The sequence below is a fragment of the Kaistia defluvii genome (assembly GCF_026343955.1).
In the GTDB taxonomy this organism is placed as follows: domain Bacteria; phylum Pseudomonadota; class Alphaproteobacteria; order Rhizobiales; family Kaistiaceae; genus Kaistia; species Kaistia defluvii.
Map to the genome: position 1 here is coordinate 1 of NZ_JAPKNI010000007.1, position 217,780 is coordinate 217,780.

A 217,780-nucleotide genomic window follows, 5' to 3' on the forward strand; every position below is an offset into this window, starting at 1 on the left:
ACAATCATATGGTGGGCGTGATTGAGTCCCGAGCCTAGCGGCGCACAAGGCCACAATCCGAGCCAAACTTGCTCTGGCGCAGCACCAGTGTCTTCACCAACGCTCTCCCAGCAGCGGTAGGATCCGACCCTGGCCGTTTGCTCGCGGGGAACGTCAGGGAAAGATCGTTCTGCCCGAACGGATGAGCGCGACGGCGGTCGATCCTCTGATCGCGTTGGCGATCGAGGGGCTGGGCATTGCCTGTCTGCCGCCCTTTGCGATCCGCGACGAGATCGCTGACGGCCGTCTCGTGTCGATTTTGGACGAGTGGGTGGAAGAGGCTGATCAGTTCAACGTGCTCTGGCCGGCCAGCCGCCAGATCACGCCCAAACTGAGGGCGTTCGTCGACTTCATGTCCGAGCATCTGCAGCCGCAATAAGCATCGCATATCGCGCCGGTTCGTCCCGTTTTCGCTGTCATGGTGACGGGCGGAGCGGCGGCTATCTGGCACACTCATTCGGAAATCAGCTTATACTCCTTCAGCAGGTCGCCGATCTCGGTTGTATCGAGCTTTTTCAGAAGCAGGTTGCGCAGGAAGGCCGGGCCTGGGATGTCGATCCCCTTACCATCTCGCAGCGGAGCCACGGCCGCCAGCAGCGTGCGAATGTCGTAGGTCGAGTTGAACACTTCCGGCACGCCGCGTTCGATATTAAGCAGCGTATAGACGGCCTCCATCGGCGTGCGCACCGAGTATTCGGTGGTGAAGATGCAATCCCGCTCCTTCGCCTCGGCGAACTGGCCGATGAACGCGAAATTGACGGCATCCTTTGGCACGACATCTGGTCGGTCGCCGGCCTGGCGCGGCATGAAGAACGCGGTGATGTAGGGCATCATCACCGGCACTGTCTTCGCGCCGGTTGCCGCCAGTTCAGGAATCTCCTCAACCGGCACGCCCAGATGGTAGAGCCACTCCTGCGTGATCTCCTCGCCGCTGCAGTCCTGCATCGGTTTCTTCACGTAGTCGCCGGGCCTGTCCACGAATAGCGAATAGAACCAGCACACGACCTGATCCTTCGGCTGTTGCTTGAAGTGCGGCTGGCGGTTCACCGTCCAGCTGCACAGCCAACTCGAATCTTTGACGGTGACAATGCCGCCGCTGACCACCTTGCCGCTGAAGGGATCGCGTTTGACGACCTTCTGGATGTAGCTGGGGATACGCTCATCGAGCGTGGTGATCGTGGCCGATTCCCATTTTGTCTCCGGAATGTGGGCGCCGAACACGTCGGGGCGGCCAAAAGCCGGATCCTTCGCGGCGATGCGCCGCCACAGGTCCCATGCCGGGGCCGGCCCCTCGTTGAGCTTTGCAGGCGTGTGATGATCGCCGGTGTCGGAATTTTCGGTCAGCGAGCCGATGGTCATGAACACCAGATCGTCCGGGCCGAGATCAACGCCGCTCGGTGCGTCATCTTGCAGCCAGTGGATGCGCGTGGCCTGCTTGCGGTCCGACTGAATTTCGAAATCGACGTCGGTGACCTCGACGCCATAGCGGAACGTCACGCCGTGATCCTGCAACCATTTGACCAGCGGCAGGACAAGCGATTCATATTGATTGTACCGGGTGAATTTTAGCGTCGAAAAATCCGCCAGGCCGTGGATGTGATGAATGAAGCGATGCAAATAGAGCTTCATCTCCAGTGCCGAATGCCATTCCTCGAAGGCGAACATGGTGCGCCAGTAGAGCCAGAAATTGCTGGCCAGGAAATCCTCGCCGAGGACTTCGTTGATGCGCTTGTTCTCCATCTCCTCGCGGGTAGCGAAGAAAAGCCGCAGCAGATCCTTTTGCGCCTTGTCGTTCAGGGTCAGCAGGGCCTTGTCGGGAACGTCTTGCCCCTGCTTCTGTGTGGTGCGCTGCAGCGAGGAGTTGGGATCGCTCTTGTTGAGCCAGAAGAATTCATCGAGGACGCTTGCATCGTCGATCTCCAGCGAAGGGATCGAGCGGAACAGGTCCCACAGGCATTCGAAATGGTCTTCCATCTCGCGGCCGCCTCGGATCACGAAGCCCTTTTCAGGTTCCTTGATCCCGTCCAGCGCGCCACCCGGCAGCTTCAACTCTTCGAGGATGGTGATCCGGTCGCCTGCCATGTGTCCGTCGCGGATCAGGAAGGCTGCGCCGGCAAGCGAGGCAAGGCCCGATCCAACGAACCAGGCCGTCTTGTTCTCGACCCCTTCGGGTTTGCGGGGACGGGCAAAGGCTTCGAAGTTTCCGCTGGAATAGTGCATCGCAAATATCCTTCTCAGTAAGCGCCGGCTCATCGTGTTTCGGATGGCAGCGTTCGTCATCAGCCTCGCTTATCGGGCTTCGAGGCATAGGTGGCCGCCGGCGTTCTTTTTCCCCGTGTCCGTTACATGCGCAAAATATCCCTTGCGCACGAGATTCATAAATTCGAGACCGGACGTGGCGTAGCCGCCGTCGCGCGTATTGCCGGTGAATTGCGGATCCTCGCACAGGTTCTCGCGCGCGCTTCGGCAGTAAGGGCAAATCCTGCAGATATGGCCGAGCCAGGGGATGCCGACGCGTTCTACTGGACGATGGTCGTCAACGCCGATGCCGACAGCCTCGATGCGGCCGACGATCTCATGGCCGGGAATGAGATCTTGACGAGAATCTGGCCCGCGCCCACGGTGGGCACCGGGACCTCTTCGATCCTCAACGGCTTGCCGAATTCGCGGACGACCGCAGCCTTCATGGTCCTGGTCCTGGTCATGGATACCTCCAGGGTGTTGGTTGACGTATTCTCGAGGATTGCTTTCACACTCCTGGCGGCGCAGTTGTTCCAGCGATAGGCGAGGGCGCGTTCGATCGGGGCGTGCGATCCGATGAGGTACCCGGATCGCGGTCCGCCCGACGCCGATGAAATCAATTGAAGACCATACCACCGTCGATGATGAGGGCCTGACCAGTCATGTAGTCTGAATCCGGGCCAGCAAGGTATGAGACGCAGGCGGCGACATCTTCCGGTTGGGAGATGCGACCGAGCGCAACGCTACTTGCCCACTGCTGGAGACCCCATTCCAGGGACTTGCCGTTCTCGTCGGCGACCTTTTGCGCGATGCCCTCCATCATCGGCGTGCGCACGATGCCCGGGCAATAGGCATTGGACGTGATACCGAGCGGGGCGAGATCCTTTGCTGCGGTCTGGGTAATGCCGCGAATGGCGAACTTGGTGGCGCCATATACAGCGAGGTCCGGATTACCGACCTGACCGGCCTGTGACGAAGCGTTGATGATCTTGCCGACGATATCTCCCTTCTTCGCGGGCTTGCGCGCCTTGAAATGCTTCACGGCGGCCTGGATGCCCCAATAGGTCCCCCCGACATTGACGTCGAACACCTTGTGGTAGATTTCGGGGGTGATGTCCTCGATCGGCGTGACCGGGCCAAGGCCGGCATTGTTGATCATCACGTCCAGACGGCCGAAACGGGCAACGACCTCATCCACCGCCCGAAAGACTTGTTCGCGTTGCGAAACATCCACCTGGACGCCGAGCGCCTCGCCGCCGCTGGCGATAATCGCGTCGGCCGCTTTTTTTGCCGTGGCGGCATTATAGTCGAGACAGCCAATGGCAAAACCATCCCTGGCAAGGCGGATGGCGATAGCGAGACCGATGCCCTGACCGGCACCCGTGACAACGGCAACTTTTTTATTGGCAGCCATGCTGCTAATCCTTCCATTCAATTAAGATCAATGCTCCCTCAAGCCGAAAGGCGGGAGGGAGCCGTGCTCAGAAATGAGCGTCGATATCGACCACGTCGATGAGCTTGTGGTTTACGAATTCCTTCAGCCCGAGACCGATGAGTTCGCGGCCATAGCCGGAGCGGCGGATGCCGCCGAAAGGCAGGTCGGCCTCCACCTTGGTGGGATGGTTGACGAAGACCATGCCCGTCGAAATCTGTTTGGCGACTTCAAAGCCATGGGCGGGGTTGGAGGTGAACACCGAACCGCCGAGGCCGAAGGGGCTATCGTTGGCGATGCGCACGGCGTCGGCCTCATCCTTCGCCCGGAACAGCAGTGAGACCGGTCCGAAGAACTCCCAGTAGCGTGCTGGATTGTCCTCGCCGACATCCGTCAGGATGGTAGGCTGGACGAAGGCGCCCTGATTGGGCACAGGCGGCCCGACCTCCTCGGCCCTCGCGCCGAGCCTTACCGCCTCGCGGATCTGCTCCTTCACGTCGTCGGCAGCCTTCTGCGACGACAGCGGCGCCAGCGTCGTGTTCGGATCGAAGGGGTCGCCGGCGACGAGACCCGCGACGCCCGTGCGATAACGCTGGAGGAAAGAATCATAGACCGGATCGACGACGATCAGGCGCTTGGAAGAGCAGCAGACCTGTCCGCCGTTCCAGTGCCGGCCGAACACGGCCCATTTCGTCGTCTTCTCCAGATCGGCGTCCGCCAGCACCACGAAGGCGTCGGCGCCGCCGAGTTCCATGGTCGACTTCTTCAGCGCCTTGCCCGCCTGCGCGGCCACGATTGATCCAGCAGCTTCGGACCCCGTCAGCGCGACGCCGTGGACGCGATCGTCGTTGATAATCAGTTCGATCTGCGCACGCGTGGCATACAGGTTCCGGAAGGCGCCATCTGGAAGGCCGGCCTCCCGCATCAGTTTCTCGAAGGCAGCCGCACTCTGCGGCACGTTGGAGGCATGTTTCAGCAATACCGTATTCCCGGCTGAAAGCTGCGGCGCGAGGATGCGGGCAATCTGGTAATAGGGGAAGTTCCACGGCTCGATCGCCAGAAGCACGCCGAGCGGCTCGTGCACGAGGATGGCGTCGCCCTCCGCCGGATCGAGCACCGGCAGTTTTCCGGGCTTGAGCAGTTCCTCGGCGTTGCGGACGTAATATTCAAAGATCTTCGCCGACAGCTCGACCTCTGCCTTCGCTTCGGCGAAGATCTTGCCCATCTCCAGCGTCAGCAACTTTGCATAGGCATCGCTGTCACGGCGCAGGATGTCGGCCGCCTTCTGCAGGATGCGGCCACGTTCAGCAAAGGGCGTGGTCTTCCAGTCCAGAAAGGCGCTATGGGCTTTGTCGATTGCCTCGCGCACCTCCGCGTCCGTCGCGTCGGCAAAGGTTTTTAGCGTTTCACCGCTATAGGGATTGATCGTTGCGTAGGTCATTTTTCTCTCTCCTTCAATTGATGGAGCGGTCAGGCGAATGGCGCCTTTCCACCTGTTTCAGGCGCCAAGGTCCTTCACCGCCTGGACCATTTGCGTGAGCACGGCCTGGGCATCGCCATAGACCATGCTGCAATTCTCCCCGTAGAAGAGGAGGTTCTCGACGCCGGAATAGCCTTTGCCCTGGCCGCGTTTGATGACGTAGACCTGATGGGCCTGGTCGGCGTTAAGGATCGGCATGCCGTAGATCGGCGAGGACTTGTCGGTGCGTGCCGCCGGGTTGACGACGTCATTCGCCCCGATCACGAGCGCGACATCGGTACTGGCGAAGTCAGCGTTGATGTCTTCCATGTCGAAGATAATGTCGTAGGGAACGCCGGCCTCGGCGAGCAGCACGTTCATGTGGCCGGGCATGCGGCCGGCGACGGGATGGATCGCGAACTTGACGTCGACACCGGCGGCCTGGAGCAGCTTGACGAACTCGTAGAGCTTCTGTTGGCCTTGCGCGACCGCGAGGCCGTAGCCTGGGATGATGATGACGTTCGAGGCGTAGCGCATGGCGATGCCCGCATCTCTCGCGTCGGTCGACTTCATCTGACCCTGCACCTCGCTGGTGCCGGATGTGGCGGCATCGCCGAAATTCGAGAAGAGGACGTTGGCGAGCGAACGGTTCATCGCCTTGGCCATCAGGATCGTCAGCAGCGTGCCGGCTGAGCCGACCACCATGCCGGCGATCATCAGCGCCGGGTTCTGCAGCGCATAACCTTCGAGAGCAACGGCCAGGCCGGTGAAGGCATTGAAGAGCGAGATCACCACCGGCATGTCGGCGCCGCCGATCGGCAGGGTCATCATGATGCCGAAGGCCAGCGCACCGAGGAAGAACAGCACCGCCAAAACCGGCAGCAGCGGGTCATCGAAAAAAGCAATGACCGCGACGCCAAGCAGGACGGTCGTCAGGAACACGAGAGCGTTGACGATGCGCTGTCCGCTGAAGCGCCACGGTCTGTTGATCTTGCCGTCGAGCTTGGCCCAGGCGATCACCGATCCGGTGAGCGAGATCGAGCCGATCAGCGCGCCTGCCACAGTTACGGCAAGGATCTCCACGGCCTGCATGCCGCGTGCCGAGAGTTCAACTGCCGCCACCGCCGCGGCAGCGCCGCCCCCCATGCCGTTATAGAGCGCGACCATCTGCGGCATCGCCGTCATCTCGACCTTGCGGCCACGCATCCAGGCCCAACCGCCGCCGATGAGAAGCGCAATCACGGCTAGGATCAGGTTGATTGTCAGATGCGGCCGGACCGTATCGGGCAGATCGAAGATCACCAGGAAGCTGGCCGCGACCGCGACCACCATGCCGACGCCCGCCACCACGATACCCGACAGCGCCGTTGCCGGCGATGACATGCGTTTCAGGCCGAGGATGAAGAAAGCCGCGGCGGCAAGACCGCTCAATCCCAAAATGTGCTGAGCGAACATGTCAGTTCTTCTTTCCGGCGGTGGATTTGTCGCCGCTGGTTTTGAACATCGCGAGCATGCGGTCGGTCACGATGTAGCCACCCGCCGCATTGGCGGCGCCAAGCGCGACAGCAAGAAAGCCGACGATCTGGGCAAACAGCGAGGTCGCGCTGATGAGCGCATGCAGCGCGCCGACAACGACGATGCCATGGATGAAGTTCGACCCGGACATGAGCGGCGTATGGAGGATCGAGGGCACCCGGCTGATGACTTCGTAGCCGGTGAAAGCCGCGAGCATGAAGATGTAAAGGGCGATGAGCCAGGTCATCGATGTGTCGATCGCCATTCTGAGATCTCCTTATGCGTTCTCGGCTTCGAGGCTTTTTCCGGCCTGGAGGCTTTCACGAACGACCTTGTTCCGGATCTCGCCCGCATGAGTGAGGGTTGCGCCGGCGATCACCTCGTCCTGGAAGTCGAGTTTGAGCGCGCCGTCCTTGACGATCAGCCCGATGAGATTGAGCAGGTTCTTGGCGTAGAGTTCGCTCGCATGCTGGGCGAGCGCGGATGGCACGTTCAATGGGCCCAGAATCGTGGCGGGGCCGACCGTGACCGTTTCGCCGGGCTTCGTACCCTCGCAATTACCGCCGCCCTCGGCACCGAGGTCGACGATGACGGAGCCCGGCCTCATCGCGGAGATCTGCGCGGCCGAAATCAGCTTCGGCGACGGCCGTCCAGGCACAGAGGCCGTGGTGATGATCATATCGGCTTCGGCGATGTGCTGGCTGAGCGCCTTTTGGACCCGTTCCTTCTCATCGACCGTCAGCTCACGGGCATAGCCGCCTTCGCCGCGCGCATCGATGCCGGTCTCGACGAACTTTGCTCCGAGTGACTGGGCCTGCTCCTTTGTCTCGGGCCGGACGTCATAGCCCTCGGTGATCGCGCCAAGCCGATGCGCGGTTGCAAGCGCCGAGAGGCCGGCGACGCCGAGGCCCATGACCAGAACTCTCGCGGCCCGCAGCGAACCGACAGCGGTCGTCATCATCGGCAGGATGCGCGGCATGTGCACGGCGCCGAGCAGCGGCGCATAATAGCCGGCGAGTGCCGCCTGGCTCGACAGCGCGTCCATCGACTGTGCCCGGCCTATGCGCGGGATCAGTTCCATCGCCAGCGCAGTCACATGTCTGTCCCGCAGCTCTGCAACGAGGCTTGGATTCGTTTGGCTATAAATGAAAGACACCAGCACGGAGCCGACCTTCATAGCGCGGAGGACTTCGACAGTCGGGGGTTGAACGGCGAGGACGATGTCCGCATCTGCGACCAGTCCGCTAGCCGTGTCGTAGAACGAAGCATCCTTGTAAGCTTCGTCGGCAAAGGTCGCGGCACGGCCCGCGCCTGCCTGAAGATTCACCGAAGCACCAAGGCGTTCCAGCCCTGCGGCGACTGTGGGCACGACGGCAACACGCTTTTCGCCCGGCTTTGTTTCCTTGAGGACTGCTATCTTGATCGCCATAACCGGCTCCACGGTGAATGAGCCTCACCATTGAGGGGATCCTGTGGAGTTCAGCTTAGGCTGCTAGCCGTAGACCGCCTTGATCGAGATCAAATGAGATCCAGATTTCACCTGATATCAGTTGAGCCTAATTCTCATTGCCAGGGAGGAGGCATTCGAGCAGCATGATGATGACTGTCGGAAGAAAAAGGTTGAGCCGCCAGGAAACGCAGGCGCAGACCCGTGAAAGCCTTATCGAGGCGGCGCGAAAGCTGTTTGTGGAACGTGGCTTCGGCGGAACGTCATTGCGCGACATCGCCGAGGAGGCCGGATACTCGCAGGGGGCGTTCTATTCGAATTTCACCTGTAAGGAGGCTGTGCTGCTTGAACTCCTGAAAAGGCATGTCGCCGTGGAAGACAGCCAGCTCGATGCCATCGTGGGAAACGAGAATAGCGCGATCGACCAGATCCTCCTCGAGTTGGAAACGAGATTCGAGGCGCTCAAGGAAAAGAAGGACTGGTCGATACTGGCTGTCGAACTTCAGTTGCATGCGCTGAGAAGTCCGACTTTCGCCGAGAGTTACGCCTGCTTCTGGCGGGAGCACGAGCAGCGGGTCGCAACGCTGATCGGGCGGATGTTCGCGCGCCTAAGGAAAGCGCCCCCGGCTCGGACGGAGCAATTGGCGATAGGGTTTATTGCACTGGTCAATGGATTGGTAGTGCAGGAGAGCGTTAGCAGCCCGGCGCGACTTGCTCCGACCCTCACCATGTTCCTGCGAGCCATCATCGCTGCGGGAACGAATGCATCCGATGACTCCCCCGAGGCCGGTGCATAATCGGCGGCATGCATCCACCGCTTGGAGGCTGTTCGTGGCGTCCTTTCGATTCCGGACGTTGACGGAGGATGGCATGGCCCAGCGGCAGGCAAGGACGACGCCAGAGATCAATCCCTTCAAAGGGGTGTGTCAGACGGCGTTGGAACGGGATCCCCTATCGGCGCAATTCCACGCCGATTCAAAGCTATAGGCGGCGTTTTCGCAAGCATAGCGAAGAATATCGCGCTCTAGCGTAGAATCGGCGGGGCTGGCGGACGGGGTGGGATTCGAACCCACGGAGGGCTTGCACCCTCGGCGGTTTTCAAGACCGCTGCCTTAAACCACTCGGCCACCCGTCCGGGTCGATCGGGGATCAATGCTGAACACCGACGGCGATTGCAAGCGCAACCTTCGATCCAGATGTGGATGACCCGTCATGCGCCCGGAATGGTGACGATTGATTAACGATCTCGCCAAGTCCTTGGGGTTCCACGCAATTGACGCAATTCAGCCACGTTTGATTAACCAGCCGGAAAGGCCAAACCGGCTGAATGCGATCTCATGTCAGGATCGGGGCGCGCGTGGCTGCATGCTCCGTCTGGCCCGAAAGGCGTCGGCACCGGTCGATCCAATCGACAAATGCAACGGTTGCTGCTATCGGATAGGCGAGATGGGGATTTCAAAAATACAGATTCTGGGCCTGTTCGGCTCGGAAGCGCCGCAGGGCAGGGTGATGCTGAAGGCTGCGACCGCTGTCGCCGCCGCCGCGCTCCTCGCGTCCTGCGCCACAGCCCCGCCCAAGCCGGCCAAGCGCAGCAAGGAATATTTCTCCGAGAAGGAGTATGGCGTCAAAGCCAGTCCGCGCGTTGTCCAGTACGGCCAGCCCGTGCCGCAGGGCGGTGGCCGCTACATGGTGGGCAAGCCCTATACGGTGAAGGGCCGCGTCTACAAGCCGTTCGAGCACAAGCGCTATACCGCCGTCGGCTACGCCTCCTGGTATGGCTCGGCTTTTCATGGCCGCTATACCGCGAATGGCGAAGTCTATGACATGGACGGCTTTTCGGCGGCCCACCCGACCATGCCCCTGCCGAGCTATGCCCGCGTCACCAATCTGCGCAATGGCCGCTCGATCACGGTGCGGGTCAACGATCGCGGCCCCTATGCCAGCGACCGCGTGATGGACCTTTCCTCGCGCACCGCCGAGGTGCTCGACATGAAGCACCACGGCACCGCCAAGGTGAAGGTCGAATATATCGGTCCGGCCCGGATGGAAGGCCACGATCAGCGCATGCTGCTGGCCTCCTACAGGGGGCCGGGCAGCAGCATCTCGGGCGATACCATGCTCGCCATGGCGCCGACTCCGGCGCTTCGCGCCCCGAGTGCCAATCCGGCCGTCGTCATGGCGGCCCTGGCGCCCGTTCCGCGGCCACGGCCCGATTTTTACGAAGGCGGCGACGCTTTCGATCCGGCGCTCGCCTATAACGGGGCACAGCCGGCCCGCCACGTCGTGGCGCAGGCCGACGCCGCGCCGCAAGGCAGCAATTACGGCGAGCGTTCGCTGGGCTCCTATACGGTCACCAGCCCTGTCGGTTTCTCCGATGCGGAGGCGATACCCGCCTCGATGTCATCGGACGCGTATGCTCCGCCCGTGCGCCGCTCGGCCCGCTCTTCCTACGCGGCCGATATGCCGGTCTCGCCGGCGCAGCGCGCCGTCGCCGACCTTGCCGCAGGGGGCGCCGGAAAGGACAGGCTGCAATCGGCGCTCGACGCCGCCGTGGAGCGGGTCGCGTCCGAACGCGGCGCTGACGTTCCGGTGATCCAACTCGGCGTGTTCTCGAACCTGGCCAATGTCCAGGCCGTGGCCGGCCGCTTCACCGAGCTCGGCCGCGTCACGGCAACGCCGATCACGGTCGGCGGCAAGAGCCTGCAATCGATGCGGCTGGTCCTGGCCGATCGCTCGATGCGCGGCGAGGATGCCGTCCGCTCGGTGCAGGCTGCGGGATTGCCGGGTGCCTATCTGGTCACCCGCTGACCACGATCGTCATTGATCGCGGCGCATCGAGCCTGTTAACCAGAACAGGGCGGCGGCTGGCCGCTGCCGCTCTGGTTCTCGCGCCCGGTATTCCGTGATGCTTTCCTGCCGGTACCCGCTCCGCCTTTTCGTCTGTGCCGTGCTGATGATCGTCGGCATGGCGGTGCAGACATGGGTGGCCTTTGCCGCTCCCTATGAAAGCAAGGCGGCGAGCGCGATGCTGGTCGACGTCGACTCCGGCACGATCCTCTACAGCAAGGCGGAGGACGTGCCGTTCCAGCCCGCCGCCATGGCCAAGATGATGACGATGGCGGTGGTATTCGACGCCATCCATGAGGGCAAGATCCACCTCGAGGACAGTTTCCCGGTCAGCGAATATGCCTGGCGCACGGGCGGCGCCCCGTCCGGGAGCGCCACGATGTTCGCCAAGCTGAAATCCTCGATCGCGGTCTCCGATCTGCTGCGCGGCGCCATCGTTCAGGCGGGCAATGACGCCTGCATCATCCTGGCGGAAGGGATCGCGGGTTCCGAAGGCGCCTTCGTCGAGATGATGAACCGCAAGGCCAAGGCGCTGGGCCTGACCGGTTCGCATTTCGTCAACGTCTCCGGCCTGCCGGACCCGGCACAGAAGGTCACGGCGCAGGATCTGTACAAGATCGCCGACTACCTGATCCGCAGTTACCCCGATCTCTATAGTATCTACGCGGAGCCCGACTTCACCTGGAACAACATCTATCAGCGAAACCGCAATCCGCTGCTGGCCGCCGGCATTGGCGCGGACGGGCTTTCGACGGGTTTCACGAAGGAATCCGGTTATGGCCTGACCGCCTCGGCGGTTCGCGATGGTCATCGCATGATCGTCGTGATCAGCGGGCTCGAAAGCGACAAGGAGCGGGCAGAGGAGGCGCGCAAGCTGCTTGACTGGGGCAATGCCGCGTTCGAGCGGCTGCGCTTCTTCGATCGCGGCGAGGTGGTCGGCGAGGCTCGGGTCTATGGCGGCGCGGCGCGCTCGGTCGGGCTTGCGACGCGCGATCCGCTCGACATCCTGTTGATGCGGGGCAATCGCGAGCGGATTCGCGCCCGGATCACCTATACGGGCCCCTTGCTTGCACCGGTCGAGCAGGGCAGACAGGTCGGCGTCGTTCGCGTCTGGGTTGGCGATGCCCAGATTCTGGAGAAGCCCGTCTTCACCACCGCTGCCATCGCCAAGGGTTCAATGGATCAGCGCGCCCTCGACGCCGTCCAGCAACTGCTGATCGGCTGGCTGCCACAATGGAAGTTATGACGCGCTTGCCGGGTCGGTTCATCACATTCGAAGGCGGGGAGGGATCGGGCAAGTCGACCCAGATCCGCCGCCTGGCCGAGCGCCTGCGCGAGAGGGGCCAGACGGTCGTCTTGACGCGGGAGCCCGGGGGAACGGAGATGGCGGAGCAGATCCGCTCGTTCATCCTTTCGGGCGGTGCGGAACATCTGGGCCCCGAGGCGGAGACGATGCTGTTCGCGGCCGCCCGCGCCGACCATGTCGACCGCCTGATCCGGCCCGCGCTGGAGCGCGGGGAATGGGTGCTGTGCGACCGGTTCATCGATTCAACCCGCGCCTATCAGGGTTCGGATGGGGTCGATTCCGTCTTGCTCGACAGCCTCGAGAAGATTGCCATCGGCAGCGTGCGGCCGGACCTGACCCTAGTGCTCGACCTGCCGGTCGAGATCGGCCTGGCGCGCGCCGCACGGCGGCGTAGCGGGGAGGCGGGGCCCGCCGACCGGTTCGAGCGCGAGACGGTTGAACGGCACGAGCGGCGACGCCAATTGTTCCTGGCGATCGCGGCGGCCGACCCCGACCGCTGCCTCGTCATCGATGCCAACCAGACGCAGGACATTGTCGCCGATGCTATCTGGCAGGGCGTTCGCCAGCGCATGATCGAGAGTGTGAACTAGACCATGGCAGCGTCCGAGATCACCCGCCCCGACGCCATCGAGGGCTGGCCGCTGCCGGAGGAGCAGACCGAGTGGCATGGCGCCCCCGCGGTCGAGCGGCTGATGGTCGAGGCCTATCGCGGTGGCCGCATGCACCACGCCTGGATGATCGGCGGACCGCGCGGCATCGGCAAGGCGACGCTGGCCTATCGGTTCGCCCGCTTCGCGCTGACCTATCCCGATCCCGCCCGGGCTCCTGACGCCGAAACGTTGGCGGTGCCGTCGGATTCGCCGGCGGCCGGCAAGATCGCGGCCCGCTCACATCCCAACATCCTGACGCTATCGCGCCCCTGGGACGAGCAGGGTAAGCGCTTCAAGGCGAGCCTGACGATCGACGAGATCCGCCGGACAATTCCCTTCTTTGGATCCACGGCGGGCGAGGCGGGCTGGCGCATCGCGATCGTCGATTCGGCCGATGACATGAATCCCAATGCCGCCAATGCCTTGCTGAAGATTCTGGAAGAACCGCCGAAGCGCTCGCTGTTCCTGGTGGTTTCCCATGCCCCCGGCCGGCTGCTGCCGACCATCCGTTCGCGCTGCCGCCGGCTCGATCTGCCGTCGCTGGCGGTGCCTGCGATCGAGGAGGCGCTCAGGCGTCATTCGGATGCCGATGCGGACATCCGGCGCTTTGCCGCCGAGGCCGGTCAGGGCAGCCTTCGCCGCGCCATCGGCTTCCTCGATGAAGACGCCGCCGCAATGGGGCGTGCTTTTTCCCGCGTCGTGGCGCGGTTTCCGCAGTTCGACGGTCCGCTGGCGCATGGCCTCGGCGACCTGGTTGCGCAGCGTGGGGCGGACGAAGCCTTTGCCAATTTCGTCGATCTGGTCTTCGCCTGGCTGAACCGCCGCGCGCGCGGGCTGCCCGAGCCGGACGGCTCGCCGATCCCCGAAAGCGTGGCGGCGACGCCGCTTGCGACTTGGGCGGAGGTATGGGAAAAGCTGCGACAGTCTTCGGCTGAGGTCGAGGCGCTCAATCTCGACCGCAAACAGTTTGTGCTGACGACCATGAACATCCTCGCTCGCGCGACCCGAATGTGAAGCTGTCGAACGGCCGGCCTGGGCTGGCGCACAGACTATTGGTTGCGTTTACAAAAGAAGCGAGACAGCGGTGACAGCGCCGAAATTCTACATCACGACGGCTATTTCCTATCCGAATGGCGTTCCGCATATCGGCCATGCCTATGAAATGCTGGCAACCGATACGCTGGCGCGCTTCAAGCGGCTGGATGGCTATGACGTCTTCTTCCTGACCGGAACGGACGAGCACGGCATCAAGATGGTGCAGACGGCGGCGCGCGACGGCATCACCGCGCGCGAGCTGGCCGATCGCAACGTGCCCCGCTTCCAGGCGATGGCCGAGGCGCTGAACTGCTCCAATGACGACTTTATCCGGACCACCGAGCCGCGCCATTACCGCGCTTCGGAAGAGATCTGGCGTCGCATGGAAGCCAATGGCGACATCTACAAGGATGCCTATGCCGGCTGGTATTCGGTTCGCGACGAGGCCTACTACGCTGAGTCGGAAACCGAGGTTCGCGCCGACGGCCTGCGCTACGGCCCGCAGGGTACGGTCGTCGACTGGGTCGAAGAGGAGAGCTACTTCTTCCGCCTCTCCGCCTATGAGGATCGCCTGCTCGCGCATTACGAAGCCAATCGCGACTTCATCGGCCCCGACGAGCGCCGCAACGAGGTCGTCAGCTTCGTCAAGGGCGGGCTGAAGGACCTTTCGATCTCGCGTACGACCTTCGATTGGGGCATCCCGGTTCCGAGCGATCCGAAGCACGTGATGTATGTCTGGGTCGACGCCCTGACCAATTACATCACGGCGGTCGGCTTCCCGGACGACAAGAGCGAGAGCTTCCAGCGCTACTGGCCGGCCGACGTCCATGTCATCGGCAAGGACATCGTGCGCTTCCATTCGGTCTACTGGCCGGCATTCCTGTTCTCGGCCGGCCTGCAGCCGCCCAAGCGCGTCTTCGCGCATGGCTTCCTGTTCAACCGCGGCGAGAAGATGTCGAAGTCGCTCGGCAATGTCATCGATCCGTTCTCGCTGATCGAGCATTACGGCGTCGATCCCGTTCGCTTCTTCTTCCTGCGCGAAGTTCCCTTCGGCCAGGACGGCAATTACAGCCACGAGGCGATCATCAACCGGATCAATGCGGATCTGGCGAACGACCTCGGCAATCTCGCGCAGCGTTCGCTGTCGATGATCGGCAAAAACCTCGACGGCATCGTGCCACAGCCGGGCGCCTTGCAGCCGGCCGACGAGGAAATCCTTGCCGCCGCGGATGGCTTGCTGCCCACCTGCCGGACGGCCATGGATTCGCAGCAGATCCATCACGCGCTGAATGCGATCTGGGGCGTCGTTGCCGAGGCGAACCGCTATTTCGCCAACCAAGCGCCGTGGCAGCTACGCAAGACCGATCCGGAGCGCGCCGCGACCGTGCTGTATGTCACGGCCGAGGTGATCCGCCAGATCGCCATCCTGTCACAGCCGGTGATGCCGGGCTCGGCGGCCAAGCTGCTTGATCTTCTCGCCATTCCGGAGACGGAGCGCAGCTTCGCCTCGCTCGGCGCTGCCGGGCGCCTGGCGCCCGGATCGACGCTCCCGGCCCCGTCCGGCGTCTTCCCGCGCTATGTCGAGGCGGAAGAGGCTGAAAAGTCCGCGTGAGGGCCATCCGGGCAGCGCTCATGCGCCAGCCCGGGTCGCCTTTTCTCGGTGCCACGCCCGGCGTGTCCCGAGATTGGCCGTAAGCAAGACCCTCACCCAACCCTCTCCCGCACGCGGGCGAGGGCTTTTGGGCCTGCGTGGCTGCGACCTTGGGACTGGGTGCGATGCGCCTACCGCTCGCGGGAGAGGGTAGGGGTGAGGGGCTTTCTGACTTAAGGACGCTCCGCCGAAAGTGACTGAACCAGCCTAGGGACTCGACTACCCCGGCCCGAGCCGGTCGTTGATCCGCTGCACCGTTGCGATCGTCTCGGATTCCCGCGTGCGGCGCAGGGCGAAATCCTGACCGGCCGCCGCGATCTCGCGGCAGGCCTGGTCATGGGTCCGGCACCATTCGACCTTCTCGACGATGTCGGAGAGATCCGCCGCCACCGGGATGAAGTGCGTCCACGGCACGAACTCGTCATAGAACCACTGCCGGAAGCCGGCGGGCGACGCGACCTTGAGCACACAGCAGCCGAGCAGCATGCGCGTATAGAGATTGCCCCAGCTATTGGTCGGGCCATCGATGTCGATGGCGAACTTGACGTCGATCCAGCGCGCCGGCGGCACGAAGCTGCCGAGAATGCCATGCGCCTCCATCGCCTGTCGTGCCGGATGCGCCGCACGGTCGCGCTCGGGCACGATCAGCCGAACGTCGACATCATCCAGCCCGCGCAGCGCCAGGCACAGCCTTACCCGCTGCTTCAGGTTGGGATCGTCGATGTCCATCGCATCGGTCGTGGTGTCGCCATGGCCGGAGATGGCCCCGCGCCAGAGCAAGAGGTCGCTGCGCGCCGCCCATTGTCCTGGCCGGTTCTCGGCCAGCCGCCGGAAGGACTGGTAGATCTCCGGCTTCATGAAGCCGGGGTCCGGCATGAGGATCGCCTGCGGCTCGTCGGCGCAATAGGCGAGTTCGTTCGGGATGTTGCCGCCGCCATCGGAAATGCTCGCCGTGGCCGAGGTCACGCCGGGCGCGGTGCGCGCCATGATGTGGATCAGCGCCGGCAAACGGCGCCAGATCATCTCGAACTGATAGGGATCGCGCGCCATCAGGTCGAGGTCGAGCTTGACGTGCAACTGCGTGCCGATGCGCTCGAAATCGATCTGGAAGCGGTGCCGGGCGGCTTCGGTCAACTGGTTCAGCACCAGCGAGGCGGGGGCGCCCTGCATGGCGGGCAGCCGGGCCGCCAGCTTGCGCACCAGGGCCTCTTCCTTGAGGCGTCTCGGAAGGATCGCATAAAAAGTGCGTTGGCTGAGTTGCAAGTGCGAATCCCCGGCCGCCTGCGGTCACATAGGGCACTGTAGAGGCGGGATCTCGCCACTGTCCAGAATGGTCGACAGCGTGGCCGTTAGCCGCTACTGACAGCGCATCCAACACCCCATATTCGCGCCATGACATCTTCGATGACGCAATCAGCCGAGCCCCTGAACAGAATGCTGGTCGATAGCCACTGCCATCTCGATTTCGCCGATTTCGATGCCGACCGCGAGGCGCTGATGCAGCGTGCGCGCGACGCCGGCGTCGGCCTCATGGTCACCATCTCCACCCGCGTCCGCCAGTTCGACAAGATCCGCGCGCTGGCCGAGGCACATGACGAGGTCTATTGCTCGGTCGGCACGCATCCCAACAGCGCGCATGAAGAGCCCGACATCACCACCGAGGAACTGGTTACGCTGTCGGCGCATCCGAAGGTGGTCGCGATCGGCGAGGCGGGGCTCGACTATTTCTATGGCGCCGAACACAAGGTGCTGCAGGCGCAGGGCCTGCGCCGCCATATCGCCGCCGCCCGCATCACGCAGTTGCCGCTGGTCATCCATGCACGCGACGCGGACGAGGACATGATCGCCATCCTGCGCGACGAGATGGGGAAGGGGGCTTTCCCGGCCACCCTGCACTGCTTCTCCTCCGGCGCGGCGCTGGCGAAGGTCGGTCTCGAACTCGGCCTCTACGTTTCCTTCTCCGGCATCCTGACCTTCAAGAGCGCGCAGGCGATCCGCGACGTGGCCGAATTCGTGCCGATGGACCGGCTGCTGGTCGAGACCGACGCGCCCTATCTGGCGCCGGTGCCGCATCGCGGCCAGCGTAACGAGCCGGCCTATGTGCGCGATACCGCCGCCGTGCTGGCCGAGGTCAAGGGTGTGACCGCAGAGGAAATCGCGCGCGCGACGACAGAGAACTTCATGCGCCTCTTCACCAAGGTTCCGCGCGACGCGCTGGCGGGCCAGGCGGCCGCGCATCATGGCTGATGGCGGAGCAGGGGCCCCGCGCGCGGATCGGCTGCGCATCACCGTACTGGGCTGTGGCGCGTCGCCTGGCGTGCCGCGCATCGGCAATGACTGGGGCGCCTGCGACCCGTCCGAGCCGAAAAACCGGCGCACGCGGTCCTCGATCCTGATCGACGGCTTTCGCGGCGATCACCCCTATCCGACCCGCATTCTTGTTGATGCCGGCCCGGATGTCCGCAACCAGTTGCTCGACGCGCGCGTCGACCGGCTCGATGCGGTGCTTTTCACCCATCCCCATGCCGACCACACGCATGGCATCGATGATCTGCGCTCCTTCTGGCTGGATACGCACCGGCTGGTGCCGGTCTATTCGGACGATTTCACCCAGGAACGATTGGAAGAAGCGTTCGGCTATTGCTTCCGCACGCCCGCCGGCGGCAGCTATCCGCCGATCCTTGGCCGGACGCGCATTGAGGGCGGCGAGGGCTTCACGATCGACGGCCCCGGCGGCAAGCTCGACATCCTGCCGATCCGCCAGATCCATGGCGACATCGACAGCCTCGGCTTCCGCATTGGCGATTTCATCTATTCCAGCGATATCAGCGCCATCCCCGATGAAAGCCTGCCGCATTTCTCCGGCCTCCAGCTCTGGATGGTCGATGCGCTGCGCTGGCGGCCGCATCCAAGCCATTTCAGCGTCGACGATACGCTGGCCTGGCACGAGCGCCTGCGCCCGCGCCGGACGATCCTGACCCATATGCATGGCGATCTCGACTACGCGGCGCTCGCGGCCTATGTGCCCGGCGATGTCGAGCCGGCCCATGACGGGATGGTCATCCCCTTCCTGCTGTAGTTCCGGATGCGGCAATTCAGTTCTGGATGCGACCGGCGTTGGACTGGTCCATTCCGAAGCGACATGCCACTCTCGGAATCAGAACGCGGCGGTCTCTCGGGAGCCGGCGCCCGAGAAGGAGATCCTGCTTAATGAAAATCCGAAATGCGGCGTGGTCCGTCTTCGGGATCGGCGCGGTCGCCGTCTCTGTGTACATTCTCTACCGTGAGTTTCGGCGCATCTCCTTCGCCGAAGTGGCGGACAGTCTCGCTGCGATAACCGCCGGAAACTGGGCGCTCGCCATATGCGCCACGCTCGTCGCCTATGGGGCGCTGGCCTGGTATGACCGGATCGCCATCCTGCACCTCGGCAAGAAGGTGTCGTGGCTCTTCATATCGCTCTGCTCGTTCACCACATACGCGCTTTCCCACAATATCGGCGCCTCGGTGATCTCAGGGGCGGTGGTGCGTTACCGGGCCTATTCGACACGCGGGCTGACGGGGCAGGAAATCGGGCTGCTCATCGTCTTCTGCTCTTTCACCTTCGCACTCGGCACCGTGCTGATGGGGGGGCTGGCCCTCACGGTCGAGCCACATATCGTGCGCCGGCTGATCGACGTGCCGGACTGGGTATCCTTCAGCGTCGGTCTCGTCCTGCTGGCTCTGGTGGGGCTCTATGTGCTGGGTTCCTGGCGACATTTTCCGCCGTGGCAGTTCAAGCGATTCACGCTGCAATATCCGCGTCTGCCGATCGTCGCGCGTCAGATGCTGGCCGGCCCTCTCGAATTGGCCGCCGCCGGTGCCATCATCTATTTCGCGCTCCCGGCCGCCGGAAACCCGGGCTATCTCGTCATTCTCGGGATTTTCCTTGCTTCGTTCACGCTGGCTTTGCTGTCGCATGCGCCGGGCGGCCTCGGCGTGCTGGAAGTCACCTTTCTCGCGGCGCTTCCCGAGCTCAATCCGAATGACGTGCTGGCGGCTCTGATCGTCTTCCGGCTGCTTTACCTGCTCATCCCGTTCGCCTTCGCGCTCGTCGTCGTCCTGCTGTTCGAGAAGACACAGCTCGGCCGCAAGGATCTTGATTGAAGCGGCTAAAGCCATTCTGAAACAATGGCTTGATCCGATATCCTGATATATCTGATCAACAAAAAAGCCGCGGCGAGTGCCGCGGCTTTTTTGTTGTTCGCCCCGTGAAGGGCAGGGGGCCTAAGCCTGCCGCCCTGCCCCCTTGCGGGCAAGCCAGCGGGCATTGTAGCCAGACGGGTCGGCCGGCAGGCGCTCGACCGGTACGCCCAGATTGGCCGCGCGGAGGCTCGCGATGTCGGCCTTGGGCTTGCGATCCATCGTCAGGACGCCATTCTGTTCCTGATAGGTATCGGTCAGCTGCGTGTAGCAATAGCCCGCCAGAAGGCTCGATTCCGTCGTGGGACGCAGCACATCGGCATAACGCTCGAGGAAATCACCCGCATCCTTGGCCTGGCTGTAGCCCCAGCCTTTTTCCTGGCCCATGAAGAAGGCGATGCCGCCGAACTCCGTCAGCATGACCGGCTGGCCGGCCCAGGCGTGGCCGTCGAGGGCGAGGGCGCGTCCCGCCGAGCGGAAGGTCGTCAGCGTGTCGCGGAACGCGGCCTCGGAGCGGTAGCGGCCATCGAGGACATCGCCATCATGGTGATAGTCGTGCACGGCGAAGATGTCCGTCGCCATCTGCTCCCAGCCATCATTGCCACTCACGGGGCGTGACGGATCGAGCGACTTCGTCAGGTGGTAGAGCGCCTGCTGGTAGCTGCGCTGGCGCGCATCATGCGGCAATTCCGGAATGCCCCAGGACTCGTTGAAGGGCACCCAGGTGACGATGCAGGGATGCGAGTAATCGCGCTCGATCGCTTCCTGCCATTCGGCCGTGACGCGAGTGACCGCCTCGGTGGAGAAGGAGTAGGCGCTGGGCATCTCTTCCCAGACCAGCAGGCCGAGCACGTCGGCCCAGTAGAGGAAGCGCGGGTTCTCGATCTTCTGGTGCTTGCGGACGCCGTTGAAGCCAAGCTGCTTGGTGAGCTCGACATCGCGGCGCAGCTCGTCGTCGCTGGCGGTCATGATGCCCTCGCGCCAATAGCCCTGGTCGAGCACGAGACGGAGGAAATAAGACCGGCCATTCATGACGAAGCGGCCGTTGGCCGTCGAGACGCCGCGCATGGCGGTGTAGCTCTTGACGGTGTCCACGACGTTCCCGTTCGCGTCCACGAGCGTCACTTCGGCGTCGATCAGCTGCGGATGTTCCGGCGACCAGACATATTGCGCGCGACCGTCGTCGATGCCGGGATCGGGGAGGGCGATCACCCTGCCCGTATCCTTGCCGGTGACGGCATAGTCGTCCTCGACCAGCACCCGCCCCTCGAGCGACAGCTTGACCCGAAGGCGGCACCCCTTCGGCTGTGCGACGCGCGCATTCAGCCGGATCTCGAAGCGGGCGAAATCGGCCGTCCAGTGCAGGCGATCGACATGGCTCCTGCCGACCGGCTCGATCCAGACGCTTTGCCAGATGCCCGTTGTGCGCGGATACCAGATGCCATGCGGCTCGGGCAGCCAGTCCTGCTTGCCGCGCGGCTTGTGCATATCAGCCGGATCGTCCTCGGCGCGGACGACGATCTCGAACGAGCGGCCCTGGATCAGCGCGCCGAGCGCGACGCGCACCGGCGTGTGGCCGCCGACATGCGAGGCGGCGTGCTGGCCGTCGATCCAGACGTCGCTCGCATAGTCGATCGCGCCGAAATGCAGGATGAGGTCCTCGGCTTCGCCCAGATCCTCGGTCAGTTCGACCGTGCGGCGATACCAGACGACAGGGTGAAAGCCTTCGTCGTGAAGGCCGCTGCGCGGCGATTCCGGCACATAGGGAACATTGATGCTGAGCGCAAAGTCCGGCTGATCCGGGCGCTGCCATTGTGCCGCGTCGTCATAAGCGAACTGCCAGGCGCCATCGAGCGACTGCCATCGGGCGCGCTCCATCTGCGGGCGCGGATGGGTACTGTAGACCAAGGAACTTCCTCCGATTCCAACCACGATAGGACGCAGTCGGGCTCCGGCGGCGCGTCAGAAGCACCTCCGGATGGCCCAAGGGCAGGACTGCCCTCCTCCATTCTGCGATGATCGCCATGACCAATGGTATTATGATAAGATTGCACTCGAAAGCTGTCAAATCACGGCCGCCGTGGCAAAAATACCGATCAGAATGGCCGAATGCCGCCAAATCAGCGCTCCGCAGTCGTGGCTTTGCCCGAAAGCCGCCCCATTGAGGCCGGGAATCACGCGCTTAATGGAACCATCGCATTCACCTCAGCAGAGGGATGGTCATGGACGATTTCAATGATGAGTTCTCGCTAAGGAAGCTGAAGCAGATTCCGCGCCTTGCGCTGCTGGGATCGGCATCGCTTGCCGCCATCCTGTGCGCAGGCTTCGTCGCCAACGCGATGCTGACCCGGTCGCAGCTTCCCAACCAGCCGCCGCCGGCCACGGCGCAGATGTATGTCCTGCCACAGCAAGACGCGGCCGATACGGCAGCCTCGACAATCCTGCCGGCCGATCCGCTGCCGGAGGCAGAGGTGTCGACGGGCAGTGTCGCGCCCAAGCCCGAGAAAGTCGCGGCGATCCCGCCGAAGCCGCTGGCGAAGCCCACAGAGGCCAAGGCCATGGCCGTTAAGCCGGCTTGCGAGGCGGACGAATGCGTCTCCTGGGAAACCACGGTCAACAAGGCACTGGCCGCCAGTTCGTCCGGATCATCGCCGGCGCGGATGGGAAATGTCGCAGCGCGCGACACGGCACAACCCGTTGGGATTGTCCGGTCCAACAGTATGGGCCAGCCGAGCTATCTGGCCCAGCCGGATGATCGGTCGGATCTGATGCCGCCGGCGGATATCCCGATGGACCGGCCGTTGCTGATGCAGCACGAGCCGAGCACGGTTGGTGGCATGGCCAAGTCGGCAGCCTCGACCGTCGTCACGACGAGCGGCAAGCTCGTGGATGATCTGATGCGCTGGAGCGACAAGACGGTCTCCAAGCTGGTGACGCCGCCACGCTGGGCGTCTGCCGACGACGCAAACCCTTGAGGCCCCATGGGCTGGGCAGGCGACAACGCTGTTCAGTCCAAGCTGTGCTGTCTAGTCCAAGCCGTCAAAAGCGCGCCGGTCCGCCATTCCCGCCTATATCAAATAGTTCCATAATATATCTTATGCGAATAGAGGATGTGGCGAACGAGCCGGGACGTTGCAGGATGCCGAAATCCCCTCAACCGTCGTAGAGCGCTTTTGGGAGCTCCGGGCCAGGTATCAGATCTGGAGCGATGTGCGTTCACCGACGCAGTCGGGTAAAGCTCGACGCGCGCTGTCTGCTGCGCCAGCTTTGAGCAAGGCCTCGACATTGGCATCGATGCCCTCTGTCGCGCTCAGCTCGATGTCGTAGTCCTTGCCGACATGGATCGTCTCGCAGCGCTGCCGATCGGCCGGTCACCCCGCGTGGCCTCACGCTCGACCAGCAGTTCCAGCGGACAATCGATGCCGACGAAAAAGACGTCGTGGCCGGCGAGCAAGGCCGCCAGCATCTCCAGCCAACCGTCCGTATCGAGGATGTGCTCGTGGATCAGCTCATTGCCCGCATTGGCATGGGCCTTCAGCGAGCGATGAAGAGCCCCGGCAATCGGCCCAGCGGAACTCGCCTGTCCGGTCACTGCGGGTTAGAGCGGGAATAGCGTTCCAGATCAGTGCCTTGGTCCATCCTTTGGGGCAGGGCCGTCTATGCCCTGCCCGGCATCGGCGCCCTGCTCCGCTGCGATCCGGACGCGTCGTCTTGGCTCTGTCACGCCGGCTTCATCGGCGCGCGCTAGTGGCAGTCGCTCATACGGTCCGTTCAGACCGCAAGCGTTCCCGCCAGATTCAACGGTTGCCGCCATGTCCTTGACTTCATCCTTATCCCCGCTTGCCCGCTATGCCGCTGGCGATGTCAACCCGCTGCCGCCCCGGCATCGCGGTCGGCGCTATGACCGAGCCGGCACGTTTCTGCCGGAGCCTGGCAATACCGTCGTCTGCCATCTGGTAGAGGATTCGCCGTCCCAGGCCGCCGTGCTGGAGGTTCGGCGACGGATGCGGGCGATGCCGGACGCCAACCGCCTCGCCTTTACGCCGGCATCCAGCCTGCACATGACGCTGTTCCAGGGCATCATCGAATATCGCCGCAGCCTGCCCTACTGGCCCGCCGATGTTCCGCTCGATACCGAGATCGGTGCGATGACCAACCTCTATATGAAGCGGCTGGAAGGATTTTCCGGCGCCGGGCCGTTCCGCATCCGGGTTGTCGACGTCGTGCCGACGGGACTGACCGTGGCCGGCGCGACCGAGGACGACTCGCGCCGCATGCGGGCATGGCGCGAGGCCTTGGCCGAGGTGTTTGGCTATCGCCATCCCGACCATGACGACTACGTGTTCCATGTCACGCTGGCCTATATGATCGACTGGCTCGATAGGGATCGCCTGCCGGAGTGGCAGGCGCTGTTTGACGATTGCCGCGCCCTGCTCGACCAGGAAGCGGCTGTTCTCGAGCTTCAGCCACCTGCCCTCTGCAACTTCGAAGACATGAACCATTTCGAGCCGCTGCGGGTGCTTGGCTGAGCCCCTGCCGGATCCCTGCCCCGCCACTGCTGCATTTTTCCATGCGGGCTGGCGGCGGGGCAAGGGAGCGGTCAGCCGACCGTTTCCAGCGCCGGATAGTCGGTGTAGCCCTCGGGGCCGGGCGTGTAGAAGGTCGAAGGATCCGGTTCGTTCAGCGGTGCATCGATGGCGAAGCGCTTCGCGAGGTCCGGCGAGGCGATATATTTGCGGCCGAAGGCGACGGCGTCGGCCCCGCCATTGTCGATCAGGCGTTCGGCATCCGCCTTGCTCATCCGCTCATTAGCGATGACCACGCCGCCGAAGGCGCGCTTGATCTCGGCGAGCAGGCTGTCCGGTTCCTCGCGCTCGATGACGAAGAGGAACGCGATGCCGCGCTTCTTCAATTCGCCCGCGAGATAAGTGAACAGCGCGCGCGGATTGCTGTCGCCCATGGCGTGATCGTCGCCGCGTGGCCGGATATGCGCCGCCACCCGGTCCGGGCCCCAGACCGAGATTGCGGCATCCACGATTTCCAGCATCAGCCGGGCGCGGTTCTCGATCGAGCCGCCATACTGGTCGGTGCGGTGGTTGCTGCTGTCCTGCAGGAACTGGTCGAGCAGGTATCCATTGGCGCCATGTACGTCGACGCCGTCGAAACCGGCGCGCTTGGCGTTTTCGGCCCCGCGCCGGAAGTCCTCGATGATGCCGGGGATCTCGTGGGTCTCCAGCGCGCGCGGCACGACATAGGGCCGGACCGGACGCAGCAGGCTGACATGGCCGGGAATGCGGATGGCCGAGGGCGCCACGGGCAATTCGCCACCGAGCAGTTCGGGATCCGAGATACGGCCGACATGCCAGAGCTGCGAGACCATGCGCCCACCGGCCTCATGCACGGCCTTCGTGACGAGCTTCCAGCCCTCGACCTGGGCGTCGGACCAGATGCCCGGCGTGCCGAGATAGCCCACACCCTGCGCGCTGACGCTGGTCGCCTCGCTGATGATCAGGCCTGCATTGGCGCGCTGGGCGTAGTATTCGGCCATCAGAGCGTTGGGGACCCGCTCGGCCCCTGCCCGGCTCCGCGTCAGCGGCGCCATGACGATACGATTGGGCAGGCGGATGGCGCCCGCCTGGAGCGGCTCGAAAAGCAGGGACATGCGTCGCGGATTCCTCGAATTGGGAACTTGTCAGTTTTCCTGACCACTATAGGGAGAACCGCGTCGGCTGCAATCGTCGATCTGCGGCGTCAAACCCACGAAATCCCTGCGTCGCTCACCCTGGCGGCGACATCTTGAAGGCATGCCGGGGCGCGCGGATTTCGCCACGCACGCTGCCGATGCCGAGTTCGAAGCTGTCGGCGATGCGGTTGGCGCGGTCGATGAAGATCGCCGCGCTCCCGGGCGGCATGATCTCGCTGGCCGTGGTGCGGAAGAGCTGCAGCCAGCGGTCGAAATGCGCCGCTTCGATCGGCAGGCGCAGATGCTTCTGCATCGGGCGGCCCTGATAGCGGCCGGTGCGCAGCACGACGTTGGACCAGAAGGCGCAGAGCTTCTCGAGATGCTCGGGCCAGTCGTCGACCTGCGCCTCGAATACCGGGCCGATCAGCGGGTCTTGCCGGACACGGTCGTAAAAGGTGTGAACCAGATTCTGGATCGAGGCTTCATTGACGCCGGCGGGAGGCTCGATCAAGGGGCTTGTCTGAAGGGGCATGTTGTCTCGCTCGGCAATGGTTTCCCCTCACCTAGGCCTGCGGGGCACTCGTCACAAGGGCGAGATGATGGGTGCCGCAAGGTTTGCATTGACAGATACCGGCCAGTTCGACAGAAAACGCGCCAGAATAGAACAATGAAAAGGTGCCGTCCCGTCGACCCGCCCGCGCCAACCGCGCCGGCGCTGCTGAAGCCCGTCGAGCCGGACCTGCTACCGCTTACGCATACCGAGAACTCTCATGAACAGCGAAGCCCCGCGCATCTCTTTCGTCAGCCTTGGCTGCCCGAAGGCCCTGGTCGACTCCGAGCGCATCCTGACCCATTTGCGGGCGGAGGGTTACGAGCTTTCGCGCCATCATGACGGCGCCGACGTGGTCATCGTCAACACGTGCGGCTTCCTCGACAGCGCCAAGGCGGAGTCGCTCGAGGCAATCGGCACGGCGATGAAGGAAAACGGCAAGGTGATCGTCACCGGCTGCATGGGCGCCGAGCCCGAGCAGATCCGCGAGGCTTTTCCCAACGTGCTGGCGATCACCGGACCGCAGCAATATGAGAGCGTGCTCGGCGCGGTGCACACGGCGGTGCCGCCGGCGCACGATCCCTTCGTCGATCTGGTGCCGCCGCAGGGCATCAAGCTGACGCCGCGCCACTACGCCTATCTGAAGATCTCGGAAGGCTGCAACAATCGCTGCTCGTTCTGCATCATCCCGAAGCTGCGCGGCGATCTCGTCAGCCGTCCGGCCGGCGACGTGCTGCGCGAGGCGGAGCGCCTGGTGAAGGCCGGCGTCAAGGAACTGCTGGTGATCTCGCAGGATACGAGCGCCTATGGCGTCGACCTGAAATACGCGACCAGCCTGTGGCGCGACCGCGAGGTGCGGGCCAAGTTCCTCGACCTCTCCTCGGCGCTGGGCGAACTCGGCGCCTGGGTACGCATGCACTATGTCTACCCCTACCCGCATGTCGATGCCGTGGTCGAGCTGATGGCCGAGGGCAAGATCCTTCCCTACATCGACATCCCGTTCCAGCATGCGAGCCCGAGCGTGCTGAAGTCGATGCGCCGCCCCGGCAACCAGGAAAAGACGGCCGACCGCATCCACAAATGGCGCGAGATCTGCCCGGATCTCGCCGTGCGCTCGACCTTCATCGTCGGCTTCCCCGGCGAGACCGACGAGGATTTCGAGTATCTGCTCGAATGGCTCGACGATGTGAAGCTCGACCGGGTCGGCTGCTTCAAGTTCGAGCCGGTCGAGGGCGCGCCAGCTAACGAGCTGGCCAATCCGGTTCCGGAAGAGATCAAGGAGATCCGCTGGCACCGCTTCATGAAGCGCCAGCAGGAAATCAGCGCCAAACGCCTGGCCAAGAAGGTCGGCCGCCGCGTCTCCGTCATCATCGACGAGAGCAACGGCCTCACCGCCAAGGGCCGAACGGTCTGGGACGCACCGGAGATCGACGGCGCGATCCACCTGACCGCCCGCCGTCCGATGCGGGTCGGCGAGATCTACACGGCCAAGGTCGATCGCGCCGATGCCTACGACCTGCACGGCCAGGTCGTCTGAGGAAGGTTGCTGCCAGCGCGCTCCCGGCCCGGCCTCTTGGCTCAGCCCGCGACCTTCTGCGCCAGCGCCTGAAGCCGCTCGGCCGGTGCACGGCCGATCAGCAGGCGCCCCTGCCCGTTCGAAGCCCAATGCACGATGGTGAAGCCGTCGAGCTCCTCGGTCGTCGGGGCGATATCCGCCTGGTCCGGCCGGGCGATGACGCAATAGGCGATAGGCCCATGCTGCGGATCGAGATAGGCGATCTGCACCAGCGGCCGTCCCTGGAAGTCAAACAATTGCGCGCCCCGGAAGGAGAGACCCGGGAACGCATCCGGCGCGCCCGAGAGGTCGACGCCGAGCTTGTCGGAAGCCGCGCGCAATTCGGCAGCCGCGCGCTCTGCCGTCGGCGCGAGCGCGAGCGTCTCCGGCGTCGTCAGCGACCAGTATTCGGCCACCGCCTGACGCCAGCCTTCGGTAGAATGCATCTCGCTGCCACCGCCCTCGCGACCGATCCTGCCATTGAGCGAGGCCCCCACGACCCCGCCCAGCACGAACAGCGCCAGCGCGGCCGCGACGAGCCGCGGTTGCCAGCGGGGGAAGCGCAGGGCGCGCGCGCGGGGCCGTTCCAGCACGCGCCGGGTCTCGTCGGTGACGATCGCCGAGGCCAGCAGATCCTCGAGCCTGGCGCGCGGCGCCTCGGCCTGCAGCGCTTCGAAGGCGGGCACGATGAGCCGACCGCCGCGCTCGATCCGCTCGAGCCGCGCCTGAAGCGCCGCGTCGGTCTCGATGAGCGCGAGCAGCGCGGCCCGCTCCTCTTCGGCAAGCGTGCCGTCGAGAAAGGCGATCAGCCGCGTATCTTCCGGATGACTAGGATCCGTCATCGCCGCCTCGCTCGCTTGTCATGCGCTGTTTTGGCGAGTCTGCCATTCCACCCAACTTTTCACGAACGCTCGCGAGCCGGCTCATGATCGTGCCGATCGGCACGCCGAGGAATTCGGCCGCCTCGCGATAGGAGAAACCTTCCGCATAGACGAGAAGAACGGTTTCTCGCTGCGCTTCGGCGAGCCTTCCGATTTCCCTTAACACCTGGGACGCCAGAATATTCGTCTCGACCTCGCGACCGCCATCGACGACCAGGGCGATTTCCGCATCGACCACGCCGGTGCCCTGGCGAACCCGCCTCGACCGCAATTCGTTGATCCAGATCGAGCGCTCGATCGCGAAAAGCCAGCGATCCAGCCGCGTGCCCGGCAGGAACTGGTGCGATCGCTCCAGCGCGCGCACGCAGGTCGCCTGCACAAGGTCCTCCGCGGTGTCGCGATTGCGCGACAGCACCAGGCCATAGCGCCAGAGCGCCGCCAGATGCTGCGACAGCCCAGTCCTCACCTCTTCGTGATCGGTTCTCGACATGGGCGACCGAATAGGGCTCCCCGCCCTGGTGTTCTTGGCGCGACTCTCGTCGCCGGGGCGAGAGAAAATCAGTCGGAGGGTCCGATGACAACCATGTTTGAAAAGACAAGCCGTTCCGTGGTCACCCTTGCCTTCATCGGCTTGCTGGCGTCGACCGGCGCCGCGCTCGCTTCCAGCGGCGGAGGAGGAGGTGGTGGGGGCGGCAGCAGCGGTGGCGGTGGAAGCAGCGGCAGCAGTGGCGGCAGCAACGGTCACTTCATGCCGTCAAACCAGGTCTGCAAGCGCGGCATGGTGTACAGCACGAAGACGCAGCGTTGCGTCAAGGCACAGCATAGCGAACTCGATGACAAGGAGTTGCTGCGGCAGGGCCGACAACTCGCGCTGGCCGGCTATTACGACAATGCGCTCGACGTGCTCAACGCCGTGCAGAACAAGCAGGATTCCATGGTCCTGACCTATATCGGCTACAGCCACCGCAAGAAGGGTGACACCGATGTCGGCATCGGCTTCTACAAGCAGGCGCTGGCGATCGACCCCAACAACCTGAACACGCACGAATATCTCGGCGAAGGCTATGCCAGCGCCGGGCGGATCGAGCTTGCCAAGGCCGAACTGGCCATCGTCCAGAAGCTCTGTGGCAGCACCGAGTGCGAGCAGTATGAGGATCTGGCCGCGGCCGTCGCCGGCAAGCCCGTGGAATAGCATCCCGCCTTCCGCGGTAAACCGAGCCGGCGGCGTTGGATCAGGCGCCGCCGGCCGCCGGTCACCACTTCGTGACTGCCCTGCCCGCTCTGGATGTCGAATAGTCCGCCCGCAAGGAATAGCCTTCCCTCGGCACGCCGCCGACGGAGATAGACCGATGACCTCGGTAACCGCCCGTTCCTCGCTAGCGATGACCGCCATCGTCCTGCTCAACCTGGCCGCCACGGCTCCCGCATGGAGTGCGTGCGGTCACAAGAGGGTTCACCGTGCGCAATTCCCACCATGTGGCAGCCTGCAAGTCTGGGACACGCAGTACCAGCGCTGCCTGTCGTTCAGCGCCAAGGGACCGCCCGACCAGAAGCCATGGCAACTCGGACCCAGATGGGACCCAGGCAATCGCGACTACGACTCGGCCATGTCCATGTGGAACTAGGGCCGGGTCCCAAATTCCCATTCAGCGAGGAAGACGAACTCCATGATGATCTCGCCTTTGCGCTTCCCGGCATCCCGGTCGATGGAGGCGGGCGGCCGCCCGTCTTTGCGCGTTCGAAGCCTTGTTTCGTGCTGGAGTTGCCGCGCATGAACCTCATTCACCTTCCCGGCGCCGACGCCGACGCCCGGCGCCTGCCCCGCTCGGATGTGACCGCGACCCTTGGCTCGCTGGTGACGGTTGTGCCGCCGCACCGGATTCCGCAGGCGGTCGCCAAGGAGCGGGCGCGCGAGGTCTTCGCCTCGCGCATGCCGTTCTTCGACCAACTGGAGCAGGTGTTCGACAATGCGGCGATCAAGGCTCGCTACAGCTGCCTGCCGGTGGAATGGTTCCTGGGCCCTGCCGATTTCGAGGAGAAGACGCGGCTCTACCAGGAGCACGCCACCGCCCTCGCCTTCGACGCGGCCACGCTCGCTCTGGACCAGGCAGGCTTCGGGCCGGAGGAGATCGACGTGCTGGTCTTCGTCTCGTCCACCGGCATCTCGACCCCCACGATCGAAGCGCGGCTGATGAACAGGATGGCCTTCCGGCCCGACGTGATGCGGCTGCCGATCTTCGGTTTCGGCTGTGCCGGCGGCGTCCTCGGGCTCACTCGCACCGCGCAGATGGCGCGATCGCAGCCCGGACTTCGCTGTCTGATGATCGTCGTCGAACTGAGCAGCCTCGCCTTTCGCTATGACCGGCTCACCAAGAGCAATCTGGTCGCCAGCGCGCTGTTCGGGGACGGCGCGGCGGCCGCAGTCATCAGTAGCGACCCGCGTGACGCGAGCCTTGCGACGCTGGGCGTCGGCGGCGAGCATTGCTGGCCCGACACGCTCGATGTCATGGGCTGGAACATCGATGCCAATGGTCTCGACGTCATCTTCCAGCAGAGCATCCCGCAGATCATCGCCGACCAGTATCCGGCCGCGCTCGATGCCTTTCTCGCCCATCATGGGCTGACTCGGTCGGACATCGACCGGCCCTGCTGCCACCCGGGCGGCGCCAAGGTCGTGGACGAGTTGGAGAAGGTCTTCGACTACCCGACGCTCGGCCTCGACGCGGAACGCCGGGTTCTGGCCGAATACGGAAACATGTCCGCGCCCACCGTTCTGTTCGTGCTGCAAGACCTGCTCAAGACGGGCCAGCAGGGTGACTTGCTCGCCTCGTCGCTCGGCCCCGGCTTCACCGCGGCTTTTCAGATGGTGTCGATCGGCAAGGGAGGCAGCGCGGCATGACGGCGGCCGGCTTCGACTTCGGGTGGGCATACTGGCTTCTGCTGGCCGTTGCCTTGCAGCGGTTTGTGGAGCTTTGGCGGGCCAGGCGCAATACACGCCGTCTGCTGGCACGCGGCGGCCGCGAGGTGGGGCGTGAGCACTACCCCCTCATCGTGACCCTGCACACCCTATGGCTGCTGACTTTGGCGCTGATGACCGCGCCCAATCCGCCGGTCAATTGGGGCCTGATCGGCGTGTTCGGTCTGTTGCAGGTCGTGCGGCTCTGGGTGCTGATCACGCTCGGGGGGTACTGGACGACACGGATCATCACGCTCGACGATGCGCCCTTGCTGCGGAAGGGCCCCTATCGCTTCCTCCGCCATCCGAACTACGTCGTTGTCGCGCTGGAGATCCCCCTGCTCGCCCTGATCCTCAACCTGCCCGTCGTGGCTCTGGTCTTTGGCATGCTCAACCTGCTTGTGCTCTGGATGCGGATCCGGATCGAGAACCGCGCGCTGGCGGCGAGGCGGATGGCTGGAGGCAGTGCTGGTCGGGGAAATGCGGTGTCTTCCCCTCTCTCATAGCGAGCCCGTGGCGGAGCTTCACTGGCATGTCAGGGAGCCGCGTCCTCGTCCGTCATCCCGGCCTTCACCCGGGCGACGGCCCCTTCCGCGCGCGCGAATCGGCATCGCGATTGCCGAGTGATGCGAGACCCTCTCCATCGGCGCGTTGCGAGAAAGCTGCTCACGCGGACAGCAGGTCTTCCAGCGCCAGGGCGACGATCTCGGTGGCGGCGCGCAGGTCCGACAGCTGAATGTGCTCGTCGGTCGAATGCGCGCGTGCCTCCAGGATCGAGCGCGGACCGGCGCCATAGAGGATGGTCGGAATGCCGGCGGCCGCATAGTGGCGCGCGTCGGTATAGAGCGGCACGCCGGTCGCCTCGATCGAGAGACCCAACACGGCCTTTGCCGGCCCCTGAACGGCCTCGACGAGCCTTCCGACGCCCGGCAGCGGACGCAGCGGCTCGGCCAGCATGATCCGGCGGCATTCGACCTCGACGCCGGCCATATCGGGCGCCGCCGCCTCGATCAGCCGGATCAACTCCGCCTCGACGGCCTCGCCCTGCTCTTCGGGGATCAGGCGCCGATCGATGCGGAAGGCGATCCGATCCGGCACGACATTGGTGTTGATACCGCCCGAGATCAGACCGACGGTGATCTGCGGCGAGCCGATGCCGCGCTCGGTCGAAACCCGCTCGAGCAGACGCCGGCGCTCGGCATAGATGGCGGCGAGGATCGGCGTCGCCGCCTCCAGCGCATCGACGCCGGAAGACGGCATCGCGGCATGCGCCTGGCGGCCGCGCACAACGACTTCGAGATGCAGCGCGCCATTATGGGCCGTGGTGATCGCGTAGGAGAAGCCGGCCGAAATGGCGTGGGTAGCCTTCGAGAGATCGTGCGCCAGCAGCCATTGCGGACCGACGAAGCCGCCCGTCTCCTCGTCATAGGTCAGATGAAGCTCGACGCCGCCATCGAGCGGTTTCGCCGATTGCTCCAGCGCCAGCAGTGCGAAGGCATAGGTCGCGAAGTCGGATTTCGACACCGCCGCACCCCGGCCGTAGATCGCGCCGTTGCGTTCCTCGGCGCCATAGGGATCGCTGGTCCAGCCGCCGCCGGGCGGGACGACGTCGCCATGGGCGTTAAGGGCGATGACGGGCCCCTGCCCGCTGCCGAAAGTCTTGCGGACGATCAGGTTGGTGACGCTCTTCATGCCGTGCTGGCGCACATAGGGCTCCGGCACGGGGTGCTGCTCGACGGTGAAGCCGAGCGCCTCCAGTTCGGCCGCCGCCGCTTCGGCATGGGGGCCGCAGTTTCCCGGCGGATTGTCGCTCGGCACCTGGATCATCGCCTTCAGGAACGCGACCTCGCGCTCCCAGTTGGCGGCGACGGCGTCCCGGATCATGGCTGTTCTTCCTGTCGCGCCAGTTCAAGGATGGTCTCGACCAGGGCCTCCACCGCGAGGCCCATGTCGTCGATGGTGACGAATTCGGCAGGGTTGTGGCTGATGCCGGCCCGGCAGCGCACGAAGATCATCCCGAACTCGCCGAGATGCGCCATGGACTGGCCGTCATGCCCGGCGCCCGACATCAGGCTGCGCGCCGGTTCGCCCTGCACGGTCGTGACGGCCTTGCCGATCGCCTTCTGGAGCCGGGCGCCGCAGGTCGCGACCGGCTTTTCCAGCATGGTCTCGACGCCGACCACGACATGGCGGGTCTTGTCGACCTTTCGCGCGACCAGCGTGATCGCCTCGACTGCTTCCTGCCTAGCCTGATCGTTGGCGGCGCGGACATCGAGCGAGAAGCGGACATCGGCGGGGATGACGTTGGAAGCGCCCGGCATGACCTCGACATGGCCGACGGTCGCGACGAGCGAGTTCTTCTTGTCTTTTTTCGCGATCGCCTCGATCGCCAGGATGATCTCCGCCGCCGCCGCCAGCGCATCGTGGCGCATGGTCATCGGCACGGTGCCGGCATGACCCGCCTCGCCCTTGATGCGGATGCGATGGCGGCTCTGGCTGGCGATCGCGGTGACGACGCCGAGCGGCTCCTGCGCGCGCTCCAGCACCGGTCCCTGCTCGATATGCACCTCGAGATAGCCGAGGACGGAGGGGCGCTGATAGGCCTCTTCCTTCAGGCGCGCCGGATCGCCGCCGAAGGCGATCAGCGCATCGCGCAGGGTGATGTCGGCATCGTCGGTGATGTCGAGCGCCTTGGGATCGAAGACGCCGGCCGTCACGGCGGAGGTGGTCAGCGTCACGGGGAAGCGCACACCCTCCTCGTCGCCAAATGCCAGGATGTCGATACCGAACGGCAGGGTGACGCCCCGCGCCTTCAGCGTCTCCACCGCCAATATCCCGACGACGACGCCGAGATTGCCGTCATAGCGGCCGGCATTGATGACGGTGTCGATATGCGAGCCGATCAGCAGCGCCTTGTTGCCGCTCCGCCCGGCCCGTCCCGGCGGCATCGATCCGCGCATGGTGCCGGCGGCGTCGAGCCGCGTCGAAAGGCCGGCCTCGCGCATCCATTCGCCAACCAGTTCGGCAGCGCGCTTGTGCTCCGGCGTCAGATACAGTCGGGTCAAATGATCGGGACTGGCGGAGATCGCAGTCAGCGCGTCGATCATGCGCTGCGCCTTTTCGCCCAGCGCTCTTGCGGTGACGACCGGGGTCATGACGCGACCCGGTCCTCGAGGCGGAAGCGGATGATCCGCTGCACCTGGGCCAGGGCGGTGGCGCGCTCGACCTCGATCGCGTTGTCGAGGCGCGCCTCGAAGGCTTCCAGCACCTGGTCCTTGGTCGCGCCCTTGACGGCGAGGATGAAGGGAATGCCGTGCCGCTCGCGATAGGCGCCATTCAGGCGGGAGAAGCGGGCGTATTCGTCCGCGCTCATCCGGTCGAGCCCCGCGCCGGCCTGCTCGTTGCGTGATTCGGGCGCCAACTCGCCGGCGATCGCGGCGCGGCCGGCAAGGTCCGGATGCTCGCGCAGAAGCGCCAGCTGCGCATCGGGCTCCGCCGCGGCGACCGCTTCGGCGAAGGCGGCCACCATCGCCGCCCGGTCGGAATAGGGCCTTGCCCCCTCCGCCACCGTCGCCACCCAGGGCGAGTGTTCGGCGATATCGCCAAAGCTCGCCACGAAGGCATCTGCATCCATGCGGTTGACCGCGGCGAGCGTCAGCGTTTGGGTCGACATTTCATCCCGGTTTCAGGAAAAGGGTAGCGCTTGTCTAATGGCTTTGCAGCCACGCGCCAAGCCTCTTGCGGTCTTCCGCCGTCATGCCGTGTTCATTGCCGAGCGGCATGGCGGTGCCGTTCACGGCCTGGGCCATGACCTGCTCCTTATGCGCGGCAAGCTGATCCGTCGAGGTCAGGATCACGCCCTTGGGCGGGGCGTCGAAGCCGTCATGCGTCGGCTTGGCGGCATGGCACATGGCGCAATGCTTGGCCGTCAGCGCCAGGACGTCGGCATCCGACACCGTCAGGCCCGGATCGATCTCGACCGGGCGCGGCGCCGTCATCACCAGCAGCACGCCGAAGGCCACCGCCGCGGCGGGAATCGTCCAGGCGAACTTGCGGAACGGATCATGCGCCTCGTGCCGGTTGAGGAAATGGCGGATGGAGCCGCCGAGCAGCAGCACGAAGGCGACGAGGATCCAGCTTTGCGGATGGCTGGAGAGCATCGGATAATGGTTGGAAACCATCATCAGCAGCACGGGCAGCGTCAGGTAGTTGTTGTGCACCGAGCGCTGCTTGCCGATGGCGCCGAGGCGCGGGTCCGGCTTCTCGTGCTTCAGCAGGGAGGCGACGATCTTCTTCTGGTTCGGGATGATCACGCCGAAGACGTTGACCGCCATGATCGTGCCGATGAAGGCGCCGACATGGATCAGCGCGCCACGGCCGGAATAGACATGGGTGAACATGTAGGCCGCGCCGACGATCAGCCCGAACAGGCAGACCGCGAGCAGCGGCGTGTAGCGGCCGATGATCGACTTGCAGAGTTGGTCGTAGATGACCCAGCCCCCGGCGAGCGACAGGATCGAAATCACGATCGCCTGCGAGGGCAGCATCGGCAGGATCGACTTGTCGATCAGGAAGGTGTTGGCGTTCCAGTAATACTGGACCGTCAGCAGCAGGAAGCCCGTCACCCAGGTGAGATAGGCCTCCCACTTGAACCAGATCAGGTCGGACGGCAGCGCCGGCGGCGCGACCAGGTACTTCTCGACGTGATAGAAGCCGCCGCCATGCACTTCCCAGGCCGTGCCATAGACGCCCTCCTTCATCTGCTCGCGCTTCTTCAGCGAGAGATCGAGCCCGATGAAATAGAAGGACGTGCCGATCCAGCCGATGCCTACGATCATGTGGGCCCAGCGGATCAGGAGGTTCAGCCAATCGACGACGAATGCGGACATTGGGCGGGGTTCGGTCTCGTTGAGGTGCCGGTTGCGCGTGGGCGCGCAGGTGCCGGTTCCGAGAAGGCGCCTTCCGGGCGTTCTCCCGGAACGGGGTCCGGGCTGCGGCTGGAAGGGGCTCGCTGCCGGTAGAGAACTCCCGGACGCGGCCGGCTGGCCGCGTCCGGAAATATCGCGGCCGCTTACTGCGGCAGCTTGTCGTCGATGCCCTTCACATACCAGTTCATGCTGAGCAGCGTGCCGTCGTCCAGCGTCTTGCCCTCGCCGATCACTTCGGTGCCGTCCTGCTTGAAGATCGGGCCCTTGAAGGGATGCAGCGTGCCCGCTTCGATCTTGGCCTGGGTGTCCTTCGCCGAGGCCACGACATCATCCGGCAGGTTGGTGTAGTCAGCCATATGCAGGATGCCGTCCTTCAGGCCGTCCCAGATCTGCTCGGCCTTCCATGTGCCGTCGAGAACCGCGTTGACGCGCTTCACGTAATACGGGCCCCAGGTGTCGATGATGGCCGTGTACTGCGCCTTGGGCGCGAAGTCGTACATGTTGTGCGCCTGGCCGAAGCCATGCAGGCCGCGCTCCTGGGCGATCTGCAGCGGCGCCGGCGAGTCGGTGTGCTGGGTGATGATGTCGGCGCCCTGGTCGAACAGCGCCTTGGCGGCGTCGGCTTCCTTGGCGGGGTCGAACCACGAATTGACCCAGACGATCTTCAGCTTGAAGTCGGGGTTGATCGACTGCGCGCCGAGCATGAAGGAGTTGATGCCCATCACGACTTCGGGGATCGGGAAGGAGACGATGTAGCCGGCGACGCCGGACTTCGACTGCTTGGCCGCGATCTGGCCGGCGATGTAGCGGCCTTCATAGAAGCGCGCATTGTAGGTGCCGACATTCGGCGCGGTCTTGAAGCCGGTGGCGTGCTCGAACTTCACCTTCGGGAACTTGGCGGCGACCTTGATGGTCGGGTCCATGAAGCCGAACGAGGTCGAGAAGATGATCTCGCAGCCGGAGCGGGCGAGGCGCTCGAGCGCGCGCTCGGCGTCCGGGCCTTCGGCGATGCTTTCGACATAGGAGGTCTCGACCTTGTCGCCGAGTTCCTTCTGGACCATCTGGCGGCCGACATCGTGGCCTTCGCTGTAGCCGCCGTCATTGTGCGGGCCGACATACATCCAGCATGCCTTCAGCTTGTCGGCCGCATTGGCGGAGCCGATGCCGACGGCGAGTGCGACGATTGCCGTCGCGGTGGCGAGAATTTTCTTCATTGCCTGCTTCCCTCTGGCCTTCACCATTTGCGATCCACTCCATTCAGGATTTCACCGCGGATCGCTGCGGCATGTCCCGGACAAGCGTTCCCTAGCGGTCGGGAACGAAAGATTGGCCGAGCGCTGCCGGCGTATTGGCCCGGACGAGCGCGCGGTTGCGCGAAATGATCACCAGCACGATGACGGTGGTGAGATAGGGCAGCGCCGACAGGAACTGCGACGGCACGCCGACGCCGAGCGCCTGGGCATGCAGCTGCAGGATGCTGACGCCACCGAACAGCAAAGCGCCGATCGCGACGCGTCCCGGCAGCCAGGTGCCGAACACGACAAGCGCCAGCGCGATCCAGCCGCGCCCCGCCGTCATCGCCTGCGTCCATTGCGGCGTGTAGACGAGCGAGAGATAGGCTCCCGCGAGGCCCGAGCAGGCGCCGCCGAACAGCACCGCCATGAAGCGGACGCGGATGACGCTATAGCCCAGCGCGTGCGCCGAGACATGGCTGTCGCCGACGGCGCGCAGGACCAGTCCGCCGCGCATGCGGAACAGGAACCACGACACCGCGATGGTGATCGCGACGGCGAGATAGGTGAGCGGATCGAGCCGGAACAGCAGGCCGACGACCGGCAGGTCGCTGAGCCCGGGGATCGAGACGCGCGCCAGTCCCGCACCCGGCACGCCGACGAAGGCGTCGCCGATCAGCCCGGAAAGGCCGAGCCCGAACAGGGTCAGCGCCAGTCCCGACGCCACCTGGTTGGCAACGAAGATCAGCGTCACCACGCCGAACAGCGCCGCCATCGCCATGCCGGCGAGGATCGCGCCGACAACGCCGAGCGCGATGTTGCCGGTCGAATGCGCCACGGCGAAGCCGATGACGGCGCCCATCGCCATCATGCCTTCGACGCCGAGATTGAGCACGCCCGAGCGTTCCGTCACCAGTTCGCCGATCGAGGCGAACAGCAGCGGCGTCGCGGCGGTGATGATGGTGAGCAGGATGCCTTCCAGCATGAGCCCGGTCATGACGTCACCGTGCCGGTCTGGAGGGTCGGGGTTCGAACGATCTGCAGCCGGTAGAAGATGAAGCTGTCGCAGGCCAGCACGAAGAACAGCAGCATGCCCTGGAACACCCGCGTCGTCTGGTCGGACATGCCGAGCGCGATCTGCGCGCCCTCGCCACCGAGATAGGAGAGCGCCAGCAGGAAGCCGGCAAAGATCGCGCCGATCGGGTTCAGCCGTCCCAGGAAGGCAACGATGATCGCCGTGAAGCCGTAGCCGGGAGAAACCGACGTGCGAAGCTGGCCGACCGGGCCGGCGACCTCGCAGATGCCGGCAAGGCCCGCCAGCGCGCCCGAGATCAGGAAGGTCAGCAGCACCATGCGGTTCTGGCTGAAGCCGGCAAAGGCCCCTGCCCGCGGCGCCTGGCCCAGCACCTTGATCTGGAAGCCCATCTTGGTCCAGCGCATCAGGAACCAGGCGGCGAAGGCCGCGATGAAGACGAAGATCAGGCTGATCCGGATGTTGGTGTCGAACAGCGTCGGCAGCACCTGGCCGCCGTCGAAGGCACGGCTATCCGGGAAATTGTGGCCTTCCGGGTTACGCCACGGTCCGCGCGCCAGATAGTCGAGAAAGAGCTGCGCCACATAGACCAGCATCAGGCTGGTCAGGATCTCGTTGGTGCCGAAGCGGATCTTGAGCAGCGCCGGGATCGCGGCATAGGCCATGCCACCCAGCATGCCGAGAACAAGCATGGCCGGCAGCATGAAGGGGCCGTGCCAGTCGGGGAAGAAGATTGGCAGGAACGAGCCGGTGATCGCGCCCACGGCGATCTGGCCTTCGGCGCCGATGTTCCAGGTGTTCGAGAGGTAGCAGAGCGACAGGCCGATCGCGACGAGGATGATCGGCGTGGCCTTGGCGACCAGTTCCTCGAGCGACCAGAGCTCGGTCAGCGGCTCGATGAAGAAGACATAGAGGAAGCGGCCGTAATCGACGAAGCCCTGTTGCAACGCGCCGAAGAAGCCGCCCGATGCCGGGTTCGACAGGTCGACCGTCGACAGCCGCCAGACGATCACGATCAGCGCCCCGCCGATCAGCGTCAGCAGCAGCGCCAGCAATGGCGACAGATAGGCCATGGCGGCGGAACGCTCGCCACGCCGGACCAGTTCAACCCGCATGTAGTGCCCCCCGGTCGGCCGTCAGCGGCTCGCCCATACCGCCCATCAGCAGGCCGATTTCCTCGCGCGTCAACCCGGAGGTCGGCCGCGAGGGCGAAAGATGTCCCTTGGAGATCACCGCGACGTGGTCGGCGATTTCCAGAACCTCGTCGAGATCCTGGCTGATCACCAGAATGGCGGAGCCGGAACGGGCAAGGTCGATCAGCGCCTGGCGGATGATCGCGGCGGCGCCGGCATCGACGCCCCAGGTCGGCTGGCTGACGACCAGCACGCCGGGCTGGCGGTCGATCTCGCGCCCGACGACGAATTTCTGCAGATTGCCGCCGGAAAGCGAGCCCGCTTCCGGGTCCGGCGTGCCCTTGCGGACATCGAAGGAGCGGCTGATGCGGTCGGCCAGTTGCCGGGCCGCGTCGGTATCGAGAACACCGGCGCGCAGCAGGTGATCGCCGGTGGAATGGCGGGTCAAAAGCACATTGTCGGAAAGCCGCATGCGCGGCACGGCACCGTGGCCGAGGCGCTCTTCCGGCACGAAGGCGGCGCCAAGCCGGCGGCGCGCGGTCACGCCGCTATTGCCGCAGGGCTTGCCGTCGATCGACACCGACGCGGCGCGGTCGCAGGTTCGCTCGCCGGAAAGGGCGTCGAACAGTTCGCCCTGCCCGTTGCCGGCGATCCCGGCGATCCCCATCACTTCACCGGCCTTGACCTCCAGCGAAATATGGCTGAGCGCGACGGCGAAGGGATGCGGCTGCGGCAGCGAAAGGTCGGTGACGGAAAGACGGGTGCGCGTGTTCTGCGGCGGCGGCAGGTCGGAGGAAAGCTTGCGCACCTCGACACCGACCATCATGGTCGCGAGCTTCGCCGCCGTCTCCTTCTGCGGATCGCATTCGGAAACGACCTTGCCGTGGCGCAGGATCGTCGCGTGGTGGCAGATGCGCTTCACTTCTTCCAGCCGATGGCTGATGTAGAGCACGGCGCAGCCGCGCGCCGTCAGCTTGTCGAGCGTGACGAACAGGTCATCGGCCTCCTGCGGCGTCAGCACCGAGGTCGGCTCGTCCATGATGATCAGTTCGGGGTTCTGCAGCAGGCAGCGCACGATCTCGACCCGCTGCCGCTCGCCGACCGAAAGATCGGCCACGACGGAGGAAGGGTTCAGCGGCAGGCCGTATTCGACGGAGATCTGCTCGATTTCGCGCGCTAGGGCCGAGCGGCTTTTCCGGTCGGAAAGCGCCAGCGCGATGTTCTCGACGACGGTCAGCGCCTCGAACAGCGAGAAATGCTGGAACACCATGCCGATGCCGAGCTTTCGCGCGGCGGAGGGGCTCGGAATGCCGACCGGCTGGCCCTTCCAGAGGATGCGGCCCTCGGTCGGCTGCAGCACACCATAGAGGATCTTGACCAGCGTCGACTTGCCGGCGCCGTTCTCGCCCAGCAGCGCATGGATCTCGCCGGGGCGGATCGCAAGGTCGATGCCGTCATTGGCCTTGAAGGCGCCGAACATCTTGGTGATGCCGGTCGCATGCAGCAGCGGCGGGCTGTCCGGGCGCTGCCGGCTCTGCGCTGGCGTCTCGGCGCCTGCCAGAATGACCTCCACGTCAGCGTCCCCCCACTGCCAGCGCCGATGGATCGGCGGGCTCCGTCGTTCCCAGCGCATGCACATGCCGCAAGGCTTCGTCGCGTACAAGTAGATCGGCAGCGACGGATGCCGCAATAGCCGCGGGGAGCTTCGATTTGATGCCGGGGACGCCGATCGGCGAAATCAGCCGTTCGATGTCGTCCTTCGCCAGCCCGGCGCGCTCGAGCTGATGCGAGAAGCGGGCCCGCTTGGTCTCGCTGCCGATCAGCCCGACATAGGCAAAACGCTGGTCCTTCAAGGCTCGCGCGACGATGGCGAGGTCGAGCGCATGGCTGTGCGACATCACCAGCACGAAGCTGCCATGCGGCGCGCCATCGAGCGCCGTCGGCGTATCCTGTGCCGGTTCGCAGCGCACATTGGCCGGAACATATTGTGGAAAGGCATCGGGCCGAGGGTCGACCCAGACGATCCGGAACGGCAGCGGCGCCAGCGCCATCACCAAGGCGCGGCCGACATGCCCTGCCCCGAAGAGATAGAGGACGCGGCTGTCGTCGCCAAAGCCCTCTTCCACCACGCCGTGATCGACACGCGCCGAGCCGATGGGAAGACGGCTGGCAGGATCGATCGTGCGATGCAGCTTGCCGTCTGATTGCTGCGTGGCGCGGGTACGGAAGAGTCCCGCCGCCTCCGCCTGGGCCAGCGCCTCGATCTCGGCCCGGCGCGAGCGGTCGAACACTTCGAGGGCCAGGTCGACGCGCCCGCCGCAGCATTGGCCGAGCTCCGGCCCGAGCGCGACGCGCTGGCTGGCGTAGAAATGCGGGGTGGGTCGGGCTAGCGCGGCCTGCAGGTCGGCGATGACGCGCCATTCCAGCGTGCCGCCGCCGATCGTGCCGAAGAAGCTGGCGTCCGGCAGCACGACGATGCGCGCCCCCGCCTCGCGCGGCGCCGATCCGCGCGTCTCCACGATCGTCGCCATGGCGGCCTTGCCCTGACGATCGATCGCTTGGAGGAGACGCTGCCAGACCAACATGATCTATCCTGCCCTCATCAAGCGGCCGCCATGCCGCGCACCGCCCGCATGATCGCTTCCGGCGTGGCCGGGGCGTCGAGGGCGGGCATGACGCCCGGTTTCAGGCTGGCGATCGCATTGTTGATCGCGCAGAACACCGAAATGCCGAGCATCAGCGGCGGTTCGCCGACGGCCTTCGACTTGAATATGGTGTCTTCGCGCGGTCCTTCCGACTGGAAAAGTTCGACCCGGAAGTGCTCGGGAATATCCGACGCGGCGGGGATCTTGTAGGTCGAGGGCGCATGCGTGCGCAGGCGGCCCTGCTTGTCCCAGACCAGTTCCTCCGTCGTCAGCCAGCCCATGCCCTGGACGAAGCCACCCTCGATCTGGCCGATGTCGATCGCCGGATTGAGAGACTTGCCGACATCGTGCAGCACGTCGACCCGGTCGACCTTCATCTCGCCGGTCATGGTGTCGATGGTGACTTCCGAGCAGGACGCGCCATAGGCGAAATAGAAGAACGGCCGTCCCTCGGCCTTGTCGCGGTTCCAGGCGATCTTCGGCGTCTTGTAGAAGCCCGAGGCCGAAAGCTGGACGCGCTCGACATAGGCGGCGTTGGCAAGCTCCGCCAGGCTCATGACGTGGTTGCCGATGATCACCTGGTTGTCGCGGAACGAAACCTGGCCGCGGCGGACCTGCCACTTTTCCTCGATGAAGGCGTAGAGCCGGTCCTTGATGATGTTGCAGGCGTTGAGCGCCGCCATGGCGTTAAGGTCGGTGCCGGAGGAGGCAGCGGTCGGCGAGGTGTTGGGCACCTTGTCGGTCCGCGTCGCCGTGATCGCGACCTTGCCCATGTCGACGCCGAATTCCTCGGCCACGACCTGCGCCACCTTGAGGAACAGCCCCTGCCCCATCTCGGTGCCGCCATGGTTCAGGTTGAGCGAACCGTCGCGATAGAGGTGCAGCAGGGCGCCGGCCTGGTTCAGCATCATCAGCGTGAAGGAGATGCCGAACTTCACCGGCGTCAGCGCCAGGCCCTTCTTCAGGATGCGACTCTCGGCGTTGAAGGCGGTGATTTCCTCGCGCCGCGCCCAGTAGTCCGAGCTCGCCTCCAGCTGCGCCACCAGCGGCTGCAGCAGATTGTCCTCGACCTTCATGCCATAGGGCGTGTGGTCGCGGTCGCCCTGATAGAAGTTCAGCTTGCGGATCTCGAGCGGATCCTTGCCGAGCGTATAGGCGACATGATCCATCATCCGCTCGGCAAAGGTCATGCCCTGCGGGCCGCCGAAACCGCGGAAGGCGGTGTTGGAGACGGTATTGGTCCGCATCCTGCGGGTGAGAACCCGGCAGGTCGGATAGAAATACGAATTGTCCGAGTGGAACATCGTCCGGTCGACGACGCCCATGGAAAGGTCCTCGGAATGGCCGCAGCGCGCATTGAGCGCGACATCGACCGTTTCCAGCAGCCCCTCGGCGCTGGCGCCCACACGGTAATCGACGCGGAAGTCGTGCCGCTTGCCGGTCATGATCATGTCGTCGTCGCGGTCGAGCCGCATCTTGCAGGGACGCCCGGTCTTGTGTGCAGCGAGCGCCGCCAGAACGGCCCATTGCGAGGCCTGGCTCTCCTTGCCGCCGAACCCGCCGCCCATGCGGCGGATCTCGACCGTGACGGCGCTCGACGGCATGTGCAGCGCATGGGCGACGAGGTGCTGGACCTCGCTCGGGTGCTGGGTCGAGGAATAGACGAACATCTCGCCCGCCTCGCCCGGCACGGCAAACGCGACCTGGCCTTCGAGATAGAAATGCTCCTGCCCGCCGATGCGGAAGCTCGCCTCCAGCTTGAGCGGCGAAGCGGCAAGGCCCGCCTCGACATCGCCGCGGCCAAAGGCATATTCCGGCAGGACGGTATCGGTCGTGTCGGCGAGATCGATCGCCGGCGCCTCGGCAACGGTCGTGATCTTCGCCTTCTTGGCGGCGCGGCGCGCGATATCGCGCGTCTTCGCCACCACGACGAACACGACCTGCCCGTGGAAGCGGATTTCGTCGACGGCAAGGGTCGGATCGTCGCCGATCAGCTTGGGGCTGACGTCGTTGACGCCGGGAATGTCGGCTGCCGTCAGCACCGCGACGACGCCGGGAAAGGCGCGCACGGCGTCGAGGTCGAGGCCGGTGATCCGTCCCTTCGCGATCGGCGCGTAGCCGGGCGCGACATGCAGCGTGCCGGCCGGCTCGCGGATGTCGTCGATATAGGCGGCGGCGCCGGTCACATGGCGCGGCGCGCTGTCATGCGGCAGCGGCTTGCGGATGACGGCGAGGTCTGCATCGGTGGTCACGGGCGAAATCCTGCTATTCAGCGGCATGGACAAAGCCCTCCCGCCGTCCGACCAGACGGGTGCGCGAGGTCGGTGTTCCGGCGGCCTCGATCAAGGCCTTGCCGAGCAGCGCATGCGCCGTCTCGGCCCGGTAGCTGGCGCTGGCGCGATGATCGTCGAGCGGCGTGAAATCTGACCGCAACGCCTCGAACGCCCGGGCCCAGGCAGCGGTGTCGCGAATGCCGGCGCCATGCAGCGCCGATTCCGCGCCCTTGGCCCGTTTCGGCGTTCCGGCCATGCCCCCATAGGCGATGCGCGCCTCGGTGATGATCCCTTCCGGATTGATGGTGAACCGGAAGGCGCCCATGACCGAGGAGATGTCCTGGTCGAAGCGCTTGGTCACCTTGTAGCAGCGGAATATCTGGTCCGGCCGCAGCTTCGGCACCAACAGGCCGGTGACGAACTCGCCCGACGCCCGGTTCTGCTTGCCATATTCGATGTAGAAATCCTCGACGGGCAGGATGCGCGAGCGATCGCGGCGGCGCAGTTCCATCGTCGCGCCAAGCACGATAAGCGCCGGTGGCGTATCGCCGATCGGAGAGCCATTGGCGACATTGCCGCCGACCGTTCCGCGCGCGCGCACCTGCTTCGAGCCGATGCGGCGGAAGAGTTCGCCGAGGTCGGGGTCGATCGCCTGCATGTAGGGCTCGACGCTGGCATAGGTCGCGGCCGCGCCGATCAGGACCTCGCGGCCGGTATCCTCGACGCCGTCCAGTCCCCTGACCCGGCCGAGATGGATGATCTTGGGCAGGTCGCGCAGCTGCTTGGTGATCCAGAGGCCTACATCGGTGGCGCCGGCGACAATCGTCGCATCGGGATGCTGCGCGTAGAGCGCGGCCAGTCCATCCACCGAGGCGGGCGCGGCGAAGAAGCGCTCGTCATTGCCGATGAAGATGTCGCTGTCGTCGGCGATGAAGTTCAGGATCCCGGCCGTATCCTCGGCCGCCTTGCGGAACCTGTCGTCGCGCGGGGTGGCGCAGGCGGCAAGCGCCGCCTCGACGATGGGCCGGTAGCCGGTGCAGCGGCAGAGATTGCCGGCGATGGTATCGTTGATCTGGTCGCGACCCACTGCACCTTCCGTGCCCTGGTAGAGCGCGAAGATGCTCATCACGAAGCCGGGTGTGCAGAAGCCGCATTGCGAGCCGTGCTTCTCGACCATCGCCGCCTGGACGGGATGGAGCTGGTCCCCTTCCGCCAGATCCTCGACCGCGACGATCTCGGCGCCGTCGACCATGCCGAGCAGCTGGATGCAGGCATTGACCGGCTCGTAGACGACCTTGCCGTTGCGCGGGCGGCCGATCGCGACGGTGCAGGCGCCGCAGTCGCCCTCGCCGCAGCCTTCCTTGGTTCCCGTCGCCCCTTCGGTCAGGCGCAGATGATCGAGCAGCGTCATCATCGGATCGACATTGGCGACCTCGACGATCTTGCCGCGGCGGAGAAAACGAACGGTCTCGCGCATGCTGCTCAGCTGCCCCGATAGGTCGAATAGCCGTAAGGCGAGATCAGCAGCGGCACATGATAATGCTCGTCTGCCGAGGCGATGCCGAAGCGGATCGGGATCACGTCGAGAAATAGCGTGGCCGGCAGGGTCTCGTCCACGCCCCGGAGATAATCCCCGGCATGGAAGACGAGCTCGTAGCTGCCCTCCTCCAGCGCCGGGCCCTCGAGCAGCGGCCCACCATCGACCCGGCCGTCGGCATTGGTCGTGACCGTCTTCAACAGGATCGGATCGGCCCCGAGCCTGTAGAGGTCAATTTTCAGGCCCGCGGCGGGCCGGCCAGCAGCGGTATCGAGAACATGTGTGGTGAGGCGACCCATTTCGGTCCGTATCCAATGCTTCTCGCGCGTCCGGTTCGGACGAAGATAGAGAGATGCCTAAGGTTTGATCAAATGGAATTTTTGATCATTTGGTGCATCCTAATGCGGCAGGCGATGACTGCAACGCAATCCTGCGGCCATCCCCCATCATCATGCTAGAACGCCTCCAATGTCCATGATACTGCCAGTTGAAGCGCAAGGTGCTGCCGAAAAGGCAGCAATTGCAGGGATGGCAAGGTGGCGCGGATGGTCTTTGACAACAAGAACACCCTCTCGCCCGCCAGCCTGGCGCGGCTGTTTCATACGCCCTCGCTGATCTACTTCACGATGGTCGCCGAGACCCTGTCGATGCGCGAAACCGCGCGCCGGCTGAACGTGGCCTCCTCGGCCGTGGCGCGGCAGATCGGCCATCTCGAGCAGACGCTGGAAATGGCCCTCTTTGTCCGCGAGTCGCGCCGGCTGCGCCTGACGCCGGCGGGCGAGATCCTCTACCGCCACTCCCGGCAGCTCGCGGCTCCGCTCGAGGCGGCAGTGTCGCAGCTGAGCCTGCTGGCCGGGCTCAAGACCGGTACCGTCCGCATCGCCACGGTCGAGAGCGTCGGATTGACCATCCTACCAGGGATCGTCGCGGATTTCAGCGCGCAATATCCGAGCCTTCATGTCGATATCCGCATGGCTTCGGCGCAGGAGGCGATCGCCATGGTCGTGGATTCCGAGGTCGATATCGGCTTCACCTTTCTGGCGGCGCAGCATCGGGGCATCGAGATTGCGATCCGGCGTGACCTGCCGATCGGAGCGGTGATGCGGGCCGATCACCCGCTCGCGGGCGAGATGCGGCCGAGCTTTGCCACCTGCTTTTCCCACGCCTTCGCGGTGCCGCGGCATGGATTGTCGATCCGCGAGGTGATCGAGCCCTTTCTCACCCAGGACGCGTCGCGCGGGCGCTCCTTCGTCGAAGTGAACTCGATCCGCATGCTGTTCGAACTGGCCAAGACCGGTCGCTACCTGTCCTTCATGACGCCGCTCGGCATCGAGCGGGAGCTGGCCAGCGGCGAGGTCGTGTTCCGGCCGATCGCCGACAAGGGCCTGCCGCTCAACCGGTTCGGCATGGTGATCCGCAAAGGCGGCGACCTGCGCTACGCCCCCGCCGCCTTCTTCAACCTCGCCAGCAGCCACTTCGCGGCGCGTGACGGGCTGTCTTGAAAGGGTTTGGGCAGGGGCAGAGCTCGTCCCTGCAGGACAGGCACTCACCTCTCCCTGAGGGAGAGGTCGGAGCGAAGCTCCGGGTGAGGGTTTAGGGAACGCTCCGGACAGAGCGTCAGTCCGAAGAGCCAGTCGCGGCGAGGCCGTAAACCCTCTCCCTCCGGGATGACGGCGGAGGAGGCACGAACATATCCGTTTAGGGGTCGACGAAGCCGGATGCGAAAATCCCGCCCTACGGAATCAGCACCACCGAGCCTGTCGTCTGCCGACCTTCCAGCGCGCGCTGGGCTTCGGCGGCGTCGGCGAGCCTGTAGGTCTGCGGTTCCGCCACGACGACCTTGCCCGACAGGATGACGTCGAACAGATCCTTCGCCGTCTCGACCAGTTCGCTCCGCTCCGCGACATAGCCGCCCAGCGACGGGCGCGTCGCGAACAGCGAGCCCTTCTGGTTCAGGATGCCGATCGAGAAGGGCGGCACCGCGCCGGAGGCGTTGCCGAATGAAACCCACATCCCGCGCCGCTTCAGGCAGTCGAGCGAGGCCGGGAACGTGTCCTTGCCGACCGAGTCGTAGACGACGTCGACCTTGGCGCCGCCGGTGATCTCCGCGACGCGTTCGACGAAATTCTCTGTGCGGTAGTTGATGACATGGTCGCAGCCGAGCTTGCGGGCGATTGCCGCCTTTTCCTCCGAGCCGACCGTGCCGATCACGGTGGCGCCCAGCGCCTTGGCCCACTGCGTGGCGATCTGGCCGACGCCGCCGGCGGCCGCGTGATAGAGGATGGTGTGGGCGGGGCCGACCTTGAACGTCTCGCGCAGAAGGTAGCGTGCGGTCATGCCCTTCAGCATCGACGAGGCGGCGATCTCGTCGCTGATGCCATCGGGGATGTGGATCAGCCGGGCCGCCGGCGACAGGCGCGCCTCGGCATAGGAGCCCATCGGATCGGCATAGCCGACGCGGTCACCGACCTTGAACTCGGCGACGCCCTCGCCGACCGCCTCGACGACACCGACGCCCTCGCTGCCGAGCACGAAGGGGAACGGACCGGGCGCCGGATAGAGGCCGGTGCGGAAATAGGTATCGACGAAATTGAGGCCGATGGCCGTGTGGCGAAGGCGTACCTGGCCCGGTCCGGGGGCGCCGACCTCGACCTTGTCGAAGGAAAGCACCTCCGGTCCGCCATGCGAATGAACCCGGATGGCGTGAACCTCGATCGCCTCGACCATGACCGTCTCCTGCTCTCTGCTATACCCCGCGCGGACGTCCAACAGGCGGGGCGCACGGGCGTGGAATGAAGGAGGCCGGCGCTGCGGCCGGCCTCTTCCGCCCAGGCTATACCGACTCGGCGGCGGTGTCGCGGGCGCCATCCTTGGCCGGGATCCGCGTGCTGGCGGGCTTGCGCGGCCGCACTTCGCCGGAGAGAAGCAGGCTCATCAGGGTCGCAAGCAGCAGGGTCGCCATGCCCATCCGATAGCCGCCGACCTGGGCGACGAAGCCGACCATGGGTGGCCCGAGCAGGAATCCCGAGAAGGAGAGCAGCGACAGCGCCGCGACGTTGACGGCGGGCGGGCCCTCGCGCGAGGCCGCCGCCGTGACGGCGAGCGGGAAGACGATCGAAACGCCGAATCCGGTCGCGGCCGCGCCGACGATCACCATGAACGGGTTGATCGCGAACACCATGACCAGCAGGCCGACCAGCGCCACCGTGCAGCAGACGCGGGCCATCTGCATCGCGCCATAGCGCATGGAGAGCCAGTCGCCTACCAGGCGGCCAAACGCCATCACCAGGCTGAAGGCGGTCAGCGCATAGCCCGTCGTCGGCGGCGTGGCGCCGAAGACGTCGCGCAGATAGATGGCGCTCCAGTCGATGATCCCGCCTTCGACCAGCAGCATGCCGAAGGCGAACAGGCAGAGCAGCACGATCTTCGGCGAAGGCAGAACGAAGGAGGATGTCTTGACCTTCGGCGCGTCGTCCTCGGCCGTCTCGATATGTGGCAGGCGCGACGCCAGCGCCTCGCCGATCACGAACACGCAGACCACGACCACGATCATGTGGATCTCGGGCGGCAGGTTGTAGGTGGCTGCGAGCGATCCCGTGATGCTGCCGCCCATCAGGCCGAAGCTCCAGAAAGCATGGCAGCGCGACATGACCGTGCGGCCGATGGTGCGGCCGATCCGGTCCGCCGTGACGTTGAGAGCGACCTCCAGCGGGCCCATGCCGAGACCGACCAGGACGAGCGCGAAGAACAGCAGCGTCGGCGTGGGCGCGAAGCCCGGCAGCAGCAACGGCACGAGCAGCAGCGGGAAGCCGATCTTGATCGCGCGGCGCGGCCCGAGCCATTCGACGACGGCGCCGGAGAACGCCATCGAGGTGACGAGACCGATCGGGACGCCGAGCAGGCAGATCGCCAGGGTCGCCGGGTCCATTCCGAGCTTGTGCTGGACGTCCGGAATACGGATCAGCCAGTTCGCCATCGAGCTGGAATAGAAGAAGAACAGCGCCATGATGAGGCGAGCGGACGCGAAGGAAAGGCCCATTCCGGACTCTGTCGTTGCTGGGTGGTGGACGCAGCCGGGACCGCGTGGATGGATGCGCCATCCGGGCGTATACGCCCGCCAAAAGGGGGAAATCCCTTGTACAGGCGCCCCCTACCCCATGCAACCGATTCTAGAACCGATTCAATCGGCCGGATCCGGACAAAAACGCCCTGTCAGGACGTCTTCTTGCGGTTTCGCTGCGCAACCACGTTGAGAACCTCCACCAGGGTGGAAAAGGCCATCGCCGCGTAGAGGTAGCTGCGCGGGATGTGGAAGCCGATGCCATCGGCGATGAGCGCCGCGCCGATCATCAGCAGGAAGGCCAGGGCCAGCATCTTGGTGGTCGGGTGGTGCTCGATGAAGTGCGAGATCGGGCCGGAAGCGATGTACATGACGATCATCGCGACGATGACCGCTGCGATCATGATCTCGAGATGCTCCGCCATGCCGATCGCGGTGATGATCGAATCGACCGAGAAGACGATGTCGATGACGATGATCTGCGAGACGATGGCGGCGAAACCGGCCGTGATCGGGCCGGACGCGCCGTCCCCCTCGCCCTCGACGCCCTTATGGATCTCGTGCGTCGCCTTGTAGACAAGGAACAGGCCACCGGCGAGCAGGATCAGGTCGCGCCATGAGAAGGGGTGGTCGAACAGGGTGAAGACAGGCTGGGTCAGGCCGACGAGATAGGCCAGCACCATCAGCAGCAGGATGCGGAACACCAGCGCCAGCCCAAGGCCGATCTGGCGGGCGCGCTTGGCCTGATGTGCCGGCAACCGCGCGACGAGGACCGAGATGAAGACGATGTTGTCGATGCCGAGGACGATTTCCATGACGGAAAGGGTCAGGAAACTGGCCCATGCGGCCGGCTGGAAGAGGAGATCGACGTTCATCTGGCGCGGCGCCTTGGTTAGGTTTTCTGGGGCAGGCGGAAGCGCGTGGCCTGCAGCACCGCGCCGATAAAGGTCAGATAGATGGTCGTGAGCCCCAGACCCGCCAGCACGAGCGGGTTCGGCCGGAGCTGGGCAAAGACCGCGAGCAGGGAAAAGACCGACCAGGCCAGCGTCACCAGGAGCGTCAGCGGCCGCAGCCGCTTCACCCGGACCGGGTGGACGAATTCGACCGGCGAGAAGGTCAGCGCCGCCAGCGCCACGATGACAACCACGGAAAAGATCGGCGATGGCGCGAACACCATCAGCACGAACACCACCATGTTCCACACCGCCGGAAAGCCGCGGAAGCCATATTCGCGCGTCTTCATCCGCGTATCCGCGAAATACAACGCGCCGATGACGGCAACGAGAATGCCGGCGGGCGCCGCCAGCGAAGGCGGCATCAGGTCCGAACGCGCCAGGATCAGGGCGGGAATGAAGACATAGGTCGTGTAGTCGATCACCATGTCGAGGATCGCGCCATCGAACCACGGCACCCGCTCGCCAACGCGAAAGCCGCGCGCCAGCGGGCCGTCGACGGCATCGACGAACAGCGCCGCTCCGAGCCAGATGAAAACCTCGACCCATGCGCCGCGCAGGACGGCAAGCGCCGCCAGCATCGCGAATCCGGCACCGCTCGCCGTAAGGAGATGAACGGCCCAAGTCTTCGTCGTCGGCATGAGGCTCCCCTGCTGCACCGGCCGCCAGGAGATGGGAGCCGCATCCAGCGCCTTTGGCTGTATGGACTGTCGATACGTGCAGAACGGCTTACTGGCAATAGCCTCTGCGGCGTCATGACCTGCGACATCTGACAGGATTGCCCCTCCCCAGCACCTCGATCACCATGCCGGCAACTCGGGAGACCCGCATGATCGGCTTTTCGCCCATATCCGCGACCATCGGAGGCGCCTTGATCGGCGCGGCCGCTGGCTTGCTATGGATCGTCAATGGCCGCATCGCCGGCATCTCCTCCATATTCGGCGCGGCCCTGTCTCCACGTCTCGACCATGGCGCGTGGCGGCTGCTGTTTCTCGTCGGTCTCCCGCTCGGCGCCGCGATCGGCGTAGCCGTCGCGCCGCATCTGATTTCCGACGCGTCGCCGGCCATGCCGAGCCTCGGAATCGGTCGCTACGAATTGGCCGCTTCCGGGCTTCTCGTCGGAATCGGCACGGCGCTGGCGCGCGGCTGCACCTCGGGCCACGGCGTCTGCGGGCTGGCGCGGCTGTCGGTTCGCTCGATCGTAGCCGTCCTTGTCTTCATGCTCTCCGCCATCGCCACCGTCTATCTCGTGAGGCACGGGCTTTGATCGCGCGACCCACCGCGTTTTATGGCGGCGCGCTCGCCTCGGGGCTGCTGTTCGGTCTCGGGCTGGCGATCTCCGGCATGATCTATCCGGCCAAGGTGAAGGCCTTCCTCGATATAGGGGCCATCGCCACGGGGGGCTGGGACCCGAGCCTTGCCTTCGTTCTCGCATCGGCCGTGCTGGTCAGCATGGCGGCCATCCGCATCGCGCACCGCCACCGGCATCCGCTCGCGGCCTCGACCTTCTCCGGTCCGGCAGCCCGGCGCGTCGATTCCCCGCTGGTGCTCGGTTCGGTCCTGTTCGGGATCGGCTGGGGCCTCTCCGGCTTGTGCCCGGGCCCTGCGATCGCCAATATCGCCTTCGCGCTGCCCGACATATTGATCTTTCTCGTCGCGATGGCGATTGGTGCCCTGGCCGTCCGGCTGGTCCGGAGCCGATCGAACCCAGGCGATTCAAGAACGCAGGCCCAGTCATGAGTGATGATCTTCGCGATGTTGCCGTCGTCGGCGGCGGCCCGGCGGGGCTGGTTGCGGCCTTACTCGCACGTCGTCACGGCGCGTCGGTCACGCTGATCGCCCCTGAAGCACCACCGCGCGACGAGCGCACCGTTGCCATGCTTGGCGCCTCGGTCGAAATTCTCCAGGAAACCGGCATCTGGGCATCGCTGGAAGCGAAATCCGCGCCGCTGCGTACCATGCGAATCGTCGATGCGACGCGCCGCCTGATCCGGGCGCCGCTGGTCGAATTCCATGCGCATGAGGTCGGGCGCGAGGCATTCGGCTACAATATTCCGAACGCCGTGCTCATCGCGGCGCTCGATGAAGCGATCGAACAGGCCGGTATCGAACGGGTCACGGGGTTCGCATCGGAAATCCTGCCATCGGAGGATTCGGTCCGCGTCGTGACCACCGATGGCGCAGCGGTGCGGACGAAACTTCTCGGCGCGGCGGATGGCCGGCGTTCCAAGGCCCGCGAAGCGGCTGGCCTCGCCGTCCGCAGCTGGTCCTATCCGCAGGCGGCACTGGTGGCGAACATCGCCCACAGCCGGCCGCACGACGATGTCTCGACGGAGTTCCACACCGAAACCGGCCCGTTCACCATCGTGCCGATGCCCGGCCTGCGCTCGGCGATCGTCTGCGTCGAAAGCGCTGCGGAAGCCGAGCGGCTGTCGAAACTCGACGACGAGGCGCTGGCGGCCGAATTCGAACGGCGCTCGCGCTCGATCGTCGGCAAGATCACGATTGCCGGCAACCGGCAGGTCTTCCCGCTTTCCGGCCAGACGGCGCGTCATTTCGCGGCCCGTCGCATCGCGCTGATCGGCGAAGCGGCGCATGTGTTCCCGCCGATCGGCGCACAAGGGCTCAATCTGGGCCTGCGCGACGCGGCGGCCTTTGCTGGCGTGGTGCGCGACCATGGCGCCGATCCCGGCAGCGCCGAGGCGCTGTCCGCCTATGATCGCGCCCGGATCGGCGATGTCCTGTCGAGGACGACGGCGGTCGATGCGCTGAACCGCACCCTGCTGACCGACTTCCTGCCGGTCCAGGCCCTGCGCGGTGTCGGCCTCTACGCCATCGACCGTCTGCCGAAGCTGAAGCGCCTGGTGATGCGGCAAGGGCTTACGCCGCATCTTTGAACGACGTCGGCAAAGGGGCTTCGGGCGGCTATTTGGTCCGCAGAGGTTGACGCGGCCGGAACATCGTGGCTTTTGGCCAGCCCGTGACAAATGGACAGGCCATGGTTCAGCCGCGTACAGCCAAATTCCAGATCGGACAAATCGTCCGCCACCGGAGCTTCCCGTTTCGGGGCGTTGTCTTCGACGTCGATCCGGTCTTCTCGAACACGGAAGAATGGTGGGATGCGATCCCCGCCGATGCGCGCCCATCCCGAGACCAGCCCTTCTATCACCTGCTCGCCGAGAACGCCGATACCGAGTATGTCGCCTATGTCTCGGAGCAGAACCTGCTGGTCGACGATTCAGACGAGCCGCTGCGACACCCGCAGATCCGCGAGTATTTTTCCGAGCGTCGGGGCGACGTCTATGTGACCCGCAAGGTGGGTTCGCTGAATTAGTGCGCGGTCATCGAGACGATGACGATGGTCCCCTTCACCTCTCGCCGAGGGTGAGGTGAAGGGAGTCCGCCCGCGCGCATGGTCCTCCCGGCCGGGATCCACAGACACCCGCCCCTGACCACAAGCTGCACAGCCGGGGCGACGAGCCCTCGCGCTACTCCCCGCAGACGATCACCTGCACCCCTGCCCGCTCCAGCGCGGCGGCCAGTTCCGGAGGCGGCTGGGCATCCGTGACGAGGCACTGGATGTCGTCGAGTGGCGCGATGTTGGCGAAGGCCGTGATTCCGAACTTGCTCTGATCGGCCACCACGATGGTCCGGGACGCGACGCCGATCATGCCGGCGGTATGCGCCGCCTCGTCCAGCTTGGTCATCGAGATGCCGGACGCGGAGACGCCGGAACAGCCGATCACCGCCGTATCGGCGTGAATGCCGGCGACCGCCGCGAAGCCGATCGCGCCGATCGTCACCTGGTAGTTGGGCCAGTATGATCCGCCGAGGATGTGGATCGACTGGATGCTGCCTTCCGGCACCACGGCCGGCAGGCGCAGATTGTTGGTGACGATGGTGAGGCTGCGCCGCCCGCCCAGCGCCGTCGCGAAGAAGCAGATCGTCGATCCGCCATTCAGGATCAGCGTTTCGTCGTCGCGGATAAGTTCGGAGGCCGCCAGCCCGATCCGCCGTTTTGCCTCGACATGCTCGTCCATGCGCAGACCCATGGTCGTGTCGACCCGGACGAGGCGATCCCTAGTCACCGCGCCGCCATGGGTGCGAACCAGCAGGGCGCGTCGTTCCAGAAGATCGAGGTCGCGGCGGACGGTATCGCGGGAAACCTCCAGCAGCGTGACGAGTTCGGCGACGGTGGCCTGCCCGCGTTCCTGCAGATACTGGAGCAGCCGGCTATGGCGCAGGGCCGGCAACGCGCCGCCCGCGACCTCCGGTTCGGGCGGAACGGTGGTGTGCCTCTCGTCCTCGCTCATGATGCCTCCGGAAGCATAAGGCTGGCCGCACCGACAAGTCCGGCATTACGACCAAGCGCGGCCTGGACCACCGGCACGTCCCGAAACGCCGCCATCGCCCGTTCGCCGATGGTGTGCCGGATGCGTTCCTGCATCATCGGCAGCAGGCTGCCGACCCCGCCGCCCAGGATCACCCGTTCCGGCGAATAGAGATGCAGCAGATTGGCAAGGCCGATGCCGAGCCAGCGGGCTTCCTCGTCCAGCAGATTCAGCGCCGGGCCGTCGCCCTGCCGGGCGGCTTCGGCGACATGCCTGCCGGTGATCGGATCGGGTCCCGCCAGCCGTCCGATCTCGGAGGCGCCGCCTGACGCCGCCAGCTGGCTCGCCTCGCGCGCCAGGGCCGTGCCCGAGGCAAAGGCCTCCCAGCAGCCGACGCCGCCACAGGCGCAGCGTACCGGCCGCTCGGAAATCGTCATGTGGCCGATCTCGCCGGCAAGGCCGCGCCGTCCATGCAGCAGATGCCCGTCGACGATCACCCCGCCGCCGATGCCGGTCGAGACGGTCACGAAGACCATGGACTGCGTGCCCTGCCCCGCACCAAACCGCCATTCGCCGAGCGCGGCCGCGTTGGCGTCGTTTTCCAGCCGTACGGCGCAGCCGAGGCGCTTGGACAGGATGGCGGCGAGCGGCACGTTGCGCCAGCCGACGAGTGTCGGCGCATCGACGACGATGCCCGCCTCGGGATCGAGCGGACCGGGCGCGCCGACGCCGAGGCCGATGATGTCCGCATCCGGCGTCTCGGCCCGGACCCGCTCGAGCAGCGCCACCATCTGCGCGATGACGGCCTCGGGGCCGCCCTTTGCGTCGGTCGGCGTCGAGGCGAAGGCGGCGACGCGGCCGGTCGCCTCGACGACAGCGGCGCGCAGATCCGTGCCACCGAGATCGACGGCAAGCGCCGCGCGCGTCATGCCGCCTCGCCCGGGCCGGGGAGCGTGTGCAGCCACGCCATGCGGGCGGCGAGATCGGGATCGCCGAAGGCGAGCGAACCCAGCACGACCGTCTCGGCGCCGGCGGCGCGCAGGCGCGGCACGGTGTCGTGCCGGTTTCCGCCATCGGAAGCGAGGCGGACGGAGCCTTCCAGGCCCGCTTCCTTCAGCATGGCGCGGACGGCCTGAAGGCGCGGGCAGGCTTCCTCCGCGAGCCCTACGCCCTTCACGCCGATCGCCGTGCCGAGCAGGGTGACGAAGGCGAGTTTTGAAAGCCACGGCTTCACGGTCTCGAGCGGGGTTTCCAGCCGCACCACCATGCCGGCTTCGACGCCGAGTTCTGCGATCAGCGCCAGCGCTTCCTCGGCCACGGCGGCGTTTTCGACGTGGATGGAGATCAGGTCGGCGCCGGCTTCCGCGAATTGCTGGATCTGCGACAGCAGGATGCTGTCCTGGACCATCAGATGCACATGCAGCGGCTTGCGCGTCAGGCCGCGGATGCGGGCGACAAGGTCCGGGAAGAACAGCAGAGCCGGCGCGAAATGTCCGTCGGCGACGTCGATATGGCAGATGTCGACATGCGGTTCGATCCGGGCGATATCGCGCTCCATGTTGCACAGATCGGCCGACCACAGCGAGAATTCGCCGAGCATTCGGTCGCGCGGCAGGGCCTGGAGCCAGCCGGCGGCGGGCTTGTTGGTAGCGTTCATGGGTTCGTCTCCCGGGACGGATCGAGGGTGCGCAGGAAGCTGTCCAGTTCGCTGCGGAATTCTTGGATATGACGAGGCTTGTCGATCGCCTTGGGCGCGATCTCCGTGAGGCGGGCGCCGGGAATCGTCTCGGCCAGACGTTGCGCATAAGCGAGCGGATGGACGGAATCGACGCCGTGCCCGATCACCAGCGTCGGCACGTCGAGCGCCCGCGCCTCCGCCTCGGTGACGCCGGGCCCGTCCAGCGCGATCCCGTCCAGCAGATCGGCGGTGACGGCAGGCTCCTGACGATCGAAGAACTTCAGCAGCGAGGCCAGATTATCGGGCGCCCGGATGGCGAGATCCATTGCCGGCGGCGAGGCCGCGAATGCTGCCTTGGCTTCTTCCGGCGGCTGACGTCGCAGGTGCTCCGCGACTAGCGCATAGGGTCGCATGTTGTCGGGCGCCGCGTCGAACAGCCATGCCGGACGCGCCAGCACCAGCCCGGCGACGCGGCCACGATGATGATGGGCAATGTGCAGCGCGATCGCCGCCCCCATCGAGATGCCGCCCATGACGAAGCGATCGATGCCGTGCGCATCGCAGATGGCGAGAATGTCGGCAGCGAACATGGCGATCGAGAACGGCCGCATGGTTCCGGCTCTGGATTGCCCTTGCGCCCGGCATTCGACGGTCAGCCGGCGATAGGCGGGACCGTCGGGAAAATTCTCCGCGACCTGGCCGTTGTCTCCGCCAAGCCCGTGCTGGAACACGACCGGCAGGCCGATGCCGCTGTCGAAGACGCTGAGTTTTGCATCGTCGCGGAGGAAGGTCGAATGGGTCATGGCCGCAGCAGGCCGGAGAGATAGCGGGCGACGCCGGGCGCCTCCTCGGCCGAAAGGCCATGGGTCACGACGGGACCGTCGAAGCCGACCGCCTCAAGCCGCGCGAAAAAGTCCGGAAAGTCGACGACGCCGGTTCCAGCCGTGGCGAAGCTGCCATCGGGATTGCGGTCCTTGGCATGCGCCATGGCAATCCGGCCCGCCAATTGCTCGACCGCGTCGGCGACGATGCCTCGCGCGGTATCTCTATCCGCGACCTCGAACAGATTGGCCGGATCGAGCACGAAGCGAATCCGCTCCGAGCCGATCGCCTTGACCAGCCGCCTGCCGTCCTCGGCCGAGGTCACGACATTCGCCTGCTCCGGCTCGATGCCGAGATCGACACCCGCCGCCTCGGCCAGCGAGACCGCCTTGGCCATCTCGGCCAGGAGGTCGGCCCAGGCCTCGGGGGTCGCATTGTCGGGATGGTGCGCCCACTGGTCCAAGCGATCGCGCGTGCCGGTGCAGAGCGTCACCAGCGGAACGCCGAGTTCTCGCGCGGCGTCGAGCAGCAAGCCGAGCCGTCGCAGCCCATCTTCGCGCACCGTGACGTCGGGGTGGATCATATTGTAGGTGCCGGAAAGAGCCACCAGCTCGACGCCGGTCTCGGCGACCGCCTGCCGGATCGCGGAGATCGTCTCCGCGGGGATTTCGTCCGGCATGGCCGGCAATCCGGCGCAGGCCATGTTGAACTGCGCGGTCTCGTAGCCGGCCGCCTTGACGGCAGCCAGCACGGTTAACGGACTGCTACCAGAAAACGTCTTCGCGAAGATCCCGAGGCGCATCAGACCGCCCCTTGCATGTCCGCGACGCGGACCGCCCGGCCGCTGCGCGCCGACTCGGCGATCGCCGCCATGGCGCGGACGGAGGCGAGCCCGTCATCGATGTTGGCGCCGCGCTGCGGCACACCGTTCAGGATAGTGTCGGCAAAGCCTTCGAGCTGGCGGCGGAAGAAGTGGCCATCGGCGCCGAGCGGACGGTGATAGGTCGCGTCCTTCTCAGAGAAGATCTCGACATCGCTCGATTTGAAATACCAGGGATTGTAGGTTTTCGCGATGATGCTGCCGTTCTCGCCATAGAGCTGGAAGCCTTCGAACCAGTCCATGCGGACGGCGACCGTCAGGTCGAGATGCCCGAGCACGCCATTGGCGAAGCTCGTCTCCACAAACCAGCTATAGGCACCGAACCGCTCCAGCAGGCGCGCCCGGACCTCGGTGATCTCGCCGCAGAGAAAGCGAGCCGTATCAACAAGATGGCTGCCATGGGCGAGCATGAAATAGCGCTTGAGGTCCGCCTTGGGGTTCTCGCTCGGCTTCCTGGCCAGCTTGCTGGTGATCGGCAGTGGCTGGACCGCATCGGTCATCGTGTAGCGGTGGGTACTGTCGCAATACCAGGCCTTGAGCGACAGCAACTGGCCCATCTCGGTTCGGATGAACTTTTCCGCCGCCTCCAGTCCGGGATCGAAGCGCTTCATGTGGCCGACCTGCAGGGTCAGGCCGGTCCGCTCGACGACCTGCTTCAGCGCCTCGACCTCCTCGACATTGACGCCGAGCGGCTTTTCACAGAGCACGTGTTTGCCGGCTTCGAGCGCCCGGATCGCCATCGGCACGTGAAAGCTGTCGGAGATCGCAACGACCACAGCCTCGACCTCGGGATCGGCCAGCATGGCGTCATAGTCGGCATAGGCCTTGATCGGCTCATAGGTCGCCGCCATCCGCGCCAACAGATCGGGGGCCGCGTCGCAGATCGCGTACAGATCGGCGTTGCGCGCCTTCACCGAGGATTCGAGATGGGCGAATTGGGCAATCGGGCCACAGCCGAGCACGCCAACCCGCAGCTTGCGCGCGTCCTTCGTGAGCATGGAATATCCTTCTTGGCGTTCAGGCGAGCAGCGCCCGCATCGTCTCGCGATTGGTCAGGACGGCCTTGGCCGGGTCCGCGGCGGCGACGTCCGACTCTTCTTCCAGCACGAGCCAGCCATTAAAGCCTGGGCTCGCGGCAACGATCTCGACCACCGCCCGCGTGTCGCAGACGCCGGAACCCAGCATCCGCCAGTCCCCGGCCGCGTCGACATCTTTCAGATGCAGGTAGCGGATCCGGTCGCGATACGTTCTCAACGTGTCGAGAATATCCATGCCGCCGCGCAGGATGTGGCCGGTATCCGGCACCCAGCCGAGCCGAGCCGGGTCGGTCAGGGCAAAGAGCCGGTCATAATCGGCCCGGTTGAACAGCAGCGTGTTGTGGTGCGAGCTCGGATGCACCGCGACCGCGACACCCGCCTTCTCGCCCAGCTCGGCCGCGGCGTTGTAGAGATCCGCCGCCGCCGCGAATTTTCCCTCGCGATCGCCCGACGACATCACGGTGGCGCTCCCCAGAGACAGCACCGCGCCCGGAAACGCCGCCACGAAATCGAGCGTGCGATCGATCATGGCAAGATCACTCGCGAGCCGTTCGGGCTCGGTGTAGCCGCTGTCGCTCGCGCAGGCGAAGGCGGCCAGCTCCAGCCCCCGCGCCGAGAGCGCGCGGCCAAAGTCTGCCGGCTGGCTGGCATAGGAGCCGATCATCGTGTCTGTGATCTCGATGCCGGAATAGCCCGCGCTGGCGATCGCATCGAGCAGGTCGTCCGGCCCGCCGCTCCAGCGGTCGCCGAGCATTTCCCAGGTATAGGTCTGGCAACCGATCTGCAGCATGATGCGCGGATTCCAGGTTACGCACGCCGTGCCCGGCTCGCGTCGATGATTGTTCGCTGAAATCATGCTTGCTGTTTTGTGCGCGCCGGTCAAGCATGATGATGCATGAATGCGCATCGAGGTGCAGGCGCCACGGCAGTGCGAGGGCTCGCACGGCGGCATAGGTTGGGGGAGACCAAGATGAAGCGGTTGGGAATTGGCGTGATCGGCTGCGGCAACATCGCCAGCACCTATCTGCGCAACGCCGCCCTGTTTCCGGGTGTGGAATTGCGCGCCTGCGCCGACATGCAGCCGGAGGCGGCGCAAAAGCGAGCCGGCGAATACGGCCTGCGCGCGCTCACCGTGGACGCGCTGCTGGCGGCGGAGGATGTCGATCTCGTCCTGAACCTGACGGTCCCGAACGCGCATTTCGAAATCTCGATGGCAGCGCTTTCTGCCGGCAAGCATGTCTTCACGGAAAAGCCTCTCGCCGCCACGGCCGCCGAAGGCCGCACCCTGGTTGCGGAGGCCAAGCGGCGGAACCTCGCCATCGGTTCGGCGCCCGACACGTTCCTGGGCGCGGCTGGCCGGCTGGCGCGGCGGTTGATGGATGAGGGCGCCATCGGCAGGGTCGTTGCCGGAACGGCCTTCATGATGGGGCGCGGCATGGAGCACTGGCATCCGGCACCGCAATTCTATTACCAACCCGGCGGCGGCCCGGTCCTCGACATGGGCCCCTACTACGTCACCATGCTGGTCAATCTGCTGGGACCGGCGAAGCGCGTCATGGCGCTAAGCACGATCGGTGCGATGGAGCGCAGGATCACGGCGCCTGGGCCGAACCACGGCACCACCTTTCCGGTCGGGACGCCGACGACCATCATGGCGCTGATCGAGTTCGTCTCCGGCGCCAGCGTCACGCTCGGCATGAGCTGGGACGTCTTCCGGCACGGCAATCATCCGATCGAACTGCATGGCACCGAGGGATCGCTGCGCCTGCCGGATCCCGATACGTTTGGCGGTACGGTCGGTCTCAGTACCCGTGGCGAGCCATGGCAGGAACTCTCCACCGCGGACACGCTGCACGGCCGCATCAACTGGCCCTATGACGCGCCCGATCGCGCCAACTACCGCATGCTCGGCGTCGCCGATCTCGCGCGGTCCCTGCGCGATGGGACGCCGCCGCGTGCGTCCGGCGAGTTGGCCCTGCATGTTCTGGAGATCCTGGAAGGCATTCTCCATGCCGGCGCCTCGGGATCGGTCGTCACCCTGCCCGAAAGTCCGGTCCGCCCCGCCAGTCTCTCCGAGGAAGATGCCGCGCTTCTACAAAAGGATTGAGTTTCGCGCGTTCCGTGCAGGCGGCGTTAGCCATGCCAGCAAAGCGCGATGCAAAGCGGCGTCGGGCGTTCTATATTGCTCCGAACCCATTTTTCGGCTTCGGCGACAGGAGACCATGATGAGACGCTTTTCGTTGATCGCACTGGCAGCGTTGGGATTTTTTGCCGGCGCGACCGCCGCCAGCGCGCAGACCGAGGCCATCCAGCCGGTCGATTCGAGCCAGTTCCGCAATCTCTCCTGCGACGAGATCGCCAGCCGGATCCAGGCGCTGAATGTGCCGATCTCCAGCAACAACAACAGCTGGGACGAGCTTCGCCGCAACCCGACGCTGCAGTTCATCCTGCTTGGCATCCGGACGCCGAACCCGACCTATGAAGAGTTCATGGCGCATGCGCGCGGCGAGCGCATTGCCCTGATCGAAGTTGCCGTCGCCAAGAACTGCGCTGCCCAGCGCGGTATCCAGTAAGCGCACGCGACTATCCTGACTCCACGAGGCGGCGGGCTCCCCCGCCGCCCTGTCCCTTCCCGGGATCGACGCTTCCCGCTCTTCGTCTTGCTCGCAGTCCAAACGGGGTTGGCATCAATGTCGGGACGCGCCCGGATCGACTGGGTCGATTACGCCAAGGGCTTCTGCATCATCATGGTGGTGATGATGCATTCGACGCTCGGCGTCGAAAAGGCCGCTGGCGCGGAGAGCTGGCTCGGCCATGTCGTCGCCTTCGCCCGCCCCTTCCGGATGCCGGATTTCTTCCTGATCTCGGGATTGTTCCTGGCCAGGGTTATCGATCGCGACTGGCGCACCTATGCCGACCGCAAGATCGTACACTTCGCCTATTTCTACGTTCTGTGGCTGGTCATCCAGTTCGCCTTCAAGGCGCCAGGCATGGCGGCTGAAGATGGCGTCGCGGGGGCGCTCGGGCAGTTCCTGCTCGCCTTCATCGAGCCTTTCGGCACGCTCTGGTTCATCTATCTGCTGCCGATCTTCTTCGCCGTGACCAAGCTGCTGCGCGGCGTTCCGTCCTGGATCGTGCTGCTCGCCGCTGCCGTTCTGGAAATCGCACCGATCCATACGGGCTGGACGATTCCCGACGAGTTCGCCTCCCGATTCGTCTATTTCTATGCCGGATACCTGTTCGCGCCGCAGGTATTCCGTCTTGCCGCGACGGTCATCGCCCAACCGGCCCTGGCGGTGCTCGGGCTGGTCGCCTGGGGCCTCATCAACGGCCTCGCGGTGTTTGGCGGCGTCTCCGAAATGCCCTTTATCGGGCTGGGACTTGGCATCCTTGGCGCCTGTGCCGTCGTCGCCTTCTCGGCGCTGCTTTCCAAGGCCGATCTCATGGCGCCGCTGCGCTATTGCGGCGAGCATTCGATCGTCATCTATCTCGCTTTCTTCCTGCCGATGGCGGCGACCCGCGTGCTTCTGCTGCGCACTGGCGTCATTCCCGATCTCGGCACCGTATCGCTGATCGTCACGGCGGTCGGCGTGATCGCGCCGCTGCTGCTCTATTGGGCTGTGCGCGGCACGCGGCTGCGTTTCCTGTTTGAAAGGCCCGGCTGGGCGCGCATCGATCGGGTGAAGGCCCAAGAATTCGCACCGGCGGAGTGACATGGCCGATAGCACAAAGCCCACGCTGGTCTGGCTGCGCGATGATCTGCGCCTTGCCGACAACCCCGCCCTGACAGCAGGGGCAAGACTCGAGGCCCCGCTCGTCGTGGTCTACATTCTCGACGAAATGAGCGAGGGCATCCGCCCACTCGGCGGCGCGTCCAAATGGTGGCTGCACGGCTCGCTGGACGCGCTCGGCAAGGCTTTGGCGGAACAGGGGCAGACGCTCGTGCTGCGGCATGGCCCGGCGCAGGAAGTCCTGCTGGAACTGGCGGCCGAGATCGACGCGGGTCATGTTTTCTGGAACCGCCGCTATGGCGGCGGCGAGCGGGCCGTCGATGCCGCCATCAAGGCGGCGTTGAAGGAAAAGGGCGCCAAAGTCGAGAGCTTCCGGGCCAATCTGCTTTTCGAACCCTGGACCGTGCGCACCAAGGCCGACCAGCCGTTTCGCGTCTTCACGCCGTTCTGGAATGCCTGCCGGGGGCAAACGCCGCGCGCGCCGCTTCCGGCCCCGAAGACCCTGCCCGCGCCGATCGCGAATCCCCGATCTGACGACCTCGAAAGCTGGAAGCTTCTGCCGACCCGGCCGGATTGGGCGGGCGGCTTGCGGGCCAGCTGGACGCCGGGCGAAGCCGGAGCGCAATCCCGGTTTCAGGCCTTTCGCGCGGAACGGCTGAAGAGCTATGCGGCCCATCGCGACGAGCCGGCCGCCGACGCGTCCTCGCGCCTGTCGCCGCATCTGCGCTTCGGCGAGATCAGCCCGTTCCAGCTTTGGCATGGCGTTTCGCCCGAGGCGCTCGGCGATGCAGCAAAGGTCGGCCAGGCCAATATCGACAAGTTCCTGGCCGAGATCGGCTGGCGCGAATTCTCCTGGCACCTGCTGTTCCACCAGCCCGATCTCGCCACGCGCAACTTCCAGCCGCGGTTCGACGCCTTTCCGTGGCCCGCCGTCAACGAGACAGCTCTGGTCGCCTGGCAGCAGGGCCGGACCGGCATTCCGATCGTGGACGCGGGCATGCGCGAGCTGTGGCAGACCGGCTTCATGCACAATCGCGTACGCATGATCACGGCCTCGTTCCTGATCAAGAACCTGATGGTAGACTGGCGCATCGGCGAGGTCTGGTTCTGGGATACGCTGGTCGATGCGGACGCCGCCAATAATCCCGCGAGCTGGCAATGGGTTGCTGGTTCCGGCGCCGATGCCGCGCCTTACTTCCGCGTCTTCAACCCCGTCCTGCAGGGCGAGAAATTCGACGCCAAAGGCGACTATGTACGCGCCCATGTCCCCGAACTCGCGGATGTCGCGGCCAAGCAGATTCATGCCCCCTGGAAGTCGGGCGGCGTTGCCGGATACCCCGAGCCGATTGTCGATCTCGGTGCTACACGCGAGCGGGCTTTGCGCGCCTTTGCCCAAATGCGCGAGGATGATGTGGATTCGTCTTCCGGAATTGCCGAAGAATGAAGCATGATATTTCGCACGCGCGGAAGCTGCCGGGGAATGGTGCTTTGCCCGGCGGGTCCAGTTAAAGCCAGTCTGTGGGCCCGCTAGCCACCCTGCCTCCAGTTCAAGAAAGCGATCATGGCCGTTCTTTCCTCCGTCATCGAAGCCATCGGCAACACCCCCCTGATCCGCCTGCGTCGGGCGTCCGAGGAGACGGGCTGCGAGATCCTGGGCAAGGCCGAATTCATGAATCCCGGCCAGTCGGTCAAGGACCGCGCGGCCCTGTTCATCATCCAGGATGCGATCGCCAAGGGTCGGCTTCGTCCGGGCGGCACGATCGTCGAGGGTACCGCCGGCAATACTGGAATCGGCCTGACGCTCGTCGCTAGCGCGCTGGGCTTCAAGACGGTCATCGTCATTCCCGAAACCCAGTCGCAGGAAAAGAAGGACGCGCTCCGGCTCGCCGGCGCCGAACTCATCGAGGTGCCGGCTGTCCCCTACAAGAACCTAAATAACTACGTGAAGCTCTCCGGCCGCCTTGCCGAGCAACTGGCGAAGACGGAGCCGAATGGCGCGATCTGGGCCAACCAGTTCGACAATGTCGCCAACCGGCAGGCGCATATCGAAACGACCGGCCCTGAAATCTGGGCGCAGACGGACGGCAAGGTCGATGGCTTCGTGGCGGCGGTCGGCTCCGGCGGCACGCTGGCCGGCATCGGCATCGCGCTGAAGGAACGCAACCCCAGCATCCAGATCGCCCTGGCCGATCCGCTTGGCGCGGCGCTGTTCAGCTACTACACCACCGGCGTTCTGAAGGCCGAGGGATCGTCGATCACCGAGGGCATTGGCCAGGGCCGCATCACCGCCAATCTCGAAGGGGCCCCCGTCGACGCCGCGTACCAGATCACCGACGCGGAGGCGCTGGAAGTCGTCTTCGACCTCGCCGAGCATGAGGGGCTGGTGCTTGGCGGTTCGTCGGGCATCAACATTGCCGGCGCGATCCGCCTCGCCAAGGCGCTCGGACCCGGGCACACGATCGTGACGATCCTGTGCGACTATGGCACCCGCTATCAATCGAAGCTGTTCAATCCGGCGTTCCTGCGCGAAAAAGGACTGCCGGTCCCCGCGTGGCTGGAACGGCACACGGACATATCCGTCCCCTACGAAAAGGCGCTGTAATGACCGAAACGACCCTGCTCTTCCGCGACGATGCCTATCTTTCGACCGCCGAAGCCAGGGTTGGCGGCATCAACGAGCGGGGCGGCATCCTGCTGGACCGCTCGATCTTCTACGCCACCGGCGGCGGCCAACCGGGCGATACGGGCACGCTGGAACGCGCCGACGGATCGATGATCAAGATCGCAACCACGGTGTATGGCGACAGCAAGAGCGAGATCGTGCACGTGCCGGAGGAGGGCTCCACCCTGCCCTCGCCCGGCGAAACGGTCGTCCAGCATCTGGACTGGGCGACGCGCCATCGCCACATGCGCATCCACACCGGCCTGCATCTCCTGACGGTCGCGCTGCCCTTCCCGGTCTCGGGCGGCCGGATCGGCGCGGAGGAAGGGCATCTCGATTTCGACATTGACGGCGCGGTGCTGGCCAAGGAATCGATCGAGGAAAAGCTCAACGCCCTCATGGCCGCGGACCACGCCGTCTCGACCGAGTGGATCACCGACGAGGAACTCCTCGCCAATCCCGGTCTGGTCAAGACGATGAGCGTGATGCCACCCATGGGCAGCGGCCGCGTCCGTCTCGTGCGCATCGGCGATATCGACCTGCAGCCCTGCGGCGGCACGCATGTGCAGACGACGAGCGAGATCGGCGCCCTCGTCGTCGCCAAGATCGAGAACAAGGGCAAGCAGAACCGGCGCGTCCGCATCCGCTTCGCCTGATTCTCTGCCAATGCATTCGATTTTCGGGAGACGGAAATGATCGACCGCGCCACTACCTTCGTTTCGACCGAATGGCTTGCCGACCGCCTCGACGACCCGTCGATCGCCATCGTCGACGCCTCCTGGTACCTGCCGAACGCCAACCGGGACGCGGCCGGCGAGTTCTTGGCGTCGCATATTCCGGGCGCGGTCTATTTCGATCTCGACGCGGTCGCGGACACCAGCTCGGGCCTGCCGCACATGTTGCCCTCGGCCGAGCACTTCGGGGCGACGGTCGGCCCATTGGGCATTTCCGATACGCAGACGATCGTCGTCTATGATGGCGCCGGCCTGTTCTCGGCGCCGCGCGTCTGGTGGACGTTTCGCGTCATGGGCGCCAGGGACGTACGGATCCTCGAGGGCGGCTTGCCGAAATGGGTGGCCGAAGGCCGACCGGTCGAGGCCGGCGAAGCCACACCGGCCGCCAGGTCCTTCCATGCCGAACTCGACTCCGCGCAGGTGCGCTCGATCGGCGACATGCGGGGCCTGGTGGCAGACCGCAGCGCGACGATCGTCGACGCCCGGCCGGGCGAGCGCTTTCGCGCCGAACAGCCGGAGCCGCGCGCCGGCCTGCGTTCCGGACACATGCCGGGCAGCCGCAATGTTCCGGCCGGGTCCCTCATTGCCGACGGCAAGCTGAAGAGCACAGCCGATATCGAGGCGGCGTTTGCCGCGGCCGGCGTCGACGTTTCGCAGCCGATCGTCACGAGTTGCGGATCGGGCGTCACCGCCGCGATCCTGACCCTCGCTCTCGGCACGATCGGCGCCAAGGACGTCGCGCTCTATGATGGTTCCTGGGCCGAATGGGGCGGTGCCGCCGATACCCCGGTCGTCACTGGACCGGCGGACGTGACATAGATCGGGCGGCTTCCATGAACGCCAGCGTCGTTGCCGTTTCGAAAAATGCGGTGCATGGCTTCAGCAAGGAGCCGCAGCCGAGCATCCGGCTCATCGCGGGTCTCGGCGTCGAGGGAGACGCCCATCTGGGCGAGACGGTCAAGCACCGCTCGCGCGTGGCCCAGGATCCGACGCAGCCCAATCTGCGCCAGGTTCATCTCGTCCATCAGGAACTCCTCGACGACCTGCAGGCGCAAGGTTTTGCCGTCTCGCCCGGTACGATCGGCGAGAACGTCACGACCCGGGGAATCGACCTGCTCGGCCTTCCGACCGGCGCGCGCTTGCGGATCGGGCCCGAAGTGGTCGTTGAAGTCACGGGCCTGCGCAATCCCTGCGTTCAGCTCGATCGCTACCAGAAGGGCCTCATGGCTGCCACGCTTGACCGTGACAGCGAGGGCAATCTGGTGCGCAAGGCCGGCGTCATGAGCATCGTGCTTACCGGTGGCGCCATCGCCCCGGGCGACCCGATCCAGATCGAACTGCCGCCGCCGCCGCATGTCCGGCTGGTGCGCGTCTAGGTACCTGCCCCTTCGCTGAACGGCGCATTCAGCCGCCGTTCAGGGGGCCTCCGGCTTTATCCCTCTCATGGTCGCCGCATTTTCGCGGCAAGCAGGCGCGAGATTGGAACGCAATTCCGTTCCGCGTGTTGCGTGATCGGCCGGCTGAGGCCTAGCTGTAGGAAGCCCATGAAACCCTCTCATTTTCTTCTGCTTTCATCGGTAGCGATCTCGGTTCTGCTGGCGGGTCCATCGATGGCATTCGCCGAGCAGGTTCGCGCCATCAACGCTCCGATCGTCGTCGCTCAGGCGGAGGACCGGGTTTCCCGGGCCCGCGAACTGCTCGAGCAGGCCCAGAACTCGCTGAAGCAGGCCGAAGAGACAGGCGGCGACGTCCGCGCGGCACGTCGAGGCGTCTCGGAAGCCATGAAGGACCTGCGTTCGGCGGAGACGGCGGGCGGCGGCGCGCCTGCGCCGGATTCCCGTGCCCCTGCTGAGAGCGAGCCTTCCCGCCCCGCGCCCCGGCAGGCGCAGCCCAATCCGCCCGCCGACAAGGGCGAACAACCCAAGCCCTACCAGCCGCCGGCGCCGCCGGCCGGTGCCAAGAAGCCGGATGCCCCCGTGCCGAAGCCGGCACCGACGGCCAAGCCCGATGCCAAGCCCGCGCCCGAGAGCCGGCCGGCCCCGGACCGCAGGCCGACGCCCCCGGCTTCGAGCGGCGAAACGAGGAACAGATCCGAGCCGGATTCGGGCCGTCCTGCCCCCGGCCGCCGTCCCGATGACGCGACGGGTCGGCCGCCGCGCGGCGAACAGGCGCGCCCCGACAAGGATCGCCCTCGTCCGGACGCGCGTCCGCCGCGGCCGGGCGATGAGAGGCCCTATCGCGACGACTACCGCAACGGCCCGCCGCCGCGCGATATCTTCATCGAAGGTCGCCGCCCTGGCGATCGGGAAGTTCCCCCGCCTCCGGGCGCCTATCGCGATGATCCGCGTCCGTACCGTCCCAATGGCCGGTTCATCGATGGCGGTCGCGCCACCGAGAGGCAGATCGAGGATACGTTCCGAGCAGCTCCGGTGCAGCGCATTGATCGCGGCTATTCGGTCAATGAGATCCGTAGGGATCCCCGGGTACGCGACATGGTTCGGCGTGTGGATCTCGACTCGATCACCTTCGAGTTCGGTTCAGCCCGCGTTCCCGATGATCAGGTGCGCAAGCTCCGGTCCATCGGTCGCGCCATCGGCCGCGTCGTCGACCGCAATCCGAATGCGGTGTTCCTGATCGAGGGGCATACCGACGCCGTCGGCACCGACCTCGCCAATCTCGAACTTTCGGATCGGCGTGCGGCGTCGGTGGCGGGGATCCTGTCGGACTACTTTGATATTCCTCGCGATGCGTTGATCAGTCAGGGCTATGGCGAGCGCTATCTGAAGATCCCGACGGATGGACCGGAGCGTCAGAACCGCCGCGTGACCATCCGCAACATCACGCCCCTGCTGCAGGGCCGGTAGCCACCCCTAACAACAAAAAGCCCGACAGTTTCGCTGCCGGGCTTTTTCGTGTCTGGACGCCAGACGGTCAGTGCAGGATCTGGCTGAGGAACAGCTTGGTCCGCTCGTGCTGCGGATTGGTGAAGAAGCTGACCGGATCGTTCTGCTCGATGATCTGGCCGCCATCCATGAAGATGACGCGATTGGCCACCTGGCGGGCAAAGCCCATCTCGTGCGTGACGCAGATCATCGTCATGCCTTCGAGCGCGAGCCCGACCATCACGTCGAGCACTTCCTTGATCATTTCCGGATCGAGCGCCGAGGTGGGCTCGTCGAACAGCATCACGCGCGGGTTCATGCAGAGCGAGCGGGCGATCGCCACGCGCTGCTGCTGGCCGCCGGAAAGCTGGCCAGGATATTTGTTGGCCTGCTCCGGGATCTTGACCCGGTTCAGATAGTGCATCGCGATGTCCTCGGCCTCGCGCTTCGGCATCTTGCGGACGTTGATCGGCGCCAGCGTGCAGTTCTCGAGGATCGTCAGATGCGGGAACAGGTTGAAGTGCTGGAACACCATGCCGACCTCGCGGCGCACCTCGTCGATCTTCCGGAGATCGTTGGTGAGTTCCTTGCCGTCGACGACGATCTTGCCCTTCTGGTGTTCCTCCAGCCGGTTGATGCAGCGGATCAGCGTGGACTTGCCGGAGCCAGAGGGCCCGCAGATCACGATCCGTTCGCCGCGCATGACCTTGAGGTTGATGTCGCGCAGAACATGGAACTCGCCATACCATTTGTTGACGTCGACCATTTCGACCGCGACGTCGGTGGAGGAGACCTTCAGGGCGGGCGCGACCGGCGGAAGCTCCTCGGTAGCGACGGAAAGATCCGACATCTTCAGTTCCCCTTGCAATTCATCTGCGGCCCCTGTCGAGCCGTCTTTCTGTAAAGGCAGCATAGCGCGACATCGAGAAACAGAATGCCCAAAACACCATGGCCGCGAAAATATAGCCCGTCAGTCCGGTCACCGGAGAGGCCCATTTGGCGTCGTTCGCCGAGGCCTGGATCTGGCCCAAGAAGTCGTACAGCCCGATGATGATGACGAGCGTCGTGTCCTTGAACAGGGATATGAAGGAACCGACGATGCCGGGAATGACGATGCGGAGCGATTGCGGCAGGATGATCATCCGCATCATCTGCCAGTAGCCGAGGCCAAGCGCCTTCGCGCCTTCATACTGGCCACGCGGAATCGCCTGCAATCCGCCGCGGATGGTCTCGGCCATATAGGCGGCGTTGAACAGCGCCACGCCGATCAGGGCGCGCAGGAGCTTGTCGAAGGTCACGCCGTCGGGAAGGAACAGCGGCAACATCACCGAGGCCATGAACAGCACGGTGATCAGCGGCACGCCGCGCCACACCTCGATGAAGATCGTTGATGCCAGCCGCACCACCGGCATTTCCGAGCGCCTTCCGAGCGCCAGCAATATGCCGAGCGGCAGGGACGCGATCATGCCGGTAATGGCGACGACGAGCGTCACGAGGAGGCCGCCCCAATTGGCGGTTTCGACCGGTACCAACCCGAAATCGATGCTGCAAAGCGCCAGCACGGCCGCGATGCCGGCGAGGATCGTCCCCACGACATTGCCGGAACCGGCGATCGGCCTGCCGGACAGCCAGGCGAACAGCCCGACGAAGAACAGGATCACCGCCGAAACGATGCCGAATTCGATGGCGAACCGCAGCGGCGATGGCGGCATGATGCTATTCGGGATCAACCGGCCGGCGAACTGATAGTGGCCACCCGTCAGGAGGATGAAGGCCGCGACCGGGAAGATGCCGAGCAGGAAGATGGCGTTCAGCCGCTTGAAGGGCGCACGCGGGATCAACATGGGGACCATGCCGATAACCAGAATCCAGAAGACGAGGTCGACCCGCCAGCGTTCGCCGATCGGATAGCGGCCGTAGATGAACTGCGGAAGATAAGCCTTCACATACGCCCAGCAGGCACCGCTCGACTGCAGGCAGACCTGGCGATCCGCTCCCGACCAGGTCGCGTCGATCAGCGTGAAGCGGATGAACGGCGTCACGGCCCAGACGATGAACACCACCAGAATGACCGTCATGATGCTGTTCAGCGGCGTCGAGAACAGGTTCTTCCGCATCCAGCCGTTGATGCCGACCGAGTTGCGCGGGGGCGCCTGGGCCGGGATGATCACGTCGCTGACGAAGGTTTGGCTTGGAGCATTCATGGCGCGACCCTTACCGTTCGACCAGCGCGGCGCGCTTGTTGAAGTAGCCCATGACCGCGGAAGTCAGGAAGCTCAGGCCGAGATAGAACAGCATCCATATGCTGACGACCTCGACGGCCTGGCCCGTCTGGTTCAGCACGGTGCCGCCGACAGCGACGAGATCGGGATAGGCGACGGCGACGGCCAGCGACGAATTCTTGGTGAGATTGAGATACTGGTTGGTGAGCGGCGGTATGATCACCCGCATCGCCTGCGGCACCACCACCAGGCGCAGCGTCTGGCGCGGGCGAAGTCCCAGCGAAGCGGCGGCCTCGGTCTGCCCGCGGCTGACGGCCTGGATGCCTGAACGGACCACCTCGGCGATATAGGCCGCCGTGTAGAGCGACAGCGAAAGCAGCAGGCCGACGAACTCGGGAATGACCGTCATGCCGGAATCGGCCTGGAATCCCCGCATCAGCAACGGCCCCGTCTCGTTGAATACCGGCACGTCGAAGTGCAGCGGCTGGCCGGCGACGAAGAAGGCTGCCACGGGAAGGCCGATCAGGACGGCGAGGTTGATCCATCCAACCGGCGGACGATAGCCCGTGGCGCTCTGCCGGGCGGCGCCCCATTTGGCGACGAAGATCATGATCGCGATCGCGATCAGAATCGCGGCGCCGATCACCCACGCGGTTTCGCCCAGCACGAGCTTGGGCACATGCAGACCGCCGATATTGAGGTGAAAGACACCAAACAGCGTCCACTTCTCGCGCATGCCAGGAACGGCGCGCAAGACCATGAAATACCAGAAGAAAAGCTGCAGCAGCAGCGGGATATTGCGCAGGATCTCGACATAGGCGGCCGCGACGCGCGACACGAGCCAGTTGGACGAGAGTCGCGCCACGCCGACGATGAACCCAAGAACCGTCGCCAGGATGATGCCGAGGCCCGAGACGAGGAGCGTGTTCAGAAGGCCGATCAGCAGCGCCCGCCCGTAGGACGACGATTCGGCATAGTCGACAAGTTTCTGAACGATGCCGAAGCCGGCGGTGCGGTCGAGAAAGCCATAGCCGGCGGCGATGTTGGCCTTTTGCAGGTTGCGCGCCGTGTTGTCGATGATGTCCCAGACGAGCCAGCCGAGGACAAGCACGAAGACGATCTGGAATGCGTAGCCGCGATACGTCGGATTGTTCAGAAGGGTTGCCATGCGTCCCCCTGCGGACGCCGCGCTTCTGTCAGCCAAAATGGTATCCCCTCATCGACCGGACGAACCGGTTTCTGTCGGTCCATGCGCACGGCTCGGGTCTTGGCGCCCGTCACCGCTGCGAACCACGGACGGCAAGCCGCCCGTGGTCGACTCGATCAAATCAGCGGATCGGGGGCGCGTACTGGATGCCGCCCTTCGACCAGAGATTGTTCAGGCCGCGCGCAATGCCGAGCGGCGTGGAGGGGCCGATATTGGCGTCGAAGATCTCGCCGTAATTGCCGACGCCCTTGATGACGTTGTAGGCCCAGTCCGCGGGAAGGCCGATCGGCTCGCCGAAATTGCCCTCGATGCCGAGGAAGCGCTTGATCTCCGGATTGTCGGAGGTCTTCTTCTCATCGATGTTGGCCTTGGTCAGGCCGAGCTCTTCCGCGTTCAGCAGCGCGAACAGCGTCCACTTTGCGAGCGTGAACCACTTGTCGTCACCCTGGCGGACGGCCGGTCCGAGCGGCTCCTTGGAGATGATCTCCGGCAGGATCATGTGCTCGTCGGGATTGGTCAGCTTGAGGCGCTCGGCATAGAGGCCGGAGGCGTCGGTGGTGTAGGCGTCGCAGCGGCCGGCCTCATAGGCCTGCAGCACTTCCTCGTTCTTCTCGAACGCCACGACCTCGTAGGGCATGTTGTGCGAGCGGAAATAGTCGGCGAGGTTGAGTTCAGTCGTGGTGCCGGTCTGCGTGCAGACCTTGGCGCCGGAGAGCTCGAGCGCCGACGAGACGCCCAGCGCCTTGCGGACCATGAAGCCCTGGCCGTCATAATAGGTGACGCCGACGAACTGCAGGCCGAGCGAGCTGTCGCGCGACATGGTCCAGGTCGTGTTGCGGGAGAGCACGTCCACTTCGCCGGACTGCAGCGCGGTGAAGCGCTCCTTGGCGTTGAGCGGCGTGAACTTCACCTTGGTCGGGTCGTTGAAGATGGCGGATGCCATCGCGCGGCAGAAATCGACGTCGATTCCGCTCCACTCGCCCTTTTCGTCCGTCGCGCCGAAGCCAATCAAATTGCCGCCATTGGCGCCGCATTGAAGAAAGCCCTTGGCCTTCACGTCTTCAAGCGTGCCAGCGCCGGCAGCCGTCGCGCCGGTCAGCGCCATGGTGGCGCCAATCAGAATAGAAGCAATTTTCCTGTTCATCGTGCAGCCTTCTGTTCCCCTGGAATACCCGTCGTTTCAGGCCGATGCAGTATCGTCTCGTTACCGAGATCTTCGACCCAGCCATTCGACATGGATGAATCCTGCAATCTTCCCGATCCATCTAAGTCGGGCATAATCCTCTTATGATTTGATCCTCGTCCCGCGTGCCGGAACTTGAATTGACCCATGCATCACATGGCATTATGCCAAGCCGGTCAAGAGGGCGCGGTTCTGCCGACAGACCATTGTTTCAGCAAAGGTTTTAGAAAGAGGCACCAGCGTGGGAACGAAATCCCCGCCTCCGCCCGCCATTTTCTTCGGAGTCCAGCATGTCCGGCAATGACAAGAATACGTCGATGGAAAAACCGCTGACGCGCCTGGTGCGCAGTGGCCGGGATCACGACCTGACCGGTCCATTCGTCAATCCGCCGGTCGTGCACGCCTCGACCGTTCTGTTCGAAAACTCCGACGATCTGCTCGGCGGGAAGCAGCGCTATACCTACGGCCGTCGCGGTACGCCGACGATCGAAGCGCTCGAAATGGCCATCACGGAAATGGAGGGAGCCGAAGGAGCCGTGCTCTGTCCCTCGGGCCTCTCCGCCGTCTCGACCGCCCTGCTCTCCGTGCTGCGCTCCGGCGATCATCTGCTGATGGCCGACAATGCCTACGATCCCGCCCGGAACTTCGCGCGCAACATGCTGCAGCGCCTTGGCATCGAGACGACCTTCTTCGATCCGAGGATCGGCGCCGGGATCGCCACGCTCTTCAGGCCCAACACCCGCGCCGTCTATCTGGAGAGCCCGGGATCGCTGACCTTCGAGATTTCCGATATCCCGGCGATCGCCGCCGTCGCGCATGCCCGCGACGCCTTCGTGCTGGCGGACAACACGTGGGCCACGCCCTATTTCTTCAAGCCGCTCGAGCACGGCGTCGATCTCGCGATCCTGGCCGGCACCAAGTATCTCTGCGGCCATTCCGACGTGATGATCGGAACCGTCGCCGCCAATGCACGCACCCTCAAGATGCTGCGGGATACGCATGGCGACATGGGTCTCTGCGTCGGGCCGGACGACATCTACCTGACGCTGCGCGGCATCCGGACCATGGGCGTGCGACTCGACCGCCAGATGCAATCCGGGCTGACGATCGCCGGCTGGCTGCAGGGCCGGGCCGAGGTCGGCCGGGTGCTGCATCCGGGGCTGCCGTCCGATCCCGGCCACGCGATCTGGAAGCGCGACATGAGGGGCTCCAGCGGCCTGTTCGGCATCGTGATGAACGACTGGAGCCTCGACAAGGTCAAGGCATTCCTGGACGGCCTGCGACTGTTCGGCCTCGGCTATTCCTGGGGCGGTTTCGAAAGCCTGGCGATCATCGGCCGCCCAAACCGTATGGCCGCGCCCTGGCCGGTCGAGGACCGGATCATCCGGCTCCAGATCGGACTGGAAGACACCTCTGACCTGATCGCCGATCTGGAAGCGAGCTTCGCGCGCGTCAGCAACCTCAGCTGACGGCGCCGCTCTCACGCGCCAGCTTCCGCTCGTGCAGGATGAACCAGACGTTGCGGAAATAGATGAACAGGCCGGCCGCCTGCCCGGCGATAAACACCGGATCCTTGCGGTAGATGGCATAGACGAGCAGAAGCGCGCCGCCGAGGATCGAGAAGGTCCAGAAGGCGGCGGGCACGACGCTCTTCTTGGCTCGCTCGCTGGCGATCCACTGCACGACGAAGCGCATGGTGAACAGCGCCTGCGCGACGAAGCCAAGCAGGATCCAGACGTCGAACTGCTCCACGAAGACGTGGTGCAGCCAGTTTCCAATTGCGCCGAAAAGATCACCGGCCATCGATCGTCACCTCTGTCGGCGCGGGAATGTTCTTCCGCCGCCGGATCAACCACCACACACCGAACAGATCGAGAGCGCCGACAAGGCCGCGATCCAGGATGCCGTATTTGGACGTGCCGTGACGGCGGTTGCGGTCGACGACGTCGACATGCGCGACCTTGTAGCCTTCGCGGATCGTCAGGGCCGGCAGATAGCGGTGCCAGCCGTCGAAATAGGGAAACAGCAGGAAGACCTCGCGCCGGACCGCTTTGAGGCCGCAGCCGGAATCGCGCGTGCCGTCCTTGAGGATCGCGCCGCGCAGCCGGTTGGCGAAGCGCGAAGCCATCCGCTTGGCGCCGGAATCGGTGCGCTTCAGACGCTGGCCGGCGACAAGCGCCGTCTGCGGGCCACCCTGCTCCAGCGCGTCCAGCATTGCCGGCATGAAGTCGGGATTGTTCTGGCCGTCGCCGTCGATCGTCAGCACCACGTCACCGCGGGCGGCGAGCAGGCCGGTGCGGACGGCGGCGCTCTGGCCGCTCGACCGGGTGTCGCGCATCGAGCGCAGCCAGGGCCGGTCGCGCATCAGGTCGCGGATCACGGCCGGCGTCGCATCGGTCGACCCGTCGTCGACGACGATGATCTCGAACCGGCGCCCTGCCAGCGCAGCCGCGATCTCACCGATCAGCTCCGGCAGGTTTTCCGCTTCGTTCTTGCACGGGATGACCACGGAAAAGTCCGGCCGCGTCGTCAACCGGGCGTCCGCGTCATGGTGGGTCAAGACGGTTTTGCCGGGAGCGGGCATCGTCATAGGAACCGTCTCCGATGGATTTGAGCGCCGCGATCCAGAGCCGCCGTCCCAGCAGCGCATCCAGAAGCCCGGCAAACAGGATCGCGACACGCGCCGGACTTCCAAAACTGATCCGGATCGCCGCAGTGCGCGCGGTTATAGAGCCGGTCGATCCGCGTGCAAAGCCCCAGCCTGCGGCGGCAAAACGTCCGGCCAGCCAAAGGCTGAATGCGTAGCCGAAAATCAGTCCGGCCAGGATGTCGCTCGGATAGTGGGCGCCCACGACGACGCGGCTTGCTGCAATGGCAAGTCCGAGGATGAGGAGGCCAAGGCGCCAGCGCGGAATGACCAGGAAGCCGATGGCGATGAGCGCCCCAGCCGTGGTCGCGTGCCCCGAGGGAAAGCTCTGGAAACGATGAACGAACTCCAGCGGATGCAGGACCAGGGCGCCATATTCGTCAAAGGTCGGCGGCCGACCGCGCCCGATGAACTGCTTGGCGATGTTGACCAATATGCCGGATCCTGCGATCGCCAGAAAGATATAGGCCGCGAGCGCGCCGATCTCGGCCCAGGCAGCGCGGACCAGCGGCGGCACGATGTTCCAGCGGCCGGATAGCAGCATCAGGACCACGATCCCGGCCGGCACCAGTTCCCATTGCGATTTGCCGAAATAGGAAAGCCAATCGCCGAAGAAATAGACGGCGCGGGGCAAGGCACGGGCCCGCTCCACCGACAGGCCATCGAAAGCGAGGCCTACGATGGCAATCAGCGCAACGCTGATGACGACCAGGGCGAGGATGTCGGAGGTTTGGAAGACCGGTGCATGGATTGTCGGACGCAGTTGCACCCGGCGCGCCCGCTCGGCGATCGCCGCGAAGTTCTCGCGCGGCCAGGACAGCCGCTTCTTCAGACGGAAAAGCGCTACCTTCACGGCGTGGCGCTCCGCGGGACGAAGACATGCAGGTCAAGCATGCGGCCGCCGTTCAGCGCATAGCCGCGCACCACGCTCGACTCGTCCACCATCATGCCGAGATCGTCGGCGCGTTCGTTGAAGCTCTGCAATTGCCGCTTCTCGACAAAGGCGGCACGGCAATCGCCGGCCGCGAGGAAATTGGCGGCGCCGCTGCCATCGGTCAACAACGTGTCCGTGCCGGCGAGCAGGACGAGGCTCGGCTCGGCAAAGCCTGCGCTGGCGAAGCGAGGGCTCTGGCACGTCAGGGCGGCTTGGCCGGCGCGGGCCAGGTTCTCGCTGATCCGGGTCTGCTGATAGCCCGGCAGCACCATGCCGAAAATGCCAAGGTAGGTGACGATCGCAGCCAGGACCGCGACAATGCTGCTCGCCATCGGCGACAAAGTGAACAACCGGCCCGAGACGAGCCCGACCAACGTCGCGGCCAGCAGGACGAGGATTCCGAGGACCGGCACAGCCTCGCCGAGCAGGAACGCGATCACGGCAGCGGCGATGGCGAGCGCGAAGGGAAACAGCGCGGCGCCGGACGCCGCAAAGCGGGCGAACCAGCCTCGGGTTCTGACACCGCCGCCATCAAGCGCGGCGGCCGTGGCAATCGCCATCAGCGGATAGAGCGGCAGGACATAGTGCGGCAGCTTGGTCGGCGTCGCCTCGACGGCCAGCCAGAAGGGGATCACCGATACGACGGCATAGAGGATCACGGGTTGGCGGAAGCGGTCCATGATCCAGGAAAGTCCGGCGGTGAAATAAGCCGCGACCGGCCAGAAGGTGAAGAACATCAGCAGAAGATAGGCACCGGGCGGCGCGCCATGCGATTCCTGGACGCTGACCACCTTGCCGATCAGGTCCTTGCCGACCGCCTCCTGGAAGAAGGCGCCCTTGCTGGCGATGCCGATGGCGACGAACCAAGGCGCCACGACGACGAGCATCCAGACGACGCCCGGCAGCGGCGCCAGTTGCTTGAACCAGCGGAAGGAGCCACTCACGACCGAGAGCAGGATGAGCGGACAGGCGATCGCCGCCAGCCCGACAGGCCCCTTGATCAGGATCGACGCGCCGAGCGCGGTCCAGAAGATCGCCGCAAGCTTGAGATTGCGCTCTATCGACGTGGAGAGCCACGCCCGCGCCAGCGCTCCATGCGCCACGAGGATCGTGGCCAGCAGTACCGCGTCGGTCTTGGCAAGGCGCGCCTCGACGCCGAGCAACACGGTCGAGGCCATGAGCAGCCCGGCCAGCAGGGCGACGCGCGGCCGCCCGAACGCCATGGCCAGCCACCAGGTCAGGCAGGCCGCCAGGATCGCGCCGATCATCGACGGCAGGCGATAGACGCCGATCGGCGCATCCGGCCCCGTTCCCGTCACCCAGACCGCGACCGATTGCAGCCAGTAGATGCCGATCGGCTTCTTGTAGCGGGTCTGCTCTTGCAGCCGGATATCGAGATAATTGCCGGTCTCGACCATCTGGTGCGTCGCCTGCGCGAAGCGCGGCTCGTCCCGGTCGACCGGGGGCAGCGTCGCAAGGCCAGGCAGGAAGGAGAGCAGCGCCACGAGGGCGATCAGGATAAGGCTCGCGGAGGATGAACCGGCAATCCGGTCCACGGCGCTTTCGATTCTCGTGGCGAGGCGCGACCAGATCGCCTCTGTCCCGCCTGCGGTCGCCTCGGCTCTGCTCACGCGCCTACCGTCCCATTCGTGTCCGTGCCCGAAGCGAGCGGGATATAGCGAAGTCCGCGCCGCAGCAACAGCGGCACGCTGCGCCGCGCGGATCCAGCGCATGTCGGCGCCCGGATCCGCCTTGAGAAATCGATCACAGCCCAAACCGATTTGTCATGCTAACAGACGGACATGGATGAATGGATCGCCCTTGGAATCATCGCCCTGATCGCGCTGCCGATCATGGCCATTTCAGCCTTTGTCATGTCGCTCGGCGCGCGCCGGCGCATCCGGGCGCTCGAATCACGCCTGCTCCTGCTTGAGCAACGCCCTCCTGCCGCATTGGCGGCGGCTTCCGCCGAGAGCCCGCTACTTCCGATCGTCGACACCCTTTCACAATCGCCTGAGGCGGAGATGACAGCCGTCCCGGCGGAGGCGGAAGAGCCGCCACCGCCGGAATTGGCACCGACGCCCGCGGACGCCGCACCCAAGGCCCCGAAGCGGCCGAAGGAGAGCTTCGAGCAGAAGCTCGGCGCGCGCTGGGCCGTCTGGGTCGGCGGCCTGGCGCTCGCGCTGGGCGCGATCTTCCTCGTCCGCTTCTCGATCGAGGCCGGCCTGCTCGGGCCGGGTGTGCGCATCGCCTTCGGCGCGCTGTTCTCGCTCGTCCTGCTGGGCCTTGGCGAATGGCTGCGCCGGTCCGACCGGATCACGGCGATTTCGCGCATCCCGGCGGCCAATGTCCCGGGAGTTCTCACGGCAGCCGGCACGGTCGGCCTGTTCGCCACCGTCTATGCCGCCTATGCGCTCTATGGCCTGATCGGCCCCACGGCCGCCTTCATCCTGCTGGCGCTGATCGGCATGGCCACCATGGCCGCCGCCGGCCTGCACGGCGCCTGGCTCTCCGGCCTCGGCCTCGTCGGCTCCTATGTGACGCCGCTGTTGATCTCCAGCGACGCGCCCAGCATCCCGGCGTTGATGATCTACCTGGTCGTCGTGACGACGTTCGCCTTCGCGCTGGCGCGACTGCGCCTCTGGCGCTGGCTGGCGATCGCGGCCAGCATTGCCGCCATCCTGTGGGGCTTCGCCATGTTCGGCGCGCGCGCCGGCGCGATCGAAAGCGGCATCTACGCCATCCTCCTGCTCGCCCTCGCCTCGATCTTCCTGGTCGTAGACGTCCAGCGCGACACGACCACAGACCGGCCGGACGGTTTCGCCGTCGGCGTGCTGGCTGGCATCGCCGCCCTGCTCGTCGTCGGGGCGATCGCCCGCGACTATGCCTCGGCGGGCATTGCCGCCAGCCTCATCGGCGGCGCCATGTTGCTGTTGCTGGCACGTCGCTATGACGCGGTGGCGTTCGTTTCGCCGGTCGTCGCCATCGAACTGGTCGCGCTGCTGTTCTTCTGGCCGGCCGCGGCGCAGGCGGCGCTCGAGCCCGTCACCTATATCGTTGATGCGCTCTCGACCTACTTCCCCCTCCCCGACGCGATCCGCATGTTCGGCATCGTCGGCTTGCTGGGATCGGCGGCGCTGATCGCCAGCGCGCTGACGCGGTTGCAGGCGCGACCCGACGCCGGACCTTTCGCCGCCACGGCGCACGCCGCTGCGGCCAGCGCCGGGCCGGTGGTGGTCGCCATCGTCGCCTATCTTCGCATCACCGGCTTCGTCTCCAGCATCGCCTTCGCAGCCATCGCGCTGGCGCTTGCGGCGCTCTATGCCATGCTGACCGAACGCTTTGCCCGCCGCGAGCGGGACGGATCGTTGCTGGATCAAGTACCGACCGGGCTGTTCGCCGCCGGCGCCATCGCGGCCCTGGCCACGGCGCTGACGATGGCGCTCGAAGGCGGCATGCTGACCACGGCGCTGGCGCTTTCGGCGCTGGGCGCGGCCTGGGTGCAGTTGCGCCGTCCGATCGGCGTGCTGCGCTACGCGGTCGCCGTCCTGGCGCTGCTGGTGCTCGGCCGCATCGCCTGGGATCCCTACATCTTCGGCGTCCGGTCCGGCGGCGGCATCTATCTCTCGATCCTGATCGGCTACGGCATCCCTGCCGCCGCCTTCGCCACTGCCTCGGTTCTGCTGCGGCGGGTGCGGGTCGACCGTGCCGTGTTCGCGGCGGAAGCGCTGGCGGTGATCATGACAGCGCTGCTCGTCGTGTTCGAAATCCGCGCCATCGTCTTCGGCGGCGATCTGCTGACGCCGGCAACCGCGCTCAGCGAACAGGGTCTGACGACCGCCGCGGCCTTCGCCTTCGCGCTGGGTCTCTCGCGTCTCGCGCAGAGTCGACCGAGCCCGGTCTTCCGGATCGGCGGCGTGTTGGCCCGCATCTTCGGTTTGCTCAACGCGGTGATCGGGCTCGGACTCGTGGTCAATCCGCTATTCACCGGCGATCCCGTCGGTGGCGGACCGGTCTTCAACGAGATCTTGCTCGCCTATGGCCTGCCGGCCGTCCTCGCCGGTCTGGTTGCCTTCCGTACACCGCCGGCCAGTCTGCGCTGGCTGCAAGGCGCGACCGGCGCCGTCGCGCTGATCCTGGCCTTCGCCGCCGTCACGCTGGAAATCCGCTTCCTGTTCTCCGCCTCGCCGAACCTCTCGCGCGATCCGATCGGCTCTGCCGAGTCCTACGCCTATTCCGCGGCCTGGCTGGCGCTCGGCATCCTGCTGCTGGCCTTTGGCCTCGTCTTCCGGCAAAGGGCGGCCCGACTGGCCTCCGCGCTCCTCATCGTCATCACCGTGCTGAAAGTCTTCCTGGTCGACATGTCGAACCTGGAAGGCGTCTGGCGCGCCCTCTCCTTCATGGGGCTCGGCGCGGTGCTGATTGGCATCGGTCTCGTCTACCAGCGGCTGCTCTTCGGCGGGTCCAAGGCTGCCGGCCCGTCCGACGAGCCGCCGTCCGAAACCGAAACGCCGGCAGGGACATAAGCCATTTGGCAGGAACTCCCTTCGCCCCCATCCGTTGGGGTAGCGAAGGGAGAATTTCCATGTCCGATCTGAACCGCCCCGTCCTCGCCACGCCGGGACCCGACGTGCCCGATCCGGGTCAGCACCAGCCGGCGCCCCCGGTGCATGACCCGAGCCCGCAGCCCGACCAGCCGCAGCCGGGACCGGATATTCCTCCGATCCCGCCGCAGGAGCTTCCGGGCAATCCCGATGTGCCGAATCCGGCGCCGCCGCAGCCCATGCCGCCGATGCATGATCCGCAGCCCCAGCCCCCGCCGAGCCCGACGCCGCCCGACATCCAGCCGGTTCCGCAGGAATTACCCGGCAATTCGCCGCAGGAGATTCCGATGAACGCTCCGCGTGGCTGATCTATCTTGACGCCCGCACGGCTCGGGGCCATGAAGGCCCCGAGCCACACATGCGCGCCACAGACACCCAATCCCCCATATTGCTAGTTGGTCCTTCGTGGGTCGGCGACATGGTCATGGCCGCGAGCCTCGTCGCGGCCCTCCGCGCGCGATTTCCCGGTCGTCCGGTCGATGTCCTGGCCCCACCGGCGGCCCTCCCCATTGCGACTCTGATCGAAGGCGTCCGCAACGCGATCCCGCTTGGCTTCGGGCATGGTCAGTTCGGGCTGGCAGGCCGATGGAAGATCGGCCGAGCCCTGAAATCGGCAGGCTATGGCACGGCGATCGTGCTGCCCCGCGCCTTCAAGGCGGCCATTCCGCCTTTTGCCGCGCGAATTCCGGAGCGGATCGGCTATGCCGCGGAAGGGCGCAGCATCCTTCTGTCCGATGCGCGCAACGACGCCCATCGCAAGACGGCGCGCACCATCGACCGCTTCGTCGCGCTGGCAGGACCGGCAGGCCAATCGCCGGCGTCTCCGCGTCCCCGCCTGCTGCAGCCGGATGTCGATCTCACCGCCCTCGCCAGCCGCTTTGGCCTGGCCGGTGACCGGCCCGTTCTCGGCCTTTGTCCCGGCGCGGAATATGGGCCGGCGAAGCAGTGGCCAGCGGCGAAATTCGCCGCCCTCGCCCAACTCGCCGATCAGGCCGGTTATCGGGTGCGCCTGTTCGGCGGGCCCAAGGACAAGACGATCTCCGCGGAAATCATGCGGCTCGCCGGCGTGCCGATTGACGATCTCTCCGGCAGAACCTCGCTGATCGAGGCGGCTGCCCTGCTCGGCCGTTGCGACGCGGTCGTCTCCAACGATTCGGGACTGATGCATGTCGCCGGTGCGCTCGACCGGCCGCTTGTCGTCGTCTACGGCTCCAGTTCCGAGGCGATGACACCGCCGACCGCGCCGAATGCCGAGGTCGTCTCGATCGAGCTCTCCTGCCGGCCCTGCTTCAAGCGCGAATGTCCGCTCGGCACTCTGGCATGCCTCGAAGGCATCGACGCGCAGCGCGTCTTCGCGGCCGCACAACGTGTGATTGCAATCGCGCAGACCCAAGCCGCCGGTTCCATCCACCCCTGACTTGCGCTATCCAACCGCCGACGCGCCGATCCGACGCGGGCTTGAGGGAAATGCCGATGAGCGTGAATTCGAGAGACGGCCGCGACACGATCCTGGTCACCGGCGGCGCGGGCTTCATCGGATCCAACATGGCGCGCGCGCTCGCTGCCGACGGCTGGCGGATCGTCGTATCTGACTGGTTCGGCACCGGACGAAAATGGCTGAATGTCGCCGATATCCTGCTTGATGACGTCATTCGGCCCGAGGCAACGCTCGCCTGGCTGGAAGACAATCATCGCCGGGTCGAAGCAATCGTGCATATGGGCGCCATTTCGGCGACCACGGAAGCCGATGTCGACCTAATCGTCGAACGCAACATCCGCGCGACGCTCGACCTCTGGGCGCTTTCCACGCGCCATGAAATCCGCCTGATCTACGCTTCGTCGGCCGCCACCTATGGCGACGGCAAGGAAGGCTTCGTCGATGACGAGACCCCGGAGCATCTGGCCAGGCTCCGGCCGCTCAACGCCTATGGCTGGAGCAAGCTCGCGGTCGACCGCCGCATCATGGACGATGTCCGCGCCGGTCGCGCCACCCCGCCGCAATGGGCGGGACTGAAGTTCTTCAACGTCTACGGCCCGTTCGAGGCACACAAGGACGACATGCGCTCGGTGATCCACAAGATCTATCCGACCGCCGCCGCCGGCGAGGCGGTGACGCTGTTCCGCTCGCATGACCCGAACTATGTCGATGGCGGCCAGCTGCGCGATTTCGTCCATGTGGCGGATTGCGTCGATGTCGCCCGCTGGCTGATCGGCAGCCCCGCCGTCAGCGGCATCTTCAATGTCGGCACCGGCAAGGCCCGCAGCTTCGCGGATCTCGCGCGCGCCGTGTTCAAGGCGGCCGGCCGCGAACCGGTGATCGACTATGTCGACATGCCGGAGCGCATCCGCAACGCCTACCAGTATTTCACGGAAGCCGACATGACCAAGCTGCGCCGGGCCGGCTACAATGCCGACTTCCGCTCGCTGGAAGACGGCATCCAGAGCTATGTCGGCGATTACCTCGCCAGGGGCGTCGCACTTTGAGCGAGGCCCTCCGTCCGGCGGCGTTTCTCGACCGCGACGGCGTCATCAATGTGGATCACGGCTACACCTACAAGCCGGAGGACCTCGTTTTCATCGACGGAGCGCCGGGCGCCATCCGCCGGCTGAACGAGGCGGGCTATCTGGTCGTCGTCGTCACCAACCAGTCGGGCGTCGCGCGCGGCTATTATTCCGAAGCGGATGTGGCGCGTTTCCACGATCATATGCTGGCCGAGCTGGCTGCAGCCGGGGCGCGGATCGATGCTGTCTATAGTTGCCCCTATCACCCGAAGGGCATCGTCACCGAATACCGGGTCGATCACCCCGATCGCAAGCCGAAGCCCGGCATGATTCTGCGCGCGGTGCAGGATCTGCCGATCGACATCGCCCGCTCGTTCCTGATCGGCGACAAGCCGAGCGACATCGCGGCTGCCACCGCGGCCAATGTTTCGGGACATCGCTTCACCGGCGGAGATCTTGACGATTTCGTCGCCGGGGTGCTCCTACAGGCGGATGCGCCCATCCGGGCCAAATAGGATCTTTCGATGCTGGACGAACTGCATTCCGGACGCGTAGCCGTCATCGGCGATGTCATGGTGGATCGCTATATCACCGGCTCCGTCAGCCGGATCTCGCCGGAAGCGCCCGTGCCGGTGCTGCTGCACGGCAATATCCGCATCGTCGCCGGCGGCGCCGCCAATGTCGCCGCCAACGCCGCGGGGCTGGGCGCGGCCGTGACGCTGGTCGGCTATGTCGGCGCGGACGTCGAAGCCGATGAGCTTCGGACCGTGCTCGCCGAATACCCCGCCATCCGCCTGAACCACTTGGTCGTCGACAAGACCCGCCCGACCGTGACCAAGACCCGCGTCATGAGCGGCCGCCAGCAGATTGTCCGCATCGACGCCGAGAGCCCCGGCTCGCCGGGCCCCGAGGCAGAGGCCAACCTGATCGCGGCCGGCAAGGCGGCCATCGCCGAAGCCGATATCGTCGTGCTCTCCGACTATGCCAAGGGGGTGCTCTCCGACTGGGTCATCACGTCGCTGATCGCCGAAGCGCGGGCACGCAAGGTGCCGGTGATCGTCGATCCGAAGCGCCGGACCTTCGACATCTATCGCGGCGCGACGCTGGTGACACCCAATCGCAAGGAACTGTTCGAGGCGACCGGCCTCAACGATGATACCGACGAGGAAGCGGTGCGCGCCGCCGCCGCCGCCGGCCAGCAATTCGATGGCGACGTGCTGGTGACCCGCGCCGAGAAGGGCATGACGCTCTGGCGCCAGACCGGCGCGGTGACGCATGTTCCGACCGAGGCGCGCGAGGTGTTCGACGTCTCCGGCGCCGGCGATACGGTGGTTGCCGCGCTCGCCGTGGCGCTCGCCTCCGGCCTGCCGCTCGAAACCAGCGTCGTCACGGCCAACGCCGCCGCCGCGATCGCCGTCAGCAAGCTCGGCACGGCTGTCGTGACGCGGGCCGAGCTGGTCGCAGCCCTCGATCGCACCAGCCATGCCGAGGATCGCGCCGGGGCTCTCGTCTCGCGCGCCGATGCGGCCAAGATCGTCGCCCGCTGGCAGGCCCGAGGCTCCCGCGTCGTTTTCACCAATGGCTGCTTCGACCTGCTGCATCCCGGTCATATCGCGCTGATCGAAGCGGCGGCGAAGGAGGGGGACCGGCTGGTCGTCGCCCTCAACACCGATGCGTCGGTCAAGCGCCTCAAGGGCCCGTCGCGGCCCCTGCAGGACGAGCAGGCGCGCGCCCGCGTCATGGGTGCGCTGCGGGCCGTCGATCTCGTGGTGCTGTTCGACGAGGATACGCCGCTCGAGGCCATCCAGGCGATCCAGCCGGATGTTCTGGTCAAGGGCGCGGACTATCGCGAGGATCAGGTCGTCGGCGGCGACTTCGTCAAGGCGCGCGGCGGCAAGGTCGTGCTGGCCAATCTGATCGCCGGCCGCTCCACGAGCGCGCTGGTGGCGGCGGCCAAGTCATGAAGAGCCTCGACTACGCCAGGGCCTGGGCGACCGAGGCCGCCCTTCCGCTCTGGGCCGAGACCGGATTCGACCGGCAGCGCGGCCTGTTTCATGAGCGTCTCGATTTCGAGCGTCGGCCGATCATCCTGCCGGCCAGCCGGCTGATGGTGCAGGCCCGCCAGATCGCCACCTTTTCGCGCGCCAGCCTCAAGGGCTGGCACAAGGGCGCGGACGAGGCCGTGGTCACCTGCCTTGCCAATGTCGAGCGGCTCTATCACCGTGGCGACGGGCACCCCGGCTGGATCTTTTCGATCGATGCCGACGGCAAACCGGCGAGCCGGGTTCGTGATCTCTATGCGCATGCCTTCATCGTCTACGCGCTCGCCTGGAGCCATCGCCTGACGGGCGACCCGCATGCGATCCGCCTGGCGGACGAAACGCTCGCCGAGATCGACGTCGTGCTGGCCGCGCCGCATGGCGGATTTCTCGATGCGACGCCCTCGGCCGACCCGACGCGCCGCCAGAACCCGCACATGCACCTGCTGGAAGCCGTGCTGGCGCTCTACGAGACGACGGGCCGGGCGCGCGATTTCGCCCGTGCCGATGCCCTGGTAAAACTGGCCCTGGACCGGATGATCGATCCCGAGAGCGGGGCCCTGCTCGAGGACTTCTCGCCCGACTGGAAGCCTCTGCTGCCGCGCGGCGAAAACCGCGTCGAACCGGGCCACCAGTTCGAATGGTACTGGCTGCTCGGCGAGTATCGCCGCCTTGGTGGCATCGTGCCGGAATCGGTGACGGACCGGGTGCTGATGTTCGGCCTCGACCATGGTCTCGACCAGGAGACCGGCCTGATCGTCGATGCGGTGACCGACACCGGCAGCGTGATGATCCCGAGCTTCCGGTCCTGGCCGCACGCCGAGGGCGTCAAGGCGCTGGTGACCGCCACGCGCGAAGGCCAGCCCGGCGCTGCGGAGATGGCCGATCATCTGATGGCGAGCCTGTTGACCTTTGCGCCGGATTCGCTCGAAGGCGGCTGGATGGACCGGATCGAGGCCGACGGCACGCCCCTCGTCGACCACATGCCGGCCTCGACGCTCTATCACGTGATGGGCGCGCTGTTCGAAGCCGAGGATGCGGCTAACTCAAAGACCGCCGGCTGAGGCGAGGCGCAGCCGCCGCGCCAGGGCCTGCCAGACCCGATCGGCGGTCTGGTCGGCCATGCAGGGCGGGCCTTCGCCAAAGTCCGGCTTGATCCGGCATTGCGTCTGTTCGCAGGGAGCGCAATCCCGCTTCGACACGAACTCCTCGACGTCGGGACCGACCAGCCCGGTCAGGCCGGGATTGGTCGGGCCATAGAGCCCGATCGTCGGGATGCCGAAGGCGGCGGCGAGATGGCCGAGCCCCGTATCGACCGTGACGACGCCGGCTGCGTTGGCGATTACCGGAATGAGGCTCTCCAGCCCACCAGCGGGCACCTGCTCGACATTGGGCAGGCCGGCCGCGATCTTGGCCGCCCGCTCGGTCTCGGTGGCACCATGCGCGAACAGCTTCACGCCGAGGCCGGCCGCGCCGCATCGCTCGGCGACGCCGCGCCAGCCTTCGACCGTCCAGGTCTTGGTGGCCCAACTGGTGCCGTGGATCAGCACGATGCCGTCGCCGCTGCGCGTGCGGATGCCGCTATTGGCGAAATCCGGCACCAGCCTCGCATCCGCCGGGCCTGTCGGCATGGGATAGCCGAGCGACTGCGCGAACAGCTTGCGAATCCGTGTGACCATGTGCTCGGTCTCGGGGATGTCGTGGCCCACCTGGTAGAACCAGGTCGCCATGCTCTCTCGCGCGCTGCCCCTGGCGAAGCCGTGGCGCGGCGTGACGCCGGAAAACATGCCCACGAGGGCGCTCTTCATCAGCCCCTGCGCGTCGATCAGCAGGTCGTAACCGCCGCCCCGGAGCATGCCGACGGCGTCCTTCATCTCGGCGAAGGTCTCGCGCGGCTTCTTCTTCATCCGGCGGATCGGCAGGGCGATGACGTTGCGCACGGCCGGATGCAGCCTTGCCAGCGGCGCGAACGCCTCGTCGACGACCCAGTCCAGCTCAAGGCCGGGAATGGCGCGCATGGCGTCCGTCACCGCAGGATAGGTGTGGACGACGTCGCCGAGCGACGAGAGTTTGACGAGAAGGACGCGCATCATCACCTTGCGGCCGGATCGGCCTTTCCTAGGCAATGCCGCAATCGCGCCGGCTTCGCAAGCGCGGCGATCGTCGGTTGACCGAGCCCCGCATAATTTTTACCAATAGTGAAACTTCATGCGGGAGACGACGATGACACGGCTTGCCACCCTCCAATCCATGCTCCGCCAGAATGGCGTCGACGCGGTGGCGCTCGGGCCGGGGCCGCACATGGCCTATATCGCCGATGTGCATCCGCATGCCGACGAACGCCCCTGCCTGCTGATCGCGACGCCCGCAGGGGCGGCCATCCTGATGCCGGAGCTCAACGCCGACGAAATGCGCCGGCAGACCGACCTGCCCTTCTTCACCTGGTCCGACGCGACCGGCCCACAGGCCGCCCTCGCAGCCCTGATCCATTCGCTCGGCATCGAGAAGGGAACCAAGCTGGTTCAGGTGGACGAGACGATGCGCGCCGATTTCGCGCTTCTCGTCCTCGAGGCGCTCGGTCAGCCCAAGGCCGCCTTCGCCGCCGAGAGCGTCGGGCGCATGCGCCTTTCCAAGGATGAGGCCGAAAAGGCCGAGATCCTTCGCAATGCCGAGATCGACGATCGTGCCATGGAGGCGGCTTTCGCGGCCATCCGGCCTGGCGTCACCGAGCGCGAGATCGCCGACGCGGCCCGCGCCGTGTTCGAGGAAGCGGGCGCCACGCCGCTCTTCACCATCGTCGGCGCCGGCGGCAATGGCGCTTTCCCGCACTACGCCACCGGCGACCAGCCGGTGGCGGTCGGCGATGCCATCGTCATGGACATCGGCGCACGCTCCGGCTCGTTTTCCAGCGACCTCACCCGCATGGCTTTCGTCGGCCAGCCGAGCGAGGAATATCTCAGGGTTCACGCCGTCGTCGAAGCCGCGGTGCAGGCCGCCTGCGAAGCCGCACGCCCCGGCGTCGCCGCACGCGAGGTCGATGCGGCAGCGCGCGGCGTGATCACCGCGGCGGGCTATGGCCCCTATTTCACCCATCGCACGGGCCATGGCCTGGGTCTTGAAGGCCACGAGCCGCCTTATTTGACCTCGACCAGCGATACGATCCTCGAAGAGGGCATGGTGTTCTCGATCGAGCCCGGCATCTACCTGCAGGGCAAGTTCGGCATCCGCTTGGAGGAGATCGTGATCCTCGAAGCCGACGGCCCACGCATCGTCAGCCGGCTGCCGCGCGACGTCTTCGTGGCTCCGGCTGAATGAACGGGAGCGTTCGAAATCCGGCATAACGAAAAGCGGCCAGCGTCTGGAAAGGCGCTGGCCGCTTTTTTGTTCGATTGGGAAGATTACGCCGTGATCGGCGTCGGCTCATTGAGCGCGCGGCGGTGGGCGACGGCGGCCCACAGCACGACGGCAGCGCCGAACTGGTGCAGCAGCGCCAGGTCCAGCGGCACGACGGCGATCAGGGTCGCGATGCCGATGCCGGCCTGCGCGGTCACCAGCAGGGCCAGATGCCGCGCCCGGCGCGCGGCGGGCGTGCGGGGCACCAGCTTCCAGGCCTGGAAGGCATGGATCATGGCGGCGATGAACAGCAGATAGGCGACGACGCGGTGATCGAACTGCACCGTCATCACGTCCTCGAATATGCTCCGCCAGGCAGGATCATAGTCGAACACGCCGCTTGGGATGATATTGCCGGCCATCAGTGGCCAGGTGTTGTAGGTCAGGCCGGCCTTGAGGCCCGCGACGAGACCGCCGAGGAAGATCTGGAGGAAGACCACCACGACAAGAAACGTCGCCATGCCCTTGAGCGGCGCCGAGTTCTTGCGATTCTCGCCTCGATCCGGCACCAGTCCGCGGCTGATCCAGACGGCGGCGCCGAGGATGAAACAGGCGATGATGAGATGGATCGCGAGGCGATACTGGCTGACGCTGATGCGGTTCACGAGACCACTGGTGACCATCCACCAGCCGATCGCACCCTGAAGTCCGCCCAGCGCGAACAGGCCGAGCAGGCGGGGGACCAGCCGACGCTCGATCCGACCGGTCATCCAGAGCAGCACGAACGGGACGAAGAAGACCACGCCGATCAGACGGCCGAGCAGGCGGTGGCCCCACTCCCACCAGAAGATCTGCTTGAACTCGCTGACCGTCATGCCCTTGTTGACGATCTCGTATTGCGGAATCTGCTGGTACTTGGCGAACTCTTCCTGCCACTCGACATCGCCAATCGGCGGGATCACGCCGTGAATGGGCTTCCATTCCGTGATGGAGAGGCCGGAGCCGGTCAGGCGGGTCGCGCCGCCGACGACGATCATGGCGATGATCATCAGGATCACGGCGCCTAGCCAGAGGCGGATCAGCGCACGATCGCGCTGCCGGTCCCGCACCGGTGCCTGCCCTGCCGTCGTCTTCGCCGCCAAACCGTCCATCGCCATCGCGCACCTCAAGAGCTCTCGACGGCTGGGCTTAGCGGCTCGGCGCGGCGGCGACAACAGAGGCCGCCGCCGCCGCACCAATCGGCCGCGCGACATCCGGTCGCGCAGCGTCAGGACAGGCCATCCGTCGTCACGGCCTTTGCGGTTCGCCGGCGAACGCGCTATTGCCACGACCACCGCTTCCGAACCTGCATGAAAGGCCCGACATGCCCATCCGGCTCCGCAAATTCATCGGCATGATCGCGCTTGTCGTCCTCGTGATCGTCTATGCCTTCGTCGCCATGGTGATCGCCCAGTTGAAGCTGCCGGAAGCCCCGCGCTGGGTCCAGATGCTCTACTACGTCGTCGTCGGCCTCGCCTGGATCTTCCCGGCCGGCGCCATCATCGCCTGGATGCAGAAGCCTATCGCGCCGAAGAACTAGCCGGCCTTCCGACCCAGCCGCGAATCCGGCGCTCGAGAGCGATCGGCACGCCGGAGAGAAGCAGGTCCAGATAGCGCATGGACTGGTAGTGGCCGTTCATCGAGATGCGCGGCAAGGCGGTGAGCCGGCTCTTGGGCCCGAGCACGCCGCGTCGGGTCGTCACGGCGGTGGCGAACCCCAACGCCGAGGCCAGGTCGAATTCCCGCTCGCCGGCCGTCCGGTCCGAGCCATAGGGATAGGCGAAATGACGCGGGCGGAGGCCGGTCATCGCCTCGATCCGATCGCGGCTATCGTCCATTTCCCGCAGGGCGCGTCCGCGCTCCAGCCGGGCCAGCGCATAATGGCCCACCGTATGGGCGCCGATCGTGACGAGCGGATCGGCGGCAAGGGCACTCACCTCGTCCCAGTCCATCATCTCGCGGGACAGCATATGCCGGGTGTCGATGCCATAGGCGGCCGCTGCACGATCGATGGCGTCGCGCTGGGCGTCTTCCGCGACGCTGCAAAGCTCCAGCGCCAGCGTCCGTGCAGCGAGCCTCTTCTCCGAAAGCGATGCGGTCGGCAGGTCGAAATCCCCATCGCCAATGCGCATGGTCAGCCGTGGCGTCTGCTCGACCAGCGAGACCATGACCTCCCACCAGGGAACGGCGGTGCGATCGATCAACCCTGTCGCGACATAGACCGTGAAAGGCGCCCGGAGCGCCTTCAGGACGGGATAGGCCTCGGTGAAATTGTCGCGATAGCCGTCGTCGAAGGTGAGCACGACGAAGCGCCTGGCGCCCGGATCCGCCATGCGCCGGCTGGCCTCGTCGAGATCGACGATGTCCAGTCCGCGCGCCGTGATGCGCTCCACCACCCGCTTGAGAAAGCCGGGCGTCACTTCGAGATGGGCGTTGGGCTGGAAGCGCGAACTGCCCGGGGTCCGCACATGATGAAACATCAGGATGGCGCCGGCGCCACGGACATACGGCGCAAAAAGCCGATGCGCGCCGCTCCAGTAGAGTGCGTTCAGGCCCGCCTTGTAGCCGGTAGTCTTCAGACCATGCATCAGAGATCCCAGCCGTCCGGGCTACATGCAACCATCCCATGCCTCATACGAACCCGATATTTACGATAGGTTGATACCGTCACGAGAACTTATGGGAAGCATTGGAATCCTACGCATGGACGGGGCAGACGCGCAGGCGCCGGCAAGCAGCATCGCTGTTGCGGATCTCGACATCGCTGTCCACGCCTCGCCGCGAGAAATCGCCGGGGACTGGCGCGCGCTGGAACACGCCCTGCCCGTTTCCGTTTACCAGAGTTTCGACTGGATCGACTGCTGGATCGAGACAGCGACGGCGCCGCAAAGGATCCGGCCGGTTATCGTCTCGATCCGCCATGGGACGCGCCTCGTCGCGGTCCTTCCGCTCGGCATCGAGCGTGTCGGCCCGTTGCGGGTCGCGCGGTTCCTAGGCGGCGACCATGCCAACATCCGCATGGGCCTGTTCGACCCCGACTTCGCCGCTGCGCTCGACGGGCGATCGACACCGGATCTGTTGCGCGCTGTGGCGGGACGAATTCGAAGCATCGACCTTTTCGACCTGGACGCCCAGCCGATCGCATGGGCCGGTATTCCGAACCCGCTCGCTGTTCACACGCATGCGACCCAGGCCCGTTGCGACGTTGGCATGATGCGGCTGGAAACGGATTTCGCCTCGGTGCTCAAGGCGCACAGGGGCGCCAAGAAGGGCAAGAAGCACCGGTGGCAGGCCAACACGCTGGAGCCGGTCGGGGGCTTCACCCTACGCCGCGCCGGATCGCAGGCAGAAGCGCTGGCGATCCTGGACAGCTATTTCGCGCAGAAGGCGGCCTGGTTCCGCAGCCAGGGAATCGCCGACAGCTTTGCCGAGCCCGGTGTGGCGGACTTCTTCCGCGCGCTTGTCAGGCGACGCTGGAGCGGCGGCGAAAGCGCGCTGATCGAGCTCGACGCGTTGGAATTCGATGGCGGCATCCGTGCGATCCTTGGCAGCGGGACGCAGTCCGGACGGTTGAGCGGCTATTTCATGTCGGTCTCGGACGATGATTGGCGTCGTGTCAGCCCCGGCGAACTGATGCTCTACGAAGTGATCGCCGCGAGCTGCGCACGCGGCCTCCAGGCGCTCGATCTCGGCCGCGGCGACGAGCGCTACAAGGCCTCCTGGCTCGACATCAACGAGCCGCATGTCCGCGCCATCATCCCCGTCACGCCGGCTGGCCGTGCCGCCGCAGCCTTGCTGCGCCTTGCCGACAGGACCGAGCGCGCGGTTCGCGGCAATCCGAGGTTGTGGAAGCTGGCCAAGACGATCCGGCGCTGGCGCGGCCGAGACGAGAAGACACCCGCCGACGCCGAGTGATCAGGCGACAGCGGCCTCGGGCGTCGCATCCTCCTCGTCGGCGGACGGCGCCGTGGCGATCAGGACCATCACCTCGGCGGAGGTTGCGGCCTTCATCGCTTCCACGGCGCTTGTCGCGCCTGCATCGTCGGCGTTGCCTTCGGTGACGAGGATCACCGCGCCGGCCTGCGGCGCCATCTGCAACGCCATGTCGGCATCGGCATCGAGCAGGATCTGGTCATAGGTCTGATCGAGCGCTTCGAGGATGCTGACGAAACGCTCGCCCTTGGCGGCCTCGGGCTCGAACTCCAGCAATCCGTGCGGAATGAGATGGGCGCGGGAACGGCGGTCGCGGAAGATGACCTGCGCGAACGAGGCAATTCCCGCGAAAAGGTCAGTCAGTCCCGGCAGACGCTCGCCCGCCGCCATCGCCTTGCTGTCCGCGCCATCGGCATGGAGATCGATCAGCAGCACGCGGTTGCCCCGGCGCGACAAAGCGCGGGCAAGGGCCACGGCTGCCAGAGGCCGCCCTGACGCATCCGGCTCCGGCATCGAGACCAGGACCCGGCGGGCTTTCGAGTCGACGATATGGTCGACGATCGAGTTCAGCGCGTCCTGAGTTTCGGCGCTCAAAACGCGTCCAAGCGCCGGTCCGGCCGTAACCAGGGTCGGCACGACCTCCGGGGTCGCTTTGTTCCAGCGCTTCCGGTCCTCGACCGGATCGGCGGCGAGCGCGGGCGGCGGCGGCGGCTCCACGGAAATCCGGCGCAGCGCCCTGCCCGAGGTCAGTTCGCGGATCAGGATGATGGCGATGGCGAGAAGAAGAAGCGCGATGGTCGCCGCCGCCGTGATCGGCAGCTTCTTCGGGAAGGCCGGCTCCAGCGGCACGGCGGCGCGCGAAATGATGCGGGCGTCGGCCGGCAGATAGTTGCCATCCTGGCGGGACGACGCTTCGCGGTAGCGCTTGAGATAGCTTTCCAAGAGATCGCGCTGCGCCGTGGCTTCCCGCTCCAGTGCGCGCAGTTCCACCTCATCATTGTTGGTCTGGCCGGTCGCAGCCTTGGCGCGCGTCAGATCCTGGCCGATATCCGCCTCACGGGCCCGCGCCGTCGCCGCCTCGCCTTCCAGGCTCTGCAGGATCCGCGTTACCTCGCGGCGCACCTGTGCGTCGAGGTCGGCAAGCTGAGCGTTCAGTTCCCGGAGGCGGGGATGCGCCGGCAGCAGCGTCGCCGACATCTGCGCGATCTGCGCGCGGAGCGCGACCTGCTGTTCGCGCAGGCGCTGGATCAGCTGGGAGTCACGGACATCGGGGACGTCCGGAGTCGTGCCGCTGCTGAGGCTCTTGCGGACTGTCGCCGCCTTCGCTTCGGCCGCGGAACGGGCCGCGACCAGCCGCGCCAGCTCGGCGTTGAGGTCGTTCAGCTTCTGCTGTGCCAGCGAGGTGTTGTTCTGCCCGCCGGAAAACAGGCCGTGCTCGGTACGGAACGCCTCGACCTTGCCCTCGGCCGTCGTAACCTTGGTGCGCAGATCCGCGATCTGCGATTCGAGCCAGCGGGTGGCGTCGGCATTGGTCGACCGGCGCGCCTCGCGTTCCAGCGCGAGATACTCATCCGCGACCGCGTTGGCGACCCGGGCCGCGAGCTGCGGATCGGTCGACGAGAATCCCACCGTGATGACTCGGGTCTTGTCGATCGAGAACACGTCCAGCTTGTCCGCGAAGCGCTGCAAGACGCGCTCTTCGAGCGGTCCTTCTGCTACGGGCCTGCCCAGGCCCATTCGCACCAGCATCTGGTCGAAGGACGGCAGGAAACGTGGCTTGTTGAATTCCTTGAGCGAAGCAAGCCCAAGCGAATCGACCACCGTTGTCGCGAGGTCGCGCGAACCGATGAGCTGGACCTGGCTGGCGACGCCCTCCGAATCGAGCAGCGCCCTTACCTCGTCCGCCCCGGCGCCGGCACGGGTGATCTCCGATTCACCGCTTTCGATCAGGATCTTCGTTTCAGCCGTATAGCGCGGCGTCACGAAATTCAGGCCGATATAGAGTGCGCCCGCAAACAGAACCGAACTGAGCAGCAGCCAGGGCAAAGCGCGAAGCAGCGCGCCAAATAGCGCGCGCATGTCGAGCTCGACATCATCGATCTGCCCCGAGCGGCCATCCGTCATAATCGCGTCAATTCCCCTGCCGACGCGCCATCATCGAAAATCAGGGTAACCACCGCGTTAACTCCGGCCGCGATGCAGTTAAGACACCGGAGGAGGATGGCTCGATTGGCGCCAGACTTTACGTGGCATTAACCATGACCGACGACAGTCCGGTTACAGATTCTCTTGCCAGCCGGACGCCATACAGATGCGATTCTTTCTTTTCGTAGCGACCCTTATTGGCGCTGCCTTGCTCGGCGGCTGCGCCAGCCCCTACCCGCCCCAGGATCCTGCGACCTACAAGGCGCTGATTGCTCCCTATCGCCTCGACAGCGGCGATCGCCTGCGTGTCGTCGTCTTCGGCCAGGCAGATCTTACCAACAGCTACACGATCGATCAGGCCGGCTACATTTCGATGCCGCTGATCGGCGCGGTGGCGGCCCGCGGCCGCAGCACGCAGGAAATGGAAGGCGACATCGCCGCCAAGCTGCGCAAGGGCTTCGTCCGAAATCCGGATGTATCCGTTGAAGTCGATCGCTATCGGCCTTTCTTCATCATGGGCGAGGTCACCAGCGCCGGCCAGTATCCCTATGTGAATGGCATGACGGCCCAGACGGCGGTCGCGATCGCCGGTGGCTTCACGCCACGCGCCCAGCGCGCAGACGTCGATGTAACGCGCCAGGTCAACGGAAAAGTCACCACTATCCGGCTATTGCCGACGCAGCCGATCTTCCCCGGCGACACCGTCAACGTGCGCGAGCGCTTCTTCTGAACCAAATGACCGAGCAGCCGGACGATTCTCATGCGCGCGGGGGCGCCAAGCTCAGGATCGTCCACTGCTTCCGATCGCCGGTCGGCGGCATCTTCCGACACGTCCGCGACCTCGCCGAGGCCCAGGCCGCCGAGGGGCACAGCGTCGGCATCGTCTGCGACTCCTCCACGGGTGGCGCGCGCGAGGAAGAACTGATCCAGGCCTTGCTGCCGCACCTCGAACTCGGGCTGCACCGGACGCCGATGAAGCGTCACGTTTCGCCTTCCGATCTCCTCGCCTTCCTGCGGCTGTTCCGCCGCATCAAGGCGCTCAATCCCGATATCCTGCATACGCATGGCGCCAAGGGCGGCGTGTATGGGCGCGGTATCGGCACGCTCTTGCGGGTCTTTGGTTCCAGCGTGGCTCGCATCTACTGTCCGCATGGCGGAAGCCTGCACTACGACGCGGCGACGCGCTCGGGCCGGCTGTTCTTCCGCATCGAGCGCCTGCTCGAGACGATGACCGACGCGCTCATCTTCGTCAGCGATTACGAGGCGCGCGCCTATGGCGAGAAGGTCGGCCCTCCCCGCAAGCCCTGGCGGATCGTCCCCAACGGCATCCGCGAGGAGGAGTTCGAACCCGTCGTGACCCGGCCAGAGGCGGTCGATTTTCTCTATATCGGCATGATGCGCGACCTGAAGGGGACCGACGTTTTCATTGACGCCCTGGCACGGCTGCGCGATTGGCGCGGCATCGCGCCGACAGCCGAGATCGTCGGCGATGGGCCTGAGAAGGCGCGTTACCAGGCGCGCGTCCAACGCCTTGGCCTGGCGGCGACGACCCGCTTCCATCCGGCCATGGCGACGCGTACCGCCTTCGGCATGGCGAGGATCGTCGTCGTGCCGTCGCGGGCAGAATCGATGCCCTATGTCGTGCTGGAGGCCGCCGCGGCGGCCTGCCCCCTCGTCGCGACGCGGGTCGGCGGCATTCCGGAGATCTTTGCCGCCGAGCAGCATCGCCTGGTCGCTCCCGGCGACATTGCCGCGCTCGCCGAAGCCATGGGGGCGCTTCTCGAGGAGCCGTCCCGTGCGAAGGCGGAGGCGGAAAGGTTGCGCGAGATCGTCCACCCCCGCTTTTCAATCCAGCATATGACCGCAGTCGTCGGTGCGCTCTATGGCGATTGCCGCCCCCGGCACCCGGAGGCATCCGGCAGCCGGAGGCCACGGCTCTAGTTCGCGCGCGACGCCTGAAGCCGTTGCGACGGCGGCTTGGTTTCGTGCGAAGCGACTCGCTTTAGCGCTCGGTCCACACGGCCAGTTCGTAGCCATCCAGATCGGTGAAGTGGAATCGGCTGCCACCGGGAAAATCGAATGTCGGCGTGGTGATGCGCGCCCCTCCGGCTTCGATGCGCCTCTGCGTCTCCGCAAGATCGTCGGCGTAGAGGATGATCAGCGGCCCACCCGGCCGGGGCGTTCCGGGCGTGAAGCCGCCTGTCAGCCGGCCATCTGTGAATTCGCAATAGGCCGGACCGAACTCGGTGAAGGTCCAGCCGAAAACCTCGCCGTAGAAGGCCCTGGAGCGAGCGATGTCACCCACGGCGAATTCGATGTTGTCGATCTGTCGATCCTTGCCGCGTATTCCCATGTTTCATTCTCCCGTGCTTGGAACGTGAATCCTTCTGACCGACGGGACGGCGCCGCGTCTTGGACAAAACCGCCAATCACCGGGAAAGCTGGCGCAGGAACGCCCCGGCCGACATGCCGCAAAGGGACTGGACCTCACGGCTGAGGTGGGCCTGATCGGCAAATCCCGCCTCGACCGCCAGCGCGGCAAGGCTCGCGGGCGGCGATCGGCGGGCCATCGCCTGGAAGCGCTGGAACCGAAGAATCCGGTCGAGCATCTTCGGGCCGTAGCCAAAGTGCTCGCGGCTACGCCGCAGGAGGGTTCGCTCGCTGATGTCGAGGCGCTCGCGCAGCACCGCGATCGGTTCCGCAGTACCCAGCCCCTCGCCCAGCCAAGCGAACATCCGCTCCGCGACGGGGTCCGGGGCCGCGACCGAAGGCGACAAGGCACGCAGTCCGGCCAGCAAGGCCCGAGCCGTCTGGCCGGTCGATACGGCATCGGCCATCGGCTCGACAATTTCACCCAAGCGGCGGACGCTCCAGATGTCGGCGAGATCGACCGAGCGCCCAACCAGTTCCGACATGGGCAGGCCGAGCCAGCGCGCCGCCGCGCCCGCGCGAAAGCGGGCTCCCAGGACGATGGAGCCCGCCGCCAGGACGGGCCTGGCAACGGTGATGTCCGGACCGGCGACGAGCAGCCGCCCGTCCCGCCAGACGAGGTCGATGCAGCCATCCGGAACAACATCGACGGGGCCGTCCGAGGTGGTGGCCGCGCGATGGATCCAGACGCATCGGAAATGATCCCTCAGGGCTATCGGCGGCGCCACCTCGCGATAGAAGCCGGCGCCGTCGGCGAGCTGGTTGGTGTCCGGATAGTCCTTCATCGCCGCATCCCGTTTCGCTGACGCCGTCGAGCGGCATGTCTCTCCAGCCCCCTTAGCCCGAAGCTCAGCCTTCGTCGATTGGCGATGCGGCACTTCGCGGCAAAGGTTTGTTAGCGCTCGACCGCTACTCTGCTGGCAGCATAGATAATTTGGCCAGGTCATGACGTTCGATCCTCAACTGCGCCTCGCCCGGAATGCGATGCGCGGTTCCTTGAACGACCACGCACTCGCGGTCGCCGACAGTCTCTCCACAGAGGCGATATCGCCACGCCTTCTGGCCGGCGCGATCCAGGTCATCGAGGCCGTTGCCCTGCTCGTCATCGGCGTGCTGTCGTGGTTCCTGTCCTCTCCGGGCATCGCTTCGCTTGGCTGGGGCGAGACCATGCTGGTTATCGCCGCGCCGGCGATCGCCATCCTCGGCATTCGCTGGATCGGCGGCTATGCCGTGGCGGCGCTTCGCGATTACCTGCCGATTCTCTCGCGTATCCTGATTGGCTGGGGCCTCACCATCGCCATCGTCGCGGCCGGCAGCTTCTTCTTCCAGTTGGAGACCGATGGCCGGCGAGCCTGGCTCGGCATCCTGTTCCTGACCGGTGCTGCGTTCTTCATCCTGGAGCGGGTCACGGTTTCCGCCCTGGTCGAGCGCTGGACCAAGGAAGGGCGATTGGAACGCCGTGCCGTCATCGTCGGTGGTGGCGAACTGGCGGCGGAACTGCTGGCGGCACTTGGCGACCCGAGTTCCACCGATGTCCGCATCTGCGGCCTGTTCGACGACCGGAGCGACGATCGCTCGCCGGAAGAGGTTGCGGGAGTGCCCAAGCTCGGCACGGTCTCGGAACTTGTGGAGTTCGCCCGCCTCGCCCGCATCGACCTGCTGATCGTGACCTTGCCGATGAGCGCGGAAGGTCGCGTCCTGCAACTGCTGAAGCAGCTCTGGGTTCTTCCGGTCGACATCCGCATCTCGGCCCTGGGCACCAAGCTGCGCTTCACGCCGAGGTCCTACTCCTATCTTGGCCCAGTCCCGCTGATCGACCTGTTCGATCGACCGATCGCCGGCTGGAACTCGCTGCTCAAGCGCATCTTCGACATCGTCTTCGCGACCATCGCGCTGATCCTCCTGTCGCCCGTCATGCTGATCACGGCCATCCTGATCCGCCTGGGCAGCCCCGGACCGGTGCTGTTCCGTCAGCAGCGCTACGGCTTCAACAACGAGGTCATCGATGTTCTCAAGTTCCGTTCGATGTACCATCACATGCGCGACCCTTCGGCCAAGATCGCCGTCACCAAGGGCGACCCGCGCGTGACGCCGATCGGACGCTTCATCCGCCGCACCTCGATCGACGAGCTGCCGCAGTTGGTGAACGTGCTCCGCGGCGAACTCTCGCTGGTCGGCCCCCGACCGCACGCGGTCAACGCGCATACCGAGAACCGGCTCTGGGACCAGGTGGTCGATGGCTACTTCGCCCGTCACAAGGTCAAGCCCGGCGTCACCGGCTGGGCGCAGATCAATGGCTGGCGCGGCGAAGTCGATACGCCGGAGAAGATCCGTCGCCGCGTCGAATTCGACCTGCAGTATATCGAACGCTGGTCGGTCCCGTTCGATCTCTACATCCTGATGATGACGCCCTTCTCGCTGATCAACGCCGAGAACGCCTATTGATGCGCGTCGTGACGAGGCCGAGCGCGATTCCGGCGGGCATGGTCGCCAATGCGACCATCGGCAGCCTCGTCTTCCTGAGCGGCTTCGTCCTCTATGAGCCGGCCCCGTCCGACCTGCTGCTTTGCATCGTCGTCGTGATCTGGGCCTTTCTCGGGCTGAAGCTCAGCCGGCCGATGCTGCCGATGATCACGCTGATGCTCGCCTACCAGGCCGGCGGCCTGCTCTCCTTCACCCAGCTCAAGGTGTTCGTGAACCCGTCGATCTACATGGCGACGACGGCGTTTCTGATCATCTCGTCGATCTTCTTCGCCGCAGTCATCCAGGTCGATACCGAAAGGCGATTGCGCACGATCGAGAAGAGCTACATCGCGGCCGCGATCCTGTGCTCGCTGATCGGCATCCTCGCCTATTTCGGCCTGATCCCCTATGCGCACCTGTTCACGCTCTATGATCGCGCCAAGGGGGTGTTCAAGGATCCGAACGTTTTCGGGCCCTATCTCGTCCTGCCCCTGGTCGTGCTGACCCGGGCGGTCCTGACCGACCGGCTGAAGAACTCCTTCTGGCGCATGGCCGGCATCTTGATCCTGCTGGCCGGCATCTTCCTGTCCTTCTCGCGCGCCGCCTGGGGCCTGGCGATCTTTGCGCTATTGCTGGTGACGCTGCTCGCCTTCCTGACCGAGCCGCGCCAGGGCCATCGCCTGCGCATGCTCGCCTATATCGCCGGCGGCATCCTGGTCGTGGCGCTGCTGCTCGCGCTGCTCCTGTCGATCCCGGTGGTGCAGGACCTATTCGCCCAGCGGTTCAAGCTGGTGCAGGAATATGACGGCGGCCGGCTCGGCCGCTTCGAGCGGCACATCATCGGCTTCTTCATGATCCAGGAGAAACCACTCGGCCTCGGCCCGTTCGAATTCGGCAAGATGATGGGCGAGGACGAGCACAATATGTGGCTGAAGGGCTTCACCGCCTATGGCTGGCTCGGCGGCTTCTCCTACATCGCTCTCGTGATCTGGACGCTGGCGATCGCGACGCCGCTGGTGTTCCGGAACCGGCCCTGGACGCCATTCATCCAGGGCGTCTATGCCGTCTATCTGGGCCATCTGATGATCCACAACGTCATCGACAACGACCACTGGCGGCACGTCTTCCTGATCTATGGCCTGCTCTGGGGCATCTATGCGCTGGAATGGAAGACGCGGCGCATGGAGCGGCTGCGGCCACAACCGCCGCCGCTCATTTTCGGCCCGGTTGCACTGCCGCGCGCCACCTGAGCCACGTCACGCCAGTCCGCTAGAGCGTGACCACCTGGTGGGTCTGGATCGACTCGTCGGCGGCCAGCACGATCTTCAGGCTTTTCACGCCATCGTTCATGTGATCCGTCAGGTCGAGGTCCTCCTCGATCGCCTTCAACAGATAAAGCTGCTCGCGCTCGCACAAGGCATTGTGATCCGGCTCGTCGGAGACGTCGATGCGCTCGTCCGGCCTGCTCATGTCGGCATAGTGGCGAAGGATCTGGCTGGTCTTGGTGTGGGCGTTGATGTCGTCCGACTTCACGCCCGCATTGTTCTCGGCCATGACGATCGAGGCCGAGCCCTTCGGGCCGAACACGTCCTTCACGAAGAAGGCCTGCTCCGAAACCATCGGCCCCCAGCCGGCCTCGTACCAGCCGACCGAGCCATCCTCGAACATCACCTGCAACTGGCCGTAATTGTTGATCGGCACTTCGTCCGTCAGCCGTGCGCCAATGGCGTGCACGCGCACCGGCTTGGCCGAGGTCATCTGGCACATCACGTCGACATAGTGCACGCCGCAATCGACGATCGGCGGGAAGCTCTGCATCAGCCGCTTGTGCCACTCCCAGGTCTCGCCATTCGACTGCTGGTTCAGATTCATGCGGAACACCAGCGGCGTGCCGAGTTCGCGCGCGATCTCGATGAACTTGATCCAGCTCGGGTGCTGGCGAAGGATATAGCCGATCACCAGCTTGCGATTGGTCCGCTTGGCGACTTCGACGACGCGCTCGGCGTCGGCGGCCGAGATCGCCATCGGTTTCTCCACGAAGACATGCGCGCCCGCTTCCTCGACCGTCGAGGCGATCGGCTTCTCCAGGAAGACGTGCTTACCCGCCTTCAGCGCCGCGACGGCGGGGCCGACATGCTGGTCCCACATCGTGCAGATCGACACTGCGTCGATCTCGGGATCGGCAAGCAGGTAGTTGTAGTCGGCATAGGTCTTGGCGACGCCGAACTTGGCGCCCATCGCGGCAAGGCGATCCGGCTGGAGCTTGCAGAGCGCATCCGGCCCGACGAGTAGCTGCCGGCCCTCTCAGCGCCTGGGCTGTCCGTCGGCATGGCCGAGCAGCCGGCCATCCGCCTGGACCTCGCGCAGCAATCGGCCGAGTCCCTCATCCGAAACCAGGTCGATCGCTTCGCTGAGATTGCACCACCGGCGCTTGCGTTCGCCGCGCTCGCGCCATTGCAGCAGCGTGCCGCGGACGCGCAGCGCGAACATCGTGACGATGCAGTCGACGGTCGACTGGTCGCGAAGGATCTTTTCGTAATTGTAGGACCCCAGCACACGTTCATCGACGTCGCCGATCACGCCGGCCTCCTCGAAGGCTTCCGTGGCAGCGCTCTCGGGCGCCGTTCGTCCTTCGGCAAGCCAGCCCTTGGGGAACAGCCAGCGGCCGCGCTCACGCGACGTGACGAGCAGCACGCGGATGTCGCCATGCTTGTTGCGGCGCCACGGCAGCGCGCCGAACTGCTGGAAGGAATCGCCGTCTTCGATCGGGGTCCGGCGCCGGGAGGGCCGCTCCAGGATCAGCTCATCCATCAGGACAGACCTCCGGGACGCGCCTGTACCGGCGAGGAAGCCCCCGAGTTGGCGCGCATGATCAGGTGCCGCCAAGACGTCGCGGTCGCATGGGAGGTCAGGAAGAACGAAAACTCGAACATGAAAGGCTCCGGCTACGTGCACTGCACGAGACATTGGCCGCAAATCGACGATCTGGGGTCCCGGAGTGGAAGAACTGCGCGGTATTCAGCTCGACAAAATGCCACTCCGGGAGAAATCGCGCGTTTTCCCGGACAGCCTGGCAACAAAAAAACGAATCATCATAGACATGATGAAACTCATAATCCGCGATTCTGACTCAATTATGATTCACTCTAGGAAGAAGCAGCCGCCGCCACAAGGAATATGTCGAGTCCGCTGTTCTGCGCCAGCGACGGATGCCGACCCAAGGTCGATCCGATGTAGATGTGATGCCGTCATAAGGTGCATCTGAATAGAAGCCGGGCCCAATATTTGCTCATCCGGCCCCTGCCTGTCATTCACCTTGGACCGCGTATCCGTTGCGAGGCAAGGTCGGTCGGGGCCGCTGCAGAGTGCGGAAACACCGCTGTGAGGTGGCCAGCTCGATCGTCTGTCAGGATGCGGACGCATTGCGCGGCGTGGCGGCTCCGGTACCTGCGCCGGTACCAAACTGCCGAGCGACCGGTGGTGCGCGCCGCGCCGGGCTTACGACTTGAATGCGAGCACGCCGCCCGCCGCGATCATCGCGCCGCCGGCCACGCGTCGGGCTGCATGGCGGAAGCGCCATTCCTTCGAAGCGAGTGCGATCCGTCCAGCGGCCATGGCGTAGGCAATCTTCACGCCCGCGACAGCGACCACTGTGATCGCCGAGATCGCAGCGATGTCGACAATCGTCACGGCGGATAGATCGACCAGGACTGGAAACAGTGCTGCGTAGAACAGGATGGCCTTCACATCCCCGAGCGTCAGTCCAATGCCCGCCGCGAAACTGATCCACATGTCTCCGGCAGTTTCGTCCGGCTGCGGTCGGTACAATGCGGGCGAGGCACTGCGGATCAGGCTCAGCCCGAACCAGACGAGATAGGCTGCCGCTGCGTAGCGGAGGATCGCAAAGAATGCGCCCATCGCCTCGGCTATGGCGGCCAGCCCGACAACCGCCAGGGCGACGAAGATCAGATCCCCCACGGCAATGCCGATGGCGGCGGCGATTCCCTGTCGTGTTCCATGGGTGGCCGACCTGATCACGACCAGAGCGACGCTCGAACTGGGCAGGGCGGCAAGAGCCACCATGACAAGAAAAAGCGATACCGAGCTCAGGAGGGTCATGATGGTCCAGACTCCGGGAAATGCTCTCAGCCCGCACAAAATACTGGCTCTGCCGGCCGCGGCTGACAAGAGCCGTATCGTTTGCCGGTCGAAGCGAATGGATGATTGCGTATGATGGGCCGTGGACTTGCAACACCTGGGAAGCCGATATCCTGAATGACACAAGAGACACGCACCAGAATTGTTGAGGCAGCTGAGACACTGTTCTACGAACACGGGCTGCGCAGCGTCAGCGTCGATGCGATTGCCGAACGCGCGGGCGTGACGAAGCGCACGCTCTACTACCACTTCTACAGCAAGGATGCGCTGATCGCCGCGTATCTTGAGATGCGGGACAGGTCAACGGTCGAGCGCTATCGCGGCTGGTTGGGAAGGCCTGCCCTGTCCATGCCGGAGCGCATCGTGATGATGTTCGCCGCCCTGGCCGACCATGCCGGAAAACCGAGATGGCGGGGCTGCGGCTTCACCCGTGCAGCGGTCGAACTGGCGGGACAGCCGGGCCATCCGGCCGTGCAGATGGCGGCGAAACACAAGCGTCGGTTCGAAGCGTGGTTGGAACAGGAGTTCCGAAGCGGCGGGATGGCCGAGCCGCAGAGGCTGGCGCGACAGGTCGCGCTCCTGATCGAAGGCGCCATCGCGCAGATGTTGATTCATGGGGACGTGTCTTATGCAGTAGCCGCAGGCGAGGCCGCGGCCACACTCGCTTCCGGAGATGCCGGGCATCTGAGGCGGGCTTCACAGCCTACAGGGCCAGCCGGGGAACCCATGTATACCGACTAGTGAGTACCCATTCTTCGATACGACCTTAACGTCGGCGGCCTCTCAAGGAGGAGCGCGTCGATGTCGAAGTCAGCCACCGGGCCCTGGACACCAACCCTTTTGATATCGCTTGGGGCAGCAGGTCTGATCCTGTCGCTTTCCATGGGGCTCCGGCAGAGTCTCGGCCTGTTCATGGAACCGATGGTGCGTGGCACCGGCATCACGGTAGCGACGTTCGGGTTCGCCATGGCGGTACAGAACCTCGCATGGGGCATCGGTCAGCCCTTCATTGGGGCGATATGCGACCGATTCGGCGGACGTCTCGTTGTTGCCGCTGCCGCTGTCCTCTATGGCGCAGGCCTTTACATAACCTCTTCGGGCGGCCCGGTCGGGCTCTATCTCGGCGGCGGTCTCTTGATCGGATTTGCGGTGGCAGCAACCTCCCACGGTGTTCTGGTCGGCATCATATCCCGCCTTGCCGCACCGTCGGTTCGAGCGACCGCCATATCCATCGTCGCGGCGGTCGGTTCGCTCGGGACATTCATCGTCGCACCGACGGCACAGGCTATGATCGACAACTGGACGTGGCAGGCCGCGCTCGGCGGCATGGCGCTTCTCGCGGCATCGATGGTCGGAATCGCCATGCTGTTTCGGCGTGGTGAGATCCAGGCAACGGGAAGGGAAGGCGCGCCCCAGCCCGACGCGCGCCGCGCTATCGCCGAGGCTCTTGCCAATCGCAGCTTCATCATCACGACGCTGGCTTTCTTCGCCTGCGGATTCCAGTTGATCTTTATCGCGACGCACCTGCCAAACTACATCGCGCTCTGCGGACTGCCGCCTTCGGTCGGGGCGAACGCGCTGGCCCTGATCGGTCTTTGCAACGCGGGGGGCACGCTCGTCGCAGGCTATCTGTGCCGGCGTTGGGGAAATGGCCCGGTGCTCGCGTTGATATACTCGTTGCGCACGATCGCCATTGCCGCGTTTCTCATTGTTCCCGTCAGCGTCGAGACGACCCTGCTCTTCGCTGCCGCCATGGGCTTCTTGTGGTTGAGCGTCGTTCCTCCCGTCAGCGGGCTCATCAACGGCCTGTTCGGCCCGGCCAACTTCGGGGCCTTGTTCGGCGTGATGTTTCTCAGTCATCAGGTAGGGGCATTTCTTGGCGCCTGGCTCGGCGGGCTGAGCTACCAGTTCAGCGGCGGCTACTCGGTCGGCTGGCTATCCCTGATCGTTGTCGGAACGACGGCGGCAGCGCTGCAGCTCTCGGTCCGAAACGATGCGCCCAGGCTATCGGAGAGGTGATGGCAGACAACACTTGCAACGTTGAAGACTTCGCGATGCAGCCAGATGACACATCATCCCAGGCTTCCCGCTCACAGCCGGGCATGAGCACCGGACTATCGCGAACCATCTCACGAGCGCTGTTGATGCACCGCAGTCGCGGATCGCTGAACTGCAGAGGTCGCTAACCGGTCCCGAAACAGTACGTCAGAGGCATCCGAAAAATTGGACTAAGTGGTTGGTCGGAACGGCAGGATTTGAACCTGCGACCCCTTGTCCCCCAGACAAGTGCGCTACCAGGCTGCGCTACGCTCCGTAACCATCGGATCCGAAAATCCGCTTATCCTTCAAGGGCCTTGGCCCTCGCAGCGGCGTGAACCGCGCCGGTCAGTCTCTGGTCGACTGCCGATGCGCCGCTGTTAGCACGGTTCGCGCGGACTTGTCACCGGCTATTCGCCCCGGGCGCTCTGTCCAGGTGCATTTCCAGTGGATGGATTGCATCGGGGCCAAAAAAGCGAGTGGCCTCCTGCCCAGCGAGCCCTGCCTAGCGCACGTTGTCGAGAATGCGCTTGCACTCCAGCAGTTCCATCAGCGTCGCCTTCAGCCGCTCGCGATCGCCATGGCCGAGACCGGCGGGTGCGGACGGGGATACGGCGTGCCGTTCGACCGTGCCGGCTGACGGGGCCGCCGTGGCGACCTTCATCTCGGATTCCGGCTCCGGATAGTCGTCGCGGCCGCCATGCGGCCGATGCTGGGCAAGCTGCGGCTCGCGCCGGCTCGATGCCTGCGGCGGCGCATAGGGCGACTCCGCCCGCGCGGAACCTGACCCGCGTTCGGGCGGCGACGGCAGGTCGGCGACCAAGGGCGGCAAATAATCCTCGGCCGAGGACGGCAGATCGGGCGGCGCGGCCGGAATGCGGGAATGCTGAGGTGGCGCGGGCTCTGAATGCGACCTGGCGTGGAAGGATGGCTCCTGCGGCAGCGGCCTTTCGCCGGCGATGCGGATGGCGGGGGCGGCATGGTGGCGTTCGGGCGCCGAATCGGGCCGCGCACCGAACATCGGCTCGCGCCGGCCGTGGTCGCCGGGTTCCGGAGCGTCGTCGAAATCGTCGAGATCGGCGGCGGGCTCGTAGTCGGGTTCCTGGGCGTTGTCGGCGCCGAAATCGTCGGGCGCGTCGCCATCAGGCGCGGGATCGAGACCCATGCCCTGCCCGGCCGCGATCACGTGGCGCGGCCCCTGTTCCTTCAGGATCCGCTGCACACCCTTGATGGTATAGCCCTCGCCATAGAGCAGCCGCCGGATGCCACGCAGCAGGTCGATATCGTCGGGGCGATAGTAGCGACGGCCACCACCGCGCTTCATCGGCTTGATCTGCGTGAACCGGGTCTCCCAAAACCGCAGGACATGCTGCGGCAGGTCGAGTTCCTCGGCCACCTCACTGATCGTCCGGAACGCGTCAGGACCCTTGGACATCAACTCTCACGCTTCGGCGCCCGCTTCGTCCGACTGCGGGATCACTCATCCTCGGATGTGTCATGCCCGTTCGGGACGAGTGAGCCGTTGATCCTCTGCTTGAGGACATTGCTGGGCTTGAAGACCATCACGCGGCGCGGCGCGATTGGAACTTCTTCGCCCGTCTTCGGATTGCGCCCGACCCGCTCCCCCTTGGAGCGGACCAGAAAAGACCCGAATGACGACAGTTTGACAGATTCGCCACGGACAATACACGCGCTGATCTCGTCCAGAACCGACTCGACCAGATCGGCGGATTCCGTTCGCGACAATCCCAGCTTCTGATACACCGCCTCACAAAGGTCGGCGCGCGTGACAGTCTTGCCTGACATGGTCTCGTTTCCCGATGTTATGCTTGGCGACCCAACGTCACTTCCCCGCAGGCAAGCCTATTGCCAGAGCAGGGACCGGTCAACGTCCTTGATCCTAAGGTGCGGGCATCTCTGGCAGATTCCTACCAACGAAGCAGGGCGGAACCCCAGGTGAAGCCGCCACCCATGGCTTCGAGCAGGATCAGGTCGCCGCGTTTGATGCGGCCATCGTCGCGCGCGACCGAAAGGGCGAGCGGGATGGAGGCGGCGGAGGTGTTGCCGTGCAGCGAAACCGTGCGCACGACCTTTTCGCTCTCGATGCCGAGCTTCTTGGCACTGCCGTCGATGATGCGCAGGTTGGCCTGGTGGGGCACGAACCAGTCGATATCCTCGGCGCCATAGCCGGTGGCCCGGAACGCATCCTCGATCACGTCGGTGATCATGCCGACGGCATGCTTGAAGACCTCGCGGCCCTCCATGCGCAGATGACCGACCGTGCCCGTCGAGGACGGGCCGCCGTCGACATAGAGCTTCTCGCGATGGCGGCCGTCGGAGCGCAGATGCGTCGTCAGCACACCGCGATCCTCACGCGTGCCATCCTGGACGGAAGCCCCGAGAATGACCGCGCCGGCGCCGTCGCCGAACAGGACGCAGGTGGTGCGGTCGGTCCAGTCGAGGATGCGCGAGAAGGTTTCGGCGCCGATCACGAGGATGCGCTTGGCCTGGCTGGCGCGGATGAACGCGTCGGCCGTCGAGAGCGCAAAGACGAAGCCGGAGCAGACCGCCTGCATGTCGAATGCGGCGCCATGCTCCATGCCCAGCTTGCGCTGGACGGTGACAGCGGTCGCGGGAAAGGTGTCGTCCGGCGTGGCGGTGGCGACGATGATCATGTCGATCTCGCCGATCGTCAGGCCGGCGTCGGCAAGCGCCAGCGTGGCCGCGGCCGTCGCCAGATCCGACGTCAGCTCCCCTTCCGCAGCGATGTGGCGTTCGCGGATGCCGGTGCGCTGGACGATCCAGTCATCCGACGTTTCCACCATTTCCGACAGCTGGGCGTTGGTCAGGGTCTTCTCGGGCAAATAGCTGCCGCAGCCGAGGACGACCGAACGGATGAAACTCACATCACACCTTCATCGACGATCGCTGCCACACCCCGCGCGAAACCGGCGCGATGGTAGTCGGAGAGATCCTGATTGATTTTGGACAGGAAGTCGTTCTTGGCCATGCTGTAGCCGACTTCGATCGCGTTGGCGAAACCGACGCCGTCAGTGCCGCCATGGCTCTTGATGACGATGCCGTTCAGGCCGAGCAGGACGGCGCCGTTCGAGGCACGCGGATCGAGCTTCTGGCGAAGCTGCTGGAACGCCCCCTTGGCGAACAGGTAGCCGATCTTGCCCATGAGGGTTCGGCTCATCGCGTCGCGCAGATGCGTCGAGATCTGGCGCGCCGTGCCTTCCGCCGTCTTCAGCGCGATGTTGCCGGCGAAAGCCTCGGTGACGACGACGTCGACCGTGCCCTTGCCAATATCATCGCCCTCGACGAAGCCCATGTAGCGCAGGTGCTTGAGGTCGGCCTCGCGCAGGAGCTGTCCGGCGACTCGGACCTCCTCGAGGCCCTTCATTTCTTCGACGCCGATATTGAGCAGGCCGACGGTCGGCTTCTCGACATCGAGAAGCGCCCGCGCCATCGCGCCGCCCATCATGGCGAAATCGATCAGCTGCTGCGCATCGGCATTGATGGTCGCGCCCACGTCGAGCACGACGCTTTCGCCGCGCAGGGTCGGCCAGATGGCCGCGAGCGCAGGGCGCTCGATTCCGGCCATGGTGCGCAGGCAGAATTTCGACATCGCCATCAGCGCGCCGGTATTGCCGGCGGAGAGCGCGGCGTCGGCCTCGCCCTTCTTCACGGCTTCCAGCGCCCGCCACATGGACGATTTCCAGCGGCCCTTGCGCAGGGCCTGGCTGGGCTTGTCATCCATCTGAACGGTGACGTCGCAATGGGTGAAGGTCGAGGCGGCCTTCACACGTGGGTAGGATTCGAGAAGCGGAAGGACCGCCTTCTCCTCACCGAAGAGCTGATAGCGCAGCTCGGGACGACGAACGAGGGCAATGTCGGCGCCCGCGAGCACTGTCGCGGGGCCGTTGTCGCCGCCCATCGCGTCGATCGCTATTCTAATCGCTTGAACCATTCCGCCCCTGTTCGACGCGGCCGCTCAGAGCGAAGGCCCGGCGACGACGGCGCTGGAAAATAACTGTTTCGGCCGGTGAGACAACAGCCTTTCAATCACGGTGTGGCCGATTCATGGCCCTTTGCTATCATTTGTCGCGCAGCTTCGACAGGGCGGCGAAGGGCGACGCGGCGTTTTCCGCGCCCTCTTCCACCGGATCCTGCAGGCTCGCACCGGGAGCCCGCGGATAGGGATCGAGCGCCAGCGCCAGTTGCTCGGCCAGGATCGGCCCGAAATCGATGGAGTGGCCTTCCAGCGGCTCCGGCGGATCTTCCTCATCGTAGATGACGATGACTTCGGCCTCGGCGACCGTCCTGGGATCCTCGGCAATGGCGTCTGGCGGAAGGAAGCTCAGGGAGAATCGATGATCGATATGCGCCGGCACCGGCTGCAGCGTCACGACGCAGGCCTGAACCACCTCGGCGCGCAGGCGCCCATCCACCTTGACGCCTTTCGGCCCCCAGGGCTTCAGCTCGACGTCGGCTTCCAGCGACACCAGTCCGAGCAGGTCGAACGCCGTCTGCAGGCTTTGGCGCTCGGCCGCGCTGGCCACGATGTGCTGCTTCACCCCGGCATTGCCGAGATGCGAGACGTCGATGTTTCGGGTCAGGGAAAGCTCAGTCATCATGCCGCCGCGGAGGGTTTGGGAAGGGGGGAATAGTCGAGTTTGCCCGAAAGAATCACCGGCAGCGGCTGCGCCGCGAGCGCGACGACGGCTGCTTCGACATAACCGGCGATGCGCTCGCCCACGCCAGCCGGGGCACCGTCCGGAAACACGTTGCGCTCGATCGCATCGACGAGCTTGGCCCGCTCGCCGGAGAGCAGCGCCTCGTCATAGGCGCGAATCCGGCCGAAGAAGGCTTCGGCCATCTTCTTCAGCTTCTTCGGCACGGAAATATCGCCGACGCCCATCTCGCGCAGCGTACCGTCCATGTCCTTGAGGAAGATGTCGAACACATCCTGGCCGACCTGCCGGTCCTCGGCGCTCTCGTCCTTGAGGCGATGGAACAGCAGGAACCCATGCAGGACGATCATGTCGAAACGGCCATCCAGCGTATCCGGCACGGCGAATTCGGTATAGAGCGCAGGTTGCCGTGCCTGCGCCACGATGGCGCCGTAAAGCGAATATGCTATGGCCTCGTTCCTGCGATTGCGAGTGAACAGGCGGCGGAACATTCGACCGATCTCCAAATCTGGTTGGTCAGCTTGGGCATGGGGACAGCGCTCTCCTGCCAGAGATGGTGCTGCCCGTTGCCCTTGCAAGGATGATTGCCACGAGCCCTAGCGCAGGCTAGGGAGAATGCCAACCCAGTGACTGGGCGAGGAGAATGGAATGGAGTTCAGCATGAGAGATCGGCGCTTGGCAGTCAGCCCCATCGTGCGGCGCGCCAGCGTTGGCATGCTGGCGGCGGTTGCGATCGTTTCGCTGGGCGCGTGCACGAAGATTGCAAGCGGCGCCGGCGGGCTTGGCGGCCTGAACGAGACGTACCAGTCCGGCTACGTCCCGCCGCGCAACGCAATCGAGCAGGTGCCGGTTGGCGCCAGTCGCGAACAGGTCCAGATCGTGCTCGGATCGCCGTCGACTTCCGCGGAATATGACGGCGAGGTCTATTATTACATCAGCCAGACCCGCAAGCGTCCGGTCGCCTTCATGAACCGCAAGGTCGTCGACCAGAAGATCCTGGCTATCTATTTCAACAAGAAGAACGAAGTCGAAAAGGTCGCCAATTACGGCATCCAGGACGGCAAGATCTTCGATTACGTCAGCCAGACGACGCCGACCGGCGGCAAGGACCAGGGCTTCCTCGAGCAGGTCCTCACCGGAACCGTCGGCATGGGCGCCAATCCGTTCGGCGGCTAACACCGAGCCGCTCCGGCGAAACGAATCAAGAGGCCCTCCCCGCATCGCGGAGAGGGCCTTTTCTTTGGGTAGGCGAGCCCGCCCTATTGCGCGAGGACCGCCAGCAGCAGCAAGGCCACGATGTTCGTGATCTTGATCGCAGGGTTGACGGCCGGACCGGCCGTGTCCTTGTAGGGGTCGCCGACGGTGTCGCCCGTCACCGAGGCCTTGTGCGCGTCCGACCCCTTGTAGTGGGTCTGCCCGTTCGCATCGACGAAGCCGTCCTCGAACGATTTCTTGGCATTGTCCCAGGCGCCGCCGCCGGAGGTCATCGAGATGGCAACGAACAGGCCCGTCACGATGACGCCGAGCAGCATGGCGCCGACGGTCGAGAAGGCCTCGCTCTTTCCGGCGATCCAGTAGATCAGGAAATAGACGACGATCGGCGCCAGCACCGGCAACAGCGAGGGAACAACCATTTCCTTGATCGCTGCCTTGGTCAGGATATCGACGGCGCGGCCGTAGTCCGGCTTCTCCGTACCGGCCATGATGCCGGGCTTGTCGCGGAACTGGCGGCGCACCTCCTCGACGATGGCGCCGGCGGCGCGTCCCACGGCGGTCATGGTGATGCCGCCGAAGATGTAGGGAATCAGGCCGCCCAGCAGCAATCCGACCACGACATAGGGGTTGGAGAGGGTGAAGTCCGGAATGACGCCCTTGAAGTACTGGAAGGCGGTCGACCCCTCCTTGTTCGCCTCGGTGATGAAATAGGTGAGGTCGTAGTTGTAGGCGGCGAACAGGACGAGCGCGCCGAGGCCGGCCGAACCGATGGCATAGCCCTTGGTAACCGCCTTGGTGGTGTTACCGACCGCGTCGAGCGCATCGGTGGACTTGCGGACTTCCTTGGGCAGGCCCGCCATTTCCGCGATGCCGCCGGCATTGTCGGTGACGGGGCCGAAGGCATCGAGCGCCACTACCATGCCGGCCAGCCCCAGCATGGTCGAGACCGCGACGGCGGTGCCGAACAGGCCCGCCAGCGAATAGGTCGAGATAATGCCGGCGACGATGACGAGCGTCGGAAGCGCCGTCGATTCGAGCGAGACGGCGAGACCCTGGATCACATTGGTGCCGTGGCCGGTCACCGAGGCCTGGGAGATCGACCGGACCGGACGATAGCCGATGCCGGTATAGTATTCGGTGATCCAGACGATCAGTCCGGTGACCGCGAGGCCGACGAGACCGCACAGGAACAGGCGGGTGCCGGTGATGGTGAAGCCCGCCGCGGTGCCGATCTCGCCCCAGCCGATCAGCAGCTGGGTCGCGATCGCCAGGCCGATGATCGACAACAGCGCCGAGGCGATGAATCCCTTGTAGAGCGCGCCCATGATCGACTGGTTGGCGCCGAGCTTGACGAAGAAGGTGCCGGCGATCGAGGTTAGGATGCACACGGCTCCGATCCCGAGCGGATAGAGCATGATGTTGCCGAAGATCGGCGAGGCCGCGAAGAAGATCGCCGCCAGCACCATCGTCGCCACCACGGTCACGACGTAGGTTTCGAACAGGTCGGCCGCCATGCCGGCGCAATCGCCGACATTGTCGCCGACATTGTCGGCGATGGTGGCCGGGTTGCGCGGATCGTCCTCCGGGATGCCGGCCTCCACCTTGCCGACCAGATCGCCGCCGACATCCGCGCCCTTCGTGAAGATGCCGCCGCCGAGGCGGGCGAAGATCGAGATCAGCGAGGCGCCGAAGCCGAGCGAGACGAGCGCATTGATGACGATACGGTCATCCGGCGCATGGCCGATGATGCGGGTGAGGATGAAGTAGTAGCCAGCGACGCCCAGCAGCGCGAGGCCCGCCACCAGCATGCCGGTGATGGCGCCGGACTTGAAGGCGATCTCGAGCCCCTCGGCCAGGCTCTTGGTCGCCGCCTGCGCGGTGCGGACATTGGCGCGAACGGACACGTTCATGCCGATGAAGCCGGCGAGGCCGGAAAGAACGGCGCCGATCGCGAAACCGATCGCGACGGTCAGCGACAGCAGCCAGGCGACGATGACGAAGATCACCACGCCGACGATGGCGATGGTCATGTATTGCCGCCGCAGATAGGCGCTGGCGCCCTCACGCACCGCAGCGGCGATTTCCTGCATTCTGGCAGAGCCGGCATCGGCCGCGAGGACCGAACGGGTCGCCCACACGCCATAGGCGAGCGCAAGCAACGCACATAGAATTATGAGATAGATCACGTCCACATTCCTCCTCTGGCCGGCCCGTTTCTTACGGCCGTCCGAGGACGCCGCGCCGGCTGAACCGTGCGGCGGGAAAGAGCAGCGTTCCTCCCAGCTTTTCCCCCCGTAAAGCGAGTTGAGAACGGCTTTACGACGCGGTCAAGCTTTCTCCCTGCCGGCCGCTTTACGCTGCCAGAACGACCAGGCGAGGGCAGCGAGGCTCAACATCACAACCGGGAAGACGATCATGTTGATGAAGGCCCAGCCGGGTCCGCCGATCAGCTTGCCGGAGAGCAGCGATGCCGTAGCCGCCGAACCTAAGACAAGGAAATCATTCAGACCCTGTACCTTGCCCCGCTCCTCGGGACGATAGGTTTCCGCCAGCATTGCCGTGGCGCCGATGAAGCCGAAGTTCCAGCCGAAGCCGAGCAGGATCAGCGTGATCCAGAAATGCGCCAGCGTGATCCCGGAGATGCCGACGACAGCGCAGGCGACCAGTAGCGCCATGCCGGCGATGACGATTCGGTCCTTGCCGAATCGAACAATCAGCTTGCCGGTGAAAAAGCTCGGTCCGTACATGGCCAGAACATGCCACTGGATGCCCAATGCGGCGTCGCTCTGGGTCAGGCCGCAACCGATCATGGCGAGCGGCGCCGCCGTCATGACGAGGCTCATCAGCGCGTAGGACGAGATCGCGCAAAGAACTGCCGCGATGAAGCGAGGCTGGCGCGCAATCACGGCAAGCGGCCGTCCTCCCGATGCATTCAGCAGCCTTGCCGCATGCGCCGGCGGCGGCGCGACATCCCGCAACAGGCTCGCGATCAGCAGGCCGATACAGCCCAGGATCGCCGCCGCGAGGAAGCTGCCGGCAAACATAATCGGGCTCAGCCAGTCATTGGTGAAGATCACCGTCTGCGGGCCGATGATGCCGGAGAACATGCCGCCGGCCATCACCAGTGACATCGCCTTGGTGCGCACCGCCGGGCTGCCGGCGTCGATCGCGGCGAAACGATATTGCTGGTTGAAGGCGCCCGACATGCCGACCAGGAAGAGCGAGGCGACGAAAAGCCAGAACGAGCCCTGCATCAGCGCGAACACCGCCAGCAGGCCGCCCAGAATGGCGGGCGCGGCGCCCAGCACGAACCCCTTGCGTCGGCCGATCCGGGTCATCAGGATGGCGGCGGGAATGGTCGTCAGCGCCGCGCCCACGGTGGAGGCGGTGACCGGCAACGTCGCCAGCGACTTGTCGGCCCCGAGCAGGTAGAAGCCGGCAAGGCCGCCCAGCGTCACCGCGATGGGAAGGATGGACGCGTTGACCGCATTGGCCGCCATCAGCACGACGGCGTTGCGGCGGACCTGACGATCCAGTTCGATGGAATTCTGGGTATCCACGAGCGCTCTCCTGCGCCCGTCCGGAATCGGCAGCGCTGTGTCGAGGCAAAATCGTCTAGCAGAAAAGTGGATGGCGATCAGAAATGATCGTGCGAAGACCGTCCGAGCGAAATGATGTTCCCTTGCGCGTCGGTCAGGACCGGCGGCCCCTGCCCCTCGATCACGCGACCGATCACCGCCACCGGAATGCCGGCGCGGTCGGCGGCAGCCTGGTAGGCGGCAAACCGCGCTTCCGGCATGGTGGTCAGGATTTCATAGTCGTCGCCGCCGGTGACGACGCTGGCGAACGCCGTCGGATCGGTCGCGATCAGCGCCCGCGCGGCATCGGAAAGCGGCACGCGCGCCGCCTCGACCACGGCCGAGACGCCCGAGGTGCGGGTGATATGGCCGAGGTCGCCGATCAGCCCGTCCGAAATATCCAGCGAAGCAGAAGCGAAGCTGCGGACGGCTTCCGCGAGCCCGAGGCGGGGTTGGGGATGCAGGTAGCGGTCGAGCAGGTGGGAAGCCCCCTCGCCCGCCGCGCTGCCATCGAGCGTGCCCAGCCGCAGCCGCAGGCCGAGCGCCGCGTCGCCAATCGTGCCGGACACGACGATGACATCGCCAGGCGCCGCCCCGGCACGACGGACGATGCTGCCTGCCGGCACCTGGCCAAGCGCGGTGACGGAGAGCATCAACCCGTCCGGGGATTTGACCGTGTCGCCGCCGAGCAGCGGAACGCCGTAGCGCAGCTGGTCTTCGGCGAGACCCGCCGAAAAGCCGGCCATCCAGTCTTCCGTCCAGTCGGCGGGCAGCGCCAGCCCGAGCAGATAGCCGATCGGCGTCGCGCCCTTGGCGGCAAGGTCGGAAAAATTGACCCGAAGCGCCTTGCGGGCGATCGATCCGGGCGGATCGTCGGGAAAGAAGTGAACCCCTGCCGCGACCATGTCCTTGGTCAGGACGAGGTCAAAACCGGGCTCCGGACGCAGCAGCGCCGCGTCATCGGTCAGGCCGAAAGCACCGGGATCATCCGCCAGCGGGCGGAGATAGCGGGCTATCATGCCGAACTCGCCGGGACGTCCCCCCCGCTCCGGCATGCTCAGCCCTTGTCGTCTTGCGGCTCGTCGCTGAACTCGTCGGCACGCAACCTGCGGGCCACCGTGTCGAGGACGCCATTGACCATGCGCGGCTCGTCACCGACGCCGAAAAAGGCGCGGGCGATGTCGACATATTCGGTGATGACGACGCGCGCCGGCACGTCCTTGCGGCCCATCAGTTCGTACGCGCCGCAGCGCAGGATGGCGCGGAGCGTCACGTCGATGCGCTTCAGCGGCCAGTCCGAGGTCAGCGAGACATGAATCGCCGGGTCGAGGTTGCGCTGCTCGCGCACGACGCCGGCGATGACGTCACGGAAGAAAGCGGCGTCGGCATCGCGATACTGGTCGCCATCGACTTCCTTGCCGAGGCGATAATTCTCGAATTCGGCAACGACTTCCGTCAGGGCCGCGCCGCCGACATCAAGCTGGTAGAGCGCCTGTACGGCCGCGAGCCGGGCCGCCCCCCGCTGGTTGGCCGGACGGAACATCCGCGGCGTCGGCGGGGCTTTGTCAGCGGTGGTCATGATCAGAGGCCGAATTTGCTGCGAAGGGCGACCATGGCGAGCGCGGCCTCGGCGGCGGCGCCGCCCTTGTTCTTCTCGCTGACGCGGGCGCGGGCATAGGCCTGCGCATCATTCTCGACGGTCAGGATGCCATTGCCGATCGCCAGCGACTCGATCACGGCCATGTCCATGATGGCGCGGGCCGACTCGTTGGCGACGATGTCGTAATGCGAGGTCTCGCCGCGGATCACGCAGCCGAGCACCACGAAGCCGTCATAGCTGACCTCGTCCTCATCCATCGCGGCAAGCGCCATCGAAAGGGCCGCCGGGATCTCGAGCACGCCGGGCACCGAAACGCGATCGAAAGTCGCGCCGGCAGCCTCGATGGCGATCTTGGCGCCATTGAAAAGCTCGTCCGAGATCTCGTCATAGAAACGGGCGTCGATGACGAGGAGATGGGGGGCCGATTCGCTCATGTTGAGGCTCTCACTTTGACCGGTCACCCGGATAGGAACGGGCGGCAGGTGAACCACGCGGGTCCATGCTGTGTAAAGGGAAAAGACGCCGCAGCCGCTGCCCTCGCCGCCTTGCCGAGAACTTGGCGCGCCGCTTTGGCGTGGCGTGGCCGCGTGACCCTGCCGTTTGAACTTCCAGCTTACGCGGCTTCCGTCAGCCGTGCCACATAGCGCGCCATCTGGTCGACTTCGAGATGCACCCGGTCGCCGATCTTGCGCGCGCCCCAGGTCGTGACATCCGGGCTCAGCGTATGCGGGATCAGCAGAACCGAAAACTGATTGCCCTCGACCCAGTTGACCGTCAGCGAGGTCCCGTCGAGCGCGACCGACCCCTTGGTGGCGATGAAGCGGGCCAGGCTTGGCGGCGCCTCGAAGACGAAGCGGGTCGTTTCCCCCAGATCCTCGCGGTTGACGATGTTCGCGAGGCCGTCGACATGGCCGGAGACCATATGGCCGCCGAGTTCGTCACCAATCTTCAGCGCCCGTTCCAGGTTGATCATCTCGCCCGCCTGCCAGTTGCCGACCTCGGTCAGCGCCAGGGTTTCCGGCGCAGCCTCGACGTCAAAGAAGGTGCGCCCGTTCGGCTGCGGATCGATCGAGATCACCGTCAGGCAGACGCCGGCGCAGGCGATCGACGCACCGATGGCGATCGAGGCCGCGTCATAGCGGCTGTCGATGGTGATCTTGTTGACGTCGTTGCGCCGCTCGACCGCCGCGACCTTGCCGACGTCGGTGATGATGCCCGTGAACATGCTCAGACTGCCCTTTCGTAGCGAACCATTCGGTCTTCGCCGAGGCGCGCCTCCTCGACGCGGCGGAAGCGCGGACTGCGCTCGATCGCCGAGAGCGCGCCTCCGGCCAGCGCCCGGACGCCATCCGGCCCGACCACCACCGGCGCGTGAAACAGGACCACCTCGTCGAGCAGGCCGCGCCCCAGCAGCGAGGCCGCAACCTTGGCGCCGCCCTCGGCGAGCAGGCGCGTGACGCCGCGCTCGGCCAGCAGGCGCATGGCGGCCTCGATATCGATGCCGCCCGAACCCGTGCCGACCGGCAGGACCTCGACGCCGGCATCCAGCAAAGCCTGGCGATGGGCAAGCGGCGCCTCGGAACTGCAGACGACCCACAGCGCCGTGTCGGACGCGCTCTTCACCAAAGACGATTTTGGTGAGAGCCGTGCCTGGGTATCGAGAACGACGCGGATCGGCGAGTGCGCCCGCAATCCGGGGACGCGGACGATAAGGCTCGGATCGTCAACCATGGCGGTTCCGATGCCGATCAGCGTCGCGTCCGCCTCGATGCGCATCGTCTGCAGGCGGGCAAAAGCCTCGCGGCCCGACACCAGCATCCGCTCTCCCGTCAAGCGGCCGATCATGCCATCGGCGGAAACCGCGAGTTTCAGCGTAATGTGCGGCCGGCCATGGCTGAGCACGGAAATCGGCCCGGCCACCAGCCGTCGCGCGTCGTCGCCGAGGATGCCAGTGGTCACCGCGATGCCGGCATCGCGCAATTGCGCATGGCCTCGTCCCGCTATGCGTGGATCGGGGCTCTCCAGGGCGCTGACGACCCGCGCCACGCCCGCCTCGATCAGGGCGGCGACATCGGAAGGGCCATTGCTGGAATCCGGCGACGGCTCGAGCGTGGTGTAGACCGTCGCGCCGCGCGCGGATTCGCCCGCCATGGCGAGCGCCTCGATCTCGGCGTGGGTCACCCCGCCGGCCGAGGTGGTGCCCCGGCCCAGGATGACGGGCTCATCGCCCAGATGGCCGATGACGAGCGCGCCGACCGGTGGCGCGGGCGCCGTCGTGCCCAGATTGCGCCGGCCGAAACGGAGCGCCACGGCCATGAGCCGGCGGTCCATCTCGGCATCCGCGTTGGCTGCCCGCTCTGTCGCCATACGATACCCCGCAGATCGTTCCAGCGACGCCGCGCGCGGCGTCCTAATCCCGTTCGTCGTCTTCCGGCAGATCCTGAGACGAAAGCTCGTCCAGCACGGCGGAGAAGTCCTTGGCCTCGCGGAAATTGCGATAGACCGAGGCAAAGCGGACATAGGCGACGTCATCAAGGCCCTTCAGCGCCTCCATGACATAGACGCCGATCTGCTCGGCATTGATCTCGCTCTCGCCGCTGCTTTCGAGCTGGCGAACGACGCCGTTGATCATCCGCTCGACACGATCGGGATCGACCGGCCGCTTGCGCAGCGCGACCTGGACCGAACGCATCAGCTTGTCGCGATCGAAGGGAACGCGCCGGCCGCTCTTCTTCAGAACGATCAGCTCCCGCAGCTGAATCCGCTCGAAGGTCGTGAAACGACCGCCGCAATCCGCGCAGACCCGCCGCCGCCGGATGGACGTATTGTCCTCCGACGGGCGGGAGTCCTTCACCTGCGTGTCGTCGCTACCGCAATAGGGACAACGCATGGGTATCCCCGATCAGGAATAGATCGGGAAACGGGCGGTCAGAGCATGGACACGCTCCTTGACCGACGCTTCCACGAGCGGAGCGGAGCCGTCTTCCGACTGCGACACGGCGCCGAGAACCTCGGCGATCAGGCGACCTACTTCCTGGAACTCGGCGACGCCGAAGCCTCGCGTCGTCGCAGCCGGCGTGCCCAGACGGATGCCGGAAGTGACGAACGGCTTCTCCGGATCGTAGGGGATGCCGTTCTTGTTGCAGGTCAGGCCGGCGCGGACGAGCGCCTTCTCGGATACGTTGCCCTTGACCTGCTTCGGACGCAGGTCGACCAGCATCAGGTGGTTGTCGGTGCCGCCCGAAACGATGTCGAAGCCCGAGCCCTTGAGCGTTTCTGCAAGCGCACGAGCATTTTCGACGACGCTGTTCGCGTAGTCCTTGAAGTCCGGACGCAGCGCTTCGGCGAACGCCACAGCCTTGGCGGCGATGACGTGCATGAGCGGGCCGCCCTGCAGGCCCGGGAAGACGGCCGAGTTGATCTTCTTGGCGATCGCCTCGTCATTGGTCAGGATCATGCCGCCGCGCGGGCCGCGCAGCGACTTGTGCGTCGTCGTGGTGACGACATGCGCATGCGGCAGCGGCGACGGATGCGCGCCACCGGCGACGAGGCCGGCGAAGTGCGCCATGTCGACCATCAGATACGCGCCGACCGAATCGGCGATCTCCCGGAAGCGCTGGAAGTCCCAGATACGCGAATAGGCCGTGCCGCCGGCGATGATCAGCTTCGGCTTGGTCTCTTCCGCGATGCGCTGGATCTCTTCATAGTCGAGCAACTGGTCCTCGCGGCGCACGCCATAGGGCGCCACCTTGAACCACTTGCCGGACATGTTGACCTGCGAGCCGTGCGTCAGATGTCCGCCGGCGGCAAGGTCGAGGCCCATGAAGGTGTCGCCCGGCTGCAGCAGCGCCAGGAAAACGGCCTGATTCATCTGGCTGCCGGAATTCGGCTGCACGTTGACGAACTGGCAGTCGAACAGCTTCTTGGCGCGCTCGATGGCGAGCGTCTCGACGATGTCGACGAATTCGCAGCCGCCATAATAGCGCTTGCCCGGATAGCCCTCGGCATACTTGTTGGTGAGCACCGAACCCTGCGCTTCCAGAACGGCGCGCGAGACGATGTTTTCCGAAGCAATCAGCTCGATTTCATGCTGCTGGCGACCGAGTTCCTTGCCGATCGCATCGGCAATTTCCGGATCGGCCTGGGCAAGCGTCCGGTTGAAGAAAGCGGCGGTCGAGGAAAGGCTGTCAGCGCGATCCGTCAGAGACATGGGCGGTCCATCCTGTTGGCGGTACCGGATATGTGCCAATGACGGCACGGCCGGAACCCGGGCGGCGTACCATATGTAGGGGTAGACGCCAAGAAAAAGGGCCTCATCGGCCCTTCAATTCACGAGGGTCGTTTCGCCCTGACGGCGCGAAACGACGGGTTTTCCGGCGTGCCAGCGACCTATTGTAGCGCCAGTTGGCCGATGCCATCGCGATTGTAGATGTCATCGCGGAAATGGGTCACGCCATCGGCCATCGCCCAGGCGCTGATATATTGCAGGTAAAGCGGCATTTCCGGCTTCGGATTGACGTTCACCTGCTCGCCGGACTTGAAGATCGCGTCGATTCGCTCGCGCGGGAATTCCGGCGTGTCGCGCAGCAGCCAGCCGATGACCTGGCGGATGTTCTGCACGCGGATGCAGCCCGACGAATCGAAGCGCTGCTCGCGGCCGAAGATGTCCTTCTGCGGCGTGTCGTGCATGTAGACCTGCTCGTCATTGTGGAACGAGATGCGCACGCTGCCGAGCGAGTTGAAGTCGCCCGGATCCTGCCGGAACATGTAGCCCTTGGTGGCCTGGTCGGTGTTCCAGTCGATCGACTCGGGCGGCACTTCGACGCCGGCCGAATCGAAGATGCGGATGTGCTTCTTCGTCAGGTAATCCGGCGACTTCTGCATCAGCGGAATCAGGTCCTTGCGAATGATCGACGCCGGCACGGTCCAGTTCGGATTGAAGCTGATGCGGTAAATCTTCGTCGCGAGCACCGGCGTGGGCCGATCGACCTTGCCGACGACGGCGGTATGACGCGAGATGACGCGGCCGTTCTCGACCACCTCGATCGCGGCGGCCGGGATGTTGATCATCACATAGCGATCGCCGAGGAAGCCCGACATGGAACGCAGCCGGACCAGATTGGTCTGCAGCTGACCGAGGCGGACATCGGCCGGGACGTTCATCATGTTGATGGTCGACTGGCCGGCGACGCCGTCGGCCGGCAGGCCGTGACGGGCCTGGAAGCGGCGGAGCCCGGCGTCGACATAGGAATCGAAGGTCTGCGAATTGCCGGCGCCCGCGGCGAGATCGCCGGAAACGGTCAGGCGCTGGCGCAGGATGACGACGTTCGGGTCCTTGAGGCCGAGGCTGAGCTTCTTGTCGGCCGGAACCATCGGCCAACCGCCGCGGGCGACGATGTCGGTGTAATTCTGGATCGCATATTCCACGGCCTGCGCCGTGTCGGGCGACAGGATTGGCGCCGAGGTGCGGACCGAGGCGGCTCCGTTCGAGGCGGCATCAAATCCGTCCGACCAGTCGCCGCGGCCACTCTGCAGCACCTGGTTGATCGGATCGACATCCTGCGCGAACGCGGCGAGCGGCATCGCGACCGATGCGGCGAGCGCGCCGGCGATCGAGCGCAAGGCGCCCCGGCGCGTCATGGCGGTGGCAGGAAGGAGAGTGGTGTTCTTTGATCCGGTCATGTCGATACTTCTGGAAGCTCGCTGGTACAGGGAGCCCGCGACCTTCGTCGCCCGCTCCCGATCTTCGACTGCGGCTCGTACGCGCCGCGAACCCTGAAACACATCTGCTACAACCGGCCTGATGAACCACGCCGCAGGCCGTCTCCATACAGCCGATCCCGGCACAGGACACGGCCCGATCCGTATGTCTTTGGGTTTCATGGCAGTATGGCGCTTTCATGTCACAGCGCTGCATTGCAGCACCGCTCCACCATGTTGCATCGCGATGGTTACCGCCGCGTTCATAACCCCCGAACGTGCAAAAGCCCCGGCAGGGGCGGCCGGGGCTTTTGGAAGGTCAGGACAGTCCGTTCTCAGAGGCGATACAGGATCTGGTCGGTCCAGAAGCGCTCGAGGCGCTGCAGCGACCGGTTGAGCTGCTGGAAGTCGTCGACCGCGATGCCGCCGACCTGCTCGATCGACTTCATGTGGCGCTCATAGACGCCGCCGACGATCGCGGCGACTTGCTGGCCCTTCTCGGTCAGGCTGACGCGGACCGAACGGCGATCCATCCGCGAACGCTGGTGATGGATGTAGCCCATCTCGACCAGCTTCTTGAGATTGTAGGAGACGTTGGAACCAAGATAGTAGCCGCGGGTGCGCAGTTCGCCGGCGGTCAGTTCGGCGTCGCCGATGTTGAACAGCAGCAGCGCCTGGACGCTATTGATGTCGGAGCGACCTTCGCGGTCGAACTCGTCCTTGACGACATCGAGAAGGCGGCGATGCAGGCGCTCGACGAGCGTTACAGCCTCCATGTAAAGCGGCTTGAGTTCCGAAGTAGACTGGGGCTTGGCGACCGTTTCGACTGCCCGCATTGCGCTGATCATCTTCTCTGCCTCTTGGTTCCGCGGCAAGTATTGTTCTCACCTCATGACAACGGAACTTATAGGCGGCATTTGAAAATCATCTTAAGGATCAGGCTTAACGTCTGCTTACCTCGCAAGTTGGCATTCGAAACGGTTCTTATCGTTAAAAACTTACTATCCGGCCCGTGCGAAGCCAGGCGACGCCTGGCTTTCAGCCGGCGGCCGCTTCGTGCCGCCGGCTCATGACCAGCAGTCCAACGAACACCAGCAGTGACACGACATGGAAGGAAACGATCAGCCAGTCGAAGCCGAACGTGTCGGCGAACACCGTGTGCATCGCCACTTCGAACATCGCGATATAGACCCAGATCACATTGCCCCAGGCGACCCGCATCCACAGGCCCACGGCCGCGACGAGGTCGACGACGGCGAGGTTGATGGTGACGAACCTCCACTGGTTCGACATCGTCTCCAGGCTCCAGCCATCATCCTGGAACACGCCGGCGATATAGAGCCAGTGCCGCAGCCCGAGCAGCAGCAGGATGGCCGCCACGCCCCGCAGATAGACGTTCAGCGCCAGATCATAGGGATTGTCCGGCTCGCTGGGGAGCTGGGTGACTTCATTGTCCATCATGGCAGCGGAATGTCTCCGTCGAGGGGAGCCACGAAGTGCCCTTCGATCACGCCCGGGTCAACTGCATCCAGCGTAGCAGGGTTCCAGCGCGGCGACTGATCCTTGTCGACCAGAGCCGCCCGCACGCCTTCATAGAAGTCGTGCCCGTCGAGGATCGCGTTGGCGATGCGCCAATCGAGCCGGATGCAGTCTTCGAAGGCGAGCTCGCCGGCGGCGCGGATCTGCCGCAGCGCGATCCGCAGGCTGGTCGGTGATTTGCCCCGGATCGCGGCGGCCGTGCCGCCGCCCCAATCCGCCAGCGGCCCCTGCAGGGCGTCCAGCCGGGCCAGGATCGATTCGACCGAGCCGGTGGCGAAGACGGCCTCAATGGCGGGGGCCAGCGAACCGAGCGTTTCCGGCGCCGCCGGCTCGGCAAACTCGGAGATCACAGCGTCAACATCCTCCGCCTCGCCTAGGCGGGCGACGATGGTGTCAAAGGCGGCGGCGGGCGCGGCATGGGTCGCAATGCCGGCATGGATCGCATCGCCGCGCGCGAGACGGATGGCGCCAAGCGCGCAATAGAGCCCGACCTGGCTCGGCATGCGCGAGAGGAAGAAGCTGGAACCGACATCCGGGAAGAAGCCGATGCCGGTTTCCGGCATGGCGAATACGGCCTTCTCGGCGAAGACGCGGTGCGAGCCGTGCACCGAAATGCCGGCGCCGCCGCCCATGACATAACCATCGACCATCGCGACATAGGGCTTGGGAAACGCCTTGATCGCGGCATTCAGCCGATATTCCGCCTCGAAGAACGCCTTCTGCGCGGAAGATCCCCGCCCGGCCTCGTAGACGGCGCGGATGTCGCCACCGGCGCAGAAGGCGCGGCCGACCGCCCGCACGATGACGAGGCGGATCTCCGGATCGCTCCGCCAGCCTTCAAGTGTCTGGGCGAGCGCGGTCACCATTCGATGTGACAGGGCATTGAGCGCGCCCGGGCGGTTCAGCGTGACGAGGCCGGCATGTCCCCGGCGTTCGAAAAGGATCTCTGGCTCAGCCATCTTGCCTCCGGCGCGCGAAGCGTGGATCGTAAGCCGGACATAGGGAGGGGCAAGGGCGCTTGGCCCGCCGTCCCCACCTCATTCGGTACAGGCTGCAATTTCCGCGATGCGGCGATGGAAGCATCTCTCCGCTGGCGAGAACTCGCGGCGTTCGATATGATCGCCGCCATGTCGAGATAGCGTATGCGAAGCTTTGCTCTGGAGCGGGACCTTGTGGTTCGGCTTGCCAGTCCTTTTTTCCATGTCCAAACGGATAAGATGGTGCCCTTTTCAATGATTGCCGCGCGCTAAACGACACATGCCCTGGCAAGACCTTCTGATCATCGCTGTGTTGATCGCTTTCAACGGCTTCTTTGCGCTTTCCGAGATCGCCGTCGTTTCATCCCGCCCTGCCCGACTGCAGTTCATGGCCAGCGAAGGGGTCGGCGGCGCCACCGCCGCGCTCAAGCTGGCGGAGGACCCAACCGGCTTCCTGTCGGCGGTGCAGATCGGCATCACCCTGGTAGCGATCCTGTCGGGCGCTTTTGGCGAGGCCGCGCTCGCGACGCCGCTGAACGACTTCCTGCTCTATGAATTCCCGAGCCTCGGCGACCGCGCCTCGACCATCGCGACGGTCATCGTGGTCGTCGGCCTCGCCTATTTCTCGCTGATCGCGGGCGAGCTGGTGCCGAAGCGCCTGGCGCTGACCAATCCCGAGCGGCTTGCCTGCTTCGTGGCGCGGCCGGTCGGACTGCTGGCGCGCGTGGCCCTGCCGATCGTCTGGTTCCTGCGCCTCTCGACCAACACCGTGCTGCGCCTTCTCGGCAAGCAGGAGAATGACGAGCGCGGCGTCACCGAGGAAGAGGTCAAGACCATGATCGCGGAAGGCACCGAGGCAGGCGTCTTCCATCAGGCCGAGCGCGATATGATCGAGGCGGTGATCCGCGTCGCCGACCGCTCGGTCCGCACCATCATGGTCGCCCGACCGGACGTGGTCTGGCTCGACATCGAGGATTCGCCCAGCGACATCCGCGACGCCGTGATCGAATCCGGCCATTCGCGCTTTCCCGTCAGCCGTGGCGAGATCGACGCGGTGATCGGCATCGTCCACGCCAAGGACCTGCTGGAGCAGATCTACAAGGGCCAGACCGTCGACCTGACGCCGGTCATCCGCGAGCCGCTCTATGTCGACGAGCGCATGCCGATCCTGAAGGTGCTCGACCGATTCAAGACGTCGAACGTCCACATGGCCGTCGTGCTCGACGAGTATGGCAGCTTCCAGGGCGTCGTGACGCCGATGGACATCCTGACCGCGATTGCCGGCGACATGCCCGAACACGAGGGCGATGACGTCCCGGACGCCACCCAGCGCGCCGACGGATCCTGGCTGATCGACGGCAGCGCCCCGATCGACAGCGTCGAACGCACGCTGGCGCTGAAGCTGGTCGACAGCGACGAGGATTTCGCCACCATGGCCGGCTTCATGCTGAACCATTTCGGCCACATCCCGGTGCCGGGCGAGTTGTTCAGCTATGAGGGCTGGATCTTCGAGGTGGTTGACCTCGACGGCCGGCGGATCGACAAGGTTCTCGTCCGAAAGAGCGACAGCTAGGCCGCTCCGTCTCATCCGGAGGCGCGACAGTGCGGCGCTTGCCGCCGGTTTTTCCGGTGCTAACGTCCCGCCGCCGCGCCTTCCAAGGAAATCAGCATGACCCGTCACTCCTTCACCCCGCCCGACATGAATGCGATTCTGGGCGGCCGCCGCCTGCGACGCAATCGCAAGGCGGAATGGTCCCGCCGCCTGGTGCGCGAGACGGTGCTGACGGTGAACGACCTGATCTGGCCGATCTTCCTGGTCGAGGGCACGAATGTCCGCCAGGACGTCGCCTCGATGCCGGGCGTGCAGCGTCTTTCCGTCGATCAGGCCGTGGTCGAAGCCGAGACGGCGGCGGCGCTGGGCATTCCCGCCATCGCGCTGTTCCCCTTCACCGAGCCGTCGCTGCGCGATCCGACCGGCTCCGAATCGCTGAACCCGAACAATCTCGTCTGCCGCGCCTGCCGCGCCATCAAGGCGGCGGTGCCGGAGATCGGCCTGATCACCGACGTGGCGCTGGATCCCTATACCAGCCACGGCCATGACGGCGTCATGGAGGACGACCGGATCGTCAACGACGCCAGCGTGGCCCTGCTCGTACAGCAGGCGCTCGCGCAGGCCGAGGCGGGCGCCGATGTCATCGCTCCGTCCGACATGATGGACGGCCGTGTCGCAGCGATCCGCGAAGTGCTCGATGATGCCGGCTTCCTCGACGTGCAGATCATGGCCTATTCGGCCAAGTATGCCTCGGCCTTCTACGGCCCGTTCCGCGACGCGATCGGGACGTCGAAGACGCTGATCGGCGACAAGCGCACCTACCAGATGGATTTCGGCAATACGGACGAGGCTTTGCGCGAGGTAGAACTCGACATTCAGGAAGGGGCTGACATGATCATGGTCAAGCCCGGCATGCCCTATCTGGATGTGGTGCAACGGGTGAAGGAGACCTTCGCCATGCCGACCTTCGCCTATCAGGTGTCCGGGGAATACGCGATGCTTCAGGCCGCGGCCCGGAACGGCTGGATCGACGGTGACCGCGCCTTCATCGAGAGCCTCGCAGCCTTCAAGCGGGCGGGGGCGGACGGTATCCTGACCTACTTCGCGCCGCTCGTCGCTCCCTTCCTCCCTCGCTGAACGGGCCGCGCGAATGAGGGGGGCGGTACGATCGGCCGCGATCGCGGCGCTCCTCTTCTGCGCGGCCGCGCTGCTTTCCGCCTGCGGCGAGATCGACCGCCAGCAGGCACGGATCTGCGTCGCGGTCGCGACCGCCGTGGCGCCGGAAAACCAGAAGGTCACCATCCAGTCGGTGATCCCGCTTACCGGCGTGAGCCATGCGGTCCGGGTCAATTACAGCGTCCCCAGCATGCCGCTGCCTCTCTATGTCGACTGCGCCTTTGGCGGGGGCACGCTGGAGATGGGCCGGCGCGACGTCATCGGCGTGCGCGGCTATGACGGCGCGCTCTCCGAGCGGCAATTGCTGACCCTCTATCGCTGGTTCCTGTCCAGCGACGATGCCATTGCACGCGCCGTCGCCGAGACCAACTGGCAGCCATCCAGCATCCAGCTCCTCTCCTGGGCACCGCCCAAGGCGGTCGGCTTCGCACTCCAGCAGCTCACCAACATTCTGGCGCTCGCGGCGCTCTATTCGCCGCTGGCGCTCGCCTATGCCCTGGTCTACGGCCTGATCCGCCGCATCAACATGGCGTTCGGCCAGATCGCCGTCATCGGCGGCTATGGCGCGCTGTTCGGCATACTGGCGGCGGGCGGCATTCCGTCCTTCGGGCTGCTTGCCACTGTGGCGCTGGCGATCGCCAGCGCGATCGGCCTGGCTGCGCTCTGGGGCTGGCTGGTCGGACGGACGGTCGTTTCGCCGCTGGAGGGGCGGCCGGACCGCGCCTTCATCATCGCCACGATCGGGCTCGGCATCGCGCTCTCGGAAATGCTGCGCCTGACCCAGGGCGCGCGCGACATCTGGATCGAGCCGATCCTGGAAACGCCGGTCACGCTCACCGGGGGTGACTTTCCGGTCGTCATCCCGGAAATGCGCCTGCTGATCATCGCCTCGGCCCTGATCATCCTGCCGGCCGTGCTCGCCTTCATGCGGGTCTCGCGCTTTGGCCGCGCCTGGCGCGCCGTGGCGGATGACCGGGTCATGGCGCGCCTCGCCGGCATCCATACGTCGGCTGTCACGGCGACGACGATGGTGCTGGCATCGGTCCTGACGGCCGGCGGCGGTCTCGTCATGGCCTTCAGCTATGGCACCATCAGCTTCTCGGCGGGGCTGATGGTCGGCCTGAAGGCGCTGCTGGCCAGCCTGGTTGGCGGCGCGGGTTCGCTCGTCGGCGCCGTGCTCGGCGGCCTGCTGATCGCCACGCTCGAAACGCTCTGGTCCGCCTATTTCGAATCGACCTCGCGCGACATCGTCGTTCTCTCCGTCCTCACCCTGCTCTTCCTGCTGCGTCCCAACGGCCTGCTTGGCCTGGGCCAGGCGCTGGAAGAGGGGCGCGGGACGCGCCTGTCCTGATCCCCGGAGGCTCCATGCCCGACGCATCCAAGACCCCCTCGCCGGCCCGCGCGATTCCCACGCTGGATGACATTCGCGACGCGGCGCGGCTGATCGATGGCGTCCTGATCCGGACGCCCTTCCTGCCCGCCCCGCGCCTGTCGCGGCTGACGGGCGCCGAGGTCTACGTCAAATACGAGAACCTGCAGGTTACCTCGGCCTTCAAGGAGCGCGGCGCTCTGGTCAAGCTTCTGTCGCTAACCCCAGAGGAACGCGCCAATGGCGTCGTCGCCATGTCGGCCGGCAACCATGCCCAGGCCGTCGCCTATCACGCCCAGCGGCTCGGCATCCCCGCCACCATCGTCATGCCGAAGACGACGCCCTTCGTGAAGATCGAGGCGACGCAGGCTTTCGGGGCAAAGGTCGTGGTCGAGGGCGAGACGCTGGCCGCCTGCCAGCAGATCGCCGCCAGCATTGCCAACGAGACCGGCGCAGTCTGGGTCCATCCCTATGACGACCCGCATGTCATCCGTGGTCAGGGCACGATCGCGCTCGAGATGATCGAGGACGGGCCGAAACTGGATTGCATCCTGGTGCCGGTCGGCGGCGGCGGCCTGATCGGCGGCATTGCCATCGCCACCAAGGCACTTTCGCCCGACACGGAGATCATTGGCGTCGAGACCGAGCTCTACCCCTCGATGCGGGCGGCCCTCGACGGGGTCGAAGGCGAATGCGGCGGCAACACGCTCGCGGAGGGCATCGCCGTCAAGAATGTCGGCGTCCTGACGCTCGAGATCGCCCGGCGCTTCGTCGACGACGTCGTGCTGGTGTCGGAGACAACGATCGAACGTGCCGTGAACGCTTATCTGACACTGCAGAAGACGATGGCGGAAGGCGCCGGCGCCGCCGGTCTCGCCGCGATGCTGGCCGATCCAGACCGTTTCCGCGGGCAGCGCGTCGGACTGGTACTGTGCGGCGGCAACATCGATCCACGCCTCGCCGCCTCGATCATGGTGCGCGAACTGGCGCGGTCCGAGCGCATTGTCGCCGTCCGCATGACCATTCCCGACCGGCCGGGCGTGCTGGCCGACATCGCCCAGACGATCGGCAATTGCGGCGGCAACATCCTCGAAGTCTCGCACCACCGCCACCTGCTGACGGTGCCGGTCAAGGGCGCCAGCCTCGACGTCACGATCGAAACACACGGGCCCGAGCATGCGGGCGAGATCGTCGCCGCGCTGGAGGCGCGCCAGTATTCGGTGGAGCGCATGGATCCTCCCTGATCCCGGGAAGCATCGCGGAGCGACTTCTTGTATGAAGAACCGGCATTGCCCATCTATTCGAGCATGGGACAGTACCAGGAAATCGACATGACGCACTATGACGACGCCTATCGCTATAATGGCATGGTCTTCGACCCGGTGCGCGAACCGGAACTCTTCGACGGCGTGCTGTCGAAGCGCTTTTTCGCGTTCATCATCGACGCCATTCTGGTCGGCGTTTTCCTGCTGATCGCCTCGTTGGTGATCATCGCGATGGGCGTCTTCACGCTCGGCATCGCCTGGCTGCTGTTCGGCCTGCCGTTGTTCGCCATCGTGGCCCTGCTCTATGTCGGTCTGACGTTGGGCGGCCCCAAGGCGGCCACGCCCGGCATGCGCATGGCCGGCGTCACGATCCGCAGCACCGACGGCCAGCGCATCGGCCCGATCATCGCCGCCGCGCATTCGCTGATCTTCTGGTTCTCGGTCTCGGTGCTGACGCCGCTGGTCCTGCTGGTTGGGCTGTTTTCCAACCGCAAGCGCCTGCTGCAGGACATGCTGCTCGGCACCGTGATCCTCAACGCCGGCCCGCTGACGCGCACCCGGCGCTGATTGTCTTCCATCAGAATTCCCTTTGGGCACCGGGCGCAGGCGTATTATCGTTGCTGCATGCCTGAATCGTCCGGGCCCGTTGTGCGATGACCCAGCATTCGACCGACACGCCGCAGTTCTTCCTGACCGCGCCATCGCCCTGCCCGTATCTGCCGGGGCAGATGGAGCGGAAGGTGTTCACGCATCTCGTCGGCGAGAAGGCCTCCGCCCTCAATGAAATCCTGACGCAGGGCGGTTTCCGCCGCAGCCAGAACATCGCCTATCGCCCGGCCTGCGAGGCCTGCAAGGCCTGTGTGTCGATCCGCGTGCCCGTCGACCAGTTCGTGACCACGCGCAGCTTCCGCCGCGTGCTGGAGAAGAACAGCGACCTGATCGGCACGCGCGTCGACGCCGCGCCGACCTCCGAGCAATATTCGCTGTTCCGCGCCTATCTGGATGCCCGCCATTCCCAGGGGGGCATGGCCGACATGACGGTGCTCGACTACGCCATGATGGTCGAGGACACCCATGTCGACACGATGCTGGTCGAATACCGATTCCGTGGCGCCGACAGCGGCATCACCGGCGAGGGCGAGGGGCCGCTGATCGCAACCGCCCTCACCGACCTGCTCTCGGACGGCCTGTCGATGGTCTATTCGTTCTATGAGCCGGACCTGATCGACCGGTCGCTCGGCACGCTGATGATCCTCGACCACATCCGCCGCGCCCGGCGCATGGGCCTGCCCTATGTCTATCTGGGCTACTGGGTCGATGGCTCGAAGAAGATGGCCTACAAGGCCCGCTTCAAGCCGCAGCAGCATCTCGGCCCCCGCGGCTGGGAGCCGGCAGGCCAGAGCAGCGATTGATCGCTGCGTAACAGGCCAGGGAAGCCCCTCACCCAACCCTCTCCCCCGAGCGGGCGAGGGCTTTCCGCCGCAGCGCTCCATCGATGTCGAGACCCAGCAAGCGGCGTAGCACTCCCTCTCGCGGGAGTGGGTTGGGGTGAGGGTCCAAATGCCCCTATTTCAGCGGCGGCGTTCCAAAACTGTTGGTCTTGGGGAATTTGTCCGGCGGCAGACGGCCGGCCTGGCCACGTTCGGCGATCCAGTCGCGCAGTTCTTCGGCCGTACGGGTGAAGCTGCGGCCGGATGAATCCATCCAGGTCAGCCCCTCGGCCCTCGAGAACATGCGGATATCGGAAGGGCCGCCGTCCTTGTAGCGCTGCAGCCGCACGCCCTTGCCGCGCGTCATCTCCGGAATCTGCTCGGCCGGGAAGATCAGGAACTTGCGGTTCTGGCCGATGATGGCGACGAGGTCGCCCGCCGCCTCGACGCAGATCCGCGCCTCCTCGGTGCCGTCGACATTCAGCACCTGCTTGCCCTTGCGGGTATTGGCAATGACGTCGGTCTCCGGAACGACGAAGCCACGGCCATCGGTCGAGGCCAGCAGCAGCTTGCGGCCAGGCTTGTGGACGAATACCGTGACGATGTCCTGGGCGTTGTCCATATCGACCATGAGGCGGATCGGCTCGCCATGGCCGCGCCCGCCGGGCAGCTTGTCGGCGCCAAGCGTGTAGAACTTGCCGCCGGTGGAGAACACCAGCAGCTTGTCCGTGGTCTCGGCGTGGAACGCCATCTTCAGCCCGTCATCGGTCTTGAAGGTCAGCGTGGTGAAATCGCTGACATGGCCCTTTAGCGCGCGGATCCAGCCCTTTTCCGAGACCACCACGGTGATCGGCTCGCGCTCGATCATCGACTGCTGGATATCCTCGACGTCATGCGACGGCGCGTCGGCGAAGCCGGTGCGGCGCTTGCCGAGCAGCGTCTCCGGGCCGAAGGTCTTGCGGACCTCCTTGATCTGCCAGGCCACCGTCTTCCACTGCTTGTCCTCGGAGCCGAGCAGCGACTCGATCTCCGCCATCTCGGCCGAGAGCTTCTCGTGCTCGCTGCGGATCTCGAATTCCTCGAGCTTGCGCAGGGAGCGCAGGCGCATGTTGAGGATCGACTCGGCCTGCAGGTCGGTCAGCGAGAAGGCCTTCATCAGATCCTGTTTCGGCTCATCCTCGTAGCGGATGATCCGGATTACCTCGTCGAGGTTCAGGTAGGCGACGAGATAGCCTTCCAGCACTTCGAGCCGGTGCTTGATCTGCGCCAGGCGGAAGGCCGAGCGGCGCAGCAGCACCTCGCGGCGGTGCTCCAGCCACTCGCGCAGCACCTCCGAAAGCGTCATCACCTTCGGCACGATGCCCTTCGAGAGGACATTCATGTTGAGCGAGATGCGGCTTTCGAGCTCGGTGAGCTTGAAGAGCGATTCCATCAGCAGCGCGGCGTCGACCGTGCGGGCACGCGGCTCCAGCACGACGCGGATATCCTCGGCCGACTCGTCGCGCACATCCGCCAGCAGCGGCACCTTTCGAGTCTGGATCAGCTCGGCGATCTTCTCGATCAGGCGCGATTTCTGCACCTGATAGGGGATCTCGGTGACGACGATCAGATAGGTGCCACGCCCCTGGTCCTCGACATGCCAGCGCGCGCGAACGCGGAAACCGCCCTTGCCGGTGCGATACGACTCGATGATCTGCGCCCGGTTGTCGACGATGATGCCGCCAGTCGGCAGATCCGGCCCCTGGACGTGCTGGACCAGTTCCTCGGCCGTTGCGTCGGGGTTCTTGATCAGAAGCAGCGAGGCGTCGCAGAGTTCGGCGATGTTGTGCGGCGGCACCGAGGTCGCCATGCCGACCGCGATGCCGGAGGTGCCGTTGGCGAGCAGATTGGGGATGCTCGCCGGCAGGACAACCGGCTCCTTCAGGTCGCCGGAATAATTCTCGCGGAAATCGATCGCGTCCTCGTCGATGCCTTCGAGCAGCATCTGCGCGACTTCGGTCATGCGCGCTTCGGTGTAGCGGTAGGCCGCCGCGCCGTCGCCGTCGATGTTGCCGAAATTGCCCTGGCCGTCGACCAGCGGATAGCGCGAGGAGAAATCCTGCGCGAGGCGCACGAGCGCGTCATAGATCGACTGGTCGCCATGCGGATGGAACGAGCCCATCACGTCACCGACGATCTTGGCCGATTTCTTGAAGGCCGAATCCGGGCTGAGGCGCAGCAGGTGCATGCCGTAGAGGATGCGGCGATGGACGGGCTTCAGCCCGTCGCGCGCATCCGGCAACGCCCGACCCATGATGGTCGAAAGGGCGTAGGCGAGGTAGCGCTCTTCAAGCGCCTCGCGGAGATTGATCGTTTCGACATGGCCGCCGTCTGGCGGAATCAGCGCTTTTCCCATGCCTGATGGGAGTAACCGCAGAATTCAGCCATTTCAAGGGAAAGCGGCCGGCCGCTGCCGTTTATGCCGGCCTGTGGTGTGCGTGCCAGTGCCAGGCGATGTCGATGCGGCGCGGGATCCAGACCTTCTCCTTCGACGCCACATAGTCGACGAAGCGGGCCAGCGCCGCGGCGCGTCCCGGACGGCCGACGAGGCGGCAGTGAAGACCGACGCTCATCATCTTCGGAGCACCCTGCTCGCCCTCCTCATAGAGCACGTCGAAAGCGTCCTTGAGATAGGTGAAGAACTGGTCGCCCGAGTTGAAACCCTGCGGCGTGGCGAAGCGCATGTCGTTGGTTTCGAGCGTGTAGGGGATGATCAGATGCGGCCCGTTCGGCCCCGTCACCCAATAGGGCAGGTCATCGGCATAGCTGTCCGAGGAATAGAGGAAGCCGCCCTCCTCCATCAGGATCTTCAGCGTGTGATCGGAGGGCTTGCCCTGATAGAAGCCGAGCGGACGCGAGCCGGTGACTTCGGTGTGCAGGCGGATCGCCTCGAGGATGTGACGGCGCTCCTCTTCCTCCGAGAAGTCCTTGTATTCGAGCCAGCGCAGGCCGTGGCTGGCGAGTTCCCAGTCCGCTTCCTTCATGGCGGCGACCGCTTCCGGATTGCGCGCCATGGCCTGGGTCACGCCATAGCAGGTGACCGGCACCTGGCGGCTGGTGAACATCCGCCACAGGCGCCAGAAGCCGGCGCGCGAGCCATATTCGTAGATCGATTCCATGTTCAGGTTGCGCTGGCCGACCCAGGGCTGGGCGCCGACGATTTCCGACAGCAGCGATTCCGAGGCCTTGTCGCCGTCGAGGATGCTGCTTTCGCCGCCCTCCTCGTAATTGACGACGAACTGCACGGCGACATTCGCCCCGCCCGGCCATCTGGGATCGGGCGTGTTGCGGCCATAACCGATCAGGTCACGCGGATAGGAAGTCGTCATGCTGGCCCCGGATTATCGAAATGGTTATCGCGGCCCCGAGGTCGGCGGCGCGTCGTGGCTGCATCTCAGGGATATCAGCGTTAACGCGCCCCGCCGATTCACGCGGCATTAACCTACATGGCTCAAAATCTAAACAATTGGTAGCGACCGCCTGCTGCCACCGTCCCCAAGGAGGGCAGAATGCAGTCCGCGCACACGCAGTTCCAGGCTACCAGCCTTCCCGCCGATGATCCCCGCTTCATGGCGGCGCTCGACCTGCAGATCGCCCAGATGCGGCGCGTCCTCGAATTGATGGCGCCGAGCACGATCGACGCAGCCTTCACGCATGTGCCGTTCGACGAGCGCATGCAGGCCGTCGCCAGCCACGGCTGAACGAAAAAAGGCCCGATCCGCGGCAAGCGGCGTTCGGGCCTCCTTCGTTTCAGAACCCGAAGAGTCGATGACTTTTCGGGTTTTTCGTCATGTGCCGAGGTTGTTCTGCCGCATCTGCGCCGCATCCTCGCGCATATGCCTGCGCCAGGCGCGCCAGCCGAGCGGCAGCACGACCAGATAGGCGATCGCGCCGACGGTCAGCACATGCCACGGATAGCTGAACAGCATCGCCGCCAGCACGACGACGAAGACAAACAGCGGCAGAACGACTTCTCGCGATACCCCACCGAACTTCTTGCCCGACCACGTCGGCAAGCGGCTGACCATCAGCAGGCCGACCGCGATCGTGTAGACGAGCACCACCGGGGCGGTGAAGCGCCCATGCGGCAGGTCCAGATATTCCAGATAGACCGGCAGCAGCACGATCAGCGCGCCCGCCGGCGCCGGCACGCCGACGAAAAAGTTCGCCTGCCAGTCCGGCTTGTTGGGGTTGTCGATCGCGACATTGAAGCGGGCGAGCCGCAGCGCCGCGCAGATCGCGAAGACGAGCGCGGCGATCCAGCCAAGCGACCGCACCTCGTCCAGGGCCCAGGCATAGAGCAGGATCGCGGGAGCGACGCCGAAATTGACGAAGTCGGTCAGCGAATCCAGTTCCGCGCCGAAGCGCGAGGTCGAGCGCAGCATGCGCGCGACGCGGCCATCGATGCCGTCGAGCACGGCTGCGACGACGATCATGGCGATCGCCTCGCCATACCGCGCTTCGATCGCCATGCGGATCGCCGTCAGGCCGGCGCAGAGCGCCAGCAGCGTCACCAGATTGGGCAGGATCATCCGAAACGGGATCTGACGGCGGGGACGCGGGCGCTCGCCCTCCTCGTCGTCGGGATCGAACGGCGGAAAGATCGTTTCCATATCAGTCGATCCGGACGCCGGAGGCTGCGCCGCTGCTGGCCGTGCCGAAGCGGGCCAGAACGGTTTCGCCGGCGATCGCCGTCTGGCCTTCCGCGACGAGCGGAACGGCGCCCTCCGGGAGATAGACGTCGAGGCGCGAACCGAAGCGGATCAGGCCGAAGCGCTCGCCGGCGGCCAGCATCTGGCCTTCCCGGGTGAAGCAGACGATACGCCGCGCCACGAGGCCGGCGATCTGCACGACGCCGAGCTGGCCGTGGGCGCTGTCGATGACCAGGCCGTTGCGCTCATTGTCCTCGCTCGCCTTGTCCAGCTCGGCATTCAGAAACTTGCCGGGCTTGTAGGCGATGCGGTGGACGCGGCCGGCGACGGGGGCGCGATTCACATGGCAGTTGAACACGTTCATGAAGACAGAAATCCGCACGCGCGGCGCGGTTCCCAGCTCCAGCTCCGGCGGCGGCACGACGGGGCCGACGGCCGAAACGCGACCGTCGGCCGGGCTGATGACCAGATCCGGATCGATCGGCGTCACGCGCGGCGGGTCGCGGAAGAAATAGACGCACCAGGCGGTCAGGATCAGGCCGAGCCAGAACAGCGGCCCCCATAGCCAGCCTAGGAACAGGGTGACGAAGGCGAGGATGGCGATGAAGGGATAGCCTTCGCGGTGGATCGGTACGAAATTCGCCCGGATCGATTTCAGCACAGAATCCATGCCTTGCCCTGTCTCCTGATAAAGTCGCGTCCGGTAAACCATGGATCGGCCGAGGTGTGAAGCCGCCCCGCCCGTTTCCCGCCGTCGCGGACGAGGCACCCCCACCTCTCCCTGAGGGAGAGGTAAGAGACCCGAGGCCGCCTGAACAGGTCTTGGTTCAGCCCACCGTTTCCAGTCCGGCCTTCGGTCCGCGCACGACGATTCCCAGCGTGTCCGTCTCCTGCACCCGGCGCAGGCGCTCGGCGGCCTCGTCGGCCTCACGCTGGCGATCCCACATCGAGGCGTACAATCCGCCCTGCAGCATCAGCTCGCTATGGCGGCCGCGTTCGATGATCTTGCCCGCCTCCAGCACGATGATCTCATCGGCGGTCACGACTGTCGAAAGGCGATGCGCGATCACCAACGTGGTGCGTCCGGCGGAAACCCGGTCGAGCGCTCCCTGGATCTCGCGCTCGGTGTGGGTGTCGAGCGCCGACGTCGCCTCGTCGAGCACGAGGATCGGCGGCGCCTTGAGGATCGTGCGGGCGATCGCCACGCGCTGCTTCTCGCCGCCGGAGAGCTTCAACCCGCGCTCTCCGACTTCCGAATCGAAGCCATCGGGCAAGGTTTCGATGAAACCCGCGATCTGCGCCATCTGCGCGGCCTCGCGCACTTCGTCCATCGATGCGCTCGGGCGGCCATAGGCGATGTTGTAGGCGATGGTGTCGTTGAACAGCACCGTATCCTGCGGCACCATGCCGATGACCGCGCGGACGCTCGCCTGCTGGACATCGCGGATATCGACGCCGTCGATCGTGATGCGGCCCGCCGTGACGTCGTAGAAGCGGAACATCAGCCGCGAGATGGTCGACTTGCCCGCGCCGGACGGTCCGACGATCGCAACCGTCTTGCCGGCGGGCACCTCGAAATCGACTCCCTTGAGGATTTCGCGCGCCGGATCGTAGTGGAACGAGACGTTCTCGAACCGCACCGACCCCTGCTTGACCACGAGCGCGGGCGCGTTCGGCTTGTCCTGCACCTCTTCCGGCATTTCGAGCAGGCTGAACATCGCCTCGACATCGGCCAGCCCCTGCTTCAGCTCACGATAGACCGTACCGATGAAATTCAGCGGGAAAGAGAGCTGGACCAGCAGCGCGTTGATCATGACGAAATCGCCGATGGTCTGCTCGCCGCGCATGATCGCCGCGCCGGAGAGCGCCATGCAGATGGTCATGCCCGTGGTGAAGATAACCGTCTGGCCAAAATTGAGCCAGGCAAGCGAGGTCCATGTCTTGATCGAGGCTGCCTCGTAGCGCTCGAGCGACTTGTCGTAGCGGTCGGCTTCCATCTTCTCGTTGCCGAAATACTTGACCGTCTCGTAGTTGAGCAGCGAGTCCACGGCCTTGGCATTGGCGTCGGTATCGGACGCGTTCATCTCACGCCGGATCGCGATGCGCCAGTTCGAGGCGACGATCGTGAACCAGACATAGGCGACGATCGTCACGGCGATGACGGCGACATAGGTCAGGTTGAACTGCCAGGCGATGACGACCGCGGCCAGCAGGAACTCAAGCAGGGTCGGAAAGGCGTTGAGGATGACGTGGTCGACGATCGAGTCGATGCCCTTCATGCCGTGGTCCATGGTCCGCGACAGCCCGCCCGTGCGCCGCTGCAGATGGAAGCGCAGCGACAGGCGGTGCATGTGGACGAAGGCCCGGCGGCCGAGCTTGCGGATCGCGTTTTCGCTGACCCGCGCGAACAGCGCATCGCGCATCTGGTTGAAGGCGTTGAGCAGGATGCGCCCGACGCCATAGGCGACCACCAGCATGATCGGAACGGTAATGATCAGAGCCAGACCCGACTTGTCGCCGGCGGCGTTGGCGGGCGAGACGAGCGCGTCCGTCGCCCATTTGTACAGGAACGGGATACAGACCGTCAGGACCTTGGCAAGCACCAGGATGACGAGCGCGCCGACGACGCGGATCTTCAGGTCGTTGCGGTCCTTCGGCCAGATATAGGGCCAGAGGCTGACAATCGTGGAGAACGCGGTCGCGTCCTTCTCTTCATCCGGCACGCCCTTGGCGGGCTGCGAGGTGGCGCTGTTGTTCGCGCTCATTGGCAATTCTCCAGATTATCGCGGACGGCCATCGCGCCATGCGCAACGGCAAAACCGCGCCTCGGAGCGGATCCGGGCGCGGTGGAAGACGGGAGCGCGCGATCCGCGCGCTCCGCACACATGGTGCCTGCGGTTCAGTTCGTCCAGTTGGCGTCGCCGGTCGGCAGCACGAAGGTCTGGCCGGGATAGATCAGGTCCGGATTGCGGATCTGGTCGTTGTTCGCCTCGTAGATGGTCGAAAAGCGGATGCCGCGACCATAGAGACGCCGCGAGATGCGCCAGAGATTGTCGCCACGGCGGATGATGACGTTCTGCGGCGCTGGCACGTTGCCATCGGCATTGGCGCCGCCGGCGCCACCGCCGGCCGCGACCGGCACCAGCACGGCCTCGTCCGGGCTGCGCTCGAACGGCACCTCGGCGCGGGCCACGACCTTGCCGGTGTCGCCCTCGAGCTGGTCGGCGCGCACGACGCGGCGGCCGGGCTCGACCGTCTGCGGGGCCTCGAGCAGCCAGCGACCGCCCTCGCCCGGCTTGGCGACGCCCACCGGCTTCTCGTCGACATAGACGCGGACGGGCGCCTTGGTCTTGGCCGAGCCGGCCACGAACAGCTTGCCGTCCTCGACCTCCACGGCATCGACCGTCACCTTGGGCGCCTCAGAGTGCGCAGCCGCGTCGGCGGACTTGGCATCGGCCGGCGCAGCCGGCTTGGCGGCGATCGCCGCATCGGCGGGCGCGGCGGCCGATGCACCGGCGGTTGCGTCCGGCTGGGCGGCCTTGTCGGATTCGGCGAGCGTATCCGCGCCAGCGGGCGCATCCGTCTTGGCAGCATCCGTGTTGGGCGCTGCATTCGCGGTGGCCGCAGAATCCGGCTTCGCGGGGGTATCGGCGGTGGCCGCAGCGGTGGCTTCGCCGGGCGCATTCGACGTGGCGGGTGCTCCGGCAGGGCCTGCCGGCGTTGCGGCAGCGGGCGGTGTCGACTCGTTCGCATTCGGCGCGACCGAATCCGGCGTCGCCGCCGCGACCTTGGTTTCGGCCTTGGCGGCGTCCGGCTTCTGCAGCACCTTGCTGGCGGCATCCGGCGTGTTCAGCACGACGAGCGCCTCGCCCTTGCCGGGCTCCTGCACCTGAACAGCAACGCTCTGCTCGGACAGGGTTTCGGTTTTCTTGTCGGGCGAGGTGGTGCGGATCGAAAGATCATGCGTGCCGGCGGCCAGCGGCTTCTCCACCGCCATCGCCCATTCGCCGCGCTCATTCGCTTCGGCGGTGGCGATCGGCGCGGATCCATCCAGCAGCTCGACCTTGGCCTTCGGTGCCGCGAGGCCGGCGACGACGGTTTCGCCCGTCGGCTCGACGCGGACGATATCGAAGCTGGGCGCCGTAGTCTCGGCCGGAACCGCTGCCGGCTTGCTGGCCTCTGTCGACGCGGCCTTCGGATCGGTAGCGGGGGCGGAAATGGCAGCGGTCTGCGTGGTCTGGTCGCTGCTTCCGTCTGCGGTCTTGGCAGGCGTGGTCTGGGCCGTCGCGTCTTCCGCTGGCTTGGCGCTCCCATCGGCAGCCGGGCCCGTCTTCGCAACCGGTGTCGTATCGGCGGCCTTGTTCCCCGGCGTCGCCGGCGCGGCATCCGACGTCGTCGCCGTCGTCGAAGCGGGCTTCGCAACGAGGCCGTAATAGCCCCCGACCAGAATGGCAGCGATTGCCACTACGCCGGCAACGCGGCCGGAAGTCGTCGGTCCGGGAGGTGTCTTTTCAGCCATCGATGCTCAAACCTGTCGCTCAAAACGGAACAGCTGCCGGGTTGCACGCCCCGCGGCCCCGACTTCCCCTGCTGGATCGCGCCGATTCTTCGGCTGTTTCTCCAGCATTTCACCGAACTGTTATACCCGCTTTCCGCATCGCGACAAGGCAGCGAAACCGCAGTTTCCGAGGCTCTGTGGCGCATTTGCCTTCCGCTTGACGGTCGCCGTCGCGGATGCGAGGAAGGCCTCATGACACAGCTCTCCTCGATTTGCGTCTACTGCGGTTCGTCCGCAGGCGACGACCCGATCTATGCCGAATCCGCCGAGCGGCTTGGCACGACCATGGGTGAAGCCGGCCTTGGCCTCGTCTATGGCGGCGGCGCCATCGGCCTGATGGGCATCACCGCGCGCTCCGTGATGGCGGCAGGCGGCCACGTCATCGGCATCATCCCGCAGTTCCTCAAGGAGCGGGAAGTGATGCTGGAGACGGCGCACGAACTCGTCGTGACCGAGGACATGCATGAGCGCAAGCGCATCATGTTCGAGCGCGCCGACGCCTTCGTGGCGCTGCCGGGCGGCATCGGCACGCTGGAGGAGCTGGTCGAGATGATGACCTGGGCCCAGCTCGGTCAGCACAGGAAACCGGTCCTGATCGCCAATATCAACGGCTTCTGGGACCCGCTGATCGCGCTGCTGCGCCACATGGCGGACGCCGGCTTCATCCGCAACGGGTTCGAAGTGAGCTACCTCGTCGCCAACACGGCCGAAGAGATCGTGCCGAAGCTGTTGGCCGCCGCGCCGGCCAAGCCCGCGCCGCACGCCGCCGAACCGATCCCGATCGCCGATCTCTGAGGCCGATCGACGGAAGGAAGGGTCCCTCTGCCCCTCTCCCGCGCGCGACAGAGGGTACCGGCCGAACCCCTCCTTCCAGAGAGGCTTTACCCTCGCGCCCCCGCGCCGGCGGAAAAGCCCTCGCCCGCTTGCGGGCGTGGGTTTAGTGAGGATCTTGACTGCCTACGCCGTTGCCGGCTTCGCGCCGGCGCGCACCAGCTTGTAGATGATCGCGTCCAGCAGCGCCTCGAACGAGGCGTCGACGACGTTTTCCGAGACGCCGATGGTCATCCAGCTCTCGCCGGTCTCGTCGCGGGTTTCGATCAGCACGCGGGTCACGGCCTCGGTGCCGCCGTTCAGGATGCGCACCTTGTAGTCGATCAGTTCCAGGCCCGCGATGATATCCTGGTAGACGCCGAGATCCTTGCGCAGCGCACGATCGAGCGCGTTGACCGGACCATTGCCCTCCTCGACCGTCAGCAAGCGCTCGCCGCCGACGATCAGCTTGACCACGGCCTCCGAGACCGAAATCTGCTTGCCGACCGCGTTGAAGCGGCGCTCGACCGTGACGTGGAAGCTCTCGACCGTGAAGAAATCGGGCACGTTGCCCAGCGTGCGGCGCGCCAGCAGCTCGAACGAGGCATCGGCGCCTTCATAGGAATAGCCGACCGCCTCGCGCTCCTTCACCTCGGAAAGCAGCGCGTCGAGACGACGATCCGTCTTGTCGACGGGGATGCCCAGCCGCGCCAGCTCGGCGAGCAGGTTCGACCGGCCCGCCTGGTCAGAAACCAGCACGCGGCGATGGTTGCCGACCGATTCCGGCTTCACATGCTCGTAGGTGCTCGGGTCCTTGACGATGGCCGAGGCATGGATGCCCGCCTTGGTCGCGAAGGCCGAGGCGCCGACATAGGGCGCTTGCCGGTTGGGCGCCCGGTTGACGATCTCGTCGAAGCGGTGCGAAAGCGCCGTCAGCCCCTGCAAGGCTTCCCTCGTCACGCCGATCTCGAACTGGTCCGCGTAGGCGGGCTTCAGCATCAGGGTGGGGATGATCGAAGTCAGGTTCGCGTTGCCGCAACGCTCGCCGATGCCGTTCAGCGTGCCCTGGATCTGGCGCGCGCCGCCTCGGACGGCGGCGAGCGAATTGGCGACCGCCTGCTCGGTGTCGTTATGCGCGTGAACACCCAGATGATCGCCCGGTATGACCTTGGCCACCTCGCGCACGATGCGCTCGACCTCTTCCGGCAGCGAGCCGCCATTGGTCTCGCAGAGCACGATCCAGCGCGCGCCGGCCTCATAGGCCGTCCTGGCGCAGGCGAGCGCATAGGTCGGGTTGGCCTTGTAGCCGTCGAAGAAATGCTCGCAATCGACGAGCGCTTCCTTGCCGCTCGCGACCGCCGCCTCGACCGACTGGCGGATGCCCTCGAGGTTCTCGGCCTCCGTGGCGCCGAGCGCCACCTTGACCTGATAGTCCCAGGTCTTGGCGACGAAGCAGATCGCGTCGGAGGCGGCGGCGAGCAGCGTGTTGAGGCCGGGATCGTTGGAGAGGCTGACCCCTGCCCGCTTGGTCATGCCGAAAGCGGTGAATTTTGCCCGCGCCGTGCGCTTCTCGGTGAAGAAGCGCGTGTCGGTCGGATTGGCGCCGGGATAGCCGCCCTCGACATAATCGACGCCAAGCGCGTCGAGCATGCCGGCGATCAGGACCTTGTCCTCGACCGAGAAATCGACGCCATTGGTCTGCGCCCCGTCGCGCAGCGTCGTATCGAACAGATAGAGGCGTTCTTTCGTCATTCCGCTTCTTCTTCCGGCGCAGCCTTGGGATCCCATGTCGTCCAGAACTCGCCGGTCGCCTCATCCTTGCCGTCGATGATGACGAGACCCATGGCGTCGAGCTGCTTGCGGATGGTGTCAGCCTTGGCGAAATCCTTGGCCTCGCGCGCGGCGATGCGGTCGGCAATGAGCTGTTCGATCAGGGCTTCGTCGAGCGGAATCTTGGTCATGGTGGTGTCTTTCTGGTTGGCGCGCGGTTAGCGCGCGCGTGAATCTGTTTGGCGGTCGGCGCGACGGGCGTCAGGGCGAGCCGCCAACGGCACCCCACTCGCCGTCAGCCCCGCGAAGGCGGGGATGGCGCCGGAGGGAGCGGTCAGGCAGGAGGCCGGCGGGCTCAACGTTTCACCTCCCACGTGGTGACGATCTCGCCGGACACCGGGTCCTTGGCGTCCTTCAGCGTGATGCCCATGCCGTCGAGTTCGGCGCGGATACGATCGGCCTCGGCGAAGTTCTTGGCGCGGCGGGCGTCCAGGCGGGCGACGATGTACGCTGCGATCTCGGTTTCGCCCGGACCTTCCTGGACTTCGACGCCGTAGGAATAGATCTCGGCCGAAGCCTCGCCGTTCCAAAGCCCAAGGAAGCGCATGGAACGCGCCAGCTTGGTCGCCGCTTCAATATCGCCCTTCTGCCGCGCCCAGGACGCCATCAGCGCCTTGGCCTCGGAGAAGTTCAAATCGTCGGAAAGCTTCTCGACCAGCTCGGCCGGCGGCTCGTCGCTGTCGGAGGGATCCGCGCCTCTCACAAAGTCGATCCAGTCGGCGAGCTGCTTGCGCGCCTCGACCAGTCGCTCGGCGGTAAAATCGATCGGCTGGCGGTAATGCGTCGTCAGCATCGCAAAACGCAGCACATAACCGTGCCAGACATTGTCGCCAAAGCTTCCCGTTTCCAGCAGCTCGCGGATGGTGACGAAGTTGCCGAGGCTCTTCGACATCTTCTCGCCTTCCACCTGCAGGAAGCCGTTATGCATCCAGATATTGGCCATGCGCGGCGCGCCGAAGGCGCAGCAGGACTGCGCGATCTCGTTCTCGTGGTGCGGGAAGACGAGATCGATGCCGCCGCCATGGATATCGAAGGTGTTCTTGATCGGGTCGTCGCAATTCAAGCCGCCGCCGAAGGGTTCCAGCAGCTTGGCCATCGACATGGCCGAGCACTCGATGTGCCAGCCCGGGCGGCCGCGGCCTTCGATACCGGCCGGTGACGGCCAGCCCGGCTCGTTCTCGGCCGAAGGCTTCCAGAGCACGAAATCCATCGGCTCCTTCTTGTAGGGCGCCACGTCGACCCGTGCGCCCGCCAGCATCTCGTCGAGCGAGCGCCGGGCGAGCGCGCCGTAGCGCGGCAGCGTGCCGTTCAACCGGTCCATCGCCGAGGGCGAGAACAGGACATGGCCTTCCGCGACATAGGCGACGCCGCGCTCGACGAGGCGCTCGATCATCGCCTTCATGCCGTCGATATGCTCGGTCGCGCGCGGCTGCTCCGTCGGCGGCAGGCAGCCGAGCGCCGCCACATCCGCCTGGAACTGCGCGTCGGTCTTTTCCGTCACCAGGCGGATCGCCTCGTTCAGCGGCAGGTCGGGATAGTCGATCGCGGCGCGGGCGTTGATCTTGTCGTCGACGTCCGTGATGTTGCGGACATAGGTGACGTGGTCGGCGCCATAGACATGGCGCAGCAACCGGAACAGCACGTCGAAGACGATGACCGGGCGCGCATTGCCGATATGGGCGAAGTCGTACACCGTCGGCCCGCACACATACATGCGGACGCGGTCCTTGCCCGAGGCATCGCGGAAGAGCGGCCTGAGCTCGTCCTTTTCCTTCGTCAGCGTATTGTAGAGGCGCAGAGTCATTGAACGATCCCGAATGAACACAAGCCCGCCGGGCCTTGGGCGTTCGTCTCTATCGGAATGGAACAGAGGAACGGCCTCAGCCAGCGTGCGCTAGCCGGTAATAATCCCGCAGCAGATAATGCCGTTGAAACGCGGAAAAGCCGTCATATCAGCGTGATGACGGAAATCCGACGGAGCGTCAAGCAGCCGGTCGCGAACTCGGCCGGAATTGACCCCGCCCACGTGCATGGCCCACCCGTCTGGTGAGGGCTTTCAGCCATTCCGGTTGGCCTGAGGCGGCATCGCCCCATTTCCGCTCCCGTTTCCACAGTCCCGCCATCAGCGTCACCAAAACCCTAAGATCGGGACAATTTTAATCAAATCGAAATCATTCCGAACGCAATCTAAACGCAGGTTTCAGGTCGGGTTCAGCTAAGGGGGAGCAGGATCCGACGATCGACCAGGGCTTCTGGAGTATCGCGTCATGGCCACCCGTTCGTTCTTCGCCGTCACCCTCTTCGCCACGCTGATCGGAATCGGCCTCGCCGAGCTGGTGCAGCGCCCGGCACACTCCGACATCCGCGATCCGCGCGCCTCCGCCATCAGCATGTGCATGAGCAAGGGCGTCGCCTGCGGCGTCGCGACGCGCTCGAACTTCGCGGCCTTCTGACCACCATTCGCTCGCCTCGCTGGCCCCGATCGGCTACGACGGATCCCTGGCAGGCAAGCTGCCATCCATCCGTATCGTTCGCAGGCAGGACTAATGACCGACAAAAGCCCGGCGGGCGCTGATCTCGACGAGAGCGCGCTCTTCTATCACCGCTTCCCGCAGCCGGGAAAACTCGAGATCCGGGCGACCAAGCCGCTCGGCAATCAGCGCGATCTGGCACTGGCCTATTCGCCCGGCGTCGCCGCGCCCTGCCTTGCCATCGAAGCCGATCCCGCCAAGGCCTTTGACTACACCGCCCGCGGCAACCTCGTCGCCGTCATCTCGAACGGCACCGCCGTGCTCGGCCTGGGCGCGATCGGCGCGCTGGCCTCGAAGCCGGTGATGGAAGGCAAGGCCGTCCTCTTCAAGAAGTTCGCCGGTATCGACGTGTTCGACATCGAGGTCGACGAGCGCGACATCGACCGGTTCGTCGACGTGGTCGCCGCGCTGGAGCCGACCTTCGGCGGCATCAATCTCGAGGACATCAAGGCGCCGGAATGCTTCGAGATCGAGCGCAAGCTGCGCGCCCGGATGCAAATTCCCGTCTTCCATGACGACCAGCATGGCACGGCGATCATCGTTGGCGCGGCCGTCATCAACGGGCTGAAGCTCAAGGACAAGCCGATCACCGAGGCGAAGATCGTCTGTTCCGGCGCGGGCGCCGCGGCGCTCGCCTGCCTCCACCAGATGGTCGCGCTGGGCGCGAAGCTCGAAAACATCTGGGTCGCCGACATTGAAGGCGTCGTCTATCAGGGCCGCGAGGCGCTGATGGATCCGTGGAAGTCCGTCTTCGCGCAGAAGACCGACAAGCGGAAGCTGGCCGAAATCATCGATGGCGCCGACGTCTTCCTCGGCCTCTCGGCGGCCGGCGTGCTGAAGCCCGACATGGTCGCCCGCATGGCCGAGCGCCCGCTGATCCTGGCGCTCGCCAACCCCAAGCCGGAAATCATGCCGGACGACGCGCGCGCCGTGCGCCCGGACGTGATGATCTGCACTGGCCGGTCGGATTTCCCCAATCAGGTCAATAACGTCCTCTGTTTTCCTCACATCTTCCGCGGCGCGCTCGATGTCGGCGCGACGACGATCAACGAGGAAATGAAGCAGGCGGCTGTGCATGCGATCGCCGCGCTCGCCCAGGAGGAGCCGTCCGATGTCGTGGCGCAGGCCTATGGCGGCGTGCAGCTCTCTTTCGGGCCGGACTACCTGATCCCCTCGCCCTTCGATCAGCGCCTGATCCTGCGGATCGCGCCGGCCGTGGCGCGGGCCGCGATGGATTCCGGCGTGGCGACGCGGCCGATCACCGATTTCGACGCCTATATGGACCGGCTGACACGCTTCGTGTTCAAGTCCGGCCTGCTGATGAAGCCGATGGTGGCGGCCGCCAAGCAGGACGTAAAGCGCGTCATCTATGCCGATGGCGAGGACGAGCGCGTGCTGCGCGCCGCCCAGGTGGCGCTGGAAGACGGTCTGGCGCAGCCGATCCTGATCGGACGCCCCTCGGTGATCGAAACCCGCGTCAAGCGTTTCGGGCTTCGCTTCAAGCCGGGGGTTGATTGCGAGATCATCAATCCCGAGGACGACAAGCGCTATCGCGACTATGTCGATCTCTATCTCGAGAAGATGGGCCGGCACGGCATCACGCCCGAGGCGGCGCGCACCATCGTCCGTACGAATACGACCGCAATTGGCGCGCTGGCGCTGATCCGCAATGACGCCGACGCGCTGCTTTGCGGCCTTGAAGGCCAGTTCCGCACCAATTTCCGCGTCATCCGCGACATTATCGGCCTCAGGCCGGGCAGCCACGCCTATTCGGCGATGAGCCTCCTGATCAGTTCCGGCGCGACGACCTTCCTCACCGATACCTATGTCAACGAGAACCCGACGGCGGAGGAGATCGCGGAAGTCACCCGCCTCGCCGCCGACCACATCCGTCGCTTCGGCATCACGCCGAAGGCGGCGTTGCTGTCGCATTCGAACTTCGGTTCGCGCGACAACGCCTCGAGCGCCAAGATGCGGCGCGCGACGGAGTTGCTCTGGGAAACCGCGCCGGATCTCGAGGTCGACGGCGAAATGCATGGCGACTCGGCCCTCTCCGAGGCGCTGCGCGCGCGCGTGATGCCGAAATCCAAGCTGACCGGTGAAGCCAACCTGCTGGTCTTCCCGAATCTCGACGCCGCCAACATCACGATGAATGTCGTGAAGGTGATGACCGACGCGCTGCATGTCGGCCCGATCCTGCTGGGCGCCGCCAAGCCGGCCCATATCCTGACGCCCTCCGTGACCTCGCGCGGCATCGTCAACATGACGGCCCTCGCGGCCGTGGAAGCGCAAAGCGTCTGATTGCAACCGCCGGCACCCCCTTTGGGGTAGGCCGGCGCGCATCGGCGTGCTCTAAATCATGGCCGGTCCCGATGGGGCCGGCCATTGTTGTTTGCAGGCGCCTCCCTTTCAAAACGAGCCATGTCGCGATGACCAGCCCAGCTGACGAGACCGTCGATCTCTATCTGAGCGACATCCATAATTTCTTCCAGACGCCCGAAGTGGATCCGTTCCTCGGCGAAAACATCGAGGCCTCGGGCATCGATCAGTTGATCGACACGATGAACGCGCGCCCGAGCAGCCAGAAGGGCATTGGCAGCATCGTCATTCACCTGCCGGAGGCGATGATCACGCCCGACCTGCCCGCCCGGGTCAGCACCGCGATCACCAATTACTGCAACGCGCAGATCCGCCTTGCCGCGCAGAAGAAGCGCGAGACCTGGCTGGAGGGGCGCAAGGCGCTCCGTATCGGCCTGGTATTCTGGGCCATCTGCCTGGCGATGTCGCTGCTGTTCGAAGAGGTGATCTTCACGCGGCACGCGCTCGGCCGCCTGTTCGGCGAGGGCTTCATCATTGCGGGCTGGGTCGGTCTCTGGCGCCCGGCGGAGCTACTGCTCTACGACTGGCGGCCCTATTCACGCGAGATGAAGCGCCATGAGGAAATCAAGGCGATGAGCGTCCGCATCGTGCCGCGCGTCGCGGGCGAGACCAGCTGACGATCCCGCCATGAACCCAGCCAGGTCGGCTATTCCGGCGGGCTCGTCGATGTCCACTGGTCGAGAAGATCCGTGGCGACAGGCTCAGCTCGCCCACCAGCCCCTCGACGAGCCGATCCTCCTGCCTGTTGCTGTAGACAACCGCCCCCACCTCGACATTGCCGGTTTCGGCGATGCAATGGCTCTCCAATCCGTGCAGGCGCAGTTGCTGCACACGCATCGCCTTCAGCAGCTGGGCGCGGATCAACGCCTCGTCATGCGCGGCGCATTTCAACTCCGCAGCCGGACAGCAAGCCGATTGCGCCCGTGACACAGATCGTCGCGGCGCCACTCAACTCCCGCACGCTCAAACCATCGCGCATGATCAGCCCGGCGCCAAGAAGGCCTATGCCGGTCACGACCTGGCCGCCCATGCGAACATCGGTGGGACCGTCCAGGAGAATGGCGAGGGAGGTGAAAGCTGCGGCACCGAGCGCGACCAGGGCATGCGTGCTGAGGCCGGTATGGCGCTGACGCCATTGCCGTTCGAAACCGATCCTCATGCCGCACAGCAAGGCGACGATGAGATTGGGTAAGATCGATAGCGCGCTCGGGAAGCTCGCCGCCGGCAGGCATTCTGCATTCGGACGGATCAACGGACTGATCCAGCCTGTCTGGCATGGCAGGCCCGATTCAACCGGGAAGCACGGGCTCTGGTGGCTTGGTCATTGAGGGATAACCGCCGGAATGGATTACCACCGGCGTAATCCGCGACGCTGTCGTCGCCCCGGATCCCGCGCGATAAGGCAGCACCGGAATCCAGACGCAAAAAAGCCCGGCGCGAAGCCGGGCTCTTCGATTTCAGGTCTGTGCGCGAGGCTCAGACTGCAGCGAGATTCGAAGCCTTGGTCTTGCCGCGATCGCTGATGACGTCGAAGGAAACCTTCTGGCCTTCATTGAGCGAGCGCATGCCGGCTGCTTCGAGAGCGGTCACATGCACGAAGACGTCCGGACCACCGGCGTCAGGCGCAATGAAGCCGAAGCCGCGCGTGGAATCGAAGAACTTAACGGTGCCAATATCGGCCATTTAGAAATTACCTTAGTCATTCACGCCAGCACCATGCCAGCGCGCCTTCGAAGCGAACGAGATCAGGAACACACCGGCAGCCCTTCAGGCGCACGACGACATTCACCGATCCGGTTCGCAAACCCAACCAGAGCATCTGATCAATCGTCAGGAGATCAGGGAAAAATTGAAACGGAGTACATCCGTCCGCTTCGTTCATGAACGACCGCTGCATTGACGAATGCGCCTGTCGAACTCCCGCTCTGTTCGGCTGGGATAATGCACCCTAGTCGAAAGAACCTGTGAATGCAAATTATTCTTCAAGTCTTTTTCAAATGAGCCGGATGCGCGTATCGATCTTCGCCGGAAGGCAAATCGATGATCGTTAAAAATAGCCTCACAAAAGACCGACTCTTGATCGCGATTTTCTGCTACAATTTTCGGATGGCACATTCATATAAAGTCGGACAGCGGGTAACGATGGACCGGAGCAAGATTTTTAGCTCGGCTCCCGGCACCTATGTCATCGTCGCCGCCCTCCCCGAATCCGGCGGACGGCTGCAATACCGGATCAAGAGCGAACTCGAGAAGCATGAGCGTGTGGCTGAGCAAAGCCAGCTCCACCTGATGCTCGAGCAAGTCTAGCCCGCTCTCTCCGCGCCGGCCCTCCCCGCGAACGCACAGCCCCAGGGGCCGGACGCAGGTCCGGCCAACGAACCTTCCCATGCGCCCCTTGAGAGACGCGGCGCCGCCCGGTTGCGCACCGCGCCGAAGATAACCCATGGACCGGCGCCGCGGCCTGGCCCTGCGTCCCGCCAGGCGGATGCGGCATGTCTTATAGACAGGCGCACCGCAGCGTGACCTGCTCGAGCGCTTCGCTCCCTGGCCCCTTCAAAAAGGAAGGCCCCGCCACAGGTGGCGGGGCCTTCCTCCATCTCGCTCTGCGGTCCGCTGATCAGAACTTGTAGTTCAGGCCCAGCTTGACCGAATTGAAGGAGGTGTCGAATTCGCGGTTGTTGACCGGGTTGGTCGGATAGTTCACGTCGACCAGCGTGACGTCGTTCGTGCCGAGATCGGTATAGAGGTACTCGGCCTTGACGGTCACGTTGTTGGTGATGGCGTATTCGACGCCAGCGCCGACGGTCCAGCCCCAGGCGGTATCGGACTTCGACGTCTCGAAAGCCGCGTTGCAGCCGCCAATGGTCACAGCCACCCGATTCCGGTCGCAGCCGAGCTTGTGGTCGACATTCGCCCAGGCCAAGCCACCGGTGAGGTAGGGCATGAAACGATCGGCCGAATAGCCGAGGCGCGCCCGAATCGTGCCGAACCAGTCGATCTTGTCCTCACCGTAATACGGGTCGAACTCGTTGGAGCCGCCCCAATCCTTGCCGATGCCGCTATAGGCAACATCCGCCTCGGCACCGACAACGACATTGTTCGCGAACTGATAATTGTAGCCGATCTGGGCGCCGCCGAAGCCGCCGGTCAGCGTCTGGCCGAAGGCGTTCGGATTATGCGTGTCCTGGGTATGGCCCCAGCCATAGCCGCCATGCACACCCACGTAGAAGCCGGTCCAATTGAACACTTCGATGGGCGCTGCAACCGGAGCGGGTTCATAGGTCAAATCGGCCGCGAAGGCGGTCGAGGCACTCATGGCAAGCAGGGCAGCGGCAAGCCGGAATTTCATCCCAGTCACTCCAAATAGGTAGGTAGTCCCTACACCGATAACACAGCCTGCGCGAGCAGGGCTATGGCATTCAGGCAACAACCAACCAGGATTATGGAATCTTTGGAGTCCCCAAGTTTTCACTAGAAGTGAAAATTACATAGAAACAAACAGATTCCCTCAGCTAGGATTTATATTCCTAGATAAATCCAAGATCAAAAGATCGTATATCCCGGATATTTTGCGTGACGAAACGGAACTTGTTGAAGACAACACAGGCGCGGCGCTAGAAAATTTTGGACATGGCGCCAAGCCGCGGGACGCCGCGAACAGGCCGGGGCGAGCAGACCCGTCGCGATGGTCCGTGCCAGAGACGCCAAAGGCCACAACCGATAAGTGCAATCGGAATCGGCGGATGATCGAGCAACGCCGCACAGCAGGCCGCAACCGTCGACGGATGGTGCAGGGCATGAGTACAAGGCTCGCCGCTCAGGCGATGGGCCGGGGTGGCCCTCGCATCGCGGCGGGGTGTACGTCGATCGAATGGAGTGGAAAATGGTGGGCGGTACTGGGATTGAACCAGTGACCCTTCGCGTGTGAAGCGAATGCTCTCCCGCTGAGCTAACCGCCCTGCCGCCGGGCAGTAAACTGCTCCGGTGAAGGTGGCCGGATATAGATTGCCGCGGCGGATGAAGTCAAGCCGCGCCGACGGGATATACCACGGGATTGTGAATTGCGCTTTCCGGTCGCTTCGACGAGATAGAAAGCCCACCTTACGAAATGTACCTTATGCCAAGCGACACCGTCCTCGGCGCCGGCGCGTCCCCCGCCGCCCCCGCCTATCGCATCACCGCCCTCATCGTCGCCAGCGCGCTGTTCATGGAGCAGCTCGACGCCACCGTTCTGGCCACCGCCCTGCCCACCATGTCGAGGAGCTTCGGCGTGTCGCCGCTGGACATGAGCGTCGCGCTGACCGGCTATCTGCTCAGCCTCGCCGTGTTCATCCCGGCCAGCGGCTGGATCGCCGACCGGTTTGGCGCGCGCAATGTCTTCTGCGCGGCGATCGCCATCTTCATGGCGGGCTCCCTGCTCTGCGCCCAGGCGCACAACCTGCCCTTCCTGGTATTGGCCCGCGTACTGCAAGGGCTTGGCGGCGCGATGATGGTGCCGGTCGGGCGGCTGGTGATTCTGAAAAGCGTGCCGCGCGCCGATTTCGTCTCGGCGATGGCCTGGGTGATGGTGCCGGCTCTGATCGGCCCGGTGATCGGCCCCATGGTCGGCGGCTTCATCGTTACCTATCTCGACTGGCGCTGGATCTTCTATGTGAACCTGCCGCTCGGCGTGATCGGCATCGCGCTTGCCAGCCACTATATCGACGACATCCGCGAAGAGATCAGACGGCCGTTCGATGGGCTGGGGTTACTGCTGTCGGGCACCGCGCTCGCCTCGCTGCTCTTCGCCTTCGAGACCGGCGGCCGTGGCGCGGCGTCGCCGCGCACGGCGCTGGTCCTGCTCACGGTCGGCCTCGTCACCGGCGCGCTCTATATCGCGCATGCCCGCCGCCATGCGGCGCCGATCCTCGACCTGTCGCTGATGCGGCTGAAGACCTTCCGCCTGTCGGTGGTCGCCGGGGGCCTGGCCCGGATCACAGCCGGCGCCATGCCCTTCCTGCTGCCGATGATGATGCAGTTGGGCTTCGGCATGTCTGCCGCCCATAGCGGGCTGGTCACCTTCGTCTCGGCGGCTGGCGCCATGGCCATGAAGGCTTCCGCCGCCCCGATCCTGCGCCGCTTCGGCTTCCGCAACACGCTGATATGGAACAGCGTCATCGCCAGCGCCTTCCTGGCGATCTACGCGACGTTCCGCCCCGACTGGCCGATCGCCGCCATCTATGTCGTCCTGCTGATCGGCGGCTTCTCGCAATCGCTGCAGTTTACCGCCTACAACACGATCGCCTATGCCGAGGTAGAGCGTGACCGCATGAGCGCGGCGACGAGCTTCTACACGACGATGCAACAGATGATGCTGTCGCTCGGCATCTGCGTCTCGGCCAGCGTGCTGCACGCCGCCGTCGCGCTGTCGGGCCGGGAAACGCCGGTGATGGCCGATTTCTCCGCCGCCTTCCTGACGGTAACCAGCGTGTCGCTGCTCGCTGCCTTCGTCTGCGCCCGCCTGCCGCGCGATGCGGGCGACGATCTCACCGGCCGGGCGCGGTGAGTCCGCGTCCGCGGCCTGCGACACATCTGCCACGGATGGTGGATATTGCGTCGCCGGGGATGCAGGATAAGGTGGGCTGGTTTACGATCCAAAGCGCTTTGGGTGGATCCGGCCCCCCGGCTTTCACACCCGGGTCACCCGAAGCGCGCATTACCGATCTGGCGGGGCCGGCAAGGTCGCGCGACAGGAACTGTCTAGGGAGACCAAGGTCATGACGATCCGCGTTGTTGTCTGGGGCGAAAACGTCCACGAGCAGGAGAATGAAGTCGTCCGGAAGATCTATCCGGAAGGCATGCACACCACGATCGCCAAGGGCCTGGACGAGGATCCCGTCATCGAAGTCTCGACCGCGACGCTGCAGGAGCCGGAGCACGGCCTGACCGAGCAGCGCCTGGCCGAGACGGACGTGCTGATCTGGTGGGGCCACAAGGCGCATGGCGAGGTCTCCGACGCCGTCGTCGAGCGGGTCGCCCAGCGCGTCTGGGAAGGCATGGGCCTGATCGTCCTGCATTCGGGCCACTTCTCGAAGATCTTCAAGCGCCTGATGGGCACCCCCTGCTCGCTCAAGTGGCGAGAGGCCGGCGAGCTCGAGCGCGTCTGGGTCATCAACCGCAACCACCAGATCGCCCAGGGCCTGTCCGATTATTTCGAGATCGAGCAGACGGAGATGTATGGCGAGCCCTTCACGGTTCCCGAGCCGCAGGAGACGGTGTTCGTCACCTGGTATGAAGGCGGCGAAGTGTTCCGCTCGGGCCTGACCTGGCAGCGCGGCGGCGGCAAGGTGTTCTATTTCTCGCCTGGCCACGAGACCTACCCGATCTATTACAACCCCGACGTCAAGCAGATACTGAAGAACGCCGCCAAGTGGGCCTATAACCCCGCTCCGGCCTGGGCCGGCATCGAGAAGGCGCCGAACACACCGGCCGACAAGGCCCCGAACGGCCCGCTCACCATCAAGGGCGAGACGCTCCACAAGAAGGGCGAGGAAGGCTTCCACTAAGCCTCGCCAGCGCGAAGCGGCGGGCCGGGGCGCAATCCATCGCCCCGCCCTCACCCGCCGGTTTCGCGGCCGACCTCTCCACCCGGAGAGGTGAAGGACAGTCCACCTTTCGGGACATGCTCCCGTCACCCAAGAGTGAAGCTCATGGTCAAGATCCTTATCCTGGGAACCGGCAGCATGGCCGAAAGCCATGCCATCGCCTTCAAGGCGGCCCCGGGCGCCACCGTCGTCGCCGCCGTCGAGACCGACGCCGCGCGGCGCACCGCCTTCGGCAAGAAGCACGGCATCACCAACCTGTTCGCCGATCTCGATGCGGCGATCGAATGGGGCCAGTTCGACGCCGCCGCCAATGTCACGCCGGACGCCGTCCACTACGACACGACGATGAAGCTGCTCGCCGCCGGCAAGCATGTCTTCTGCGAGAAACCGCTCGCGACCGACTATCCGCACGCCCTGGTCATGGCCGAAGAGGCCGAGGCGAAGGGCGTCATCAACATGGTGAACCTCACCTACCGCAACTCGCCCGCGCTGCAGAAGGCGCGCGAGCTGGTCGCCGCCGGCCGGATCGGCTCGATCCGCCATGTCGAGGCGTCCTATCTGCAGAGCTGGCTGGTCGGCAAGCAGTGGGGCGACTGGCGCACGGAATCGCGCTGGCTGTGGCGCCTGTCGGAAGAGCACGGCTCCAAGGGCGTGCTGGGCGACATCGGCGTCCACATTGTCGACTTCGCCTCGTTCGGCGCCGACAGCGACATCACCACGGTCGACAGCCGCCTGAAGACCTTCCACAAGGCGGAAGGCGACCAGATCGGCGAATACAAGCTGGACGCCAACGACTCGGCGATCATGATGGCCGAATTCGCCAATGGCGCGATCGGCACCATCACCGCGACGCGCTTCGCCACCGGCCACGCCAACGACCTGACGCTGCAGCTGTTCGGCACCGAAGGCGCGCTGAAGGTGATGACCGACGGCCGGACGTCGTCGCTGGAAATCTGCGTCGGCCCGGATATCGATACGCAGACCTGGAAGCCGGTCGAGTGCCCGCCTGTCGTCACGACCTACGAACGCTTCGTCCAGGCCTGCAATACCGGCATCAACGGCGATCCGAGCTTCCGCCGCGCCGCCGAGATCCAGCGCATCCTCGACATGTGCTTCGACCAGGACGTGGTGCGCAAGAAGATCGGCTGATCCTGCCGCCACGGACCATCGCTACCTCGGCCCGGCATGTCCGGGCCGAGTGCGTTCAGGAAGCCGGTCGTCCTTCGACCCGGACCAACGCGCATTCGAAAGACTCGCCCCCCATCGGATACGGGCGACAGGGAAGACAGATTCGCCGCCCGCCGCCCCGGGTCATTTGGGTGAAACACGGCCGGTTCCGTGTTGCAGCGGCAACACACGGCACGCAAACCGGGTGCACCGGGCTTGCAATCCATGATGTCGCAGCTATAGAGAACGCTTCCTTCAACTCCGAACACGGGGGGATTTGCATGGCATCGCTGCATATGGTCGTCGCCCCGGTCAAGCCGGCTTCGGGTCTCCCCCGCCGCTAGTTCGGACGTTCAGCGGGTATCGTCACGGTCTCATACCGTGGCTCCCTGAAAACCCGCCTCTCGATACTCAAACCGTTTCACCGCGAGCCCCCGCGCCTCGATTGTGCGTCGCTCGCCGTCCTGTTTCTCGTATTCTGGGACCGGATCGCCGTCTTTGACGCGTCCGGACTGTCATCATGACTCGATTCAGATTCCCCCGCTTCCGCATCCGATGGCGGGCCGATGCCTTTTCAAACGTGCTCGGCTTCACCTTCGCCCATTGGCGCAAGCAACCGCTGCTGATCGTCGGCATCGCGCTGACGGTGCTCATCTCGACCATGGCCGACGTTCTGCTGCCGCTCTATGCCGGACGTCTCGTCGACGCGATCGCCGGCGGCATCCAGGACCGCGACGAAGCCCTTTCGGCGGCGTTGCACGCGTTCGGCGCGTTGATGGCGCTCGGCGTGGGCATGATGGCGCTGCGCCATTGCGCCTTCCTCGCCATCATCCGGCTGACGCTGAACATGATGACGGACATCGCGGCCGACGCCTTCCACCGCGTGCAGCGCTTCTCCACCAACTGGCATGCCAATGCGTTCGCCGGCTCGACCGTGCGCAAGATCACGCGCGGCATGTGGGCGCTCGACCTGTTGAACGATACGCTGCTGCTGGCGCTGCTGCCCTCGATCGCCATGCTTGTCGGCACGACCATCCTGCTCGGCTCCTACTGGCCGGTGATGGGCCTGATCATCGCGGTCGGTTCGGTGCTCTACATCGCCATGACGGTGTCGCTGTCGCTGTTCTACGTCGCGCCGGCGGCGAGTCTCGCCAACCAGTGGGATACCAAGCTCGGCGGCGCGCTCGCCGATGCGGTTTCCTGCAACGCGGTGGTGAAGGCGTTCGGCGCCGAGGACCGGGAGGACACGCGGCTGTCGCGGGTTGTCGCCAAGTGGCGCTCGCGCACGTCGCGCACCTGGATCCGCGGCACCAATAACGGCACGGCGCAGGGCATTCTGCTGGTGCTGCTGCGCGGCGCGATCATCGGAACCGTGCTGCTGCTCTGGTGGCATGGCCGGGCGACGCCCGGCGACGTCACCTTCGTGCTGACGGCATTCTTCCTGCTGCAGGGCTACCTGCGCGATGTCGGGGTGCATATCCGCAACCTTCAGCGCTCGGTCAACGACATGGAGGAACTGGTCGCCCTGCATGCGCAGCCGCTCGGCATCGAGGACAAGGCAAGCGCCGTGCCGATGGTCGTCGGAGCGGGCGAGATCCGCTTCGAGAACGTCACCTTCCATTATGCCGGCCATAACACGCCGCTCTACAAGGACTTTGACGTCACGATCCGAACGGGCGAGAAGATCGGCCTGGTCGGCCATTCCGGCTCCGGCAAGACGACCTTCGTCAAGCTGATCCAGCGTCTCTACGACGTCACGGATGGCCGCATCGTGATCGACGGGCAGGATATCGCCCATGTCACGCAGTCGTCGCTGCGCGGCGAGATCGCGATCGTGCAGCAGGAGCCGATCCTGTTCCACCGCTCGCTGGCGGAGAACATCGCCTATGCCCGGCCCGGCGCATCGATGGCCGAGATCATGGCGGCGGCGAAGCTCGCCAACGCGCATGATTTCATCGAGCGGCTGCCGCAGGCCTATGCGACTCTGGTCGGCGAGCGCGGCGTCAAGCTCTCGGGCGGCGAGCGCCAGCGCGTGGCCCTGGCCCGCGCGTTCCTGGCCGATGCGCCGATCCTGATCCTGGACGAGGCGACCTCGAGCCTTGATTCGGAATCCGAGGCGCTGATCCAGGAGGCGATGGAGCGGCTGATGGAAGGCCGCACCGCGATCGTCATCGCCCACCGCCTGTCGACGGTGCGCGCGCTCGACCGCCTGCTGGTCTTCGACCGTGGCCGGATCGCGGAAGAGGGCACGCATGAGGCGCTGGTGCGCATCGAGGACGGCATCTATCGCAAGCTGTTCGAGCGGCAGGCGATGGACCTGACCCGTGGCCTCGCGGCCTGACGACAGAAGCGGACCGACGGCACAAGCCGTCGGTCCGCGCAGGACTCAGGGTACCTCCCGATCCGAACGTCCACGAGGAGGGACCTAGGCGCTCCCAGCGCCTTGCGCGGGCAGCTTACGCAACTCGTGGGAATCCAAAGAGTCCATCCATATCTGAGCCGTCGCATGGGGAATGCTGTCCCTTCACCTCTCCCTCAGGGAGAGGTAAGGGATAGACAGCGTCGGACGTCCGTGTAAATCCGGCCAGCCCCTCGCGGCTATTCGGACGGCACTGGCTCCGGCCGCGTCGTGATCCACAGCGCACAGGCCAGCATTCCGAGCGCGACGAGCACGGCGAGCCACCAGGCCGGCTGCGCCGTCCACCAGAACACCCCATAGCCGATGGCCATGCCGCCGCAGGCCAACCATTTCGCCTTGCGCGGGATGGCGCCCTGCTCCCGCCAGGCGCGCAGTACCGGCCCGAAGCGCGGATGGTCGAGCATCCACGCTTCCAGCCGCGGCGAGGATCGGCCGAAGCTCCAGGCGGCGAGGATCAGGAAGACCGTGGTCGGCATGATGGGCAGGAGCGCACCGATGATGGCGAGCGCCAGGAAGACGAAACCCAGCACGACATAGCCCGCGCGCCGGCCGACATTCAGGGCCGAACGGGTTCTCGTTCCGGCGCGTCGCTCCGGCTCCACTTGGGAATTGCCTCCGGTTCATCGGGTTCGCAAGGTCGGCTTCCACCGCCGGCCCTGCCCGGCGAATGGCACGCGTTGCGCAGCCAGGCAAGAGCCCCGTCCCGTTGAACGCCGCAAGCGCCATCCTTGCAACGGTGGGCGAAGCGAAGGCGAGGCCTCTAGCCAGCCAGTTCCGGAGCCGGGCGGCTGACCAGTTCAGCCGCGGCGCGATTGGCGTTGGCGATCGACTCGGCGAGGGCGCTGCCCCTGGCGAGGCTCGCGGCCAGCATGCCGATGAAGGCGTCTCCCGCACCATGCGTGCTGACCAGCTTGACCGGGATCGCCGGAATCGCGATTTCCTCGCCCGCCGCGGTGACGCAGGCGACGCCCTCCCCGCCGGCCGTGACAATGGCGATCGGATAGCGCCGCGACAGGCTGCGGGCGGCGGCGAGCGCGCCCTCCAGGCTCTCCACCACCGGCACGCCGGCCAGCAGTTCGGCCTCGATGGCGTTGACGACGATGATGTCGACATTCGCGGCCAGCGCCTCGGAGGGCAGGCGCGCCGGCGCCGCGTTGAGGATCACCAGCCCGCCGGAATGTTTCGCCGCGATGGCCGCCGCGACATTGGCGCTGTCCGGCACCTCGTTCTGCAGCACCAGGATCGGCGCGGACGCAAACAACTCGGCCGCCGCCTGCACGTCGCTTTCGGCAAGCGTGAGATTGGCGCCGGAAACGATCACCGCGCCATAATCGCCCTCGCCGTCGAAGATCGCGACGCTCATGCCCGTGGAACCGCCGGGAAGCACGCGGACGAAGCGCCGGTCGACGCCCTGCTGGTCAAGGTTCCGCAGCAGCGTGCGACCGAAATCATCGTCCGCAACCGCGCCGACCATGGCGCTGTGCGCACCGGCATGGGCCACGGCCACCGCCTGGTTGCCGCCCTTGCCGCCGCATTTCGGCTGCCAGGACTCGCCCGTGATCGTCTCGCCCTTGCGCGGACGGGCGGGTCCGCGAACGATGACGTCGTAGTGCAGGCTGCCAAAGACGATGACGGTGCGGGCGCTATCGCTCATAGGGTCCTGTCTCTTCGGTTGGCGGCAACGGCCGACATGGTCTTTTCGAGATTTCTCTCCGCCTGGCCGTAGTCGCGCTGTGCGACCGCCACGAACACGGCGTCGAGAATGTTGAGCTGGGCAATGCGCGCCGCCGCGTTTTCGCCCATCAGCGGCGATCCCTGCGCCGTCGAGCAAAGTACGATTTCCGCCTGCTGGGCGAGCGGTGAACGGTCGTAATTGGTGATCGCCAGCGTCCGCGCGCCATTGCGCCGCGCCCGCTGGATCGCCTCGATCACCGCGCTGGTATTGCCGGAATGCGAGAAACCGATCGCGATATCGCCGGCTCCGAGCAGGGAGGCCGACATCGCCATCATGTGCGCGTCGTCCTGCACGCTGGCGCGCAGGCCGATGCGCAGGAACTTGTGGGCGACATCGCGCGCGATCTGCGCCGATCCCCCAACGCCGTAGAAATCCCGCTGCTTCGCGCCATGGATGGCATCCACCGCGCGGTCGAAGGCCTCGACGTCGAGGATCGCCAGCGTCTCCTCCAGCGCATGGATCGAGGTGCGGAACACCTTCTGGATGATCTCGCGCGACGTATCCTCCGGCGAGAGGTCCTGATGCATGCCGGCGGCCGGCAGCCGGTTATACTGCGCCAGCGCGGCGCGGAAGCCGCGATAGCCGTCGAAGCCCAGCTTCTTGGTGATCTTGACGACCATCGCCTCGGATACCCCCGTCCCGGCCGCGATCTCCTTCAGCGGCGTCTCCAGGCCGAAATCGCGCATCGCCAGCACCGCCTCGACGACATGCGCCTCGCGCGGGGTCAGCGACGGCAGCATCATGCGAATGCGCGGGCCGATGGAACTGGGATTGGCGTCCTCGGGGGTCATCTGCGCCCTTTCAAGCGGCCGAAAGCCTGTCGGCGTCAGTTCGCCGGCGCCAGCATGGCTTCCTGCACGATGGCATTGGACGCAACCGCGTCCTGGCGGTCGATCGCCTCGCCGAGACGATTGTCGCGCTCCAGCCGGTCGACCACCGCCAGCATCCGCCGGACCGTCGCGATGTTGACCTCGCATTCGCGCACCGGGTCCAGCCCGGTCATATCCGGGAAGGTGTCGAAATAGATCGCGCCGTCATAGCCGTCGCGGCGGATCTGGCGCAGCAGTTCGATCGTCTGCACGGAATGCACGGCGCCGACCATCAGTCCGTCGTCACGCTTGGCGTAGCCGTCGTTCAGGTGAACCCCGAGCAGGCGGCTATGGCGTGCGATCAGCGCGGCCGCGAAGGCGGGTTGCTCGTCGGCATAGAGCACATGCGCGAAATCGAGCGTTACGCCGAGATTGGGCGCGCCAGCCTCCTGGATCGCCAGCAGCGTCGTCGCGCAGTCCGGCATCAGGCTATAGGCGCGCGGCTCGTTGGGCTTGTATTCGATGCTGATCCAGCAATCCGGATCATGCGCGCACACTTCACGAATGCCAGAGACTTCGTGATCCCACATCCGGTCATAGTCGCCCTGGAAGGCATAATCGAAGCCGTCCTGCCCAAGCCAGATCGTCATCAGATTGGAGCCGGCGGCCCGCGCCGCGTCGATGCCGCGCTTGGTGAGGTCGATCGCCTCCCGCCGGACCGCCGCGTCGGGATGGGTGAAGGCACCCAGCTTGAAAGCCGGATTGGTATAATAGCGCATGGCGAAGCCGTTGATCCGGAGCCCCAGATCGCCGAGCTTTCCCGCGAGAACGCGCGGATCCTCACCGACATGGTCGGGATAGTTCAGATCCAGATCCGTCAGGCCCTCAACCTTGGCCGCCCGCGCCGCCATTTGCAGGACGCTCGGCTTGCCCTTCTGGTCCGGCCATTCGGCCTCGGCGCGCGAGGCGAAGGAATTCAGGCGGGTGGCAAAGCGCAAGCTGTTCACGGCGTCAGACCTGTTCTGCGGAAGAAGGGCAGCTCGTACTTCACACGCTTTCATCTAGTTGTAAAGTTCGGACCCAATCCGCCGCAGGCCGGGCATGGGTCACGGCAGGGCCCAACGGGTGCGCGGGCCATCAGGGCTGGTCACACCCCTCTCGGCCGCTATCATTCCCGTCTCATGCGACGGCGCACCCCTGCCCCTTACCCACGAGGCACCGATGACCCGACTGACCGCCAAGGACTTCCACCCCGAACTGCTCGAGCTCTACGATTTCTACGCGCATGGCCGCATCACCAAGCGCGAATTCCTCGACCGGGCGGCGAAGTTCGCCATTGGCGGCGTCACCGCCGCCTCCATCCTGGCGACGATGAGCCCCAACTACGCGCTCGCCGAACAGGTTTCCTTCACCGATCCCGACATCGTCGCGGAATACATCACCTACCCCTCGCCGAACGGCCATGGCGAGGTGCGCGGCTATCTCGTCCGTCCCGCCAAGGCCGAGGGCAAGCTGCCGGCGGTCGTCGTCGTGCACGAAAACCGCGGTCTCAATCCCTATATCGAGGATGTCGCGCGGCGCGTCGCAAAGGCCGGCTTCATCGCGCTCGCGCCGGACGGGCTGACCTCCAAGGGCGGCTATCCCGGCAATGACGAGAAGGGCCGCGAACTGCAGCAGCAGGTCGATCCGGAAAAACTGATGAACGACTTCTTCGCGGCAATCGAATTCCTGATGCAGGACGAGCGCACCACCGGCACGGTCGGCATCACCGGCTTCTGCTATGGCGGCGGCGTCGCCAATGCCGCAGCCGTCGCCTATCCCGAGCTCGGCGCCGCCGTGCCCTTCTACGGCCGCCAGGCCAAGGCAGAGGACGTGCCGCGCATCCAGGCGCCGATCCTACTGCATTATGGCGAGCTGGACACGCGCGTGAACGAGGGCTGGCCCGCCTATGAGGCGGCGCTGAAGGCCAACGGAAAAACCTACGAGGCCTATATCTATCCCGGCGCCAACCACGGCTTCCACAACGATTCGACGCCACGCTACGACAAGGAAGCCGCCGATCTCGCCTGGCAGCGCACGATCGACTGGTTCAAGAAATATCTGGCCTAGCCAGCGCCAATCGCGCAGCCCTTTCGCGCCACGAACAACGCCCTGCCCGAGACAACGAAACGGCGCGACGCTCTTGCAGGCGTCGCGCCGCGGTCGACGGTTGTCGCTCCCCGACTAATCCCGCGCGCGCGCGAGCTTGGTTTGAATGACCGCCTGCTCGTTGGCGGTCAGCTGGGTCGGGCCCAGCTTGAAGGTGATCTTGTCGAGCTTGCCGGTGAAGGCGAAGGGCACCTGGTAATCCGCCTCATCGACCGAAGTGCGGGTATCGATTCCGATATCGAAGGTCTCGTCGATCGTCATCAGGAACGGCGTGCTGTGCGGGATCTGCTGGCGGGCGACTTCGGTGTCATCGACCTTCAGGACGCCCGTGCCCCCCTTGCCGGCGCCGGGGCCATCATAGGCGAACTCGAACACGATCTGATGCTTGCCGGGCGTCAGCGCATCCTTCCCTTCCCAGCGGAAGTGATCGAGTGCAAGCAGGTTATAGGCAAATACCGGCTTGCCCTTGAGCAGATAGAGGCCATAGCCGCCGAAATGCCCGCCCAGCGTGGCGAGCATGCCTTCCGCCCCGCCTTCGGGGATCTCGACATCGGCCTGGATGGTGTAGGACCGGGTCAGCAGGTCCGGCGACGCACTGGCCGGCAGACCGGAGACCTGGCCGGCATAGGTGAAGGTGTTCCGCCCCGCCGTAGAAGACGGACGCGGCGCCAGAAGCCGCTGGACGATCGAATTATCAAGCGGGAAGACGTTGTATTTCGCCGCCTCGACAAGGAAAAGATCCTTGAGTTCCTGCAGCTTCTGCGGGTTTGCGGCGGCGATATCGTTGTTCTGCGAGTAGTCCTCGGCGATGTTGTAGAGTTCCCAATCATAGCCGCCGATCACGTCGGGCATTTTCGCAAGCCCCAGCAGCCACGGCGGCTGCGGCGGCGTTGTCGCGGCCATCCAGCCATCGTGATAGATCGCGCGGTCGCCGAACATCTCGAAATACTGCGTCGCCCGCGCGGACGGCACGTTGGCGTTTTCCTTGTCCCAGCTATAGGCCATGCTGACGCCCTCGATCGGGCGCTGCTGGATGCCGTTGACCGCGACCGGCGCTTGAACGCCCGTGGCTTCGAGGATCGTGGGAACGATGTCGATCATGTGGTGGAACTGACTGCGAACCCCGCCGGCATCCTTGATCCGCGCCGGCCAGGACATCGCCATGCCCTGCCGCGTGCCGCCAAAATGCGACGCGATCTGCTTGGTCCATTTGAACGGCGTATCGAAGGCCCAGGACCACGCGACCGACATATGCGGGGTGGTCTTGTCGGAGCCCCAGACGTCATAGAAAGGCAGCTGGTCCTTGACCGGAACGTCGATGCCCTGGATGGCGGCGAGATCGAACGGCGTGCCAAGGGTCGAGCCCTCCGCGCTCGTGCCATTGTCACCCTCGATGTAGATGATCAGCGTATTGTCGAGCTTGCCCTGGTCTTCCACTTCCTGGATGACACGGCCGATCTCGTGGTCGGTATAGGCGACATAGGCGGCATAGACCTCTGCCTGCCGGGCAAACATCTTCTTGTCGTCCGCCGAGAGGGTGTCCCATTTCGGCAGGCTGTCGGGCCAGGGCGTCAGCGCGGTATTGGCGGGGATGACACCCAGACGCTTCTGATTGGCGAAGATCTCGTCCCGCATGGCGTTCCAGCCCATGTCGAACTTGCCCTTGAACTTGGCGATCCATTCGGGCGTCGGCTGATGTGGCGCATGCGTGCCGCCGGGCACGTAGTAGAGGAAGAAGGGCTTGTCGGGCGCACCGGCGTTGGTCTGCCTCAAATAATCGATGGCGTTGTCGGCCAGGTCGGTCGTGAGGTTGTAGCCGGGCTTGCCGATCCACGGGAAAACCTGGGTCGTGTTCTGGAACAGATAGGGCGTCCACTGGTTGGTTTCGCCGCCCATGAAGCCATAGAAATAGTCGAAGCCCATGCCGGACGGCCATTGGTCGAACGGGCCGGAGAGGCTGTACTGGAAGCTCGGCGTATTGTGGTTCTTGCCGAACCAGGATGTCGTGAAGCCGTTCTCCTTCAGGATCTCGCCAACCGTCGCATTCTCCGGCCCGATGACGGAATCATAGCCCGGGAAGCCGGTCGACTGCTCGGTGATCACGCCGAAGCCGACCGAGTGATGGTTGCGGCCGGTGATCAGCGCCGCCCGCGTCGGCGAGCACAGCGCGGTTGAATGGAACTGCGTGTAGCGCAGTCCGGCATTGGCAACCCGGTCGAGCGCCGGCGTCGGGATCACACCACCGAACGTGCCGGAAACGCCGTAACCGGCGTCGTCGGTCATGATCAGCAGGATGTTGGGCGCGCCGGCGGGCGGGACCACGGTTGGCGGCCAGAAGGGCTTCGATGCCGCGGCATCGGGGTTGATGACGCCGCCAAACGGCAATGGCGGGCTCGGAATGTAGCGCCCGTCGATCGTCTGCGTCGCGCTGGGCGACCCGGGCGTCCCTGTAATCGTCTGGGCATTTGCACCCGCGACGCACAGACTGGAAGAAAGCATGAATAGGGATAAATAACGCTTGGAAAGCATGGCAGACCTCTCGCAGGACGCGTGAATTGCCGTCATGAAATATACTATGGCATACGAACAGAATGACTTACGCGCAGCGTCAGGACATCCTCGACTGCCGTCGCCACGATAGCGAAACGCAACGGAGCCTCAACCATCGTTTCCCTCGCAGCAAAGCACGATATCGTTACAATCGGCGCGGGCGCATGCCGACGACCGCCCGGATGCAGCGAGCCCGAGCCTTTGCCAGCCGGCGAGGCGGCGCCTTGAGCGGGTGACAAGCCCCACGGCGGCGAGAAGGGCCAGACGGGGCCGCCGGAAAATTTCGATTCCCGCGAGCGCTTCGTGTCGAAATGGGGCCTCGGCATCCGTCGTCTGGTGAGCCCGGCAGCGATCGGGTCGAAACCGAAAGGACAAGCGATGACCGTTGCCAAGAACACCATTTGCGTCTGGTACGACAAGGACGCCGAGGAAGCCGCCCGCTTCTACGCGAAGACCTTTCCCGACAGCGCCGTGCATGCCGTCCACAGGGCGCCCAGCGATTATCCCTCGGGCAAGGCGGGCGACGTGCTGACGGTCGATTTCACCGTCGCCGGCATCCCCTGCATTGGCCTCAATGGCGGCACCGCGTTCCAGCACAGCGAAGCCTTCTCGTTCCAGATCGCAACCGACAGCCAGGAAGAGACCGACCGCTACTGGAACGCCATCGTCGGCAATGGCGGCCAGGAAAGCATGTGCGGCTGGTGCAAGGACAAATGGGGCATCTCCTGGCAGATCACGCCGCGCGTGCTGACCGACGCGATGGCGGCCGGCGGCGACGAGGCCAGGCGCGCCTTCGAGGCGATGATGGAGATGAAGAAGATCGACGTCGCCAAGATCGAGGCGGCAAGGCGGGGGTGAGCGGTTCGACGCGACCGGAATGGCGACTTTCTGGCTCCGCCGTTCACGCCGACAAGACTGGCCGGGATGGCTTTTTCTCAGCTCTCTGATCGAGCTGTCTCATACTACCGACAGCCCCATCTTCGTCCACGCGCCACCTTGGCGCCTCCTCTCGAATTGACAGCACGCTAACAAATCGTCAGCATGCTGTCATGATGTTGGGAGGAGAATTCGCGTGACCCAGGAAACCGTGCACGTCGCTATCTATGACACGATGGCGGACTGGGAGGTGGGTTATGCGATTGCGCATATCCGCTCGCCCGAGTTCCAGAAAATGCCCTGTCGTTATCAGATGAAGACCGTCGGACGGTCGCTTGATCCGGTCACCAGCAAGGGCGGCATGCGGCTGTTGCCGGATCTCCGGCTCGACGCGCTAGAACCGGAGGCGAGCCGGATGCTGATCCTGCCCGGCGCCGACATCGCCATGACGGGCGGCATTGATGATTTCGCCGCCATGGCGGGACGCTTTCTCGCCTCCGGCGTCCCGGTCGCCGCAATTTGCGGGGCGACGGCGGCGCTGGCGAGGCAAGGGCTGCTCGACAGACGGTCGCATACCAGCAACGCCAAGGCCTTTCTCGAGATGACGGGCTACCGGGGCGGCGGCTACTATCAGGATCGTCTCGCCATCACGGCAGGCGATCTGATAACCGCCAGTGGCATCGCGCCGGTCCCCTTTGCCGCCGAGATATTCCGAAAGCTGGACCTCTATGGCGAGGCGACGCTGACATCCTGGCTAAAGCTGTATCAGGACCAGGATCCGGCGGGGTTTTATGAACTGATCGCGGAGTCGACTCCGTGATCGATGCGCAGGAAAAGCTGAGTTCTATGGCGCTGACGGTGTTCGCGCTGAACGGATTGTTCCTGACGGTCGCCGAGGGACTCGCGGTTCCGGCAGGGCTGACGGCGACGCGTTGGCAGGTGCTTGGCGCGGTGCTCAGGGAGCCGCTGACGCAGGCGGAGATCGCTCGGCGGATGGGGATCACCCGGCAGAGCGTCCAGCGCACGGCAAACCAGCTTGCCGAGGATGGCATGCTGGCGATGATACCCAACCCATCGCACCGAAAAGCAATGCTGCTCCAGCCTACCGAAAAAGGGCTGGCGGCGATCCGGGCCATCCATCCGCAGCACGCCGCCTTCGCCGGACGGCTGAAGACAGAATTGGGTGAGGAACGGATGGTCCGCCTATCGGATGCCCTGACGGAGCTCCGGTCCGCCATGGACCATCTCGTGCCAGCGGAGGCGGACTAGCCTCACCGCTTGTTCCCTCTCGGGCCCTTCAGGACCGGGGTCTTGGCGCGGTTTTCGTCCTGGAGCTTGCGCCAGCGGCTGAGGCGGTCGGGGTCGAGCGTGCCGGCCTTGACCGCCGCCTGCACCGCGCAGCCGGGCTCGTGCTCATGCGTGCAATCGCGAAACCGGCAATTCGGCGCCAGTTCCGTGATCTCGGCGAACAGTTGCTCGATGCCCTCGGCCGCGTCGCTGACATGCAGCGTCCGCATGCCCGGCGTATCGATCACCCAGCCGCCGCCGGCGATCCGGTGCAGCGAGCGCGAGGTCGTGGTATGGCGGCCCTTGGCGTCGCTCTCGCGGATGCCGCCGGTCTGTTGCGGCGCGTCCTGATCGGGGCCTGCCAGCGTGTTCAGCAGCGTCGACTTGCCGACGCCGGAGGAGCCGATCAGCGCCACCGTCTGCCCTTCCCCGCACCAGGGCGCGAGCGCTGCCGCCGCCGCGCCGCTGCGACCATCCAGCGTGACGCATTGGAGCCCGCGCTGCAGCGCCGTCACCTGCGCGGCATAGGCATCGGCGTCCTCGACGGTGTCGGCCTTGGTGAGCAGGATCACCGGCCGGGTGCCGGCCTGGTTGGCGAGCGCCAGATAGCGCTCCAGCCGGGCGACGTTGAAATCGGCGTTGCAGGAGGTGACGATGAACAGCGTGTCGACATTGGCGGCGGTCAGCTGCGGCTGGGTGCCACCCTCGACCCGGCGCTGCAGGAGCGTCTTGCGTTCGAGCCGGCGGCGCAGCCAGTTGGTGCCCGGCTCCACCAGCACCCAGTCGCCCACCGCATAGTCGCCGGTGTTGGTATGGGGCTGCAGCATCATCCGGTGCGGACCATCGACAGAGACGGCGCTCATCCGCGCCCGGTGCACGGTGGCGATCCGCATCGGCACGAGGCCGGCATCGTCAGGTCCGATCTGGTCGGCGAAGAAATCTGACCACCCCATCCCCGCCAGCGTCGAGGGTTCGGCGGCCGAGTCGGTCCGCGGCTCGCTCAAGATCGGGCCTGGCGTTGGGGCGTCTTCGTCATGGACAGGTTCCCGGGTAACAGGGGGCTAACGCCAGGCTAACGGAAAAACCGCCTGCGGCACGGTGTGTCGGAGTCAGCGGCGACCGTCCCACGCCGGTTCTATAGGCCCCCGTCGCCGCCCGGCGCAAGCGCGTCAGCCCCTCGGCGCCTCGCGGGCCTCGAAGAAGGCGCGCATCGCCGTGCTGGCGCGGCCGTGATGCCGTGCGAGCGCGTCGAGCGCCCTCGCCTCGTCCCCCGCACGGCAGGCCGCCAGCATGTCGCGATGTTCATCCTGGCCCATGTCGCCGATCGCCGCCAGGTGAAAGCGCAGATACCGGTCGGCCGATGCAAGGTGCTGTTCCGTCAGCGCAATCAGGCGCGGCAGGCCGGCCTGCGCATAGAGCGTCATGTGGAAGCGGCGGTTCAGCTCGCCCATCCGGCCGGGGTCCGTCTCCTGGTCGATCTCCGCCAGGATCTCCTCGGCGATGGTAAAATCCTCCTCGCCCAGATGCGGGATCGAGAGGCGCAGCGCCTGCGGTTCGAGCGCCGCGCGGATGGCGTAGTTATCCATCGCGTCGAGCAGGGTGATCTGGACCACGACGGCGCCGCGATGGGGCTCGAAATCGACCAGGGCTTGCGCCTCAAGTTGCCGTAAAGCCTCGCGAATCGGCATCCGGCTGACCTTGAAGGTGGTGGCCAGCTCCTCCTGGCGAAGCGGAGTTCCCGGCGCGATTGCCCCCGAAAGGATCGCCTCGCGCAGCGTCGCCTCGACATATTCGGTGGCCGTGCGATAGCGCGGCGGCGCGGCTTCGAGCAGTTGCGACAGCCCGCTGGTCATCCCCATGCCTCCCTCGGTCCACCCTTGCCTGTCGATTGGATCCAATCTAACAATTCGTCCATCGAATGCAATCGGGACAGCGACGATGGATAAGCGAACCGAGGCGCCCGCCGCCGATGTCAAAGCGGTTGGCACGGCCGATCACAGCCTTGACTCCCCGCGCCGACCGGCCGGGCTGACCCAGCCGATACTGGCGGGAATCATCGCTGCCTTTGTCGGCTTCGCGAGTACGTTCACCGTTGTTCTACAAGGCTTTACGGCCGTTGGCGCAACGCAGGCGCAAGCCGCCTCCGGGCTCCTGGCGATCTGCATCGCGCAAGGCGTTCTGGGGATCGTCCTCAGTCACCGCTACCGCATTCCAATCACCATCGCGTGGTCGACGCCGGGTTCGGTCCTGCTCGCCGCGACGGGCCTGATCCAGGGCGGCTTTCCGGCCGCGGTCGGCGCTTTCATCCTCACCGGCGTGCTGATCATCGCGGCCGGCCTGATCAAGCCGTTCGGCCGGATCGTTTCGGCGATCCCGCCCGTGCTGGCGAGCGCCATGCTGGCGGGCATCCTGCTCAGCCTCTGCCTAGCTCCCGCCAAGGCGGTTGGGCTGCAACCCGGTCTCGCCCTTCCCGTGGTTCTGGTCTGGGCGATCGTCGGGCGGATCCGGCGGATCTGGGCCGTTCCGGCGGCCGTGGCCACCGCCGTGGCGATGATTGTCTGGACCCTTCCGCCCGGCGGACTGGCGATCGATCACGCCATCCCCGACATCGTCTTCGTCGTGCCGAGCTTCACAGCCCAGGGGCTGATCTCGCTCGCCATTCCGCTCTTCATCGTCACCATGGCCTCCCAGAACCTGCCGGGAATCGCGGTGATGCGGGCCAATGGCTACGAACCGCCGGTGGCGCCGGTGTTTCTCGGCACCGGCATCGCCAGCGTCCTGGTGGCGCCGTTCGGCGGCCACACGCTGAATTTCGCGGCAATCACGGCGGCGATGTGCGCGGGACCCGACTCGCATCCGGATCCCGCGCGGCGCTGGGTCGCCTCGTTTGCGGGTGGCGTCGCCTATCTGTTCCTGGGACTAGGCGCCACGCTGGCCGCCGCTCTGGTCACGGCGGCACCGCAGGTCCTGATCCAGGCGGCGACCGGCCTCGCCCTCTTGGGCGCGTTCGGCGGCGCGCTGGCGGGCGCGATCGCGGTTGCCGCGCACAGAGATGCGGCAATCGTGACGTTTGTAACAGCAGCCTCGGGCCTTTCCTTTCTGGGCGTTGGAGCGGCATTCTGGGGAATAGTCGCGGGCGGAGCTTTCATGCTCCTCAACCGAAAATGGAGCCGATGACGATAGCAGGACTGATCCTCGCCGGAGGTAATTCGCGACGCATGGGACGCGAAAAGGCCTTCGTGCCCGTTGGCGGGCAGCCTTTGATCGAACGAGCGATCGGCCGGCTCGCCCCCCAGGTCGAGACGCTTGCGATCAACGCCAATGGCGATCCGGCCCGGTTCGCAGACTATAGTCTGCCGGTCCTTGCGGATGACCGTCCCGACACCGGGCCGCTCGGCGGCGTGCTCGCCGGCCTGCGTTGGGCCGAGGCACTGGCGGAACGACCGGAATTCGTCGCCACCGTGCCGATCGATACCCCGTTCTTCCCCGTCGATCTGGTGTCCCAACTGGCTGCACGCCAGAGCGATGCCCGCCGGATCACCATTGCCGCGTCGGGCGACCGGGACCACCCCGTCATCGCCCTCTGGCCCGTGGCTCTGGCCAATGTCCTGGACGAATGGCGCCTGACCGCGAAAAGCCAGGGCGTGCGGGCGTTCCTGGCCTCCTGCGGCTTTGCCGTCGTCAATTTCGAGCTGCCCCTGCATGGCCCGGATCCGTTCCTCAATATCAATACGCCGGAGGAGCGCGACGAGGCGGACGCATGGCTCGGCGTTCCCCGCCCGGCCTGAAACTGCTTTGAATTCCAGGACAGTTGCGGCCCGCCGGCAAAAGGTGGGAAGATAAGACAAGAGAGTGCCGGCCAGGGAAGCGATGCGAGGACCGGCGCTCCAATTCCGGTAGAAACGCGCGTCAGAGGGAATTCAATATGCGTATCGTGAAGCGGGTCGCCATTGCGGCTTTGGCCCTGATGGCTGTCTCCGGCGCCGTTCAGGCGAAGGAATGGAAGAACATCCGGGTCGCCGTCGAAGGCGCTTTCCCGCCGTTCAATTCCGTCAGTGCGGACGGCCAGCTTGAGGGATTCGACGTCGATATCGCCAAGGCGATCTGCGCGAACCTGAAGGCGGAGTGCACCTTCACCGTCCAGGACTGGGATGGCCTGATCCCGGCGCTGCAGGCCGGCAAGTTCGATACCATCATCTCGTCCATGTCGATCACCGACGAGCGCAAGAAGGTCATCGACTTCTCACGTCCCTACTACCAGTCGCCCTCCTCTTTCGTCGCGCCGAAGAGCGCCGGCATCAAGGATACGTCGCCGGAAGGCCTGAAGGGCAAGACCATCGGCGCGCAGTCCTCGACCGTGCAGGCGACCGAACTCGAAGAGAAGTACAAGGGCTCCGACATCAAACTCTATCCGACCCAGGATGAGGTCAATCTCGACCTGGTGGCAGGCCGCATCGACCTGCTCTTCGTCGACAAGCTGCCCGGTCTCGAATGGCTGAAGACGGCGGACGGCGCCAACTACGAGTTCGTCGGCACCGACTTGCCGACCGATGGCGTCGGCGCCGCCGTTCGCAAGGAAGACAGCGACCTGCGCGACCAGATCTCGGCCGCCATCCTCGCCATCAAGGCCGACGGCACCTACGACAAGATCAACGCCAAGTACTTCCCCTTCTCGATCTGGAAGGAATAGGGATCACGCGAGGCAGGGCACGCACCCTGCCTCGCGGTTCCGCATGAAAGGACCGTGGGGGGACGGGCGGCGTGGATCTACTGAGACTGCTGAGTTTCGGGCCGGATGGCTGGGGCGACGAACTGCTCCAAGGCACCTGGCTCACGATCCGGCTCGCTTTGGCAACCGTTCCCTTCGGCCTGGCGCTGGGCTTCCTGGTCGCTTTGGCCAAACGCAGCCCCAACCGCTATCTCCGCGCCTTCGGCAACGCCTATACGACCGTGTTTCGCGGCCTGCCGGAACTGCTGACGATCTTCATCGTCTATTTTGGCGGCCAGATCGCCTTGCAACGCATCGTCGGGCTGTTCAGCGGCGCGACGGTCGAGGTCAACGGCTTCATCGCCGGCATGGTGGCGCTCGGCGTGGTCTTCTCGGCCTATGCGTCGGAAGTGTTCCTCGGCGCCTTCAACAACATCACGCGCGGCCAGTATGAAGCCGCCTATGCGCTCGGGCTTCGGCCGGCGACGACGCTTCGGCTGGTCATCATTCCGCAGCTCGTGCGCCTCGCGCTGCCAGGCCTCGCCAATCTCTGGCTGATCCTGCTGAAAGACACCTCGCTCGTCTCGGTGATCGCGCTCGATGATCTATTGCGCAAGACGGGCCTCGCCGTCCGCGTGACCAAGGAGCCCTTCCTGTTTTTTGGCGTCGCCTGCCTGATCTATCTGGCGCTGTCGATGATCTCGTCGATCGGCATCGTCGCGATCGAGCGCTGGGCCAATCGCGGCCTGAGGAGAGCGTCATGAATTGGGACGCTCTCGCCACCTATGGCCCGCGCATGCTGCAGGGCCTGGTGGTCACGCTGCAACTGGTCGTCATCTCGATCACGCTGGGCGCGCTGCTCTCCATCCCCGTCGCGCTGGCGCGAATGAGCCGGAGCCGCATCCTGCGGGCGGTCTCGTTCGGCTACATGTATTTCTTCCGCGGCACGCCGCTGCTGGCGCAGGTCTTTCTCGTCTATTACGGTGCCGGCCAGTTCCGGACGCAGCTCGAAGCGATCGGGCTCTGGTGGCTGTTCCGGGACGCCTTTTTCTGCTGCGTGCTCACCTTCACGCTGAATACCGGCGCCTATCAGGCCGAGATTCTGCGGGGCGCCATCCGCGCCGTGCCGGCAGGCCAGCGCGAGGCCGCCATGTCGCTCGGCCTCCGGCCGCGTCAGATCTTCCGCAAGATCGTGATGCCGCAGGCGATCCTGATCGCGCTGCGTCCGCTCGGCAACGAAGTGATCCTCATGGTGAAGGGGTCTTCCGTGGCGGCGATCGTGACCGTGTTCGACCTGATGGGCGTCACCCGCCTCGCCTATTCACGCACCTTCGACTTCCAGGTCTATCTCTGGGCGGCCGTGCTCTATCTGGTCGTCGTCGAGATCATCCGCCGCGTCTGGGACAAGCTTGAACATCGCCTGACGCGACACATGCGGTCTGCCTGAACGCGCGCGGCAGGATCGCCCGCCGCTGCGCCAGATGGCATAGAGCGACGCCCCTATGCCATGCCCTTGTCTTTTTCGAGCGGGATGTAGTTCAGCGGCAGCGCCGTCGCGTATTTGATCTGCTCCATCGCGAAGGCCGAGGAGACGTCGGCAATATCGATGCGCGAGATCAGCCGCTTGTAGAACAGGTCATAGGCCTCGATATCAGGCACGACGACGCGCAGCAGATAGTCGACCTGCCCGCTCATGCGGTAGAATTCGACCACCTCGGGGACGTCGCGAATGACCTCCGCGAAGCGCTTGAGCCATTCTTCATTGTGCTGGCTGGTCGTGATCGAGACGAATACGGTGACCTTGGCATTCACCTTCTTCGGGTCGAGGACCGCGACGCGCTTGGTGATGACGCCGTCTTCTTCCAGCTTCTGGATGCGCCGCCAGCAGGGCGTGGTCGAAAGGCCGACTCGCCGACCGATTTCCGCGACGGGGATGGTGGCGTCTTCCTGCAGGATTTGCAGGATTTTTCGGTCGAGCCGGTCAATCATTCAGGAACCCTCTGCCCTGGGCCCGGACGATGCTAGCATCATTTTCCAATGAGTACTTTTTTCGCCTGGCAATTGAGAATATTATTCCGTGATGAATGCTTATTTCGGCGGATGTTGTCAACTCGGCGCTTGGAGTCGCGCAGCCACCAGGCCTTTCAAGACCGGCAGCAAATCGGCTTCGAACCACGGGTTCCGCTTGATCCAGCCGGAGTTTCGCCACGAGGGATGCGGCAGCGGCAGGATCTTCGGTCCATCTGTCTCGTCCAGGATCGCGCGCCAGTCGCCAACCGTCTCCGTCAGGCTGCCGCGCACGCGTCTACCCAGATGAAATTGCTGCGCATAGAGCCCGACGGCAAGGACCAGGTCGACCGCCGGCATCCGGCCCAGCAGCGCGTCGTGCCAGGCTGGCGCGCATTCGCGCCTCGGCGGCAGGTCGCCGCCCTTGGCATCGAGACCCGGAAAGCAGAAACCCATCGGCACGATGGCGATGCGCGCCTCGTCATAGAATTCGCCTTCGCCTATGCCCATCCAGTCGCGCAGCCGGTCCCCCGACGGATCGGTGAACGGCTTGCCGGATGCGTGCACGCGCGTGCCCGGCGCCTGGCCTGCAATCAGGATGCGGGCGGTGGCGGAGGCACGGACAACCGGACGCGGCTCGTGCGGCAAAGGCCGGCCGCGCGGCCGGTCGACACAGATCCGACATTGACGGATCTCCCCAACCAGGTCTTCGAGCTCGGCCTGGACCATCGGGGCGGGATTTAGCAATGACTTAACCATGCTCATCAAGTTGGCATTAAGCGTTCGAAACGCAAATTCGGCAACTAGCTAGAGTGCTTCCTTGAAGGAAGTCGTGGGATGCAAGGCCTGACGGCGGCAACGGTCGACACCGAAACAACTCCCCTCCCCAGCGGCCGCGTTGAACGGCGCCGTGGGGTCGTGGATGGCGTGCGCGAACCGGGCGTCGCGCCTGCCGGCCAAGGCCTGACCAGGGCCGAACTCGATCGCGCTCTTCTTTCGACTTACGCGCGAGACCGGCTCGCCGGCAGCCCGGCCATGGCGGCTCTCATCCTGGTGGCTGCCGGGCTTGCCTCTGCGTGGCTGCCCTCGGCCTCGGTCGTCGTCTGGAGCCTCGTCGCGCTCTGCAGTCACGCGCTGCTCGGCGTTGTGTGCTTCAGCTTTCGAAAGCCGGACGCGGTGGGATCCCCGTTCAGGGGCGGACTTTTCTCGTTCGCGGAACTTCTCTGCGGCCTGGGCTGGGTCGGGCTTCTGGTCCTGCTTTCGGCAGAGCATGGGCCCGAGGCGGCGGTGTTCCAGTTCGCTATCCTGCTGGCGGTCGCCTGTGCCGCCACGGCGCTCGCGGCGGCCCTGCCCGTGGCCATGATAGCCGCGACGGCGCCCGCCGCATTGACCCTCGTCGCCCTGTTCGCGTTTCGCGAGGAGCCTCTGCTGGTCGCGCTCGCCTGGCTGTCCGGTGCGACCGCAATCTTCTTCATCTGGCTCTCGCTGCGGGAGCGACGCGCGATTCGCGATGGAATCCTGGCTCGAGCCGAGCGGGCGCGTCTTTACCAGGAACTGCTGGCCACTCGCGAGCAGGCGGAACACGCGCTTCAACGCGCCGACAAAGCCAGTCTGGCGCGCTCGCGCTTCCTGGCGACGATGAATCACGAATTGCGCACCCCGCTCAACGCCATCCTCGGCTTCTCCGAGGTGATGAAGAACGAAGTGCTCGGGCCGATGCAGAACGGGACCTACCGAGAATATGCCGGCGACATCCATGCGAGCGGCGGCCACCTGCTGTCGCTGATCAACGAGATCCTGGACCTCTCCCGGCTCGAAACCGGGCGCTACGAGTTGAACGAGGTACCTGTCGCGCTGGAGGCGATCGTGCGCGCCTGCGAAAGCATGGTCGCGGGGGAAGCGCGTAGCCGCGACCTCCGTCTCGTGCTGGAGATCGAGCCCGATCTGCCGCTGGTGCGGGCCGACCCCGCTGGCCTCCGGCGCGCCGTGCTCAACCTGCTCTCCAACGCGGTCAAGTTCACGCCCGCCGGCGGTACGATCACGCTTCAGGCAGGCTGGACGGCGGGGGGCGGGCAATACGTCTCCGTGCGCGACACAGGCCCGGGCATTCCGGCCGGAGAGGTCGCCCTCGTTCTCTCGCCCTTCCAGCAGGGCGAGAGCGCCATGCACATGGCCAAGCCGGGCGCCGGAATGGGGCTGCCAATGGTCGAGGCGCTGATCCGACTGCATGGCGGCACCTTCGAGCTGCGCTCGACAATGGGGGCCGGCACGGTCGCGACCCTGTGCCTTCCGCGTTCCCGCGTGCTGGAGGCCCCGAGCGAGGACGTCCCCGCCCGCGAGAACGTCATTCTCTGGCGCTCGGCCGGCTAGCTCAGTCCGCCTTGCCTGAGACGCCCGCCTGCGCGAAGGTCGCCATGCCGGTGTGGATCTCAGCCGCCGCCTTGACCAGGCCCGCGGCCATGGCCGCGCCCGTGCCTTCGCCGAGCCGCATGCCGAGATCGAGCAGCGCCGTCTTGCCCATCGCCGCCAGCAGCCTGGCATGCGGCGGCTCGGCCGAGACATGGCCGAACTGGCAATGATCGAGCGAGGACGGGTTGATCTTGTAGAGCACGGCGGCGGCGGCGGTGGCGACATAGCCGTCGATTATGACCGGGATGCGGCTCATCCGGGCGGCCAGGATCGCGCCCGCCATGGCGGCAAGCTCGCGCCCGCCAAGGCGACGCAGCACTTCCAGCGGGTCGCGCAGATGGGCGGAATGCAGCTCCAGCGCCGTATCGATGACGGCGGCCTTGCGCGCCACGCCTTCGGCGTCGACGCCGGTGCCGGGTCCAACCCAGTCCCGACCCGTGCCGCCGAACAGTCCGGCCGCGACGGCGCCGGCGATCGTCGTATTGCCGATGCCCATTTCGCCGATCGCCAACAGGTCGATTCCGCCGGCCGTCGCCTCCATGCCGAACGCCATGGTGGCGGCGCAGCCGGCTTCGTCCAGCGCGGGCTCGACCGTGATGTCGCCGGTCGGAATGTCGAGCGCGAGGTCGAACACCTTCAGACCGAGATCATAGACGATGCAGATCTGGTTGATCGCCGCGCCGCCGGCGGCAAAATTCTCGACCATCTGCTGGGTGACGCTGGACGGGTAGGCGGAAACGCCCTGCGCCGCGACGCCGTGATTGCCGGCGAAGATCGCGACCAGCGGACGGGTGACGGCGGGGCGCGCCCTGCCCTGCCAGCCGCCAAGCCATTCGGCGAGATCCTCCAGCCGGCCGAGCGAACCGGCCGGCTTGGTCAGCTGCGCGTCGCGCGCCCGGATGGCGAGCACGGCCGCCTCGTCGCGCCCCGGCATCTCGTCGAAGAGCGCGCGAATGTCGTCGAAAGGAAGTCCGGAAGCGGAGCGGGCCATGCGTATCTCGGCTAGGTGTGGGGTGGATGGATCGGCACACTTTGCGGCCGGCGGCGGGCGATCTATAACCCTCCTCCAGCGTACCGCAAGCGTCGATGACGCCGAGTCGGTGCGACGATCCGCCGACGGGGGCAGTTGCCATGACCGATGACCAGTACCGGGCCGTCTTTCGCACCTCGCTCTTCGAACTCGCGGCGGCGACGGCTTTCCTGACGCGGCTGCCGGCAGCCTGGATGGGCGTGGCTGCGGATCGTCGGCCCGATTTCACGATCGCCGCGCGCGCCTTCCCCGGTGTCGGCCTGCTGGTCGGCCTTGTCGGTGCCATCGTCCTGCTGCTGGCCCACGCGCTCGGCATGCCGCTGCTCGCATCCGCCGCCCTCTCGCTCGCCGCCACGATCGCGCTGACCGGCGCCCTGCATGAAGATGGTCTTGCCGATACGGCCGACGGCTTCGGCGGCGGCACGACGGCGACGCGCAAGCTGGAAATCATGCGCGACAGCCGGATCGGCACGTTTGGCGCGCTAGCGCTGATCCTGTCGCTCCTGCTGCGCACGACGCTGGTCGCCAACCTGCTGCCCTATGGCGCATGGCCCGTCGCCACCGCGCTGATCGGCGCGGAAATCGTCAGCCGTGCGGCGATCGTCCAGCTTTGGGCGGCCCTGCCGCCGGCCCGCTTCGAGGGCCTCGCCAGCGCCACCGGACGCCCCTCCCGCGACACGAGCCTGACCGCCATCGGCATCGCCGTGGTGGCGGCGCTGATCTGCGGCGCGATCGGAACCGGTATCCTCCCGGTCGTCGTCGCGCTCCTTGTCGCCGGGGCGGCGACCTATGCCTTTCAGCTTCTCTGCGCCTTGCAGATTGCCGGTCAGACCGGCGACACGCTCGGCGCGGCCCAGCAGGTCGCGCTCGTCACCTATCTGATGGCGATCGTCGCCGCGACATGATCTCACCCTGCATCAGCCTCTGCGTGCTCGATCCCGAGTCGGAGCTCTGCGAGGGCTGTGGCCGCAGCCTCGACGAGATCAGCCAATGGTCGCGCATGACGGACGATCAGCGCCGCGCGGTGATGAGCCGCCTGCCCGAACGACTCAAGGACCTTGTCTCAACGAGCACCTGACGGCACGACCCGGTGAGATCGCGGGGCGAGCCTGCTGGCGTCTCACGGAGCCGCTGCGGCAGCAGCGTGGCCGGGTCCGGGCATCGTCGGCCGGAAATGAAGGAGCGGCCGCCGGGAGCAGCGACCGCTCTACTTGCCGTTGGAATGCCACCCCGTCGGCAGCGTCACGCCGCGGCGTGGGCCTCGGCCATCGCACGGCGGCCCTCGCGATTGGCCATGACGCTGACGATCAGCAACTGGCAGAAGTGATAGAGCATGATCGGCGCGATGATCAGACCCAGCGCCGGGGAACTCGCAAACATGATCTTCGCGAGCGGCACGCCGGTCGCCAACGACTTCTTCGAGGCGCAATAGAGGCAGGCGATCGTATCGGGCCGGTTCAGCCCCATCAGCCGGCACGGGATCAGCATCAGGCCGTAGATGATGAAGAACAGCGCGATCACGCCGACGATGATCGACACGATCAGGCTGACGTCATGGCCCGCCCAGACGCCCTCGACGATCGAGTCGGCGAAGGAGTTGTAGACGATCGCCAGGATGATCGCCCGGTCGGCGAGACGGATCGCCTTGATGTGGCGCGTGGCCCAGCCAAAGAGCCAGTGCCGGGCGATCTGACCGACGATGATCGGCAGCAGCACCAGCAGCACGATCTTGCCGATCACCGGCAGGAGCGGCAGGCCGACGCCGGTCGATGACAGGAACCACGCCATCAGCAGCGGCGTCGCGAAGACGCCGATCAGGCTGGAGAGCGTCGCGTTGAAGATCGCGACCGGCACATTGCCCCGGGCCAGCGACGTCATGGCGACGGAGGACGAGACGGTCGAGGGCAACGCCGCCAGATAGAAGAAGCCGATCCAGACCTCTTCCGGAACGAAGCCCTTGAGCGGCGTACCCAGGGTCAGAACGACGATCGGAAACAGCACGAAGGTGCAGAGCTGCACGGCTATGTGAACTCGCCAGTGGCGGATGCCGGCATGCATGCGTTCGGGCGCCAGCGTCAGGCCGTAGAGAAAGAAGATCACCGCGACGCCATAGGTCGCGATGGCGTCCATGTGCAGGACACCGCCGGATTCGCCGGGCCCGGGAAAGGCAATCGCTGCGATGACCACGAGGACCAGCGCAATCAGGAAGCCGTCGATTGTGAAACCGCGGATCGTCATGTCAGAGCGCTTTCATTGCGGAAAGGAATCCGCCGTGGCGGATGGATCTCCCATCCATAGCGAGACCGAGGGCCGCAAGAAAGCGACTTCCCGACACAGCACCTTTGACCTAGACCGCAGCTGCCGTCTCGTTCGCAGCGGCATAGGCGGCGCTATCGGCGGCGCTGGCCGCAACCGTTGCCGTGATCTCGTCCACCGCATCCATGGCACGATGGAACACGTCGATCCCGGCGCTGCGTCCAGCCCCCTCAATCGTCAGGATCTGGCGGAAACGACGCGCACCGGGACGTCCGTGATAGAGGCCGAGCATATGGCGGGCCATGTGGTTCAGGGGCGTGCCAGCGGCGAGCTGCGCCTCGATATAAGGCAGCATCGCTTCGATGATCTCGCGCGGCTCCGCGTCCGGCCGATCTTTGCCATAGATACGGCGGTCGGCTGCAGCGAGCAATTCCGGCTCCTGATAGGCGGCGCGTCCGATCATGACACCGTCGACATGCGCGAGATGAGCCTCAGCCTCGTCGAGGCTCTTGATGCCGCCATTGATGCCAATGAAGAGATCTGGCAGCCGCGCCTTCAGGCGATAGACACGGTCATAGTCGAGCGGCGGGATATCCCTGTTTTCCTTCGGCGAAAGCCCCTGCAGCCAGGCCTTGCGCGCATGCACCCAGAGCGCATCGACGCCTGCGGCTACCAGCAGGTCGGCGAGCGTGTCGAGCGCCTCCTCCGGGTCCTGGTCGTCGACGCCGATGCGGCACTTCACCGTGACCGGGATCGACACGGTGGCCTTCATGGCGGCGACGCAATCCGCGACGCGCTGCGGCTCGCGCATCAGGCAAGCGCCGAACGTACCGGATTGCACCCGGTCCGAAGGGCAGCCGACATTGAGATTGATCTCGCCATACCCCATCTCGGCGCCGATGCGCGCCGCCTCCCCCACCTTGACCGGGTCCGATCCGCCGATCTGCAGCGCGACGGGCTGTTCCGCGGGATCGAAGCCGAGCAGCTTCTGCCGGTCGCCATGCAGGATCGCCTCGGCGACGACCATCTCGGTATAGAGCAGCGTTTCGCTCGACAGCAGCCGATGGAAATAACGGCAATGCCGGTCGGTCCAATCCAGCATGGGAGCGACGGACAGCTTATGTCTTTGATATTGCTGCATAGTTACAAGTCTTGCCGGAGATTATGTGCCATTCGCCCCTTCTATAGGCGATCTCCGGTCCTTTTGGCCAATCCCGTTGCTCTCGCAAGGCTCTGGGTCAGCCTGCCAGCGCCGGCTCCCGCTTGCTGACGGCAGCCTGGGCATTCTGCTGCAGCGCCAGTTCCCAGCGCAGCGCGTCGGCCACGATCACATCGAGGTCGTCGCGGGCCGGCTTGAAACCCAGGCGCGACCGGATGAGGTCCGTCGCGGCGACCAACGAAGGCGGATCGCCGGCGCGGCGAGGCGCCAGGCGAACCTCGAAATCGACACCGGAGACGCGCTTGACCGCTTCGATCACTTCGAGGACCGAGAAGCCGCGGCCATAGCCGCAGTTCATGGTCAGGCTCTCGCCGCCTTGCTCCAGATGATCGAGCGCCAGAACATGGGCGCGGGCAAGGTCGCTGACATGGATATAGTCGCGCACGCAGGTGCCGTCCGGCGTGGCGTAGTCCTGGCCGAACACGTCGAGATGCGAGCGCTGGCCGAGTGCTGCCTGGCAGGCCAGCTTGATCAGATGCGTCGCGCGCGGGAAAGACTGTCCGGAGCGGCCTTCGGGATCGGCGCCGGCCACATTGAAATAGCGCAGGACGACCGAGCGGATGTCATGCGCCGCCACGGTGTCGCGCAGCATCCATTCCGTCATCAGCTTCGAAGCCCCATAGGGCGAGATCGGCTGCATGGCCGAACTCTCCGCGATGGGGCTGTATTCCGGTTCGCCATAGACGGCGGCGGTCGAGGAAAAGATGAAGTTGCGCACCCCGCCGTCGACGGCGGCGGCGATCAGGGCGCGCGACCGGACCGTGTTGTTGAGATAATAGCCGAGCGGATTGGTCACCGAGTCCGGCACGACGATCGATCCCGCGAAATGCACGATGGCGGTGACGCCGAACTCGCGGATCAGCCGCTTCAGCAGGGCTTCGTCGCCGCAGTCTCCTCGCACCAGCGGCACGCCGTCCGGCACCTGGGCGACGAAGCCGGTGGACAGGTCGTCGAGAACCATTGTCTCGCGTCCCCCGTCGACAAGCGCCAGCACCATGTGGCTGCCGATATAGCCTGCGCCACCTGTGACGAGGACGGTCATATTGAACTCCTGTTTTGGCTCGTCTCTTCAGAAGAAGGTCATGTCATCGAAGGCGGAACGACTCCGCGGCGCGGCATCCCACCGATTCAGGCCACTTTCAGCATGCCCGCGCCACTCGTCCGCGTGGCGCGATCGATCAGCTTATTGTCGATCTTGTTCTCGATCAGGAACTTGCGGGTTTCGTCATAGACGCTGCGCCAGGCAGCGTTGAACGCGTCGTAACGCCATTGTTCCCAATAGTCCTCGAGCACGAAGCCGCCATCGCGGAACACGTCGAAGCTCGGGATCCGGTAGGTCTCGGCGAACTCCGCCGTGCGGCTGTCATAGGTGAAGTAGACCGAGGGAACCCCATTCGCGAGCGCCATCAGATTGCCGTGCAGCCGGTAGCCCAGCACGAGGTGCTGCTCGCGGACCAGGGTCTCGTAATCGGCCACGACATCCGAATAGAACAGCCGCTCGCGATAGAGCCGCTCGATCTCGGGATCGAGATACCATTTCGAGGCCCAGCCATTGGCGCGCAGCGACGCGATCGCCTCTTCCTTCTGCGCGTCGGTGCCGAAGACGAGCTTCTTCTCCTCCACCTCGCCCTGGGCCATGAGCACGGTGTCGAAACGATGGGCCAGCGACTTCACCAAATCGCGGTGAAAAGTCAGATAGCGCTCGATGTTCTGGGCATAGGTGGGCGACACCTCGCGCCGAAGGGTGACGCCGACCTTCTCGATGTCGGCCAGCGGACCGAGCTTGATATTCAGGTCCGGATCGAGCCGCCGGAAGGCCGTGGGACAGCCGACGATGCGGACATTGTGGATCCCGAGATCCGCGAGGACCTCGGCCGAGAATGCCCCGCGCACACCGATCGAGGTGCTGAGATCGGCGATGACGCGGAGCACCTCCTGCGTCGATTCCGACAGCTCCATGCGTCCCTTTACCGGCGCCTGCGCGCCGATGCCAAAGGCGAGCACCGGCAGGCCGAGCTTCTTCAGGACCGCGGCAGTGTCGTGCCAGGCCATTTCGCCGTGGATGTAATTGGAGCCACGGAGCAGAACGTAGTCATATTCCTCGCGCAAGCGGTCGAGACTGGCCCAATCCGGCTTGTTGATCTCGAGGACGCCGATCTTGTCGAAGTTCAGCAGCTTCAACGAGGAATCGAAGACAAACGCATCGCCAATATTGTGATAGCGATCGATCGAACGCTGGACGTCCTGGTACTGGTACCAGCGGACCGAGTCGTGATCGTATATTTCGCCTGACGGCATTATCACCAGCAAACGTGCCATTCCAGCCTCCTCCTTATCCCCCCGGGGATCCGCCCGTTCCGAGCGGTTTGCGCGCAATTGCCTACGCGCGTTCGAGTTGGCCGACCTCGCCGCCATCCGCATGGGAATGGCGGTCGAGAACGGCGCGATAAAGCGCAAGATGCTGCTCGGCGCAGTCGACATGTCCCAGCGGACGTTGCATCGACCCGCGCAGGCTTTCCCAGACATGGCCGTTCGACAGGACTTCGACGAAGCGATCGGCGAGGTCTTCGGGCGAGCCGACGCGGAAATGCAGCCCGTCCTGGCCGTTCCGGACCTTTTCGGCCATGCCGCCGATATTGCTGCAGAGCAGCGGGCGGCCGTGGAACAGCGCCTCCTGGATCACGACGGGCGAGTTTTCCCACCAAATCGACGGTACGACGACCCAGTCGACCGTCTGCATCAGTTCGGGCATCTCGCTGTTCTGATAGGAGCCATAGAAGCGGACGCGGCTGCCCGCGTCGTCGATCAGCTTCTTCATCCGCGCCTGGAATTCGGGCGGCTGATATTCGAGATTGGCGCCAAAGATCATCAGGCGCGAATCCTCGCCCCAGATGCGTTCCGGAACGCGCGCGACCGCATCGATCAGGACGTCGACGCCCTTGAACGGCGTCATCTGGCCGAAGAAGGCGAAGCGGCTGCGCCGCTGCTCCGCGCCGGGCAGAACGCGCGGCGGCGCGGGCTCGCGGATCGCCAGGCCGTTTTCGATGACGAAGAGCTTGTCCGGCGACAGGCCCCAGGCGGCATAGCGCTCGGCGAGAAAGCGGCTCGGCGAGACATAGACGTCGGCGAGTTCCAGCATAGAGCGGACGAAGCGCTCGCGCTTCAGGAAGCTCGCCGGCGCGATCTCCGGAAAACAGCTGTGGCAGTCCGTCGGCGACGCGCGGCGGCAGAGCTGGCCGCTCTTGGTCTTCACCATCTGGCCGTGGTGATGGCAGATCGAGAGGAACTCGTGGAACGTCACGACGATCGCCGCGTCGGGCAGCGCCTCGCGAATGGCGTAGAGTGCCTCCAGGCCGAGGCCGAGAATATGGTGGAAGTGCACGACATGCGGATCGATGTCGCGCACGAAGCGCACGAGATCGCGGCGGATGTCGTCGGTGTTGCGGTTCGACAGGTAGAAGTGGTCGAAGTCGTCGCTGTGAAACAGGATATCCGATGCGCTCTGGCGCAGGCTCATCAAGGCGGTGCCGGCATGGCGCGGGGTCGGCGAGCCGACGCGGGCGAGATAGACCGACTTGATCCCCGCCAGCGCATTCAGTCCCTTGTGCAGGTTGTGCGAGGCGATTTCACCGCCGCCTAGAGACAGGCTCGGATGGCCGTGGCTGATGACGAGGACGCGCAGTTCTTCGGTCATGCCGCCTCCGAATGGACCATGGCATGGATGGTCTCCGCCCAGCGCGCAATGAAGACGGCACGATCAACGCTGCGGGCGTGAACCTCCCAGGCATTGATGCCGTCCCGGGGTGCTTCGGCGCCCAGCACGCGGACACCGGGTAGCCACCACGCCTTGAGGCCCGCCCTCGCCAGCCGCAACGCCAGGTCGAGCCCCTTTTCGCGATTGCCGAGATAGCCATGGCCGTCCTGGCCCAGTGCCGCGATCGAAGCCTTTGACAGGATGCAGCATTCGAGATTGGCGGCCGGCGTGGCGGAGGGGGCGATCGAGTCCAGCGTCGCGGCGGGATAGCCGACATAGTTCTCGGCCAGACCGTCCTCCTCGCCGGAAAGGCGGTATCCAGCCCAGCGGATCGAATCGTCCTCGTAGATCAGCGCCGGCGAGATGATCACCGATGCGTCATGCTCCTGATGCGCCGACCGCAGGCGGCCGAGCCAGCCGCGTTCCGCCGGCACCAGGGCTGCCGAGAACAGCACGACGCGATCCGTCTTCGCGACATTGGCTCCCACGATCAGGGCGTCGAAGACATCGGAAAAGGCGCTGACGGCAACCAGATCGATCGAAAGGCCGTAGAATTCCGCCAGTCGGCGGATTTCGCCACGCAGTTCGCCGATCGCCTGTTCGGGTCCGGCGAGAATGATCGGCGCCACGCGGATCTGCGGATCCAGCGCCATGAGTGCGACCAGGGTAGTGACGTCCGTTGTCTGGTCGTCGAGTCCGATCACCAGGGTGGTGTCGGCGCCGCCTGAAACCAGCGTGCCGACATGCTCGACGCCTTCGACGCCCGCCGGCTTCGTCGCGGCGGAGGCAACCAGAGGGATGAGGTGGCGCTCGACCAGTTCGGAGACGGAGGTTGCGCGGGCGCTGATCGATTTCAGCTGTCGGGTGACGGCCTCGCGATAGGAAACCCGCTTCGGCACCACGGGAAGATAGGCCGGCGGTGCATGGGGGATGGCGAACTCGATATAGATCGGCGCGCTGCCATCGGGATCGAAATCCGGGATGAAGGCCACGAAGCCATGGCTGTGGCGATCCGGGTCGAGCTGCGAAAGGAACGGCGCCTTGCCATCGAAGGCGCGGGTGACGTCGGGCCGATCGATGCGGCTCCAGATCGGCTTCAGGTCGACCGAGGCCTGGCGGCGGCGCAGCTTGATCGCCTCGACGCGGTGGTCGGGATCGAGCAGCCAGCCGCTGATCAACAGGCCGCCCTGCTCGATACGCAGCGCATGATCGATCGCCATCCGCACCGGAAGGGCGAGGGCCGAAACCGTGTCCAGCCCCTCATAGCGGTAGGCCGCTTCGCGCAGCCGTCCGATGACCTCCGCCGAGCCCCGCAACTTGGGCAGGATGGCGCGGGCATAGCCGGGCGTATCGCGGGGCGAGGCAAGCAGGCGCTGCTCGTAAACGTCGGCATAGCGCCAGCCGTCGCGGCTGCGCACATAGACGCGCTGCATGCCAAACGGATCGATCGGCTCGGGCGCCACAAGCAGGGCGGCAAAGCCCTTGCCGTTGTTGTTCAGGTCCTGGCGATCGAAGGCCGCCGCAGTGCATTCGGCGATCTGGGGAGTCGCGCCGCCGATCAGCACGCGGCTCACGCCCGCGCTCATCTCCTGCGACCAGCCCTGCAGGTAGACGTCGCCGTCCTCGAACGCACCGATGATCTCGATGAAGCCGTCGGCCTTGGCGCCCGCCTCGACGAAAGCGGTCATGGCGGCGAGCTTGCGCCGGCTCATCGGGCCCGCGCTCAGCATGCCGATGATCGCGTCGACGACGGCCGGCATTCCAGGCCCTGCCAGATCGCCAAGCGCGCCCGCCAAGGCGGCTGGCCGCATGAGATCCGGCAGCAGCCGATAGGTGACCGACCGCCCCTGCCCGCGGAACGTCACCGCGTTCAGCCGTTCGCCCTTGAGCGGACCGGTGAAGACCAAAGCGACGAACCCGTGCGAAGCCCGGCCCTTGGCATCGACCAGGGGCCAGCTCACGACCGGAGCCTTGCCGGGCAAGGCCGGGTCGCCATTGAGCAGCAGCGGCTGGGGACCATTCATCGGCACGCCGGAGCCAAGGATCAGGATGAGCGTCTCGTTGATCGGGCAGGCGATCGCGGTCTCGACGACCGGTTGCACCGCGCCTTCGCGACGCGACGATGGCCGCGGCGCGCCCTTGGCCGTGACGCCGGCCTCCTTGGGAAGGGGTTCCCTGGTTCCGGGTTCCTCGTCGCCGCGATACATCATTCGGTTCCGGTCTCGATCCAGGTCAGTTGAGGAAAGCAATCAGCGAGGCGCCGGCGCCGACGGCGGCGCCGATCAAGCCGGCGAGCAGGAGCGGCAACGGCTTGGCCTCGCCGCGTCCACGCTTCGCGAGCATGTCGATACGTCCCTCGAGCCCGGCGACGATGCCGTCGAAGCGCATCAGGAAGACCTCCAGCTCGGACAGCCGGCTGACAATCTCGGTCTGCGTCAGCTCGATGTTCTCGAACTGCGCCGGGGGAACCTCGCCGCCTGAGGTCTCGCTGCTGCGCTGGATGCCGCGCTGGTTGAGCTGAAGCTGGCGCTGCGCGGCCATCAGCACTTCGAGCTTCTCCAGCACCCGGGTCAGCGGCGCCGCGATCAGCGCCTCGGCCGCCTGCTCGTCCAGCGTCGGCGCATAAAGGATGCGCTCTTCGCCGGTCGGCGAGATCGCCACAATCGAGAGATCGCGCTGGCGAGCCGTCACGCTCTCCGGCAACGGAATGTCGAAGGCATGCTGCCCGTCACCGACGCCGTTGCGGCGAAGGTCGGAACGCAGCTTGTCGGCCGTCGCCTCGGCGATCTTCTGCGCGCCGAGGGAGACAACGATCTGCATGCGCGCACTCGGCTGGCTGCGATCGAACGCCCAGCCATAGAGACGGCCATTGTCGATCGCGTCGACGCGACCGGCCACGCCGGGAGGCGCCTCGGTGGCCTTGGGCTTCTGCTGCAGGGGAATGGCTTCCGCGGCGGATGGCATGACGTGCTCCTTCAAGCCGGGATCTGGACGCGTGCGAGCGCATCGAAGAGTTTGAGATAGTCCTGCGCGACCGCGTCGATGCTCGGTGGTGAAACCGCATTGGCGGAAAGGCGTCGCCAGAGATCCGGGTCGCCGGCCGCCAGACGCATCGTGCGGGCGAGGTCGATCGGGTCGTCGGGCGCGACGGTGAGCCCGTTCACGCCGTTCCTGATCATCTCGGCCATGCCGCCAATGCCGCTGACGATAACGGGACGTCCCTGCTGCTGGGCTTCCTGAATGACGAGCGGAGCGTTCTCCCACCAGATCGATGGAACCACGACCCAATCAACGGCCGCCATTAGCGCGGGCACGTCCTCGCGACGATAGGGTCCGCGACGGACCACATGCGACGCCGTACGGGCGAAGCGCTCGTCCAGCTCCGACTTGAAGGCGTCGGCCTGGAACGGCGTGCCACCATGAACGCGGAGTTCGAAATCGGTCCCGGACAGGATCAGCCGTTCGGCCGCGTCGAGCAGGACCGTACCGCCCTTCCACGGGTTGAGATTGCCGAAATAGCCAAAGATGCTGCGCGGCGCCCCATCCTCGCGAAGCGACGGCACCCTGCCCTCGCCCGGCTGGCCATTGGAGATGACGTCGATCCTGTCGGCGGCCAGGCCCCAGGCGATAAACCTGTCCTTCAGGAAGGCGCTCGGCGAGACGAAGCGGTCGACCGTCGTCAACAGCGTCTTCAGATAGCGCTCGCGCAGCAGAAACTGGTCGGCCGCGATTTCGGGAAAGCAGCCATGGCAGCGATCCGGCGAAGCGCCATGGCAGCGCTCGCGCCCGGTCGTGCGCATCATCAGGCCATCATGGGTGCAGATCAGATAATAGTCGTGGAGAGTCATGACGATGCGCGCCTGCGGCAGCACGCGACGCACGAGCGCGGGAAACTCAGCGCCGATCAGCAGCAGATGATGGATGTGGACGACGTCCGGCCGGAACTCGAGCAGCAGTTCCTCCAGATCGGGGATCACGCCGTAGAGATCGACCTGGCTCATGAAGAACCGGTCGAAATGGCCGGCCCAGAGCAGGATCTCGTCGACGCCGTTGCCTATGCCCTGGAAGCTGGTGCCCGGCTTTTCGTCGCGGTGAATGCGGTTTGTCGCGCCCAGGAACAGCGTCTCGCTGCCTGCCCGCTGATAGGCGCGGAACAGGTCGTGTGCGAAGATCTCGGTGCCGCCGGGATGCAGGTCGGGATGGTTATGGGCGACGACCAGAATGCGTTCGGCCATGCTCACCCCGTCTTCTCGACAACGAAGATGTCCTGGTAGTGCGCCGCCTTCTGGCCTCGCCAGTGACCCAGGCTCTTCAGGCAGATGGAAAGGCCCAGCCGCTGGATGATCCGCTCGAAGAAGCCGTCATCGAAGCCGACCGCCGAGAGCGGCGCCGTGCGGTCGACCAGCCAGGCGGGTCCGTCCTTTTCGCGCTTGAAGGCAAGGCGCGGATCGCGCTGCGGCAGGGCTCCCTGCGCCGTGTCGTCCAGCACGAAGGCGGTGATGAACAGCCGCCCGCCGGGCACGAGCAGGCGCTTCGCCTCGCGGATATAGGAAGCAATTTCCAGCGGAGGCAGGTGCGTCGCCACCGAGATCATGAAGATGAAATCGAAGCTCTCCGGCTCGAATGGCAGCCGCAGCGCCTCGCCCTTGATCGCGCCTTTCGGATTGTAGATGTGATGCGCGACGTCGATGTGGTCGAAGCGGAAATTGTCATAGACCGGCGTGATGTGCTGCTTGCACCAGGCGATGCCCTCGGCGACGGGATCGACGCCCCAATAGGCCGCGCCCGGGGTCAGATATTGCGTCAGCGGCACGGCGATGCGGCCGATGCCACTGCCGATATCGAGCACGCGATCATCCGGCAGGAGACCGCCGAGCCGGACCAGATGGCCGAGAAACTCGGCGCCGATGGCGCGATAGTCGCCATCACCGACGAAGATGCTGTCGATCGTGGGCTCCGGCAGGAAGCGGTTGGCGAGGACGCTCTGCGTCAGCCAGGCGAGACGCTGTTCGTCGAAGTCCGGCCGGGCCGGCGTATCGGAAACGGGCTTGAGCGCCGTGACGGTCATGCAGCGCTCCTGCGATCGCCGATCGTCTCTTCCGCCCGCTCGGCAACAGGCGGCTCGCCCATCAGCTTGCCGATCACCGGGTCCCAACGCTGGGTATGCAGCCAGGAATTATAGCGGGACGCGATTCCGCGCATGTAGTCGCCATTGCGGCGCATGGAGCGGCGCTCGAGATGGTAGAGGGCGACGCCCGGCTCGTAAGCGACGTTCATGCCGGCCGCCCGTATCTTCAGGCAGATGTCGCTGTCCTCGTAATCGCCGATCACATAATCCTCCGAGAAGCCGCCGACATCCGTGAAGGTCTCGCGCAGCATGACGAGGCAGGCGCCGGTCACGGCCGGTACCTGGCGGGGCGTGTTCGCGGCCCGATGGCCTCCCGGCATGCCCTTGAAGAAGTGATGGTTGAGCCAGGTGCCGCGCGCATCGCGCTGGAAATAGAGGCCGGCATGCTGGAGCGAGCCGTCCTCGAACAGCAGCTTCGGCCCCACCGCGCCGATCCGCGCAGAGCCGCCCAGCTTGTCCGCAAGGCGGGACAGCCAGTTCGGGTCGGTCGGGATCACGTCCGAATTCAGCAGGTTGACGACGAGGCCGCGCGCCAGCCCGACGCCGGCATTGTTCGCCCGCGCATAGCCGCCATTGGCGCTCATCACCGCCAGCGTCATCGGCATCTTGTAGAGGCGGTGCAGCCCGCCGAGCATATGGCTGACATCATCGGCCTGCTCGGGAGAATCGAGCACGAAGATGATCTCGGTCTGGTCGCGCAATCCCGGATCGGTGGCAAAGGCCGCAATCTGGAAGCGCAGATAGTCGAGCACGCGATAAAGCGGGATGACGATCGAGAAGACCGGCTCGGCCGGTTCCTGCCCGAAGTGCTCGACCCTGGCGATGCCGACCGACTTGACGACGCGGCGCTGGATCTCGGCCAGCGCAGGGCCCAACGTCTCCGACAGGAGGGCGCCGGTCGCGTGCTGGAGCGGCACCGAACGCAGCGCCCCCGCCCGCATCGTCGCGGCGTCGATCGGCTGCGGCTTGGGAATGAGATTGACCTCGGCGCCGGATTTCAGCCGCATCCGAAAGCGCGGCTGCAGGATCGGTCCGGCGGGCTTGTCATGCGGCAGATAGGCGATGAAGCCGGTCGCGTCGTCGCGCCCGCTGCCCTCCGCCGTGCCGACGCGGCCGGGAAACAGATGCCAGACCGTATCGAGGGAACGCGTCACCTCGGCGGTGACGTGATCGATCCCGGCAATCAGATCCTGAGGATCGCGAAACCAGCCACCGACCAGCAGGCCACCATCGAGCGACAGAGCCAGATCGACCTCAGCGCCCGGCTGGAAGGCCGCGAGTTCGATGGCTTTGGGAGGCAGGGCCGCCCGGGCCTGCATGTCGATGACGGCGAGACGCGCTTCCTCCGACTTCACGGAAAGCGTGCGCACGAGGAATTCGGTCAGGGCGCCATCATTGCGCCGCGTGCCCCACCAGCGGAGAAAGCTGGCAGGCCGCGCCCCGATCTTGCCGAGCGCACGGATCGCCGTGCCGTTCTCGCCGATCAGCACAAGCGTTCCGGCCGCCAGCGTCGTCGCATTGCCATCGACCAGCAGCGTCATGCCGCGCCTGCCGCTGCGATCGGGCTTGCGGGCGTAGATTTCGCAGCTCAGCCGGCGCACGCCCTGCGCCGTGACCAGATGAGCCGAAGAGATCGCGCCAAGATCCGCGCTGGTCGCGAACTCGATGAGAGCCGTGTCGCGGGTCGGAAGACACGCAAGCGTCGCCGGCGCGTTGCCAGGCTGCAGTTCCTGCGCCAGCAACTGCACGGCCTCGGCGAAGGCGGATGAGCGCGACAGCCGGAAGGCGCCGCACCAGGAGGTAAGGAAGGCCGTCAGCAGCGAGACCCGAGCGCGGCCATCCAGCTCCTCGACCAGGGCGGCGATATCGGACCCGATAAAGGGATCTGCGGGATCCACCTCGACGGAATCGGATGGCCCGAGCGTGCCGGCGGAAACGAGGAGTTGAAGCGGGGTGCGGGCGCGCAGCGCCCAGAGGATGCGCGTGCCGCCATCGACGCGGCCGAGGCGCAGGCTTGCGAGAGGCGCGATGATCTCGCCGTCCTGCCTGGCGCAGCGCGGGGGAACCGAGCAGGGGCCGGGAATGTCCCAAACGACCAGCGACACATCCGAAGCAAGCTTGATGCTGCGGACAGACTCGACCTGGTCGTTACGGGGCGATAACGGGACGATTTCCAGCATGCCGGGCACCTCGGTATCGCAAACTCACGTGGAAACTACTACGGCGCCCGGCGGGAGGGGTCCGGACGCCGTAGGGATCAGCCGACTAATGGTCAGCCAATGACGAAGTAGCTGCTCGGATGGCTGTGAACGTCGTCTGCGTTGACGTTCGCGAGCGTGATGGAATCGCCATTTCCAAGATCAATGACCGTATTGGCGCCGACCTGGGTCGCACGCGCAGCAAGATCATCTGCCGAGGTGATGTCGGTGCCGTTGATGTTCTGCGAGATCTGCAGAAGATCTTCGCCGGCATGGAAGTCGAGAACGACGTCGTTGCCGCCGCCGCCCGTGAAGACGAACACGTCCTGGCCGTTGCCGCCGGTCAGGATGTCATCCCCGGCTCCGCCCGCCAGGATGTCGTTGCCGTTGCCGCCGTTCAGGATGTCGGCGCCATCGCCGCCCGAGAGAACGTCGTCTCCGTTGCCGCCGAGCAGGATGTCATTCCCCGCCCCGCCATCCAGGACGTCGCTGCCATTGCCGCCGTCGAGGATGTCATTGCCCTCTCCGCCGAACAGCTGGTCGCTGCCATTGCCGCCGAACAGCTGATCGTGGCCTTCGCCGCCGAACAGTGCATCGTCGCCATTGCCACCGAACAACAGATCATTGCCGGCGTCGCCATAGAGGGTGTCGTCGCCCGCTTCGCCGAAGATCGTGTCGTCACCCTCGCCGCCGAAGACGAAATCATCGCCAGCGTGGGCGAAGATTATGTCGCTGAAGCGCGAGCCGAATAGGACGTCGTCATACGCCCCGCCTTCTAATGTGGCCATTGAGGTCTCCTATGTCAGTCGCATCTCACCGCCCAGATCAAACTGTCTCAGCGGCCGCCCATCTCTCGCGACCGCTTTGGATCCCGGAAGATATGACGCACTGCACTATAAGCGAACAGCAGATACAATCAATGCCCAAGGCGCTAAATATACTAGCCACATCAAAAATAGACTAATGCAAATAATGACTTATCGAAATATATTTGCACGGTTACTTGTACATCTATAGAACTACATTGTTCGGAATTTTGAATCACATTCATCCGAAAATGCTGCATCGCAGCATAATCAATGGCTTACTCTTCGTGGAAAGCGCCGTTCAGGCTGTCCGTGATCGGGGAGAGCAGATAGTCGATGGCCCGCCGCGGCTTGTTGATGATCAGCACTTCCGCGGGCATGCCTGGGTAGAGCTTGACATCGGGAGCTGACGCCAGCGATTCCGGCAGCACCTCTGCGCGCGCCACGAAATAGGCGGCGCTGGTTCTCTCGTCCACCTCATGGTCCGCGGCGACATAGGTCAGCCTCCCTTCCAGCGGCGCGTGGCTGCGCTGGTTGTAGGCCGTCAGCCGCACCCGCACGGGAGCGCCGACCCGAACGCTGTCGATATCGGTCGGACTGAGATGGGCCTCGATGATCAGAGGCTCGTTCTCCGGCACGATGTCCATGAGCGGCGCGCCGGCGCTGATGGCCGAGCCCACGGTGCGGACCTGCATGTTGACGATCACGCCGGCCTGCGGCGAGCGGACCTCCAGGCGCTGGAGTACATCGCGCGAGGCAATGATCTTCTCATCGACGTCCGCCAGTTCGCCCCGCGCCGTTGCGATCTCGCCCGCAATCTGCTGCAGCCAGTCCGACGCCAGCGCCAGCAGCTCGAGTTTGGCGCCTGCCTTGGCCTGCTCGATCTTGGCCCGGTTGGCCGCCATCTCGCCGGCATTGCCAACCAATTGGCTGGCGCGCGAGTCGAGTTCCAGCAGTTGCGAACGTTTCGACAATCCCTTGGCCACAAGGCCGGCGATGGTGTCGCGCTGTTCCTGCAGCAGTTCGCTCTGGCGCTTCGTCGACTCGATCTGCGCCTTCAGCGCCGCGGCTTCCGCGTCGTGCTGCTCCACCGCCTTGCGCTGGACATCCATCCGGCCAAGCTTGGCAGCGACGCGTGTCGAGAAGAACTTGCGCTCCGCTTCGACGGCATCGCGGGCCGATGGATCGTCGGATTGCAGCAGTTCCTCGGGAAAATCGACCGTTTCGGCTTCGGCCTGCTCGCTGCGCAGGCGGGCCAGCTTGGCCGTCAGCGCAAAGCGACGGGCGGTCAATTGCTGCAATTCCGATCGGGCGCGCGTGTCGTCCAGCAGGATCAGCGGCTGGCCAACCTTCACGGCGTCGCCCTCCTTGACCAGCAGGCGCTTGAGAATCCCGCCCTCGTAATGGCTGACCGTCTTACGCTTGGAATCGACGATGACCGATCCGGTCGCGACCGATGCGCTGTCGAGATTGGCCGAATAGGCCCAGCCGGCAAAGCCACCGAAACCGATCAGCACGGCGAGGACACCCGCCAGGACCGGCGCCCGGAGACTGGGCTCCTTTTCCAGCATCTCCCGCCTGGCCTGACGGAGCGTCGAGGGATAGACGATCGCGGGCACGGCTTCGCGCCGGGCCCTCTCGAGCTCGGTTCGCGTCTGCTTGGGCAATGTCATCGACGATCTCCGCCTTGCGCCAGGGCCGGGCCGGTCTTGGGCGCCGACCGCTCGCCGGTCATCGGGGAAACGATGTCGGTGCGCGGGCCATATTGGGAAACACGGCCATTCTCGAGCACCAGCAGCTTGTCGGCAACCTCCATGATCGCCGGGCGATGCGCGATCATGATGACGATCGCTCCATCCGCCTTGGCCGACCGGATGGCCCGGATCAGCGCCTGCTCGCCGGTAGCGTCGAGATTGGCATTGGGCTCATCGAGCACGATCAGCCTCGGGTGGCCATAAAGGCAGCGCGCCAGCGCCACACGCTGGCGCTGGCCGCCGGAGAGCGTCAACCGCGCATCGCCGACCGGCGTGTCGTAGCCGAGCGGCAGTCGGCCGATCATCTCGTGCACATCGGCAGTTCGAGCGGCCTCGATCACCGCGCGCGGATCGCCGTCCTCCATGCGGGCAATGTTCTCGCGGATGGTTCCGTCGAGCAGCGAGACGGATTGCGGCAGATAGCCCACCAACTGGCCGAACGAGGTTCGCTCCCACAGATAGACGCTGTTGCCGTCGAGATAGACACCGCCAGCCGTCGGCTTGATGATGCCGACGAGCAGTCGCGCCAATGTCGACTTGCCTGCCGCCGACGGCCCGATGATGCCGAGCACCTCGCCGGGCGACAGGCTGAACGAAATGCCCTTGATGATGGGAACGTCCTGACCCTGCGCCGCATAGATCAGCCGGTCGACGACGAGGTCGCCCTCGGCAACCGTGGTCGGCATCGTCTGGCGCTCCGTGCCTTCGCCCTCGAGCAGTTCGCGAACCCGCCTCCATGCTCCGCTCGCCATGATCCACTGGCGGCTGTTCTCGACCACGCTGTCGAAGGGCAGCAGCAACCGCCCCATGACGATGGTCGCCGCGATCATGGCGCCGCTCGAAATCTCCTGACGGATGGCGAGGACGCAACCCAACGCCAGGACGAACAGTTGCATGCCGTAGCGGACGGTTCGCGTCACCGTCGAAATGACCCGGCCGCGACGGTTGCCGGTTTCCAGAAGATGGAGGGCGCTGAATTGAGCCCCCCGCCAGCGAGCCGCAAGCGCAGCCATCATCCCCATGCTCTCGATGGCTTCGGCATGGCGGATCTGTCCGGCGATGCTGCTGATCGCCTCCACGTTTGCCCTGTTAGCTTCACTCAAAAGTCCGCGCGTGAATATATCCATGGCCACGCTGGATATGATCAAAATGAGCACCGAGACGATTCCGGCGATTCCGAACCCTGGATGCAACATGAAGAGTACGGCGAGAAAGATCGGGCTCCAGGCCGCCTCCAGCGGAGCGCTGACGGCATGACTGGTCAGGAAGTTGCGGATATCCGAGAGATCGCGAAGCGCCTGCGCCGCCTTGCCGGCTCCTTCCCGCGCCGAAGCGCGAATGGACGCCGACAGCACAGGCTCGTTCAGCCGACGCACCAGACGGCCACCCATGACCAGGAAGACCTGCGAGCGGATGAAGTCGAGAAAACCGTAAAGGATCAGCGCACCGGCCGCCAACACCGACAGCATCGCCAGCGTATCCATGCTCCGGCTATTCAGCACGCGATCGTGCACCTGAAGCATGTAAAGCGGAACTGTAAGTTGCAGAACATTGATGAAAGCACTCAGGATTGCAGCATAACCCAATCCTGTCATGAAAGACCGCCGGGCCTCTATTGCTACGGCCTGGGGAGGCGTAGCATTCCCCTGCGTCTTCGAAGCTGCAACATTCATCGACGTTGCTTCAATTTTCGGCATAATATTGTATTGCCTTGAAATTGTCATTTCTGAACTTTATCGTTCAGCTTCAAGGGTGTCCAGAACATACATTTAGTCGAAATTTACGACAATCTTACGGAGTTCTTGATTCGATATCGTCTATTGCGAGGGGGAGTCCAATCAGATGATAAGAAGATCCGGAATACTCAGAAATTTGAACTAAATTCAGCAATGCGGGGTTATAATGTCGCGAGAGCTTCTGCAGGCGGCGGTAGAAGGCGAAGAGTCGGACAGCATCTACTCATCGAACAATTCCTCCTCCAGCGTCATCACCGTGGTCACCGAACATGATCGGGGTCACGTGACGCATTTCGAGTTGGCGCGTACGATCGAACGGGTCAACCGACGGTTTACCGACCTGCTTCGGATCGAGATGGGCAAGCTCGGCGTGGGCGATATCGGCCCTGCGCAGGTGATGGTGCTTTTCACCATCGGGAACGGAGAACTGTCGGTTCGTGACCTTCTCGATAAGGGCCACTATCTGGGCTCGAATGTTTCCTACTATCTGAAGCAGCTTGTCGATCTCGGCTATATCGACCGTGTCGCCTCGCAGCGGGATCGCCGATCGGCGCGCATCAGCCTGTCGCAGAAGGGGCACGATCTGTGCAATGCCCTGCGCACGGCCGATGACACCTATCATCGCCTGCTCGTGCGGGACGAAGACGAATCGCGCGAACTCGACAACGCCTATCGCCTGCTCCAGAAGCTGGAGCTCGTCTGGACCAATGCGACGCGATACGGCGCCTAGGCGCCTGGGCGTGGCGTTGAGTCCGACGCGGGGCGCGATAGCGTGAAGGTGCTGTTCATTCACCGACGCGGGATAGGCCAGTTCGAGCATCTGGCCTTGAACCTCGCCGCCGGGGGCAGCGACGTCACGCTGATCACCGAGACCGTCGATCGCCGGTTGCCCGGCGTGCGTATCGTCCGACACCGGGCGGAGCCGCCGCCGAGGCCCGGGGTTGTCCAAAGCAGCCCTCTGGCCACGACCGAGCATCACGTTCGGATTGGACTGCGGGTTGCGGAGACGCTGGAGGCTCTGGTTCGAGCCGAGGGGCCGCCGGATATCATCCTCGGCCATATCGGCTGGGGCAGCATGATGTTCAGCAAGGATGTCGTGCCACGCGCCCCGACGCTCGGCTATTGCGAATTCTTCTATAGCCCGGAAGGTGCTGATGTCGGCTTCGATCCAGCCGATGTCATCGACCTCGACGTGCGCCAGCGCCTAAGGCTCCGCAACGCCGCCCAGTTGATCACGCTCGACGCGATCGACGCGGGCATCAGCCCTACCGGATGGCAGCGCAGCCGCTATCCCGGCAGTGTCCAGCGCCGGATCGCCGTTTGCCATGATGGCATCGATGTCCGGCGGTTCCGGCCCGACGCTGGTCGCGGACTGACGCTTCCCAATGGTCGCGTCATCAAGGCGGGCGACCCGGTCGTCACCTTCGCGGCGCGCGATCTCGAGCCCTATCGCGGCTTTCCGCAGGCCGTGAAGGCTGCGGCCCAGGTTCTGGAGCGCAACAAGGACGCGATCTTCGTATTCGCCGGCGGCGATTCCAACAGCTATGGCGCGTCACGCCGTGACGGAAAATCCTGGAAACAGGCGATCCTGGAAGAGACGCCTCTGGATCCAAACCGCGCGTTCTTTCCGGGCCATATTCCCCATCAGACCTTGACGCGGCTGTTTCAGATTTCCGCCGCTCACGTCTATCTCACCTACCCGTTCGTGCTGTCATGGTCCGTGCTGGAAGCCATGTCCTGCGGGGCTCTGGTGATCGGATCGGCGACGCCGCCCGTCCAGGAAGTGATCCGGCACGGACGGAATGGCCTGCTGGTGCCGTTCTTCGAGCCCGACGCACTGGCGGAGACCATACTCGACGTGCTGGCGCGGCCGAAGGCCTTCGCGGACATGCGCCGGGGCGCGCGCCAGACCATCATCGAGCGCTATGCCCTCGACAAATGCCTGACACGACAGCGCTCGCTGATGGCTCAGTTGCTGGGCGCCTCGATGCATTCGGTCGCAGCAGCCGGTTGAGGTCGGCTATCCGCCACGGGCTCGACGACGCAGGATTTCAGCGTTCCCGTATAGAGCATTCCAAGCAGCGGCATCACACGATCGGCCGTGGGGTCGAACTCGCCATGCGCGACATTGTCCTTGGGAACATGTCGGCTGGTCGCCGGAACCCCTTGAGCTACCTGGAACGAGCAGGAAAAGGCGGCAGGCTCCTGCAGCAGCGCCGGGCCGGGATAGAGAAAATCGCAGCTGAGCATCGACAGCAGGAATTTGAAGAAGCCGTCGCGCACGCCGCCCTTCAGCATGGCGGCTTCCACGGTGCCGCCCGGCGTGGTGATCTCCAGCGCCGAAGTATCCGAGGCGCAGACATAGGCCAGGGCGAGCGGCCTGCCCTTCTCGAATTTGAGGTTCAGGCTGTAGCCGCCGAGATCCGCCGTGGTGGCGGAGAAACGGCGGTTGCTGTAGTTGCGTGCCGGCACGCCGTGCGCCTCGATCAGCGTCTTGGCGTCCAGCACCTTCGCGTCGGCGAAATGCTGGAGGTCGATCGGCAGCGGCAGCGCTCTCGGACGGGCCGTGATCATGAGGATGCGCTCGAGATCGTCGGCGACGATATCGGCGACGATCGTGGTGGCGACCGGACGGGCATAGTGTCCGAGGTCGGAATAGAAGGTCGGATCCGACACGACCTCGCGGCCGAACCGGCGCATCAGGTGGCGCGAGACGTTCACGACCGACGTCTCATACCACTGGGAAATGTAGTGCATGCCCGCATCGATCGCGGGCACGGCGCTGACGTAGGAGGCGCCCCGCGCGCCGAAGATCAGCGTCACGATGCGCAGGGCCGGGTTCTGCGCCCGCGCATAGCGGATGATGCCCTCGTAGAAGCGGGCCCAATGGCGGAAAGGACGCCTTTCATCGCCATAGACGAAAGCGTCGTTCAGCGCATATTCGATGATCAGCACGTCGGCATCGGCGAGATGATGCGCATTCGCCTTGAGCTGGAACAGGCCGAAGCCTGACGTGGTGCCGCCCACCGAAAGATCCGCGATCACCTCGAGGGGCAAGCCGCGCTGCGCCATGCGCGCCAGCAGGCTGGGCCAATAGCCAGGCTGCATGACCGTATTGGAACCGCCGATGACGATCGTCCGAAGCGCCATGCGCGCTGCCCTCCTTGGGTGTTAGGTGGCGAACCGGGGCATCAATCGGCCATCGGCCGGATGGCAGCGCGCCCAGCCGGAGACAGGCCGCCACAGCGCCAGACGCTGTAGGGCGTCGGGCTGTCCCAGTCGAAATAATAGGCTGCTGTGACCCGCCCGGCCTCGATATCGCGATCGATGACGGCGCGAACCTGGTCGATGAGGACCGTTCGCCTGTCATCCTCGATCGGACAGGTCGCCGAGGTATTCGCGACGCCCCATTCGGTTATCCAGCAGGGCTTGCCGGCCTTGTCCGTGCCGCAGAAGGACAGGACATCGCGCACCAGACCGTCCCGGCTCGCCCGCGTATGGTTGCCGCCGGGATAGAGGTGGATGCCATAGGCATCGACGAACTGGTCGAGGCCCCGCCGCTGCATCTGAGCCGTCCATTCGGGCGCCGGGATGATCGCGAGCCCGATCCGGCGGGAGAAGGGGATCGGCATGTCGGCAAGACCGGCCGAGATGAGCTTCGCATCGCGGTTCAACCGCGATGCCTGCAACTCCTCATGCGTCACGCGGACGATGTCGACATAGCGATCCAGGCCCTGAGCGATTTTGGCCGGATCGCCGGTCTCGGTCGAGTCCTTGCGGTGGCTCACTGCCAGATCGCCATTGTACCCCGCCCAGTTGATCTCGTTACCGGGCTCGACGGCGACAAGCGCGATGCCCTGGCTGTCGAGCTTCGCCAAGGCGTCGCGAATGACGACGCGATAGCGTTCGGGGTCGAGATCCGAGAGCCGGAATGCGTCGAAGCTCTTGCCCTTGGCGGAGCGGCGCTTCGTGTCCTCCGGATAGAAGTCGCGATTGTTGAGCGATATCTCGAGCAGGATCCGCAAGCCGGCTTCATGCGCGATGCGCACCGCATCGAGGCTCGGCTCGACCGGGGCGCTCAGGGAGAGCCTAACCGAAGCGACGCCGCTCTTCTTCATCGCGTCGATGATGGCCTGGCGCTCCGCCGGCTTCTGCCAACCGAGATTGACCCGGTTCAGGCCGATCTCGGCGGCATCGGCGGCCGGGCTAACCCAGGCGCCGAATGCCAGCATCATCCCGGCGAATGCCGGAAGGATGCGCTTTGCGATATCAGGCCGCTTCATGGGCTCGGGCTACCGGCTGCGGCACGAGGGCCGCGGCTGGCTGCTTGATGCCGATGTCGTTCAGCGCGGTGCGGAAGTTGGTCTCGCAGGCGTTGTAGCGATCGATCGTGGCCTGGGCATCGATGGTCGACAGGAACTCCTTGAGATAGGCCTTCTTCTGCCCCTCGCGGTTCCAGATATTGGCCTCCAGGTGCGGGAAGCCGATGAATTCCAGCATCTCGCGCATCCGATCGTCGACCGCGATCATCAGCGAGGGAATGCCGGCCTGCATCGTGATGATGCAGCCATGGAAGCGGCGGCCGAAGGAGAGGTCGAGCTGCGAGGCCCAGGTGCGCCAGCGATTGGTGTCGAAGAAGACGTGCAGGTCGTTCTTCCGCTGCCACTTTTCCTGGTGCTTGTATTCGAGCGGCGCGACGATCCGGCCGGAAGGCGCGTCATAGGCGGGCGTCGCATCGTCGCCGACGATGTTCATGTTGTAGACGACCACCTCGTCCTGGATGACATAGTGGGCGGTGCTGTCGGGCTTGAGCAGCACATGCGCGTCGACGATCGTGTCCGCGACGCTGCCGAGATAACCGCCAAAGGCAATGTTCTGCGACTCGACCAGTTCCGGGTTGGCGATCTTCGTCAGCGCCTGGCGCATGCCCGCCGGGTTGAAATAGAGCGACGGGCAGCCGGTCGGCCGCACGAACTTCATCCCCTGCTCCTTGAGGAACTCGGAGGTGAAATAGCCGCGCGTCAGGAAATAGCTCTCCTTGTTGCGCAGCACGTCGAGGAACTTCTGCGTTCCCGCTGGCAGGTCGTCGCGCAGGTTGGCCTTGCGCTGGATGCCGATGCCCATGACGACGACCGGCATCTTCAGCTTCTCGAATACCGTGGCTTCCAGATCCGCCGAATAGCCCGGCCGCAGCAGATTGGCCGAGGCGAACACGCAGATATCGAACGCCTGGCTCAGTTCGTCATAGGCGCCAGGCTGCGACAGGCTGTTGGCCAGATGCCAGAACGGCACATAGGTGACGTCATGATCCTTCAGCGCATGCGCAGCGCCCTCACCGATGAGATAATTGCCGGTGTTGGCGATCTTCTTGACCTGCTCGATGACATCCTTCTTGGAGCGGATGTCGTCGAAATAGGGCTTGTGCCGCACGGTGGCGCCAGACGCGCTGGCGACGGTACGTTGAAGATAGGAAGGGATGCCGGTCAGCAAGATGCGCATGGCGCTCGTCCTCTGAAGGTTTGCATATCCGAAACAGGGAGCCGCCCTGCCCGCTTTCGGACGGGACCGGGCAAGGCGGCGAAGTCGTGAACTAGTTCAGGCCGATATCGCGAAGCGCGGTCCGGAAGTTAGTCTCGCGGTCGTTGTACGTCTCCACGACCTGCGGCACGTTCAGATCGGCCAGATGATCGGAAACGAACTCGGCGCGGTCGTTGGCGGCCTCCAGTGCCGAGGCTTCGATCGCGGGCAGGCCCGTGAAATTCAGCATCTCGCGCATGCGGTCATCGACCGCCACCATCAGGCCGGGCACGCCGGATTGCAGGGCGATGATATTGCCGTGGAAACGGCGGCCGATGGAGAAGTCCATCGAAGAGGTCCAGGCGCGCCACTGGTTGGTATCGAAGAAGGTATGCAGCTTGAGCTTCCGCTGCAGCTGGTCCGAATGCTTGTAGGCCATGTCGCCGATCATCTCGCCGGACGTCGAGTCATAGACCCGGCCATCCTTGTTCGGCTCGACCTTCATGTCGAAATGCAGGAACTCGTCCTGGACGACGTAGAAGGATTCGCTTTCCGGCTTGCTCAGCATGTTCACGTCGCGAACCGCCTCCTCCGTCGCACCGAGATAGCCGGAGAACACGGTGCGGCCGCTGCCGACCTTCACGTCCGGCAGCCGCTTCAGCGCTGCCCGCATGTTGTCGGGAAGGAAATAGACCGACGGGCAGCCCGTGGGCCGCACGAAGGAGAAGCCGCGCGACTTGAGGAACTCGGCCGTCTCGTAGCCACGGGTCAGGAAGTAGTGCTCCTTGCCCTTGAGGACATCGAGCAGTTCCTGCGTGCCTTCCGGCAGGCCGGATTCAAGATCGGCGCGGTTCTGGATGCCGATGCCGAGCATGACGATCGGCATATTGAGGTTCTTGAGCACGAGCGCCTCGGCATCGGCCGAAAGCCCCTTGCGCAGCAGGTTGGCGCAAGTGAACACGCAGATGTCGAAATTGGCGTTGATCTCGTCGAGACCCGTGCCGTTGGTGCACGAATTGTGCAGATGCCAGAACGGAATCTGGGTGGCGCCGGCCGGCATGGCGCGGAGCGCGCCCTCGCCGATCAGGTAGTTGCCGGTATTGCTGATATTGCTGAGCTCACGAAGGAAGGCTTCCTTGCTCTCGGGCTGGAGCTGCTGCTCGCCATAGTTCACGGTCGCGCCCTTGGCGCTCCGGACGAGCCTCGTGTAGTGGCCAGGAATACCCGTGATCAGGATCCTCGAACGCATGCAGACGCACCTTTCCTCTTGCCCCTTCGTCGTCAGGCGACGGCCGGGACTACAATCTCAATACTGGGTTGTGGTTCGGCCGGACGGTTGGGCGTCCGCGTGACGATCCGCGGTGTGGTCGAGACAGACTGGTCACACCATTCGACGAAGGGACCGAAAGAAGCGGCCCAGGACCGACCGGAGGCGGTGAACAGGCCGCCGTCGCGCAGCCGGCCGAGCCGATTGCGGTCACGGGCGAGCGATTCCACCGCGTTGGCGAGGTCGGCGACGATCTTCAGATCCGACTCGCCCTCGATCAGGATGCCATCGCGGCCATCGGTAACCAGTTCGTCGACCGCGCCGACGGCGGTCGCGACCGGGACGCAGCCGACGAGTTGCGCCTCGGCGATCATCAGCGGCGCGCCTTCCCAGCGCGACGGCATGATCAGGATGTCGCCCCAGGCCAGGATCGCCGCGATTTCGCGGCCGCCAAAGATCGGCGGCCGAACGGTGACGCCAAGTTCCCGAAGCTTGCCGGTCCAGGAACTCGGCTGCTCGGCGAGGATCTCGCCGCCAACGGCCAGCGCCTCATAAGGAATATTGCGAGCCCGGAGATCCTGCAGCGCCGCGTGGATGCGGTCGATGCCCTTCTGCGGCTCGAACCGGCCCATATAGAGGATGCGCAGGGGCGCATCCGCCGCGCGGGCCTGCCGGTTCTGCACGATTTCCGTCAGCATCTTCGGCTTGACCGAAATGCTCGGCGCGTTGGCGACCGCGTAGATCTTCTCCAGCGGCACGCCATAGCTGTGCAGATAGACCTTGAGCTGCTCGGAGCAGGTCAGGAACGCATCGTAGCAATGTTCATGCGCGATGGCCGCGAAGGGCTGGCCCGCCGGGCGGCGCAGCGGGGTCTCGTCCACCACATGAAGGTAGCAGGCGGTTCGCGTGCCCTCGGAGCGCAACCGCGCCATCAGCGGATGCACCGCCATGACGTGGTTGTTGATGATCAGGTCGAAGCCGGAGAGCTGGCCTTTCAGCGCATTCCAGTCGACATCGTGGTACTCGGCGATGAAATCCTGACCCAAGAAGCGGTTGGAGCCGCCCCAGGCCGGGATGCCCGCCTTCCAGAAGTGGATGAAATCGAACGAGGCGTCGAACTCGTCGAGCACGTCCATGCGGCCATTGCCGAGCACAAACAGATGCGTCTCGAAGCCTTCGGCCTTCAACTCGCGCGCCGCCGCGAAGGCAACTTTCTCGGCGCCACCGAAGGAGGCATTGGGTACGAGGAGCGCGAGCGTGCGCTTGCCGCTTTTCGCATGACCGAGCGGGAGGACCGGAGCCCCGCCCACCTCGGTGCGCAGCTGCTTGTAGAGCTCGGACAGCGCCGGCAGGCGGGATCCGCGCCAGGTCCAGCGCTTGGCCGCCACGGCCTGCAGCGGGCTGGTTGCGATCGTATGCACGAGGTTGATCAGCGACTGTTCCGGCGTCGCGGAAGAACGCTTCGGGGCCTCGGCCGGGAAGGGAAAGCGCACCTTGACCACGGCGACCGTCGGCCAGACCTGGTCCGCCGCGATCGAGCCCAGCCAATCGAGCGCATTGTTGCGGATCGCGTCGCGGACGATGGTCGACGACATGAAGATCAGGTCGGCGCGTCCCTTGCGGACATGGCCCGACGGCATTACCTCGATATCGATCCCGCGCTCGGCCGGGACATTGCGGATCTGCACGAAGACGACATTGGCCGCTTCGGTGGCCCGCTCCAGATGCACGAGCAGGTTGGGCCAGAGGCGCGACTGCTTGAGGAGCTTCAGCGTCTCGCGGCTGCCCGCCGCCAGGAAAGGCGGAAAGTGGAAGTTGTCCGGCTCGGCGGCGCTGCCCCAGAAGGCCCGGATCGCCTCGTCGAAATCGAGGATCGACGGCTCCAACGTCGGATCGGTGAAGCAGGCAATGGCGCCGTCGCCGGTGCGCAGCATGGCGTAGCGCGGCGCTTCCTGATGCTCGAAATCAACCAGGGTCGAGCGGCGGAACAGCGCCTTATGGCGTCGGCGAAGAAAGCTGAGCGAAGCGGCGCGGTCGCGGTTCGCTTCCTTGAAGCGGCTTTCCGCGCGCAGGCGGTATTCGAAGGCCGTGTCGTGGCAGGGCACGCCGACGAAGCCGGCCTCGATGCAGGACAGCCAGAACTCCCAATCCTCGAAGCCGTTCTGCCGGTCGGCGTCGAAGCGCACCCCGGCATCGAAGACGTCGATCGAGATCATCGAGCCGGTGTCACAGATATTGTCGGACACGCAATGCGTCAGCCGCGAATAGCCGTCGCCATAATGCGCGCCCCATCGCACCGAGAAGGTGTCGATATTGGTATAGACCCAGCCGCACTGCTCCGCCTTCAGGCGCGCATAAAGCGTGTCGATCGTGGTCGGGAGGACGCGGTTGTCGGCGTCGAGAAAATAGACTGCCTTCGCATCCGGCAGGCTTTCGACGATGAAGTCGATCGCCCGGTTTCGCGCGCCGCCCGGACCCGCATTGGGGCCGAAGATGACATGCAGCTCGGGCCGCGTTGCCGCGTAAAGCGTCAGCGCATCGAACACCTCGCGGCGCGGATCGCCGTCGACGGAAACAACGACCTCGATCCGACACTCGGTAACCGATGCGAAAGCCGTCTCCAGCGCTTCGACTGCCAGGGCCGCATGGCCGTAGAGCGGCATCGCGATAACGACGAGATCCCGGTCCTCACTGGACATGGAGGGCCTCCCCGCGCGGCTCGACGTCGAAATGCCGGACCATGCGGAAATCGAACACCTTGAGCCAGCAGAAGTCGACCGAGTCACCCTTGGCCCGGCTGAGGACGACGAGGTTCATGGTGCGCTGCGTCGGGCTGTCGAGCATGATGTTGATGCTGACCGGCTCGCCGGCCGCGACATCGCGCCAGCCGCTGAAATAGGCCGAGCGTCGGGCGGTTCCCTCGCGTTCGAGGATGGCGATTTCGGAGCGAAGATTGGCGGCGCTGGGCGCCAGCAGGAACCCGACGAGCGCCGGCTTGCCCTCGGCGTGATCGATGACGGCGCGGGCCGAGAAGCGGACCGTGCCCGGCGCCACGACATTCGCCACCGCGCCGGCCGAAATGCCGGCTGGCAGCGGATGGCAGACGATCGCATCCTCATGCTCGAGGAAGCGGATGGTCTGGAAGTCCGGCACGATCGGACTGACGGAAACGTCGGCGACGGCACGAAGGGCCTCGAGCGGCAGACGATAGTCCTCGATGCGGCGCCCGCTGATCAGCGAGCTCGGCGCGATCGAGTTCGGCAGCGCTGTGGGGCGCACGCCGGGAATGCCTGAATAGATCTTGATGGCGAGCGGCCGGTGGTCGAGATCGCCATGCGGCGAGCGCGCCCGGGCGGCGTAGCGGTGGCTGGCGATGGGATGACCCAGCGACGGCGCCGGCGGCTCGGAGCCATTGGCGGAGATGCGAAGGCGAAGCGTGCGCGGGCTGCCGTCGCAGGCCTTGGGCAGCGAGAAGAAGTTCCAGTCTGCGGCGAGATCGGAAAAGGGCACGACCCATTCCGCGACGCCTTCGCCGTTCTCGACATAATCGAGGGTGACGACCACCTCCCCGCCACCTCGGGTCAGGTTGCGGAAGTGCAGCGCGAAGCCGCTCACGCCGAAGCTCGACACCGGCAGGAGCTGCTCGACCCAGCCATCGGTCATCAGCCGGCCGATGCCTTCGTCCTTCGGATCGACGAAGACGTCATGGGCAAAAATCTCGCTGGCCGGCTCCCAGTTGCGGGCGCGGAAAGCGTCCTCGAGCACGCGGAAATTTTCGAAAAGCGTTTCGCGCTCGCGCCGCAGCATGACGAGTTCCGTCGCCATGGTCCGGGCGTAGTTGGAAATGCGCCCGAGGCCGGATTCAAGCACGGTCTGGATCAGGGCGGCGACCCCGTCGACATCGCGGTCGATACGCAGGACCGGCGGCGCGGGGATGGTGGCCAGCCGGGCCAGCGCCTTGATGGCGGCCTCGACCTCGACGGCAGCAGCCGGCGAAGCGACGACGGCGAGCACGGGATAGACGTCGCGCATCGTGCCGTCGCTGCGGAAAAGCTCGTCCGTGAAGGTGACGATATGCGCCAGCGGACCCGAGGCCAGTTCGGCGCGGTCGCTGGCGCCCGCCAGCACCATCCGAAGCGTAGCCTTGGTTTGCGTGGGGAGAACCGGCTCGAACTGGCTCTTGATAGGTTTGTTCACGTCGTAGCGTCCGTTCATGCAGAGCAATCCAGTCAAAACCGCGACCAATACGATTAGACAATCTTGCTTGTTCTTCAGCTACGTCAACTAATATCGCTTCGTTTTGCACTGCACAACAATGAAGTCAATAAATATTCAATCCGACTCTTGATGATCATTGTTTCAAAATTAGAAATTAAATCCGCCCGCCCCGGACTCTGGATACTCTGTCGACAGAACAATTTCGACGCGGAGCGAACTTTCTCATGATTGCATGGCTATAGGTCACGCGACGGCCGCAACGCGTCAGCGCCATTCCTTCGGCCTCGCGCGAAGGCGAACAGACCCGGCGCGGGTTTCCGGCGGGCCTGGGATAGGGCGCGGCCGAGCCCGTGGCCTCCCCGCTGGGATTCACGGGCGGGGCCAAGGCGGTATATTGGGAAGGGTCGGTCGGCCAAACTGCCGGCGAGGCAGCCTCGGGGCATGGGTGCGCCGGGCTGGGATCAAACAAAGCCGGAGCCGAGCGCATGCTGGCGCCCGGGGGCTGCCGGCAGCGGCCAACGCGGCGAGCGGCAATCTACCTAAAGGGCCGGATTGTGTGCCGAGGCCGTCAGGACGCCGGTCGGCACGCCGGCAAATATCGCCGGCGGGTGCGGGGGTCTATGCTTGAGCCCGGCATAACGATCGGCGAAGTCCGGCTTTGGCCGGGCTTCGTCGCGATCGGCGCGTTTGCCGCGAACTACTGGGGGCGCGGCAGGCTGGCGCGAACGTCCTCGCGGGTGAGCACGCCGGCGAGGATCGCGCCGAGCAAAGCACACACCACAAGGCCGAGACCGGCCCAGAACATCACGAAATAGGCACATCCGCCCGCGCTGCAGCCGACATTCACGATCCGCTGCAACAGCATGCCGATGCCCACTCCGGTCCCCACTCCGACGATGCCGCCGAAGATCAGACCAAAAAAGGCCGCGAAAGCGATACGCATGGTTTTGTCCTGAAACTGGAATCAATTCGCCGGTGAGGATTAGCATCGATCCGCGACCGTGCCTGTGTCCTCTGTCACGCAGTCTTGTTATAGCTGACGTTCATTTCCGATTGGTTGACGCGACCTTTCCGCGCGACGGGAGACTGTCCATGTCCGAGATCCAGATCGACGTCGTCACCGACATCGTCTGCCCCTGGTGCTTCATCGGCGTCGTGCGCCTGCACAAGGTTCTGGCCGACGCCGGAATCGAAGCTCGCATCCTGCATCATCCCTTCTTCCTGGATCCCGACGTGCCGCCGGAAGGCATCGACGTTGCCGAGAAGCTGCGCAAGCGCTTTGGCGGCGACCCGGCCGCGATGTTCTCGCGGGTCGAAGCCGAGGCCCGCAAGAGTGGCATCCCGCTCGATCTTTCGAAGCAACCGCGCCAGCGCCCCACAGCGGCGGCCCACACGCTGATCCGCCATGCGCTGGCCAAGGGCACGCAGGACGCGCTGGCAACGGCGCTGTTCGAAGCGCACTTCCTCCAGGCGCTCAACATCGCCGACCCGGACGTGCTGGCCGACATGGCAGCGCGGCACGGCTTCGCGGCCGACGAGGCGCGCCGCCTGGCTACCGATGCGACGGAACTGGACATCACCCGCCAGGAAGCGGCCGCGGCCGCCCAGGGCGGGATCAGCGGCGTGCCCTTCTTCGTTTTCAACCGACGGCTTGCCCTGTCCGGCTGCCAGCCGGAAGATGTGTTCCACCAGGCGCTTGCGCAGGCTGCTTCCACGACTGCCGAGGCCGGCGCCTGAGCCCTGTCCGAAAAGCAAGAAGGCAATCCGCATGGTCCGTACGTCCCACGTCTTTCCCGTGTTGCGCTATCGAAACCCGAAGGCGGCGATCGAGTTCCTGGTCAAGGGTTTCGGATTTCATGTCGCTGCCCTGCACGAAGGGGCGGACGGCGAGGTGGTGCATGCCGAATTGCGGTTCGGGGAGAGCATGGTCATGCTGGGCGGTTTCAGCCCCGAACTGGTTGCCAGCGGCCGGACGGCGAGCGGCGGGACCGGCGGCATCTATGTCTCCGTACGCTTCGTCGATGGCCATTACGACAGGGCGGTGGCCGCCGGCGCCAAGATCACGCGTCCACCGGAAGACATGGAATATGGATCGCGCGAATACTCCTGCCGCGACATAGAAGGCTATGAATGGTCCTTCGGCACCTATGATCCGCTCGGCATCGACGGCAAGGTCGCGGACGCCTAGCTTTCGGGGCAAAGACAGCCGCCCACTGTCTCGGCGGGACTGGCCGTCAAGGCCGGGGTCTCCTATTTCGAAGAAGTGACTTTCGTGCGCTCCGGCCAAACCTGGCGAAAGGAGTTCAGCATGATGACTTCGAACCGGATACTTCCCCCCGCCCTTGTCGCGACGCTGCTGCAATTCGCCGGCCCGCCCGCCGTTCTGGCGGCGGGTCCTGCGCCTCTGACCGTCACGCTTCCGGATCTCGACCCGCAGGGGACACTGCCCGACGATTCGGCGCTTTGCCCACCCACCGCGACCAGTTCCATCCCGAGAGGACGCGATCAGAGTCCGACGGTCGCCTGGTCGAATGCGCCGGCTGAGACGCAATCCTTCGCGCTGATCATGACGGATCCCGATGTGCCCCTGGATTCGACGGTGCTGCATGGCCAGCGCCCCATCCCGGTCGACGCGCCAAGGGTGACGCGATACCATTGGGTGCTCTACAACATCCCGGCTACCCTGACGTCCCTGCCCGCCGGCGCGGATGGCGATGGCTTCGTACCGCATGGCAAGCCGGCGATCCGGACCGAGTGGGGCCAGCGCGGCGTCAACGCCAATACCTGGATGTTCGCTGGCAATCCCGGCTTGCGAGGAACCTATGCGGGCTATGACGGCCCGTGTCCGCCGGTCAACGACCTGAAGCCGCACAGCTACATCGTCACCGTTTATGCGCTGGACGTCGGGCACCTTGACGCCAGGCCGCTGATGGCGGGCCCTCAACTGCTGCAGGCCATGGAGGGGCATGTGCTGGCCAGGGGCCAGGCTGTGGGCCTCTACTCCCGCAACCCCGCCCTTCGGAAGACGGAGTCACAATAGCCGGGTCCAGCCTGCCCGATCCTGAGATCGTTGAGCGCTAGGATACGCGGCGGAACAGGCCGGGGTAGAGCGTGATCAGGCCATTTTCCTCGGTCTCGATCTCGGCCCTGAACGTGCCGTCGACCGCCTCGTACAAATAGCGTCGCCCTGCCTCGAGACAGGTATAGCGCTGGCGGTCGACGGAGATCTCGAGATCGGGCAACCGGACATAGACCGCTGTGATCTCCTGCGACTCCCCCTCGGCGAGACCGAGCCGGCGGATCGCCAGCATATTGGTGACCGGGCTCGCCGAAAGATCGACATCACTGGCGCCGACCAATGCGGGCACGCGCTTGCCGTCGCTGTTGCGCCAGAGGCCATCACCCTCCGACTGCAGCGAGATCTGGGGACCGCCGACCACGGCAACGCGCGCCTCGGCGACCCGCCCATCGGGATGGCAGGTCAATTCATAGCGGGCAGCGAAGCGTGCTTCCCCGCCGGAGAGCAAGGCGCCTTCTGCCACGGCCCCCTTCGGCCGGTCGCTGAAGACCATATGCTCCAACCCCTCGCCGTCCCAGCTTTGCCAGCGAACCGCCTTGGACATGTTGCCTCGCCTATCGCGTTGGGGTGCCCAGTGAAATCCGGCCTACCGGTCGAGGCCGGCGACGAGAAGATACTTCTTCTCGACGAACTCATCGATGCCGTGATGCGAGCCCTCGCGGCCGTTGCCGCTTTCCTTGACGCCCCCAAACGGCGCCAGTTCGGTAGAGATCAGGCCTGAATTGATGCCGACCATACCGTATTCCAGCCCCTCACCGACGCGGAAGATTCGCCCGATGTCGCGCGAATAGAAATAGGCGGCCAGACCGAACTCGGTGTCGTTCGCCGCCTGGATCACCTCTTCCTCGGTCTCGAACCTGAACACGGCCGCGATGGGGCCGAACGTCTCCTCGCGGGCGAGCTGCATGTCGCGCGTCGCGCCGGTCAGCACGGTCGGCTCGAAGAACGAACCGCCCAGCGCATGGCGATGGCCGCCCAGCGCAACCTTGGCACCCTTGCCCAAGGCATCCTCCAGATGTTCCTCGACCTTGAGGATGGCCTTGTCGTTGATCAGCGGTCCCTGCGTGACGCCGTCTTCCGCGCCATTGCCAACCCTGAGCTTCTCGACTGCCGCCGTCAGCTTTTCGACGAAGGCGTCGTGGATGCCGGCCTGCGCATAGATCCGGTTGGCGCAGACACAGGTCTGCCCCATGTTGCGGAACTTCGACACCATGGCGCCCTCGACCGCCGCGTCGAGATCGGCATCGTCGAAGACAATAAAGGGCGCGTTGCCACCGAGCTCCAGCGCCATCTTCTTCACCGTCATGGACGCCTGGCGCATCAGCAGCTTGCCGACTTCCGTCGAGCCGGTGAAGTTCACCAACCGGATCGCCGGGTGCGACGTCAGCACGCCGCCGATCTCGGACGAACTGCCCGTCACGACATTGAACACGCCCTTCGGGATCCCCGCACGATCGGCGAGTTCGGCCAGCGCCAGCGCCGTCAGCGGCGTTTCGCCGGCGGGCTTCAGCACCACCGTGCAGCCGGCGGCCAGCGCCGGGGCGACCTTGCGGGTGATCATCGCAGCGGGGAAGTTCCATGGCGTGATGGCCGCGACGACTCCGGTCGGCTGGCGCAGAACCAGAATGCGGGCATCGGCGCGATGGCTCGGCAGTGTCTCACCGGCGATCCGCTTCGCTTCCTCGGCGTAGAACTCGATGTAGGAATTGGCGTATTCGATTTCGCCCTTGGCCTCGGCCAGCGGCTTGCCCTGCTCCGAGGTCAGGATCAGCGCCAGATCGTCCTGGTGCGCGCGGATGCGCTCGAACCACTGGCGGATCAGCTTCGAACGCTCCTTGGCGGTCTTGGCGGCCCAGGGCTTGAAAGCGGCGGCGGCGGCATCGACAGCTTGGGTCGTCTCATTCGCGCCGAAGCGCGGCACGCGACCGATGACGGCGCCGGTCGCCGGGTTCGTGACCTCGATCGAGGGCTCGCCGATCCAGGCTCCATCGACATAGCACTGGTCCTTGACGAGCGTCGGATCGATCAGCTTCAAGGTCTTGACGGTCGACTTGTCCATGGTGCTACTCCGTTACGTCGATTGGCCAATGGCTGCGGCCTGGAACCGTTCCATTCGCTGTCCGACGATAGCGCGGCGGCGTTCGGTTCGCCATGGAGCCCTCGCGGACGAGGGCAGCAGAACGGGATCGGGCATGCGACCGTACCACGGCCTCACGACAGCCATCGCTCTCGCTGCCACCCTGCTCACGCTAGACACCGCCCAGGCCCAGACGATGACCCCACAAACCACGCTTGAATCTCTGCTGACGCCGGAGGGCCTGCCTGCCGATCGCTTCAGCCCATCTTTCCTCGCGCAGTTGCCCGTGACGCAGGTCCAGGGCGTGGTCGCAGGGCTGGTTGCCAAGCATGGCCCGTTACAGCGGATCGACCCGACCGGCGACGGCTTCACGCTGCGCTTCGGCAAGGCCAACGTGCCGACCTCGATCACGCTGGACAAGGAGGGACGCATCATCGGCCTCTGGTTCGGCGCGGCGGAAACGCTGGGCTCGATCGCGGATCTCGCCGGCGAGATCCAGGCGCTCCCCGGCAGAACGGCGCTGCTCGTCGTCAGTGGCGGAAAGGACATCATTGCCCATGCGGCGGATCAACCGCTTGCGATCGGCTCGGCCGCCAAGCTGGCGGTTCTGGTCGCGGTCCAGAATGCGGTCGAGCAGGGCAGGCTGCGCTGGGATCAGGTCGTGCCGCTCGACCCCGCCTGGAAGTCACTGCCCTCCGGCCAGTTGCAGGATTGGCCGGACGGGACGCCGCTGACGCTCGCAACCCTCGCCAATCTGATGATCTCGGTCAGCGACAACACGGCGACCGACGCGCTGATCCGCATCGCCGGCCGCGAAGCGGTCGACGAGGTATCGCCGGCCAATGCACCCTTCCTGACGACGCGCGAGCTTTTCACGATGAAGACCACCGCCAAGGCGCCGATGCGCGCTGAATGGGCAGCAGGCGACACCGGAACGCGGCGCGCCCTTCTGGAGCGGATTGCCAGCGAGCCCCTGCCCCCGGCGGCCGCGATCCTTTCCGACGTCACCCATGAAGTTGAATGGTTCTTCACCGCACGCGAACTCTGCCGACTGCTCGACCAGACGGCCGCGCTTCCGAGCGTCGCGATCAATCCCGGCCTCGCCGACGCCAAGGCGTGGAAGTCCTTCGCCTACAAGGGCGGCTCGGAGATCGGCGTGCTCAACCTCTCGACCCGCGTCGTCGACAAGGCGGGCCTGGTTCACTGTGTCGTCGCAAGCTGGAACGATGATGCCCCGCTTGACGATGAGAAGCTGTTCGCGCCCTATCGGGGCATCCTCAATCGCCTCGCCGAGCGGGAGTAGAGCCATGCGCCAGATAACCGTCGCCGCCACGCAGATGGAGTGCGACTGGGATCGCCCCGGCAATATCGCGCGGGCGGAGCGTCTGGTGCGGCAGGCGGCGGCCGAGGGCGCCAACATGGTGCTGATTCAGGAACTGTTCGAGACGCCCTATTTCTGCCAGGACCAGTTCCACGACCATTTCAACCTGGCGCATCCCTTCGAGGGCAACCCGCTGATCGCGCATTTCGCGGCCCTGGCGGCGGAACTCTCGGTGGTGCTGCCGGTCAGCTATTTCGAGCGCGCCGGCCAGACAGCCTATAACAGCATCGCCATCGTCGATGCCGATGGCAGCGTGCTCGGCAACTACCGCAAGAGTCATATTCCGGACGGCCCCGGCTACACGGAGAAGTTCTATTTCTCGCCCGGCGATACCGGCTTTCGCGTCTGGCCGACCCGCTTCGGCAAGATCGGCGTCGGCATCTGCTGGGACCAGTGGTTCCCGGAATCTGCCCGCGCCATGGCGCTGGGCGGCGCAGAGATCCTGTTCTATCCAACCGCGATCGGCTCCGAGCCGCAGGATCCCTCGCTTGATTCCGCCGCCCACTGGCAACGCGTCATGCAGGGCCATGCCGGCGCCAACCTGATGCCGCTGGTCGCCTCCAACCGGATCGGCACCGAGCGCGGCCTGAATGGCACCGAGATCACCTTCTACGGCTCTTCCTTCATCGCCGACCCAACCGGCGCGAAGCTGGTGGAGGCCGACCGCGACAGCGAAAGCGTGCTGCTGGCCACCTTCGATCTCGACGCCATCGCGCATCAGCGCCGCTCCTGGGGCGTGTTTCGCGATCGTCGCCCGGACCTCTACGGCGCGCTGACGACGCTGGACGGACGCCATCCCACCGCTGCGGGGCGCTGAACCGAACGCGACGCGGTCTTGCGGGACGGCATGGACCGCGCAGCCATACCGAAACGCTAGGCTCGGGACTCAATCACGCCCACCATATGATTGT

The 217,780-nt window shown here is 65.3% G+C and carries 200 protein-coding genes, 3 tRNA genes and 2 pseudogenes; 83 read left to right on the top strand and 122 right to left on the bottom strand.

Annotated features, from left to right (window positions below):
• The first annotated feature begins 73 nt into the window (after positions 1–73).
• Complete coding sequence (locus OSH10_RS17150) at positions 74–418, top strand: LysR substrate-binding domain-containing protein (protein WP_266333373.1); 345 nt, start codon at positions 74–76, stop codon at positions 416–418.
• Positions 419–492: 74 nt separating this feature from the next.
• Here the strand turns inward: OSH10_RS17150 and OSH10_RS17155 are convergent, their stop codons facing one another.
• The 7 genes from OSH10_RS17155 to OSH10_RS17185 form a co-directional block, all read right to left on the bottom strand.
• Positions 493–2,259, bottom strand: a complete 1,767-nt coding sequence (locus tag OSH10_RS17155; RefSeq protein ID WP_266333156.1) for an oleate hydratase — start codon at positions 2,257–2,259, stop codon at positions 493–495.
• Positions 2,260–2,328: 69 nt separating this feature from the next.
• Positions 2,329–2,916, bottom strand: coding sequence for an alcohol dehydrogenase catalytic domain-containing protein (locus tag OSH10_RS17160; RefSeq protein WP_266333157.1), 588 nt, complete (start codon positions 2,914–2,916; stop codon positions 2,329–2,331).
• Positions 2,897–3,694: a (S)-acetoin forming diacetyl reductase gene (locus OSH10_RS17165; protein WP_266333158.1), complete on the bottom strand. Its 798-nt coding sequence runs from the start codon at positions 3,692–3,694 to the stop codon at positions 2,897–2,899. Before OSH10_RS17165 ends, OSH10_RS17160 begins: the two co-directional genes overlap by 20 nt.
• Positions 3,695–3,761: 67 nt before the next feature.
• Entirely contained in the window at positions 3,762–5,153 is a 1,392-nt protein-coding gene (locus tag OSH10_RS17170) for an NAD-dependent succinate-semialdehyde dehydrogenase (protein ID WP_266333159.1), read from the bottom strand.
• Positions 5,154–5,210: 57 nt separating this feature from the next.
• The gene (locus OSH10_RS17175; RefSeq protein ID WP_266333160.1) at positions 5,211–6,626 is read right to left on the bottom strand and encodes an NAD(P)(+) transhydrogenase (Re/Si-specific) subunit beta; all 1,416 of its coding nucleotides are present in this window, start codon (positions 6,624–6,626) and stop codon (positions 5,211–5,213) included.
• A gap of 1 nt (position 6,627) precedes the next feature.
• Positions 6,628–6,951, bottom strand: coding sequence for an NAD(P) transhydrogenase subunit alpha (locus tag OSH10_RS17180; protein WP_266333161.1), 324 nt, complete (start codon positions 6,949–6,951; stop codon positions 6,628–6,630).
• A 12-nt stretch (positions 6,952–6,963) separates the two neighbouring features.
• Positions 6,964–8,115: an NAD(P) transhydrogenase subunit alpha gene (locus OSH10_RS17185; protein WP_266333162.1), complete on the bottom strand. Its 1,152-nt coding sequence runs from the start codon at positions 8,113–8,115 to the stop codon at positions 6,964–6,966.
• 164 nt (positions 8,116–8,279) lie between these two features.
• Here OSH10_RS17185 and OSH10_RS17190 point away from each other — a divergent pair, with 164 nt between their 5' ends.
• On the top strand, positions 8,280–8,930 hold the full coding sequence (locus tag OSH10_RS17190; protein WP_266333163.1) for a TetR/AcrR family transcriptional regulator: 651 nt from the start codon (positions 8,280–8,282) through the stop codon (positions 8,928–8,930).
• A gap of 248 nt (positions 8,931–9,178) precedes the next feature.
• Here the strand turns inward: OSH10_RS17190 and OSH10_RS17195 are convergent.
• A tRNA-Ser gene (locus OSH10_RS17195) sits at positions 9,179–9,268 on the bottom strand.
• Positions 9,269–9,642: 374 nt separating this feature from the next.
• Between OSH10_RS17195 and OSH10_RS22975 the strand changes: the two genes are divergently transcribed.
• The 5 genes from OSH10_RS22975 (at position 9,643) to metG (ending at position 15,583) form a co-directional block, all read left to right on the top strand.
• Positions 9,643–10,941 (top strand): septal ring lytic transglycosylase RlpA family protein, encoded by a 1,299-nt coding sequence (locus OSH10_RS22975; RefSeq protein WP_407660729.1) that lies wholly within the window; start codon positions 9,643–9,645, stop codon positions 10,939–10,941.
• 97 nt (positions 10,942–11,038) lie between these two features.
• On the top strand, positions 11,039–12,226 hold the full coding sequence (locus OSH10_RS17205) for a D-alanyl-D-alanine carboxypeptidase family protein (RefSeq protein WP_266333164.1): 1,188 nt from the start codon (positions 11,039–11,041) through the stop codon (positions 12,224–12,226).
• Complete coding sequence (tmk, locus tag OSH10_RS17210) at positions 12,223–12,876, top strand: dTMP kinase (protein ID WP_407660726.1); 654 nt, start codon at positions 12,223–12,225, stop codon at positions 12,874–12,876. Before OSH10_RS17205 ends, tmk begins: the two co-directional genes overlap by 4 nt.
• 3 nt (positions 12,877–12,879) lie before the next feature.
• Positions 12,880–13,950 (top strand): DNA polymerase III subunit delta', encoded by a 1,071-nt coding sequence (locus OSH10_RS17215; RefSeq protein WP_266333167.1) that lies wholly within the window; start codon positions 12,880–12,882, stop codon positions 13,948–13,950.
• Positions 13,951–13,987: 37 nt separating this feature from the next.
• A complete protein-coding gene (metG, locus tag OSH10_RS17220) occupies positions 13,988–15,583 on the top strand; it encodes a methionine--tRNA ligase (protein WP_266333375.1) in 1,596 nt (531 codons plus the stop codon).
• A 258-nt stretch (positions 15,584–15,841) separates the two neighbouring features.
• Here the strand turns inward: metG and OSH10_RS17225 are convergent, their stop codons facing one another.
• A complete protein-coding gene (locus OSH10_RS17225; protein WP_266333168.1) occupies positions 15,842–16,822 on the bottom strand; it encodes a glycosyl transferase family 90 in 981 nt (326 codons plus the stop codon).
• Between the two features lie 234 nt (positions 16,823–17,056).
• Between OSH10_RS17225 and OSH10_RS17230 the strand changes: the two genes are divergently transcribed.
• From OSH10_RS17230 to OSH10_RS17240, 3 genes are all read left to right on the top strand, one after another.
• Positions 17,057–17,869 carry a TatD family hydrolase gene (locus tag OSH10_RS17230; RefSeq protein WP_266333169.1) on the top strand — a complete coding sequence of 271 codons (813 nt, stop codon included), beginning with the start codon at positions 17,057–17,059 and terminating at the stop codon, positions 17,867–17,869.
• Positions 17,862–18,701, top strand: coding sequence for an MBL fold metallo-hydrolase (locus OSH10_RS17235; protein WP_266333171.1), 840 nt, complete (start codon positions 17,862–17,864; stop codon positions 18,699–18,701). The genes OSH10_RS17230 and OSH10_RS17235 overlap by 8 nt, the downstream gene beginning before the upstream one ends.
• A 131-nt stretch (positions 18,702–18,832) precedes the next feature.
• The gene (locus OSH10_RS17240) at positions 18,833–19,765 is read left to right on the top strand and encodes a lysylphosphatidylglycerol synthase transmembrane domain-containing protein (RefSeq protein WP_266333173.1); all 933 of its coding nucleotides are present in this window, start codon (positions 18,833–18,835) and stop codon (positions 19,763–19,765) included.
• Positions 19,766–19,885: 120 nt separating this feature from the next.
• Here OSH10_RS17240 and OSH10_RS17245 read toward each other — a convergent pair whose 3' ends face one another.
• The gene (locus OSH10_RS17245) at positions 19,886–21,709 is read right to left on the bottom strand and encodes a glycoside hydrolase family 2 protein (RefSeq protein WP_266333174.1); all 1,824 of its coding nucleotides are present in this window, start codon (positions 21,707–21,709) and stop codon (positions 19,886–19,888) included.
• Positions 21,710–22,023: 314 nt separating this feature from the next.
• Here OSH10_RS17245 and OSH10_RS17250 point away from each other — a divergent pair, with 314 nt between their 5' ends.
• Entirely contained in the window at positions 22,024–22,776 is a 753-nt protein-coding gene (locus OSH10_RS17250) for a hypothetical protein (protein ID WP_266333175.1), read from the top strand.
• Between the two features lie 335 nt (positions 22,777–23,111).
• On the opposite strand, the gene OSH10_RS17255 is transcribed toward OSH10_RS17250, so the two are convergent.
• A complete protein-coding gene (locus tag OSH10_RS17255) occupies positions 23,112–23,393 on the bottom strand; it encodes a phosphotransferase-like protein (protein ID WP_266333176.1) in 282 nt (93 codons plus the stop codon).
• Positions 23,394–23,613: 220 nt separating this feature from the next.
• Here OSH10_RS17255 and OSH10_RS17260 point away from each other — a divergent pair, with 220 nt between their 5' ends.
• The gene (locus OSH10_RS17260; protein ID WP_266333177.1) at positions 23,614–24,330 is read left to right on the top strand and encodes a DUF1868 domain-containing protein; all 717 of its coding nucleotides are present in this window, start codon (positions 23,614–23,616) and stop codon (positions 24,328–24,330) included.
• Positions 24,331–24,401: 71 nt separating this feature from the next.
• Here the strand turns inward: OSH10_RS17260 and OSH10_RS17265 are convergent, their stop codons facing one another.
• Complete coding sequence (locus OSH10_RS17265; RefSeq protein WP_266333179.1) at positions 24,402–25,463, bottom strand: alkene reductase; 1,062 nt, start codon at positions 25,461–25,463, stop codon at positions 24,402–24,404.
• Between the two features lie 115 nt (positions 25,464–25,578).
• A complete protein-coding gene (locus OSH10_RS17270; protein WP_266333180.1) occupies positions 25,579–26,016 on the bottom strand; it encodes a group III truncated hemoglobin in 438 nt (145 codons plus the stop codon).
• Between the two features lie 238 nt (positions 26,017–26,254).
• Between OSH10_RS17270 and rimO the strand changes: the two genes are divergently transcribed.
• On the top strand, positions 26,255–27,571 hold the full coding sequence (rimO, locus tag OSH10_RS17275) for a 30S ribosomal protein S12 methylthiotransferase RimO (protein ID WP_266333182.1): 1,317 nt from the start codon (positions 26,255–26,257) through the stop codon (positions 27,569–27,571).
• 41 nt (positions 27,572–27,612) lie between these two features.
• Here the strand turns inward: rimO and OSH10_RS17280 are convergent, their stop codons facing one another.
• Both OSH10_RS17280 and OSH10_RS17285 read right to left on the bottom strand, forming a co-directional pair.
• The gene (locus OSH10_RS17280) at positions 27,613–28,431 is read right to left on the bottom strand and encodes an anti-sigma factor (RefSeq protein WP_266333183.1); all 819 of its coding nucleotides are present in this window, start codon (positions 28,429–28,431) and stop codon (positions 27,613–27,615) included.
• Positions 28,418–28,960 (bottom strand): RNA polymerase sigma factor, encoded by a 543-nt coding sequence (locus OSH10_RS17285; RefSeq protein WP_266333184.1) that lies wholly within the window; start codon positions 28,958–28,960, stop codon positions 28,418–28,420. The genes OSH10_RS17280 and OSH10_RS17285 overlap by 14 nt, the downstream gene beginning before the upstream one ends.
• 84 nt (positions 28,961–29,044) lie before the next feature.
• Between OSH10_RS17285 and OSH10_RS17290 the strand changes: the two genes are divergently transcribed.
• The 3 genes from OSH10_RS17290 (at position 29,045) to OSH10_RS17300 (ending at position 31,932) form a co-directional block, all read left to right on the top strand.
• The gene (locus OSH10_RS17290; protein WP_266333185.1) at positions 29,045–29,662 is read left to right on the top strand and encodes a tetratricopeptide repeat protein; all 618 of its coding nucleotides are present in this window, start codon (positions 29,045–29,047) and stop codon (positions 29,660–29,662) included.
• Positions 29,663–30,241: 579 nt separating this feature from the next.
• Positions 30,242–31,369: a type III polyketide synthase gene (locus OSH10_RS17295; protein WP_266333187.1), complete on the top strand. Its 1,128-nt coding sequence runs from the start codon at positions 30,242–30,244 to the stop codon at positions 31,367–31,369.
• Complete coding sequence (locus OSH10_RS17300) at positions 31,366–31,932, top strand: isoprenylcysteine carboxyl methyltransferase family protein (RefSeq protein ID WP_266333188.1); 567 nt, start codon at positions 31,366–31,368, stop codon at positions 31,930–31,932. The genes OSH10_RS17295 and OSH10_RS17300 overlap by 4 nt, the downstream gene beginning before the upstream one ends.
• 160 nt (positions 31,933–32,092) lie before the next feature.
• Here OSH10_RS17300 and OSH10_RS17305 read toward each other — a convergent pair whose 3' ends face one another.
• The 12 genes from OSH10_RS17305 to uraH form a co-directional block, all read right to left on the bottom strand.
• On the bottom strand, positions 32,093–33,310 hold the full coding sequence (locus OSH10_RS17305; protein WP_266333189.1) for a M20/M25/M40 family metallo-hydrolase: 1,218 nt from the start codon (positions 33,308–33,310) through the stop codon (positions 32,093–32,095).
• Positions 33,307–34,581, bottom strand: coding sequence for an allantoate amidohydrolase (locus tag OSH10_RS17310; protein WP_266333191.1), 1,275 nt, complete (start codon positions 34,579–34,581; stop codon positions 33,307–33,309). The genes OSH10_RS17305 and OSH10_RS17310 overlap by 4 nt, the downstream gene beginning before the upstream one ends.
• The gene (gene uraD, locus OSH10_RS17315) at positions 34,578–35,099 is read right to left on the bottom strand and encodes a 2-oxo-4-hydroxy-4-carboxy-5-ureidoimidazoline decarboxylase (protein WP_266333192.1); all 522 of its coding nucleotides are present in this window, start codon (positions 35,097–35,099) and stop codon (positions 34,578–34,580) included. Before uraD ends, OSH10_RS17310 begins: the two co-directional genes overlap by 4 nt.
• Before the next feature lie 34 nt (positions 35,100–35,133).
• Positions 35,134–36,315 (bottom strand): urate hydroxylase PuuD, encoded by a 1,182-nt coding sequence (locus OSH10_RS17320; RefSeq protein WP_266333193.1) that lies wholly within the window; start codon positions 36,313–36,315, stop codon positions 35,134–35,136.
• Between the two features lie 182 nt (positions 36,316–36,497).
• Entirely contained in the window at positions 36,498–37,568 is a 1,071-nt protein-coding gene (locus tag OSH10_RS17325) for a BMP family ABC transporter substrate-binding protein (RefSeq protein WP_266333194.1), read from the bottom strand.
• A 91-nt stretch (positions 37,569–37,659) separates the two neighbouring features.
• Positions 37,660–38,571 carry an ABC transporter permease gene (locus OSH10_RS17330; RefSeq protein WP_266333377.1) on the bottom strand — a complete coding sequence of 304 codons (912 nt, stop codon included), beginning with the start codon at positions 38,569–38,571 and terminating at the stop codon, positions 37,660–37,662.
• Positions 38,572–38,579: 8 nt separating this feature from the next.
• The gene (locus OSH10_RS17335) at positions 38,580–39,734 is read right to left on the bottom strand and encodes an ABC transporter permease (RefSeq protein ID WP_266333195.1); all 1,155 of its coding nucleotides are present in this window, start codon (positions 39,732–39,734) and stop codon (positions 38,580–38,582) included.
• Entirely contained in the window at positions 39,724–41,232 is a 1,509-nt protein-coding gene (locus OSH10_RS17340; protein ID WP_266333378.1) for an ABC transporter ATP-binding protein, read from the bottom strand. The genes OSH10_RS17335 and OSH10_RS17340 overlap by 11 nt, the downstream gene beginning before the upstream one ends.
• A gap of 94 nt (positions 41,233–41,326) precedes the next feature.
• On the bottom strand, positions 41,327–42,337 hold the full coding sequence (gene xdhC / locus OSH10_RS17345; protein ID WP_266333196.1) for a xanthine dehydrogenase accessory protein XdhC: 1,011 nt from the start codon (positions 42,335–42,337) through the stop codon (positions 41,327–41,329).
• A gap of 17 nt (positions 42,338–42,354) precedes the next feature.
• Entirely contained in the window at positions 42,355–44,676 is a 2,322-nt protein-coding gene (gene xdhB, locus OSH10_RS17350; RefSeq protein ID WP_266333197.1) for a xanthine dehydrogenase molybdopterin binding subunit, read from the bottom strand.
• Positions 44,663–46,147 (bottom strand): xanthine dehydrogenase small subunit, encoded by a 1,485-nt coding sequence (gene xdhA, locus OSH10_RS17355; RefSeq protein ID WP_266333198.1) that lies wholly within the window; start codon positions 46,145–46,147, stop codon positions 44,663–44,665. Before xdhA ends, xdhB begins: the two co-directional genes overlap by 14 nt.
• A gap of 5 nt (positions 46,148–46,152) precedes the next feature.
• Positions 46,153–46,506 (bottom strand): hydroxyisourate hydrolase, encoded by a 354-nt coding sequence (gene uraH / locus OSH10_RS17360; RefSeq protein ID WP_266333200.1) that lies wholly within the window; start codon positions 46,504–46,506, stop codon positions 46,153–46,155.
• A 246-nt stretch (positions 46,507–46,752) separates the two neighbouring features.
• Between uraH and OSH10_RS17365 the strand changes: the two genes are divergently transcribed.
• Positions 46,753–47,709, top strand: a complete 957-nt coding sequence (locus tag OSH10_RS17365; RefSeq protein ID WP_266333201.1) for a LysR family transcriptional regulator — start codon at positions 46,753–46,755, stop codon at positions 47,707–47,709.
• 232 nt (positions 47,710–47,941) lie between these two features.
• On the opposite strand, the gene OSH10_RS17370 is transcribed toward OSH10_RS17365, so the two are convergent.
• From OSH10_RS17370 to OSH10_RS17385, 4 genes are all read right to left on the bottom strand, one after another.
• Complete coding sequence (locus OSH10_RS17370) at positions 47,942–48,934, bottom strand: quinone oxidoreductase family protein (RefSeq protein ID WP_266333202.1); 993 nt, start codon at positions 48,932–48,934, stop codon at positions 47,942–47,944.
• A gap of 106 nt (positions 48,935–49,040) precedes the next feature.
• Positions 49,041–50,246, bottom strand: coding sequence for an MFS transporter (locus OSH10_RS17375; protein WP_266333203.1), 1,206 nt, complete (start codon positions 50,244–50,246; stop codon positions 49,041–49,043).
• Positions 50,247–50,419: 173 nt separating this feature from the next.
• Positions 50,420–51,142 carry a TerC family protein gene (locus OSH10_RS17380; protein WP_266333204.1) on the bottom strand — a complete coding sequence of 241 codons (723 nt, stop codon included), beginning with the start codon at positions 51,140–51,142 and terminating at the stop codon, positions 50,420–50,422.
• Between the two features lie 17 nt (positions 51,143–51,159).
• On the bottom strand, positions 51,160–51,861 hold the full coding sequence (locus OSH10_RS17385) for a CDP-alcohol phosphatidyltransferase family protein (RefSeq protein ID WP_266333205.1): 702 nt from the start codon (positions 51,859–51,861) through the stop codon (positions 51,160–51,162).
• A 188-nt stretch (positions 51,862–52,049) separates the two neighbouring features.
• On the opposite strand from OSH10_RS17385, the gene OSH10_RS17390 reads away from it, so the two are divergent.
• The 4 genes from OSH10_RS17390 (at position 52,050) to hspQ (ending at position 54,554) form a co-directional block, all read left to right on the top strand.
• Complete coding sequence (locus OSH10_RS17390) at positions 52,050–52,487, top strand: YeeE/YedE family protein (RefSeq protein ID WP_266333206.1); 438 nt, start codon at positions 52,050–52,052, stop codon at positions 52,485–52,487.
• The gene (locus OSH10_RS17395) at positions 52,484–52,960 is read left to right on the top strand and encodes a DUF6691 family protein (RefSeq protein ID WP_323181626.1); all 477 of its coding nucleotides are present in this window, start codon (positions 52,484–52,486) and stop codon (positions 52,958–52,960) included. Before OSH10_RS17390 ends, OSH10_RS17395 begins: the two co-directional genes overlap by 4 nt.
• The gene (locus OSH10_RS17400; RefSeq protein WP_266333207.1) at positions 52,957–54,117 is read left to right on the top strand and encodes a UbiH/UbiF family hydroxylase; all 1,161 of its coding nucleotides are present in this window, start codon (positions 52,957–52,959) and stop codon (positions 54,115–54,117) included. Before OSH10_RS17395 ends, OSH10_RS17400 begins: the two co-directional genes overlap by 4 nt.
• A gap of 101 nt (positions 54,118–54,218) precedes the next feature.
• Complete coding sequence (gene hspQ, locus OSH10_RS17405; protein ID WP_266333208.1) at positions 54,219–54,554, top strand: heat shock protein HspQ; 336 nt, start codon at positions 54,219–54,221, stop codon at positions 54,552–54,554.
• A 154-nt stretch (positions 54,555–54,708) separates the two neighbouring features.
• Here the strand turns inward: hspQ and OSH10_RS17410 are convergent, their stop codons facing one another.
• From OSH10_RS17410 to OSH10_RS17440, 7 genes are read right to left on the bottom strand one after another with little or no spacing between them, the layout of a single operon-like run.
• A complete protein-coding gene (locus OSH10_RS17410; RefSeq protein ID WP_266333209.1) occupies positions 54,709–55,533 on the bottom strand; it encodes a DeoR/GlpR family DNA-binding transcription regulator in 825 nt (274 codons plus the stop codon).
• Positions 55,530–56,480 (bottom strand): ROK family protein, encoded by a 951-nt coding sequence (locus OSH10_RS17415; RefSeq protein WP_266333210.1) that lies wholly within the window; start codon positions 56,478–56,480, stop codon positions 55,530–55,532. Before OSH10_RS17415 ends, OSH10_RS17410 begins: the two co-directional genes overlap by 4 nt.
• Complete coding sequence (locus tag OSH10_RS17420; RefSeq protein WP_266333211.1) at positions 56,477–57,208, bottom strand: ribulose-phosphate 3-epimerase; 732 nt, start codon at positions 57,206–57,208, stop codon at positions 56,477–56,479. Before OSH10_RS17420 ends, OSH10_RS17415 begins: the two co-directional genes overlap by 4 nt.
• On the bottom strand, positions 57,205–58,032 hold the full coding sequence (locus tag OSH10_RS17425; RefSeq protein WP_266333213.1) for an alpha/beta fold hydrolase: 828 nt from the start codon (positions 58,030–58,032) through the stop codon (positions 57,205–57,207). The genes OSH10_RS17420 and OSH10_RS17425 overlap by 4 nt, the downstream gene beginning before the upstream one ends.
• Positions 58,029–58,853, bottom strand: coding sequence for a sugar phosphate isomerase/epimerase family protein (locus tag OSH10_RS17430; protein ID WP_266333214.1), 825 nt, complete (start codon positions 58,851–58,853; stop codon positions 58,029–58,031). The genes OSH10_RS17425 and OSH10_RS17430 overlap by 4 nt, the downstream gene beginning before the upstream one ends.
• On the bottom strand, positions 58,853–59,929 hold the full coding sequence (locus tag OSH10_RS17435; RefSeq protein ID WP_266333215.1) for a Gfo/Idh/MocA family protein: 1,077 nt from the start codon (positions 59,927–59,929) through the stop codon (positions 58,853–58,855). The genes OSH10_RS17430 and OSH10_RS17435 overlap by 1 nt, the downstream gene beginning before the upstream one ends.
• A 19-nt stretch (positions 59,930–59,948) precedes the next feature.
• Positions 59,949–60,758 carry a sugar phosphate isomerase/epimerase family protein gene (locus tag OSH10_RS17440; protein WP_266333216.1) on the bottom strand — a complete coding sequence of 270 codons (810 nt, stop codon included), beginning with the start codon at positions 60,756–60,758 and terminating at the stop codon, positions 59,949–59,951.
• 180 nt (positions 60,759–60,938) lie between these two features.
• On the opposite strand from OSH10_RS17440, the gene OSH10_RS17445 reads away from it, so the two are divergent.
• The 9 genes from OSH10_RS17445 to OSH10_RS17485 all read left to right on the top strand — a co-directional run bounded on the left by OSH10_RS17445 (position 60,939) and on the right by OSH10_RS17485 (position 69,959).
• Positions 60,939–62,075: a Gfo/Idh/MocA family protein gene (locus OSH10_RS17445; RefSeq protein ID WP_266333218.1), complete on the top strand. Its 1,137-nt coding sequence runs from the start codon at positions 60,939–60,941 to the stop codon at positions 62,073–62,075.
• Between the two features lie 118 nt (positions 62,076–62,193).
• Positions 62,194–62,541 carry a hypothetical protein gene (locus tag OSH10_RS17450; RefSeq protein ID WP_266333219.1) on the top strand — a complete coding sequence of 116 codons (348 nt, stop codon included), beginning with the start codon at positions 62,194–62,196 and terminating at the stop codon, positions 62,539–62,541.
• Between the two features lie 117 nt (positions 62,542–62,658).
• Positions 62,659–63,681: an acyltransferase family protein gene (locus OSH10_RS17455; protein ID WP_266333220.1), complete on the top strand. Its 1,023-nt coding sequence runs from the start codon at positions 62,659–62,661 to the stop codon at positions 63,679–63,681.
• 1 nt (position 63,682) lies between these two features.
• The gene (locus tag OSH10_RS17460) at positions 63,683–65,143 is read left to right on the top strand and encodes a cryptochrome/photolyase family protein (protein WP_266333221.1); all 1,461 of its coding nucleotides are present in this window, start codon (positions 63,683–63,685) and stop codon (positions 65,141–65,143) included.
• A 117-nt stretch (positions 65,144–65,260) separates the two neighbouring features.
• Entirely contained in the window at positions 65,261–66,301 is a 1,041-nt protein-coding gene (locus tag OSH10_RS17465) for a cysteine synthase A (RefSeq protein ID WP_266333222.1), read from the top strand.
• Positions 66,301–67,017, top strand: a complete 717-nt coding sequence (locus tag OSH10_RS17470) for an alanyl-tRNA editing protein (protein ID WP_266333223.1) — start codon at positions 66,301–66,303, stop codon at positions 67,015–67,017. Before OSH10_RS17465 ends, OSH10_RS17470 begins: the two co-directional genes overlap by 1 nt.
• A gap of 36 nt (positions 67,018–67,053) precedes the next feature.
• The gene (gene sseA, locus OSH10_RS17475) at positions 67,054–67,914 is read left to right on the top strand and encodes a 3-mercaptopyruvate sulfurtransferase (RefSeq protein WP_266333224.1); all 861 of its coding nucleotides are present in this window, start codon (positions 67,054–67,056) and stop codon (positions 67,912–67,914) included.
• A gap of 14 nt (positions 67,915–67,928) precedes the next feature.
• Complete coding sequence (locus OSH10_RS17480; protein ID WP_266333225.1) at positions 67,929–68,471, top strand: MOSC domain-containing protein; 543 nt, start codon at positions 67,929–67,931, stop codon at positions 68,469–68,471.
• A gap of 234 nt (positions 68,472–68,705) precedes the next feature.
• The gene (locus tag OSH10_RS17485; RefSeq protein ID WP_266333226.1) at positions 68,706–69,959 is read left to right on the top strand and encodes an OmpA family protein; all 1,254 of its coding nucleotides are present in this window, start codon (positions 68,706–68,708) and stop codon (positions 69,957–69,959) included.
• Positions 69,960–70,026: 67 nt separating this feature from the next.
• Here OSH10_RS17485 and OSH10_RS17490 read toward each other — a convergent pair whose 3' ends face one another.
• From OSH10_RS17490 to OSH10_RS17505, 4 genes are all read right to left on the bottom strand, one after another.
• A complete protein-coding gene (locus OSH10_RS17490) occupies positions 70,027–70,827 on the bottom strand; it encodes an amino acid ABC transporter ATP-binding protein (protein WP_323181628.1) in 801 nt (266 codons plus the stop codon).
• Positions 70,828–70,846: 19 nt separating this feature from the next.
• Positions 70,847–72,181 (bottom strand): amino acid ABC transporter permease, encoded by a 1,335-nt coding sequence (locus OSH10_RS17495; RefSeq protein WP_266333227.1) that lies wholly within the window; start codon positions 72,179–72,181, stop codon positions 70,847–70,849.
• Positions 72,182–72,191: 10 nt separating this feature from the next.
• Positions 72,192–73,367, bottom strand: coding sequence for an amino acid ABC transporter permease (locus OSH10_RS17500; protein ID WP_266333228.1), 1,176 nt, complete (start codon positions 73,365–73,367; stop codon positions 72,192–72,194).
• A gap of 160 nt (positions 73,368–73,527) precedes the next feature.
• Positions 73,528–74,550 (bottom strand): amino acid ABC transporter substrate-binding protein, encoded by a 1,023-nt coding sequence (locus tag OSH10_RS17505; protein ID WP_266333229.1) that lies wholly within the window; start codon positions 74,548–74,550, stop codon positions 73,528–73,530.
• 329 nt (positions 74,551–74,879) lie between these two features.
• Between OSH10_RS17505 and metC the strand changes: the two genes are divergently transcribed.
• Positions 74,880–76,058: a cystathionine beta-lyase gene (gene metC / locus OSH10_RS17510; RefSeq protein WP_266333230.1), complete on the top strand. Its 1,179-nt coding sequence runs from the start codon at positions 74,880–74,882 to the stop codon at positions 76,056–76,058.
• Here metC and OSH10_RS17515 read toward each other — a convergent pair.
• From OSH10_RS17515 to OSH10_RS17530, 4 genes are read right to left on the bottom strand one after another with little or no spacing between them, the layout of a single operon-like run.
• Positions 76,051–76,392: a lipid-A-disaccharide synthase N-terminal domain-containing protein gene (locus OSH10_RS17515; protein WP_266333231.1), complete on the bottom strand. Its 342-nt coding sequence runs from the start codon at positions 76,390–76,392 to the stop codon at positions 76,051–76,053. The two genes, metC and OSH10_RS17515, sit on opposite strands and share 8 nt — an antisense overlap.
• On the bottom strand, positions 76,382–77,179 hold the full coding sequence (locus OSH10_RS17520) for a glycosyltransferase family 2 protein (RefSeq protein ID WP_266333232.1): 798 nt from the start codon (positions 77,177–77,179) through the stop codon (positions 76,382–76,384). Before OSH10_RS17520 ends, OSH10_RS17515 begins: the two co-directional genes overlap by 11 nt.
• Positions 77,136–78,089, bottom strand: coding sequence for a phosphatase PAP2 family protein (locus tag OSH10_RS17525; RefSeq protein ID WP_266333233.1), 954 nt, complete (start codon positions 78,087–78,089; stop codon positions 77,136–77,138). The genes OSH10_RS17520 and OSH10_RS17525 overlap by 44 nt, the downstream gene beginning before the upstream one ends.
• The gene (locus tag OSH10_RS17530; protein WP_266333234.1) at positions 78,086–79,801 is read right to left on the bottom strand and encodes an ArnT family glycosyltransferase; all 1,716 of its coding nucleotides are present in this window, start codon (positions 79,799–79,801) and stop codon (positions 78,086–78,088) included. The genes OSH10_RS17525 and OSH10_RS17530 overlap by 4 nt, the downstream gene beginning before the upstream one ends.
• A gap of 171 nt (positions 79,802–79,972) precedes the next feature.
• Between OSH10_RS17530 and OSH10_RS17535 the strand changes: the two genes are divergently transcribed.
• Genes OSH10_RS17535 through OSH10_RS17565 form a run of 7 tightly spaced genes read left to right on the top strand, consistent with a single transcriptional unit; the run spans position 79,973 to position 88,379 of the window.
• Positions 79,973–82,696 carry a DUF2339 domain-containing protein gene (locus OSH10_RS17535; RefSeq protein ID WP_266333235.1) on the top strand — a complete coding sequence of 908 codons (2,724 nt, stop codon included), beginning with the start codon at positions 79,973–79,975 and terminating at the stop codon, positions 82,694–82,696.
• A 59-nt stretch (positions 82,697–82,755) separates the two neighbouring features.
• Positions 82,756–83,082, top strand: a complete 327-nt coding sequence (locus OSH10_RS17540) for a hypothetical protein (protein ID WP_266333237.1) — start codon at positions 82,756–82,758, stop codon at positions 83,080–83,082.
• A 50-nt stretch (positions 83,083–83,132) separates the two neighbouring features.
• Entirely contained in the window at positions 83,133–84,191 is a 1,059-nt protein-coding gene (waaF, locus tag OSH10_RS17545; protein WP_266333238.1) for a lipopolysaccharide heptosyltransferase II, read from the top strand.
• Positions 84,192–84,247: 56 nt separating this feature from the next.
• Positions 84,248–85,258 carry an ADP-glyceromanno-heptose 6-epimerase gene (gene rfaD, locus OSH10_RS17550; protein ID WP_266333239.1) on the top strand — a complete coding sequence of 337 codons (1,011 nt, stop codon included), beginning with the start codon at positions 84,248–84,250 and terminating at the stop codon, positions 85,256–85,258.
• Positions 85,255–85,791 carry a D-glycero-alpha-D-manno-heptose-1,7-bisphosphate 7-phosphatase gene (locus OSH10_RS17555; protein ID WP_266333240.1) on the top strand — a complete coding sequence of 179 codons (537 nt, stop codon included), beginning with the start codon at positions 85,255–85,257 and terminating at the stop codon, positions 85,789–85,791. The genes rfaD and OSH10_RS17555 overlap by 4 nt, the downstream gene beginning before the upstream one ends.
• Positions 85,792–85,800: 9 nt before the next feature.
• Positions 85,801–87,240: a D-glycero-beta-D-manno-heptose-7-phosphate kinase gene (gene rfaE1, locus OSH10_RS17560; protein WP_266333241.1), complete on the top strand. Its 1,440-nt coding sequence runs from the start codon at positions 85,801–85,803 to the stop codon at positions 87,238–87,240.
• Complete coding sequence (locus tag OSH10_RS17565; RefSeq protein ID WP_266333242.1) at positions 87,237–88,379, top strand: AGE family epimerase/isomerase; 1,143 nt, start codon at positions 87,237–87,239, stop codon at positions 88,377–88,379. The genes rfaE1 and OSH10_RS17565 overlap by 4 nt, the downstream gene beginning before the upstream one ends.
• Here the strand turns inward: OSH10_RS17565 and waaC are convergent.
• Complete coding sequence (waaC, locus tag OSH10_RS17570; RefSeq protein ID WP_266333243.1) at positions 88,362–89,405, bottom strand: lipopolysaccharide heptosyltransferase I; 1,044 nt, start codon at positions 89,403–89,405, stop codon at positions 88,362–88,364. The two genes, OSH10_RS17565 and waaC, sit on opposite strands and share 18 nt — an antisense overlap.
• Positions 89,406–89,538: 133 nt before the next feature.
• Between waaC and OSH10_RS17575 the strand changes: the two genes are divergently transcribed.
• Positions 89,539–90,630, top strand: coding sequence for a M24 family metallopeptidase (locus OSH10_RS17575; RefSeq protein WP_266333244.1), 1,092 nt, complete (start codon positions 89,539–89,541; stop codon positions 90,628–90,630).
• Between the two features lie 83 nt (positions 90,631–90,713).
• Here OSH10_RS17575 and OSH10_RS17580 read toward each other — a convergent pair whose 3' ends face one another.
• Entirely contained in the window at positions 90,714–91,805 is a 1,092-nt protein-coding gene (locus OSH10_RS17580) for a COX15/CtaA family protein (protein WP_266333245.1), read from the bottom strand.
• A gap of 206 nt (positions 91,806–92,011) precedes the next feature.
• On the opposite strand from OSH10_RS17580, the gene OSH10_RS17585 reads away from it, so the two are divergent.
• Positions 92,012–92,227 carry a DUF2842 domain-containing protein gene (locus OSH10_RS17585; protein ID WP_266333246.1) on the top strand — a complete coding sequence of 72 codons (216 nt, stop codon included), beginning with the start codon at positions 92,012–92,014 and terminating at the stop codon, positions 92,225–92,227.
• On the opposite strand, the gene OSH10_RS17590 is transcribed toward OSH10_RS17585, so the two are convergent.
• Positions 92,208–93,275, bottom strand: a complete 1,068-nt coding sequence (locus tag OSH10_RS17590) for a polysaccharide deacetylase family protein (protein ID WP_266333247.1) — start codon at positions 93,273–93,275, stop codon at positions 92,208–92,210. The two genes, OSH10_RS17585 and OSH10_RS17590, sit on opposite strands and share 20 nt — an antisense overlap.
• 115 nt (positions 93,276–93,390) lie before the next feature.
• On the opposite strand from OSH10_RS17590, the gene OSH10_RS17595 reads away from it, so the two are divergent.
• Entirely contained in the window at positions 93,391–94,602 is a 1,212-nt protein-coding gene (locus tag OSH10_RS17595; protein ID WP_266333248.1) for a GNAT family N-acetyltransferase, read from the top strand.
• On the opposite strand, the gene OSH10_RS17600 is transcribed toward OSH10_RS17595, so the two are convergent.
• Positions 94,603–96,744 (bottom strand): GumC family protein, encoded by a 2,142-nt coding sequence (locus OSH10_RS17600; RefSeq protein WP_266333250.1) that lies wholly within the window; start codon positions 96,742–96,744, stop codon positions 94,603–94,605.
• 187 nt (positions 96,745–96,931) lie between these two features.
• On the opposite strand from OSH10_RS17600, the gene OSH10_RS17605 reads away from it, so the two are divergent.
• Positions 96,932–97,495 (top strand): polysaccharide biosynthesis/export family protein, encoded by a 564-nt coding sequence (locus OSH10_RS17605; RefSeq protein ID WP_266333251.1) that lies wholly within the window; start codon positions 96,932–96,934, stop codon positions 97,493–97,495.
• Between the two features lie 5 nt (positions 97,496–97,500).
• Entirely contained in the window at positions 97,501–98,706 is a 1,206-nt protein-coding gene (locus OSH10_RS17610; protein ID WP_266333252.1) for a glycosyltransferase family 4 protein, read from the top strand.
• A gap of 61 nt (positions 98,707–98,767) precedes the next feature.
• On the opposite strand, the gene OSH10_RS17615 is transcribed toward OSH10_RS17610, so the two are convergent.
• Together OSH10_RS17615 and OSH10_RS17620 are read right to left on the bottom strand one after the other, a co-directional pair.
• Entirely contained in the window at positions 98,768–99,118 is a 351-nt protein-coding gene (locus OSH10_RS17615; RefSeq protein WP_266333254.1) for a VOC family protein, read from the bottom strand.
• Positions 99,119–99,194: 76 nt separating this feature from the next.
• Entirely contained in the window at positions 99,195–99,980 is a 786-nt protein-coding gene (locus tag OSH10_RS17620) for an AraC family transcriptional regulator (RefSeq protein ID WP_266333255.1), read from the bottom strand.
• Between the two features lie 160 nt (positions 99,981–100,140).
• Between OSH10_RS17620 and OSH10_RS17625 the strand changes: the two genes are divergently transcribed.
• Positions 100,141–101,640 carry an undecaprenyl-phosphate glucose phosphotransferase gene (locus tag OSH10_RS17625; RefSeq protein ID WP_266333257.1) on the top strand — a complete coding sequence of 500 codons (1,500 nt, stop codon included), beginning with the start codon at positions 100,141–100,143 and terminating at the stop codon, positions 101,638–101,640.
• Between the two features lie 8 nt (positions 101,641–101,648).
• On the top strand, positions 101,649–102,908 hold the full coding sequence (locus tag OSH10_RS17630; RefSeq protein ID WP_266333258.1) for an O-antigen ligase family protein: 1,260 nt from the start codon (positions 101,649–101,651) through the stop codon (positions 102,906–102,908).
• A 19-nt stretch (positions 102,909–102,927) separates the two neighbouring features.
• On the opposite strand, the pseudogene OSH10_RS17635 reads toward OSH10_RS17630, so the two are convergent.
• The 3 genes and pseudogenes from OSH10_RS17635 to OSH10_RS17645 all read right to left on the bottom strand — a co-directional run.
• Positions 102,928–103,917: pseudogene (locus OSH10_RS17635) on the bottom strand (Gfo/Idh/MocA family protein); the annotation flags it as partial.
• A 45-nt stretch (positions 103,918–103,962) separates the two neighbouring features.
• Positions 103,963–104,469, bottom strand: coding sequence for an NUDIX hydrolase (locus OSH10_RS17640; RefSeq protein ID WP_266333259.1), 507 nt, complete (start codon positions 104,467–104,469; stop codon positions 103,963–103,965).
• Between the two features lie 687 nt (positions 104,470–105,156).
• The gene (locus OSH10_RS17645; RefSeq protein ID WP_266333261.1) at positions 105,157–105,846 is read right to left on the bottom strand and encodes a LysE family translocator; all 690 of its coding nucleotides are present in this window, start codon (positions 105,844–105,846) and stop codon (positions 105,157–105,159) included.
• Between the two features lie 87 nt (positions 105,847–105,933).
• On the opposite strand from OSH10_RS17645, the gene OSH10_RS17650 reads away from it, so the two are divergent.
• Entirely contained in the window at positions 105,934–106,557 is a 624-nt protein-coding gene (locus OSH10_RS17650) for a TetR/AcrR family transcriptional regulator (RefSeq protein ID WP_266333262.1), read from the top strand.
• Positions 106,558–106,617: 60 nt separating this feature from the next.
• The gene (locus tag OSH10_RS17655) at positions 106,618–107,835 is read left to right on the top strand and encodes an MFS transporter (protein WP_266333263.1); all 1,218 of its coding nucleotides are present in this window, start codon (positions 106,618–106,620) and stop codon (positions 107,833–107,835) included.
• Between the two features lie 218 nt (positions 107,836–108,053).
• On the opposite strand, the gene OSH10_RS17660 is transcribed toward OSH10_RS17655, so the two are convergent.
• The 7 genes and pseudogenes from OSH10_RS17660 to OSH10_RS17690 all read right to left on the bottom strand — a co-directional run bounded on the left by OSH10_RS17660 (position 108,054) and on the right by OSH10_RS17690 (position 113,041).
• Positions 108,054–108,130, bottom strand: a tRNA-Pro gene (locus OSH10_RS17660).
• A 917-nt stretch (positions 108,131–109,047) separates the two neighbouring features.
• A pseudogene (locus OSH10_RS17665) lies at positions 109,048–109,288 on the bottom strand (MerR family transcriptional regulator); the annotation flags it as partial.
• A gap of 41 nt (positions 109,289–109,329) precedes the next feature.
• Positions 109,330–109,659: an integration host factor subunit alpha gene (locus OSH10_RS17670; RefSeq protein ID WP_266333264.1), complete on the bottom strand. Its 330-nt coding sequence runs from the start codon at positions 109,657–109,659 to the stop codon at positions 109,330–109,332.
• A 122-nt stretch (positions 109,660–109,781) separates the two neighbouring features.
• Positions 109,782–110,759, bottom strand: a complete 978-nt coding sequence (locus tag OSH10_RS17675) for a beta-ketoacyl-ACP synthase III (protein ID WP_266333265.1) — start codon at positions 110,757–110,759, stop codon at positions 109,782–109,784.
• Positions 110,756–111,826: a phosphate acyltransferase PlsX gene (gene plsX / locus OSH10_RS17680; protein ID WP_266333266.1), complete on the bottom strand. Its 1,071-nt coding sequence runs from the start codon at positions 111,824–111,826 to the stop codon at positions 110,756–110,758. The genes OSH10_RS17675 and plsX overlap by 4 nt, the downstream gene beginning before the upstream one ends.
• Before the next feature lie 127 nt (positions 111,827–111,953).
• A complete protein-coding gene (locus OSH10_RS17685) occupies positions 111,954–112,490 on the bottom strand; it encodes a YceD family protein (protein ID WP_266333267.1) in 537 nt (178 codons plus the stop codon).
• Complete coding sequence (locus tag OSH10_RS17690) at positions 112,490–113,041, bottom strand: ubiquinol-cytochrome C chaperone family protein (protein ID WP_266333268.1); 552 nt, start codon at positions 113,039–113,041, stop codon at positions 112,490–112,492. Before OSH10_RS17690 ends, OSH10_RS17685 begins: the two co-directional genes overlap by 1 nt.
• Positions 113,042–113,225: 184 nt before the next feature.
• On the opposite strand from OSH10_RS17690, the gene OSH10_RS17695 reads away from it, so the two are divergent.
• Positions 113,226–113,726 carry an outer membrane protein assembly factor BamE gene (locus OSH10_RS17695; RefSeq protein ID WP_407660727.1) on the top strand — a complete coding sequence of 167 codons (501 nt, stop codon included), beginning with the start codon at positions 113,226–113,228 and terminating at the stop codon, positions 113,724–113,726.
• Positions 113,727–113,809: 83 nt separating this feature from the next.
• Here the strand turns inward: OSH10_RS17695 and OSH10_RS17700 are convergent, their stop codons facing one another.
• The 13 genes from OSH10_RS17700 to OSH10_RS17760 all read right to left on the bottom strand — a co-directional run bounded on the left by OSH10_RS17700 (position 113,810) and on the right by OSH10_RS17760 (position 127,141).
• Entirely contained in the window at positions 113,810–115,957 is a 2,148-nt protein-coding gene (locus OSH10_RS17700) for a sodium-translocating pyrophosphatase (protein ID WP_266333269.1), read from the bottom strand.
• 135 nt (positions 115,958–116,092) lie between these two features.
• The gene (locus OSH10_RS17705) at positions 116,093–117,325 is read right to left on the bottom strand and encodes an MFS transporter (protein ID WP_266333270.1); all 1,233 of its coding nucleotides are present in this window, start codon (positions 117,323–117,325) and stop codon (positions 116,093–116,095) included.
• A 77-nt stretch (positions 117,326–117,402) separates the two neighbouring features.
• Entirely contained in the window at positions 117,403–118,362 is a 960-nt protein-coding gene (gene thiL / locus OSH10_RS17710) for a thiamine-phosphate kinase (protein ID WP_266333271.1), read from the bottom strand.
• A 38-nt stretch (positions 118,363–118,400) separates the two neighbouring features.
• Positions 118,401–118,922 carry a transcription antitermination factor NusB gene (gene nusB, locus OSH10_RS17715; RefSeq protein WP_266333272.1) on the bottom strand — a complete coding sequence of 174 codons (522 nt, stop codon included), beginning with the start codon at positions 118,920–118,922 and terminating at the stop codon, positions 118,401–118,403.
• Between the two features lie 2 nt (positions 118,923–118,924).
• Entirely contained in the window at positions 118,925–119,377 is a 453-nt protein-coding gene (gene ribH / locus OSH10_RS17720) for a 6,7-dimethyl-8-ribityllumazine synthase (protein WP_266333273.1), read from the bottom strand.
• Positions 119,378–119,556: 179 nt separating this feature from the next.
• The gene (locus OSH10_RS17725; RefSeq protein ID WP_266333274.1) at positions 119,557–120,168 is read right to left on the bottom strand and encodes a riboflavin synthase; all 612 of its coding nucleotides are present in this window, start codon (positions 120,166–120,168) and stop codon (positions 119,557–119,559) included.
• Between the two features lie 2 nt (positions 120,169–120,170).
• Complete coding sequence (ribD, locus tag OSH10_RS17730; protein WP_266333275.1) at positions 120,171–121,274, bottom strand: bifunctional diaminohydroxyphosphoribosylaminopyrimidine deaminase/5-amino-6-(5-phosphoribosylamino)uracil reductase RibD; 1,104 nt, start codon at positions 121,272–121,274, stop codon at positions 120,171–120,173.
• 79 nt (positions 121,275–121,353) lie between these two features.
• Positions 121,354–121,833, bottom strand: coding sequence for a transcriptional regulator NrdR (gene nrdR, locus OSH10_RS17735; protein WP_266333276.1), 480 nt, complete (start codon positions 121,831–121,833; stop codon positions 121,354–121,356).
• Positions 121,834–121,845: 12 nt separating this feature from the next.
• Positions 121,846–123,153, bottom strand: a complete 1,308-nt coding sequence (gene glyA / locus OSH10_RS17740; RefSeq protein WP_266333277.1) for a serine hydroxymethyltransferase — start codon at positions 123,151–123,153, stop codon at positions 121,846–121,848.
• A gap of 179 nt (positions 123,154–123,332) precedes the next feature.
• The gene (locus OSH10_RS17745) at positions 123,333–124,625 is read right to left on the bottom strand and encodes a L,D-transpeptidase family protein (protein WP_266333278.1); all 1,293 of its coding nucleotides are present in this window, start codon (positions 124,623–124,625) and stop codon (positions 123,333–123,335) included.
• A 353-nt stretch (positions 124,626–124,978) separates the two neighbouring features.
• Entirely contained in the window at positions 124,979–125,491 is a 513-nt protein-coding gene (gene ldtR / locus OSH10_RS17750) for a transcriptional regulator LdtR (RefSeq protein ID WP_266333279.1), read from the bottom strand.
• Positions 125,492–125,681: 190 nt separating this feature from the next.
• Positions 125,682–126,104, bottom strand: coding sequence for a DUF6163 family protein (locus tag OSH10_RS17755; protein WP_266333281.1), 423 nt, complete (start codon positions 126,102–126,104; stop codon positions 125,682–125,684).
• On the bottom strand, positions 126,101–127,141 hold the full coding sequence (locus tag OSH10_RS17760) for an enoyl-CoA hydratase/isomerase family protein (protein ID WP_266333282.1): 1,041 nt from the start codon (positions 127,139–127,141) through the stop codon (positions 126,101–126,103). Before OSH10_RS17760 ends, OSH10_RS17755 begins: the two co-directional genes overlap by 4 nt.
• A 298-nt stretch (positions 127,142–127,439) precedes the next feature.
• On the opposite strand from OSH10_RS17760, the gene OSH10_RS17765 reads away from it, so the two are divergent.
• From OSH10_RS17765 to OSH10_RS17790, 6 genes are all read left to right on the top strand, one after another.
• Entirely contained in the window at positions 127,440–128,732 is a 1,293-nt protein-coding gene (locus tag OSH10_RS17765) for a hemolysin family protein (protein WP_266333284.1), read from the top strand.
• Positions 128,733–128,828: 96 nt separating this feature from the next.
• Positions 128,829–129,848: a porphobilinogen synthase gene (hemB, locus tag OSH10_RS17770; protein WP_266333285.1), complete on the top strand. Its 1,020-nt coding sequence runs from the start codon at positions 128,829–128,831 to the stop codon at positions 129,846–129,848.
• Between the two features lie 13 nt (positions 129,849–129,861).
• Positions 129,862–131,238: a branched-chain amino acid ABC transporter permease gene (locus tag OSH10_RS17775; RefSeq protein WP_266333286.1), complete on the top strand. Its 1,377-nt coding sequence runs from the start codon at positions 129,862–129,864 to the stop codon at positions 131,236–131,238.
• A gap of 14 nt (positions 131,239–131,252) precedes the next feature.
• Positions 131,253–132,500, top strand: a complete 1,248-nt coding sequence (locus OSH10_RS17780; protein ID WP_266333287.1) for a threonine ammonia-lyase — start codon at positions 131,253–131,255, stop codon at positions 132,498–132,500.
• An 87-nt stretch (positions 132,501–132,587) separates the two neighbouring features.
• Positions 132,588–133,088: an RDD family protein gene (locus OSH10_RS17785; protein WP_266333288.1), complete on the top strand. Its 501-nt coding sequence runs from the start codon at positions 132,588–132,590 to the stop codon at positions 133,086–133,088.
• A gap of 86 nt (positions 133,089–133,174) precedes the next feature.
• The gene (locus tag OSH10_RS17790; protein ID WP_266333290.1) at positions 133,175–133,933 is read left to right on the top strand and encodes an arginyltransferase; all 759 of its coding nucleotides are present in this window, start codon (positions 133,175–133,177) and stop codon (positions 133,931–133,933) included.
• A gap of 154 nt (positions 133,934–134,087) precedes the next feature.
• Here the strand turns inward: OSH10_RS17790 and parC are convergent, their stop codons facing one another.
• The gene (gene parC / locus OSH10_RS17795; protein ID WP_266333292.1) at positions 134,088–136,346 is read right to left on the bottom strand and encodes a DNA topoisomerase IV subunit A; all 2,259 of its coding nucleotides are present in this window, start codon (positions 136,344–136,346) and stop codon (positions 134,088–134,090) included.
• A 61-nt stretch (positions 136,347–136,407) separates the two neighbouring features.
• Positions 136,408–137,319 (bottom strand): allantoinase PuuE, encoded by a 912-nt coding sequence (puuE, locus tag OSH10_RS17800; protein WP_266333293.1) that lies wholly within the window; start codon positions 137,317–137,319, stop codon positions 136,408–136,410.
• 180 nt (positions 137,320–137,499) lie between these two features.
• Between puuE and OSH10_RS17805 the strand changes: the two genes are divergently transcribed.
• Positions 137,500–137,691 carry a hypothetical protein gene (locus OSH10_RS17805; protein ID WP_266333294.1) on the top strand — a complete coding sequence of 64 codons (192 nt, stop codon included), beginning with the start codon at positions 137,500–137,502 and terminating at the stop codon, positions 137,689–137,691.
• An 87-nt stretch (positions 137,692–137,778) separates the two neighbouring features.
• Here OSH10_RS17805 and pssA read toward each other — a convergent pair whose 3' ends face one another.
• From pssA to OSH10_RS17825, 4 genes are all read right to left on the bottom strand, one after another.
• Positions 137,779–138,603 (bottom strand): CDP-diacylglycerol--serine O-phosphatidyltransferase, encoded by an 825-nt coding sequence (pssA, locus tag OSH10_RS17810; protein ID WP_266333295.1) that lies wholly within the window; start codon positions 138,601–138,603, stop codon positions 137,779–137,781.
• 1 nt (position 138,604) lies between these two features.
• Positions 138,605–139,354 (bottom strand): phosphatidylserine decarboxylase, encoded by a 750-nt coding sequence (locus OSH10_RS17815; protein ID WP_266333297.1) that lies wholly within the window; start codon positions 139,352–139,354, stop codon positions 138,605–138,607.
• A 115-nt stretch (positions 139,355–139,469) separates the two neighbouring features.
• Positions 139,470–141,407 carry an ABCB family ABC transporter ATP-binding protein/permease gene (locus OSH10_RS17820; RefSeq protein WP_266333298.1) on the bottom strand — a complete coding sequence of 646 codons (1,938 nt, stop codon included), beginning with the start codon at positions 141,405–141,407 and terminating at the stop codon, positions 139,470–139,472.
• A gap of 134 nt (positions 141,408–141,541) precedes the next feature.
• Entirely contained in the window at positions 141,542–143,161 is a 1,620-nt protein-coding gene (locus OSH10_RS17825; RefSeq protein WP_266333300.1) for a LysM peptidoglycan-binding domain-containing protein, read from the bottom strand.
• 231 nt (positions 143,162–143,392) lie between these two features.
• Between OSH10_RS17825 and OSH10_RS17830 the strand changes: the two genes are divergently transcribed.
• Positions 143,393–143,995: an LOG family protein gene (locus OSH10_RS17830; protein WP_266333301.1), complete on the top strand. Its 603-nt coding sequence runs from the start codon at positions 143,393–143,395 to the stop codon at positions 143,993–143,995.
• 162 nt (positions 143,996–144,157) lie between these two features.
• Here the strand turns inward: OSH10_RS17830 and cimA are convergent, their stop codons facing one another.
• From cimA to cysS, 3 genes are all read right to left on the bottom strand, one after another.
• Positions 144,158–145,762, bottom strand: a complete 1,605-nt coding sequence (gene cimA, locus OSH10_RS17835) for a citramalate synthase (protein ID WP_266333303.1) — start codon at positions 145,760–145,762, stop codon at positions 144,158–144,160.
• Positions 145,759–145,971 carry a CysS/YqeB C-terminal domain-containing protein gene (locus OSH10_RS17840; protein ID WP_266333304.1) on the bottom strand — a complete coding sequence of 71 codons (213 nt, stop codon included), beginning with the start codon at positions 145,969–145,971 and terminating at the stop codon, positions 145,759–145,761. The genes cimA and OSH10_RS17840 overlap by 4 nt, the downstream gene beginning before the upstream one ends.
• 164 nt (positions 145,972–146,135) lie before the next feature.
• Positions 146,136–147,644: a cysteine--tRNA ligase gene (cysS, locus tag OSH10_RS17845; RefSeq protein ID WP_266333305.1), complete on the bottom strand. Its 1,509-nt coding sequence runs from the start codon at positions 147,642–147,644 to the stop codon at positions 146,136–146,138.
• 463 nt (positions 147,645–148,107) lie between these two features.
• Here cysS and OSH10_RS17850 point away from each other — a divergent pair, with 463 nt between their 5' ends.
• The 3 genes from OSH10_RS17850 (at position 148,108) to OSH10_RS17860 (ending at position 151,367) form a co-directional block, all read left to right on the top strand.
• Entirely contained in the window at positions 148,108–148,293 is a 186-nt protein-coding gene (locus OSH10_RS17850) for a hypothetical protein (protein WP_266333306.1), read from the top strand.
• 93 nt (positions 148,294–148,386) lie between these two features.
• Positions 148,387–150,672 carry an NADP-dependent malic enzyme gene (locus OSH10_RS17855; protein ID WP_266333307.1) on the top strand — a complete coding sequence of 762 codons (2,286 nt, stop codon included), beginning with the start codon at positions 148,387–148,389 and terminating at the stop codon, positions 150,670–150,672.
• A gap of 128 nt (positions 150,673–150,800) precedes the next feature.
• Positions 150,801–151,367: a hypothetical protein gene (locus OSH10_RS17860; RefSeq protein WP_266333308.1), complete on the top strand. Its 567-nt coding sequence runs from the start codon at positions 150,801–150,803 to the stop codon at positions 151,365–151,367.
• Here the strand turns inward: OSH10_RS17860 and OSH10_RS22940 are convergent.
• The 4 genes from OSH10_RS22940 to OSH10_RS17875 form a co-directional block, all read right to left on the bottom strand.
• Positions 151,315–151,587, bottom strand: a complete 273-nt coding sequence (locus OSH10_RS22940; RefSeq protein ID WP_323181629.1) for a hypothetical protein — start codon at positions 151,585–151,587, stop codon at positions 151,315–151,317. The genes OSH10_RS17860 and OSH10_RS22940 overlap by 53 nt on opposite strands.
• A 34-nt stretch (positions 151,588–151,621) precedes the next feature.
• The gene (locus OSH10_RS17865) at positions 151,622–152,002 is read right to left on the bottom strand and encodes an MgtC/SapB family protein (protein WP_266333309.1); all 381 of its coding nucleotides are present in this window, start codon (positions 152,000–152,002) and stop codon (positions 151,622–151,624) included.
• 224 nt (positions 152,003–152,226) lie between these two features.
• Entirely contained in the window at positions 152,227–152,433 is a 207-nt protein-coding gene (locus OSH10_RS17870; RefSeq protein WP_018184614.1) for a cold-shock protein, read from the bottom strand.
• 16 nt (positions 152,434–152,449) lie between these two features.
• Positions 152,450–152,632, bottom strand: coding sequence for a hypothetical protein (locus OSH10_RS17875; RefSeq protein ID WP_266333310.1), 183 nt, complete (start codon positions 152,630–152,632; stop codon positions 152,450–152,452).
• 158 nt (positions 152,633–152,790) lie between these two features.
• On the opposite strand from OSH10_RS17875, the gene OSH10_RS17880 reads away from it, so the two are divergent.
• Positions 152,791–153,057 carry a hypothetical protein gene (locus OSH10_RS17880; protein ID WP_266333311.1) on the top strand — a complete coding sequence of 89 codons (267 nt, stop codon included), beginning with the start codon at positions 152,791–152,793 and terminating at the stop codon, positions 153,055–153,057.
• 310 nt (positions 153,058–153,367) lie between these two features.
• Here the strand turns inward: OSH10_RS17880 and OSH10_RS17885 are convergent, their stop codons facing one another.
• Both OSH10_RS17885 and OSH10_RS17890 read right to left on the bottom strand, forming a co-directional pair.
• Positions 153,368–154,099: an outer membrane protein gene (locus OSH10_RS17885; protein ID WP_266333313.1), complete on the bottom strand. Its 732-nt coding sequence runs from the start codon at positions 154,097–154,099 to the stop codon at positions 153,368–153,370.
• 535 nt (positions 154,100–154,634) lie between these two features.
• Positions 154,635–154,709, bottom strand: a tRNA-Val gene (locus tag OSH10_RS17890).
• A gap of 158 nt (positions 154,710–154,867) precedes the next feature.
• Here OSH10_RS17890 and OSH10_RS17895 point away from each other — a divergent pair.
• From OSH10_RS17895 to OSH10_RS17910, 4 genes are all read left to right on the top strand, one after another.
• Positions 154,868–156,295 carry a DHA2 family efflux MFS transporter permease subunit gene (locus OSH10_RS17895; protein WP_266333314.1) on the top strand — a complete coding sequence of 476 codons (1,428 nt, stop codon included), beginning with the start codon at positions 154,868–154,870 and terminating at the stop codon, positions 156,293–156,295.
• A gap of 211 nt (positions 156,296–156,506) precedes the next feature.
• Complete coding sequence (locus OSH10_RS17900) at positions 156,507–157,295, top strand: ThuA domain-containing protein (protein WP_266333315.1); 789 nt, start codon at positions 156,507–156,509, stop codon at positions 157,293–157,295.
• Between the two features lie 144 nt (positions 157,296–157,439).
• Positions 157,440–158,483, top strand: a complete 1,044-nt coding sequence (locus OSH10_RS17905; RefSeq protein WP_266333316.1) for a Gfo/Idh/MocA family protein — start codon at positions 157,440–157,442, stop codon at positions 158,481–158,483.
• Positions 158,484–159,021: 538 nt separating this feature from the next.
• The gene (locus OSH10_RS17910; protein ID WP_266333317.1) at positions 159,022–160,842 is read left to right on the top strand and encodes an ABC transporter ATP-binding protein; all 1,821 of its coding nucleotides are present in this window, start codon (positions 159,022–159,024) and stop codon (positions 160,840–160,842) included.
• 257 nt (positions 160,843–161,099) lie between these two features.
• Here OSH10_RS17910 and OSH10_RS17915 read toward each other — a convergent pair whose 3' ends face one another.
• The 4 genes from OSH10_RS17915 to OSH10_RS17930 all read right to left on the bottom strand — a co-directional run bounded on the left by OSH10_RS17915 (position 161,100) and on the right by OSH10_RS17930 (position 164,462).
• Positions 161,100–161,522 (bottom strand): YbaN family protein, encoded by a 423-nt coding sequence (locus OSH10_RS17915; RefSeq protein ID WP_266333318.1) that lies wholly within the window; start codon positions 161,520–161,522, stop codon positions 161,100–161,102.
• 158 nt (positions 161,523–161,680) lie between these two features.
• Positions 161,681–162,574, bottom strand: a complete 894-nt coding sequence (locus OSH10_RS17920) for a ribokinase (protein WP_266333319.1) — start codon at positions 162,572–162,574, stop codon at positions 161,681–161,683.
• Positions 162,571–163,446, bottom strand: coding sequence for a MurR/RpiR family transcriptional regulator (locus OSH10_RS17925; RefSeq protein WP_266333320.1), 876 nt, complete (start codon positions 163,444–163,446; stop codon positions 162,571–162,573). The genes OSH10_RS17920 and OSH10_RS17925 overlap by 4 nt, the downstream gene beginning before the upstream one ends.
• A 35-nt stretch (positions 163,447–163,481) precedes the next feature.
• A complete protein-coding gene (locus tag OSH10_RS17930) occupies positions 163,482–164,462 on the bottom strand; it encodes a TIM barrel protein (protein ID WP_266333383.1) in 981 nt (326 codons plus the stop codon).
• Positions 164,463–164,685: 223 nt separating this feature from the next.
• Between OSH10_RS17930 and yghX the strand changes: the two genes are divergently transcribed.
• A complete protein-coding gene (gene yghX / locus OSH10_RS17935) occupies positions 164,686–165,573 on the top strand; it encodes a YghX family hydrolase (protein WP_266333322.1) in 888 nt (295 codons plus the stop codon).
• A gap of 114 nt (positions 165,574–165,687) precedes the next feature.
• On the opposite strand, the gene OSH10_RS17940 is transcribed toward yghX, so the two are convergent.
• Positions 165,688–168,141: an arylsulfatase gene (locus OSH10_RS17940; protein ID WP_266333324.1), complete on the bottom strand. Its 2,454-nt coding sequence runs from the start codon at positions 168,139–168,141 to the stop codon at positions 165,688–165,690.
• A 399-nt stretch (positions 168,142–168,540) separates the two neighbouring features.
• On the opposite strand from OSH10_RS17940, the gene OSH10_RS17945 reads away from it, so the two are divergent.
• From OSH10_RS17945 to OSH10_RS17955, 3 genes are all read left to right on the top strand, one after another.
• A complete protein-coding gene (locus OSH10_RS17945; RefSeq protein WP_266333326.1) occupies positions 168,541–169,020 on the top strand; it encodes a VOC family protein in 480 nt (159 codons plus the stop codon).
• Positions 169,021–169,234: 214 nt separating this feature from the next.
• Entirely contained in the window at positions 169,235–169,858 is a 624-nt protein-coding gene (locus tag OSH10_RS17950) for a type 1 glutamine amidotransferase family protein (RefSeq protein ID WP_266333327.1), read from the top strand.
• On the top strand, positions 169,855–170,307 hold the full coding sequence (locus OSH10_RS17955) for a MarR family winged helix-turn-helix transcriptional regulator (protein WP_266333328.1): 453 nt from the start codon (positions 169,855–169,857) through the stop codon (positions 170,305–170,307). The genes OSH10_RS17950 and OSH10_RS17955 overlap by 4 nt, the downstream gene beginning before the upstream one ends.
• A gap of 2 nt (positions 170,308–170,309) precedes the next feature.
• Here the strand turns inward: OSH10_RS17955 and rsgA are convergent, their stop codons facing one another.
• Positions 170,310–171,278 carry a ribosome small subunit-dependent GTPase A gene (gene rsgA, locus OSH10_RS17960; protein WP_266333384.1) on the bottom strand — a complete coding sequence of 323 codons (969 nt, stop codon included), beginning with the start codon at positions 171,276–171,278 and terminating at the stop codon, positions 170,310–170,312.
• A gap of 216 nt (positions 171,279–171,494) precedes the next feature.
• Positions 171,495–172,178, bottom strand: a complete 684-nt coding sequence (locus OSH10_RS17965) for a GntR family transcriptional regulator (protein ID WP_266333329.1) — start codon at positions 172,176–172,178, stop codon at positions 171,495–171,497.
• Between the two features lie 85 nt (positions 172,179–172,263).
• Here OSH10_RS17965 and OSH10_RS17970 point away from each other — a divergent pair, with 85 nt between their 5' ends.
• The 5 genes from OSH10_RS17970 (at position 172,264) to OSH10_RS17990 (ending at position 176,480) form a co-directional block, all read left to right on the top strand.
• Complete coding sequence (locus tag OSH10_RS17970) at positions 172,264–173,502, top strand: benzoate/H(+) symporter BenE family transporter (RefSeq protein WP_266333330.1); 1,239 nt, start codon at positions 172,264–172,266, stop codon at positions 173,500–173,502.
• Complete coding sequence (mobA, locus tag OSH10_RS17975) at positions 173,499–174,113, top strand: molybdenum cofactor guanylyltransferase MobA (RefSeq protein ID WP_266333331.1); 615 nt, start codon at positions 173,499–173,501, stop codon at positions 174,111–174,113. Before OSH10_RS17970 ends, mobA begins: the two co-directional genes overlap by 4 nt.
• A gap of 137 nt (positions 174,114–174,250) precedes the next feature.
• Entirely contained in the window at positions 174,251–175,015 is a 765-nt protein-coding gene (locus OSH10_RS17980) for an ABC transporter substrate-binding protein (protein WP_266333332.1), read from the top strand.
• Between the two features lie 71 nt (positions 175,016–175,086).
• The gene (locus OSH10_RS17985) at positions 175,087–175,797 is read left to right on the top strand and encodes an ABC transporter permease (protein ID WP_266333333.1); all 711 of its coding nucleotides are present in this window, start codon (positions 175,087–175,089) and stop codon (positions 175,795–175,797) included.
• Positions 175,794–176,480 carry an ABC transporter permease gene (locus OSH10_RS17990; RefSeq protein ID WP_266333334.1) on the top strand — a complete coding sequence of 229 codons (687 nt, stop codon included), beginning with the start codon at positions 175,794–175,796 and terminating at the stop codon, positions 176,478–176,480. Before OSH10_RS17985 ends, OSH10_RS17990 begins: the two co-directional genes overlap by 4 nt.
• A 53-nt stretch (positions 176,481–176,533) precedes the next feature.
• Here OSH10_RS17990 and OSH10_RS17995 read toward each other — a convergent pair whose 3' ends face one another.
• Together OSH10_RS17995 and OSH10_RS18000 are read right to left on the bottom strand one after the other, a co-directional pair.
• On the bottom strand, positions 176,534–177,019 hold the full coding sequence (locus OSH10_RS17995) for an Lrp/AsnC family transcriptional regulator (protein WP_210162787.1): 486 nt from the start codon (positions 177,017–177,019) through the stop codon (positions 176,534–176,536).
• A 120-nt stretch (positions 177,020–177,139) separates the two neighbouring features.
• Positions 177,140–177,805 (bottom strand): uracil-DNA glycosylase family protein, encoded by a 666-nt coding sequence (locus tag OSH10_RS18000; protein ID WP_266333335.1) that lies wholly within the window; start codon positions 177,803–177,805, stop codon positions 177,140–177,142.
• Positions 177,806–177,877: 72 nt separating this feature from the next.
• On the opposite strand from OSH10_RS18000, the gene OSH10_RS18005 reads away from it, so the two are divergent.
• Positions 177,878–179,410 (top strand): sensor histidine kinase, encoded by a 1,533-nt coding sequence (locus tag OSH10_RS18005; protein ID WP_266333337.1) that lies wholly within the window; start codon positions 177,878–177,880, stop codon positions 179,408–179,410.
• 1 nt (position 179,411) lies between these two features.
• Here OSH10_RS18005 and cobT read toward each other — a convergent pair whose 3' ends face one another.
• Positions 179,412–180,440, bottom strand: a complete 1,029-nt coding sequence (gene cobT / locus OSH10_RS18010; RefSeq protein ID WP_266333338.1) for a nicotinate-nucleotide--dimethylbenzimidazole phosphoribosyltransferase — start codon at positions 180,438–180,440, stop codon at positions 179,412–179,414.
• A 140-nt stretch (positions 180,441–180,580) separates the two neighbouring features.
• Between cobT and OSH10_RS18015 the strand changes: the two genes are divergently transcribed.
• Positions 180,581–181,384 carry an adenosylcobinamide-GDP ribazoletransferase gene (locus tag OSH10_RS18015; RefSeq protein ID WP_266333339.1) on the top strand — a complete coding sequence of 268 codons (804 nt, stop codon included), beginning with the start codon at positions 180,581–180,583 and terminating at the stop codon, positions 181,382–181,384.
• Complete coding sequence (locus OSH10_RS18020) at positions 181,381–181,557, top strand: DUF1289 domain-containing protein (RefSeq protein ID WP_266333340.1); 177 nt, start codon at positions 181,381–181,383, stop codon at positions 181,555–181,557. The genes OSH10_RS18015 and OSH10_RS18020 overlap by 4 nt, the downstream gene beginning before the upstream one ends.
• 164 nt (positions 181,558–181,721) lie before the next feature.
• Here the strand turns inward: OSH10_RS18020 and OSH10_RS18025 are convergent, their stop codons facing one another.
• From OSH10_RS18025 to OSH10_RS18085, 13 genes are all read right to left on the bottom strand, one after another.
• Positions 181,722–182,717, bottom strand: a complete 996-nt coding sequence (locus OSH10_RS18025) for a bile acid:sodium symporter family protein (protein WP_266333341.1) — start codon at positions 182,715–182,717, stop codon at positions 181,722–181,724.
• Between the two features lie 109 nt (positions 182,718–182,826).
• Positions 182,827–183,876 carry a tRNA dihydrouridine(20/20a) synthase DusA gene (dusA, locus tag OSH10_RS18030; RefSeq protein ID WP_266333342.1) on the bottom strand — a complete coding sequence of 350 codons (1,050 nt, stop codon included), beginning with the start codon at positions 183,874–183,876 and terminating at the stop codon, positions 182,827–182,829.
• A gap of 97 nt (positions 183,877–183,973) precedes the next feature.
• Positions 183,974–184,996: a UDP-glucose 4-epimerase GalE gene (gene galE, locus OSH10_RS18035; RefSeq protein WP_266333343.1), complete on the bottom strand. Its 1,023-nt coding sequence runs from the start codon at positions 184,994–184,996 to the stop codon at positions 183,974–183,976.
• An 86-nt stretch (positions 184,997–185,082) separates the two neighbouring features.
• Positions 185,083–186,273 (bottom strand): polysaccharide pyruvyl transferase family protein, encoded by a 1,191-nt coding sequence (locus tag OSH10_RS18040; protein ID WP_266333344.1) that lies wholly within the window; start codon positions 186,271–186,273, stop codon positions 185,083–185,085.
• Positions 186,274–186,334: 61 nt separating this feature from the next.
• Positions 186,335–187,648, bottom strand: a complete 1,314-nt coding sequence (locus tag OSH10_RS18045; protein WP_266333345.1) for a glycosyltransferase family 4 protein — start codon at positions 187,646–187,648, stop codon at positions 186,335–186,337.
• Positions 187,645–189,918: a hypothetical protein gene (locus OSH10_RS18050; protein WP_266333346.1), complete on the bottom strand. Its 2,274-nt coding sequence runs from the start codon at positions 189,916–189,918 to the stop codon at positions 187,645–187,647. The genes OSH10_RS18045 and OSH10_RS18050 overlap by 4 nt, the downstream gene beginning before the upstream one ends.
• Positions 189,919–189,940: 22 nt before the next feature.
• On the bottom strand, positions 189,941–190,672 hold the full coding sequence (locus tag OSH10_RS18055) for a hypothetical protein (RefSeq protein ID WP_266333347.1): 732 nt from the start codon (positions 190,670–190,672) through the stop codon (positions 189,941–189,943).
• Positions 190,673–190,683: 11 nt separating this feature from the next.
• The gene (locus OSH10_RS18060; RefSeq protein ID WP_266333348.1) at positions 190,684–191,943 is read right to left on the bottom strand and encodes a glycosyltransferase family 4 protein; all 1,260 of its coding nucleotides are present in this window, start codon (positions 191,941–191,943) and stop codon (positions 190,684–190,686) included.
• Between the two features lie 2 nt (positions 191,944–191,945).
• Positions 191,946–192,776: a class I SAM-dependent methyltransferase gene (locus tag OSH10_RS18065; protein ID WP_266333349.1), complete on the bottom strand. Its 831-nt coding sequence runs from the start codon at positions 192,774–192,776 to the stop codon at positions 191,946–191,948.
• Complete coding sequence (locus OSH10_RS18070; protein ID WP_266333350.1) at positions 192,773–195,016, bottom strand: glycosyltransferase; 2,244 nt, start codon at positions 195,014–195,016, stop codon at positions 192,773–192,775. Before OSH10_RS18070 ends, OSH10_RS18065 begins: the two co-directional genes overlap by 4 nt.
• A 92-nt stretch (positions 195,017–195,108) precedes the next feature.
• Positions 195,109–195,822 (bottom strand): calcium-binding protein, encoded by a 714-nt coding sequence (locus OSH10_RS18075; protein ID WP_266333351.1) that lies wholly within the window; start codon positions 195,820–195,822, stop codon positions 195,109–195,111.
• Positions 195,823–196,118: 296 nt separating this feature from the next.
• Positions 196,119–197,513, bottom strand: coding sequence for an HlyD family type I secretion periplasmic adaptor subunit (locus OSH10_RS18080; RefSeq protein ID WP_266333352.1), 1,395 nt, complete (start codon positions 197,511–197,513; stop codon positions 196,119–196,121).
• Positions 197,510–199,189, bottom strand: a complete 1,680-nt coding sequence (locus OSH10_RS18085; protein ID WP_407660728.1) for a type I secretion system permease/ATPase — start codon at positions 199,187–199,189, stop codon at positions 197,510–197,512. The genes OSH10_RS18080 and OSH10_RS18085 overlap by 4 nt, the downstream gene beginning before the upstream one ends.
• A 307-nt stretch (positions 199,190–199,496) precedes the next feature.
• On the opposite strand from OSH10_RS18085, the gene OSH10_RS18090 reads away from it, so the two are divergent.
• Both OSH10_RS18090 and OSH10_RS18095 read left to right on the top strand, forming a co-directional pair.
• Positions 199,497–200,060: a MarR family transcriptional regulator gene (locus OSH10_RS18090; RefSeq protein WP_266333354.1), complete on the top strand. Its 564-nt coding sequence runs from the start codon at positions 199,497–199,499 to the stop codon at positions 200,058–200,060.
• Between the two features lie 42 nt (positions 200,061–200,102).
• Entirely contained in the window at positions 200,103–201,344 is a 1,242-nt protein-coding gene (locus tag OSH10_RS18095; RefSeq protein ID WP_266333355.1) for a glycosyltransferase family 4 protein, read from the top strand.
• Here OSH10_RS18095 and OSH10_RS18100 read toward each other — a convergent pair.
• The 7 genes from OSH10_RS18100 to OSH10_RS18130 all read right to left on the bottom strand — a co-directional run bounded on the left by OSH10_RS18100 (position 201,299) and on the right by OSH10_RS18130 (position 211,275).
• Positions 201,299–202,480: an SGNH/GDSL hydrolase family protein gene (locus tag OSH10_RS18100; protein WP_266333356.1), complete on the bottom strand. Its 1,182-nt coding sequence runs from the start codon at positions 202,478–202,480 to the stop codon at positions 201,299–201,301. The genes OSH10_RS18095 and OSH10_RS18100 overlap by 46 nt on opposite strands.
• A 41-nt stretch (positions 202,481–202,521) precedes the next feature.
• The gene (locus OSH10_RS18105; RefSeq protein WP_266333358.1) at positions 202,522–203,565 is read right to left on the bottom strand and encodes a glycoside hydrolase family protein; all 1,044 of its coding nucleotides are present in this window, start codon (positions 203,563–203,565) and stop codon (positions 202,522–202,524) included.
• A gap of 34 nt (positions 203,566–203,599) precedes the next feature.
• Entirely contained in the window at positions 203,600–204,829 is a 1,230-nt protein-coding gene (locus tag OSH10_RS18110) for a polysaccharide pyruvyl transferase family protein (RefSeq protein WP_266333359.1), read from the bottom strand.
• Positions 204,830–204,920: 91 nt separating this feature from the next.
• Positions 204,921–206,096 (bottom strand): polysaccharide pyruvyl transferase family protein, encoded by a 1,176-nt coding sequence (locus OSH10_RS18115; RefSeq protein WP_266333360.1) that lies wholly within the window; start codon positions 206,094–206,096, stop codon positions 204,921–204,923.
• Positions 206,097–206,128: 32 nt separating this feature from the next.
• Positions 206,129–208,813 (bottom strand): glycosyltransferase, encoded by a 2,685-nt coding sequence (locus OSH10_RS18120; protein WP_266333362.1) that lies wholly within the window; start codon positions 208,811–208,813, stop codon positions 206,129–206,131.
• Complete coding sequence (locus OSH10_RS18125; protein ID WP_407660730.1) at positions 208,803–210,245, bottom strand: DUF6212 domain-containing protein; 1,443 nt, start codon at positions 210,243–210,245, stop codon at positions 208,803–208,805. The genes OSH10_RS18120 and OSH10_RS18125 overlap by 11 nt, the downstream gene beginning before the upstream one ends.
• A 784-nt stretch (positions 210,246–211,029) precedes the next feature.
• Positions 211,030–211,275, bottom strand: a complete 246-nt coding sequence (locus tag OSH10_RS18130; RefSeq protein ID WP_266333364.1) for a hypothetical protein — start codon at positions 211,273–211,275, stop codon at positions 211,030–211,032.
• 149 nt (positions 211,276–211,424) lie between these two features.
• On the opposite strand from OSH10_RS18130, the gene OSH10_RS18135 reads away from it, so the two are divergent.
• The 3 genes from OSH10_RS18135 (at position 211,425) to OSH10_RS18145 (ending at position 213,372) form a co-directional block, all read left to right on the top strand.
• A complete protein-coding gene (locus OSH10_RS18135; RefSeq protein WP_266333365.1) occupies positions 211,425–212,069 on the top strand; it encodes a DsbA family oxidoreductase in 645 nt (214 codons plus the stop codon).
• A 31-nt stretch (positions 212,070–212,100) separates the two neighbouring features.
• Entirely contained in the window at positions 212,101–212,520 is a 420-nt protein-coding gene (locus tag OSH10_RS18140; RefSeq protein WP_266333366.1) for a VOC family protein, read from the top strand.
• Between the two features lie 120 nt (positions 212,521–212,640).
• A complete protein-coding gene (locus tag OSH10_RS18145) occupies positions 212,641–213,372 on the top strand; it encodes a YbhB/YbcL family Raf kinase inhibitor-like protein (protein ID WP_266333368.1) in 732 nt (243 codons plus the stop codon).
• 37 nt (positions 213,373–213,409) lie between these two features.
• Here the strand turns inward: OSH10_RS18145 and OSH10_RS18150 are convergent, their stop codons facing one another.
• Positions 213,410–213,955 carry a putative glycolipid-binding domain-containing protein gene (locus OSH10_RS18150; protein ID WP_266333369.1) on the bottom strand — a complete coding sequence of 182 codons (546 nt, stop codon included), beginning with the start codon at positions 213,953–213,955 and terminating at the stop codon, positions 213,410–213,412.
• Between the two features lie 42 nt (positions 213,956–213,997).
• Positions 213,998–215,470 carry an NAD-dependent succinate-semialdehyde dehydrogenase gene (locus OSH10_RS18155; protein WP_266333370.1) on the bottom strand — a complete coding sequence of 491 codons (1,473 nt, stop codon included), beginning with the start codon at positions 215,468–215,470 and terminating at the stop codon, positions 213,998–214,000.
• 214 nt (positions 215,471–215,684) lie between these two features.
• Between OSH10_RS18155 and OSH10_RS18160 the strand changes: the two genes are divergently transcribed.
• Positions 215,685–216,791, top strand: coding sequence for a serine hydrolase (locus tag OSH10_RS18160; protein ID WP_266333371.1), 1,107 nt, complete (start codon positions 215,685–215,687; stop codon positions 216,789–216,791).
• Between the two features lie 4 nt (positions 216,792–216,795).
• A complete protein-coding gene (gene aguB, locus OSH10_RS18165; protein WP_266333372.1) occupies positions 216,796–217,686 on the top strand; it encodes an N-carbamoylputrescine amidase in 891 nt (296 codons plus the stop codon).
• Positions 217,687–217,780 lie beyond the last annotated feature (94 nt).

Coding starts and splice junctions, on each gene's coding strand:
- xdhA (WP_266333198.1), bottom strand. CDS start 46,147: ATGCGCGAGACCGTTCGTTTTCTCCGCCGCGGCAAGATCGTCGAGGTC.
- OSH10_RS17375 (WP_266333203.1), bottom strand. CDS start 50,246: ATGGGCCTTTCCTTCGCGTCCGCTCGCCTCATCATGGCGCTGTTCTTC.
- ribD (WP_266333275.1), bottom strand. CDS start 121,274: ATGGACCGCCGGCTCATGGCCGTGGCGCTCCGTTTCGGCCGGCGCAAT.
- OSH10_RS17465 (WP_266333222.1), top strand. CDS start 65,261: ATGGCCGTTCTTTCCTCCGTCATCGAAGCCATCGGCAACACCCCCCTG.
- uraH (WP_266333200.1), bottom strand. CDS start 46,506: ATGGGTCGCCTCACCACACATGTTCTCGATACCGCTGCTGGCCGGCCC.
- pssA (WP_266333295.1), bottom strand. CDS start 138,603: ATGGAAACGATCTTTCCGCCGTTCGATCCCGACGACGAGGAGGGCGAG.
- ldtR (WP_266333279.1), bottom strand. CDS start 125,491: ATGATCAGCGCAATGCGGGCAGTCGAAACGGTCGCCAAGCCCCAGTCT.
- rfaE1 (WP_266333241.1), top strand. CDS start 85,801: ATGCTGGACGAACTGCATTCCGGACGCGTAGCCGTCATCGGCGATGTC.
- OSH10_RS17595 (WP_266333248.1), top strand. CDS start 93,391: ATGGACGGGGCAGACGCGCAGGCGCCGGCAAGCAGCATCGCTGTTGCG.
- OSH10_RS17610 (WP_266333252.1), top strand. CDS start 97,501: ATGACCGAGCAGCCGGACGATTCTCATGCGCGCGGGGGCGCCAAGCTC.
- OSH10_RS17830 (WP_266333301.1), top strand. CDS start 143,393: ATGACACAGCTCTCCTCGATTTGCGTCTACTGCGGTTCGTCCGCAGGC.
- OSH10_RS18090 (WP_266333354.1), top strand. CDS start 199,497: ATGTCGCGAGAGCTTCTGCAGGCGGCGGTAGAAGGCGAAGAGTCGGAC.
- OSH10_RS17765 (WP_266333284.1), top strand. CDS start 127,440: ATGCCCTGGCAAGACCTTCTGATCATCGCTGTGTTGATCGCTTTCAAC.
- OSH10_RS17980 (WP_266333332.1), top strand. CDS start 174,251: ATGCGTATCGTGAAGCGGGTCGCCATTGCGGCTTTGGCCCTGATGGCT.
- OSH10_RS17455 (WP_266333220.1), top strand. CDS start 62,659: ATGTCGGGACGCGCCCGGATCGACTGGGTCGATTACGCCAAGGGCTTC.
- OSH10_RS17575 (WP_266333244.1), top strand. CDS start 89,539: ATGACACGGCTTGCCACCCTCCAATCCATGCTCCGCCAGAATGGCGTC.
- OSH10_RS17965 (WP_266333329.1), bottom strand. CDS start 172,178: ATGACCAGCGGGCTGTCGCAACTGCTCGAAGCCGCGCCGCCGCGCTAT.
- tmk (WP_407660726.1), top strand. CDS start 12,223: ATGACGCGCTTGCCGGGTCGGTTCATCACATTCGAAGGCGGGGAGGGA.
- cysS (WP_266333305.1), bottom strand. CDS start 147,644: ATGACTCTGCGCCTCTACAATACGCTGACGAAGGAAAAGGACGAGCTC.
- nrdR (WP_266333276.1), bottom strand. CDS start 121,833: ATGCGTTGTCCCTATTGCGGTAGCGACGACACGCAGGTGAAGGACTCC.
- OSH10_RS17580 (WP_266333245.1), bottom strand. CDS start 91,805: ATGGCGATGGACGGTTTGGCGGCGAAGACGACGGCAGGGCAGGCACCG.
- dusA (WP_266333342.1), bottom strand. CDS start 183,876: ATGCAGCAATATCAAAGACATAAGCTGTCCGTCGCTCCCATGCTGGAT.
- OSH10_RS17415 (WP_266333210.1), bottom strand. CDS start 56,480: ATGACGCGCGCGGCGCTTGCCGTCGATCTCGGTGGCACGGATCTGCGC.
- OSH10_RS18130 (WP_266333364.1), bottom strand. CDS start 211,275: ATGCGTATCGCTTTCGCGGCCTTTTTTGGTCTGATCTTCGGCGGCATC.
- OSH10_RS18115 (WP_266333360.1), bottom strand. CDS start 206,096: ATGCGTTCGAGGATCCTGATCACGGGTATTCCTGGCCACTACACGAGG.
- OSH10_RS17685 (WP_266333267.1), bottom strand. CDS start 112,490: ATGACTGAGCTTTCCCTGACCCGAAACATCGACGTCTCGCATCTCGGC.
- parC (WP_266333292.1), bottom strand. CDS start 136,346: ATGGGAAAAGCGCTGATTCCGCCAGACGGCGGCCATGTCGAAACGATC.
- waaC (WP_266333243.1), bottom strand. CDS start 89,405: ATGCGCGTCCTTCTCGTCAAACTCTCGTCGCTCGGCGACGTCGTCCAC.
- OSH10_RS17205 (WP_266333164.1), top strand. CDS start 11,039: ATGCTTTCCTGCCGGTACCCGCTCCGCCTTTTCGTCTGTGCCGTGCTG.
- OSH10_RS17655 (WP_266333263.1), top strand. CDS start 106,618: ATGTCGAAGTCAGCCACCGGGCCCTGGACACCAACCCTTTTGATATCG.
- rfaD (WP_266333239.1), top strand. CDS start 84,248: ATGAGCGTGAATTCGAGAGACGGCCGCGACACGATCCTGGTCACCGGC.
- OSH10_RS17380 (WP_266333204.1), bottom strand. CDS start 51,142: ATGAACGTCGATCTCCTCTTCCAGCCGGCCGCATGGGCCAGTTTCCTG.
- OSH10_RS17640 (WP_266333259.1), bottom strand. CDS start 104,469: ATGGATGAGCTGATCCTGGAGCGGCCCTCCCGGCGCCGGACCCCGATC.
- uraD (WP_266333192.1), bottom strand. CDS start 35,099: ATGTCGACCCAAACGCTGACGCTCGCCGCGGTCAACCGCATGGATGCA.
- OSH10_RS17280 (WP_266333183.1), bottom strand. CDS start 28,431: ATGACGGATCCTAGTCATCCGGAAGATACGCGGCTGATCGCCTTTCTC.
- OSH10_RS17855 (WP_266333307.1), top strand. CDS start 148,387: ATGACCGACAAAAGCCCGGCGGGCGCTGATCTCGACGAGAGCGCGCTC.
- OSH10_RS17775 (WP_266333286.1), top strand. CDS start 129,862: ATGAGGGGGGCGGTACGATCGGCCGCGATCGCGGCGCTCCTCTTCTGC.
- aguB (WP_266333372.1), top strand. CDS start 216,796: ATGCGCCAGATAACCGTCGCCGCCACGCAGATGGAGTGCGACTGGGAT.
- OSH10_RS17780 (WP_266333287.1), top strand. CDS start 131,253: ATGCCCGACGCATCCAAGACCCCCTCGCCGGCCCGCGCGATTCCCACG.
- OSH10_RS17340 (WP_266333378.1), bottom strand. CDS start 41,232: ATGTTCGGCGCCTTCAAGGCCAATGACGGCATCGACCTTGCGATCCGC.
- OSH10_RS17165 (WP_266333158.1), bottom strand. CDS start 3,694: ATGGCTGCCAATAAAAAAGTTGCCGTTGTCACGGGTGCCGGTCAGGGC.
- OSH10_RS18150 (WP_266333369.1), bottom strand. CDS start 213,955: ATGTCCAAGGCGGTTCGCTGGCAAAGCTGGGACGGCGAGGGGTTGGAG.
- OSH10_RS18070 (WP_266333350.1), bottom strand. CDS start 195,016: ATGCTGGAAATCGTCCCGTTATCGCCCCGTAACGACCAGGTCGAGTCT.
- OSH10_RS17400 (WP_266333207.1), top strand. CDS start 52,957: ATGAGTGATGATCTTCGCGATGTTGCCGTCGTCGGCGGCGGCCCGGCG.
- OSH10_RS17390 (WP_266333206.1), top strand. CDS start 52,050: ATGATCGGCTTTTCGCCCATATCCGCGACCATCGGAGGCGCCTTGATC.
- OSH10_RS17270 (WP_266333180.1), bottom strand. CDS start 26,016: ATGCCCCTTCAGACAAGCCCCTTGATCGAGCCTCCCGCCGGCGTCAAT.
- OSH10_RS17805 (WP_266333294.1), top strand. CDS start 137,500: ATGCAGTCCGCGCACACGCAGTTCCAGGCTACCAGCCTTCCCGCCGAT.
- OSH10_RS17900 (WP_266333315.1), top strand. CDS start 156,507: ATGACGATCCGCGTTGTTGTCTGGGGCGAAAACGTCCACGAGCAGGAG.
- OSH10_RS17585 (WP_266333246.1), top strand. CDS start 92,012: ATGCCCATCCGGCTCCGCAAATTCATCGGCATGATCGCGCTTGTCGTC.
- OSH10_RS17620 (WP_266333255.1), bottom strand. CDS start 99,980: ATGAAGGACTATCCGGACACCAACCAGCTCGCCGACGGCGCCGGCTTC.
- OSH10_RS17155 (WP_266333156.1), bottom strand. CDS start 2,259: ATGCACTATTCCAGCGGAAACTTCGAAGCCTTTGCCCGTCCCCGCAAA.
- nusB (WP_266333272.1), bottom strand. CDS start 118,922: ATGACCACCGCTGACAAAGCCCCGCCGACGCCGCGGATGTTCCGTCCG.
- OSH10_RS17605 (WP_266333251.1), top strand. CDS start 96,932: ATGCGATTCTTTCTTTTCGTAGCGACCCTTATTGGCGCTGCCTTGCTC.
- hemB (WP_266333285.1), top strand. CDS start 128,829: ATGACCCGTCACTCCTTCACCCCGCCCGACATGAATGCGATTCTGGGC.
- yghX (WP_266333322.1), top strand. CDS start 164,686: ATGACCCGACTGACCGCCAAGGACTTCCACCCCGAACTGCTCGAGCTC.
- OSH10_RS17500 (WP_266333228.1), bottom strand. CDS start 73,367: ATGGCAACCCTTCTGAACAATCCGACGTATCGCGGCTACGCATTCCAG.
- OSH10_RS17885 (WP_266333313.1), bottom strand. CDS start 154,099: ATGAAATTCCGGCTTGCCGCTGCCCTGCTTGCCATGAGTGCCTCGACC.
- OSH10_RS17815 (WP_266333297.1), bottom strand. CDS start 139,354: ATGGTTTACCGGACGCGACTTTATCAGGAGACAGGGCAAGGCATGGAT.
- OSH10_RS17335 (WP_266333195.1), bottom strand. CDS start 39,734: ATGCGGGTTGAACTGGTCCGGCGTGGCGAGCGTTCCGCCGCCATGGCC.
- OSH10_RS17265 (WP_266333179.1), bottom strand. CDS start 25,463: ATGTCCCTGCTTTTCGAGCCGCTCCAGGCGGGCGCCATCCGCCTGCCC.
- galE (WP_266333343.1), bottom strand. CDS start 184,996: ATGACCGTCCTCGTCACAGGTGGCGCAGGCTATATCGGCAGCCACATG.
- OSH10_RS17185 (WP_266333162.1), bottom strand. CDS start 8,115: ATGGCGATCAAGATAGCAGTCCTCAAGGAAACAAAGCCGGGCGAAAAG.
- OSH10_RS17755 (WP_266333281.1), bottom strand. CDS start 126,104: ATGATGGACAATGAAGTCACCCAGCTCCCCAGCGAGCCGGACAATCCC.
- OSH10_RS17410 (WP_266333209.1), bottom strand. CDS start 55,533: ATGAGCGAGGACGAGAGGCACACCACCGTTCCGCCCGAACCGGAGGTC.
- OSH10_RS18080 (WP_266333352.1), bottom strand. CDS start 197,513: ATGACATTGCCCAAGCAGACGCGAACCGAGCTCGAGAGGGCCCGGCGC.
- OSH10_RS17880 (WP_266333311.1), top strand. CDS start 152,791: ATGATCGTTAAAAATAGCCTCACAAAAGACCGACTCTTGATCGCGATT.
- OSH10_RS17365 (WP_266333201.1), top strand. CDS start 46,753: ATGGTCTTTGACAACAAGAACACCCTCTCGCCCGCCAGCCTGGCGCGG.
- mobA (WP_266333331.1), top strand. CDS start 173,499: ATGACGATAGCAGGACTGATCCTCGCCGGAGGTAATTCGCGACGCATG.
- OSH10_RS17745 (WP_266333278.1), bottom strand. CDS start 124,625: ATGACCGGATCAAAGAACACCACTCTCCTTCCTGCCACCGCCATGACG.
- OSH10_RS17450 (WP_266333219.1), top strand. CDS start 62,194: ATGAGACGCTTTTCGTTGATCGCACTGGCAGCGTTGGGATTTTTTGCC.
- rsgA (WP_266333384.1), bottom strand. CDS start 171,278: ATGGGGTGGTCAGATTTCTTCGCCGACCAGATCGGACCTGACGATGCC.
- OSH10_RS17785 (WP_266333288.1), top strand. CDS start 132,588: ATGACGCACTATGACGACGCCTATCGCTATAATGGCATGGTCTTCGAC.
- glyA (WP_266333277.1), bottom strand. CDS start 123,153: ATGTCTCTGACGGATCGCGCTGACAGCCTTTCCTCGACCGCCGCTTTC.
- OSH10_RS17305 (WP_266333189.1), bottom strand. CDS start 33,310: ATGATCCGGGACGCCGTCGCCGCCAACTGGGAGCGCGAGGTCGCGTTC.
- OSH10_RS17920 (WP_266333319.1), bottom strand. CDS start 162,574: ATGAGCGATAGCGCCCGCACCGTCATCGTCTTTGGCAGCCTGCACTAC.
- OSH10_RS17940 (WP_266333324.1), bottom strand. CDS start 168,141: ATGCTTTCCAAGCGTTATTTATCCCTATTCATGCTTTCTTCCAGTCTG.
- OSH10_RS17825 (WP_266333300.1), bottom strand. CDS start 143,161: ATGGCTGAAAAGACACCTCCCGGACCGACGACTTCCGGCCGCGTTGCC.
- OSH10_RS17290 (WP_266333185.1), top strand. CDS start 29,045: ATGACAACCATGTTTGAAAAGACAAGCCGTTCCGTGGTCACCCTTGCC.
- metC (WP_266333230.1), top strand. CDS start 74,880: ATGTCCGGCAATGACAAGAATACGTCGATGGAAAAACCGCTGACGCGC.
- cimA (WP_266333303.1), bottom strand. CDS start 145,762: ATGACGAAAGAACGCCTCTATCTGTTCGATACGACGCTGCGCGACGGG.
- OSH10_RS17615 (WP_266333254.1), bottom strand. CDS start 99,118: ATGGGAATACGCGGCAAGGATCGACAGATCGACAACATCGAATTCGCC.
- OSH10_RS17215 (WP_266333167.1), top strand. CDS start 12,880: ATGGCAGCGTCCGAGATCACCCGCCCCGACGCCATCGAGGGCTGGCCG.
- OSH10_RS17860 (WP_266333308.1), top strand. CDS start 150,801: ATGACCAGCCCAGCTGACGAGACCGTCGATCTCTATCTGAGCGACATC.
- plsX (WP_266333266.1), bottom strand. CDS start 111,826: ATGGTTCAAGCGATTAGAATAGCGATCGACGCGATGGGCGGCGACAAC.
- OSH10_RS17460 (WP_266333221.1), top strand. CDS start 63,683: ATGGCCGATAGCACAAAGCCCACGCTGGTCTGGCTGCGCGATGATCTG.
- OSH10_RS18065 (WP_266333349.1), bottom strand. CDS start 192,776: ATGACCGTCACGGCGCTCAAGCCCGTTTCCGATACGCCGGCCCGGCCG.
- OSH10_RS17990 (WP_266333334.1), top strand. CDS start 175,794: ATGAATTGGGACGCTCTCGCCACCTATGGCCCGCGCATGCTGCAGGGC.
- OSH10_RS17505 (WP_266333229.1), bottom strand. CDS start 74,550: ATGAACAGGAAAATTGCTTCTATTCTGATTGGCGCCACCATGGCGCTG.
- OSH10_RS18160 (WP_266333371.1), top strand. CDS start 215,685: ATGACCCCACAAACCACGCTTGAATCTCTGCTGACGCCGGAGGGCCTG.
- OSH10_RS18045 (WP_266333345.1), bottom strand. CDS start 187,648: ATGACCGAAGAACTGCGCGTCCTCGTCATCAGCCACGGCCATCCGAGC.
- OSH10_RS17300 (WP_266333188.1), top strand. CDS start 31,366: ATGACGGCGGCCGGCTTCGACTTCGGGTGGGCATACTGGCTTCTGCTG.
- OSH10_RS18015 (WP_266333339.1), top strand. CDS start 180,581: ATGACCGATGACCAGTACCGGGCCGTCTTTCGCACCTCGCTCTTCGAA.
- OSH10_RS17535 (WP_266333235.1), top strand. CDS start 79,973: ATGGATGAATGGATCGCCCTTGGAATCATCGCCCTGATCGCGCTGCCG.
- OSH10_RS17760 (WP_266333282.1), bottom strand. CDS start 127,141: ATGGCTGAGCCAGAGATCCTTTTCGAACGCCGGGGACATGCCGGCCTC.
- OSH10_RS17485 (WP_266333226.1), top strand. CDS start 68,706: ATGGCATTCGCCGAGCAGGTTCGCGCCATCAACGCTCCGATCGTCGTC.
- OSH10_RS18040 (WP_266333344.1), bottom strand. CDS start 186,273: ATGGCACGTTTGCTGGTGATAATGCCGTCAGGCGAAATATACGATCAC.
- OSH10_RS17425 (WP_266333213.1), bottom strand. CDS start 58,032: ATGACCCATTCGACCTTCCTCCGCGACGATGCAAAACTCAGCGTCTTC.
- OSH10_RS17910 (WP_266333317.1), top strand. CDS start 159,022: ATGACTCGATTCAGATTCCCCCGCTTCCGCATCCGATGGCGGGCCGAT.
- rimO (WP_266333182.1), top strand. CDS start 26,255: ATGAACAGCGAAGCCCCGCGCATCTCTTTCGTCAGCCTTGGCTGCCCG.
- OSH10_RS17565 (WP_266333242.1), top strand. CDS start 87,237: ATGAAGAGCCTCGACTACGCCAGGGCCTGGGCGACCGAGGCCGCCCTT.
- OSH10_RS17905 (WP_266333316.1), top strand. CDS start 157,440: ATGGTCAAGATCCTTATCCTGGGAACCGGCAGCATGGCCGAAAGCCAT.
- OSH10_RS17260 (WP_266333177.1), top strand. CDS start 23,614: ATGTCCTTGACTTCATCCTTATCCCCGCTTGCCCGCTATGCCGCTGGC.
- OSH10_RS22940 (WP_323181629.1), bottom strand. CDS start 151,587: ATGCGTGTGCAGCAACTGCGCCTGCACGGATTGGAGAGCCATTGCATC.
- OSH10_RS18135 (WP_266333365.1), top strand. CDS start 211,425: ATGTCCGAGATCCAGATCGACGTCGTCACCGACATCGTCTGCCCCTGG.
- OSH10_RS17445 (WP_266333218.1), top strand. CDS start 60,939: ATGAAGCGGTTGGGAATTGGCGTGATCGGCTGCGGCAACATCGCCAGC.
- OSH10_RS17230 (WP_266333169.1), top strand. CDS start 17,057: ATGCTGGTCGATAGCCACTGCCATCTCGATTTCGCCGATTTCGATGCC.
- sseA (WP_266333224.1), top strand. CDS start 67,054: ATGATCGACCGCGCCACTACCTTCGTTTCGACCGAATGGCTTGCCGAC.
- thiL (WP_266333271.1), bottom strand. CDS start 118,362: ATGATAGCCCGCTATCTCCGCCCGCTGGCGGATGATCCCGGTGCTTTC.
- OSH10_RS17875 (WP_266333310.1), bottom strand. CDS start 152,632: ATGAACGAAGCGGACGGATGTACTCCGTTTCAATTTTTCCCTGATCTC.
- OSH10_RS18060 (WP_266333348.1), bottom strand. CDS start 191,943: ATGGCCGAACGCATTCTGGTCGTCGCCCATAACCATCCCGACCTGCAT.
- OSH10_RS17175 (WP_266333160.1), bottom strand. CDS start 6,626: ATGTTCGCTCAGCACATTTTGGGATTGAGCGGTCTTGCCGCCGCGGCT.
- OSH10_RS17170 (WP_266333159.1), bottom strand. CDS start 5,153: ATGACCTACGCAACGATCAATCCCTATAGCGGTGAAACGCTAAAAACC.
- hspQ (WP_266333208.1), top strand. CDS start 54,219: ATGGTTCAGCCGCGTACAGCCAAATTCCAGATCGGACAAATCGTCCGC.
- OSH10_RS18050 (WP_266333346.1), bottom strand. CDS start 189,918: ATGATGTATCGCGGCGACGAGGAACCCGGAACCAGGGAACCCCTTCCC.
- OSH10_RS17650 (WP_266333262.1), top strand. CDS start 105,934: ATGACACAAGAGACACGCACCAGAATTGTTGAGGCAGCTGAGACACTG.
- waaF (WP_266333238.1), top strand. CDS start 83,133: ATGCGCGCCACAGACACCCAATCCCCCATATTGCTAGTTGGTCCTTCG.
- OSH10_RS17870 (WP_018184614.1), bottom strand. CDS start 152,433: ATGGCCGATATTGGCACCGTTAAGTTCTTCGATTCCACGCGCGGCTTC.
- OSH10_RS17790 (WP_266333290.1), top strand. CDS start 133,175: ATGACCCAGCATTCGACCGACACGCCGCAGTTCTTCCTGACCGCGCCA.
- OSH10_RS18155 (WP_266333370.1), bottom strand. CDS start 215,470: ATGGACAAGTCGACCGTCAAGACCTTGAAGCTGATCGATCCGACGCTC.
- OSH10_RS18085 (WP_407660728.1), bottom strand. CDS start 199,189: ATGACAGGATTGGGTTATGCTGCAATCCTGAGTGCTTTCATCAATGTT.
- OSH10_RS17470 (WP_266333223.1), top strand. CDS start 66,301: ATGACCGAAACGACCCTGCTCTTCCGCGACGATGCCTATCTTTCGACC.
- OSH10_RS17240 (WP_266333173.1), top strand. CDS start 18,833: ATGAAAATCCGAAATGCGGCGTGGTCCGTCTTCGGGATCGGCGCGGTC.
- OSH10_RS18125 (WP_407660730.1), bottom strand. CDS start 210,245: ATGGTGCTGGCGGGCGCCAGCGACCGCGCCGAACTGGCCTCGGGTCCG.
- cobT (WP_266333338.1), bottom strand. CDS start 180,440: ATGGCCCGCTCCGCTTCCGGACTTCCTTTCGACGACATTCGCGCGCTC.
- OSH10_RS18075 (WP_266333351.1), bottom strand. CDS start 195,822: ATGGCCACATTAGAAGGCGGGGCGTATGACGACGTCCTATTCGGCTCG.
- OSH10_RS17385 (WP_266333205.1), bottom strand. CDS start 51,861: ATGCCGACGACGAAGACTTGGGCCGTTCATCTCCTTACGGCGAGCGGT.
- OSH10_RS17515 (WP_266333231.1), bottom strand. CDS start 76,392: ATGGCCGGTGATCTTTTCGGCGCAATTGGAAACTGGCTGCACCACGTC.
- OSH10_RS17690 (WP_266333268.1), bottom strand. CDS start 113,041: ATGTTCCGCCGCCTGTTCACTCGCAATCGCAGGAACGAGGCCATAGCA.
- OSH10_RS17820 (WP_266333298.1), bottom strand. CDS start 141,407: ATGAGCGCGAACAACAGCGCCACCTCGCAGCCCGCCAAGGGCGTGCCG.
- OSH10_RS18105 (WP_266333358.1), bottom strand. CDS start 203,565: ATGATGCTGGCATTCGGCGCCTGGGTTAGCCCGGCCGCCGATGCCGCC.
- OSH10_RS17180 (WP_266333161.1), bottom strand. CDS start 6,951: ATGGCGATCGACACATCGATGACCTGGCTCATCGCCCTTTACATCTTC.
- OSH10_RS17320 (WP_266333193.1), bottom strand. CDS start 36,315: ATGTCCGCATTCGTCGTCGATTGGCTGAACCTCCTGATCCGCTGGGCC.
- OSH10_RS17480 (WP_266333225.1), top strand. CDS start 67,929: ATGAACGCCAGCGTCGTTGCCGTTTCGAAAAATGCGGTGCATGGCTTC.
- OSH10_RS17670 (WP_266333264.1), bottom strand. CDS start 109,659: ATGTCAGGCAAGACTGTCACGCGCGCCGACCTTTGTGAGGCGGTGTAT.
- OSH10_RS17235 (WP_266333171.1), top strand. CDS start 17,862: ATGGCTGATGGCGGAGCAGGGGCCCCGCGCGCGGATCGGCTGCGCATC.
- OSH10_RS17725 (WP_266333274.1), bottom strand. CDS start 120,168: ATGTTCACGGGCATCATCACCGACGTCGGCAAGGTCGCGGCGGTCGAG.
- OSH10_RS17590 (WP_266333247.1), bottom strand. CDS start 93,275: ATGCATGGTCTGAAGACTACCGGCTACAAGGCGGGCCTGAACGCACTC.
- OSH10_RS17945 (WP_266333326.1), top strand. CDS start 168,541: ATGACCGTTGCCAAGAACACCATTTGCGTCTGGTACGACAAGGACGCC.
- OSH10_RS22975 (WP_407660729.1), top strand. CDS start 9,643: ATGCTGAAGGCTGCGACCGCTGTCGCCGCCGCCGCGCTCCTCGCGTCC.
- OSH10_RS17250 (WP_266333175.1), top strand. CDS start 22,024: ATGGACGATTTCAATGATGAGTTCTCGCTAAGGAAGCTGAAGCAGATT.
- OSH10_RS17295 (WP_266333187.1), top strand. CDS start 30,242: ATGAACCTCATTCACCTTCCCGGCGCCGACGCCGACGCCCGGCGCCTG.
- OSH10_RS17435 (WP_266333215.1), bottom strand. CDS start 59,929: ATGCTCACGAAGGACGCGCGCAAGCTGCGGGTTGGCGTGCTCGGCTGT.
- ribH (WP_266333273.1), bottom strand. CDS start 119,377: ATGAGCGAATCGGCCCCCCATCTCCTCGTCATCGACGCCCGTTTCTAT.
- OSH10_RS17190 (WP_266333163.1), top strand. CDS start 8,280: ATGATGATGACTGTCGGAAGAAAAAGGTTGAGCCGCCAGGAAACGCAG.
- xdhC (WP_266333196.1), bottom strand. CDS start 42,337: ATGTTGGTCTGGCAGCGTCTCCTCCAAGCGATCGATCGTCAGGGCAAG.
- OSH10_RS17970 (WP_266333330.1), top strand. CDS start 172,264: ATGGATAAGCGAACCGAGGCGCCCGCCGCCGATGTCAAAGCGGTTGGC.
- OSH10_RS17420 (WP_266333211.1), bottom strand. CDS start 57,208: ATGAACGCTACCAACAAGCCCGCCGCCGGCTGGCTCCAGGCCCTGCCG.
- OSH10_RS17540 (WP_266333237.1), top strand. CDS start 82,756: ATGTCCGATCTGAACCGCCCCGTCCTCGCCACGCCGGGACCCGACGTG.
- OSH10_RS17850 (WP_266333306.1), top strand. CDS start 148,108: ATGGCCACCCGTTCGTTCTTCGCCGTCACCCTCTTCGCCACGCTGATC.
- OSH10_RS18005 (WP_266333337.1), top strand. CDS start 177,878: ATGCAAGGCCTGACGGCGGCAACGGTCGACACCGAAACAACTCCCCTC.
- OSH10_RS18025 (WP_266333341.1), bottom strand. CDS start 182,717: ATGACGATCCGCGGTTTCACAATCGACGGCTTCCTGATTGCGCTGGTC.
- OSH10_RS17895 (WP_266333314.1), top strand. CDS start 154,868: ATGCCAAGCGACACCGTCCTCGGCGCCGGCGCGTCCCCCGCCGCCCCC.
- OSH10_RS18000 (WP_266333335.1), bottom strand. CDS start 177,805: ATGAGCATGGTTAAGTCATTGCTAAATCCCGCCCCGATGGTCCAGGCC.
- OSH10_RS17625 (WP_266333257.1), top strand. CDS start 100,141: ATGACGTTCGATCCTCAACTGCGCCTCGCCCGGAATGCGATGCGCGGT.
- OSH10_RS18140 (WP_266333366.1), top strand. CDS start 212,101: ATGGTCCGTACGTCCCACGTCTTTCCCGTGTTGCGCTATCGAAACCCG.
- OSH10_RS18120 (WP_266333362.1), bottom strand. CDS start 208,813: ATGTCCAGTGAGGACCGGGATCTCGTCGTTATCGCGATGCCGCTCTAC.
- OSH10_RS18110 (WP_266333359.1), bottom strand. CDS start 204,829: ATGCGCATCTTGCTGACCGGCATCCCTTCCTATCTTCAACGTACCGTC.
- OSH10_RS17600 (WP_266333250.1), bottom strand. CDS start 96,744: ATGACGGATGGCCGCTCGGGGCAGATCGATGATGTCGAGCTCGACATG.
- OSH10_RS17925 (WP_266333320.1), bottom strand. CDS start 163,446: ATGACCCCCGAGGACGCCAATCCCAGTTCCATCGGCCCGCGCATTCGC.
- OSH10_RS17490 (WP_323181628.1), bottom strand. CDS start 70,827: ATGTCGGATCTTTCCGTCGCTACCGAGGAGCTTCCGCCGGTCGCGCCC.
- OSH10_RS17440 (WP_266333216.1), bottom strand. CDS start 60,758: ATGCTGCAGATCGGTTGCCAGACCTATACCTGGGAAATGCTCGGCGAC.
- xdhB (WP_266333197.1), bottom strand. CDS start 44,676: ATGCCGCTGAATAGCAGGATTTCGCCCGTGACCACCGATGCAGACCTC.
- OSH10_RS17285 (WP_266333184.1), bottom strand. CDS start 28,960: ATGTCGAGAACCGATCACGAAGAGGTGAGGACTGGGCTGTCGCAGCAT.
- OSH10_RS18145 (WP_266333368.1), top strand. CDS start 212,641: ATGATGACTTCGAACCGGATACTTCCCCCCGCCCTTGTCGCGACGCTG.
- OSH10_RS18100 (WP_266333356.1), bottom strand. CDS start 202,480: ATGGCGCTTCGGACGATCGTCATCGGCGGTTCCAATACGGTCATGCAG.
- OSH10_RS17840 (WP_266333304.1), bottom strand. CDS start 145,971: ATGACCAAGATTCCGCTCGACGAAGCCCTGATCGAACAGCTCATTGCC.
- OSH10_RS17310 (WP_266333191.1), bottom strand. CDS start 34,581: ATGACCCCGGTCGTCACCGCAAGAGCGCTGGGCGAAAAGGCGCAGCGC.
- OSH10_RS18055 (WP_266333347.1), bottom strand. CDS start 190,672: ATGCCATCCGCCGCGGAAGCCATTCCCCTGCAGCAGAAGCCCAAGGCC.
- OSH10_RS17330 (WP_266333377.1), bottom strand. CDS start 38,571: ATGCTGGAAGGCATCCTGCTCACCATCATCACCGCCGCGACGCCGCTG.
- OSH10_RS17370 (WP_266333202.1), bottom strand. CDS start 48,934: ATGGTCGAGGCGATCGAGGTTCACGCCATCCGGGTTCATTCGCATGGC.
- OSH10_RS17430 (WP_266333214.1), bottom strand. CDS start 58,853: ATGCGCCTCGGGATCTTCGCGAAGACGTTTTCTGGTAGCAGTCCGTTA.
- OSH10_RS17495 (WP_266333227.1), bottom strand. CDS start 72,181: ATGAATGCTCCAAGCCAAACCTTCGTCAGCGACGTGATCATCCCGGCC.
- OSH10_RS17520 (WP_266333232.1), bottom strand. CDS start 77,179: ATGACGATGCCCGCTCCCGGCAAAACCGTCTTGACCCACCATGACGCG.
- OSH10_RS17325 (WP_266333194.1), bottom strand. CDS start 37,568: ATGAAGAAAATTCTCGCCACCGCGACGGCAATCGTCGCACTCGCCGTC.
- OSH10_RS18020 (WP_266333340.1), top strand. CDS start 181,381: ATGATCTCACCCTGCATCAGCCTCTGCGTGCTCGATCCCGAGTCGGAG.
- puuE (WP_266333293.1), bottom strand. CDS start 137,319: ATGACGACTTCCTATCCGCGTGACCTGATCGGTTATGGCCGCAACACG.